Source organism: Methylomarinum sp. Ch1-1 (assembly GCF_030717995.2).
Taxonomy (GTDB): domain Bacteria; phylum Pseudomonadota; class Gammaproteobacteria; order Methylococcales; family Methylomonadaceae; genus Methylomarinum; species Methylomarinum roseum.
Genome location: NZ_CP157743.1, coordinates 1,324,173 through 1,554,858, shown reverse-complemented (window position 1 = coordinate 1,554,858; position 230,686 = coordinate 1,324,173). Strand labels below are relative to the sequence as shown.

Here is a 230,686-nt window from a genome sequence, read left to right as displayed (position 1 = left end):
TTCGGCGATAGAACCAACCGCAAGCATGCGCGGCTGAAATATACCATCGACGACCGCGGCGTCGACTGGTTCAAGTTCGAATTGAATCGTCGCCTGGGCTGGCAACTGGGAGCGCCGAGAAAATACAAGTTCGAGTATTCCGGCGATCGCTACGGCTGGAACAAAGGCGTCAACGACACCTGGGATTACACCGTGTTCATCCAGAACGGCCGTATCGCCGACGACGATGCGCCCCTCATGACCGGGCTGCGCGAGATCGCCAAGGTCCATGACGGCGACTTCCGGATTTCCCCGAACCAGAACCTGATCATCGGCAAGGTCAACGACCACAACAAACCGATCATCGAATCACTGCTGCGCCAGCACCGTTTCATAGAGCCCGGACAGCAAAGCGCGTTACGTTTGAATGCGATGGCCTGCGTCGCCTTTCCGACCTGCAGCCTGGCGATGGCCGAGAGCGAACGTTATCTGCCGACATTTCTCGACAAACTGGAACCGATACTGCGACGGTTTGGCCTGGAGAATGACTCAATCCTGTTGCGGATGACCGGCTGCCCAAACGGCTGCGCCCGCCCCTTTCTCGGTGAAATCGGCCTGGTCGGCAAGGCGCCGGGCAAATACAATCTGTATTTAGGCGCCGGGTTCGAAGGTCAGCGGCTGAACAAGCTGTACCGGGAAAATATCAACGAGGAGCAGATTCTGGCCGAATTGACGCCGCTGCTGCAGCATTATGCCGACAACCGGCAAGCCGGCGAACGTTTCGGCGATTTCGTGATCAGAACCGGCTATATCGAAGCAATGACAGAGGGGCGCGATTTTCAACGTTGAACAACATCCCTTCAAACTTGGGCCCCGTAAAGACCTTTTAGCGGGGCGGGATACATATCCCGCCCCAACATTTAATGCCTCAGTCCTGCAATTAATGATGGTTTTTACTATGAAAATGCATAGAGCGCCTCAGTCCGGACAAAAAATGCCTATGTCGCGGTGTACTGTGTTCTAGACGCCGATAAACGGTCAGTTTCAATGCATCCTCGATAAAAACCCAGACCAGACAATACTTTTACGTATGACAGCACTTGAATGGATAGCTGCCTGACAGTGTTTTTAGCTATAAATGCTTGATTGCAAGACCTGTTTCCATCTTTCCATTACATTAACTGAGAACGGCTAACCCACTTGAGATAGGCATCGTTAATGACAAGGGCGCTCGGCTTCTCTTCTGATGGAACTACTGTTTTTTCTCAGAGGTATCGGAAAGACCGACTTTTCTAGACGGTGGCGGCGGCGTATAGATATTATCTAAATCCTTGTCGATTTTAACGGCAAGACTTTCGACACCTTTTAAGGTTAATTTTTTAGCGCCGCCTTTTGTCTCAGAAATATAATTACCGATTAATTGGCCGTCACTAACCCTGACCAAATGACCCATAATATAAGCGAATAAAAAACTGGGTTTATGCAGTCTGCCCACCAATACATACTCAGCTCCGGCTTTTTTCGCCAGTTCTGCGGCAATGTCGCTGTGGTCAAAAAGATAGCCAAAGCCGGCGTTGGCCTCATGTTGAGCATCCAAATCAACAGAAACGATTTTATAGCCCGCTCTTTTTAATTCACCTTCTAGCATAGCCTTTATGCCCGCCGTTCTTTCAATTTCAGCAGGTATTCGAGGTGCCAGAGTTAAATCCTTTAATTCAAAATCCAATATGGCGATGCTTGTTTCAGCAAATACGCCAACACTGAACAGACATAAAAAAAATACGCCAAACAGGTGACGTAATCCGGCATTGTTTCTAGGGTTCATAATATAAAGTACACTGTATCTCGTTGAAAAATATGTCATCGGTAACACCGTCATTAATTGTTTCATCATATTCGTTTTATAGTCGTTAGAGTAGCGAATCAATGTTAGTTCGTAACCTGATATTTGCCCGTAAAAGCCGGGCAATTTGCCCGGTATTCCTGCGGCCCCTATTCCAGTCCCCGAATTCAGGCTTAAAATGATCTAAAAAATGAATTATTTCCGACGCTGAATCGTCGGCAAAGTATCTCACTGAAGCCTGCGCTTACCATGAATCTAAAATTTCATCTTCTATCTCGTATTGTCCTTATTGCTGTCATTTGCCTGATTGCAACGGCAGCCTATGTGCTTTATCAAGCTGATCAGCAAGGGCCGTAGGCTGGGTTGAACAATGTGAAACCCAGCATTATCATTATTCCCAATCCTGTTCGATTAAGTCCGGCGCAGCCGCCCAATCTTCGCTGTAACCCCCTAATTGAACCCAACGATGAAAGGATGAATACGGCCATTCCTTTACTTTAGGTACAAGCCCATGTTTTACAGGGTTGTAGTGAATATAATCCACATGCCGCTGAAAATCTCTATCATCGCGGATTTGGTGTTCCCAATAACGGCCTTGCCATAGGCCTCGTTCTTTTTTACGCAATCGACTGTCGGATACTCTTTCGCCTTTCTCGATAGATCTGGAAAAATGCGATTTGATCAAACGCCAACGCAGCGGATAATCGTCATCTTCGGGTAATCGCCAAATACAGTGTAAATGTTCAGGTAATATCGCTATGGCTTCAATGGTCAGGGGATGGCGTTGTTTCGTATATCGAAATGCTTGGCGCAAATCGTCGACATGCCGAACCAGCAAGTCATTTTGTCTTCGCTGAGCAAGATTGACGGTAAAGAAATAAACGCCGCCTTTTGCATGGCTACGAATGTAAGTGCGCATAATTTATTCATTCATAAGCTGGGTTTCATTATCATTCAACCCAGCCTACTGCTGCAAACCCAACTTCGGCTTATCGTCAATTTGCCGGCATTAATAAAACTAGAGCGATTGTCGCTTTTGGGTCGATAGCGGCGATCGATATCAACTAAATTTTTTGAGAGGTATGATTAAATTACTTCTAACGCCTAAACATAGCATAGATATGACAAAGGCGCTGAGCGTCAGACAAACACTCAGCGCCCTTTATATATTTGTTGCGGCGCGTAAAGCGCCGCTTTCAAATCATCTATAAGTGATTGGTAATAAGTATAGTTGTATAAGTCATCGTCCATGATAACTATAGGGGTAGGGAAGAGCCGTTTCAGGCTCTCCCCTCCCTCCGAACCGTGCATGCAGTTCTCCCGCACACGGCTCTCCAGTCGATAGTTTCCTCATCGGGATTGGCTCGCTTGCGCATGGGCTTCAATCAGTGTGAATAGTCCCAGGTTTGCGAAGTAGGCATTTGGCCATTGTTGATGGTCTCTGATGTTCCTTCCTGTCCCACTCCCTTTCTTTTGGTACTTGCGCAAGTTACTTCTGAGTCTGCGCCGTACAAAGCCGTCCATTGCTTGTAACTCGCTCTTGTGGACGTGTTTAAAATAGTTAAACCAGCCCCGCAATATCGGATTGAGTCGTTCGATAACGGTTTCAATTCCAACCCCCTGGCTTCGCAGGGTATGCGCTCTTATCTTATCCCGCATAGCCTTTAGGCTTTTCTTGCGGATTAAGCGCAACCCCTTCTTGAAGGTGTAGCCCAGAAAGTCGAATCCGTTCGGGTCGTCTTGTTCGTTGACGATCCTTGTCTTGTCAGGATGCATGCAGTTCCAACTGGTGGTGCGCCATCCACTGATTCACTTCGATCAGAGCTGCGTCGGCTTCCGCTTCGCTGGCTGCCAGGATGACGAAGTCATCCACATAGCGCACCATGCGATACTTGTCACCGATCAGGTGATCCAGTTCATTGAGGTAGATGTTCGGTAATTATTCAGCGTACTTTTATCAGAGGGAGTGGGTTATTGATTTATCGGGCTGTCTGCAACAGGACGTTGCAGTCAGAGCTTACGCCGCACAGGGAAGTGCAAGTGCCGCGTGAAGCAGGATGCTGTTAGCTGCCATGGATGTATTCACGCGTCCCGAGAAATCAATGACCTACTGCCTAAACCCTGAAAGATACTGAATAGTTAGTGCGGCCAATAAAGGACTCAGTACCGCCCCTTGCGGCGTCCCCTGTGTGGCTGTCCAGCTTTCGCATTCAGTCATGATGTCCTGTTTTAAATAGGCTTCCAGCAAGCTGAGCAAGCGCCGGTCTGCGAGTGGCTCGCCGATTTTGCTCATCAGCAGGTCATGACTGATGTGGTCGAAGTAGCCTTTGATATCGGCATCGACAACCCAGGTGTAACCGGCTTTGAGCCATTCATCGACCGCTCTTAAGGCGTCTTTACAACCTCTGCCCGGTCTGAATCCGTGGCTGCTGTCTCTGAAGCAAGGTGCGTTCCGCATAGATTTTGTCCATCAAACTATGCCATTTGCCTCCTTTGACCCGTTGCCCAGTGCCGCCAACATGCGCTCCGTCCATAATCCAGCTTTCACCCCCGGACACTGCTGTAGCGCCGCAGTGTCTGTTTCCTGTCTAGTCTGTTCTGACACTATGGATTCTACCTCTTCGGTTGCTTTGTTATGTTCAGTTTGCATCTATCTTCCTACCCCCCTTGGCTAAAAGCGGTTTTGCTTCCCGCTCGTCTCGAATGGCTACAAGGCGTAAGACAGAGCGGGTTTCACGCTACGCCCAGCTGTCGGGATTTCTGATTCGGCTTTCCCACAAGCTCTACAGGGCTCTGTCTGTATCCGTCTTCACTATTATGAGGGCTCTGACTCCTGCCGGTTGTTCACTACAACCCACAGATCTCCCCGCTTGCTACGTACTACCTTCCTGTCATTCAATCTCTAAACATCCCATGCAGCCAGATCATCGCTTTAATAGCCAAGTCAGCGTGATCCGTGAGTTCCAGGCTTCGCCATGAATCCGAAGGCTCGCCACCACATAGAACCGAAACGAGTTTGCCTTACTACAGACTGACAGTTCATTTCCAGTTACCCCCCACCCCCAGCAATTCCCATATATGGACTCCTCTCCAATTGCAAGCCAAGATTGTTCAAAAATGATGTTTCCAACAGAGATCGAGATTGCCGCCATATATTCGGCCTCTTGATGAAGGTATTTATCGACCTTCGGGCCCTGATGAAGCTATCCGCGCGCTTTTATCTCTATCACTTTGCCGATTTCAAGGAATCTTCGGGAATAACGGATTTTAAAAGCGCCGGTCTGACCTGTTGAATGTCATCACTTTGAGAGTCTTGCCTCCGCAATTTGGTTGAACTCGTTTACTACAGTGTTGTTAGGGTTATCCACGCTTTGTCCACATGCGTAGAGCCCTTCAATCGTGCTCGGAGCTTGTGGGCAAAGGGTGGATAACCCGGTTTTCATCGGCTTAGGCCATTTGTGGCACGTAATCGCCGCCACGCGTTGCCAGCGCCCAAATGATCCGGGCGTTCTTGTTGGCCAAAGCCACGGCCGCTTTGTTGAAGCCTCGCCGTTCAATCAAGCCTTTGAGCCACAGGCTCAAGGGGTCGCTCTTGTCACCGCAGTATTTCAGCACCGCTCTTGCCCCGTGAATCAAGGATGTGCGCAATTGGCGGTTGCCGCGTTTACTGATGCCCAGTAATACCTGCTTATCGCCGCTGCTGTGCTGCCTTGGCACCACGCCCAAGCTGGCCGCGTAATCTCGGCTCGAATCATAACCCTTGCCATCGCCGACGTCAGCCGTGGCCAAAATGGCGGTCAAAAGGACCGATACCCGGTATGTCAAGCAATCGTCGGGCTAAGGCATTGTTTTGGCATACTGCCGTAATTTCCCGGTCCAGAGCCCGGATCGCTTCGTCCAAGGCTTTCAGCGCTTGATACTGCTCGGCAAACAGCTTCCGGCTCAGCGTGCTGAGGTCATTTTCCCCGTCCTCCAGAATACTGGGCAGTTGTTTTCTGAACTGATTCACGCTACGCGGCAGCACGATGCCTCGTTCAGCCAGATAACCGCGCATTTGATTGACCAAGGCCGTGCGTTCGTCCACCTTACCTCGCCGGACACCTTGCAGCATGGCTAAGTCTTGCTGCTCAATGCCTTTGATCGCCACGCTGCGTTTGTTCGGCTGGCAGGCCGCCGTGTAAATCGCCTCGGCGTCGTTGTAATCGTTTTTATTGCCAACCACGAATGCCTTCACGAAGCGAGTATTCAACAGCACTACTTCGTGGCCCAGGGCCTGAAATGCCCGGGCCCAATGATGAGCGCCGCCGCAGGCTTCCATCGCGATCACGCTCACCGGCATCTGAGCCACAAAGGCCAACAGTTCCGACCGTTTCAATTTCTTTTTCTTTGCTTTGCCGTCTTGCATCATGAACATATGAAACACTAGTTTTGCAATATCTAAACCCACTACGTTAAGATTCATCTCGAACTCCTCTTTGTTCTGTTTAAGTTGTTAGTAGGTGTATTGTGACACCGTTAGAGGGTGGAGAGGAGTCCATATCATCACTTTGGCGTTCAAAAAGGGCATGGGGTGTGTTTGGCGAGGATGTCGGCAGCAAGGATGCTGCCGTCAAGCCCCCAGGGATGGGTTTACCCAGCACCTAAATTCCATGGCTACAGGACTTATTTTACATTCCAGGATAATTTAGGTGCTGGGTTTACGGCGCTCCTCGACAGACACACCTCATGCCCTAAACCCTGCAAAAATACTCAAACTGATGACATGGGAATTACTGCCCCACCCCACCTCGCGGTGACGCAGTTACTTTCCATTTCAGAGCTTTTGACTTACTCTGGTAACAGGTAACTGGGATAACCTGCCAAGGAAGGCATACAGCATTTGTCCATTGCTCCTAATCATCTCGCTTATGCCAGTCAGCGATACCATGTTCGCGCCTATTGGTAACTGCTCGCCCCACTTATCGAACGCGGCAGGGAGGATAAGCCTGAAGGGCGCATCCACCAAAGATGCCGACCCGGTGGATGCGCTCCGCTTATCCACCCTACGAATGGGGGAGTAGTTACGCCTATTGTTATGAATGGAACAAATTTATCGATTGAGTGTTGTCCCGAATACTGAGCTGCCCGCCTGCGAAAAAGAAACTCTGTTGTTGGATTTCAATCTGTCTGAATTTGCTGATCTTTCATCCGATACGGCAGGATATAGGCGCTCCGTCAGCATCAGCTCGCGGGCGCCGTCGACTCTGCCCGGCCGGACTACCTGCATATTGCTTGCCCCCCGACGCTCTCTTTGATTTGAGCAGCAACGCCCGGGCGGCCCTGGGGGGGGGGGCTTCGGCGATGTAGTTGAAAATTTCCCGCAAATCCTGTCGATCGGGTTCGGTCCAGACGATTTTCATGCTTGGCTTTTCGCTTTCTCGTCGATCAGTTCTTCCAGCTCACGCATCATGTCGTCATGATCAACCAGTTCGCCACGGTCGGCGGCTACAATGCCCTGAGTGACTTTCTCGATTGGCCAGGCGTGATGTTGCTGGTATTCTTTCAAGGCTTGGTTGACCAGATAATTGCGTGACCTGTCCAGTGATCCGGCCATCTGGTCGAGATTATGAATGACATCGGATTCGGTTCTGACGGTGAATGTTTCGGTAGTCGCCATATTAGAGGTGCGGTTCATCTGTAATCTTAACTGATGACAGCGATATAAACCATGAGTTCTTTACCCGACGTCCGGTAACCCTTCCTTTGCTTTTCCTTGAGCAACTTTTTCGCAGCGGACGCCGCTTCCGGCTCAGTATCAAACCAATCCTTGCGCACCGTTTCGGGGAGCCAATCCTTCCCCCACCCGCGAACCAGCGACCATTCACCAAATAATCCTGGAATGACAAAGATCTGATAAAAGCGGTGCAGATTTTTATCCAGATCGTGTCGTTCCAGGTAAATCTGGTTCATGGTTCGTGGCGTATTAGTTAGGATCACCCTTCGGCGATAGTGATGATGTCACCGTTACATGACGTTGTGTCGCGTTCTCGGTTATCTCATAATCGACGACCACCCGATTATCATTGGGATATAACGTATCTTTGCGTTTAATTAACCCAGTTATAATTTGAATGAGAACAATCGAATCCGGAGGATTCTCAGGATCTGGATTGTTCATGAACTCATTAAATTCATCTTCAAGATTTTTTTGGATTGGCGACAATTTATTCAGTGCATCCAATAACATCTCTTGGCGTTTTTCCTCGGGTTGCAGCGCGATATTCCAGGCCATTGCCGCCGCGGCCATCAGGTTTTCGTATGCATGCAAAGGCAAATCTTCGTGATCGTAAGGTTCGCACAGATTGATCAAGGCTTCGGATAACTTGATCCCGCCACATTTTTCAAGCGCGATAGCTTGTTGTCTTTTTAATTTTTTTCTACGGCTCGCTTTTCCCATCTTCAATACCTCTTGTTTGTTAAATATCCGTCACCAATTTAGACAACTGCTCTGCCCCGCATGCATATGTGATGGGGGAGCTCCCATGAGCCTCTCGTATCAGCTCTTAAATTGGCATTTTCACTCATTTTCTTTCCAGCTGCTTCACTGCTCACGTTCGCATAACTCACTGCAAAATAATCGCCACGTGGGTAAGCGTATAGTATCCACTTAACTAGGCATAAGCCATACTTTCATTACGGGTCTAGCAGTTACGCATTGACAGCCCATGTTCAGCTATGATGCATAAAATAACTACCACCGGAAGGACTGGCCTTGATAAGAGCAATAATCCGCCCCCTCAACCGGCCGTTTTACGCTAGCGATGCATATTGGTTTGTAATTATCTAGCCGACAAATGTTTGCAATTTATATCACATACTTCATCAATGCAATTGCCGTTGCCCGGAACGATAAACGGACATCCGTTCCTTTCGGCTGAGACCCTCCCGCTTTTCCGGCAGGCCGTTGATGAAAAACTTAATGTCACTGGATTTCGCATTTTCGCTGAGTATCGGCACGACATAAGCGGCGTTGCGCACCCTGTCCAACTGCGATTTCGAAAAACTGCGCAGCCAGGAAAGCACGTGTTCGATTTTGCCGTTTTTAACCAGGCCCAATACCGCAAGATCCGCTGCCAGAATTTCGGCCTGTTGGTCTTTCGAAAACCGTTGGATCATCGCGAGCAGGGCCTGGTTCTCGGACGCATCGAGATTATCGAGCAGACCGTATACGACATGGCTGGCGCTCAATACTTTGGCCTGTTGCGATGTTTCGGGGAAGTCCCGTATCATCGCCAGGGTTTTAGCCGTATCGCCATATTTGGCCATGCCGAATACCGCATATGGGACTCGACAAATCGATAAACGCGGTTGCGCTTCGGGAAGATTCAGAATCAGCTTCCTGACGGCATCGGCCTTGCCGTTCTTCGTCAAAATAAAAACCACTTCCGGCGCGCCAAGGACGGCGAGCTGCCGTTCCTGCGTGGATAACTGCAAAATCATCGACCAAACCGCATCGATTTTGCCGACCTGCGCCAAATCGAACACGACGTCAGGTTTACACAAAGCTTCGACCAGACACTCTTGCCAGTCAGCAGGGCCGTCGGCCAAGGCGCTCAAAAACGCGACGGCGCGCTCGTCATCATTCAGGAAACGGGACAAGGCTTTAGGATCGTTCAACAGGTCTCGAAACCGGGCAACGGTTTCGTACGTCAGGGCAAGGTCGTCGGATAGTTTGAAAATCTTATCATCATGACTCATTACGCTACCTCTTTTTCAATCGATGACAATCCGCCGGACGGATTTTGAAAAGGATTATGAACAATATGACTTTGTCGAACGCTCATGGTTCTAAGCGCTATTCAACCACAGGCGTTTGAGTCGAGATCTGGTAAAAAATATATTTGTGATAAATAGTCAATATTAAGACGGGAGGATACCAGGGCTACCTCATTAAAAGTACGTTGAATAATTACGCCTAAAGTAAATTAAACGTTCGGGGCGGGTTGAATAACCCGCCCCGCGTGCATTGAATGCTTTTAGCCGATCCGCTGCGCGTTATCCATCTCATGAATGTGGGTGTGCTGACGATAGGAAGCGCACCGGCTTTTGATGCGCTTCACGCTGTTCAACATCCGAAGGCAAGACGGCGCTTTGCGTAGGAGCGCCGCCCTCGGCGCGAAAAGAGCCATTCGGCCCGAGGGCGGGCCTCCTACGGGCAGACTTTGGCGGAGCCGCGGCGTAAGTAAATTAAACGTTCGGGGCGGGTTAAATAACCCGCCCCGCCCAGAGAGATGACGCGATATTAACCAATGTGCTGGTTCAGGTATTTTTTAATGAGGGAGCCCTGGGGAGGATACCCATACGCATCAAGCTAAGCGCAACTCCCCGGAGCTAAATTGCTATCGCAGCCCGCTTCCGGGGAGTCAGAGAAACTGTCCAAGTACCCTACTTGTTGGGCAATCAATTGCCGAGTTGTACGCCGCTTTCGCTTGGATTTAAACAGCCTTCCGAGGCTGGCCAACAGCTTACTGATCAGCGTGTCGAACTGCCGAGCGACAAAGGCTTTCAAAAACCGCTCGTGACGCAACAGCCATTGGATGGCTTTGTCGAAAGAGAGTTCACGGCCTTCGTCTTCTGCTTGCCGTGCGGCCAGTGCCAACAGCTTCTGCACGACCAGAATGACGATCAGACGCCCATAGAGGAGACAACGGATTCGTTCCGGGCGCGTGCCTTTCAAGAGATCGATGCGGAACAGCGATTTCCAGTGTTTAAACGTCAATTCGACTTGCCAACGCAAGCGATATAGGGTGCCTAATGCTTCCTTGGGCCAGAAGTCTGCGGGGACGTTAGTCATGAAAACGCTATACTTAAGAAACTTCAAGTAGGACAAGCGTACTCGGCGCCCTTTGCGTTTGGCCGTTTTGATCGCGGCTTTTTGTCGCTTCCGATAGACCTCGCGCGGTAACCGGTAAATCACTAACCGGATGGGTAACCGCTGCCGCTCACCGATAAACAGTGAAAACTCCATCGTTTGCCCACCACCGCCGAAGCGGTTGATATGCTGGATCAGCTTGATCGGCGCGGGGGCGTCGGCGGTCTCATAGAGATTGACGGTATAGCTGAGCCGACTTAAGAAATAAGCACCGATCTGCATGAGCTGAGCAAAGGCGTCCAAACTGAAATAGCCCAAATCCCGAATGATCAAATCCGCCTTCCGCACCCGGGCGAGCAAATCGCCGGCAAATCCCTGATCGCTATCGGCGCCCTGACGAATCGCGATATGCTCAGCTTGTTCGTTTTTGACGTCATAGCTGAAATCGATTTTAACGCTGGCCGTGCTAGCATTACCACCGCTGCCTTTAAACGCTTCGGTCAACGCTTCGTTAACCTCGATTTGGCTACTGTCTTGCAGTAAAACCCGTGGAAACGGGGCTAGCCATGCCGCTTCCTGTGTCGTCAAAGGCGATCCGCCGGCCTCGCATAAAGCCTTGGTAAGCGCCGATTCCATAAACCGTACCGCGCCATCGCTGTTCACGCGATCACACAAGGCTTGTGGCGTCAGCTTCACGCCGCTCCGCTCTTCCAGGCTGTCGCACAAACCTTCATAGCTAATCGCCGGCTCGCTGAGAGTATCGACCGTCAGCAGATTTAAAAAAATCGCTGCCGGTCAAGCGACTCGTACAGCGTTGGATCAATCCGCTAGACTTGGCCAAGGTTTCGCAGGTTTCGGCGCCAAACCACTTCTCTAAATGTTGGCCAAGTCGGTGTGTGAGCGTTTCAATCGGGGCGGCTTCCATGTCTGTTTGTCCATTGAGAAATACGTTGATCCGTAAACTATACAAGGCGAAGCGGATTTTGGAAACCTCGCCGGATTTTTTCTCAGGCAAATTGCAAAGACGTGGTTTTTTAGCTTGATGCGTATGGGAGGATACCCCGTCCGGCATTGCTACGTCAGGAATCGGCAAACCCAACCTTGCTGTAACCGAGCAAGGTGCCGGTGGCGTAGGCCAGATCGACCAGCGCGACCTGATAATTGGCGATCGCATTGACCTCGCGCACTTGGGCCTCGCCCAACTTGGTCAGCATTTCCAACACTTCGGTCATCGTGCGTAGACCTTGCCGAAACTGTTTCAGCTCCGCTTGGTAATTCAGGCCGGCCAGGATCACATTCTGCCGGGTCACGACGATGCGTTGCCAGTTCTGATCGACCAAATCCAGCGCATCGAAAATCTCTCGCCGTATGTTCAACTCGCGCAGCCGTTTCGTCGCCAATCGCTGAGCACGCTGCTGCACGGCGCGCTGCAATCGCGATTCGCGCAAGGCATTGCTCAACGGCAATTCGAATTTCAGTCCGACCGACCAGTCCTGAAAGTCTCCGCTAACCGCATCCCCATAGGCGTCGCCGAAGGCGTTGTCGCGGCCCAGCGCGCCGTATTGGTAATCGAGCATGAACAGCGGCAGGGTCTGATTGCGCAGATAATCGATCTTGCTGCTGTCGGCGGCCAGCTTCAATTCCAATTCCAACAATTCCAATCGTCCATCCATAGCCTGTTGCGCCAGCTGCTCCCGATCGAAGCTGAATCCGAGCAGTTGCGGCGACGTCTGCGGCGCCAGCCAATGTTCGGAATCCAGCCCCAAACCCTTATCATTCAACAATAGTTTCAACTTGCGCTGGCTGATTTTCAGCTTGGTTTGGGCGACAACCAGCTTTTCCATCCGCTCGGCGACGCCGATTTCGGCCCGGTTCAGCTCCACCGCCGCGGTCAGTCCCTCGTCGACCCGGCGTCTGACCATGTCCAAGTTGTCGGCGGCATTCTGGTATTGCTGCCGACGCACGTCCAATTCGCCCCAGGCGGCGTAAACAGCCCAATAGGCGCGATCGATCGCCGCCAACACGCGAATGCTTTGCAGACGCAGACCGACATCGGCGGCGCGTTGCCGATAAGCGGCGATACGGATGCCAGCGACATTGTTGGCTATGCCGACACCGCGCAACAACGGTTGGCTGATGCTGAAACGCAAGGCGCTACGATATTCATCGGAAGTGACGCCTTTACGCGTCCGTTTGTGCGCCAGCGGCGAAGCCAACGTCACTTTGCCGCCGGTCAACAGCGGCACGCTGATGCCTGCCTCCATATTGAAGGTATCGGTGATCTGCGGCAACGCACTAAGCTTGACCTCCTCATTGTACAATGGCGATGTCTTATCCTGGGTGCTGAACTTGACCATATCGCCGTCATACAGCGGCGTGTCCTTGCGTCCATATTTGGCGTTGACGAAAATCAGCTGGTCGAACTTGGCCTCTTCCTCGCTGACCCGGGTCGCGGCGATTTCCGGCTCCAGCAATGCAATCTGCAGGTCGAGATTGTTTTCCAGCGCCATTTGCCGCGCTTCGGCAATCGTCAACGGCCAAAATCCGTCATTCGCTTGTTTATCGCTTTGTTGCTTCTCCTTGTCGATACGGTTTCCTTGAATGCCGTTCTGACCAGGCAACAGCGGCGGCAACGACAAATCCAAACGCGTGCCTTTCGACACTGACTCGGACAGCGTTTGCGGCTTAGTCTGCGACCATTGCTTCAATGAAACTCCTTCCTCTTGTTGCAACCTCTGTTCCACTCGCGAGTCGATGCCCGGTTCCAGCTCCGCAACATCAAGGGGCCGGCAACCGCCGAGGAATGCCATCACCAACAATGCCGGCAGGATTCGCTCGATAGTGCTCATGTTTTGACTCGCATTGCTTAAATCCATTCAATGCCCCGCATTATTGCAAACGCTTACGGGCGATATCGGACAACGGCGATTCCGGCGTCAACATCGGCGGAAAGCCGTTCAATTGCCGCCAAATCTCGTAACCGAGCGTCACCTGATTGAGTAGCACCCAACCACGAACCCTAACGCCCTGCCGCAAGAAACGGCTGGAAGGCCAGTTGCGGTCTTGTTCATCGGGCACCACCATGACCCTGAATTTCCCGTTGCCGTTGTCGGTCGAATCGACGAACGCGACCTGACCGCCGAAGGTGCCGACCGCAACCTCGGGCCAGCCGACGAACTGCACCGCAGGCCAGCCCTCGAATTGCAGCCGCACATGATGTCCGGGCAGCGTCAACGGCGCATCATTGCCGTCCAACCACAACTCTACCGCGTATTGATCGGTGGATGGAATCAAGATAGCCAACGGATCGCCCTGCTTCAGCACCTGCGCCTCCGGATTGCTCAACAAACGCAAGATCGTGCCGTCGCGCGGCGCCTCGATCACCTGGGATTGTTGTCTGGCCAATGCCACCTCGAACTTGACCAGACTCGCCCGACTTTCCTCCAATTCGCTCAAGGTTTTGTTCAGGTAAGCGTTGACGCCGCTGATCTTGGCCTCGGCATCGGCGCGTATGCGTTCGATATCGGCCAGAGCCGCCTGTTCCGAAGCTCTGGCCGCCTGCAACGAAGCCTGCGTGCTGTTGCGGCTGCGCAGAGCGACGTTCAGATCGCGCTCGGCCAATTCGAATTCACGCCGAGAAACCAGGCCGTCGCTCAACAAATTTTGCAGACGTTCCCGTTGCAGACGCGCAGCATCCAAGGTCGCCCGCGTCGCCGCCAGCGTTTCAACTGCAGAACGCACCTTCTGTCGGGCGACATCAAGCTTGTATTGAGCGGTCGCAACTTTAATGTCCCGCACCGCAATCAAATTTTCCCTTTGCAAGCGATAGGCCTGCAGCTCCTGCTCTTTCGCCGCAACCTTCGCGCTAGCGGCCGCTTGTTGTTGTTGCAAACGATCCTTGAAAAGCGGATCGAAGTCACGGATCTCGACCAGCTTGTCGCCCTGCCTGACCCGATCGCCTTCCTTGACGTGCCATTGAACGATGCGACCGGAAACGGTGGCATCGACGGTTTGCTGACGCTCGACCGGCGCATAGGCGGCCACTCGGCCGATGCCGGTGACGTTTTGTTGCCAGGGCACGAACAACATCACCAACGGGATCACGATAAACAGCCAGGCGAACAGCCGGGCCAGACGCGAAACCATGCGCGGAGTCTGAGCCGCACTCATCGCGGTCAACGAATTCTGGGTGCGCAACCGCCTCATCGCCTTGCTCCTGTTGGCCATTCGATCAGCCGTTGACATCGCCGGGCAACTTCGCGAAAGCGTGTCAACATCAATAAGGAACAGTTTCTCTCCGGCTTGAACAAGACCTGATAAATCTGTTCACGCGAGGCCTCATCGAGATCGTCCAGGATGCCGTCGACGACCAGCAACACAGGTCGACCGACCAAGGCCCGGGCGATCAACAGTCGGCTCAACTGGGAAGAGGCCAGCGGTGAGCCGCCGGCGGTGATTTCGGTCTGCAGGCCCTCGGGCAAGCGCATCAGCTCCCGCAACAGCCCTAGTTCGTCCAATACCTCACGGATCTGGGCGTTATCGATCTCAGCCCGCCCCAGACGGATATTTTCGATGATGCTGTCTTCGATGACTTCGCGGCGATTGACGATGGCCACTTGCCGGCGTAACGACTGCAGGCTCAGGTCGGACAAATCGACGCCGTTCAGTTCGATCCGTCCTCCTTTCGGTAAACGCAAGCCCCCCAGCAAATCGGCCAGCGTAGTCTTGCCGCCGCCGGAGGGACACAATATTGCCAGGTTCTGTCCTGCCGGCAAAATAAAGCTGAGTCCGTCGATCAGCGCATGCTTGCTATGATAGGAGAAGACCAGATCGGTCACCTTCAGTTCGACGGCCGTATCGTTATCGATTTTTTCGCCGCCGCTGCGTTCCAGCGGCAGGTCGAGTAAATGGCCGAGCTTGTCCACTCCGGCCATCAAATCATAAACCCCCTCCAGTTGCTTGCCGAATTTGGCGAACGATGCCAGCACGCCGGAAACGATCAACTCGGCGGCGACCAATTGCCCCAATGTCAGTTGTCCTTCGATGACCAGCAAGCCGCCGATCGCCAGCAGGCTGGTTCCGGCAACCGCATGCAGCGTGACCGCACCGATCGTTTGCCGCAGCACCACGCGGTAATGACGCTTGCGATTGGCCAGATAGGCATGCGCTAACTCATCGCTGCGCTGATAAGCGAACTCGGGACCGCCTGCGGATTTGAAGGTCAGCATGTTGCGAGCCACCGTTTCCAGCCAGGCGGCCAGTGCATATTTGGCCTTCGATTCCTCGATCGCGGTAGTCACGGCCTTGCGGCCCAAGACAAACAGGATGAAGGCAATCAAACCCGTCAGTACGATATCGAAAACCAACAATAAGGGATGATAGGCCGCCAGCACCAGCAAGCCCACGACGGCCTGTAACACCGTCGACAGCCCCGACAACAACAGCGTCGCACCGGCCTTCTGTATCGTCACGACGTCGAAAAAACGGTTCACCAGTTCCGCGCCATTATGCCGATCGTAAACTTCACTATCGACGCGCGGCAAACGTTGGGCCAGGTCGGCCGAGACACCGATGAAAATGCGCCGTTGAATTAATTCGACCAGATAGGTCTGCAACACGTAAATAACGCCGCCGAAGGCCAGAAACACGAACAGGATGAAGGCCAGCACAGTCAACGGTTGCAGCATGCCGCCGAGAGCCACGGTATTGACCAGCGCCTGCACCGCGATCGGCGTCGCCAGATAAAGCAGCCCGGTGCCCAGCGAAAACAGCAGCACCAGCAACAAATCGTGACGTTCGCCGCGCAACAATCCGAACAGACGGTGCAGCGGCGGCAGCGCATCCTCATGATCATGACTCTTGGCCGCCGCCAACGGCTCGGCCGGCTCCAACAAGAACCAGCGGCGGGCGGCGCCTTGATAAGGCTTCAGCAAATGGGCGATTTCCTTGACGCGATAGAATTGAGCGTCTATCCGGCTACCCTCGATCAATACGGCTTCGATGCGTCCCCGGCTGAAGCCGGATAATATCAACCATTGTTCAGGTCCCAGTTCGGTCAACAGCGGCATGGCGCGCCCACATACCGCCAGCGCATCGTCCAAAGTCAGCACCGCCTCGGTCACGCGCATCCCGAATTGCTCGGCGGCTGTCTTTAGCGCGACAGCGCTGTCGTCATCATCAATCAGCAATCGACTGAGGTCGGCTTGCTCGACGCCGATCTCCAGTTCATCCTGCAGATAATGAAAAACCGTTCTGAGACTTGTGTTCATGGATGATCCGTTTCGAATTATGTGATCGCACGCTAACCTGTATTTCTCATCCCCGCGGCAATCGCATTAATCGTGCGTAATAACGGCTGCAACCAAGGACTTTCCTGGGTATTATCACCGTCCGCCCGCAGCTTGCGCAACAAGGCGACCTGAATATAATTCAACGGCCCCAGATAGGCATTGCGACGATGCAATGAAGACGCCAACGACGGATTTTCGGCCAGCAACCTATCCTTTTCGGCGACTTGCAACACCCAATCCAGGCAGCGGTGATATTCCTTCGCGATCAAGCCATGGACACGCTGGCCGGTATCGTCATCGACGCACAGGCCGGCATATTGCTTGGCGATGCTCATATCCGATTTACTCAATGCCATCTGCGCGTTACTCAGCAGATTGCGAAAGAAAGGCCAATCACGGTACATCGCCCGCAGTTTCTCTAAACGCTCGGGTTTACCGGCGCACCAGGTCGACAGGCTCCAGCCGATGCCGTACCAAGCCGGAAAAGTTTGCCGAGATTGCGCCCAGGCGAACACCCAAGCGATTGCCCGCACCGAGTTTTTCGAACGATCCTGTTTTTTCCGATGCGACGGCCGTGAACCGATGTTGAGCTGGCCGATTTCGCCGACCGGCGTCGCCTCGTAGAAATAATCGAGAAACCCGGGCGTGCGTTCGGTCAATTCGCGATAACTTTGTTCACCGAGCTGCGCCAGCTCATCCATGATCGCCAAATTATCCGGACAATCGGTCTGGGCCGGCTGCACCAGACTGACGCTGGCCTTCAACAGGCCGGTGACGCCCATCGTCAACTCGTAAATCGCCGTTTCCATGTTGTTGTAACGGTAAAACAGCACTTCGCCCTGTTCGGTGAACTTGATTTGCCCACGCACGGTATCGGGCGGCTGGGCCAAAATCGCCTCATGGGTCGGGCCGCCGCCGCGCCGACGGTGCCGCCGCGGCCGTGGAACAAGCGACATTTGATGCCGCGCTGCTCGGCCAGATCGATAACTCTACGTTGCGCTTGGAACAGGCTCCAGGCCGAAGCCAGAATGCCGCCGTCCTTACAGGAATCGGAATAACCCAGCATGATTTCCTGGCGGCCGGCCGACGCCTTCAGCAGTTCCTGATAGGTCGGGGTATCGAACAAACGGGTCAATACCCCCTCGATGCGCTTCAGATCGTCCACCGTTTCGAACAACGGACTGACCTCGATATGACAATGCCAGTGGCCTCCGATACGACCGACCAGCCCGCTTTGAGCCGCCAGCAACATCACTTCCATAATATGGCTGGCCGTATGGGTCATCGAAATCACGTACTTGCCGAAACACTCCGGACCGATTTCACGCTTCATACTGGCCATGATGTCGAACAGCTCTAGCGTCTCCTGAGTCGCTGTCGACAACGAGGAACGATCGAACATCAAACCACCCGGGGTCGCCAACGCCTCGCTCAATAGATCCAGGCGTTGGTCCTCATCGAGAACGGAATAATCCATTCCCAGCGAAGCCGATAAAATCTCGGCGATCGCCTCGCTATGGCGGGTCGATTCCTGACGCACATCGAGCTGCATCAAATGAAAACCGAAGGTTTCGGTCAAACGGATTAAATCGCTCAATTCCAGATCCGCTATTTCGCCATCGCCATGCGCCCGCAACGAGGCATCGATCAGCTTCAGGTCGCGCAGAAACTCTGCTGCGCTGGAATAGGCATGGCTATCGCTCAGCTCGGGTTCGTCATTCAGGCGTCTGGACACCGTCATCAGGCTGCGCTCCATGCGGAATTTCATCAATACCAGTTTATGCCGATAAGGTTCCTGGGTATAACGGCTTTCCAACTGGGTCACCGACGGTCCCAACATGGCCCGGTCGTCCGCTAGACTGTCGACAAACTCGTCGGTCAACTGACAAAAGCCGTGAGAATGGGACAAATGTCCAATCAGTTCATCCAGACGGCGCACATATTCCTGCATCACCGTTTCAGCCTGTCGACGCAATGCCAATACCGTGATTTCCGGCGTCACATTGGGATTGCCGTCACGGTCGCCGCCAATCCAGGAACCGAAGCTTAAAAAGCTGGGTACGCGGATTTCGCGCGCCGCCTCTTCACCGTAGACATCGGCCAACGATTGCTGGAATTTTCGATAGACCTGCGCCGTGGCCTGAAACAGCGACAGCGAAAAATAGAATAAGCCGGCATCAATCTCGTCGGCGACGCTCAGTTTGCGCGAGCGCACTTCGTCGGTTTTCCACAGCAGTTGGATATAGCTTTGCAATCTGCTCAGCATCTGCTTGCGCTCATTGCCTTGTAAGCGCTGACCGCTCAGCGCCTCTTGGGCTTGAAAGATATTACGCAACACGCCTTTGACGGTGCGTCGCTTGGCCTCGGTCGGGTGAGCCGTCATCACCGGCATATACAACAGTTCGTCAAGCAAATCTTGCAGCTTATCGACAGTGACTCCGGATTCCTTCAGTGTAATCAAGGTATCGTGAAAAGACCCGGGCCAATAGTGCCCTGCCTGTTGCTTGTTACGAGTTTTCAGGTTGTAGGATTCCTCGGCGATATTGAGCAAGCTAAAATAGTGGCTGAACACCCTGGCCACTTCATTCATTGCCTTGGCATCTAAATTTTCCACGGCCGACAACATTTGACGACGATGCGACTCGCTGCTTTCATCACGCAGCAGGCCAGCAAACTGCTTCTGTAATTGCTCGACCGCCTTATACACCTCCGGTTGAGCCTGGGTTTTCAAAACTTTGGTCAATAACGCCCCCAACACCCGGGACGAATGACTCACTTTGTTATCATCGAAAGAAATATCCACGGCCACTCCTCTAGTCAAAATTAATTCATGCGGTCGACAGCCCTCAGCCTAAAAAATCATCTTTTTATTGACCGCACTGTCTACCAGCCTCTTGCCAGCAATTCTCAGTTTGAGCATTTTGCTGTGTTTAGGGCATTAGGTGCTGGGGGCTTGACGGCAGCATCCTTGCTGCCGACATCCACGCCAAACACACCCCATGCCCTTTTTGAACGCCAAAGTGGGAATTGTTGCCTCTTGCTGCAATAGATTAAAGACAGAGACATTTATTGTAAAATAGAATATATTGAATATTTACATAGTATTTTTCTATATTATAAGGCAATCAATCTGTTGCCGGTTGTTTACCTGATGAGTCTTGACGCCTGCTTCTAACTGCCAGGGAGGGCGGGAATGCCGGCAATCGTCGGGAGCGATTGCGGTAAACTGCCAGGGAGGGTGGGAATGCCAGCAATCGTCGGGAGCGATTGCGGTAAACTGCCAGGGAGGGCGGGAATGCCGGCAATCGTCGGGAGCGATTGCGGTAAACTGCCAGGGAGGGTGGGAATGCCAGCAATCGTCGGGAGCGATTGCGGTAAACCGCCAGGGACGGGGGGAATGCAGATTTTGCAGGAGCAAAAATCTGCCTTGTCGCATACACTTCTTACGCAAGCAACTGATAGCAAGGGAAATATTTTCTCAATACCAAGCTAAATAGTTATAGCATTTTATAAAATATATGAAACGCATCAATTATCAGCATCTGTTTTATTTCTGGAACGTCGTTCGTGAGGAAGGCGTCACTCGCGCCAGTGAAAAACTACACCTGGCGCAACCGACAATCAGCGCCCAACTGGCCGTATTCGAACAAGCGGTCGGCGATAAACTCTTCTACAAAAACGGTCGCAAACTGATGTTGACGGAAACCGGCCGCATCGTGTTTCACTATGCCGACGAAATATTCTCCTTGGGTCGAGAACTCAGCAATACCCTGGCGGGACGACCCAGCGGTCAAGCCCTGCGACTGACCGTTGGCGTGGCCGACGCGTTACCGAAAATGTTGGTTTATCGACTGATCGAACCGGCATTGCAATTGCCGGAATCGGTCCAACTGCATTGTTACGAAGACAAGGCAGACCGCCTGTTAACGGAAATTTCGCTACTGGGCATCGACCTGGTCCTATCGGATGCGCCCCTGACCCCGACCAGCGACAGCAAGGCTTTCAACCATCTATTAGGCGGCTGCCCGGTGACCGTATTCGGAACCGCTAACTTGGCCGACATTTACCGCCCAGGCTTTCCTCGCTCCCTGAACGGAGCGCCGTTTTTACTTCCTACCGGCAACACCGCGTTACGACGCTCGCTGGATCAATGGTTCGATGCCGAAGGCATCAGCCCTCAAATCCAGGCGGAAATAGAGGATAGCGCATTGATCAAGACCTTTGGCAGCGGCGGCGCGGGCTTGTTTGTCGCCCCGAGCACGGTCGCAGTTGAACTTGAACGTCAATACAATGTACAAAGCCTGGGGCGTATCGAGACCGTTGAAGAAAAATTTTACGCCATCACCGCGCAAAGAAAACTTAAGCATCCGGCGGTAACAGCAATATTGGAAAATGCGCGGGAACAGTTGTTCGAATAGAGGCATAAAAAAAGGCCGCCCTCTCGGTGCGACCTTTCTTTACAACCGCCGCGTAAAAATAGCTTACGGGTAAATCACCTTAGGCTGGAAATAGGCGGCCGGGTATTTTGGATCGAATTCCACTTTTCTCTTTCTGGGCTTGGCCGTTTTTTCGGATTCCCTGATTGCTTCTTTATCGGCATAAATCACTTTTGGCTGAAAATAAGCCGCTGGATATTCGCTATCATCGTTTTTGGCCGATGCGGTCATTGAACTCAACGAAAGACCGGCAACCGCCAATCCCAAAATAATCATTTTTTTCATAAAACTTGAAACCTCCAGTAGTTGTAATGCAAGCCGCGTAGATATGAGCGCATAAGTATTCATTATTTTTAATGACTTGGCAACCGGCGTACCACAGCAGATAAAACAATTGCACATCTCACGCATCCATCCTGATTTCTGTCCCACACCCTCTAAGAACGTGAATAGGATGCAATGCCGCGTCCGTCGAGGCTTTCATTATAGTCAATACAAAAAAGGGCGCAGCAAGTGCGCCCTGTCTTCAGACCGTTAAATCTTATGGTAAATGTCGGCCCCTTCTTTCAGAAATTGCTGGGACTTTTCATCCATGCCTTGTTTTAATGCCTGTTCTTCATCGATGCCTTTTGCCGCGGCGTAATCACGCACATCCTGGCTGATTTTCATCGAACAGAAATGAGGGCCGCACATGGAACAGAAATGCGCGATTTTGGCCGATTCCTTAGGCAAGGTTTCGTCATGAAAGGAACGAGCCTTTTCCGGATCCAATGAAATATTGAATTGATCCTCCCAGCGGAATTCGAAACGCGCCTTGGACATGGCATTATCCCGTGCTTGCGCAGCGGGATGACCTTTCGCCAAGTCGGCGGCGTGAGCGGCGACCTTATAGGTGACGATACCTTCACGCACGTCCTGCTTGTTAGGCAAGCCCAGATGTTCTTTTTGCGTCACATAACACAACATCGCACAGCCATACCAACCGATGTTGGCGGCTCCGATCGCCGAGGTAATATGGTCATAACCGGGCGCGATATCGGTGGTCAGCGGCCCCAAGGTATAGAAAGGCGCCTCATGACAGTCTTCCAACTGCTTGTCCATATTGATTTTAACCATATGCAATGGCACATGCCCCGGCCCCTCGATCATCGTTTGCACATCGTGCTTCCAGGCGATCTTGGTTAACTCGCCCAAGGTTTCCAGTTCACCGAATTGCGCTTCGTCGTTGGCATCGTAAATCGATCCCGGACGCAGTCCATCGCCTAACGAGAAGGACACGTCATAGGCCTTCATGATTTCGCAGATTTCTTCGAAATGAGTGTACAGGAAACTTTCGGTATGATGCGCCAGACACCATTTCGCCATGATGGAGCCACCGCGTGAAACAATTCCGGTCATACGTTTCGCGGTCAGCGGCACATGCTGCAGACGCACACCGGCATGAATGGTGAAATAATCGACGCCTTGCTCGGCCTGTTCGATCAGGGTATCGCGATATATCTCCCAAGTCAGCTCTTCGGCCTTGCCGTCGACTTTTTCCAGCGCTTGATAAATCGGCACTGTGCCAATGGGCACCGGTGAATTACGCAGAATCCACTCGCGCGTTTCATGAATATTTTTACCGGTGGACAAATCCATGATCGTGTCGGCGCCCCAGCGAATCCCCCAGAGCATTTTTTCCACTTCTTCTTCGATCGAGGACGTGACTGCCGAATTACCCAGGTTGCCGTTGATTTTGACCAGGAAGTTACGGCCGATAATCATCGGCTCCAGCTCCGGATGGTTGATGTTAGCCGGAATAATGGCGCGGCCCCTCGCCACTTCATCACGCACAAATTCAGGGGTGATGACGTCAGGAATGGAGGCGCCGAATGCCTGGCCGGGATGCCGACCCTTCAAATGTTCGCGCATCTCTTCCATGTTCTGGTTTTCGCGGATGGCGATATATTCCATTTCCGGGGTAATGATGCCTTTGCGGGCATAATGCATCTGACTGACGTTGGCGCCGGCAACGGCTCTTCTAGGCTTATGGATATGGTCGAAGCGAAAATGTGCGGTATCGGGATCTTCCAGTCTTTCGCGGCCAAACTTTGAAGTCGGCCCCGCCAACTCCTCGGTATCGTTTCGTTCCGCGATCCATTGATCGCGAACCGGTCCCAAACCTTGATGCAGATTGATTGCTACGTTGGGGTCGGTGTAGACGCCGGAAGTATCATAGACATACAACGGCGGGTTTTCTTCCGCGCCGAAATGCGCCGGCGTATCGGACAGGGTGATCTTGCGCATCGGCACTCGGATGTCAGGACGACTGCCCTGCACATAGATTTTTTCGGATGCGGGATAGGAATCTATTCTTACACTACTGCCGCCATCGGCAGCAATCTCATTACGGACAGCGCTCATGCTTATCTCCAAATTCAATAAATCTCAAGCGCAGGGAAGTGTGGGCTTTCCTACGCCGGTATTAGCCGGGTCAGGTTCAAAGGGTTTATCTCAGCCCATTTCGACAGCTGTCGACAACAAGCACCCCTAGCTTTACGGATAGTAGGTTAAATTAAAGGATAATGACTAGAATTGCAAGTCTGGAAATCGCCCAATAACAGACAATTTTCTTATAAAACAAGAGGTTTTATTAAATAATACTTTTCCCTATCGCCCCCCTGCAGCGACGCCATCTCACCAAATGGCATCACAGAACTGTCAAAATTCCGTAACATTAGTCATAATGGAGGGTTATATTTACAACTTAACTAAAACTGGATAATCCATGAATTTAGAAAACGTTGCCCATAGCGAAGATCGCTCCATCTTTAGCCATGATATTTTCAAAGCGACTATCGCTTTCACGTTCATTCTAGTTGTTGCCTATTATGCCTCTTCCTTCATCATTCCAAACGATGGCGGACACTTATTAATCACCGCCGCGGCAATAGGCGCTTACATGGCGCTGAATATCGGCGCCAACGATGTCGCCAATAACGTCGGCCCGGCAGTCGGCTCCAAAGCGGTGTCGCTGTTCGGCGCGATCCTTATCGCCGCCGTTTTTGAGGCCGGGGGCGCGATTATCGCCGGCGGCGATGTGGTCGGCACGATCAAAAAAGGCATCATAAACCCATCCCTGATCAGCGACACCAGCACCTTTATCTGGCTGATGATGGCGGCCCTGTTGGCCGCGGCAATCTGGCTGAATATCGCAACTGCGTTAAATGCGCCGGTATCGACCACGCATTCGATCGTCGGCGGCGTGTTAGGCGCCGGCATTGCCGCCGGCGGCCTGGGCATCGCCAATTGGATGGTGTTCGGCAAAATCGCAGCCAGCTGGGTGATTTCTCCAGTTTTCGGCGGCGTTATCGCCGCCTCTTTCTTATACCTGATCAAACGCACGATCACTTACCAGGAGGATATGGTTAAATCCGCTAGAAAAGTCGTGCCTATATTGATCGCGCTCATGTGTTGGGCATTTTCCACCTACCTGCTACTGAAAGGGGTGAAGAAAATCTGGAAAATCGATTTCATGACCGCGACCAGCATCGGACTGGCCGTCGCCGTTGCCGCTTATGTTGTCGTCACGCCTCTGCTCAAAAAAACCGCATTCAAACTTGAAAACAGCAAAGAAAGCGTCAACACCTTATTTTCCCTGCCCCTAATTTGCTCGGCAGCCTTATTAAGTTTTGCTCACGGCGCCAATGACGTGGCGAATGCCGTAGGTCCGCTGGCGGCCATTAACGATGCCGTGTTCAGCGGCGGCGTCGCGACCAAGGCGGCGATACCTTTATGGATCATGCTGGTTGGCGCGCTGGGCATCTCGATTGGTTTAGCCCTATATGGCCCCAAGCTGATTCGCACCGTCGGCAGCGAAATTACCGAATTGGATAAAATGCGCGCCTTCTGTGTCGCGATGGCGGCCGCGATCACGGTCATCATCGCCAGCCAACTCGGACTTCCGGTCAGTTCCACCCACACCGCGGTGGGAGCGATCTTCGGCGTAGGATTTTTACGCGAATACCTGAAACACAGCAATGCCAAGAGAATCGCCAAAATTCGCGAGCATCACGAACACGCCGACCCGGAAAAAGTCGAAGCCTTATTAGAGGAATTTGAAACCGCCACGATTGAAGAAAAGGCGAAGATGCTTAAAGACTTGAAAGCGAAAACCGCATCAACCGAGCTGACCCGTAAGGAACGCAAAAGCCTGAAAAAAGTTTATCGCCAGGAACTGGTCAAACGCTCACATCTATACAAAATAGCGGCGGCCTGGGTGATTACCGTGCCATTATCCGGACTCCTGGCGGCTTTCCTATATTTTACTATCCGCGGCTATATGCTGCCTTAGCCCACCCTGATCTAGTCAAGTCCTTGGCTACCGGATCAGCAATTCCCACTTTGGCGTTCAAAAAGGGCATGGGGTGTGTTTGGCGAGGATGTCGGCAGCAAGGATGCTGCCGTCAAGCCCCCAGGGATGGGTTTACGGCGCTCCTCGACTGACACACCCCATGCCCTAAACCCTGCAAAAATACTTAAACTGGGAATTGCTGCTACCGGATCAACGCTTGCCAAGGACTTGACTAGAGTAAGCGATCTTACCCCCTTTAGCATAGTCTGAAATTGTCGAACTATCGGCTAATGCGCCCTCTCCCTTGCGTTTGCTGTCGACAAGAATATTCTCAATAAACCTTTACGACACTAGGCACGTCGTTTATTTCAAGATAAACTAAAACAAATAAGTACGCGGATAGGCTTTTCCTTAACACAGCCTCCTACTAGTACCTAGTCATGTTATATATGACGGGTACTCGGTAGGTGGCAGCAACTCCCAGTTTGGAGTTCAAAAATGCTCAAACCGGGAAATGCTGCTGCGGTAGGTGCGAATTTATTCGCATTGCTCAGCTAAATCTGCGCCTACACTCACAATTGCCGACAGAATAATATTGACTATGTACTTGGGCTACAAGGAAACTGCAGTTTTCCTTGACCGAGTGTACAGAAACCCTGGATGGATCCGTTCAAGCGATGGCGCCCCAATAATAAAGCGCCCGTTTCGGACAAGTTACGCCATAACTTTCCTAACATTGAAAACATAAAGGATATAACCGGCTTCGGGCCTAATAATGTTTACATCGCCAATCGATCCGTTAAAAAATTTCATCCAAATCGATAATCACCATAAATGGATTTTTTGACGCCCCATTCATTAGGGGGCTCGCATATTATCACGCCTTTTTTTCACAAGCTGTCAGCCTGTGTCATAGGCATTTTTGTGTCTTTTGTTTTTTCGACCATCGCCCTGGCCGCTAACCATACAGTTTTGGTTATTTCCGATACCGAATCAAAAATCCATGATCAAGTGGTCAACGAATTACAAAATCAGCAATTCACCGAGCAAGCCTTTAACATCGAATATCGGCGTCTGGACCAAGTCAACAGCAACGCGCTCAGACAAAACAATATCGCCCTGGTCATCACCCTCGGCTATCAAGCCGCCTTATTGGCCAATCGGTCCGATATGGTGACACTTAACACCCTGCTACCGAAGCAGAGCATGGCGGATGAAAAACTTTGCATCCTAGCCCAATGCCCGGAGCTGCCTCGGCATTACGGCCTCTACCTTGACCAACCCATCGCCAGACAGTTGAATCTACTTACCACAACCCTGTCCGGGGTAAAGTCGGTCGGCGTTTTGACCGCCGACTTTTCCGTCAATAAACTCGAGGCGTTAAAAGAGCAAGGAAAACAGCGCCATTTGCAAATCAACAACCGAAGCGTTAGCTCCGCTAGCGAAATCAACAATCAACTGAACGAATTAGTCAAGGAATCCGATGTACTGCTGGCGTTGCCCGATCCTTTGATTCATAATCGTAGGACGATACCTTATCTGCTGTTAACCAGCTATCGCTACAATGTCCCTGTCATCGGCTTTTCCAAAGCCTATGTCAACGCCGGCGCCATTGCCGCGGTCTACTCCTCGCCCAGACAAATTGCTCGACACATCTGGGAGCTGGCCACCCGCATTCTACTCGCGCCAAAAAGCATGAAACAAAGAACATATCCACCAAAATATTTCTCCGTCAACATAAATAGAAATGTCGCGCGCAGCCTTGAATTTCACTTGCCAGAGTCGGAACAAATAAAATTAAAATTATTACGGCTGGAAAAATGATTTTTCCATTTGAAGATGATAACATTCAACGCATTAGAGACTTGATTTGCAAACCCCGATGTCGACCGACACAACCGCACCGCAAAAAGCCGCTTTAGAGTTCAAAAGCACCTCTTTAAACGTGCCTGCCCTGATGTTAATCAGCAACAATCTTGTGCATATTGAACATCAATTACAGGAAAAAATAGCACAGGCGCCCGAGTTCTTTAAATATTCGCCGGTGTTAATCGATTTACGGGAGCTGAACAAGCGAGAACAGACGCTTAATTTAGCCGACATTGTCAACGTCCTGAGAACTCATCATTTTCTACCGATCGGCATTAGAGGCGGCAGCGAAGAACAGAACCAAAGCGCGATAGAACTCAACCTGCCGGTGCATTCTGCGCATGCATCACAACCTGACGCCAACAATCCGCAAACGGAAAAAACAATCGTTCCGGAGACCGAACAAAGCCAGAAGCAAAGCGAACCGGCTGCCGCCGCTACGCTCGAAAACAAAACCGTCACTCATCCGGTACGCTCCGGACAGCGAGTGTACGCCAAAGGCGATTTAATTGTTACCGCCACCGTCAGCGCAGGCGCCGAAATCATGGCTGAGGGCAATATCCATGTTTATGGCTCACTCAGAGGCAGGGCGCTGGCCGGGGTTCAGGGCAATTGCGACAGCAGGATTTTCTGCTCTGATTTGCAGGCAGAACTAATTTCCATCGCCGGTAATTACAAGATCAGCGACGAACTCGATGACTCCATGCGCAACAAACCCGTACAAATCAGCCTGCAAGATCAGGCGCTTATTATTGAAGCTATTTAACTCTTTTTGGAGGAATATACATTGGCCAGAATTATCGTCGTAACATCAGGTAAAGGTGGCGTTGGCAAAACGACGACCAGTGCTGCAATCGCCATGGGGTTGGCAAAAAAAGGGCACAAAACAGCCGTAATAGACTTTGATGTTGGCTTGCGTAACCTTGATTTAGTCATGGGCTGCGAACGTCGCGTCGTCTACGATTTTATCAATGTGATCCACGGCGAAGCCTCGCTGAATCAGGCGCTGATCAAAGACAAGCGTTGCAACCAGCTTTACATACTTCCGGCCTCCCAAACCCGAGATAAAGAAGCCCTAACCAAAGAAGGGGTCGGCCAGGTACTGGAGGAATTGTCCAAGGATTTTAAATACATCGTCTGCGACTCCCCGGCAGGCATCGAACGCGGCGCCAACCTGGCCATGTACTTTGCCGATGACGCCTTCGTCGTCACCAACCCCGAAGTCTCCTCGGTCCGAGACTCAGACCGCATGCTGGGCATCTTATCCAGCAAATCGCGTCGCGCCGAAAACGGCGAAGAACCTATACGGGAATACCTCTTGTTATCGCGTTATTCTCCGGATCGGGTTAAACTGGGGGAAATGCTGAGTGTCGATGACGTCCAGGACATTTTATCACTCCATCTGCTAGGCGTGATTCCGGAATCCAAATCGGTATTGAATGCATCGAATTCCGGTGTGCCTGTTATTCTCGATGAACAAAGCGATGCCGGACAAGCCTATGCTGACATCGTGGACCGTTACCTCGGTGAAGACAAACCGCATCGTTTCATTGATGAAGAGAAAAAAGGGTTATTCGGTAAGCTGTTCAGGAGTAAGTAATGAGTTTGTTAGATTATTTTAGATCAACTAAACCCAGCTCAGCTTCAGTGGCAAAAGAGCGGTTACAGATACTAGTGGCCCATGAGAGATCCGCCCGCAATCAGCCCTCTTATCTTCCCCAATTGCAGCAGGAATTGTTGGCTGTCGTACAGAAATATGTCAACGTCGGTGAAGACGCCATTTCTGTCAATTTGGAACAGGATGAAAACCAGGAAACTTTGGAGCTCAATATCGTCCTACCCGATGAGCAAAACAAACAAAACTGATTTTATTACCAACCATGATGAGGAAACACCATGTCTAATGTAGCAATTGGCGATGCAGCCGGCAAGATCTGGAAATATCTGGATAAAAATGGCGAAGCTAGCGTATCTAAAATCACCAAAGAAACCGGCCTGGGCAAAAACGATGTGCAGCGCGCCATCGGCTGGCTATCTAAAGAAGACAAACTCAGCTTTGAGATCAATGGCCGTACCGAAACGCTGTCGCTTAAATAAACGTCGGATAATAACGGGAGTCAAGCGCCGAGACGCTCACGTCTCGGCGCAACGATTGATCGGCCGCCTATAGCAAGAATATGGTGGCCAATCCAAGGAAGGCCATAAAGCCGATCACATCGGTCACCGTGGTCAGCAACACCCCGCCCGCCAAGGCAGGATCGATGCCCACTTTATCCAGAACCACAGGAATGCTGGCCCCGGCTAGGGCGGCACAGACCAGGTTAATCACCATCGCGGCCCCCAGCAACAATCCCAAACTGGCGCTCTGAAACCAGACCCCGCCGATCAAGGCGACGACCACGGCCCACAAGACTCCGTTAACCCCCCCTACCGAAAGCTCCTTTAATAATAAGCGGCCGGCATTCGCGCCACTCACCTGACGCAGCGCCAGACCGCGCACCACGAGAGTCAACGTCTGACTGCCGGCGATACCGCCCATGCTGGCGACGATAGGCATCAACACCGCCAAGGCCACGATCTCCGCCAGAGTCGCCTCGAACAGGCCTATCACCCAAGATGCCAAGAAGGCGGTGAACAGGTTGACCCCCAACCAGACGGCGCGGCGCTTAGCGCTGGTCATGACCGGCGCAAACATGTCCTGTTCCTCATCGAGGCCGGCCATGCTCATGATCGAGTGATCGGCCTCCTCACGAATGATGTCCACTACATCATCGATAGTGATCCGCCCCATCAAACGACCATTATCGGTCACCACCGGCGCCGACAATATATCTCGCTGCTCGAACAGAATCGCCACATCATGGGCTGGCGTTTGGTAAGGTATGCTGGTGGCATTGGTGTCCATAACCGCCGCAACCTTGGTTGCCCCATCATGCGTCAACAAAGTTTCCAAGGACAATATGCCCTGAAAATGATCATTCCTGTCGACGACGATCAGACTATCGGTGGAAGGCGGCATATTGCCGCGCTGGCGTAAATAACGCAGGACCACATCGAGGGTCACATCGGCCCTTATCGTCAACACATCCAGCGTCATTAAGCCGCCGGCGGTATGATCATCATAGGCTAATGCCGACTCCAGACGATTGCGCTGATGCACGCCCATCGATTCCAATACCTGGGATAACAAAGGCTCCGGCAACACTTGCAGCAGATCCACCATATCATCGGATTCAAGATTTTCGGCCGCCTTGATCAAATCGTTGCGATCGGTGATTTTCAGCAAGCCCTCTGCCACCTCGGTATGGACCCTGACTAAAATTTCCCCCATCACATTAGGAGGAATGACGGCCCAAACCCGGGCTCTTTGTTCTGCTGTCAGCGACTCGAGAATAAGCGCCGTTTCCGCCGGGTACAAGGAATGAATCAAATTCCTAATTTCAAATTGCGAACCTTTCTCCAGCGCTTTCAGAGTCCGATCCAATAGAGGTTTTGTGTCTTCTTGCTGTACTGTCGTTGGCATAAAATAACGGGTTCCTAAATTTTTAAGTCTGTATCCACATCATGCCGATACCTGAGTTCAATTTGCCGCAATCATGGCCGCTTTCGCATCACTGCAGCTCTCGATGCCTGACAATGACATTATGAGCCGATTGTTGAAAATGTTTGACCAGCAGGTCGACCAAGAACACCGAACGATGCTGTCCGCCTGTGCAACCGATCGCGACGGTCAGATAACTGCGGTTATCGGCTTCGAATTTGGGCGCCCAGCGTTCAATAAAATTCCTGACATCTTGAAAATATTGCTGCACCACATCTTCATCCTGTAAAAAGTCTATCACGGCCTGATCTTTTCCGGTCAGACCTCGCAAATCGGCCACCCAATAGGGATTCGGCAATGTCCTAGCGTCAAACATGAAATCCGCTTCCAGCGGAATGCCATGTTTAAAGCCGAACGATAAAAACTGGATCACCATCTGCCTTTCATTGCCTTCCCCTAGCTGGCTTTTCAGTAATTCCCGAAGCTGGTGATAATGGGTATGGCTGGTATCGATAATGACATCGGCGCATTTCGCCACCGGGCGCAACATATCCTTTTCCATGCGCAATGCCTCTTTCAGCGGAATATTCAGATCGCTCAGCGGATGCCGACGCCTGGTTTCGCTATAGCGTTTGAGCAGTATGTTTTCCTCTGCCTGTAAATACAGGACATCGCACTCGATACCTTTTTTTCTGATAAAGTCAAGACAGCCCGAGAAGTCCGCCAACTTTTCGGTCTGATTTCTGGCATCGATGCCGATCGCGGTCTTGGCGCATATTTTTTTATCGTCCAGCATGACATCGCTGATAAAGTCTTCCAATAACGTAAAAGGAAGATTATCAACGCAAAAATAACCGCAATCTTCCAAGGTATCCAGGGCAATGCTTTTGCCCGACCCGGAAAGCCCGCTGACGATAATGAGTTTCATAGTTTCTAAGAAGCAAGTTAAAGGCAAAAGATTCGAGACGTTAACGCTATGGGCTTTGTAAAGCTAAAGCCCTGCTCGCCTTTCATCTTCCGCCTTTTATTTCTTATCTGTGGCTGTTCATTTTTTCTTTATGCTTGATAATTTGTCTATCCAACTTATCAACCATGTTATCGATAGCCGCATACATGTCTTCCTGAGTATCTTCGGCAAATAACTTCGCGCCACTGACCTGCACGGTCGCTTCCGCTTGTTGCTGAAGTTTTTCCACCGTCAAAATCACATGAATATCGGTCACATTGTCAAAATGACGTTTGAGTTTACTGATTTTTTCTTCGACATAATTTCTCAATGAATCGGTTACGTCTACGTGGTGTCCAGTTACACTTACTTGCATGGATTACTCCTGGTTTAAAAAAATTGTATTGAAATTACCAAACGCCTAAAGAATTCTTTTTCTTTGGCTGGACGACGGAATCGACATCGACTCCCGATATTTAGCTATGGTGCGCCGAGCGACATTGATCCCTTTTTCCTTTAACAGCTCGGCTATTTTACTATCGCTCAGCGGTTTTGCCGGCATTTCATTGCCGATTAACTCCTTGATGAACGCTCTAATCGCCGTCGCCGAACATTCCCCACCGGCATCGGTGGAGACATGACTGGAGAAAAAATATTTAAACTCTATTATACCATTAGGCGTATGCATATATTTCTGCGTTGTCACCCTGGAAATCGTCGACTCATGTAGATCGAGCTCTTCGGCGATGTCGCGCAAGACCATCGGCTTCATCGCTATCGGCCCATGTTCAAAAAAATCCTTCTGTTTTTCGACGATGCTTTTGGCGACCCTGAGCAAGGTATCGTTGCGACTATGCAAGCTCTTGATGAACCAACGCGCTTCTTGCAAATGATCCTTCATACTGACGTTATCCCGGCTGTTGTCGGCGCGCTTGATCATCCCCGAATAGAGAGGATTGACTCTCAGTTTCGGCGCAATATCGGGATTTAGACTGACCACCCATTGCCCCCTGGCCTTGCTGACAAAGACATCCGGAATCACATATTGAGAGTCATAGTTTTGCAAATAGGCGCCCGGCTTCGGGTCCAACGAGCGAATCAGGGCAATCGCCTGCTTCAGCTGGCTTTCATTAACATCAAGACGTCGCATCAGCTTGCTTTGATCGTGGGATGCCAATAAGTCCAGATGCCGGCTGACCAATTCCATGGCCTCGTGTTTAAAAGAGGTATCCTCGGGCAATTGCAGCAGCTGAAGTCTCAAACATTCGCCCAGATCGTTCGCTGCGACGCCCACCGGATCGAAATTCTGCACCCTGTGCAACACCGCCTTGACCTCATCGAGCTCAAGCTCTTCCAATTGCTCCGACAACCCTTGAAATATCTCCTCCAGCGTCGCGCCCAGATAACCATCCTCGTTAATCGAATCGATGATGGCAATGGCGATGGCGTGATCACGTTCCGAGATAGGCGCCATTTCCAGCTGCCATAATAAATGGTCTTGCAGTGTTTCCGCCTTACTGCGGAATGTCTCGAACTCCACCGCTTCACCGACTTCAGCGCCGGAGGGCAGAGAGGCCTCGAATACATCATCCCAACTACTGTCCACCGGCAGCTCGTCTGGAATATCAGATTGTGAGCCTTCGCTAGTCACCTGGTCGCTGATATCGGTTTTTCTCTCTGGACGCTCCTGACTGAGGGATTCTTCCTCATCAAGCTCCAGCATCATGTTCGACTCCAAGGCCTGTTGAATCTCCTGCTGCAAATCCATCGTCGACAACTGCAACAATTTAATCGCCTGCTGCAATTGCGGCGTCATGGTCAAATTCTGACCGATACGAAGTTGTAATGATTGTTTCATGGCTGTCAGATTCTTATAAACTGAAGTTATCGCCCAAGTAGACCTTGCGCACTTCTGGGTTAGCGACCAATTCGGCCCCGGTACCGCGGGCAATAACCTCGCCATTATTGAGTATGTAGGCGCGATCACAGATTTCTAGCGTCTCCCTGACCTTATGCTCGGTAATCAAGATACCAATGCCTCTGTCCTTCAAATGGGCGATGATTTTCTGTAGATCAATGACCGAGATCGGATCGACGCCTGCAAAAGGCTCGTCCAACAAAATGAACTGCGGATCGGTCGCCAAGGCTCTGGCAATTTCCACCCGTCGCCTTTCCCCGCCCGACAGCCCCATCGCTATCTGATCGCGCAAATGAGTAATGCTGAACTCATCCAGTAGCTCCTCTATCAACAACTCCGCCTGGCCCGCTGTCAGATCCGAACGGATCTGCAACACCGCCCGTAAATTATCCGCGACGCTAAGCTTACGGAATACCGACGGTTCTTGAGCCAGATAACCGACGCCCAATCGGGCCCGACTGTGCATCGGGTGGTCGGTGAGCCTCAGATCATCGATAAAAATATCGCCGCTGTCAGCCCTAATCAGGCCGACCACCATATAGAAACTGGTGGTTTTTCCAGCCCCATTCGGCCCCAGCAGCCCCACCACTTCACCGGTATTGACCTCAAAACTGACGTCGCTGACTACTTGACGTTTATTGTAACTTTTAATTAGCTTTTCAGCAGTTAAGCGGGTCATGGCTATTGCGTTTTCTTCTCTTTGGGCATGAACACCGAGTGCACGCGTTTCGAATCGGATGATTTCTCCCCGGCCTTGATCAGCGCGTTTTTACTGTCATAGCGAATCAAATCGCTGGCCGACTTATTGCCGGCTTGCCAAACCACAGCCTCTTTCTTCAAGATCAGTAGGTTCTTGTTGGGATAGTATTCACCGATTAGGGCTTCACCTTTGATTTTTTCCTGGCCTTCGCCCGGCAATTGCTCGAACTTGGCTTTTTCCCCGGTCGCCACCATCTTACTGATCTCGCCCTGTTTCAGATAAACCACCAGCTTATCGGAATCCACGCGAAGGCTGCCTTGAATCGTCACGACATTGCCGGTGTAAACACTGGTCTGCGCCTTATCGTCATAAGTCGCGGTATTGGAATCGATATAAATGGGTTGCTCGGAATCGCTTTCCAGCGCCATTGCTCCCGTACTGAACAATGCCAGCCAGCAAGCGACTAAATTAATTGACTTCATAGCGCCCTTTTACCTTTGCTAACAACTTCAAATGAATAGGTTCGACGAAAGTGACCTCCATGCCGACCCCCGTCGTTCTGTTAGGCGGGCTGATGATTTCAGCCCATTCGTCCGTTTCCGCATAGTTATCCGGTAACTTGACCCGCAATTCCGAGGTATTGATCGTCAGCGGTTTGACGCCTTCACCGGACTCGCGATTAATATGAACCTTACCATTCAGCAGCAAGTCCTCGCCATTGCGCGACAATATACCGCTTTCCGACCGAATCACCCAGGGACTGACACTGTTGTTATAAAGCGTCATCACCGGGTTTTGCAAATGGGTGGCGCCATCGCCGCTATAATGGATCATGCCGTCCGCCAGCAAATCACTATGCGGGATGCCGGCGTCACTCATCTCGGTCTTGCGATAACCGTTGCTGAAATAATCCGGACTGTTTTTCATCGCGACGGTGACGCCAACGTCGTCCTTCTCGCTCAAATCGACCCACCACCAAGAAACCAACGCCAATATCAACAAAAAAATATAGAGACGATAGCGCTGCAAGATCATATTAAATATCGCTGTAACGCCGTCTCGAAAGTGCCCTGGGCCTGCATGATCAAATCGCAGACTTCTCTGACCGCACCTAGACCGCCGGCAGTTTCGGTGCACCAGTCGGCATATTGTTTGACGGCAAAATTCGCATCACTTACCGCAACGGCAAATCCCGCTCTGACCATAATCGGCAAATCCATCCAGTCATCCCCGACATGGGCGGCTTGTTCCGCCGTGACTCCGGTTTTTGCCAACACCTCGTTAAAGGCGGCGATTTTATCTTCATGCCCCTGATAGACATGCTCGATCCCTAGGTTTTTCATTCGCAAGGCCACCGAACTGGATTTACGTCCGGATATGACCGCTATTTCGACGCCGCTTTGTCTCAACAACTTGACGCCATGACCATCACGGGCATGAAAGCTTTTATATTCTCGACCCTGCTGATCAAAAAACAAGCGACCGTCGGTCAAAACGCCATCGACATCGAGGATCAACAACTTGACCTGCCGAGCTTTCGCCATAATCTGCGGACTGACAAAGTTCACTTTTTCTCCTTAACCATTCGTCTAAATTTTATACAATCCCGGCCCGCAGCAAATCATGCATGTTCAAGGCGCCGACCAATCGTTGCCGCTCATCCACGACGAGCAAGGCATTGATTTTTTTCTGCTGCATGATCTGCATCGCCTCGGCGGCCAGGATCTCTTCGCTAATCATCGCGCATGGCGACGTCATCACCTCGGTAATCCTCGTATTATGCACATCCTGCCCTTTCTCCAGCATGCGACGCAAATCGCCGTCTGTAAAAATCCCAGCCACTTTACGACTGACGTCGACGACCGCGGTCATGCCAAGTTTTTTGCCGGTCATTTCCAACAATACATCGCAAACCCAGGCGTCCTGACTGACCGCCGGCACCTCATCACCGCGATGCATCAAGTCATCGACCCTCATTAACAGGCGCTTCCCCAGACTGCCGCCGGGATGCGACAAGGCGAAATCATCACGGGTAAAACCGCGGGTTTCCAGCAACGAAACGGCCAAGGCATCGCCCATGACCAAAGCGGCCGTGGTGCTGGCCGTCGGCGCCAAGCCCAAAGGGCAGGCTTCCTGCTGCACGGCGACATTGAGATGGGCCGCAGACAATTTCGCCAACGTCGACTCGGGATTGCCCGTCATCGCAATCAACGGCACTCCCAGGCGCTTGATGATCGGCAAAATCGTCACGACTTCAGAGGTTTCACCGGAATTTGACAGCGCCAACACCACATCTTGACCAGTAATCATACCTAGGTCACCGTGACTGGCTTCGCCCGGATGGACGAAAAATGCCGGTGTGCCGGTGCTGGCCAATGTCGCGGCTATTTTTCCGGCGATATGGCCGGATTTTCCCATGCCGGTGACCACGACACGACCTTTACAGGACAGCATTAGATGACATGCTTTGACAAATTGTTCGTTGACTTGTTCAGTCAGCGCCTCCACCGCCTGTTTCTCGACATTGATGACGGCCAGCGCCAAGGCCCTGATATTTTGGTCCTGCTGGTTCATAACACCGCCACCGCCTCTTGATAAATAAGCCATTGATAGGCGCCATAGGCCGCCACCAACACAGCCCCCTCCAGACGATTGACCCTGCCGCGACGATTAAAGCCATAGCCCAACAAGAACAAAGCGAAAGTAAAACCCAGCATCACCGGGAAATCCCTGGTCAGCACGCTCTCGGCGACCGGTCCCGGTGCAATCAGGCCTGGCAGCGAATAAACGGCCAACAAATTATAGATATTGGAACCGATGACGTTACCGATCGCCAAATCATCTTCTTTTTTGAGCACGCTGGCGATCGATGCCGCCAATTCCGGCAGACTAGTGCCCAAGGCGACGATCGTCAAACCGATCACCAGGTCGCTGACGCCAAAAGATTCGGCGATATTGACCGCCGCCCAGACCAGCAAGCGCGAACTCAACAACAGCCCGACCAAGCCCAGCACAAAAAAGGTCCATGCCTTTAAATTGGACATGCCGACCGGTATCTCGGCTTCCAATTCTTGTTCAAAAACATCCTCTTTGCGCAGATCTTTTTTTGCCGTGCGCGCCAACCAAGCGATGAACAAGGCGAGCACCGCGAACATCAACATGCTATCCCGCTCACTCAAGCCGTCGAAAGCCATCAAAAAACACATGATGCTGATTAAGGTCAGCATCGGAAGCTCTCTTTTCAACAAAGTCGAATGAAACGTCAACGGCGCAATCAGCGCGGTGCTGCCTAGAATCAAGCCAATATTGGCGACATTAGATCCCAAGGCGTTGCCCACCGCCAGACCGCTGTTTCCTTGCAGCGAGGCGATGGCCGACACCAGGATTTCCGGCGCCGACGTCCCCAGACCCACGATGGTTAAACCGATCAGCAACGGCGATACCCCAAGATTCCTGGCGATTGACGCCGTGCCGCTTACAAACTTATCGGCCGCCAACACCAACACGACCAAACCGCCCGCCAAAGCAATAAAATTGATCAACATCTCTATTTTGGTTCAAAAATTGCCTATTATTACATGTTTACAACAAATTTTGTGCCTATCTATGCGGCGTTTTTCAGTCCGTTATCAGTAGAACATTGATTTATCAAGCCGTCTGCCGCATTGACAAGCACTCCGTCGACGGCGGACGAAAGCTTTGTCCTCGCATCTTTGCGCCGGGCGTCCCGCCAACCGCCAACTGCCAACTGCCAACGATATATTTAACCAAGCTGTTTTCACGATTCGCGCGTTCGCTGATTGACTTATCCCGCCCCTCCCATACAATATAACGGCTTATTTCAACAGAAAGCCCTCTCACTATCAGGCGTATGGACAACAGCGCAAGCCATGAAAACAAGCTAGTTTCGATAAGAAATCTGACCTTTTCCCGCGGCCCCAGAAAAATTTTTGACGACATTTCCCTAGATATCGAACGGGGCAAAGTCACCGCGATCATGGGCCCTAGCGGAACCGGCAAGACCACCCTATTAAAATTGATCGGCGGCCAGCTTCATCCGGATCAAGGCAGCATCAATGTCGACCAGCAAAATGTGCATAGCCTGAAACTCAAGGAACTATACAATTTGCGCAAACGCATGGGCATGTTGTTTCAAAGCGGCGCACTGCTGACCGACATGAATGTCTTCGACAATGTCGCCTTTCCGCTACGCGAACACACCCATCTGCCGGAATCGATGATACGCACCCTGGTATTGATGAAGCTGCAGGCCGTCGGATTGCGAGGCGCCAGAAACCTGATGCCCAGCGAACTGTCCGGCGGCATGGCCAGACGGGTGGCCTTGGCCAGGGCGATTGCCCTAGACCCGATGATGATCATGTATGACGAGCCCTTTACCGGCCAGGACCCGATTTCGATGGGCGCGCTGGTGCATTTGATCAAATCGCTGAACACGACGCTGAGCCTGACCAGTATCATCGTCTCTCATGACGTTCAGGAAACAGCCGCCATCGCCGATTATATTTACTTGCTTTCGGGGGGTAAAATCGTCGGCCAAGGCACTCCCGAGCAACTGGTCGACTCCGATTCCGAATGGGTGCAACAATTCATGCATGGCAAGGCGGACGGCCCGGTTCATTTCCATTATCCTGCGCCAGACTATGTCGACGACCTGCTGTCCTAAAGAATCCGCTTACCACTTATAATGACTCACTACATACAAAAACTAGGGGAAACGACGCGCACCAGTTTTGCCAAGCTGGGCCGCGCGACCTATTTTCTGCTGCACTCGCTAAGCGGCATTGCCGCCATCTTGTTGCGCCCCGGCCTGCTGATCAAGCAAATGTATTCGGTCGGCGTGCTATCTTTCTTAATCATCACCATCTCCGGCCTGTTTGTCGGCATGGTGCTGGGTTTGCAGGGCTATTACACCCTATCCGACTTCGGCGCCGAAGAAACACTGGGCGTGATGGTCGCGGCGTCCTTAGTCAGGGAGCTGGGGCCTGTGGTCTCGGCCTTGCTGTTTGCCGGCCGCGCCGGCTCGGCATTGACTGCCGAAATCGGCCTGATGAAGGCGACCGAACAGCTTTCCGGCATGGAAATGATGGCGGTAGACCCGATCAAACGCATCATCACCCCTCGCTTAATGGCCGGTTTGCTGTCAATGCCATTGCTGGCCGCTATTTTCAGTTCGATCGGCGTGATCGGCGGACATATGGTCGGCGTCGGCATGCTCGGCGTCGATGACGGTTCTTATTGGTCGCAAATGCAGTCCTCGATCGATTTTTACGACGACATCGTCAACGGCGTCATCAAAAGTATAGTATTCGGCTTTGTGGTTTCCTGGATCGCCTTGTTTGAAGGCTACGACACCGTTCCGACCTCGGAAGGGGTCAGCCGAGCCACCACCCGAACCGTAGTCAATTCAGCCTTCAGCGTCTTGGGACTCGATTTCATTCTAACCGCACTCATGTTTGGAGATATTTAACATGCCGCACTCTCACACTCAGGATACATTAGTCGGACTTTTTGTCGCCTGTGGCATCGCCGGACTGTTTTACATGTCCCTGCAAATCAGCAATCTCGGTACTTACAGCAATAAGGAAAGCTACAAAGTCACGGCCCGTTTCGAAAATTCCGGCGGACTCAAGGTGAAATCCCCGGTCACCGTCGCCGGCGTCCGGGTGGGCCGCGTTTCGGCGATACGCTTTGACAAGCAAAACTACCAATCGGTCGTCGAGATGAGCATCGAATCGCAATACGACACCCTGCCTGAAGACACCACCGCCAGCATATACACGGCCGGCCTGCTGGGCGAGCAATACGTCAGCCTGGAGCCCGGCGGCTCATTAGACTTCTTGACCGCGAACAGCGAAATCGAACTGACGCAATCGGCGATCGTTCTGGAAGAAGTCATCGGTCAGTTCCTGTTTAAAGACAGAGATGTGGCGGAAGAATAGTGGCTAGACTCAATATCACCGAACAAACACCCGGCCAATTTGTTGTCGAAGGCGCGCTGACCTTTTCCAGTATCGACAAAAAAACAGTAAAATCCTTTAATTTTTTAAAGTCGGCCGAGCGAATCTGTATTGATTTACAAAAAGTCGAAACGACAGACAGCGCCGGACTGGCGTTGATGATTGAATGGATTAAGCAAAGTAAACTGTATAATACTGAACTTGCATTCAAAAACATTCCGCAACAATTGCTGGCGTTGGCCAAACTCAGCGGCTTCGACGCCAATGAATATTTAGCAGACGCGACCGACTAGGTGGCGCTGCGATTTACATTAATAACGGACCCCTATGGATAAACTATTGATTACCGGCGGCAAACGGCTCGATGGAGAATTAAGAATCTCCGGCGCCAAAAATGCCGCCTTGCCGATACTGGCAGCCACCCTGCTTTCGGAATACCCGGTCACGATCGGCAACATCCCGCATCTGCACGATATCACCACGACGATGGAACTGCTCGGTCAAATGGGCGTGCAACTAACCGTCGATGAAAAAATGAATATCGAGGTCGACTGCAGCACGATCAGAAAATACGAAGCGCCCTATGAACTGGTCAAGACCATGCGCGCCTCGATTTTGGTGCTGGGCCCGCTGTTAGCACGCTTTGGCGAAGCCAATGTATCGCTGCCGGGCGGTTGCGCGATCGGCACTCGTCCTGTGGACATCCACCTCGATGCGCTGGCCAAAATGGGCGCCGATATCCGCGTCGAGGCCGGTTATATACACGCCAAAGCCAAACGTCTGCAAGGCTGCCGATTGGTGCTGGACAAAATCACCGTGACCGGCACCGAGAATCTATTGATGGCGGCCACGCTGGCGCAAGGCAAGACCGTCATAGAAAACGCCGCCAAGGAGCCGGAAGTGACCGATCTGGCGCATTTCTTGAACAACATGGGCGCCAAGATCACCGGCATCGGCAGCGATGTCCTGGAAATAGAAGGTGTTGAAAGGCTGGGAGCGGAAAACCTTTACTACCGGATTTTGCCCGACCGTATTGAAACCGGCACTTACCTGGTCGCAGCGGCGATTAGCCGGGGCCGGGTCAAGCTGAAAAACACCAATCCGAACACACTGGATGCGATCCTGGACAAATTACGCGAGGCCGGGGCAAAAATCGAAACCGGCGAAGACTGGATAGAACTGGATATGGAAGGCCGCCGCCCGAAAGCCGTCAACATCAGAACGGCGCCGTATCCGGCCTTCCCGACCGATATGCAGGCCCAATTTACCGCCTTGAACGCAATCGCCGAAGGCGTTGGCATCATCACCGAAACGGTGTTTGAAAATCGTTTCATGCATGTCCAGGAAATGCAACGCATGGGCGCCGACATCAAGCTGGAATCGAACACCGCGATTTGTACCGGCATCGAACAATTAACCGCGGCGCCGGTCATGGCCACAGACCTGCGCGCCTCGGCCAGCCTGGTATTGGCCGGCCTGGTCGCCGACGGCGAAACCCTGGTCGACCGTATTTACCATATCGATCGTGGTTACGATCATATCGAAGAGAAACTTGCCCAATTAGGGGCCACCATACGCCGTATACCCCGATAGGTTTTAAAACAATGTTAACAATAGCAGTATCGAAAGGCCGCATTTATGAAGATGCGCTGCCCTTACTCGAAGAAGCCGGCATCACCCCCATCGACGATCCGAAAAAAAGCCGTAAATTGATCTTACGAACCAGCCGTGACGACGTACAACTGGTCATTATCAGAGCCACCGATGTGCCGACCTTCGTCGAATACGGCGCCGCCGACATGGGCATCGCCGGCAAGGATGTGTTGCTGGAACACGGCGCGGAAAATCTTTATGAACCGCTGGACCTGGGCATCGCCGCTTGCCGGTTGATGACCGCCACGCCGGTTGATGCAGCCGAGCTCAGCGGCAGAATCCGCGTGGCGACCAAATATGTCAAAACCGCGCAGCGTTACTTTGCCGATATAGGCGTACAGGCCGAAATCATCAAACTATACGGTTCGATGGAACTGGCGCCGCTGGTCGGCCTAGCCGACTGCATCGTCGATCTGGTCGACACCGGCAATACTCTGAAAGCCAACGGCTTGGAAGCGCGCGAACTGATTACCCATATCACGTCTAGGCTGGTCGTCAACAAGGCCGCGATGAAGATGAAGCACCAAGCGATACAATCGCTGCTCGACCAATTTGAAATCACCCTAGCCAAGAGGTAATACGATGACAATAATCAACATGACCCGGCTTGACAGCAACGCCGCCGATTTCTCCACCCAACTGAAAGCCAGACTGGCCTGGGATGCTAGCGAGGACCTCGAAATTCACCAGCGGGTCATGGCGATTATCGCCGACGTGCGCAACCTCGGCGATGACGCGGTGATCGAATACACCAACCGTTTCGATCAATGCCAGTTCAAAAAAGCCGCCGAACTGGAGCTGGACAAGGAAGTCTTACAACAGGCCTGGAACAGCCTGTCGGCGGAAAAAGCCGACGCCCTGCAGACCGCGGCCAACCGCATCCGCGCTTACGCAGAAGAACAAAAAATGCAGTCTTGGCAATATACCGAAGAAGATGGCACGATACTTGGCCAGCAGGTCACGCCGTTGGACAAAGCCGGACTCTATGTTCCCGGCGGGAAAGCCGCCTATCCGTCTTCGGTGTTGATGAATGCGATTCCGGCCAAGGTCGCCGGCGTCGGCGAATTGATCATGGTCGTGCCCACGCCGCAAGGCGAAAGCAATCCGATGGTGTTGGCGGCCGCCTATCTGGCCGGCGTGGACCGGGTATTTACCATCGGCGGCGCGCAAGCGGTCGCCGCGCTGGCTTATGGCACAAAAACCATCCCGGCCGTCGATAAAATCGTCGGTCCCGGCAATATCTATGTGGCCACCGCGAAAAAGCTGGTATATGGCCAGGTCGGCATCGACATGATCGCCGGCCCCTCGGAGATTCTGGTCATCTGCGATGGCGAAACCGACCCCAACTGGATTGCGATGGATCTGTTTTCGCAAGCCGAACATGACGAAAACGCCCAAGCGATTTTGATCGCCGAACAGGACGAGTTCCTGGACCAAGTCGAACAAAGCATCAACAAATTACTGCCGGAGATGGAGCGGGCCGAGATCATCAAGACCTCGCTAACCACCCGTGGCGCTTTCATCAAGGTCAAGGATCTCGATAAAGCCGCCGAGGTCGCCAACCTGATTGCGCCCGAACACCTGGAACTATCGGTCGCAGACCCGGAGAGCCTGTGCCGCAAAATCCGCAATGCCGGCGCCATCTTCATGGGCCGATACACCGCCGAAGCCTTGGGCGATTATTGCGCCGGCCCCAACCATGTATTGCCGACTTCGAGCACCGCCCGTTATTCATCGCCGTTAGGCGTTTATGATTTCCAGAAGCGCTCCAGCCTGATTAACTGCTCGGCCGCCGGCGCCGACAGACTCGCCCGGACCGCATCCGTTCTTGCCCGCGGCGAAAGCCTGACGGCCCATGCCCGTTCGGCGGAATACCGGATCAAATAAACAGTTTTGCAAGCACACTAACGGAGTTAATCGCAGAACACGCAAGCTTCCGAGACCGTGAAGTTTATCGATGCGGAACAATTCACCCTGAAGGGCATGAAGATTAAATGCGCTGTTTTCTTCGCGCGCTTCATGCCGTCAGCGTTTTTCGCAGCATTAAGCCATTTCATAGTCTCTTGCTAGACTCGAACCGCGCTCGCAACCAAGCTGAATAATCATTTAATGTAATTATTCAGCGTATTTTTATCAGAGGGAGTAGGCTATTGATTTATCGGGCTGTCTGCAACAGGACGTTGCAGTCAGAGCTTACATGGAAGTATTCACGCGTCCCGAGAAATCAATGGTCTACTCCCTAAACCCTGAAAGATACTGAATAGTTACCATTTAATAACCTAATCATCCTCTATCCCATTGCCGATGTCAGAGAATTTAAGCCGCACCGTTTTTCGTAACGAAGTATTAGCCATGTCTGCCTATAAAGTGGCCGACGCCAAGAACCTGATCAAACTTGACGCCATGGAAAATCCTTATAACTGGCCGGAACACGTCATCGACCAATGGTTACAGACGATCAAATCCTGCCCGATTAACCGCTACCCTGACCCGCAAGCCAAAAAACTAGCTGCGACGCTGAAAAAGGTCAATCAGATTCCGCAAGATTCAGACATGCTGCTGGGCAACGGTTCCGACGAGATCATTCAGATACTATTGATGGCGTTAACGCCCGGCGCGACGGTAATGGCGCCGGAACCGGGATTCGTCATGTACAAGCAGATCGCACAAAGCCTAGGGCTCAACTATCAAGGCGTTCCCTTGCATACCGATGATTTTGCCTTGGATCTGTCGGCAATGCTGAAGATGATCGAACAACATCAGCCTGCGGTAATTTTTCTCGCTTACCCCAACAATCCGACCGGCAATTTATTTGCCGCCGAAGACATACGGCAAATACTCGACAGCGCACCCGGCTTGGTCGTTATCGACGAAGCTTATGCGCCGTTCACCGACGCCAGCTTCATCGATAAATTAGCGCAATACCCTAATCTGCTGGTCATGCGGACGCTGTCCAAACTGGGCCTGGCCGGCCTGCGCTTAGGATTTCTAGCCGGCGCTCCCGAACTGATCGAGCAACTGCATAAAATACGCCTACCCTATAACATCAACAGCCTGACGCAGATGACGGCGGAATTCGCCCTAAATAACATTGAGTTTCTCCAACAGCAAACAAACACGATCTGTCAGCAACGCAGCCAGGTTTTCGAACAATTAAATGCATTACAAGGCATCAAGGCCTTGCCGAGCTCGGCGAATTTCATCTTGTTCAAAACCGAAAACAAACCGGCCGACGCGATCTTTCATTCGCTACAGCAACAAGGCATTTTAATCAAAAACCTGTCGCCCCAGGGGGGGGCCTTAAGCAATTGCCTCAGAGTCACGATAGGTAAGGAAGAGGAAAATCGTGCGTTTATCGAAGCGTTGACCAGCACCTTGAATGCAGCGGATTGAGGCCACTGACAAGGGCTGAAACACTAATAACAGCTTCAATAAATATAAACAGTAAGGTATATTGTTGGAATTATTATAATTGATGCAGTTCACACGGCATCATATACGAACCAGGAGCGTTACACATGAATAACAAAGGCGTCGATAAATCAAAACGCCAGTTTCTGACCTCGGCTTTGTCCGTGGTTGGCGCAGTCGGTACAGGTTATCTCGCTGTCCCTTTCCTTTCGCAAATGCAACCCAGCGCTAAAGCCATGGCGGCCGGCGCACCGGTAGAAGTCGATATCAGCAAGATGGAGTCGGGGCAGTTGATCAGAGTCGCATGGCGCGGCAAACCGGTCTGGATACTGAAAAGAACACCGCAGGTACTGGAAACGCTATCGACCTTGGATGATCAACTGGCCGACCCGCTGTCCAATGAATCCAATCAGCCTGAATCCAGCAAAAATCCGTTGCGCTCGATTAAACCGGAAATTTTTGTCGCCATCGGGCTGTGTACGCATTTAGGGTGTTCACCGACTTTCCGCCCCGAAATCGCGCCGCCGGATTTAGGAGACAACTGGAAAGGCGGCTTCTTCTGCCCTTGCCACGGTTCCTGGTTTGACTTGGCGGGCCGAGTCTATCGAGGCGTTCCGGCGCCCACCAACTTGGACATTCCGCCTTATCGGTATGTGACCGATGAGCTTATCATCATTGGCGAAGAGAGCGAGGAGGCTAGCGCATGAAGCAAAGAATAAACGAGTCCACCGCCTGGGTGTCCGACCGCTTCCCACTCAGAAAGCTGTGGGATGAGCACATGGCGCAATATTATGCGCCGAAGAATTTCAATATCTGGTATTTTTTCGGGTCACTGGCCCTGTTTGTGCTGGTCAACCAGTTCATCACCGGCATTTTTCTGACCATGAACTACAAACCGGACGCCAAGCTGGCATTCGATTCGGTCGAATACATCATGCGTGATATTAACTGGGGCTGGCTGGTTCGATACATGCATTCGACCGGCGCCTCGGCGTTCTTCATCATCGTCTATCTGCATATGTTCAGAGGCCTGTTGTACGGTTCATTCAAACAGCCGCGGGAACTGATCTGGATCTTCGGCATGCTGATTTTCGTCTGCCTGATGGCCGAAGCCTTCATGGGCTATTTATTGCCTTGGGGGCAAATGTCCTATTGGGGCGCCCAGGTGATCATTTCGCTGTTCAGCGCCATCCCTGTGATTGGCGACGACCTGTCATTATGGATACGCGGCGATTATGTCATTTCCGACGCCACGCTGAACCGTTTCTTCGCCTTCCATGTCATCGCGGTACCGTTGGTCTTGTTGATTCTGGTCTTCCTGCATATCGTCGCATTGCATGAGGTCGGCTCCAACAACCCAGACGGCATCGAAATAAAAGAGTCCAAGGACCCTTATGGCGTTCCGGTTGACGGCATCCCTTTTCATCCCTACTACACCGTCAAGGACATCGTCGGCGTCGGCGTTTTTATGTTCTTTTTTGCCACCGTCATTTTCTACATGCCGGAAATGGGCGGTTATTTTCTGGAACACGCCAACTTCATCCCCGCCGACCCTCTGAAGACCCCCGAGCATATCGCTCCGGTCTGGTATTTCACCCCTTTCTACGCGATCCTGCGCGCCGTGCCCGACAAATTTGCCGGCGTTATCGCCATGGGCGGCGCCATCGTCGTGCTATTCCTACTGCCTTGGCTGGACCGCAGCAAGGTCAAGTCGATTCGTTACCGCGGCGGCATCTATAAAAAAGCGCTGCTGTTGTTCGTTGTCAGTTTCATCGGCCTAGGTTATCTGGGCACCCAACCGGCGACGCCGACGGCAACGACGATCGCCAGGGTCCTGACCGCCATTTATTTTGGTTTCTTTTTGTTAATGCCTTTATATACTCGCTGGGAAAAAAGCAAACCGCTACCCACCCGACTGACCGACCAACCGTCTCTGGAAGACCGTATTCCGGCGATGATTGAGACGTTTGATGAGATAACGATTAAAACTCCGGTGACAACCGCGTCCGGAAAGCAAGTTGTTAAAAGAAGGCCGAATCCGTCAGGCATTTCCCGCGTACTGATTCGATTTGCAAAAAAACTAAAAGAAAGCCTTGATTAAACCATGAAAAAGCTCATTTATATTTTGTTATTTATCATGCCTTTTAGCGTTGCTGCCAGTGGCGCGGGTGTTGAACTGGAAGAGGCCGACATCGATCTGTCCGATACCGCTTCGCTGGAACGTGGTGCGCAACATTTCGTCACCTATTGCCTAGGCTGTCATTCCGCCAAGCATATGCGCTATAAACGTATCGCGTTGGACCTTAACCTCGATGAGAAAGAGGTGCTGAAAGAAATCACGCCTTATGGCGCCAACATCTATGACCAGATGCATAGCGCGATGAACGCGCATGACGCCACCAAGTGGTTCGGCACCAATCCTCCGGACCTATCGTTGATCGCCCGTTCTCGTGGCGCAGACTGGCTTTATAGCTATCTGAAAGGGTTTTATACCGATGACAGTAAACCGTTGGGCGTCAATAACATCGTATTCGAAGATGTCGGCATGCCTAATGTGTTATGGCAGTTGCAAGGCGAGCAAGTCCCCGTCATCAAACAAGTCGACGGTCAAGAGGTGGTCACCAAGCTGGTTTTGAATGAACCCGGTCAACTGTCGCCGGATGAATTCGACCGCATGGTCAACGACTTAGTCAACTTTCTGGTTTATGTCGGCGAACCGGTGCAGATGGAAAGAAAAGCCATGGGCAAATATGTGCTGTTTTTCATCCTGATGTTCACCATTGTCGCCTATTTACTGAAAAGGGAATACTGGAAGGATATACACTAACCCCCTTAAGACGAAAGGCGCGCGGCAAACTCCTACTGTCCCGCCCTTTCGTCCGCCACCGAAGCCCTTCCCTTTAAGCCTATCGCTTGACTGCCCGCTGCCGAAGAGCAAGCTCCACTTCAGCCCTTGCCCCCAATCCAGAAATTCCCACTTTGGCGTTCAAAAAGGGCATGGGGTGTGTTTGGCGTGGATGTCGGCAGCAAGGATGCTGCCGTCAAGCCCCCAGGGATGGGTTTACGGCGCTCCTCGACAGACACACCCCATGCCCTAAACCCCGCAAAAATACTCAAATTGGGAATTGCTGCCAGGGATGGGTTTACCCAGCACCTAAATTCCATGGTTACTGGACTATATTTTACATTCCAGGATAATTTAGGTGCTGGGTGAACGGCGCTCCTCGACAGACACACCCCATGCCCTAAACCCTGCAAAAATACTCAAACTGGGAATTGCTGCCCCCAATCGGCCCTCGCCAAAAAAATAAATATCCATGCTATAATGCCGCTATTTATTATCCCAATTTTATTGAAAGAGGGTATTCTACGTGGCCAACATTACCACCCGAAAATCTGTAATGACTCTTTTTACCTCGCCGACCTGCGCAATGAGTCATTGCGCCCGGCTAGTTCTGCGCGAAAAGGGGGTTACCGCGGATATAGAGTATTTTGACCCCAACGAACCACCGGAAGATCTACTGGAACTTAATCCCAACGGCACCTCGCCAACGTTGATAGAACGAGATCTGGTGCTATATGATTCCCGCATCATCATGGAATATCTGGATGAACGTTTTCCGCATCCTCCGCTGCATCAGATGGACCCCGTGTCCCGCGCCAGCGCCAGGATGCTGATTAAACGCATCGATCAGGACTGGTATCAGCTATTGGATGAAATCCTCAATTCCGGGGAAAAGAAGTCGGCTCGCGCCAAAAAGATGTTGCGGGAAAGTTTGTTGGCGGCAGCCCCTGTGTTTGAATCTCACCCTTATTTCATGAGCGACGAATATTCACTGATCGATTGCGCGATGGCTCCGTTGTTATGGCGCTTACCGAGTCTCGGCATCGATATCGCCAGTCTTGGCAAAGGTATCACCGCCTATGCCAATCGCCTGTTTTCAAGGAAAGCTTTTCAAGAAAGCCTGAGCCCTCAGGAAAAAGAAATGGCCGCGCAAAACAAATGACTTCATTAAAGCCCTATTTGATCCGCTCCATCTATGAATGGATCATTGATAACAGTCTGACGCCGCATCTATTGGTCGATGCTACCGACACCGATGCGCTGCTGCCTGAAGATTTTATCGAGGATGGCAAAATCGTGCTGAACATCAGGCCGGAAGCGATTCAGGGACTAACGCTGGGCAATGAACAGATCGAGTTTAATGCCCGCTTTGCCGGCCAACCGATGCACATAGCTACGCCTGTCAGGGCAGTATTGGCCATCTATGCCAAGGAAAATGGCAAGGGCATGATCTTCGACCAAGACGAGCATGACGACGATACACCGCCGACGCCTCCAGACAAAAAGCCACCCAGCAAGCCGAAATTGAGAGTCGTCAAATAATGTTACGACGGCCGCATGCACTGCGGCCGAATTTTATGCTGCGGACAATTCTACTTTTTATCGGGCGTATACAAAGACGCCACATTGCTTTTATTAGCCGCCGCGCCATCGGCTGAAACGATTTTTGCGCTCCCTCGCCGCTTTACCTGATCGATTCTGATCACCTCATGCATCGGTATAAACGAACGCCGAACCTCTGCAAATTCGTTGCGTAACTTATCTTCTGAAGGATCGACGACAATCGAAGATTTCTCGCCGAACAGAAAATCCTCAATAATCACAAAACCATACATCTCGCCCTGATAAACGCTTTTGGCATATACCTCATAAATTTGATCCCTGTTTAAGAAGACTATCTTATAGATGTGTTTTTCTGACATTCTGCTTCAAATCCGCTAAAAATAAGCGCTTATTTTAACCTGATTCGACTGCACCCGCCTGCTTCTGAGCGTTCTGCACCAAGTTTGAGCGCATTAAGACTCCCGTCTAAGCCAGCCTTGCGGTAAAAATCGCCCGAATGGGCGCCGGATAGCCTTCACAGGTCAGCGCCGGATTGTCCGGATCGAGAAAGTTCTTTAAGGAATGGAACGGCATCCATTCGGTGCTGCGCTGCTCTGCCAACGACGTTTTGCAAACATCCACCAGACGTATATCGGCAAAACCGCAACGCTGCATCCAACCAATCAACGTGTCGCTGCTAGGCAAGAACCAAACATTGCGCATCCTGGCATAACGCTCCTGCGGCACCAGCACTTCGCCCTGTTTTCCTTCGATGATCAGCGTCTCCAACACCAGCTCACCACCTGGACGCAGACAAGCCTTCAAATCCAACAGATGATCGATCGGCGAACGGCGGTGATAGAGCACGCCCATCGAAAACACGGTATCGAAAACATTGCTGCCATTCGGCACCGCCTCGATGCCGAATGGCAGCACAAAAATCGGTGCGTCGCCATACAATTTTCTAATGGCATGAAACTGGATCACGTTCAACAAGGCCGGATCGATGCCCACCACCATGCTGGCGCCGGCGCCAAGCATGCGCCAGCAATGATAACCATTACCACAACCGACATCCAGAACCATACGTCCTTGCAATGGCGCAATATGGTTGCGCAAGCGCTCCCACTTCCAGTCCGACCGCCATTCGGTATCGATCTCTATGCCATAGACTTGATAAGGGCCCTTGCGCCACGGACACAACGCCTTCAATTGCGCCTCCAGCTGCAGACGCTGCTCATCGCTGATATCGTCGGCCCGCCCTATCCTGACATCATCGACCAACTCGCGACTGCTGGGCGAGAGCCGAGGCATTTGCTCCACAAGGCTACGCCATTGCCGTAAGGTGCCATGCGCCTTACTGGAGAGGGCCCGCTTAATCTGCTGCGGCAAATTCTCGACCCATTGCTCGGCGCCGGCCGCGCTCAACGCCTGATATAAAGGTTGATAGTCCATGTTTATTTCAACGCGATAATCGAAGCAAAATTAAAATACTGAAACCAGACCTCGGCGCTGCTAAAGCCGACACTCATTAAGCGTTGCTGGTGCCGAACAAAGGTCTCTGCAATTAGCACATTTTCCAGCGCCGAACGTTTCTGACTGATTTCCAAATCGCTATACCCCTGAGCCTTCTTGAACTCATGATGCATATCGGTTTGCAATGCTTGCTGACGCGGATCGCTGAAACGCAATTTTTCCGACAGAATCAGAATGCCGCCCGGCAACAAGCCTTGATAGATCTTGTTGAGAAAAGCTTTACGATCGGCAACGGGAATAAATTGCAGGGTAAAATTCAACACCACGACTGAAGCCTTGTTAATCTCGATATCGCGGATATCGGCGCAGTTGACATCGACGGCAACCTCGCCGCTATCTTGCAACAAATTCTTTCTGAACTGTTCGATCATGGCTTCCGAATTATCAACAGCAATGATTCGGCAATCTTCGGCTTGAATATGATGCCGCATCGATAAGGTCGCCGCCCCTAATGAACAGCCCAGATCGTAACAAAAGCTGCGGTCTTGGCAGAAACGTCCGGCTAGCAGGCCGATCGCCGAAATAATGGCGCTATAACCCGGCACCGAACGTCGGATCATGTCGGGAAAGACATGCGCGACTTTTTCGTCAAACTTAAATGCGCCGACCTCGCCTATCGGCTCGGCATAAATAGAATCTTTATTGGGATACATACAAAAGACAGGGTACCGCCCAGCAGAACGATGGGCGGTAAAGCGGAATCAGGAGGTCTCTTTGCTCGCTAAGGCTTCGACATTGCGTTTAACGAGTCGATCGATGACGGCTTGTAGAGAACCGCTGCGTTTGACCTCATTTTTAAAACTGGTGCGATAGTTGGTTACCAGACTCACGCCTTCGATAATGATGTCATAGACTTTCCATTGCCCCTTCATGTGCAACATCCGATAATCCACAGCGATCGGTTGGATTCCCGGCTGCAATATTTCGGTCTTGACTATCACCTTACGGTCCCCACTTTCCATGTTCAACGGCAAAAATCGCACCGACCAATCTTTGAATTCAACAAAGGCGCGGGAATAGGTTCTAACCAACAAGGTCTGGAATTCTTTTTTAAATTCCTTCTTTTCTTCGCTGGAAGCTTTGCGCCACAGTTTGCCCAAGACCAAGGCCGAAATACGATTAAAATCGACATGTGGGTAAATGGCATCCTCGACGAAAACGGTGATTTTTTCAAAATCCTGAGTAAAGGACGGATCCTGCAACCTATCCTTTAATTTATTCGATGCATTTTGAATCGCCATCTGCGGCGCCGATAAATCGGCTGCCTTGGCGCTGGAAATCGCCAAAAACACCCCTAAGACAGCGAATAGAAAAACACCTGGGTACTGCTTCATTCTCATAAGAAACTCCAAAAAAAAATCAGTATCATGCACTCCATTTTCAAACATTAAGCATGATATAATAACGCCAGAATTCAGGCTTACCGACTCAATACTAGTGGAGCCAGATGAATCGCCCCCCAATACCTAATTCAATGCACTCCTGGCAGAGTTCGGCTATCATTACAGCAATTCCCACTTTGGCGTTCAAAAAGGGCATGGGATGTGTTTGGCGAGGATGTCGGCAGCAAGGATGCTGCCGACAAGCCCCCAGGGATGGGTTTACGGCGCTCCTCGACAGACACACCCCATGCCCTAAACCCCGCAAAAATACTCAAACTGGGAATTGCTGCTATCATTAAATTTTGACCGATGATTCAACCATAATGTTATGAAAATATGACACATAATACCACCATTTTCCCACAGACACGCATGAGAAGAATGCGTTATCAAAAATTTTCTCGTCGCCTGATGCGCGAAAACCTGCTATCCGTTGATGATTTAATCTATCCTGTCTTTGTCATCGAAGGACAAAACAAAACCGAAACCGTTCCTTCGATGCCCGGCATCGAACGCAAAACGATCGATCTATTGCTGCAAGAAGCCGAGCAGTTACTCGGTCTAGGCATCCCGGCCGTCGCGCTTTTCCCGGTCACCGACAGCGACAAGAAAACCGCCGACGCCGCCGAGGCTTATAACCCGGAAGCGTTGGCCCAGCGATGCGTCAGGGCCTTGAAGCAACGCTTTCCTGAATTGGGCGTCATTACCGATGTCGCGCTGGACCCGTTTACTTCACATGGCCAAGACGGCCTGCTCGATACCGACGGCTATGTGCTCAATGATGAGACCGTTGAGGTGCTCTGCAAACAAGCGCTTTCCCACGCCGAAGCCGGCGCCGATATCGTCGCGCCCTCCGACATGATGGACGGCCGCATCGGCGCGATCCGCAACAGCCTGGAAAAAAATCGGCACATCAACACCCGCATACTGGCTTATGCGGCCAAGTATGCTTCCAGTTTTTACGGTCCGTTCCGCGATGCGGTCGGTTCCGCCGCTAATCTCGGCGCCGCCAATAAATACAGCTATCAAATGGATCCGGCCAATTCCGATGAAGCGCTACGTGAAATTCAATTAGATCTACAAGAAGGCGCCGATATGATCATGATCAAGCCCGGCATGCCTTATCTCGACATCATACGTCGAACAAAAGACCGCTTCGGCGCGCCTACCTTCGCCTATCAGGTGAGCGGAGAATATGCCATGCTGAAAGCCGCGGCGCTAAACGGCTGGCTTGACGAAAAACAGGTCGCCATGGAGTCTTTATTGGCTTTCAAACGGGCCGGCGCCGACGCAATCCTGACGTATTTTGCAAAATCGGCGGCGCAGTGGCTACAAGAACAATAGGCTAGGTCCTTACTTAAAAACCATAATAACAATTACTGAGGCTCCCCATGGCAGAAAACGAATTTATCAGTGAAAAACGAAAATTCCAGATCGAAGAAGCCATTTTAATCCTGTTGCTGCTGTTGTCCGTCGTCGGCATCGGCATCACCGACTATTCATCGCATGACGGTTTCACCTACTGGCTGTTCATGGTGATGATATTCGGCTTGTTTGCCATCCTGATTGCCTGGCTGCAATCGAAAAAACATGACATGTTGGATTTCACCAAGATCCTCAAAGAACAGTTCATGCACTGGACAGCCTCGCTGTTGGTCGTCGGCGGCGCGTTTTTACTGCAAAAGTCGGAACAGCTCAATGAGACCAATGCCAGTCTAGTCATACTCTTGATCCTGTCGTTGGCGGCGATATTGGACGGCATACGGATCGGTTGGCGTTTCAGTTTTGTCGGGTTGTTCCTCGGCATATCGGCCATCGTCATGGCTTATTTCGACAATTTCATGTGGCTGGAAGTCTTTATCGCCATCGCCATCGTGGCCATCACCATCCTATGGGAAATATGGATAACCAAACGGGCAAAAAATGAAGAATATTGACCAATACGCAGTCTTCGGGCAGCCCATCAAACACAGTAAATCACCGCGAATCCACCGCTTGTTTGCCGAACAAACCGGCGAAAACATTGAATACACGGCTCGAGAAGTGCCTGCCGATACATTCGACGAGGCGGTCGACCAGTTCTTTGCCGCCGGCGGCAAGGGGTTGAACTGCACCGTCCCCTTAAAGGAACTGGCTTGGCGAAGAGCGGAGCGACTGACCGAGCGAGCCCGTCTCAGCAAGGCGGTCAACACCCTGGCGCAGCAAGAAGATGGTTCGCTATTGGGCGACAATACCGATGGCATAGGCCTGGTCACCGATTTGACCCGCAATCACGGCATCACGTTGACCGACGCTCGGGTGCTGATTCTTGGAGCCGGCGGCGCCAGTCGCGGAATTATCGGCCCGATTTTGGAATGCAAACCCAGCCGTTTGCTGATTGCCAACCGCACTGTCGCCAAAGCCGAACAGCTGACTGAGGATTTTGCCGATATCGGCAAAATCTCTGCCTGTGGATTCGATCATCTGCCGGGACAACAGTTCGACCTGATCCTGAATGCGACTTCAGCCAGCCTGAGCAACCAATTGCCGCCCTTGCCGGAGCGCCTGTTGGCTGAGAACGGCTGCTGTTATGACTTGGCCTACGCCAATGAAGCGACCGCCTTCGTGCGCTGGGGGCAATTGCAAAACGCCGGGCATAGCCTCGATGGCCTGGGGATGTTGGTTGAACAGGCCGCCGAAGCGTTTTATCTATGGCGCGGTATCCGCCCGGAAACCCGGCCGGTCATAGCGCTGCTGAATGCAGAACGGCATCCCGCTTAACGCTGCTCAGGGATGTTTCAGGGCAACGGCCGTTAGTTAGACAGACCTGTTAAGCGAGCAACTGAGCGCTCTGTAAGCACATCATTTCGGCAAATTATTAGCCATATCCTACATATTCAATCCTGCTCGTCCGTCTTTAGATAAAACAACTCGGACTGATTGAACGCCGATGTTGCATTAATCAGCTTATTCAGGCGACACGGAAGTTCGCGTCCCGTTTTGTTAATCGTGACAAAATCGCCAGCGTGAAATCCGGCGGCGCTGTAAATCAAGCTATCGGCCTGCTTTAAGGCTTGCAGGCCAGGCAAAAATATCGCTTTGGTTTGTTTCGGTTGTCTCCCGCTAGCGAACATCGAGACCACATCATTGGCGACTCCTATCAACTCGACACCGACATTAAGCCGGTTTCCGGTCAGCCTGCGAACCCATCTGACGACCGCCAGCTCCAGTCTTTTACCTTCCTCGGCAATCACCGCGAACAACTCTCCGACTCTGACCTTGGCCTGCTCTGCCTCAACGACGAGACCATAGCCGGTAGCGCTGCTGTTTAGCACGGTAAAGTCGTCGACGACAACCAAGGCGTCGCTTTCATCCGGCTCATCCCTATCCCAAACCTTAATTTTCGACGCCACCCCGCCACTCGCCGCTAAAATTTTTTGCATCCGTTCATCACCGCCAAATTTCCTCTTTAAATTCGTACTGACATGATAAATCTGTTCCTCTTCTTCATTAACGAGGGCCAATTTCGAAGCTTCTTCGGCGCTAATCCGGTTTTGCACGCTTTTGTCTCTTCCCTGCTCCTGCAGCAAATAGTCCCTGATATTGGCAAACCCAATGATGCCTCTGGACTGGCGTCCATCCTCGACCCGCTTGAATCGGCGAGACTGCGCCTGACCCAGTGTCTTGACCAAACGCACGATCAGCGCCTTGCTCACGTTCCTAAACAAGCCGGATTGACCGCCCCCTTGCTGAATCTGCCGATATATCATTTTAGCCACGCCGGACGGCATGAAGAATCGGCAGGCAGACGTTGATGCTCTCTCGGGCAATTTAGCTAAACCGAGCGGGGCACGGTCTTTGCTTAAATCAATGGCGTAGATGCCTTTAAACTGGCCGCCATTAAATTGTTCGCTAATCGGCATAGCCGTGACGAACGGACCTAAAAATCGATACAACTGATGTATCTGTCGAGAGCTAAATTGTTGAAGATCAGACAAATGGAGCACCATCATCAATTGGAAAAGTTGCCTTATCGTGGCCTTTTCCATATCTTCCGAGTGAAGCGTCATGTCCAGCAAGCCCGCATTTTCAGCTGCGGCATAGAGCCGATAAACGCTTAACCAAAAACCGTCTGCCGGCTCATAATAAAGCGCCGAAACATGCAAATAGTTGCGGCTCAAACAATGCAATGCTCGGTAAATCAAGAATGCGATTGTTTTTGTTTCATTCTCTTTAGCGGCCTGCTGAAAGCCTTGCGCCAAAGCGCTATAACTCCAGACCAGCCATTCCACGCATCGTTGCTTGCGCTCCGATAACGGCAAAGAGGCATCTAAATAGATGGACTCGACTCTGCTCTCATACAGTTTCAGATAGACATCGAGCGTTTCCAATAAGCGCAGGCGCAATTCACTCGGCAATTCGGACTGATTCAAGCGCCACACTATCCCGCATAGTTTTTCGCCAGCACCTTCCAACTCGATGTTAACCAGCCGCTGCAAGTAATCTTTTAGCGCCCCCTCTTCCCAATCGCACGGCATTTCAAAAGTAGTCTTTGCCGGCGCCGACAAGAATCTGACATTCCTCATGTTGTTTTTTCGCTCCTTAACTTGACCTTGATGGCGTTGTATCCCAGCAAAGATACCGCTAACTTTTTGTGAAACACTTCACAGAAATATCACCAATCATAGGCAAGTGTAATACAATAACTGACCTAATACAGCTTAGTACAAAACTTCATGCTGTCGACCACCGTTTAGTATATCGTTGGCCGTCAGAACGCCGAATCAACGAGTATTCGGCATTTCTTGGACTCATTGATCACCCATATGCTTTCAGAACATCGCCATGACCTTGATTAACGCTTTGTTTAAAGGGAAAAAGCCCCGTTGCAGTCTCAGTCGGGAAAAAGTATCACTACAGACATTGAAACGGCTGATTCCGATTCGCAATCTGGGCGAAGAAAAACTGCAGGCCTTTGCCCTGGAAAAACAAACGGAGGTCCTGGCGGCGGGCGAAACACTGTTCGAGCTGGACAGTCCTACCGACGCCGCCATTTATCTATTGCAGGGCGTGGTGACCCTCGCCGATAAAAATGGAAAGCGCCAGAACATCGATGCCGACAGCGCCGAAGCCCGTTTCCCGCTGTGCAGCGGCACGAAACATGCTGCATCGGCGGTCGCCAAATCCGATATCAGCTACCTGCGCGTATCGCACAAAATCATGTCGATCAATGACGCGATCAACCATGAAGAACTCGTCATTGCGGAGGAGCTGAAAAACAACCGCCTGTTGCAACTGTTCTCTCAGTATTTTATAAACGAAACGGTGGAAGTGCCGTCCTTGCCGAATGTCGCGATCAGATTACGCAAGGCTCTGCAAAAGGATATCGGTGTCGCCGAGGCGGTCAAGATCATCCAGCTAGATCCCGTCATATCGGCAAAATTGATCGAAGTGGCTAATTGTCCGCTCTATTTAACCTTGAACCCGGCGAAAAGCTGTTTTGACGCCGTCAACAGAATCGGTCTGAACGGCGCCCGTAATTTGGTGGTCAGTTTCAGCCTTAAACAGATCTTTAAAAACCAAGCGCCCGCTATAAAAAATTATCTGGACCGCTTGTGGAGGGACAGTTTAAACCTATCCTGTCTTTGTTATGTGCTGGCGCAGGAAAGCGGCCAACAAAATCCGGAAGAGGCCCTGCTAGCCGGTTTGGTTTGCGATATCGGCGCGATTCCTTTTTTGAATTTTGTCGCCAACTTGCCCGCCGAATACCATGACAACGAAGAAATAGAACAAGCCTTACCGGCGGTTAAGGGAGTCGTCGGCGCCACGGTTCTGAAAAACTGGCATTTTGCCGATGAATTCATCGACGTCGCCCTGCATGCAAACGACTGGTATCGCAACGATAGCAAGGAGCTATCGTTGACCGACATCGTTGTGCTGGCGCGCTTACACAGGCAAATCAGCCAGCAAAAGTCCGGCGGACTGCCGCCCATCACATCGATACCGGCGGCCAGCAAACTGAAAAACATCGCGCTTTCACCGGAAAACAGCCTGCATATCCTACATGACGCCAAACACAAAATAAACGACGCGCTGGCCGCATTTTCAGGTTAATGAAGATGGCCGTTGTTCCTGACGACTAGGCGCCTACCCCGGACAAAAACGCGGCGCCGACACTGCACGAAACGCCGACCAAGGTGTATACTGATGTTTGTTTGTAACTATTCAGCATAGTTTTTTTTCAGAGGGAGTAGGTTATTGATTTATCGGGCTGTCTGCAACAGGATGTTGCAGTCAGAGCTTACACGGATGTATTCACCCAGCACCTAAATACCATAGACTATTGGCAATGATTTATAATCGTCGTTTATTTAGGTGCTGGGTGAACGCGTCCCGAGAAATCAATGACCTGCTCCCTAAAGACTGCAAGACCCTGAATAGTTACGTTTGTTTTTCAAATACCCTGACTATGAATTGGTTCAACCGCTTTTTTTCCCGAGCCTCTACGCCGAATAAACAGCAAAGGGGAGACGCCAGATCCGCCCAAGGCGGCGCAGAAAAATCGCTCTCCCAGCCGCTGCCCGGCGAACGGGAAAAACAAGACCTGGGCCGGCTGAAACAGTTTGTGCCGCTCAGAGAGCTAGAAGATTCGGTCGTTGCCGGGTTGCCGCAATCGACCTTGATTTTCGGCGAAGGCGCGTTGATTTTCAACCGCGGCGATAACACCGACCACGTCTATTATCTGCTGGAAGGCCGGATCGCGATGCAGCCCGACAGCGTCAGCTGCTATGAAGTCAGCGCCGACAGCACACGCGCTCATCTGCCGTTAAACAGCGGCCATGTCTGCGGCGCGACGGCCCGCGCCTTGACCGAAGTCAAGATCTTATTAATTTCCGTCGAGCTAAACCGCTTGTGGTCGAAAAAAAGTCAACAAGACATCGACTGTGTCGAACTGGTCGACATCGAGCTGCCTGAAGCGATCGATGACAACCGTTTCTTCACCAGTTTTTGCCAGGCCTATCGAGAAAACAACTTGCAGCTTCCCTCTCTGCCCAACGTCGCCTTCAAGCTAAAACAGGCGATGCAGCAGGATATCGGCATTGATGAAGCGGTCCACATCATACAGATCGACCCGCCCATCGTCACCAAGCTGATTCAGGTGGCCAACAGCCCGCTATACGCCCCCGTTTCGCCAATCGGCAATTGTCACGATGCCGTGACCCGGCTGGGTCTAGCTGCAACGCGCAACCTCGTCATGGGCATCAGCCTGAAACAACTGTTCAACTGCAAGGACAAGCCGCTGATGAAAGCGATGCAGCAGCTCTGGCAAAACAGCCTGCATCTCTCCAGCCTGAGTTTCGTACTGGCCGCGGAAAGTGCGAAAATCAATCCGGAAGACGCCTTGCTGGCCGGCTTGATCAGCGACATCGGCGTCATTCCATTGCTGCGCTTCGCCGAGCAGTACCCTGACCAATATCCCGACGTATCCGACCTGGAGAATGCCATTCCTTATCTGCGCGCTCCGGTGGGCGCCCTGATGCTGCATACGCTGGGCTTTTCCGAACAACTGTGCGACATCCCCCACCACGCCGAAAATTGGCTATACGACAGCGGTGATTCCCTGACGTTGGCCGATATCGTCATTCTGGCCAAGCTGCATCATTATATCGGCACGACAAGAGCGAAGGACCTGCCTTATCTAAATTCGGTTCCCGCCTATGCCAAATTGAAAGACGGAGAACTGGACCCCGACTTCTCGCTTACAATATTGCATAAGGCTCAGCAACGCATTCATTCCGCCATGCATATACTCGCCTAAGCGGCGCACCCTTATCCGGCCGGATAACCTAACCCTATAACCTGTTAACCCGATCAATAGATAGACATGACAAACCCTTTATTAGAAAACACCGAACTACCACAATTTTCCAAGATCAAACCCGAACATATCGAGCCGGCGATCGACGCCTTGTTGGCCGAGGCCCGTCGGGTAACCGAAGAACAACTGAAAAACAGCACGGTTTATAGTTGGGACAATCTGGTCGCGCCGATCGAAGAGGTCGAGGACCGTCTGAATAAGGCCTGGTCGCCGGTCAGCCATATGAATTCGGTGGTCAACAGTGACGCCTTGCGCGACGCCTACAATGCTTGCCTGCCCAAGCTCAGTGAATATGCCACCGAGATGGGCCAGAACAAGGATCTGTATAATGCTTATCACGACATCGCCGGTAGTGAGGAATTCAAACAACTGGACAACGCCCAGCAAAAGATCATTCACAATGCGCTACGCGATTTTCATTTATCCGGCATCGATTTACCCGAAGATAAACAACGACGCTATAAGGAAATCAGCCAGGAACTCTCCCGTCTCTCCAGTCAATATGGCGATAATGTCTTGGATGCCACCAATGCCTGGAGCAAGCTGATCACCGATGCCGATGAGCTGAACGGCCTGCCTGAGACGGCGATGAAACAGGCGCGACAAAGCGCCGAAAACGAAGGCAAGGACGGCTGGCTGATCACGCTGCAATTCCCCTCCTATCTGGCGGTGATGACCTATGCCGACAACAGGGAGCTGCGCCGGGAACATTACGAGGCCTTCGCCACCCGAGCCTCAGATCGCGGCCCCCAAGCCGGACAATGGGATAATAGCCCAATCATGGAGAAAATCCTGGCGCTACGCCACGAAAAGGCGCAATTGCTAGGTTTCGACAATTACGCCGAATTGTCTTTGTATACCAAGATGGCGGAAAGTCCGGATCAAGTGGTCGGCTTTCTCGAGGACCTGGCCGACAAATCCTGGCGTCAGGCCCGCAAGGATCTGGCCGAATTGCGCGGATTCGCCCGTGAACAACACGGTATCGGCCATCTGCAAGCCTGGGACATCGGGTATTACTCGGAAAAGATGCGCCAGCACCGCTACCAGCTGTCGCAGGAAGAAGTGAAAGCCTACTTCCCGGCGCCGAAAGTCATCAATGGACTGTTCGCCGTCGTCGAGAAATTATATGGCCTGCAGATCGGCGAAATCGAAGAGTTCGACAGCTGGCATCCCGATGTCCGTTTCTTCGAAATCAAGGACAAAGATCAACAAATCCGCGGTCGCTTCTACCTGGACCTGTACGCGCGAGCGAAAAAACGCGGCGGCGCCTGGATGGACGACTGCGTCGGGCGCAAGAAAACCGGCGCCGGCTTACAGATTCCGGTGGCCTACCTGACCTGCAACTTCACGCCGCCGACCGCCGAGCACCCGGCATTGTTGACGCACGACGAAGTCGAAACGCTGTTCCATGAATTCGGCCACGGCCTGCATCACATGCTGACTCAGGTCGACCACCTCGGCGTATCCGGCATCAACGGCGTGGAATGGGATGCAGTCGAATTGCCCAGCCAATTCATGGAAAACTGGTGCTGGGAAAAAGATGCGCTGAGCCTGATTTCCGCCCATTACCAAAGCGGCGAACCGCTGCCCGATGAATTGTTCGACAAGATGCTGGCGGCGAAAAACTTTCAGTCCGGCATGATGATGGTCAGGCAACTGGAGTTCAGCCTGTTCGATTTCAAGCTGCATATGAATTATGACCCCGCTAAAGGCGGCCGCCTCCAACAGACTCTGGACCAAGTCCGGGAACAGGTCGCCGTCGTCAAAGTCCCCGAATTCAACCGTTTCGCCCACAGCTTCTCGCATATCTTCGCCGGCGGCTATGCGGCCGGTTATTACAGCTATAAATGGGCCGAGGTATTGTCGGCGGATGCCTTTTCGCTATTCGAGGAAAACGGTATTTTCGACCGTCCCACCGGCGAATCCTTCCTGCATAACATCCTCGAAAAAGGCGGCAGCGAAGACGCGATGATCCTGTTTAAAAATTTCCGCGGTCGCGAGCCGGAAATCGACGCGCTGCTCAGACATAACGGCATCGCGGCATGAAATACAAGGATCTCAGAGACTTCATCAAACAACTGGAAAAACAGGGCGAGTTGAAACGCATCACCGTCGAAGTCGACCCGGTGCTGGAAATGACCGAAATCAGCGATCGGGTGCTGAAACAAGGTGGACCGGCGCTGCTGTTCGAGAACCCGAAAGGCGGCAATATTCCGGTATTGGCCAATCTGTTCGGCACCGCCAAGCGCGTGGCCATGGGCATGGGCGCCGAATCGGTGACGGAACTGCGCGGCATCGGCGAGCTGCTGGCCTATCTGAAGGAGCCGGAACCCCCGAAGGGCATGAAAGATGCCGTGGAAAAACTGCCGGTATTCAAACAAGTGTTGAACATGGCGCCGAAGCTGGTCAAGAACCCGCCCTGCCAAGAACTCGTCCGGGTCGGCGACGAAATCGACCTGGCCGACTACCCGATCCAGACTTGCTGGCCCGAGGATGCCGCGCCGTTGATCACCTGGCCGCTGGTCATCACCCAAGGTCCGTATAAGGAACGGCAGAATCTAGGCATATACCGCCAACAGGTGATCGGCAAGAACAAGGTCATCATGCGCTGGCTGGCCCACCGCGGCGGCGCGCTGGACTTCAAGGAATGGCAGGATGCGCACCCAGGCGAACCGTTCCCGGTGTCGGTGGCGTTGGGCGCGGACCCCGCGACGATTTTGGCGGCGGTAACGCCGGTCCCCGACCCATTGTCCGAATACGCCTTCGCCGGTCTGCTGCGCGGCAGCAAAACCGAAGTCGCCGACTGCATCAGCAACGACTTACAGGTGCCCGCCAGCGCCGAAATCGTGCTGGAAGGCTTCATCTATCCCGGAGAAACCGCGCCGGAAGGCCCCTACGGCGACCATACCGGCTATTACAACGAAGTGGACGAGTTCCCTGTGTTCACGATCGAACGCATCACCCAGCGCCAGGCGCCGATTTATCACAGCACCTACACCGGCCGGCCGCCCGACGAACCGGCCATTTTAGGGGTGGCGCTGAACGAAGTATTCGTGCCGATCCTACAGAAGCAATTTCCGGAAATCGTCGACTTTTATCTGCCGCCGGAAGGCTGCTCTTATCGGATGGCGGTCATCAGCATGAAGAAACAATACGCCGGTCATGCCAAGCGGGTCATGCTCGGCACTTGGTCTTATCTGCGCCAGTTCATGTATACCAAGTTTGTCATCGTCGTCGATGACGATGTCGACGCGCGCAACTGGCAGGACGTGATCTGGGCGATGACGACCCGGATGGACCCGGCCCGCGACACGACGATCCTGGAGAACACGCCGATCGATTATCTGGATTTCGCCTCGCCGGTCTCCGGCCTAGGCTCGAAGATCGGCTTCGACGCCACCAATAAATGGCCCGGCGAAACCACCCGGGAATGGGGACGACCGATCGTGATGAAGCAGGAAGTAAGAGACAAAGTCGACCAAATGTGGGAGTCGTTGTTTAACGATTGAAACTACTGGGTCGGACGGAGTATTCACTCCGTCCGCAACCTTACCTAACGTCCCAACAAAACCGACTGACTGGCATGATCACATCGCCGGACGGGGTATTCACCCCGTCCGCAACCTTACCCCATTAATCGGTAAAAAAGCTAACATTTAACGGCGATGTTGGATTCGCGGATGACCATAGCCAATATTCCGGCCGCCTTACATAGCCTTTTCGGACCGGATTATCATGAATGTAATTGAGTTTCTGCTGATAGAAATGGAAATTCTCAATTTTCTTTGGCGCATTGGTATTTTGCCAAAATTGATATTTCGATTTGTGGTCGACGAATAACTGCAATACACGAGGTTCCGTCACCTCAAGATTCAAGCGAAATTGCTTGGAAGTATGACGTTTAAAATCCCGGATAAAGCCCACCATATCCTGTGATGTCGCAATGATGTGGAGATGGTTCAGCATAAATACATAGCCGTTAAGCGCCAATCCTTTATTTTCTTGGCAATACCTGATCGAATCAGCTAGAATTTCCCATCGGCCATGGCGATCGAACAAATAATACCAACGCTGAACGGTCATCGTTAAATAATACGTTCCTGCACTGAGCCCGGCAACGACGCGTCTGGAAGGCATAAACTAACCTCCAAAAAGTGAAGGAAAAGATTGGAAGAATTTGTTATCACTCAGAATGATTCGTACACCGCTCTTGGCATCGAAGCAAGTCCAATCAATCTAAACATTGGGCCGGGATGAAAATCCCGTCCCGCCCAAGTTGTTTAACGATTGAAACTACTGGGTCGGACGGAGTATTCACTCCGTCCGCAACCTTACCTAACGTCCCAACAAAACCGACTGACTGGCATGATCACTCAGATTGTGTCTCACACCGTTCTTGGCATCGGCGCAAATCCAGCCAATCTTTAAGCATGGGGACGGGATACACATCCCGTCCCGCTCAGGCATCTCCAGCGCCTCGGCGCCTCTGCGGTTAACGTTTAAAGCCGGTATCAACCGGAAATCGATTCGACCCGGCTGACGACTTCGTTGGATGCCAGCTCCAGACCTCTTTTGAAGCAGTCACTGGCCTTGTCTTTATCGCCTTTTTCCAACAATAAATCACCCAGCAATTGATAGCCGGCGACGCTAGGGTCGGTGGCAACGCTTTTCGCCAGGTATTGTTCGGCTTTTTCCATCTGCCCGCACTTCATGCTGATTTTGCCCAGCACTCTGAGCAACACCGCATCGGAATGATGGACCGCCAGCCATTGCTCGCCGGTCTGCAATTGCTTGGCAAAATCGGCCGATTCAATGTTGCCATACAACACCAATAAGGTTTCATCCCAACTCTTAACGAGGGAGTTCACCAACTGTCCCTCAATTTTGGCGCCGGCGCCGGCCTCAATCATCGCGGCATAGTAAATAGCGGCGATGCCTTGAACGGTTCGGATATGCTCAGGCACGCTGTCCCAGCATTGCTGGATGTCATCCTCATCGCCCTCTTCGGCAGCCTGCTTCAACAAACGACTGTATGTCTCCGTTTCCAACAGTTTGACTTCGGCTTCCATCAGAATCTTATTTTTATGCAGCGAGGGTATCAGTTTTCGTAAGCCCTCCCAATCACCGGCGAGCTGATAGGCCTGGTGCAGCATCTTCAAGACGCTGGCATGCCCCGGTTCTATCGAATGTAATTTGCTCAGGGTTTGCAGCGCCTGCTCAAACTGCTTTTCCGATAAATGCAATTCCGCCTGAGTCAAGCCGACGGCAATATCGCTGTCGGAAGCCTGTTCGGCGGCTTTGCTAAGATATTCATCGCGTTTTTCGAAGGCTCCGCGTGACTGGGCCGCTTTCGCCGCCGTCAAATAGTGCAACAAAGGCGCACCGCTATTGGATGCATGCTTGATCAATACCTTCTCGGCCCGCTCCCAATTACCTTCGGCCGAATCGACCAAGCCGGCGATCAAAGCCTCCTGGGAACGATTGAATTTGATCGTTTTTCCTTTTTCCTTCATCCGCGAAGGCAAGCGCAACAACCAACCGAGAAAACGAAAAAAGACATAAAAAACAAAGAAGGCGATCACCGAGGAAACGGCGAACACCACCAGCGAGGTCTCCAGCGCCCAATGACCGAAACCGATCAGGACATAACCGGGATCATTATATTGCGTCAACCAGCCATGAATGATAAAAGCCGCGGCAATAGCAACAAACAGGGCCCCCAGAAAATAAATGATGTTTTTCATAATGTCTGCTCTTTATTGCGCGCTATTCGGCTGCTCTGCCGGCTGCTCACGATCATTCTGCATCGCCTTGTCGTTTTCGAGTCTCAACTTGCCGATATCCCGCAGCATCTTTAATGAGGCGCTGATGTCTGGAAAATGCGCCCGAATCTCAATGTTATTCAGCCTTTCGAGCTCGGCGGCAAAACTCTGAGCATCATTGTTTTGGCTGAAGTTTTCATTCAACCATCGTTTGGCGTCTGCTATCGCGGTTTTATATAAGGTATCGTTTTGCTGCACCAGCGCAATTTTGATCATTTCCAGTTTGACGCCGAGCTGATCTTTGATGAACTGAGCTTCTTCCGGCGTCAGAATTTCCTTCACAGGCTGATCGGTGTGGCGCAAGGTCACATAACCTTCGAGTTGACCAAAAATCGCACTTAAAAAATCATGCCCTTCCTCTGACGGTATCTTATGCTCATGAATTTGCTTCGAGGGCGTTAGATCCTTGCCGGCATAAGGCAGAAATACCGCCAGATTGTCGACTTTTTCCTTTAACAATTGCAACGTCGAATAGATTCCGACGATATCAGGCACCTGCACCGTTTTTAAGGCGGCCAGCTCCTTGGCGATTTGTTCCCGCACTTTATACACCGAGGCGTCGCCGCTTTCCCGCAGCCTCTGATCGGCGGCTTCCAAGGCCTCACGTGTGGTGTTGAGGTCGCCGACCAAATGTAAGCGCTGATTGGCGACACTTAACAGGTACTCGGCGTCGGCGATCAACCAATCGCCCCGAGTCTTACCCAACTGCCTTTGCAAGTGGAGGATGGACTCTTGCAACTGCTTGCGTGTCGATTCGAGTTTTTCAATGTGCAGATCAGAAAACTCTTCCAGCTTTTTATTAAAATGGGCTTCCTTGCCGGTCACATCGGCGTCCACCGTCGCCAGTTGCGACTGCATCGCAGCCAGTTGAGACTGAAATGCGTTCATTTGCTTGCTGACTTCGATTAATTTAAGTTCATCCTGGCTGCTCAAGGCATCCTGATGTTCGCGCAGTTGTTGCAGCAAATAGAAACCGGCTCCGGCCAGGACCACGATGCATAATGTCATAATGACGCCAAACCAGAGGCCGGCGCGAGATTTCTTTACTTCTACTTGCGCCTGCGCCGCTGGCTGCGTCTCTTGCTCTTCAATTACTTCGGCCACTGTTTTCCCCATGGTAACGTAGTCAATGTCTGTAAAATTGCTGTATCGGCCGGGCTATTGGTAACAAGGATCCGTTTGAACCCAATTTGTCTGGCCATTTGTTCAATTCTGTCGCTAATCACAACCAAAGGCAGCGAAAATAATAAAGGAGCATCATCGCCCAGCATGGCCAGCAAATTTTGCAGGGCCTCGCCACTGGTTATTGTGACGGCGTTTAGCCGATTATGTTGCAATAATGCCAGCAGTTCCGAAATATCCCTATTCGGCATGGTTCTTTGATAGACTTCCAAATAATCAACCGAGGCGCCCCGTTGACGCAGGGTATCGGCCAGCATTTCACGGCCGCCCCGACCGCGCACGATCAAACACCGTTGCCCGGCGATTGCTCTCATCGCCGATGTTTGCAGCAAGGCTTCGCTGTTAAAGCCCTGATCCGGCAACAAATCAACGCTTAAATCATGATCCTTCAAGGCTTTTGCCGTTGCCCCGCCAACCGCGGCAATCCGTGGCTCGGCAAACTGCTCTATTTTGCCATTGTTCGCCTTGAGCGCAAAATTTACCGCATTCGCGCTGATGAAAATCAACCAATGGTAATCGTTCAAAGCCTGCAACTTAGCCTTGATTTCATCCGTTTGAGCAAGCGGTTTAATCTCCAGCGTCGGAAAGTTCAGCGCAATTCCGCCCTGCCGTTCGATTAAACGACATAAGCCTTCCGCTTGTGGCCGAGGGCGGGTCACTAAAATCCGAACGCCGTTCAAACCGAACTCACGGTTGAGCATAGACCTCCTGCAGAATCTTGGCGGCGCCTTGAGCCAGCAAATCCTCGGCAATCGTAAGGCCTATTTGTTCCGCCTGTTCAGGGGTGCCGGAGGCCTCGGCGCGATACACCAAGGAGCCGTCCGGCTTGCCGACTAAGCCCCGCATCATCAGCCGGCCATTGTCGAGCTCGGCAAAACCGGCAATAGGCACCTGACAGCCGCCATTTAGCCGCGCATTCATCGCGCGTTCGGCGCGCAGGCGGATCGTCGTTTCTTCGTCATGCAAGGCCTGTAAATAGGTGTTGATGACAACATCGTCAGCACGACATTCGATGCCAACCGCTCCCTGTCCTATCGCAGGCAAACTATCCGCAGGATCTAGCGATTCGGCAATGCGTTCCTCCATGCCCAATCTCTTTAATCCCGCCGAGGCGAGTATAATGGCGTCGAATTCACCGGCATCCAATTTAGCCAGTCGGGTATTGACATTCCCTCTAAGATTAAGAATTTCCGCCTCTGGCAGACGTTCCTTGACCTGACATTGCCGACGCAGGCTGCAGGTCCCGATTCTGGCGTTGGCGGGTAAATCTTTCAACGATCCATAATGATTGGAGACGAATGCATCGGTGGGGTCTTCGCGCTGAAGAATCACGGAGAGATGCAATCCTGGCGGAAACTCAACCGGCACATCCTTCATCGAATGAACCGCGATATCGGCCGCCCCTTCCAGCATGCCTTGTTCCAATTCTTTGACGAATAAACCTTTACCGCCCACCTTGGCCAGCGGCGCATCCAGAAGCTTGTCTCCACGGGTGACCATCGTGACCAGCTCCGCCTTGATTTCCGGGAAAGCCTGCTCCAGACGAGTCGCGACATGTTCGGCCTGCCACAACGCCAAAGGACTTTTACGAGTTGCAATACGAATAATTTTCTTAGCCAAAATCGATCCTGAACAGCAGTTAAAAAACACTTATTGTAAACTGATTTACTGTGAAAATCCCTTCGCAAGAGAAATCAGCATGCATTCAATTTTAACTTTATCGTTTAAAAAATCGGCAAACTTAGACCGGATAAAATCCGTGTAAGTGATTAATTTTTAAAAACACAACTTTAGCATGTGTTAAAATTAAAAAGTGCGGAATTTTCTTGTTGCGCATATCACAACAATCAACATCATTATATTCGAGGTAAAATTTCTAATGGATTTATTGAAAAAATTATTGCTGGCTGTTTCCGTCACCGTTGCCATGTCTGCCATGGCCCCTGTCGCGACAGCCGCTGGAAAAATAGAGAACGCGACCGCCGAGGAAGTCAGCCAAGCAATCGAGGACGCCATTCGCCTCTCCGAAGAAGCGCTGACCGCTGTGCAAAACGGCACAGACGAAGACACCGTATTGGGATTATTAAAATCCACCAAACAAGCGTCGAAAAGAATTGAAAGCAACATCGTCGACAGATTGCGCTCCAAAGCCAACTCTCGCATTTCGAAAGCGCGTTCAGCGATCAGAAAAGGCGATAACGCAAAAGCCGAAAGCTACTTAATAGAAGCCGTTTCAATCTTCAAGGAAGTTCAGAGCAAATACAAAGCATTCTAAGGCGCTAATCATCTATGTAGATTAGACACAGCCGAATCGGGTTAGGTCGCTCAGACCGGCCCGATTTCATCCCCTCATCAACAGCAAAAAGCCCGCTACTTAAGGGGCCGCCAATGGCCATCCGAGCAATAATACCGTTAACGTGACCGTGGCTATCACCGCATTCATTGGCAAACCGACGCGTAAAAAATCGGAAAATCGATACCCACCTGGCCCATAAACCATCAAATTGGTTTGATAGCCCAGAGGCGTGGCAAAACTGGCCGATGCCGCTATCATGATGGCGAAGACAAAAGGAACGTCGTTCAGGCCTGCTTTACCGGTGATTTCCAAGACGACCGGCAACATCAAAATCGCCGCTGCATTATTGGTAATGACTTCGGTCAACACTGACACGGCAATATAGGTCAGAATCAACAACAACCAAGGCGTGCCGCCGCTCAAATCGATCATGTTTTCGGCGACAAAAGCCGCAACGCCGGTTTTGTGCAGCGCATTCCCTAACGCAAATGACGCTGCAATGGTGATAATCACGGTCAGATCCAGACTTCTTTCGGCCTGACTAACCGAACAGCAACCTGTGATGATCATCAAGCCCGCGCCGAGTAGCGCCGCATTAAGCATGCTGATCAAGCCCAAACCGGCGGCACTCACCGCAACCAATAGTATCCCCCAGGCCAGATAGGCCCGTTCATGACGCGGCGTTTCGGTGTCCAAGTCATTGATCAGCAAAAAATCCTTATTGTAACGCTGACGACTGACAAAAGCCGGCCTGGCCTCCAGCAATAACGTATCGCCCGCCTGCAACTTGATGCTGCCCAGATTGCCTTTCACCCGTTCACCATTGCGCGCCACCGCCAGCACCACCGCACCATAACGATCGCGAAAACGGGCATCGCGTATCGCATCGCCAACGGCGGCGCAATGCGGCGAAACGACCGCCTCCACCAGCCGTCTTTCGGCTCGCTCGTTCATCAGCGGTTGAGCATGACCATTTTCGGCCGAGGGCACGATGCCATTGATGCGCAGCAAATCCGAAATCGCCTCGGTATCGCCGGCGAAGACCAGACGATCGCCCCCTTGCAGCCTTTCTTCCGACGGGACAGCGGTGACGACGGTGCCGCCACGCTCGATCTCCACCAAATAGATGCGCTTCAAGTTTCTCAAGCCGGCCCCTTCCACCGTCTTGCCGACTAACGGGCCTTTATCGGCGACCGAAACCTCCAGCGTGAATTCGCGCAAATTGGCAAAGGCCTTGTTCTGCTCTCGCTTTGGCATCCAGGCGGGAAAGAACAGCCACATGAACGCCAGGCCAACGATCACGACCGGAATACTGACCGCCGAGATCGAAAACAAGGAAAAGCCGGTCTCGCCGGTAAGCGTCTGATACTGACCATTGACGATCAAGTTAGTGCTGGTGCCGATCAATGTCAGCGTCCCACCCAAAATGGCGCTATAACTTAACGGAATCAGCAACTGTGACGGCGCAATCCCGATTCTGCGCGACCAGGTATGTATCGCCGGAATCAATGTCGCGACCACCGGCGTATTATTGAGAAAGCCGCTCAGCAACACCACCGGCAAAAAGATGCGGGCAAGCGCCGAACGCACCGAACCAGGATTTCCTAACACATGATGGACCAGTAAATCGACCGCGCCCGAGGAATGCATACCGGCCGCAACGACAAACATCGCCGCCACGGTAATCAATCCGGAATTGCTGAATCCGGCCAAGGCTTCCTGACTGCTAAGCACGCCACTGACGCTCAATATCGTCAGCACCGCCATCATCACGAAATGCGGTCCTATACGAGTCAATATCAGCGTCAATAACGCCCCCGCGCTCAATGCCAATGACAGCCAGCCTTGCCAATCCATATCTTTGCTTTCCCAACAGAAATAAAAAGGAATATATAATAGCGCTATCGATAAACAAAAACTAACGGATGAAAGGCCAGCAATTCTCATTATGACGCCAGTCGTCTAAACTGGCAGCCCAATCCTGAGCGCGACGGGATATGCATCCCGTCGCAATGCTTTTGTGGTTTAGGCCTCGATCGATACCATATCCGATATGACGGTCGGCGTTTATCCATATAGGCTGGTCAGAATACGGAACATAACGGGCGGGTTTACAAAACCCGTCCGGCACGGGACGAGCCTAAAAGGCAAAAATATTCGGGGTAATATTCGGGGTCAGAGTAACATTTATAATATTCGGGGTCAGAGTAACATTTATGTTTCATTAATGCTCCGATTTCGTGGCCTTCCCGGCTTTCTTGCCGTAACGCGTTGCTTGGTTAATGCTTCTATTTGTGACGTGAACCGCTCATTTCCCAACGCCAACGTAAGTATTCACACACCCTAGCTGAAAATACAAAATAATTGACAAACCGACACAAGAACATTGTACAAATCCATTAAGAAGCCTTAGTATTTATCCCATGCAACTCAGTAACCAGGACCTAAGCCAAATCGATGAAGACGAGCTTCTCAATTTACCGGAAGAGGAATTACGTTACCTATCGATTAAGTTACTTAACGACCTAAAAGAAGCGCGTGAGCGCTTAAGCCAAAATTCGCGCAACAGCTCTCGTCCACCTAGCAGCGAAGCGCCTTGGGATAAAGCAGCTACAGATAATACAAACGATCAAGAACAAACGGAGATCGATAAGTCTGCTGAAACGGAAGACACCGTCACCCCCCCGTCGCCTTCTAAAAAAGATCAGCAACAGTCCGCTGATCCTAACAATGAACATCAAGAACCCCGCAAACCCGGCAAACAACCAGGCGCACAAGGCTTTGGCCGAACACAAAAGCTAGCCATTACCCACTATCAAGATCATTACCCTGAAATATGTGCCTGCTGCCATCAAACATTAGAGCCGCGTCATGCTATCGCCTATGCCGCGTATGAAACAATCAATGTCGAATGGGGCGATGTTGAGCATCCAGGCATTCTAGTCACCCATACCAAGCACATCTCTATGAAGTAGTGTGCGCCAATGGACATATCACGCGCAAAGAAGTCAGTCGTAGCAGTCATGCTCAATTGCCGGGTATTAGCCGAACTGAATGGCGTTTAGTGGGGCCTGGACTGGCAGCAATGATTGTTTGTCTTGCCTACCGTATGCGCCTATCGCGTGAGCGTATTCAGGAATTTTATATGACTGGTTAGGTATTAAATTAAGTGTTGGCACCATCAATAATACCCTGCATGAAAGTGGCGCAGCGGCTATGCCGCTTGAAGATGAGTTTGCACAAGAAATCATTAACAGCGAATTGCTGCATGTAGACGAAACCTCCTGGATGGAGCACACGACTTTTCTTTGGTTATGGGTGTTCAGTACGAATCGCGTCACAGCCTATTGGATTGCTACGCGTAGCGCTGAATTATTGGAAAATCTTTTAGGCGACGACTTTAATGGTTGGTTAATGAGCGATGGCTACACGGTTTATCGCAAATATCTGAGTCGGTTACGTTGCTGGGCTCATCTTCTGCGTAAAGCGAAAGGGCTCAATGAAAGCTTAAACAGAGACGCCCAGCTTTTTGGTCAACAAACGCACGATTTACTGGCTGTGTTGATAGGTGCGGTACGCAAAGCGCGAATAACACCACCTGATACGCCACTTTCTGAAACTTATCGCCTGCAATTACTGCTCTATCAGCAGATGTGTATACAAATGAAAACCCATGAACATAAGAAAACAGCAGCATTAGCCACGGAAATGCTAAATGACTGGACAGCTATTTTTCAAGTTCTGGATCAACCGCATCAGCCCTTAACGAATAATGAAGCGGAGCGAGCGTTGCGCCACTGGGTTATTTTACGCGGCATTTGCTATGGCACGCGCTCGGAAAATGGGACGCGTGTGTTCGCTATTTTAATCAGCGTCATTGAAACCTGCCGCAAAAGAAATCAGTCACCGTGGATTTATTTGGCACAAGTGATCGCAAGTCAGCGGTCAGGCTTGCCGGTACCGGCCTTGCCAATTGTTAGGGTGTCTGAATAATTACACGCCAACCCTTTATTAATATTCTCCCTGATTTCCATTAATAGATCTGTTCCGACATGCGCTTTAAACAAATCACGGTAGTTGCTTAACCGCTCTTTTTTCGATCTCCCTAAAGCCAGATATTCTGGATGCGGCGTTTGTAATTCACTTTCCACGCCCAATGCATTGATAGTATAGCTCGACCAACTATAGTCACTGGGATCATTAACCATATCAGCTCGGACCGGATTTAACTCGATATAGCGATAGAGTTCAAGCAGATACCGCTCACTTTGCACCAAACAAGATTTGAAACGACCTTCCCACAACGTGCCGCTGCGCTGATAGGTATGATTATAATAGCGAACATACAGGCGACCGATTGATTGCATCATTCGGCTAATAGCATTCTCTTTCCAAGGTGTACACAGCAGATGAACATGATTTGTCATCAAGACCCAGGCATGCACATCGACCTGATGCTTTAGGGACAACTCTTTGAGCCAGTTGAGATACGCCTTCATATCTTCTTCACTGGCAAAGCAGACCTGCCGGTTATTTCCTCGCTGTAGGATATGTTGAGGCACGCCGACAGGGGCAACTCGGGTTAATCTTGCCATTGCGTCACCTAATTTACGAGTCAAAAAGGCGATAATAACAGATAAATGTTACTCTGACCCCAAATATTGACCCCAAATATTGTGCGGTTCCTTAAAACAGTCTGGAGAAGCGAGTGGTTGCAAACAGGCTCGATTAAGCCATAGCTCTGATGATAAAAAGCAGAACTAATTCAGGGTAGAAATAACAAGTAATAGAAGAAAAACCGGACCAGAAATGGACCAGAGGAAGCTTTTGAAGAAATTCGAAAGAAAAGATTGCTGGTAAAGCATGGTGCCCAGGGACAGAATCGAACTGCCGACACGGGGATTTTCAGTCCCCTGCTCTACCGACTGAGCTACCTGGGCTTGGAGGAAGTGTTTTTTGATGGTGCCCAGGGACAGAATCGAACTGCCGACACGGGGATTTTCAGTCCCCTGCTCTACCGACTGAGCTACCTGGGCTCACCAAAAGTTCGCTATTAAACTAATTTATCCGCTCTGAGTCAAGAAAAAAACTTGATAAACCGTTGCCATCACGCTTGCGGCGAACCTTTTTTACTGCTGAACAAGTTGATTATAAAGCCAAAAACTTTTTTGATGCCCTTCCATATTTTTGGCAACAGCCAAATCATCAGTGCAATGAACAGCGCCAGCGCCAGCAGAAAGATCAGCGGGTGATTCAAACAGGCCCATACCCCGCCGATGACGGCGATATCCTCGCCGATTGAGGCGGTCCAATTGCTGAAGGGTTCCGGCGAGGCGTTGATCAACACCCGGGCTCCGGCCTTGGTGGCGTGAGACCCGGCCGCCATGCCGCCTCCCAAGATCGCCGCCGCCAATTCGACGGCAGGATTCAAATCCCCGACCGCGCCGGCCGCCAACATCGCGCCAGCCGGTATGCGCACAAAGGTATGCAAGGTATCCCAGCCGGTATCGACGCCGGGCACCTTATCGGCGAAGAACTCGACGCAGTACATCAAGCCGGCGGCTCCCATCACCGCCGGATTCGCCACCACTTGCAAATCGGAAGGCAAATCGATGTTGCCGGTATTGGCCAGATAACCCAAGGTGAACAACGTGGCGTAAAGATTGATTCCGCTGGCCCAAGCCAACCCCATCGTTAACGCCAATGTCGTCGAAATTTGCTCTAATGCTTCCATAACAGCTCATCGCCTTTGATAATTGAACGGATACGTTAACGGTGTTTACCTTAACAGCACCTGACCGCGCCAAATTGAATTGTAGCGCAATTCTAATGTCGGCCGTTAAATTCGCCCACTTTCCCTGCAATTCCCATATATGGCTCACGAAGAGGGCTTGGGGTGTGTTTGGCGAAGATGTCGGCGGCAGGGAGTCCGCCGTCAAGCCCCCCCAAGGATGGGTACACGGCGCTCCTCGACAGGCTACCCCAAGCCCTAAATACCGCTAAAACTCTGAAATTGGGAATTGCAGCCTTTCTTTTCCGCCATATAGCGGACTGACGGCAGTTAGGTATAGCGATCACCGTCTCGAACTTTATGCTTGCAAAAAATAATTGCCGTTGCCCACCTTTAAAAACTCAATCTTTTCCCCAATATCATTCGATAACATGTAAAATTGACCAGTTTAGATATTACTGAGTGGGATAGTTGTGAATTTAAGAGGTACTACCATACTTTCTGTTCGCCGAGGCGACAAAGTAGTCATCGGCGGTGACGGCCAAGTCACCCTGGGTAACACGGTCATGAAAGGCAATGCCCGTAAAGTGCGACGGCTCTACCATGACAAGGTGATTGCCGGTTTCGCCGGCGCGACGGCCGACGCCTTTACCCTGTTCGAACATTTTGAAGGCAAGCTGGAAAAACACCGCGGCAATCTGACCCGCGCGGCCGTGGAAATGGCCAAGGACTGGCGCACCGATCGCGCGCTGCGCAAACTCGAAGCGCTGTTGACGATCGCCGACGCCAAGACCTCGCTGATCATCTCCGGCACCGGCGACGTCATCGAACCGGAATACGACCTGATGGCGATTGGCTCCGGCGGTTCTTACGCCCAATCGGCGGCGCGCGCCTTGCTGGAAAACAGCGACCTGAGCGCCCGTGAGATTGTCGAGAAATCGCTGACCATTGCCGCCGATATCTGCATCTACACCAACCACAATCTGACCATCGAAGAACTAGACGCCGAGCCGCAAGAGTAGACCATGAGCCAAATGACACCTAAAGAAATTGTAAGCGAACTGGACAAACACATTATCGGCCAGGCCGGAGCCAAACGTTCGGTTGCGATTGCGTTACGCGACCGCTGGCGCCGCAGTCAAGTGGACCCCGCCTTACGTGAGGAAATCACGCCGAAAAATATCCTGATGATCGGCCCGACCGGCGTCGGTAAAACCGAAATCGCCAGACGTCTGGCTCGTCTCGCCAACGCGCCGTTCATCAAGATCGAAGCGACAAAATTCACCGAAGTCGGCTATGTCGGTCGCGACGTCGAATCGATCATCCGAGACCTGGTCGATATCGCGGTTAAAATGACGCGCGTCTCGGCGATGGAAAAAGTTCAAAACCGCGCCGCCGATGCGGCCGAAGACAGGGTGCTGGACATCTTGCTACCTTCGGCCGATGGCGGCATGCGGTCGGAAACGGAAATGTCCACTCGGCAGAAGATGCGCAAGAAATTGCGCGAAGGCGATCTAGACGACAAAGAAGTCGAAATCGATGTGCTGGCGCCTTCGGTCGGTGTCGAAATCATGGCGCCTCCGGGCATGGAGGAAATGACCAGCCAGTTACAGGGCATGTTCCAGAACCTGAATACCGGCAAAACCAAAACCCGCAAAATGAAAATCAAGGATGCGCTGAAGGTGTTGCAGGAAGAGGAAGCCTCCAAGATGGTCAATGAAGACGACATCAAACTGTCCGCTGTGGAAATGGTGGAGCAAAACGGCATCGTCTTTCTCGATGAGATCGACAAGATCTGCAAACGCTCCGAACTCGGCGGCGGTGGCGGAGAGGTCTCCCGTGAAGGCGTACAGCGTGATTTGCTGCCGCTGGTCGAAGGCAGCACCGTCAGCACCAAATACGGCACCATCAAGACCGATCACATCCTGTTCATCGCCTCAGGCGCCTTTCACCTGACCAAGCCGTCCGATCTGATTCCGGAGCTGCAGGGTCGCTTCCCGATCCGCGTGGAATTGGATGCCTTGAGCGCCAACGACTTCGTCCGCATTCTGACCGAGCCGGATGCGTCGTTGACCGAACAATACCAGGCCTTGCTAGGCACCGAAGGCGTCGCCTTGCAGTTTACCGAGGAAGGCATTCAACGCATCGCCGAACTGGGTTGGCAGGTCAATGAAACGACCGAAAATATCGGCGCACGCAGGCTGCATACGATGTTGGAAAAATTATTGGAGGACATCTCCTTCAAAGCACCGGACCTGATGGAAAAATCGGTGACGATCGATGCCGCCTATGTCGACGCCCATTTATCTGAATTTGCGGAAGACGAAGATCTAAGCCGCTACATCCTCTAAGACTATGCGTTTAAACGTTCAAGAAACCCATCGCATACCGACCGAAATCAAACTGCACCAGCGTTCTGCGGTGCTGGAAGTCAGTTTTGATGACGGCAACATCTTCAAACTGCCTTGCGAATACCTGCGCGTCTATACGCCGTCGGCGGAAGCGGTAGGCCATGGACCGGGGCAGGAGGTGCTGCAAGTCGGCAAGGAGAACGTCACCATCACGGAAATCCGACCGATGGGCAACTATGCCATTGCCCCGACCTTCAGTGACGGACATAATAGCGGCATCTACACCTGGGATTTGCTGTACAAACTCGGCTCCGAATACGACACTCTTTGGCCGGCCTACCTAAATGAACTCGAGGCGGCGGGCCATCAGCGACAAGAGCCGCAGTAACTATTCAAGGCAACAACATGACAAACGAAAACACAACCCACTTTGGTTTTAAACAAGTGCGCACCGAGGAAAAGGTGCGCATGGTCCGCGGCGTTTTTGACGCGGTCGCCGATAAATACGACCTGATGAACGACCTGATGTCGCTAGGCATACACAGAATCTGGAAAAGGATCGCGGTGCAACTGGCCAATGTCAGAAGCGGCGACCAGGTTTTGGACCTGGCCGGCGGCACCGGCGACCTGACGTCATTATTTGAAAAACGGGTCGGCAAGAAAGGGCAAGTGGTGTTGGCCGATATCAATTCGGAAATGCTGCGCACCGGCCGCAACAGGCTGATCGATAAAGGCTTGACCGGCAATATCCGCTATGCCCAGGTCAATGCCGAATGCCTTCCCTTTGCCGACAACACCTTCGATTGCGTCTGCATCGGCTTCGGGCTGCGCAATGTCACCGACAAGGACGCCGCACTGCGTTCAATGCATCGCGTGTTGAAACCGGGCGGTCGCGTCATCGTACTGGAGTTCTCTCATCCGACCGACAAGCTGACCGAAAAAGTCTACGATTTCTATTCCTTCAAGCTGTTGCCTAAAATCGGCGCGGTGGTGGCCAAAGACGAAGACAGCTATCGTTATCTGGCCGAATCGATCCGCATGCACCCGAAACAGGAAGAATTAAAAAAAATGATGGAAAACGCCGGCCTGGAGCGTTGCGAATATTTCAATATGACTCAAGGCATCGTCGCGGTGCACCGAGGCTATAAAATATAACGCGAACGATGTAGCCCGCATGGAGCCACGCTGCTTGCGGGCCACATCGCGCCAGCCTATCGAATTAAACAGGAATCACGCTCATGATCATCAAACCGCTTTTGACAGGCGCATTGGAAACGGCGATCAACCAATACCTCGCGCTGGATGATGAAGCCAGCCTGTTTTTAGCGCCCTTGGCCGGCAAGGTCATCGCAGTCACGCTAGAACCCTTCCAAGAAACCATTTACCTTTGCCCGAATGAACACGGCATTCAAGTGCTTGAATCCTATCTAGGCGACGTGGACACCACCCTCACCGGCAGCTTGACCGCTTTGGGCTTGATGGGCTTGAACGCCTCCTCGATGCATTCGGTATTCAGCGGCGACGTACGCATTGAAGGCGATACCCGCACCGGCCACAAGTTTCAGCAATTATTCGAACAACTGGATATCGACCTGGAAGAAAAATTGTCGCAGTTCACCGGCGATATCATCGCCCACAAAATCGGCAATCTGTTTCGTTCCGGTCGCGATTGGAGTCAACAAACGCTGGAGACATGGCGTCTCAATACCGAAGAATTCTTGCAGGAGGAAACCCGGGACCTGCCTGCCAAGGCGGAGGCGGATATTTTTTTTCGCCAAGTGGATGAACTGCGCTCCGACTATGACCGTCTCGAGGCAAGATTCGAGCGTCTGCAGAGACATATGCAGAACAATGAAGCATGACCCACGCGTCCAATCGCCGAGGGCGCTCACGCCCTGCCCCCTAAGATAAAAATAAGGTAATCACGTGATTCGCCCCAAACTTTTATTGCGTTTAATTCATATCAACTGGGTCATGATGCTTCATGGCCTGGATGAAATCGTGCTGAAGACGCACTTGTTCCGCCCGGTACGCTTTCTGGCCTTATTGTCCCCGAACTACTGGCTGAGAAAACCAAGCGAACCGCGCGGCGTCAGAATACGCCGCACCTTGGAAGACCTTGGGCCGATTTACGTTAAATTCGGCCAGGCCTTGTCGACGCGCAAGGACTTGCTGCCAGAAGATATCGCCGACGAACTGGTCAAACTGCAAGATAAAGTCCCGCCTTTTCCCAATGAAGCCGCGCGCCGAATCATCGAACAGCAACTAGGGCAAAACATTGAAGAAGCCTTTGCCGAATTCGACCCGAATCCGTTGGCCTCGGCGTCGGTGGCCCAAGTCCATACCGCCACCCTGAACTCCGGCGAAAAAGTCATCGTCAAGGTCCTGCGTCCGGACATCGAACAGCGAATTCATTCCGATGTCGGCCTGCTGTACGAGCTTGCGAAACTGGCGGAGCGTTTCTGGAAAGACGCCAAAAGATTGCGCGCACTGGAGGTCGTTGCGGAATTTGAAAAAACCATCCTCGATGAACTGGATCTGGTCAAAGAAGCCTCCAACGCCAGCAAAATCCGGCGCAATTTCGAAGGCTCCGAAGCCCTTTATGTCCCGGAGATCCACTGGCCGCTGACTCGTGAAAAAGTACTGGTCATGGAAAGAATACACGGCATTCCGGTCGGCGAAGTCGAACAATTGCGCGCCGGCGGCGCCGATTTCAAGCTACTGGCGGAACGCGGCGTGGAAATTTTCTTCACCCAGGTATTCCGGGATAATTTTTTCCACGCCGACATGCATCCCGGCAATATCTTCGTCGACTTACCGGCCAAATATCTGGCGGTCGATTTCGGCATCGTCGGCACCTTATCGTCTTCCGACCAACGTTATCTGGCGGAAAACTTCTTGGCGTTCTTCAACCGCGACTATCGACGCGTTGCGCAAATGCACATCGAATCAGGCTGGGTGCCCAGCTCAACCCGCGTCGAGGAATTTGAATCGGCCATCCGTAGCGTCTGTGAACCTATCTTCGCCAAACCGCTGAAAGATATTTCCTTCGGTTTGCTGTTGTTGCGCCTGTTCCAGACCGCCAGACGCTTCGACATGGTCGTGCAACCGCAGCTGGTGTTGTTGCAAAAAACCCTGCTCAATATCGAAGGATTGGGCCGGCAACTGTACCCGGAACTGGATCTCTGGCAAACCGCGAAGCCTTTTCTGGAAAACTGGTTCAAGGAACGCCTGGGACCGAAGGCAAAGCTAAAAAAAATCATGGATCAGTTCCCGGAAATCGCCGAACAATTTCCAGAGCTTCCAACGCTATTCTTCCATGCATTGGACAGCGCCAGCAAAAGCAAGCAGCAGCTGGAAGCCAATAATCGAGAGATAGAGCAATTGCGGCATCAGATGGAAAGCAACCACAGCAGCACGCTCTGGGTCATCCTAGCCAGCGCCGCGATCATCAGCACCGCGGTGCTCGTGCAATAACGGCGCCTCACTGCAGACCTTCCCGCCCATCACTTGCTGCAAAAAACGTCGCTCTTGCTACGATTTAGCAACGATAAGTCGCTAAAAAAGCGCCGATGACAAACCGCCTGGGCGGGGCCGGTTATTCAACCCGCCCCGAACGTTTAACTGACTTTAGGCACGGTTGAATCGTTCAGCCCCCCGCACCGGAGGCAAAATTGGCCGTTGTGCGTATCCAGCCGGATTGCCTGGCGGCGTATCCACGGTTGCGATGCCAATGTAGCCTTGCCTTCGGATGTGCTGAACTGCGTGAAGCGCATCAAAAACCGGTGCGCTTCCTATCGTCAGCACACCCTACATCCGTGAGGTGGATCACGCGCAGCGGATCGGCCAACGTAGGGCGGCTTCGCGAAGCAAGCCGCCAAAACCCCGCACCGGGGACAAAATTGGCCGTTGTGCGTATCCAGGCGGATTGCCTGGCGGCGTATCCACGGTTGCGATGCCAATGCAGCCTTGCCTTCGGTTGTGCCGAACTGCATGAAGCGCATCAAAAACCGGTGCGTTTCCTATCGTCAGCACACCCTACCGCATCGTAGGGCGGCTTCGCGAAGCAAGCCGCCAAACCCCCGCACCGGGAGCAAAATTGGCCGTTGTGCGTATCCAGCCGGATTGCCTGGCGGCGTATCCACGGTTGCGATGCCAATGCAGCCTTGCCTTCGGATGTGCCGAACTGCGTGAAGCACATCAAAAACCGGTGCGCTTCCTATCGTCAGCACACCCTACCGCATCGTAGGGCGGCTTCGCGAAGCAAGCCGCCAAATCCCCGCACCGGGGCAAAATTGGCCATTGTGCGTATCCAGCCGGATTGCCTGGCGGCGTATCCACGGTTGCGATGCCAATGCAGCCTTGCCTTCGGATGTGCCGAACTGCGTGAAGCACATCAAAAACCGGTGCGCTTCCTTAAACCGGCTAATTTCACAAAGGCAGCCTTAGTTTTGAAAAAGGTATTAAGAATCCATGCATTTGGATTAATATGAGTCATGTTTTCCGGATACAGTTTATCCCTGAATGGTTTTTTTGAAAAATCCGGAGTAATCCAGATAACCGGAGGTCGCTAATGAAACAGTCACAGCCGAAATCGAGCCGTTATCAAAAAAACAGCCTATCCCTGGCGGGTGCGGTATCGATGGGCACCGGGGTGATGATAGGCGCCGGGATCTTTGCGCTCACCGGACAAGTGGCGGAACTGGCGCATGAATGGTTCCCCTGGGCTTTTCTGGTCGCGGCTGTCGTTGCCGGCTTTAGCGCTTATTCTTATATCAAGATGTCGAACGCCTTTCCATCGGCGGGCGGCATAGCCATGTTTTTGCAAAAAGCCTACGGCAAAGGCACGATCACCGCCGCATGCGCGCTACTGATGTATTTTTCGATGGTGATTAACGAAAGCCTGGTAGCCCGTACCTTCGCGACATACACGTTGCAATTGTTTGATGTGAATAACAATAACTGGATGATTCCGGCATTGGGTGTCGGACTGTTGCTTTTCGCATTCTTCGTCAACATCTTGGGCAATCAATTTATTCAGGCATTTTCCTTCTTGATGGCTTTTATCAAGATCGGCGGACTCACTCTGCTGGCTGCCGGAGGATTATGGGCTGCCGGTTTGGATCTCGAAAGCGTGTCTCTTGCCCCTGAGGAAACTACCTGGAGTGGTTTCATCAGCGCCGTCGCCCTCGCGATATTAGCTTATAAGGGTTTCACCACGATCACTAATAGCGGCGGTGAAATCAACGATCCACACAAAAATGTTGGTCGTGCGATTATCATATCGATCGCTATTTGTGTGATCATCTATCTGATCGTGACGCTCGCAGTCGGAGGCAACCTAGCCATCGATGAAATTGTGGCTGCCAAGGATTACGCCTTGGCGGAAGCCGCCCGCCCCGCTTTCGGCCAGTATGGCCTGTGGATTACCGTCGGCTTTGCCATTATTGCGACGGTATCCGGCGTCATCGCCAGCGTTTTTGCCGTATCACGGATGTTGGCCATGCTCACTGATATGAAGTTGGTTCCACATAGTCATTTCGGCATGCCGGGAAGCATTCAAAAGCACACGTTGGTTTATACGATCGTCATGGCAATGCTGCTCACCGTCTTTTTTGACTTGAGCCGCATAGCCTCGCTGGGCGCCATCTTCTATATCATTATGGATATTGCCATCCATTGGGGCGTATTCCGTTATTTACGTAAAGAGATTAACGCCAACTCGTCAATCTTGATCACCGCCATGCTTCTTGACGTCATCGTGCTTGCCGTCTTTCTCGTCGTCAAAGCTCGGTCCGATATCCTGGTTATCTGGGCCTCCATCGCGGGACTCATTGTTATTTTTGTTGGCGAACGTCTGTTCCTGAAACATTATGCAGAGGAATAAGGCGCGTTGCCTTAATCAACTTGAATTCATTCATCATGAAAAAAACTTTTGATGATGTAGCCGCCTGATTTCTCGTCCAATTTGAGCTCCAGCAGTTTGCGCTTCTGCGCCTCCTCGAGCAACTTCCCGAAGGTGCGAAAACCGTGATACGCTTCATTAAAACCGGGTTTGCGCCTTTTCAAGGCTTGTTTGACCATCGATCCCCAAACTTTCTCTTCCTCGCCGCGTTCGTTAAACAAATCCTCCACCGTCTCAAGCAGCATATCCAAGGCCTCCTGCTTTTTCTCTTCTTCGGAAGCCCCGACTGCTTTAGCAACCTTATCGTGTGATGGCTTGCGCGTCTTGACGTGCTTTTCTTTTCCTCTGACCAGGTCGTCATAAAAAATAAACTCATCGCAGTTGGCGATCAACAAGTCGGACGTTGAATTCTTGACGCCAACGCCGATCACGACCTTGTTGTTCTCCCGCAGTTTGCTGACTAACGCGGAGAAATCGGAATCGCCACTAATGATCACGAAGGTATCCACATGTGACTTGGTATAGCAGAGGTCTAATGCATCGACAACCATGCGAATGTCGGCCGAGTTCTTACCGGACTGGCGCACATGAGGTATCTCGACCAACTCGAATGCCGATTCATGCATCGCCGCTTTAAATTCCTTATAGCGCTCCCAATCACAATACGCTTTTTTAACGACGATATTGCCTTTCAGCAGCAGTCGCTCCAGGACTTTTCTGATATCGAAGGCGTCATATTTAGCGTCACGCACACCGAGAGCGACATTCTCAAAGTCGCAGTATAAGGCCATGTTTTGTGTTTTAGGTTGTTTGCTCATGCCGTGTTCCTTGAAAAGACTTTGATAAAGTGGCTGAATTGCCTGATAGCGCCTATTATTCACGATGAAGACCGTCAAGTACACGAAGAATAACTTGCAGGACTAAACTTTGAACTCGATCCGACAGTTTCAAACAGCCCTTTGCAAACATAGACAGGGAGCAATCGTCATGCCCCTTAGCAAATTTTACATTCCGCTGAAATTTATTTAGCTTTTGTTCAGGCATAATGAAGTACCGTTGCAATCAGAGCATCAGTTAACATGTAGCGTTTCCCGTGCAGCGACTATCGTCGTTGAGCCCATCCACGAATATTTTTGCAGACTGTCGGCCAATCCGAGCAGCAGGTTTAATCTGCCTGGAGTCATCGACGAAACTCAACAGCAAGTGATCAAGCGATGAAGCGATTTCAGACGACCTTATTCTGTTTGGCCCTGTTGGCATTACAAGCTTGTATGGTCGGCCCCGATTACCAAGAACCCCACCTCGAACTGCCGGCTCAATGGATGACGCCATTGACAGCCGATGGAGGTCGACAGACAAGAGGCGATGTTGAAAATTGGTGGCGAGTCTTCAACGATCCTATTTTGACGGCCCTGATAACCATGGCGGAAATCGACAATCGCGATGTTTATCGGGCTGAAGCTCGAGTACTGGAAGCGCGCGCCCGCCGCAAACTGGCCGGCGCCGAATTGCTGCCGACCACGTCGATGTCGATGGCCGCCAGCCGCACCGAAACCGAAAGCGCGCTGCGCGGCATCAACACTGAACTTTACAATCACACGCTGGACGCCAGTTGGGAACTCGACCTGTTCGGCAAGAAACGGCGAACCCTGGAAGCGGCGGAAGCAAGCGAAGAGGCGCAACAGGAGGATTTGCATGATGTGCTGGTCAGTTTGTATGCCGAGGTGGCGTTGAATTATGTCGATGTGCGTTCCTATCAAACTCGACTGAGCATTACCGAAAGCAATCTGGCGGCACAAACGGAAACCTATCAATTAACCCAATGGCGCCAGCAAGCGGGTCTGACGACGCAATTAGATGTCGAACAGGCCAGGCTGACGCTGGAAAACACCCGGGCCGAGCTGCCCAGTCTGAAGAGTTCTTTGGGACAGGCCAAACATAACTTGGCCTTGCTGGTGGGCCGGGAACCCGTCGCATTGACAGCGATATTGGCTGCCCGCGGCGACATTCCGCTCGCCTCGGCCGACGTGGCCGTCGGCATCCCGGCCGATCTGCTACGACGGCGCCCCGACCTGCGGCGAGCGGAACGCCAATTGGCTGCGCAAACCGCACAAATCGGCGTCGCCGAGGGCGAACGTTATCCCGATCTGACCTTGTCCGGGTCCATCGGCTTGAAATCGCTGGAGTACGCCAGTCTTTATAGCGCCGGCGCCAGAGCCAGCGAAATCGCCGCTAGAACCGTGCTGACTCTGCTCGATTTCGGCCGCATCAGCAGCAATGTCGCGATACAAAAGGCATTGCGTGAGCAAGCCCTGGGCTTGTATCAACAACCGCATTGCGCGACGTCGAAAACGCGCTGACGGCTTATGTCGAGGAGCGTAAGCGGCTCGCCGCCCTGCAAAAGGCGGAAGCCGCCGCCCGGGAGGCCCGGCAATTGGCCGATAGCCAATATGCCGCCGGCCTGATCGATTTTCAGCCGGTGCTGGACTCGCAGCGTTCGCTGTTGAGCGCCCAAACGGCTGTGGCTGTCAGCAAGACCGAAATCGCCGCCGACATCATCCGCTTATACAAAGCCCTTGGCGGTGGTTGGCGCAGCGAAGACAATCAGGAGCAAGACGAACATGAATAACAACAACGAACCCTCTCAACAACCGATCTCCGAGGTGCTCGGCCTCGATGCGAAAAGTCGTCGACAACCGGTTAAAAAATGGTTGTGGTACGTCGCCGTTATCGTTGCGCTCGTCATCGTCGTTTTTCTGCTATTCGCCGGCAATGGCCCGACCGTCCAATATCAAACAGACAAGGTGACTCGCGGCGATCTGCAGGTCACGGTCAGCGCGACCGGCACGCTGGCGCCGTTGAAGGAAGTCGACGTCGGTATCGAAGTCTCCGGCACGATCAAATCGGTGGAAGCAGATTATAACGACCGGGTCGAAGTCGGCCAGGTGTTGGCGATACTCGATACCACCCGGCTCGAGGCTCAGGCCTTGCAGTCCAAGGCGGCGCTGGCGTCGGCTCGCGCCAAGGTGCAACTCGCCCAGGCCACGGTCAGGGAAGCCAAAGCGCAACTGGCCAAGCAACGGCATGTCCATGAATTGAGCGGCGGCAAGGTGCCGTCGCAATACGATCTCGATGCCGCCAGAGCCACGCTGGATCGCGCACGCGCCGACCTGGCCGCGGCCAAAGCCGCGGTCACTCAGGCCCAAGGAACGCTGGACGTCAACCTGACCGACCTGACCAAGGCGGTGGTGAAGTCGCCGATCAACGGCGTGGTGCTGGCGCGCTCGGTAGAGCCGGGTCAGACCGTGGCTTCGCAATTCGAAGCCCCGGTGCTGTTCACGCTAGCCGAGGACCTGACTCAGATGGAATTGCAGGTCGATGTCGACGAAGCCGATGTCGGCCTGGTGAAACCCGGCCAACCGGCGCACTTTACCGTCGACGCCTATCCCGACCGCGATTTTCCGGCCGAAATCGTCCAGGTGCGTTACGGCTCGGAAACGGTCGACGGCGTAGTGACCTATAAAGCCGTGCTCAGAGTCGACAACGCTGAACTGACGTTGCGTCCGGGCATGACCGCGACCGCGCTGATCACGGTCGAGCAGAAAAACGATGTGCTGCTGGTCGCCAATCGCGTCTTGCGCTTCACCCCGCCGGTGCAAAAAGAAGCAAACGACAATGGCGGCCTTTTAGGTTCGTTGTTGCCGCATCCCCGCCGTTCCAGATCCAGCCGTCCTCCGCAAGCGTCGACGGGGAAAATGCAACAGGTATGGACCCTTCGTGACAGCGACTTGACACCGATCACGATCACTAAGGGGGCGACCAACGGCATCGTCACTGAAATCGTCGCCGGCGATATCGAGGTCGGCGCCGAGCTGGTTTCCGGACAGGCGAGCACACCATGAACGGCGAAAAACCCTTATTGGAACTGCAACAGGTCGCTAAGGTTTACGGTAGCGGCGCCGCCGAGATGTGGGCTCTGCGCGGCATCAGCCTGCGCATAGCGCCGGGGGAATTCGTCGCGGTGATGGGTCCTAGCGGCTCCGGCAAAAGCACCTGCATGAATATTATCGGTTGCATGGATCAACCTAGCTCGGGGACCTATCTGTTTCAAGACGTCGATGTCGGCAGCCTTAGTCGCGATCAACGCACCTTGCTGCGCCGTCATTATCTGGGTTTCGTCTTTCAAGGCTTCAACCTGCTGAACCGCACCTCGGCGCTGGAAAACGTCGAGCTGCCGCTGATTTACCGCGGCTTGCCCGCCGAAGAGCGCCACGCCGCCGCCTCTCGGGCCTTGGCTACCGTCGGTCTGCATGGTTGGGAGCAGCACATGCCCAACGAATTGTCGGGCGGCCAACAACAGCGAGTGGCGATCGCCCGCGCCATCGTCACCAAACCCCTGCTACTCTTGGCCGACGAGCCGACCGGCAATCTCGACACCCAAAGAAGCGAGGAAATCATGGCCTTATTGACGACCTTCAACCGCGATCACGGCATCACCATCGTCATGGTCACTCACGAGGCGGACATGGCCGCCTACGCCAAACGCATCGTACATTTTCGCGACGGCCTGATCGAAAGCGACCACCAACAAGCGGAACGCAGCTCATGTTAGGCGTGGCGTTTCGACTGGCTTTCCGTGAATTGCGCCGCAACCTGTTGCGCTCCATGCTGACCATGCTCGGCATCATCATTGGCGTGGCGGCGGTGATCGTGCTGGTTACGCTGGGCAGAGGCGCCACTCAACAAGTGACTGAGCGCATCGCCAGCCTGGGCAGCAACCTGTTGATGATTACGGTCGGTAAACGCATGGGGCCAGGGCAAAGGTCGACGGCGCCGGCCTTCAAATTGGCCGACGCCGAAGCCCTGGCGCGCGAGGTGTCGAATTTGGCCGCGGTAGCGCCGCAAGCCACCGCTTCATCCACCGCCATTTACGCCAACGAGAACTGGGGCACGACCGTTACCGGCGGCACCGTGGATTATTTCCCCGTCACCAACCGCCAAATCGCCGGAGGGCGTATTTTTACCGCCAGCGAAGCCCGTTCCGGCGCCGCCGTCTGCATCATCGGCGACACCGTTCGCCGCCAGCTGTTTGGTGCGCAAAACCCGCTCGGCATGCACATACGACTGCAAAAACTGTCCTGCGAAATCATCGGTTTGTTGCAGGCCAAGGGCCAATCGAGCATGGGCAGAGATCAGGATGACATCGTCATCGTCCCGTTGCGCACCTTTCAGCGCCGCATAGCCGGCAACAACGACGTCAGTCTGATCCAGGTCTCGGCCCGCGACGGCGTGTCGACCGAGGAGGTCGAACAGGATTTGCGACGAGTTTTGCGCGATCGGCGACATCTTTCCAGCGATGAAGAAGACGATTTCAATGTGATGGATATGAAAGAGATCGCCAACATGTTGTCCGGCACCACGCAAACGCTGACCGGGTTACTCGGCGCGGTCGCGGCGGTGAGCCTGTTAGTCGGCGGCATCGGCATCATGAATATCATGCTGGTTTCGGTCACCGAACGCACCCGCGAAATCGGCATCCGCCTGGCGATCGGTGCGCTGGAGAAGGAAATATTGTTACAGTTTCTGGTCGAAGCCGTGGTGTTGTCGTCGACTGGCGGCCTGATCGGCATCGTGCTGGCGCTGGTGACTTCAAGCATCCTAGCGACCGTGCTGCAGGTGCCCTGGGTGCTCGATCTACCGGTGATCGTCGAGGCATTCGTATTTTCGGCCGGGGTCGGCGTCATCTTTGGCTACGTACCGGCTCGCAAGGCGGCGCGCATGGACCCGATCGAGGCGTTGCGGCATGAGTGAGCAATTTGCCCCCAACATTTTAATCATCGATGATGATGCAGAGCTGTAACTGTTTACTTTAAAAATATGTAACTATTCAGTATCTTTCAGGGTTTAGGGAGTAGACCATTGATTTCTCGGGACGCGTTCACCCAGCACCTAAATACCCTAGGTTATTGGCTATGATTAATAATCTTCGTTAATTTAGGTGCTGGGTGAATACTTCCATGTAAGCTCTGACTGCAACGTCCTGTTGCAGACAGCCCGATAAATCAATAGCCTACTCCCTCTGATAAAAATACGCTGAATAATTACAAAAATATTTTCTCAACACCAAGCTGAATAGTTACGCAGAACTTTCCGCATAGCCTCAAGCTAATCCTATCTTACCGATTCATTGACGCCTGCTCCGGATTCGGCAAACGCCATATCCCAATCGGACTCTACCGAATTAAGCCCATGAGTCTTCTGCTCATGCTTGGCGTCATTTGGCCGCAACCGCTCCTCCGGGCTTTTTTCGGCAGGCATCAGGATTAAATATTTATCCAGCAATAGGCACAAATTCTCATAAAAATCGCTCACGCCCGCCTGCTTCATTTGTTGCTCAAGAAACTGGGAGATAAACTGCTTTTCCGCCTCGACGAAGTCCGCGCTTAAATCATCCGCGATTTGATGAGGCAATTTTCGGCGGTCGGTCAAATAGTCGATCAAGCACGCCTTTCTCTGGTCCTCCTTTTCGACAACGTCATTCAGCAACTGTTGTAAGGCCCGATGATGATTTCTTTTACGCCTCCAATCGACAAACAAGAGCGTCAGCAATAACATCAATAGAATGAAGATAATCTCGGCCAACACAATCAACAATGCTTCATTCATGCCTGATCCTCCGCATCCTCGATTTCTTTGACTGACGAACGTATCGTGTTCTCGGCTTCCTGAAAAATCCGCAGCATTTTTTTACTGCTGTTTTCCAGCTCTAGTTCACTCTGTTTGCCGCTGAACACCCGGGTATATTCGGCTGAGATCTCGTCCATCGTTTTCATGGCCATCTGCAACTGTTCCGACAGCAGCACACCTTCTTTTTTCAAGCGACTAATTTGCGCCTTAGCCTCTTCCAATTCCTCGTTGTCGCCGGGCGTTGATGCGCTATTCGCATCCTGTATGACTTGACAATAGGGAATGGCCAGTTTGTTGATATAGCGATCTATTTCTTTCAACATCGCGACATCGCGTTTCAAAAATATTTGCAAAATCTGCTGGTACAAAGCCTGTTCGCAACGACCAATCTCTTTCAAAATATCCTTTAGCTTGTCATTGTCGATGACACAATTTTCCCTGATCAGCTGCCCCAGCTTCTTGCCGCGACTGATTTCCGCCTGCTCCAAGCGATTAATCAGTTCATTGGCCGCCGCATGCTCCCGACTTCTTCTTTTACCGTACATAATCAGCAATACGACAGCCAGCGCCAACAAGCCTACCAACACTTCCGTCATCAAAATAATCATGGCCGAATCGAGTTCTATCATTTCAGTCTACCCAGTAATTGCGCATGTTTGTTTGTTGTTCTTTTTCTTATCAACCGGTAGCCCAAAAAAGCGCCGCCTAGCAGCAACAAGTTCCCCCCGGCAACGAGCCCAATTAGCAGCGTCCACTCCCCTTGCCGCGTCGTTTCCGAGGCGTCGGCGTGGCTTTCCTCGATAGTGTGCCCGGAACCGACTATTTTATCCGCGCCTCCGTTCACATAATCTCGTCGATGCGAACTTAACGCGTCAGCTTCCTCGTTTCTTTCAGGGGGGGCTACGGCCGCCAATGCAGCATCTGGTGGATGCCGTGATTGTAATGCCGGTTCATCGATGATGACCGGCTTAAGGCTAGGCGTCATCGGCGTGCCGTCCAGTTTTTTTGCCATCACGGCAAAGTTGACGATGATTTTTTCGCCTTTTGCCGGCCAATCGAGGCTCAAACGCAAGCGTCCTTGCTGCTTTTGCATCGCAATCGTTTCAGCCGGTTTATCGGCGACATTGACGATGGCTTGAGCGGCCAGCATCGCCGGATCAATAATCTTGTCATTAGGCTGCAATTCCAACACCACGGCGCGCCGGTCGGCATCGACAAAACGATGGACAGTCAGCACCGATTCCACGATGTCTATCGTTTTTAGCAGTTTGCGCCGAAAACTCTTACCATCGGCGACAATCTTCAGTGTATGCCGGCCTTTGCCCAACGCGGCACCGAAACTGTGTTTGAATAATCCGTCTTGTCCCCTCTGTAACGCAACCTCGCTTTTGCCGTTCATTTCATCGACATGCAACAGCACGATGTTTATCAATTGTAAAAAATCATCACGCCGGATCACTTCACCCTGTTCGGTCAAATACGCCGTCAACTCAAGCTCTTCGCCTTCGACGATATGAGCGGCCAAATCGCTGGCCTGGAGCTTTAAATCTGTCATCACCATCACCTGATTATCGGGATCAACCTCCGCTTCGATTCGCCATAGACCGACCCTAGGCTGCTGAACGGTGATCAAGTCATAATGTTGATCATGAACCCAGGACAGTTTTTTTCTCCGGGTTTGGCGACTCAGTTTTTCACCATTTGGACCGATGAGTCGGGTCGGCGCAGCCCCTGCCTTCTTGAACACCAATAGCGAAAACTCCTTGACCGCATCATCGATGAGAAAACGATTATCCTTGATCGGCACGGTGTCCTGCGGCAGGGCCTTGTTAAACATCGTCAGCAAGGTTTTCTGCAATTGTTCGGCCGATTCGAGCGCTTCGGCCCAGCCGCCGGTGCCGAATGACAGCTTATCCAGCAATTCCCGATCAGCCTGATCGGATAGCGCGATGGTATGCACCTTGATGCGTTGCCGCTGCAGAACCGGAATCAAATCGCTGATTACCCGCTGTCGCGATTCCGCGCTTTGCATGATGTCGTCGGAGATATCGACCCTGCCATCGGTCAATAAAATCAGGTTATTACTCGATCCCGGCGCAATATCCTCCCTTAGCACGGTCTGAATGGCGCCTTCAATATCGGTTAGCAAGCCTCGGGAATGAATTTTATCGGCCAAGACCAGGGCTCGCTGCTTCCATTGTTTATCCACCGCGGCGGTTTTGAGCAGCAGATGGGTGTTTTGCGCAAATAGCCAGATAGCGGCCCGCGTGCCATCGGGCAATAAATTGATCAGCAGTTTGACGGCAGAAATGCGTTTATTGCCGGGATCGTTCCGTTTCATGCTGCCGGATACATCGATCAGCACATCAACTTCATAGCCACCGGCTTGGCCGTTTTGGGCCGTCGCGTTCGTCGCGCCGCATAACAGCAGACAGCCCAAGAAAATCGCTCTCGCCTTAGCCTTGATCAAAACCTTTCTACCTTAAGTTGATGTCATGACTTACAACTATAGCCTAATTAACGAGTTATTCGATGGATACTCCGAATACGCAGCAATTCCCAGTTTGAGTATTTTTGCGGGGTTTAGGGCATGGGGTGTGTCTGTCGAGGAGCGCCGTAAACCCATCCCTGGGGGCTTGACGGCAGCATCCTTGCTGCCGACATCCTCGCCAAACACACCCCATGCCCTTTTTGAACGCCAAAGTGGGAATTGCTGCCGAATACGAAAATTCCCCGACTCCAGTGAATCCCGATGTCATGGCTGGAAAGCTAAACAAGACTAGACAATGACAAGGCTTTATAATAGGGCCGAAATTTAACCCACAATCTCTGTTTTGAGGAAGATATATGTCTATAAAAAGAATGGTTGATCTGGATTTGTCCGGTAAACGCGTGTTAATCCGTCAGGATTTGAATGTGCCCGTCAAAGACGGCAAAGTCACCAGCGACCTGCGTATTCAAGCCAGCGTGCCAACCATCGAAAAAGCACTGGCGGGCGGTGCGGCCGTCATGCTGATGTCCCATCTGGGCCGTCCCGAAGAAGGCCAATACTCCGAAGAAGCCAGCCTGAAACCGGTTGCGGAAAGATTATCCGAACTGCTCGGCAAGCCGGTGCGTCTGGAAAGAGACTGGCTGGACGGCATCGAAATTGCCTCCGGCGAAGTCGTGTTATGCGAAAACGTCCGTTTCAACGTCGGCGAAAAGAAAAACGACGACGAACTGGGCAAAAAAATGGCCGCCCTGTGCGATATTTTTGTCATGGATGCGTTCGGCACCGCCCACCGCGCCCAGGCTTCCACGCACAGCGTCGCAAAACATGCCGCCGTGGCTTGCGCCGGCCCATTATTAAGCGCGGAACTGGATGCGTTAGGACAAGCGCTGGAACATCCGGCCAAACCGCTGGTCGCGATTGTCGGCGGCTCCAAGGTCTCCACTAAACTGACCGTGCTGGAATCACTGTCCACTAAAGTGGATCAATTAATCGTCGGCGGCGGCATCGCCAACACCTTTATCGCCGCCGCAGGCTATGGCGTCGGCAACTCGCTGTACGAGGAGGATCTGATCGAGGAAGCCAAAAAACTGATGGCGCAAGCCAAAGCCAATGGTTCCGATATCCCGGTGCCGGTTGATGTTGTCTGCGCGAAGGAATTTTCCGAAGACGCCGCGGCGACAATCAAAAATGTCGCCGATGTCGAATCCGATGACTTAATCCTGGATATCGGTCCGGAAACCGCCAAACAGTATGCAAAAATCCTCAAGTCAGCTGGCACCATCGTCTGGAACGGTCCGGTAGGCGTATTTGAAATCGACCAATTCGGCGAAGGAACCGAATCGATGTCGAAGGCGATTGCCAATAGCGCCGCATTTTCGATTGCAGGCGGTGGCGATACGCTGGCGGCCATCGACAAATACGGCATCGGTAACCGCGTGTCTTACACGTCGACCGGCGGAGGCGCCTTCCTGGAATTTTTGGAAGGCAAACAACTGCCCGCCGTCGCCATTTTGGAAGAGCGCGGTTAAACCCCGCTGGGTTCATGCCTTGTCGTAAACGTCAGACAGGGCATGAATAAATTTAAGCTCGCTGCTTATCGGCTGATAAGCAGCGAGACTGTCTAGCCCCAACAAGGAATTCATCGCGTTCGACGCCCTTCCTGCGCAAAAATACGGCAGCGCTGCATGCGGTTTGTTTATGGGCGTTTTTCTTTATATAATAATCAGTTCCTTTTTATTCATGTCGCCGCATCAGGCGCCTTATCATAGGTTTTAAAATGGCTAGAGTCACCGTTGAAGATTGCTTAGAAAATATCGAAAACCGTTTTAAACTGGTCTTGTTAGCCAGCAAAAGAGCGCGTCAACTTGAAAAAGGGGCCGATGAGTTTATGCTTCGCGAAAAAGACAAAAGCACGGTATTGGCGCTACGTGAAATCGCCGCCGGCCATGTCAGCGAACAAAACATTGACATCCTTTACAAAACGGGCGATGTTTCCGATACCAGCTTAGAACTTTAATTCCACAATATGCCAGGCATCGTCGTTGAACCGAAACAGCAGAAACCGGAAACTCCTGAAGACAAACTACTCAGGCGTTTATGTAAGGTTCTGAGCGACTACCTGGATCGAGAACATATTGACGACATTGTCCGGGCCTATCATTTTGGCGCCGAAGCGCATGCCGGACAATTCCGTAAAAGCGGTGAAGCCTATATTTGTCATCCGGTAACGGTGGCGATCACGCTGGCGGAAATGCGTATGGATACCCGCGGCATCATGGCCGCCATCCTACATGATGTCATCGAAGACACACCGGTCAGCAAAAAACAGTTAGGCGCCAAATTCAGCCCCGAGGTCGCCGAACTGGTCGACGGCGTCACCAAACTGACCAAACTGGATAACAAGTCCCGCGCCGAAGCGCAAGCGGAAAATGTCCGCAAGATGTTTTTGGCCATGGCCAAAGACCTGCGCGTGATCATGGTCAAGCTGGCCGACCGTCTGCATAATATGCAAACCCTGGGCGCTATGCCGCCGGCGGCGAAACGCCGCATCGCCAAGGAAACCCTGGAAATCTATGCGCCGATCGCCAATCGACTGGGCATGAACAAGATACGCCACCAACTGGAATCGCTGGGGTTCAAAGCTTTATACCCCCGTCGCCATGAGATTATCAACCAGGCGGTCAAGAAAGCGCGCGGCAACCGCAAGGAAATCATCGACACCATTCAAGGCTCGATTCAGAACCGCCTGATTCAGGCCGACATGGCTTGCACCGTCGCAGGCCGTGAAAAGAACGTCGCCAGCATTTATCAGAAAATGCTGCATAAAAAGATCCCCTTTTCCGATGTCTTCGATGTCTACGCTTTTCGCATTTACTGCAATGAAGTCGACGATTGCTATCGCGCCCTCGGCTGCGTGCATAATTTATACAAACCGATACCTGGGCGCTTTAAGGATTACATCGCCTTGCCGAAAGCTAATGGTTATCAGTCGCTGCATACCGTGTTAATCGGTCCTTACGGCGTACCGATCGAGATTCAGATCAGAACCCATGTGATGCATCGCATGTCCGAATCCGGCATCGCCGCTCATTGGCTGTACAAATCCGAGAACGAAAGCAACGAAACCGCCCAGGCCCGCGCCAACGAATGGCTGCGCGATTTGCTGGAAATTCAGAAATCGGCCGGCGATTCGATGGAATTCATCGATAACCTGAAGGTCGACTTGTTTCCTCAAGAGGTCTTTGTATTCACGCCCCAGGGCGGCATCATCAAGTTGCCGCGCGGCGCCACCGTCGTCGATTTTGCCTTTGCCGTCCATACCGACATCGGCAATTCCTGTGTCTCCGCCCGCATCGATAAAAAACTGGTGCCGCTGCAAACCCAGCTGGAAAACGGCATGACTGTTGAAGTCATCACCGCCTCCTGGGCGCGCCCGAATCCGTTATGGCTCAATTACGTCGCCACCGCCAAGGCCCGCAGCAGCATCCGTACCTACCTGAAACATTTCAAGCAACAGGAAGCGATCAATCTAGGCCGCCGCCTGCTGGAAAAAGAACTGCAAAGCCTGGATCTTCAGCTGGACGCGATCGATGAACATCGTATCCAGCAAGTACTGAGTGTGCTGAAAATGCAGTCACTCGATGAGTTGCTGGAGGATATCGGCCTCGGCAATAAAATGCCATTGCTGGTGGCCAAACGCATCGGCCAGGAGGACGTGCAGGCTGCGGTCAAACTGGACGACCATGAAAGCCGCAACGAAACGCCGCTGATTATCAAGGGCACCGAAGGCATGGTTGTGACCCTGGCCAAATGCTGCCGACCGATACCGGGAGACCCAATCATCGGCTTCTTCAACCCCGGCAAGGGCATCGTCGTTCATCATCATGAATGCCGTAACAGCAACGACGTCAGAAAAAAACAAACCAGTTGGCTGGATGTGGAATGGAGCGAAGAAGCGACAGGTGATTTCCCGGCCGAAATCAGGATCGAAATGCTGAACCAGCGCGGCACGTTGGCCACCATCGCCTCGATCATTTCCAGCATGGAATCGAACATCGAAAACGTCAAAGTTGTCGACCAAGATGAGCGTGTCTCGGTGGACTTGATCACGCTGACCGTTAAGGATCGCGTGCATCTCGCCAACATCATCCGCAAACTGAAGAAACTGAATATCGTTTTAAAATTAACCCGAGTCAAAGCCTAAGGAACTGAAAAAATGACTAAAGAAATCATCCATACCGACAAAGCGCCGGAAGCGATTGGCACCTATTCCCAGGCGGTCAAGGTCAACAGCACCGTCTATCTGTCCGGCCAGATCCCACTGGATCCGGCGACGATGGAAGTTGTCGATGGCGACATCTCGGTTCAGATCCGCCGCGTCTTCGATAATCTGAAAGCCGTTGCCGAGGCAGCCGGCGGAGATTTTTACGATATCGTCAAACTGAATGTCTTCTTGACCGATTTGGCGAATTTCCCGGTCGTCAACGAAATCATGGGCGAATATTTCGGCCAGCCATATCCTGCCCGCGCCGCGATCGGCGTCGCCGCCCTGCCTAAAGGCGTCGGCGTGGAAATGGATGCGGTCATGGAGTTAAGAGACAGCTATAGCATTTAAGGCAGACGTTCGGCTGACGGTCGCCGATCAAAGCAATGGATACCCCACAGCAATCGCTCAGCCGCTTAGCCGGCATCGGTCCCCAGTCCGTAGCCCGCTTGCAAAAACTGGGTATCCATTGCATTCAGGACCTATTGTTCCATCTCCCCCACCGCTACGAAGACCGCACCCGAATCCAGCCGATAGGCGCGCTGGCGCCCGGCATGACGGCGCTAATCGTCGGCGCCGTGGAATTGACCGACGTATTGTTAAGAGGCCGGCGCAGCTTGATCTGCCGAATCAGCGATCAAACCGGCTTTATCACACTGCGTTTTTTTCACTTTTCCGCCAATCAGCAGACCCAATTGAAGCCGGGCGCGCTGTTATGCTGTTTCGGAGAAATACGCCACGGTTACGCCGGACTGGAAATCATTCATCCGGAGTATAAAGTCGTCCATACTCGGGACAATCTCACCGAAGACAGCCTAACCCCTATCTATCCGCTGACCGAAGGGTTAAGACAAAACACCGTGCGCAAAGCGGTCAAACAGGCGCTAGCGCTGTGTCTGCATCAGTTGACCGATTGGTTGCCGGCGGCCATCCTGCATAGTCATCATTTTCCGACCTTGCAGCAAGCGCTGCAAACGCTACACAGTCCGCCAGCGCATCAATCTTCCCACGACATCCAGCAAAGCAGCGCGTTAAAGCGTCTGGTTTTCGAAGAATTTCTCGCCCATCATCTGCGCATGCTGCAAGGTAAAATGAGTCATAAACGCTGGCAAGCCCCGGTTTTCGAGGTCGACCCTGCCGTCAAAGCACGATTTCTTGCCGGCCTGCCGTTTCAATTGACCGGCGCCCAGCAACGAGTGATCGGGGAAATTGAAACGGACTGCGCGCAACACCACCCTATGCTGAGACTGGTGCAAGGAGATGTCGGTTCGGGCAAAACTGTCGTCGCCGCCTGCGCTGCGCTATCGGCCCTTTCCAGCGGTTTCCAGGTCGCCGTCATGGCGCCGACCGAACTGCTGGCCGAACAACATCTGCGCAATTTTAGCGCTTGGTTCGCCGGTTTCGACTGCGAACCGGTTTTCCTCACCGGCCAGTTAAAAGGCAAGGCCCGCCAACAGACCCTGCAGTCGCTTGCCGACGGTGGCGCCAGAATCGCGATCGGCACCCATGCGCTATTTCAGGACAGCGTCCATTTTGCCAACCTAGGTCTGATCATCATCGACGAACAACATCGCTTCGGCGTACATCAACGTCTGGCGTTGCGGGAGAAAAGCCAGGCGATCGGGCTGCGGCCTCATCAACTGGTCATGACGGCGACGCCGATTCCGCGCACTTTGGCGATGCTGCAATATTCCGACCTGGATATCTCGATTATCGACGAGCTGCCGCCGGGGCGTAAGCCGGTCACGACCAGCGTGATCCCGTCCGAACGCCGCGATGAGGTCATCGACAGAATACATCATTGGGTGGGCCAAAAACGCCAGGCTTACTGGGTCTGCACGCTGATCGAGGAATCAGAGGTCCTGCAATGCGAAGCGGCCGAGAAAACCGCCGAGTATCTGAGCGATGCCTTGCCGGAAATCCGCATCGCGTTGGTCCACGGTCGGATGAAGTCGGCCGACAAAGACGCCGTCATGCAAGCCTTCAAAAATCATCGCTATGATTTGCTGGTGGCGACGACGGTCATCGAAGTCGGCGTCGACGTGCCCAATGCCGGGCTGATGATCATCGAAAACCCGGAACGGCTGGGCTTGTCGCAATTACATCAGCTACGCGGCCGGGTCGGACGCGGCGATGTGGAGAGCTATTGCCTATTGTTGTATCAGTCGCCGCTGTCGGCGGCCGGCAAACAACGCCTGGGCATCTTACGGGAAAGCAACGACGGTTTCGTCATTGCCGAAAAAGACCTGCAGTTGCGCGGTCCCGGCGAAGTCATGGGCACCCGGCAAACCGGGCAGATGCAGTTCAAGATCGCCGACCTGAATCGCGACAGCGAATTGCTGGAGCAGATCCCTGCCGCGGCCGAGATCATTTATAAACAACATCCTGAGGCTGTATCGGCGCTGATCGAGCGCTGGATAGGGGAGTCCGGTCAATATGCCGAGGTTTAAAGGCATAGGCCAGATAATAGTCTTTTGTTCGCCCCCCTTGCTTTGCAAGACAGAGCTGATGCCGACGAACCTAAACAGGACTATAAAAAGAAAACCCGCAAGTGTTTTCAGACTCGCTGCTAGGCGCGTTCTACCTGCTCGGACTCAAGATTAAACAACTTCTGAAACGGCGCAAAATCATGCAAGGGCCGCAATGCCGAATCATGGATAATTTCTTCGCGGTAACTGTCGGTGCGGGAAACCACCTCGGATAAATTGCGCACCGCCTCATCATAATTCGCCATTGCCGTATTGGCGCAGGCAAGTTGATAAAAGGCATGAATGTTATTCGGGTCGATCATTAAAGCCTGGTGACACAAATTGACCGCCCATTGCGGTTCACCCAGCTCCAGCACCGCATCGGCTTTATAGGTCAAAGCTTCACAATCATCGGCGCGCAATGTCAAGATCTGATCATAGATGGCAATTTTATTGGCGGGATTATGTTCCTGGGCCGCTCTCAGCCACAGCGACTGAGCCTCCCGGGTCAATTCAATTTCTTCGCGGTTTTCTTCGATATGCTGCGTTTTTTGGCTCAGTTGCTGCTCAATGAGCTGCAGGCGCTGTTCGTATTCATTGACGAGCTTGGATATTTCTTCATCGACCAAGGAGTGGGCTCGCTCTTTGATTTCTCGAATCGATGACCAGCCCACTAACAGCAATACCGAGGTTGCCCCTGCGATCAAATAGAAGAAATAACTGACGGTATCGGTTGCATAAGTCACCGCCCTGTCTACCGAGGTCAATTCCCTATCGACGATTTGCTGTATCAGCTCAGACTTTTGCGCGGCCATGTCGATACGCAGCTGTTTTAATTCATCCAACACATAGCGTTCGACAAACGGACTGTAAAGGGGCTTATCGAGAGCCGCCACTTTTTCGTCCGCCCGCTCCGGCGCCGTCTTCACCTCGGCAAAGGCTAATCCGCTCATCAACAACAGCGGAACGACTGTCGTTATGAGGCGAGGCATATCGCCTGTCCATGATCATGGACTTCAACCAAACAGCTATGCAAACTCTTGATGGCCTGGTCGAAATCATCCTCATTAATGACGAATTGCATATCGACCTGACGCATCGATTGGTGCAATGCCAAGACGCTGATATTGCTATCGGCCAATGCGCCTACGGTCTTGGCCAAGATGCCGGATATTTGCATGTCGCTGCCGATTGCAGAAACGATCGAGACTTTCTGTTGATTAATCTCGGCTTCGGCAAAACGCTCTTCCAATGCAATGCGGATCCGTCTAATCGTTTTCAGATTAGTCGCGATATAATGGGTGATGGTGTTGGCGTTAATGTCCTTGGAAATGATATGGGCCTTGAAGCGCTGAATCTCCGACAAGATGGAGGCGTCATACTGCTCGATATTTCCCGCCATGTCTTGATCAAACAGTTCTATCGCATAAACGCCTTTGCAACCGGCGATAATTTCCACGCAAGGCTTATCGCTGACGTAATCACCGGTAATCAGCGTACCCGCATGTTCGGGTTCGAAGGTGTTTTTGACCCGTAACGGAATATTATTCTGCCGCAATCCTTTCGCGGCCTTCGGATGTATCGCCTCCATGCCCAGGTTAGCCAATTGATCGGCGACATCATAATTGGTTCTCCCGATAGGCACGGCGTTGGCTTCGCCTACCAGCCGGGGATCGGCGCTACTCAAATGAAATTCTTTATGGATAATCGTTTCCTGCGCTTCCGTCAACACCGCGATTCGGCTAAAGGTCATTTCGCTATAACCGCGATCGAAGGTCGACATCAAGCCCTTTTCACTATGGGCATAGCCGGTCACGATCGGCAGTTGCGTTTTCAGGTCCAGATCTTTAAACGCCGTTTGAATCCTCTCATCCAGTGAAATATGTTTGCTGGACTGCCAGCCTGTTAAATCGATCAAGCATGCATTGACGCCGTCGCGTTGTAACAATGTCGCCGTATTCCAAGCGCTATGCACTTCGCCAATACTAGCCAGCATTTCCCTGACCGTCGCCAGGTGCGCTTCCAAAGCGAAATGACCGTGTCGGCAGAGACTCTGTAAATCTTTCAGACATTTATGGGCATTATCCAGACGTTGTCCGATAAAAATGTTCGCCTGCTCCAGCAACTCATCTTCGGCAAATAGCGATGCATTGATCGCAAACATCTCTTGTTTCAATGCCAACAATGCTTCCTGCCAACTCTCGTCATTCAGACCATTGGCGAACAAGGCAAAAACACCGGGCTGAGTGTTTTTCTTATGCTCCAACAACTGATCGGTGATGCCTCCATAAGCCGAAACAACAAAGATTCGCTGATAGAGCGTGTCTTCTCGCATCGGCTTCAGGATGATGTTATCCCGAACCGAAGTATAATCGCTCATGGAAGTGCCGCCGATTTTCTCGACGCTATGAAAATTCATTTTAATTACTCTCCTTTAGGTTCTGTACAGGCCGCACATAACCAGGTATCGGGCGCTGTTTCAAGTCTGGCATAAGAAATTTCGCCACCGCAACGTTCGCACGCACCGCCCTCTTCGCTATCGAGCCATTGCAGATTCAATTTTAAACGAGTCAATTCGCGTTCAGTATTGCCAACTATTTCCGATTCAACGCTGGAATCGCTGATATCGAGATGGGCGGACTCAACTTCCTCCGGATGTTTCCTGGAGGTTATCGTTCCAATGTCGCCGAGCACTTCTTCCAACAAAGCGATTCGTGCGCGAATTAAGCGCTTGAGTTTTAAGCGCTGCTGATCATTCATAAGTCGTGTAATGATGAGTTTGAGGCGTTATCGGCTTGCAATGTGTTCTGGCGCCGAGATATTCAGGACGAGGAGGATTGCCGCCATAAGGTTCGACAACCCGATTACTGATCGCGTTGTAAACAAAAAAAGCATTGGAACGAGGCAATGGCGTAATATTACTGTTAGAGCCGTGCATGACATTGCAATCAAATACGATCACACTCCCCGGCTTTCCGGTCGCCGTGACTATCCCACCCAGGTCAACCAACTGCTGCAAACATCCATCGTCCGGAACTCCACATTCCTGCTTCTTTAACGAAAACCTGTAATGCTCGGCAGGCGTCTCGCCCTCGCATACGGCATAGTATCGATGAGAGCCCGGAATCAACATCAGCGGGCCATTATAGCTATGGTTTGCTGTCAAAGTGATCGACATGCTTAAGGCCCGCATCCGGGGCATGCCATCCTCCACATGCCAAGTTTCAAAATCGGAATGCCAATAGAACTCCTTGCCTCTAAACCCCGGCTTGTAATTAACCCTGGACTGGTGAATATAGACATTGTCGGCCAACAGATATTGCGCCAATCCCGCTAAACGCACATCGGAAGCAAGCTTGTTAAATACCGAACTGATTTCGTGTATTTTAAAGACGGAGCGAATATCTCCGCTTCCAGCCTCGGTAATAGTGCCTTCGGCCCACCTTAGTTCATCGATCTTTCTCAGGCGTTCGAGCTCCTGACGAAAATAGCCGACCTCACTGTCATTGAAGACATTCTCCAGCACCAAAAAACCCTGCTCTTCGTATTGACTGACCAAGGCGTCATCAATAGGACTGTTATCGACATTTTTAGCGTAAAGAACTGGATCCTGTCGTTCAATCAATTGCGCTTTCCTACCGCCGCGAGACGGATAGACATCGCTGCTCTCGTTCAGCGTAAATTTTTCCTTAACGATCATAGCTGGTTAAGTCCTCCTCTATGCTTCTGATGCTTGCGATCCGAAAACAGCTTCCTTGCGGGGTTTTCGTTATGGGCGAATGCGAAAGTCTCCTTTTATCTATTGCTAACCTGAATTCGGGTTAAGAAACCAGCCTGTTATCAGATAGCTCTTCCAGAAGACGCCATGAACCCAGCATTTAAATAAACGAAGATGATTTATCGCAGCCATTAGCCTATGGAATTTAGGTGCTGGGTGAATACGTCCATGCAGGCTTGAGCGGACACCTCCTTGTTCCGCCTTATTTTTAGGATTTGCTTGCAATGACGCGTTACTCTTCGATGGGATCCGCTTCTAATTCGTAAGCGCCCTCAGCATTGTGCACCTCCTTACCGGTAACCGGAGGATTGAATACGCATGCCATTTTCATTTCCTTGAACGCTCGTAAAATATGTTTATCATGCTTATCCAAAACATAAAGCGTGCCCGGCGTTATCGGATATTTCTTGCCGTCTTCCAAGGTTTCCACTTCGCCCTCCCCGGCCATACAGTAAACCGATTCCAGATGATTTTTATAATGCATCTGAAAATCAGCTCCTGCGTAGATGGTCGTGATATGGAACGAAAACCCCATATTGTCATCCTTTAACAGCATCCGAGTGCTTTCCCAGTTACCATCTGGCGAGACGATTCGGCGTCCCGTTTTTTCTTCATCTTGTAAGTTTCTAACTATCATGCTTATTTATTCTCTTATTAGCGGATTGAATCCGCGCTTAAATGCAAAAACAACCGTCAACTCGTAAAACGGTCGTCTGTTAACACCCCAGGTTACAGTCGCTGTTCACACCATCAGTGCGAAAATTTTAATGCTCCCCTGCGGCATATACATTTTACTGACTTTTTTGATCAGAAGATGTTTCAGCCGGCCAGCTTTGACCGGCTTTAACCTCCGATATGCCGCTTTTAACTGGCCAATTTTTGATTGTCAAAATAGTCTTTTTCTTCTGGGATGGAATCCTCTTTGCCGCAGACTTCCTTGATCGCCTGCTCGACGATATCCATGCCCTTTTTCAGGTTTTCATCATCGATAACCAGAGGACATAAAAACTTGACAACATGATCCTCAGCCCCGCTGGTTTCGATAATCAAATTATGTTTAAAGGCCCTGCGAGTAATCTTACCCGCCAGATCGCCATTGACACAGTTAATGCCCTGGAACATGCCGCGTCCTCGAGTGGTGAAATTGCCTTCGCCATACTTTTCGATGATCGCTTCCAGGCGGCTAGAAATATAATCGCCTTTCCGCTTAATCTCTTTTGACAACTTATCGTCCGACCAGTAATGATCGATAGCGGCCTTGGCAGTCACAAAGGCAAAGTTATTCCCCCTGAACGTGCCGTTATGCTCACCCGGCTTCCATAGATCCAGCTCAGGACGAAAAAGCACGACGGCAAAAGGCAAACCATAACCGCCTAATGATTTTGACATCGTCACGATATCCGGATAGATACCCGCCTCTTCAAAACTAAAATAAGTCCCGGTGCGGCCGCAACCCGCTTGAATGTCATCAACAATCAACAGCACCTCATGTTTTCTGCACACTGTCTGCAGATTCTTCAACCATTCGAAACTGGCCGCATTGATGCCACCTTCCCCCTGCACGGTTTCGACAATCACCGCTGCCGGCAGATCGACGCCGCTGCTGGAGTCTGAAAGCACTTTATCCAGATAAGCGGTAGTATCGATGTCTTCACCCAGATAACCATCAAAAGGAATACGGCTGGTTCCGCTCAGACTGACGCCGGCGGCGCCGCGGTGATGGGAATTACCGGTGGCGGCCAATGAACCCAAACTGACGCCATGAAAACCATTGGTAAAAGCAATAATATTCTCGCGCCCCGTCACGTTTCTGGCTAATTTCAAGGCCGCTTCAACGGCATTGGTGCCAGTCGGCCCGGTAAACTGAACGACATAATCCAATTCCCGTGGCTTCAGAATTTTTTCGTTGAAAGTTTCCAGAAACTCACCTTTGGCCTTGGTATGCAAATCCAGCCCATGAGTAATGCCATCATTATGAATATAGTCGAGCAGTTTTTCCTTGAAAATAGGGTTGTTGTGGCCATAATTCAAGGTGCCGGCGCCGGCCAGGAAGTCTAGATATTCATTGCCCTCCTCATCATAAAGGAACACGCCTTTTGCTTTATTAAACACACGCGGAAATGAACGCGCGTAACTTTGTACTTCTGATTCTATTTCTTCAAAAATTTTCATTTTCTATACTCTATTTGTTGTTAAACGGAAATAACTTTGAAATTTGTTCGTTATCGTCAGGAGAAATTGTCGGGTTGGCGCAAGCCAGCCGATCCAACTGGCGACTTACCAAGGTCTGCGTTTGACTTGATCGCCTACGATGGCGCGGTCAATTAGTTTTTTAGCAACGGCCAATCATCTTAACGGGCCAAGCTTGACTAACATTTCCGTGTCATGTGCATGGTCAAAATGTTTTCCCCGATCAAACATCACCGACGACTGGAGTTCCGTTTGCAACTTGTTTGCAAGCCCCTGAAACAAAGCCCACGAAGCCTGATTAGCCTCTGTAATGGTGGTTTCAATATGCGTGACATTGCGGCACTGAGGTCTAGCCAGGATATTCTGCGCCATGCTTGACGCCAAACCTTGACCTCGAGCTTGTTCTGCGACAGCCACCTGCCAGATAAACAGCGTGTCAGGGCGCTCGGGAATGAGATAGCCGGAAATAAACCCCACCAGTTCTCCATCGAGCAAAGCGGCAACCGAAGTCGCGGCGAAATGACTGCTCTGCAATAAATTACAATACATGGAGTTGATGTCCAATGGCGGGCACCGTTCGACCAACTTAAATACTGATGCGCCATCTTCCGGCAAAGGCGGACGTAATTCTATTGTTAACTGTTTGGTTTCCGATTCACTCATATAGGTTTATAAAATAACGATTATTTATGACACTAAATATTTATTGCTTAAGACAGAAAACATCAAATCAATAACGCATTGTATTTGCTGGCAGTATATTTTTTCTCTAGCGGACTATCTAGCGGATTAATTATATTGTACACTAAACATTTTATTTGTCCAGATCACAAAATCTAGCCGATATCAATAGGGCCTAGAAAAAATATCGGAAAAAAATCATCGTTTTGCCGTAACCCGACAAACCTAACCCGGTCCAAATGATCGACTTGGCGATGTCTTCTAACGAAGCAGCAATCAAGGACACATCGAGCCTCCGGTTCACAAAACCGATGACTTGCAGCTCGCCTCTATGACGGCGCTTATTTAATCAGCACACCCTTACCCTCAACCGCGTAAAGGCCTTGTTTCTGATTAACCGAGACTGACGCATCGACAAGCAGACCCTCTAACCTTTGCCGAGCCCAGCAGCGGCCCGAGCACGTTATCAACCAGAGCAGAAATTGGTCGCAAGTGAGCTATCCAAGCTTTACAGCCTCTTCTCTCATCGTTAAACAATGAAGAAATATGAATAAAATTCTTAGCTTGTCATCCACACGGTTTATAATTAAGAGTTACTAATGTTAGAAAGGGATATACTTTTGGAGCGTATCGAAGAAGTACTGATTGCATTACGCCGCGTCATAAGAGCAACCGATCTTCACTCAAAATATCTTGCAAAGACCACAGGCCTGACTGCACCGCAAATCTTGTTACTGCAAACCATACGCGGGAAAGGCCAAGCGACTATCGGCGATTTAGCCAACGAAGTCAGCCTCAGCCAAGCGACCGTCACGACCATCCTGGACAGGTTGGAGAAGCGCAACTTAGTCTATCGAGAGCGCTCTCAAGAGGACAAACGGAAGGTCCACGCCCATTTGACGGCCCAAGGAATGGAAACCCTGAAAAACGCACCTATTCCACTGCAAGATCATTTTACCCGTCAGTTTGACACACTACAGGAATGGGAAAAGAGCATGATCATATCGGCCTTGCAACGGCTTGCCCAGATGATGGATGCTCAAGATATAGACGCTTCACCGGTACTGGATGTCGGCAAACTGGATAGACAAAGCCCATCTAGCGATGAAAACGAAGCCTTCCCCAAACCTCCTCTGTAGTGACGCTATCATCGATGACTTACCTCTTTCGGTGTAATTATTTGAATGCTGATTGATCAAGCCGCCTGCATTTCCACCGCCCCTGACAGCCAAATATTGCAATTTAAACTCACGCTGCCTCAGGATCTGCAAATGCCGTGCGAAACAGGACGTCGGAAACGGCCGTTGCACCAGGATTCGCATGCGCAACGACAGAAGCCGATAAATGAAAAACGAGGTACGACTCTTTTTTAGAAAATTATGCCGAATAGTGACGGTTCATTTACGGGAATCAAGCTAACAACCATTCTTAGTCGCAGCATCACCGTCATTCACCACCCGAACCCCATTATCAATCGCTGGTTAGGTCATGCCAGCCAACATACCGAGGTTTAACGCAAAAGTGCCCGCTAACAGTTTTTTATTCGAACAAGAACCCAATTGGAAAACTAATCGGCCCGGCCTACGTCACAGCCTGCCCGAAGACGTGAGCTCGTGGGTTTATGAAGCCGGCTCATTGACTCGACGGCTGCGTGGCTTTTATCGCAACAGCTTTGCCGTGAAAATATTATTTCATCAATGGAAGCCGGCTTTTTTAAGCGAAAGCCGACAACTACACCTACCCTACCAACAATACAACCTGATACGCGAGGTGTTATTACATGCGGACGGCAAGCCGCTGATATTGGCCCGCACCATTCTACCGAAAAAAACCATCAACATCGCCAAACGCAACCTTTCTCATTTAGGCACCCGTCCGCTGGGCGAGGTCATTTTTTCATACCCCGATCTGGAGCGCCTGCAGCTCGATATCAGCGCGGTACCCCCGGTTATCTGGCGCCCTCCATTGCGCGAACAAATCGATCTTAAGCACACCGTTTGGGGGCGCAGAACCATTTACGCCATCCAGAAACACCCCTTGTTGGTCAGCGAATTTTTTCTGCCAGGGGCGCTAGAGGTCGTCTAAATCACTTCAATAACGCACTAACTATTCAGCTTGGTCATGAGAAAAATATCCTCCCCCCTCTGATACAGGGCTACCTCATTAAATGAATGAGTGGCAAAGCAGAAAATTAACAACAAATACGCCAGGCAGGATGAAGATATGGACTCCTCTCCTTTCCAAGGTGTCGTATACAACGGTCATATTTAAACGGAATAAAACAGGGGCCCGACACGAATCATAACGTAGTGGATCTTGAGCGGGCCGGGGTTTGTAAGCCATACGCATCAAGCTAAGCGCAACGCCTCGCTTTTTGATGCGCTTCACGTTGTTCAGCACATCCTTCGAAGGCAAGGCTACATTGGCATCGCAACCGTAGAGAGGATTCGCCGCAGGGCAATCCGCCTGGATACGCACAACGGCCAATTTTGCCCCGGTGGCGGTTTTTGATGCGCTTCACGCTGTTCAACATCCGAAGGCAAGACGGTGCTTTGCGTAGGAGCGCTGCCCTCGGCGCGAAAAGAGCCATTCGGCCCGAGGGCGGGCCTCCTACGGGCAGACTTTGGCGGAATCGCGGCGCAAGTAGCAAGTAGCCGCATGTCGCTATGCAGGTCAACGAGGTCCTGAACGATTCAACCGACCGTGACTAGAGTAAGTTAAACGTTTGGGGCGGGTTAAATAACCCGCCCCGCCTAGAGGGATAACGCGATATTAACCAATGTGTTGGTTCAGGTATTTTTTAATGAGGGAGCCCTGCCCTCTGATAAAAGTACGTTGAATAATTACAATTCTAGAAAATTAGTAATTATTCAGCGTAGTTTTACTAAAAGGGAGTAGGTTATTGATTTATCGGGCTGTCTGCAACAGGACGTTGCAGTCAGAGCTTACATGGATGTATTCACGCATCCCGAGAAATCAATGACCTACTGCCTAAAACCCGAAAGATACTGAATAGTTACGAAAATTATTGCTGTTACTTCGGCCCCTGTCGCGTGGTTAATGAGGATGGATCGGCGCCGCAAAGAAATCAAAAAACATCCATAAAATCAGCGTCGACATCAACAGGGTCATGATCATCGCCGGGGTGCCTTTTTTGATCCAAAGACCAGGGGTAATCGCCAATTCCGGATTACCGGTGTCTTTAGCCAGGCGCTCCGACAAGGTCACAATAAACACATTGGCGGTAGACCCCAAATGCGTTCCATTACCTCCCATACCGACGCCGATGGCCAAACTCCACCACAGCGGGGCGACCGTAATCCCTTGCGCTTCCATGCTGAGGATAATCGGCACCATCGCTGCGGTAAACGGAATATTATCGATTAACGCCGACAATATGGCGGCAACCCACATCAGCACGATACTGGCCATCAACAAGTCTTTTTCGACAAAAGGCTTAATGAAAGAACCGAGGTATTCGAGAAAATGACTGTGCTCGACGCCCCCGACTAGAATGAACAATGAGATGAAGAAAATAAGCAGGGTCATTTCCAATGATTCAAAAGACTCATCGAGATCGACATCATTGGCAAAGAAAATCAGCACCGTGAGCCCTGTCGCCGCCACCATCCAGGCGCGCCAGCCCATTTCATGATGCAAAATAAACATGACCACCATCAAGGCCAGCACAATCAACGAAATTCGCCAGGTTTTAGGGTCCTTAATCCTACCCTTGTCGGCAAAATCCGAAATCGATGGCAGAACCGACAGCTCCTTGCGAAACAAAAACTTTAACGCATAAAGAACCGTCAACCAAGCCGCAAAGACGATGCCGCCCATATGCATTAAAAATGCATTAAAATCGATATGCGCCGCCGACCCGATCATTAAGTTAGGCGGGTCGCCAACCAATGTTGCGACACCTCCGGTATCGGAAAGCAGAGCCGCCGCCAACAAATAGGGAACCGGCGATACCTTTAAGGCCTGACAAATCAACACAATCAACGGCCCGAATATAACCACCGTGGTGACGTTATCCAGCAACAGCGATATCACCGTCACAGCCGTGCCCAATAACACCATCAATAAAAAAAGCCGCCCCCGGCTGAAATCGGCGATCCGATAGGCTAAGGCCTGAAAGCCGCCGGTGGGAATCATGATGCTGACGATGGTCATCATTGCACCCAATAGGAACACGACATTCCAATCGACCGCTTCCACGGCGAGCTCCGGACTATAAAACCCAAACCATTGCCCGGCAAATATCATTATGCCGGCGCCGAGCATCGCAAATTTGGTCCGATGAAAACCATGCACGCCCTCGGTAAAGATGCCAAGAAAAGTCACGATTAAAATGATCGCCGAGACCATCATCGAGGTGTTCCAAGCTAATGTTTCAGTCATGCGTCCTCCCTTGATCATTTGATGAATGGCGGTATTAATCGCTAAGCTACCCAACCCTTCGCTCAAGACTTATCGGCAGCCAGTCAAACATTGGGCGCCCCACATACGATAATACCAGGCACAATATTAGTATTTAATCGATATTATACTGTACACCATTAACGACTTGATTTCATATCTCCAGATAATTTCCTCATCATGTAACTATTCTGGTAACTATTCAGTATCTTTCAGGGTTTAGGGAGTAGATCATTGATTTCTCGGGACGCGTTCACCCAGCACCTAAATTCCATGGCTATTGGACTATATTTTACATTCCAGGATAATTTAGGTGCTGGGTGAACGGCGCTCCTCGACAGACACTCCCCATGCCCTAAACACCGCAAAAATACTCAAACGGGGAATGGCTGGCGCCTACCGAGCACCCGTCATATATAACGTAACTGAGTACTAGCGTTCCGTCAAAAAAACACGTCCGGCAATCACGATCACCAGCATCGGCATGGCAAAACTGATCAACATCACGAAAAACAGTAAACTGCCCAACTGGCTGTAATCAGCCGGAATGGTAACGACTCCGGTCGCAGCATCGCTGACTTCGCGTGTCACTAGGAACAACTGATTAAGCAATTTCGTAATCAGTTGCGATAACGACAAGGCCAAATTGACGAAAGCCGCCATGACCGCGAAATAGGTCGCCTTCAGATGCTCAGGCGCGGAATTGGCAATCCAGGCCAACATCGGAATCATCGCGATCTGGCCTAACGGCGATTCCAACGCTGTATCAAACAAGGCGATAAAGCGGGCATCCACTACCCCACCGGTATGCGCCGCCGTCCATTCGTGGAGACCGTAATATAGCCCCAGATTCGGCAGATAGAGCAGGCTCAAGGCGATCGTCAATACTGCGATGATATAGGTGATGGGGCGTTCAGCCATAAAACGGCGAAACAGAAACATGCCCAACAACGTCAGGCTGCTGGTCAGCAAGGATAACTTCGACAAAAACTGCTGATCGAAATCCAACTCATCGATCATCCACCAGGTTTCGCCGGCGCCGGTGGTCGGCACGGAGCGAAACGCAAAGATGACCAAGGCGGTCGCGTAGAGCTGGTTTCTAGCACGCCTGCCCAGTTCCCGAGTCAAGCGCCAAATCAGAAAAACGACGATGGCGAGAGAACCGACAAAGACAATTTCTTCATTATGAGCGATATCCACCACCCCCATCGTGACGGCAAACAGGACAAAGCCCAGCCCGCCGCCGAGGATCCACCAATTGATTTCCGTTTCCTGCTCCTGGGGACGGCCAAGAATAGCCTCGATATCCTCAAATTCATAACCACGAGCCGCCAGACGACAGGCCTGCTGGCGACGCAAATACGAGGCCAGCGCCACTCCCAGCACTGAAACGACAGGAATCCAAAGCGCCCAATGGTAGACGCTCAAATAAATCCGCGCCTTCTCCGCGGCATTCATCGTCGCCACACCGCTGAAGAGCTGAACATTGACGGCCGCCACCAACATTGAACCGCCGATGATCGCGACCCGACCCAATGTCTGCATCGTGGTATGCGCCAACATTATCTGCTGTTGGGGAATCGGTCTGCCTTGTTCGTCAAACCGCGGCACCGCCTCGACGGTCATCGCGTCGGCCACGGTATCCTGCATAACATAGCCGACCGGCGCCAGCAATGCCGCCAACACATACCAATTTTCCGCCGGCATGATACCTTCCATATAACCGGGGTCGGACAGCAGATTGCTCATGATCAGCAAACTGGCGGCAATCAACAACGCGCCCAGATAGATCAGCCTATGCTTGTACTGCCAAAGCAGATCGACCAAATGTCCAAGCGGCATTTTCAATGACCAAGGCAACATGGCCCAGAAGCTTAGAGATGCCAGGAATTCGGCCGACAACCCCAGATACTCCTTGACGAAAAAGGTGCCGACGATAGCGGTTAATCCCGAAATGCCGGCGGCCAAATAAACCATCAACGGCGGCAAATAACTCAAACGCATCTGCCGGCCCAAATCGAAAATATTACGATCCAGCCAAGACCGCCATTGCAGCGCTAATCCTGCGGCGCTTAACTTGTCCTTTCCGAGGGCGTTTTTCTGTCCGAACACGATCGACCTCCGCGATAGTAAAGTTAAACTGACATCTTCTTCCGACCATAAGCGGCAGACTTAATCACGGCCGTCAGGCTGATCGAGACCTTACCCATTAATCTGAGTTCGGGTTAAGAAACCAGCCTGTATCGGATAGCTCTTCCAGAAGACGCCATGAACCCAGCACCTAAATAAACGAAGATGATTTATCGCAGCCATTAACCTATGGAATTTAGGTGCTGGGTGAATATGTTCATGTAGGCTTGAGCGCGGCATCCAGAGCCACCTGGCGCGCCCTAACCCTTTGAAATATATGATTCTTTTATCCAAAACTGAGGTTAATTACTCAATACCGCTACCATTTTGGCACCTACACGGCTAAAAAACCCAGGCTGCATCAATGCCTTGGCCTGCCGGGTTTCGGCGGCATTCGGCACCAGTTCGCGCATACAATCATAGATGTATTGCGCCTTCTCCGTTTCGCCGATGGCCTTAAAATAAGCGCATAATACGCCGGCAAAGGCAGCATATTCATTGGCGTGAAACTGCTTTCTGCGGGGATACAGCGCCTTCAGATCGAATTTTTTCTCGAATATCCCCGGTATTTTGTCATACTGTTTTTCCCGTAAGCAAAGCTGCGCGTAATGGCAACGAGCAAATAGATAATTGGGGTTTTGTTGATAATTTTCTTGAATAGCCTGTTTTTGCCGAGCCAGATCGGTAAAGCCGTACGCCACCGACAAATAATTATAGATCAAGGGAATTTTCGGATATTGTTGTTTCAATGCCAGCAATCTGGGTATTGCCTTCTCGGCATCTTTGCGATTGTTTACCAGCAGCTCGTCAAGCTCTTTTTGCACCGGTTCCGGCAATTTTTGTATTTTCGGATCAACGATCGCCTGGTAAGTAATTTCATAGGGAACTTGCTCGCTGTCACCTAAGTTAGTTGCCAAATGTGGCTTCGTTCTTGCTCTTTTTGACATGTTTATTAAGCATTAAGATTAAAAAATAACCGAGGCCTGCGGCCGCATAAAACTCAGAATATCGAAGGCCTGAAAACTGGCTTCTTGTATTAGCGGCGCCAGGTTGTCTTCGTTTAATTGCAGATGTCTAAAAACCGGCGCGTCATAATCAAGCTCAGGCTCTTCGAAATCAATCTCCTGTTTGGCGCAGGGCTCTATCTTATCAGCAATGTGAGCCGCAATATAAAGGATGCAAGCATCATCAACCGATTCTGTCGACTTGAAAGGATCGAGCTGACTAGCGATCATCGCCCAAATCGTCGCGGGCAATTTCCATTGTTTTAACAGCTCGGTCCCTAGCTCGGCATGACTAAAACCGAAGGTCTCTTTTTCCTTCGCCGTCATCACCGCTTCTCCTTGATCCTTCAAACTGAGTATCAACGCCGATTGCTTGGGATAAACGCTAAAAAAGACTAGCTTGCCGATACTATGCAATAAGCCGGCAATAAAAAAACGCTCGCAATCCTGCCTATGGCATAGCTTTGCCAGTAAGCGCGCCAACACACCGCTGGTCACGCTGTGATACCAGAACGTATTCATATCGACCAAGTGTTCGGGAATCCCTTTAAAGCTCTCGGTGACGGTCGTCGCAACGACCAAGTTACGCAACGACTTCTGACCTATCATCGTGACCGCTCTTGAAATCGTGTCTATTTTGCCTGAAAACCCGAAATAGGCGCTGTTGACTATTTTTAGCAATTTTGCAGTTAAGGCCGGATCATGCTGAATCACGGCGACAAGATCGGCGTTATTGCATGTGTCTTCATTCAACAATTCGTTAACTCTAAGAGCCACATCCGGCAATGAAAACAAGGTGTTTACCTTTTCCGCCAACATTTTCGAAGTCATAGTAAACCCTTTTAATTTAACTGAAGAGCTTAAATTCTAGTATGTATAGTCCATTAAGGGAATGGAAGCCGGGAAGTCTGGCATTGAAACCTGGATTTGGTATTCCCACCATTCCTGGCGGTTAGTTGCTGAGTAAACGCTACGCCGCACATGGATGTGCAAGTGCCGCGTGAGACAGGGAGTCGGTAGCGGCCGACGCACATGGATGTGCAAGTGCCGCGTGAGACAGGGAGTCGGTAGCGGCCGACGCACATGGATGTGCAAGTGCCGCGTGAGACAGGGAGTCGGTAGCGGCCGACGCACATGGATGTGCAAGTGCCGCGTGAGACAGGGAGTCGGTAGCGGCGACCGCACATGAACATGTCAACGCAACGTGAAACAGAAGCTGTCAGTGGCCAGGAAAATATGTACACCGGGTCTTGAAGGCCTAACAAGAAAACAAGCGGCTATAAGATTAATGGCCCAAAAAAGAACGCTCCTGCTCTGATTGTAGAAAGGGAATTCAGCAAGTGCTTATTGTGTCAGCTTCAAATATTTCTGATACAAGCTGTCATGGTCTTCGACCACGTCGGGATCCTTGTCGATACAATCGACCGGACACACCTCGACACATTGCGGTGTATCGTGGTGACCGACGCATTCGGTACATAGATTGGGATCGATCACGTAAATCTCCTCCCCTTGTGAGATGGCGCCATTCGGACACTCGGGCTCACAAACATCACAGTTTATGCACTCATCATCGATTAAAAGAGACATCTTTACTCCTCTGCATATTTTTCGGTTAATCGTTGTTCGACGATCTCGGGAACAAAGCTGGAAACATCGCCGTGCAGCTTGGCAATCTCCCGGATCATACTGGAAGAAATAAATTCGTATTGTTCGGCCGGCGTCAAGAATACGGTTTCCAATTGCGGTGACAGCCGTCTGTTCATGCCGGCCAACTGAAATTCATATTCGAAATCGGATACGGCCCGCAAACCTCGCAGGATCACGTTGGCGCCCCGCTCTCTGGCGCAATCAACCAGCAGGTTGTTGAAACCGATCACCTCGACATTAAAATAGTCAACGGTGACGGCCTTCACCAAGGCCACTCTTTCCTGCACCGAAAACAACGGTTCTTTACCGCGATTTTCCGCGATGGCGACAATCACCCGATCATAAAGCTTCGATGCTCTGGCGACCAAATCCAGATGGCCATTGGTAATCGGATCAAATGTTCCGGGATAAATTGCGGTGATATTCATGGCACATGTTTAAAACAAAACGCGCAATTTTATACTATTTGGCATCAGTAATGCATCATTTCTCGGTTTGCCAGCAATTCTCAATTTGAGCGTTTTAGCAGTATTTAGGGCTTGGGGAGTGTTTGGCGAGGATGTCGGCGGCTGGAATAGCCGTTTTAACCAAGCTTACACGTAACTATTCAGTATCTTTCAGGTTTTAGGCAGTAGGTCATTGATTTCTCGGGACGCGTTCACCCAGCATCTAAATAAACGACGATTATAAATCATTGCCAATAGTCTATGGTATTTAGGTGCTGGGTGAATACTTCCCTGGCAGCTGACAGCATCCTGCTTCACGCTACACTTGCACTTCCTTGTGCGGCGTAAGCTCTGACTGCAACGTCCTGTTGCAGACAGCCCGATAAATCAATAACCTACTCCCTCTTAAAACTACGCTGAATAATTACGCTCAAACAAGTAATAATCGACCTCGCCGGCGCTTTTATTTTTCAGTTGCCGCCAATTGACTGGCATATCGTTCAACGGCAAGCCCTTTTCCACCTCGACATAGATTGTTGCCTGCGGCGCCAACCAGCCTTTGTCCTCGAGCCAATGACAGGTTTGCGAGGCCAACTGCTTGCCGAAAGGCGGGTCTAGGAAGACGAGATCAAACGGCTCGACATCGCCGGCCAGAAAACGAAAGACATCCTGTTGCACGATCTTGATCTGTTCAGCCCCCAACTTGACGCTATTCGCTTTCAGTTGACGACAGGCCTGAGCACTGCTCTCCACCTGCAACACGAACTTCGCCCCTCTGGATGCGGCTTCCACGCCCAAGGCGCCGCTGCCGGCGTAGAGATCCAGACAGCGGCTGCCTATTACCTGATGCTGTAACCAATTAAACAGCGTCTCCCGAACCCGCGCCGGCGTCGGCCTCAACCCAGGAGCATCATCGAATACCAACTGGCGGCTGCGCCATTCGCCACCGATGATGCGTAGCTTATTAGACATCGATTATTTTCCACCAACCGTCACTGTTTGTAACAGTTCCGGCTTAACTCGCCTTTGCAAAGCGTCCTTGATCTGCTCGACCGTGACCGCCTCTACTTTCTGAGGAAAAACTTCCAGATAGTTTAACGGCAAGCGGTAAAAACCGATCATGTTGGCATATTCGGCCAGCTCCCGGTTGGTATCAAAACGCAGCACGAAACCGCCGGTGATGTTTTTCTTGGCCGCGACCAATTCAGCCTCGGTCGGTCCGTTGGCGACAAAATCAGCCAGCGTCTTTTTCATGATTCTGACCGCCTTGCCGGTCTGGTCGTTGCGGGTCTGCAACCCCATCGTGAAGGGCCCCCGCCGGTACATCGGCGAAAAATAGCTATATGCGCTATAGGCCAAACCGCGTTTTTCCCTGACCTCTTCGAACAACTTCGAGACCAGGCCGCTGCCGCCCAGAATGTGATTGCCGACATAGAGAGGAAAATAATCCTCATCCTGGCGACGGACGCCCGGCAAGCCGGACAGCACATGGGTCTGGGTCGACGGAAACTCGATATGCTTAGTGCTGCCTTTGTCCGGCATCGTTATCTCGGGAATCGGCTGCGGCCGCTCGCCCACCTCGAGCCCGGCCAACAGCGATTCGGCGGTTTGCTCGGCCTGCTTTTTGCTGAGATCACCGACAATCACGACCATCGCATTGGCGGCCACGTAATAGCGTCGATAAAACTGGCGCAAATCGTCGACGCCGAAACCCGCGACGGTTTCAATCACCCCGGCGCGCGGATGGGCATAGGGATGGTCATGATAAAGAGCCTGATAAAAAGCGATGCTGGCTAACGCGCCTGGCGACTCCTCACGATGCTTTAACGCCGCCAACGTTCTCGTTTTTTTACGTTGAAAATCGGCCTCATCGAAGTTCGGATCGGCCAGTATCGCACGCAGCGTTGCAATGGATTGATCAAACAAAGGCTTTTCGGTTAATGTGCGCAACGACAGCCAGGCCATATCCCGCGATACGCCGGTGCTGAATTGAGCGCCGACGCTTTCAAAACGCTCGGCGATCTGATCGGCATCCCATTCACCGGCCCCGGCATCGAGCATCGCCGACGTGATCGCCGCCAGCCCATGCTGATAACCATCCCTGGCGCTGCCGGCATCGAAGGTGACGCGAATGTCGACCATCGGCAAGCCTTCCGTTTGCACATAATAAACCCGGCTGCCCTGCGGGGATTGCCAATGTTCTATCGTTGCCGCAGACCATGCCGTCTGCGTAAAAATCATTAACACTATCGTCAGCCAACTAATCCGCATTACGTCCTCCTGTCTTGCTTCCTGATTGCGCTTGTTCTTTAATCGGTTGCGGGTCGAGATAGGCAATGCTTAGCCTATCCTCAAGCAGATATTTACGCGCCACGGCACGCACCTGCTCGGCCGTCACCTGATTAACCTTGTCCACATATTCATCCGCTTTCTCCCAGCCTATGCCGACCGTTTCCAACATGCCCAATTGCATGGCTTGATAAAAGTTGGAATCGCGTTCATAGACGTCATTGGCCAGCACCTGCGCCTTGACACGCTGCAACTCCTCGTCACTGACCAATTCGTTTTTCAGCTCGAATATCTCCTCTTTCAAGGCATATTCGAGATCGTGAACGGTCTTGCCTTTTGCCGGCGTGGCGTCCAACATGAACAGGTCCGGCAAGCGCGAAATCAAGCCATAGCTGGCTCCGGCCGACACCGCAATCTGCTTGCCCCTGACCAATCTGCTCGACAACCTGGCGCTACTGCCACCATCCAGAATACCGGCCAACACCTCCAACGCATAAGCCTCCCATTCCGGTTGAGCAGTGGCCAAAACAGGCACCCTGTAACCCATGACCAAGTAAGGCAACTTGGCCGGCAGTTTGATCGTCATCTTGCGTACGCCAAGTTGCTCGACTTCTGTTTGCGGTTTCAGCGGCTCGATGTCGCTAGGTTTTAAACCGGCAAAATATTTTTCAGCCAGTTTAAACACTTCTTCCGGCCGCACATCGCCGGCGACCACCAGCGTAGCGTTATTGGGCGCATACCAGCGTTGATACCAAGCCTGTAAATCCTCGATCCGGTAATGGGCGATATCGGCGGGCCAACCGATAATCGGATTCTTATATGGGCTGTTGGAGAACGCCATCGCCATGAAATGCTCCTGGGTCTTGGCCCGCGGCTTGTCATCGACACGCATGCGACGTTCTTCGGTGACCACCTGCAATTCCTTTTTCAGCTCGTCGGCCAGCAAATTCAGATTGCGCATACGGTCGGCCTCTAACTCAAAACTGACTTCCAGACGCGATTTTTCCAAGGTCTGAAAATAGGCGGTATAATCTCGCCCGGTGAAGGCGTTTTCATTACCGCCATTTGCAGCGATGATACGGGAAAATTCGCCGGCCGGGTGGCGATCGGTACCTTTAAACATCATGTGCTCCAGCATATGGGAAATGCCGGTGATGCCGCCCGGTTCATAACTGGAACCGACCTTGTACCAGACCTGGGAAACTACGACCGGCGAACGATGATCTTCCTTAACCAGGACTTTCAAACCGTTCGTCAGCACTTTTTCCTGCACCTTCGGATCGCCAGCCTGCGCCAGCAACGGCAGGCACAACAACGTAATAACTATGGACCTAAACCTCATATCTCCCTCATTATTATTTTATGTTAGCGCGTCGGACTATTTCCATAATCAATAGTTCACTGTATTCTATACACAATTCACAAGCCGGTATTCATTCAAAACCTTAATGACAAATTCTACAGCTACACTAACCTGGCAAAATTATCTGGAACTGTGCAAACCCAAGGTCGTCGCCCTGATCGTGTTTACCGCCATCGTCGGCATGTTGCTAGCCGTGCCGGGCATGCCGCCGATGGATAATTTCATCTATGGCACCCTCGGCATCGCCCTCGCCGCCTCGTCGGCCGCGGCCATCAATCATTATATCGACCATAAAGCCGATGCGGAAATGGTCCGTACGCAAAACCGGCCCTTACCCAAAGGACACTTAAGCGCACGCAACGTGTTGATATTCGCCGGAACGATCGGTCTGATTTCGATGTTGCTGCTGATATTTCTGGTAAACCCGCTGACCGCGGTGTTGACCTTTCTGTCGCTGATCGGCTATGCCATTATTTATACCGTTTATTTAAAACGCATGACGCCACAGAATATCGTAATCGGCGGCGCCGCCGGGGCCGCCCCGCCGGTGCTTGGTTGGTGCGCGATTACCGGCGAAGTGCATCCTCACGCCTTGCTGTTGTTTCTGATCATCTTCGTCTGGACCCCTCCGCATTTTTGGGCGCTGGCCATCGCCCGGCGCGAAGAATACGCCAAGGTCGAAATTCCGATGCTGCCGGTCACTCATGGCAGCGAGTTCACCCGCCTGCATATCCTGCTGTACACGGTTTTGCTGCTGATCGTCACGCTGCTGCCCTATCTGACCGGCATGAGCGGACTGATCTATCTGTTCACCGCGATTCCGCTGGGAATCGGCTTTATTTATTTTGCCTTGCTGATGCGCCGCCACAAAGACAATAAAACGGCGATGAGAACCTTCGGCTATTCCATACTCTATCTGATGATTATATTCGCCGCGTTATTAATCGATCACTATATCCCGCTGTCACTGTCATGAATGAACATCCGTTTGCCGAATTTATAAAAATACTGGGCAAAGGTAAAAAAGGCTCGCGGCCTTTGACTCAGGATGAAGCCTATCGCGCGATGAAAATGATCATGGCCGATCAGGTTGAGCCGATGCAACTGGGCGCCTTCCTGATGCTGATGCGCATCAAGGAGGAAACGGCGGAGGAACTGGCGGGGTTTGTCGCCGCCGCGCGGGAAAGCTTTCAACCCGGCATGCCTGTCTCGCAGGTCGACCTCGATTGGTCTTCATACGCCGGCAAACGCCGGCATTTACCCTGGTTTCTACTGACAACGCTGTTATTGGCCGAAAACGATATCCGGGTATTCATGCACGGCGCCGAAGGCCATACCGCGGGTCGCATCTATACCCGCAATGTCTTAAAGGCACTCGGCATCGACTATGCGACCTCGGTAACACAAGCAGCCGAACAATTGCAGCAGCATCGGTTCAGCTACTTGTCGCTGGAGCATATCTGCCCGAAATTGTTCGACATGATCAATCTGCGCCCGCTGATGGGCTTACGCTCTCCCGTTCATACTCTGGTCAGATTGCTGAATCCGTTCAATGCCGAGCACAGCATCCAGGGTATCTTTCATCCCAGTTACCGCCAAGTGCATCAAAAAGCGGCTCTGTTACTGAATCAGCCTCATATGGCGGTATTGAAAGGCGAAGGCGGGGAAACGGAACGCAACCCGGACATGGACTGCCTAGTGCAAAGCGTCCATGACGATGAACTCAGCGAAGAGCATTGGCCCGCCCTGTTCCCCCGTCGCCATGTCAAACCAGCGGAGTTAAACCCGGAACAATTGGCCCAGCTGTGGCGGGGTGAAGACAACGATGAATTCGCCGAAGCCACCGTCATCGGCACCGCCGCCGTCGCCTTAAAGCTGCTGGGTAAGGCCGACAGCCAAGCGCAGGCGGAAGCGCTCGCCCAACGCTATTGGGCACAGCGCGACAAAAACAAGTTCGGCTCTAAATAGGGCACGGCTGCGCCTTTGCCCGTCTCACGTCATGACGCGTCGCGGCAACCTTGGCAGGATGGGCAAAGACCCCGTCGCGCGCATCACATTCGCTTTAATTGTAAAAGCGAGGAACACCCTTGATGGAATCTTTTTCCAGATGCAGGTATTCCAATCCGATCCATGTGCCCTGCTCGTCATGCTCTACCCAGACCACCTTGCTCTCGCCGGACAGCTCAAGACGCTTAAACTGATAACTGACCACCTCCTCGGGCTTGACATCGACTCTTTCGTCCAGCCGTATCATCATGCCGTCTACAGAGACATTTTCGGTATAGAAAGCATGGGCTTCTTGATTCAATACAATGCATCCTAAATCATTGATGTTTTTTCGATAAGCTCGGCGCGAATAAAGCAAATTGTCGATATCATAAGAGATATTACGAAACTCAAGCGCGAAATGCATGGAACCGTCAATTTTTTCCGACCGGACCACCTCGGCCTCGCCAATCAACCTCAATTCGGGTAAATAAATATCCACCAGCGGCGATACCCTGATAGCCTGAAAAAACTCTTTCACCTCATGCAACGGTTCACTGGCTTGTAGCCGCGCCAGCAAGCCGGTAATGGAAAGATTTTTAACCTCTATCTCCAATTCCTGCCCCCCGAGATAGACCAAACCCTTGGTCGCTAGATTCTTGCGATAGGGACGTTCTTCTGTCATCGTTTCAGCCTTTCATTTTTATGTTACAAATCGACTACAATTATAGTGCCTAACAAAAATTTATCTGGGTATGTGCGCAACTTCACCGTATTTGTATGAAAACACAACTCTTCATTGTCGCCAGCTTGATGATGATTTCCGCCTGCAGCACATCGCCGCCGAAAAACAGCAGCGATATCTGCGCTATTTTCCGGGAAAAAGACGACTGGTATGACGCGACTAAGGAAGCCTATCAACAATGGGGCGTGCCGATTCATGTGCAAATGGCCATCATGCAACAGGAATCCCGTTTTGTCGCCGATGCCCAGCCGCCGCGCCCTTGGCTACTGGGCATCATCCCTTGGTTCCGCTCCAGCAGCGCTTACGGCTACGCCCAGGCACAGGACGGAACGTGGGAAGACTATCTAAATAACGGCGGTAAATGGAGCGCAGACCGCGATGATTTTGCCGACAGCAGCGACTTTATCGGCTGGTATTGCGCCGTCAGCCAGCAAAGATTAGGCATATCGAAATGGGATACCCGCAATTTGTACTTGGCGTATCATGAGGGCCATGGTGGTTATCAACGAAAAAGTTACTTACAAAAGAAGTGGTTACTGAACACGGCGAACAAAGTCGCCCACAAAGCCAAACAATATCATAGCCAATTAACGGGCTGCAAAGAGGAATTAGAAAGCAAAGGTTGGTTTTTTTGGTAAACTAAAGGGCTTACTAAATAACAACGGGGAGAAGCTGTGAAAAACATTACACACCGCGTTACGGCAATTTTAACCGCATTTTTAATAGGATTTACCATGTTCTCGATCGCTAATGCCAATTCACCCGCAGAAAACAAAGCCGCCGGTGAGGCATTTCTCGCTGAAAACGGCAAAAAGGATGACGTTATCACCACGGTCAGCGGCCTACAGTACGAAATTATCGAACAAGGCGAAGGCGCCTCGCCTGCGGCCAGCGATAATGTCACGGTACACTACAAAGGCACCACAATTGACGGTAATGTTTTTGACAGCTCCTACGATCGCGGCGCACCGGCGACCTTTCCGTTGAACAGAGTGATCGCCGGCTGGACCGAAGGCCTGCAACTGATGAAAGAAGGGGCGAAATTTCGCTTCTATATTCCTGCGGAACTGGCTTACGGTGAACGCGGCGCCGGCAGAGAGATCGGCCCGAACTCGACACTGATTTTTGATGTTGAACTGATCAAGGTTCAATAAGCGCTTTATCGACACGGACGAGGATAAACGACGTTGCCCTTGACCGTGTCGCACAATCACTCGAACTCGCAATCTTCGCCCGGCAAATCGGGCGCCGACGCCAACCGATGAAAAAGCCCCCGGTAGTGCGATTGCACATTTGCGATGTCTATCTGCGCGATACCGGAGGAAAAGCCGAACCAGACATACAAACCGTTCAGGTCCTTGAACATCGGCGGCAAGTACCTAGGTGCGGTGACCAGACCGTCTAAAAAGTGCTCATACAAAATCGGCACATCATCCAACGTCACTTTCCCGACAAACAGCATGGGCAGAATCTCCGGCACCCCCTCCATCGTGACGCCGCGTATGAAATTGACCAACTCGATAAATCCCCTGACATAGGATAAGTCCTTGGTGAAGCAGGCCCCTCCCTCGACCATGCCGCCACGAAACACGCGCTGGGCAATGGTATAGCTATCATGAGGACTGATGCCCCGCTCACTGAAATGGCGATAAACATCAATAAAATCGGCGCCCTGCTCCGCCAAATCGATCGCGGTGACGCGATCGCTGATACGCCTGGCCCGGTTCGGAAACGAACTGAACGTCAGCGTCTCGATCAACACCGCCAATCCCTCCTGGGTCGCGGTAATACGCGGTGAACCAACACTGAGCCAGGTCAACCAGGGTTGTTCGCGGCCATTCAAGGTGGTGCCGACATGCACCCAACCCTCATGCACTTCCAACACCTGCAGGTCCAACTCTGAAAACACCGCTTTGTTATTGATTTTGATCTTGTCGCCGCCGGCCGAGGCATCGGAAACAATCCCATCATCGAGAATCACACTCAAGGCCGCTGGATCGAAGTAACGCCCCAGTCTTTCCATCAACCGGGCAACGGCTTGTTCGGCGGTAAAAATTTTTGGATGAATCTGGTTGAGATGTTTGGCGCCAGGCAACGAAAAAATCGCTCCCAAACGCTCCCCCAATTCCAGCAGGCTTTTATTGTCGCCTCTCAAATGATCCCGGGCGGAGCCATAAAGCGCCTGGCTGTGTAATAAAAAATCTGCCGTTCCGCGACTGCGCAATAAATCGATCACCCGCCGGTATTGCACGGCGGTATCCTGCAAAATCAAACCCAGCGCATCGTTCTGACCCAGTTCCCGAATGATGTCTCGGCGCAATGCCTCCAACGACCGTGCCGCGCCATCGAGGTCGAAGCCGGGACGCTGTTGTTGATAAAAAACACGATCGGCCGCCGGCAGCACACCGGCCTTCTTAGCGAAAAATTGCTCTCTGAATGCAAGCGGCCATTTAATACTGTCTAGGATCTGAATCGGCCTTTGAATTTCGATTAGACGATTAGACAACTTCAGCAGTCGTTGCCGGTAATCCGAATGCGCCACAAACACTCTCCAAAAGTCGGGAGCGTAGCTCAAATTCCCTGGCAAGGGAATTTATTTATCTGGCGACGATGTCCTTGTTTGCATTATGCGCTTTTGCATTAGGTGGGCAAACGGTAAATATTGCGGCCAGTGCCGAATGCAGTTTTGACGACGACAATACGCCTGTCGCCCAGTTGTTAAGGTAAAATAGACCTCCGATTATCGCAATGCAATTCTTTTCTTTATGACCAATTATTCGCTGTTCGCCACCACCCCGAAAGCCATGGAAGGCTTACTGGCCGAGGAAATCAAAAATCTTGGCGGTCAAGATATTCAGCCGACCCTTGCCGGCGTCTCGTTCCTGGGAGATCTGGAAACGGCTTACCGCGCCTGTTTATGGTCACGGACAGCCAACCGGATACTGCTGCAACTCGACAGCTTTGAAGTCGACTCGCAACAGGACCTCTATGATGGCGTCAAACGCATCAACTGGTTTGACCACCTGAAGCCGGATGACAGTTTTGCCGTGACCTTCAGCGCCAAAAACAGCAAGGTCATCAAACACACCCATTTCGGCGCGCTCAAAGTCAAAGACGCCATTGTGGATCAGATGCGCAGTAAATTTCATAAACGGCCCAATATCGTCATCGACCGGCCCGATATACGCGTCAACGTTTATCTAAACGGCAAACACGCCCAATTGAGCCTGGATTTATCCGGGGCCAGTTTGCATCAACGCGGCTACCGTGACGTCAGCATCGCCGCGCCGATCAAGGAAAACCTGGCGGCGGCGATGTTATTGCGCAGCGACTGGCCTAAGATCGCCGCACAAAACGGCGCCTTAATCGACCCGATGTGCGGCTCCGGCACCCTGTTGTTGGAAGGCGCGATGATTGCCGCCGATTATGCCCCCGGCCTGCTGAGAGATTATTTCGGTTTTATGGGCTGGAAAAAGCATGGCGCCGAATTATGGCGACAATTGCGCGAAGAAGCCGAGCAACGCAAGATAGAGGGACTGAACCGGTTACCGGTCATCGTCGGCTTCGACCAGAGCCGCCGAACCGTCGCGACAGCCTTGAAACACATCGAAAACGCCGGTCTGCAACACAAGATTCATGTCGAAAAACGGGATATCAGCTTGGCCGAGCCGGCCGAAAGCTGGCCCAAAGGCTTATTGATCTGTAATCCGCCTTATGGCGAGCGTCTGGGCGATGAAGAGCAAACCGCGGCGCTGTATCGTCAATTCGGCGAGCTCATGAAACGCCGGTTTTTAGGCTGGAAAGCGGCAATGATCATCAGCAATCCGGAACTGGGATTTCGCTTAGGGATTCGCTCACAAAAACCGATCACGCTGTATAACGGCGCGTTGGAGTGTAAACTATTGCGTTTCAACATCGAAGAACAAGCCTTCTTCACCCCAAAAAGCAAAACGCCACAAGACCGCGCCGAGCTAATCAAACACGACAGTCTCGAAGCCACGGCGGAAATGTTCGCGAATCGACTGAAAAAAAATCTGAAAAAATGGCGTAAATGGGCGAAACAGCAGCAAATTTCCTGTTATCGTGTCTACGACGCCGACCTACCGGAATACGCGGTCGCCATCGACGTGTACCAGGGCGAACAAACCTGGATCAATGTCCAGGAATACGAAGCGCCCAAATCGATCGACGAGGTGAAGGCCAACGCCCGTCTGGCCGGCGTGCTGGCGGAAATCCCGAAGGTCATGAACATCGCGCCCGAACAGGTATTTTTGAAAATCCGCCGTAAACAGAAAAGCGTGAGTCAGTACGAAAAACTGGGCGAACAAGGTCATTTTCATGTCGTGGAGGAAAGCGGCTGCCAGTTTCTGGTCAATTTCGAGGATTATCTAGACACCGGTTTATTTCTGGATCACCGCCCTATCCGTCTGCGGATTCAACAGGAAGCCCAGGGCAAACGCTTCCTGAATCTGTTCGCCTATACCGGCTCGGCGACGGTCCATGCGGCCAAAGGCGGCGCCGTGTCATCGACGACGGTGGATATGTCCAACACCTATCTGCAATGGGCCAAAAACAATCTCGCGCTCAATCAACTCGGAGACGAGCACAAGCTGGTGCGCGCTAATTGCATGACCTGGTTGGAAACGCAGGCCAACGCCAAGCACAGACCGCAGTTCGACCTGATTTTCCTCGATCCGCCCACCTTCTCGAACTCCAAACGCATGGATGAAGCCTTCGACATCCAGAACGATCATGTGCGCCTGATCAAAAACGCCGTAGCGTTGCTGGCGCCCGGCGGCGTGCTGTATTTTTCAACTAACTTCCGCCGCTTTAAAATGGCCACGGAACAACTGGCGAAGCTAAATATAAAAGACATCAGTCCCGAGACGGTGCCGCAAGACTACGCCAGAAACCCGAAAATTCATTATTGCTGGAGCATCCAAACATGACCGAGAGTGTACAAATCGTCATCAGCGGCCGGGTGCAAGGCGTGTATTTCCGCGCCTTTACGCAAAAGCAGGCCAAAAAACTGAATCTGACCGGCTACGCCAAGAACCTGAGCAACGGCGATGTCGAAATCATCGCCTGCGGCGAGAAAAGCCAATTGGAAAAATTGGTGCAATGGTGCCACAAAGGCCCGATCATGGCCAAGGTCAATTCGGTGCAAACGCGACCGTTGACCGATGCTCGGTCTTATCAAGGTTTCGATATTTTGTAGAACTTTTTGGAGGATCCGCTGCGCTCGATCCGCCCTACAGCTTAAACTCGATTGTAATTATTCAGCGTATTTTTATCAGAGGGAGTCGATTATTGATTTATCGGGCTGTCTGCAACAGGCAGATTTTTGCTCCTGCAAAATCTGCATTTCCATCGTCCCGAGAAGTCAATGACCTACTCCCTAAACCCCTGAAAGATACTGAATAGTTACACTCGATTGAGGGAGTGGACGTTCTGAGGGACAAACGCCACCAGGAAAATATGACCCATACAATGCTAATGCATGGGTTATTAATACCTCTTTCAAAGTCCAAGGCCGCCTTTGTGGTATATCCGGGTTAACAATTTTCAAGCATAAAAAAGCCCCGGCTGCATCGCAACCGGGGCCTTGGCTCAAGCGACAGGCTTGGAGTCGACGATGATTACATCATGCCGCCCATGCCTCCCATACCGCCCATGCCTCCCATGCCGCCCATGTCAGGCATTGCATGGCCTTTGTCATCGCTAGGCTCGTCAGCGACCATCACTTCGGTGGTGATCATCAGAGCCGCAACGGAAGCGGCGTTTTGCAACGCGGAACGAGTGACCTTAGCAGGGTCCAGAATACCCATTTCGATCATATCGCCGTATTCACCGGTAGCGGCGTTATAACCGAAGCTGCCTTCGCCTTTAGCGACTTCGTTCAACACCACCGAAGACTCGGCGCCGGCGTTTTTGACGATTTGACGCAGAGGCTCTTCCATCGCACGACGCAGGATGTTGATGCCGACGTCTTGATCATGGTTGGCGCCCTTCAGGCCTTCCAGCGCTTTCAGCGCACGAACCAACGCGGTGCCACCGCCTGCTACGACGCCTTCTTCAACGGCGGCGCGAGTCGAATGCAGCGCATCTTCAACACGCGCTTTCTTCTCTTTCATTTCAACTTCGGTCGCTGCGCCGACTTTGATCACGGCAACACCGCCAGCCAGTTTGGCCAAACGTTCTTGCAGTTTCTCTTTATCGTAATCGGAACTCGCTTCATCGATTTGCGCACGAATTTGCGCCACTCGACCGGTAATATGATCTTCGGCGCCAGCGCCATCGATGATCGTGGTGTTTTCTTTGCTGATTTGAACTTTTTTCGCGGTACCCAATTGGTCGATTTCCGCTTTTTCCAAAGACAGACCCACTTCTTCGGAAATCACGGCGCCGCCGGTCAGAATGGCGATATCTTCCAGCATCGCCTTACGACGATCACCGAAACCAGGCGCTTTAACGGCCGCTACTTTGACGATGCCGCGCATGTTGTTGACCACCAGAGTCGCCAACGCTTCGCCTTCGACATCTTCGGCGATAATCAGCAATGGACGGCTAGCCTTGGCAACCCCTTCCAGAATCGGCAATAAATCACGGATATTGGAGATTTTCTTGTCGAACAGCAGGATATAAGGATCTTCCAGTTCAACCGTCATGTTGTCCTGGTTATTGATGAAGTATGCAGACAGGTAGCCGCGGTCAAATTGCATGCCTTCGACGACATCCAAATGATTTTCCAGACCGGAACCTTCCTCCACGGTAATCACGCCTTCTTTACCGACTTTTTCCATCGCTTCGGCGATGATGGTGCCGACCGTCTCATCGGAGTTTGCCGAAATGGCGCCAACTTGAGCAATCGACTTGCTGTCCTCGCAAGGCGTCGCCGCCGCTTCGATCGCTTTAACCGCCGCGGAAACCGCTTGATCGATACCGCGCTTCAGGTCCATTGGGTTCATGCCCGCAGCGACCGATTTCAAGCCTTCGTTAACGATCGATTGCGCCAATACAGTCGCCGTCGTGGTGCCGTCACCGGCCACGTCAGAAGTTTGTGACGCAACTTCTTTGACCATTTGCGCGCCCATGTTTTCGAATTTATCGCTTAATTCGATTTCCTTGGCCACCGATACACCGTCTTTAGTGATGGTGGGGGCGCCGAAGCTTTTTTCCAAAACCGCATTACGGCCTTTAGGGCCCAGCGTGACTTTCACCGCGTTTGCTAGAATGTTTACGCCTGCCGCCATGAGTGCACGCGCATCGCCACCAAATTTTACTTCTTTTGCTGCCATTTTGTTTCCTAAATATTCTTTAATATGGTTAGTGATCGATTTTGGCTTAGCCTAAAATCCCCATGATGTCTTCTTCACGCATGACGATAACTTCTTCACCGTCTACCTTCACTTCCGTGCCGGAATATTTGCCGAACAGGACTCTGTCGCCCACTTTTACTTCCATGGCGCGAACTTGTCCATTGTCCAAAGTTTTGCCATTACCCACCGCTAAAACCTCACCTTCACTGGGTTTTTCGGCTGCGGATCCCGGCAAAACAATCCCTCCTGCAGTTTTTGTTTCTTCTGCAACACGTTTAACGATGACTCTGTCGTGTAACGGACGTATTTTCATCAATGTCTCCTAACAATTAAAAAATAAAGGTTTAAAAATTATTAGCACTCGCTAGTAATGAGTGCTAATAATAACCAGCTTTTGCACTCTGTCAAGTTCTTTGGCATCATCTGCCGCTCACTTTATTGCATCCAGATGACAAATGAATGACCAACAACTACTACGCTATAGCCGACAAATCATGCTGCCGCAAATCGATATCGAGGGACAGCAAAAACTGCTCGACGCCAAAGTTTTGATCATCGGCGCCGGCGGTCTCGGCTCTCCAGCCTCGATGTATCTGGCTGCGGCGGGCATCGGTCAAATCACACTCTATGACGACGACCAGGTCGATCTGTCAAATCTGCAAAGACAGATTGCCCATAACACTGACGATATAGGGATGGATAAGGTAATTTCAACCCGGAACACCTTGAAAAAGTTAAATCCGGATACGAAGGTTATCGTCCACCGTGAACGCTTGGTTGGAGAACGACTGGACAGGGAAGTCGAAAACGCCGATATCGTGTTGGACTGCAGCGACAATTTCAACACCCGTTTCGCCATTAATCGGGCTTGCGTGAACCATAGAACGGCTTTGATATCGGGCGCCGCAATTCGTTTTGAAGGTCAAGTCTCGGTGTTTACGCCGGGCTGCGACGACAGCCCTTGCTACAACTGTCTCTACAGCAGTGAAGGTGAAGAACTACAGCGCTGTTCGACAAACGGCGTCATCGCGCCGATTACCGGGATCATCGGCAGCATACAGGCCCTCGAGGCGATGAAGGTCATCATGACGATCGGAGCCCCTCTGACCGGGCGATTATTATTGCTGGACGGCCTGACGATGGAATGGCAAACGATGAAATTGAGGAAAAACCCAGCTTGCCCCACCTGCGGGACAGGCTAAGCCGGAAAGCTGTTTCCGGGTTAAAGCAGATGCACGACCCGGTTGCGCCCCGACTCCTTGGCGGCGTATAGCGCTTGATCGGCGCGGGCGACAAAACTTTCGACGCTGTCGTCGTTTTTTAGCGACGCCGCGCCTATCGACACCGTCACTTTACCGATAGATTGGCCGCTCTCCTTTTGTTTCAAGCGGCTGTTATCCAGCGCCGACCGGATCTGTTCGGCGATTGCCAGCGCCGTATCCATCGTAGTCTCGGGCATCACCACGGCGAGCTCCTCGCCACCAAAACGGGCGACATGATGATGTTCGCTGGCATGCTGTTTTAACAAGCCCGCCATATAGCGCAGCACCTTATCGCCAACCAGATGACCAAACCTGTCATTGATCTTTTTAAAATAATCCAGATCCAGAATTAATAAGCAGTGTGAGGATGCTAGCGGGCTGTCAATCAGCTTAACCAAGATCTCATCAAAAGCCCGTCTGTTCAACAAGCCGGTTAAGCCATCCGTCGTCGCCATCTCCCTGACCATGCTCAGCTCACTGCGCAACCTCGCCATCTCGTCATTGGCCTCATTGAGCTTGGTTTTTAGGATATTGCTGATTTTAAGTAATTCCCGGGTTTCCGCGACGATGCCTGACAGCACATTTTTAACATCGGATAGATTATCGATGCCCTCCAGCTTCAGCGAACTGGCCGACACATGCTCTCCGACACTGGCAACCTGAGTGCTTGAATCTTGCACCGTGTTAGCGGTATTTTCAATCAACGCCTGCAAGGCATAATTGATTTTTTCAAATGATTCAACCGAGGCGTTACAAATATAGTTCTTGTAGAGACTCAGGCTGGTTTCATCATCAAACGCCTGCTTGCTTTTCAGTAGCTCATCGATGGCTGCGGTCAGTTTGCCATTATTGCCGGCGACGTATTCATACCAAATGGCATAATTAATCGGATGCGTCGAAACTTGATGCTTCATCATCATCGGAATACTGCGCTGCAATAACCTGGCATTGTATTCCGGACAGGGGTCGTAGCTGGGCAAAAAGGTCGTGGTTCCGTTCATGGCGCGTCAATCCAGACATTAGCTTATAATCGTAAGCTTACCCTGACGCGCAAAAAATTCAACTTTTAATCTTGATTTTCTTTCAAGTAATTTCGAATCAATATTTGAACTGGTTCACTTTTTTTCGACAATTCGCGGCTTGCTTTGCACAAACCGCCGCCTAGATTTTCATCTTCTCCCCACCAAGAAATCCGGGCAAAAGTTCGCTAAAAAACCGGCGTTATTCCAGTTCTTTTGGCTCTATTCAGCTTCTATCGGCAGCGCCGAGCTGGATACCGAGCATCCTACGCCCGGTTCCACTAAACGAACAATGCTGAATTGCGACGGGTAGTTATTTTTTGGCAACGAGGCCTTTAACCGCACTAACGACCTTCTCCGCCATATTTAAAACGGCCGAGTCACTATCGCCATGCGGTTCGGTATCCCCAAACGGCTCGCCGTTTTTCATCGTATACATATAGATGAAGTATCCCAACGGCGCAAAAGCGACAATGGCGATCAGCAACATGAAAAAAACAAGCTCTACCACGACTCCCATAACCCCCTCCAATTGTTATTGTAATTATTTCGATAAGCCATTGCGCCTATCGCTCGGTTAAAATGGTGCGAACCGTAAATATAACCCTGTATTTAGTGAGGTACAAGCTAAAAGTGAACTCCATCCATCACTTTTAATCTATAAATGCTGATCGTAGTTGCCAAAAAAAAAACTTCATCGTATACTCTGAGGCAGCTTACTTGATCAAGCTAGCGTACAACTAAAAAAACTTCTGGAGGTATTTAATATGAAATGGGAAACACCAGCTTACACAGACCTGCGTTTCGGTTTCGAAGTCACTATGTACATTTATAACCGTTGATTGCTACGGTTTGAATCAAGAAAAAGGGGCTGTTCAGGCCCCTTTTTTTTGCCTGCAGCTTTTTAATCCCGTATCATTCAGGCCTTGTTTTACAACCAAACTAGCCCATCAATCATGAAGATCAGAGTTCTCGGTTCAGGCGCGGGGGGCGGATTTCCCCAATGGAACTGTAATTGCCATAATTGTCACCGTTTACGCCACAAGCAAATGAATGGCAAGGCCCGCACCCAGTCATCGATTGCGGTCAGCACCGACAACAGAAACTGGCTGCTGTTCAACACCTCGCCCGACATTCGCCAGCAACTGGAGGCGTTTCCGGCCATTCAGCCGCAGGAAGGCGTCCGCGACACCGGCATCAAGGCGATCATGTTGATCGACAGTCAGATCGACCACACCACCGGCATGCTGATGCTGCGCGAAGGCAAGCCGCTCGATGTTTACTGCACGGACATGGTGAAACAAGACCTGACCACCGGCTTCCCGCTGTTTACGATGCTGAAAGATTATTGCACCGTCAATCATCACCCGATCCCTTGTGACGGCAGCAGCTTCACGGTCCCCGGCATCGACGACTTACGTTTTTATACTCATGCCCTGAAGAGCAAGGCGCCGCCCTATTCGCCCCACCGGCACGACCCGCACGAAGGCGATAATGTCGGCGTCATCATCGAACAAATTTCCACCGGCAAAAAACTGTACTATTCGCCCGGCCTCGGAGAAATCGAGCCGCATGTGATGCAAGCGATGCAGGAGGTCGATTGCCTGATGGTGGACGGCACCTTCTGGACCGACGATGAAATGGTCAGCCAGCATATCAGTCATAAAAAGGCGCGGGAAATCGGCCATCTGCCGCAATCGGGACCAGGCGGCATGATCGAGGTGCTGAATCAGGTTGAAAATACCCGCAAAATATTGATTCATATCAACAACACCAACCCGATTCTGGACGAAGATTCGGAACAGCGCAAGACACTGGATGCCGCCGGCATCGAAGTTTCTTACGATGGTTTAGAAATCGACTTATAAAGGAACATCATGAGCTGCTGCGATAACAAACCCTGGAGCCGCGAGGAATTTGAAGCCAAGCTGCGCGGCATGGAAAAGTATTACCATATTCATCATCCTATGCACACGCTGATGAACGAAGGTAAACTGAACAAGGCCCAACTGCAGGGCTGGGTCGCCAACCGCTTTTATTATCAGATTATGATTCCGATCAAGGACGCCAACATCATGGCCAATTGCCCGGATCGCAAGACCCGCGCCATCTGGGTGCAACGGATATTGGATCATGACGGCCATCCCGACGACCCCGGCGGCATCGAGGCTTGGATACAGCTAGGCATCGCGGTCGGCATGACCCGCGAGGAAATTACCTCGTTGAAACATGTACTGCCCGGCGTGCGATTCGCCGTCGACGCCTATGTCAACTTCGCCCGTCGTTCGGAATGGCATGAAGCGGCCAGCTCCTCGCTGACCGAGTTGTTTGCGCCGAAAATTCATCAACAACGCCTGGATAACTGGCCGGAAATGTATCCGTGGGTCGAGCAGGAAGGTTATATTTATTTCCGCAAACGCCTGTCGGAAGCGCGACGCGACGTCGAGCACGGCCTGGAACTGACGCTGGACTGGTACAAGACCCGCGAACAACAGGAACGCATGCTGGATATCCTGAAATTCAAGCTGGATGTGTTGTGGACCATGGCCGATGCGATGTACATGGCCTATGTCAACGACATGCCGCCATATTTCAATATCGAGAAATAACATGATAAGTTGGACGCATCATTAAAGAACCGCCCTTAAACACAAGCATTTCGGTAACTATTCAGTTTGATACTGAGAAAATATTTCTTTTACTATCAATTGCTTGTGGAAGAAGTGTATGCGACAGGGATGTCGCATCCAAGCCTATAGGGACATATTTACCCAGCACCTAAATTCCATAGGCTAATGGCTGCGATAAATCATCTTCGTTTATTTAGGTGCTGGGTGAACGGCGTCTTCTGGGGCAAGCGACTGATAGTAAAAGCATTTTTATGCTGAATAGTTACGCATTTCGTAGGTTGGGTTGAGCGATAGCGAAGCCCAACATTTCCGGAACACCTAACTCGTTGAGCTTCATTTCATTCAGCCCAACCTACATATACAAATGAGCATCAATCCCAATCAAACGATCAGCTTCTCACCCATGCACCGCCTGCAATGGGAAGAAGCGCAACAAAAAGACGTCATCCTCTATCCGGAAGGCATGGTGGAGTTGAATCAAAGCTCCGCCGAAATTCTCAAACTTTGCGATGGCAAACGCAATTTGGAACAAATCGTTAACGAACTGGAACAAAAATTTTCCCAATCCGGTCTGAAGGACGATATCAACAACTTTCTCAATGTCGCATTACAAAATGGCTGGATCCAACAACCCTAACATCACGCCGCCGCGCTGGCTGCTGGCGGAACTCAGCTACAAATGTCCGCTGCAGTGTCCGTACTGCTCCAATCCATTGGATTACGCCAAGTATCCGGATGAATTGGGCACCGAAGACTGGAAACGCGTACTGAGCCAGGCACGGCAGATGGGCGCGGTACAACTGGGCTTTTCCGGCGGCGAACCATTAACCCGACGGGATTTACCCGAACTAGTCAGGCACGCCCGGGATTTGGGGTATTACTCCAATCTGATCACCTCCGGCTATGGCCTTACCGAAGCCAAGATCGTCGAATTAAAACAAGCCGGGCTGGATCATATCCAGGTCAGCATACAGGCCAGCACCCAGGAATTGAACGACCATATCGCCGGCACCGAGTCTTATCAACACAAGCAGGAAGTCGCCAAACTGGTCAAGAAGCATGGCTACCCGATGGTGCTGTGCGTCGTAATACACAGGGAGAATATCCACCAAATGCCAGAGATTTTGGCGATGGCCGAGGCATTGGGCGCCGATTATCTGGAACTGGCCAATACCCAGTATTACGGCTGGGCCCACGCCAACCGGGATTTATTATTGCCGACCCAGGAACAGTTCGAGGAAGCCGAAAAAATCGCCCAGGCCTATAAGGAAAAGGTCGCCGGCAAAATGAAAATCTATTACGTGATACCGGATTATTACGAAGACCGCCCCAAGGCCTGCATGAACGGCTGGGGCACCACCTTCCTGACCATCGCCCCGGACGGCGTCGCGCTGCCTTGTCATTCCGCCCGCGAACTACCGGGTCTGGACTGCCCCAATGTCAAAGATTACAGCATCGCGGAGATCTGGAACGAATCTAAAGCGTTCAACTTCTTCCGCGGCTATGACTGGATGAAGGAGCCTTGCCGCAGTTGCGACGAAAAGGAAAAAGATTTCGGCGGCTGCCGCTGCCAGGCCTACCTGATGACCGGAGACATGTATAACGCCGATCCGGTGTGCAGCAAATCGCCGCATCACCATGTCATTCAGGAAGCGATCGATTCGGCCAAAGAAACGGCCTTAGCGGCCGAAGAAAAGCCTTTGATTTTCCGCAACAGCAAGAATTCCAAGCGCTTTTAGCCGTAGACTGCGTAACATCGTATCTATTATATTCAGTATCTTTCAGGATTTAGGCAGTAGGTCATTAATTTCTCGGGACGCGTGAATACTTCCATGTAAGCTCTGACTGCAACGTCCTGTTGCAGACAGCCCGATAAATCAATAACCTACTCCCTCACATAAAACTACGCTGAATAATTACGTAACATCGATCATTCACCCCGAAGACCATGAAGCACACGAAGGATAGCATTCAATCTTCATACTCTTCAGGGTGATCTCTTCTGGTTTCCGAACTTGTACAGCCCCATACACTATTATTCTGTCGGCAATTGTAATTGTAGGCGCAAATTTAGCCGCGCAATTCGCATCTACCGCAGCAATTTCCAGTTTGGCGCTCAAAAAGGGCATGGGGTGTGTTTGGCGAGGATGCTCCTCGACAGACATACCCCATGCCCTAAACACAGCAAAATGCTCAACCTGGGAATTGCTGGCAGCTACCGAGCCCCCGTCATTTATAACATGACAGGCGCTAGAGCCCCTTCCATTCGCTGAACAGCCCGGCGTTTATGCCGTACATATCCAAGATGCGACCGACGCCCTCATCGACCATCGCCCTGACCGAATCCGACTTGTTGTAGAAAGCCGGCATCGGCGGATAAATAATCGCCCCCATCTCGGTGGCGGCCGCCATGTTGCGGATATGGGCCAGGTTCAACGGCGTTTCCCGCGGCATGATCACGACCTTGCGCCGCTCCTTCAACGCTACGTCGGCGGCGCGGGAAATCAGGTTATCGCCGAAGCCATGCGCGATCGCCGCCAACGTCTTCATTGAGCAGGGCGCGACGACCACCCCTTCGGTCTTGAACGAGCCGCTGGCGATACAAGAAGCGATGTCATCGATGCCATGAGTGACATCGGCCAAGGCTTGCAGCGCCGAACGCTCCATCTCCAGTTCGTATTTCAGGTTGACCAGACCGGCCTTGGAAATCACCAGATGCGATTCCCAATCCGGCTGCTCTCGCAGCACTTGCAGCATCCTGACTCCGTAAATCGCACCGGTCGCTCCGGTCATCGCGATGACCAAACGTTTTTTCTCGTTACTCAATGCATTTTCCGTTATTTCATACAGGGCAATATTCTATCAGTTGCCGACACCAAGGCGTCGATCATTTCCTTGCCCTGAGCGACGTGACCGGCAGCCGGCAATACGATATATTCCGCCTCCGGCAATGCATTGGCCAGACTGTAACCCGCCTCCATCGGACACACCAGGTCATTTCGACCATGCACGATCACCGTTGGAATGTTCTGCAACGCGGCGCAGCGCTCCAAAATCTGATTCTCAGCGATGAAATACCGGTTTTTTGCAAAATGCATTTCCATCTGCACCTGCCGCACCATGTTTTCCGTGATATGTTCGGGCCCGTCATCGGCCTGATAATCGGCGCCTAACGCCGTCTGCCCGCCCCAGGCCATCCAGGCCCGGGTCATGCGCCTCTTCGCGACTTCATCGGCGCCGAAGGCGGTATCGCACAGGCCCGCCAACAGATCCGCGCGTTGCGATTCCGGAATACTGCTGACCAGTGCTTGCCATTGCTCGGGATAGATCCGACCGGCGCCGTCTTTGATGAACCAGTCCAAATCCCGTTGTCGGGCCAAAAATACGCCGCGTATAACCATGCCGGCCACATGCCGGCGATGCTGTTGAGCATATAACAAGGCCAGTGCGCCGCCCCAGGAACCACCGAACAATAGCCAACGTTCTATATGCAAGCGCTGCCTAATCCGCTCCATATCGTCGATCAGCTCCTGAGTGGTATTGTCTTGCAATTCGCCGAACGGCTCGGAGCGACCGCAGCCGCGTTGGTCCATCAGGATGATGTGATAGCGTTCGGGATCGAAGAAGCGGCGGTGATCGGGTCTACAGCCGGAACAGGGACCGCCATGCAAAAAAATAACCGGAAAACCTTGCGCATTGCCGCACTGTTCGACATAAACTTGATGAACGGAATCGGTTTCGAGCAAAAAGGAATGGAAGGGTTCGATTTCGGGGTATAGCGATTTCATGCGTCAATAATATGCCAACAAGGTGCGGTGAATGTCTCTGCAATTCGTTTTTCATTATACCGTGAAAGCACCTATCGATGTCGGCGCGCGCCCTTATTCTTGAGCAGGCCGGGGTTTGTAACCCCGGCCTGAATCTTTCAATCCTATGCCAAACTAAAAACCAAAACATTCGGGGCGGGTTGAATAACCCGCCCCGCCCAGGCACCTTGCACCTAAATTATTTTAGCCATAAAAAAAGGGGAGGCTTAACGCCTCCCCTTTTCGGGTCTCGCCAAGATCTGAAGATCTTAGAAACGGAAACCGAGCGAGCCGCCCACGGTGAAGCCATCGGTGTCGACGCCGTCGACATCATCCGGTGACCAATGGTAGCGGCTGTCCGCGCCCAGCACGATGCCGTCCAGGATTTCGTATTCCGCACCGGCGCCGAACTGCATGCCGGTGTTCAATACGGTTACCGCATCAGACGGCGGACTGATGATGTTGATGTCCAGACCGGCTGGGATGATCCACGGTCTAAATTTGCTGCCGTGCATGAACTTGATCTTGGTCGCCGCGCTGATTCTCAGCATGTTGACGGTGACACGCTGCTGTAAATCAGTCCCTGCAGTGCCTGTAATGACACTTTGAAGGCCATTAACTTTATCATCGGTCAATTCGGCATATTCGATGCCCAATTCGATGATCGATGAGGTATCGTCCATCAGGCCGAACATGTCGTTATTCAGGTTGAAATCGATCGCGCCGCCATAATAGAACGCGTCGTCATCGGTATCGCTGGTCAATACATCTTGACCCAGACCCGAACCGGCTAGACCCGCAGTCGAACCCCGGTTATCGTCGAACTGCATCCAACCGCCGCGTACCGAGAAGGTGTGGTCTTTGCTGGCCACATGAACCGGCGCACTCTTAACTGACGACATCCATTGATCCAGTTCCTGAACCTTCGCCGCATTCACGGACGTGGCGTCGGTGGAAGCGGCCTTGACGCGATTCAGTTCGGCTTGCATCGCCTTCATCATCGCCGCCATTTGGTTAACTTGCATTTCCAAGGCTTCGGTTTTTTTCGCGGTCGCATCGGCGACGCGTTCCGCTTTCGAATGAGCAGCGGCTTGTGGAGAAACCATCGCACCGGCCATTGTTAATGTCGCTGCGGCCACGCCGAGCGCTACGTTAGTCTTTTTAAATGTCATTGATCCCCCCTCAAGAGGTTGTTGTTATTACACTGTATTTGCTCTAATACAACACAGATTTTTTTCACGGTCTTGATAATAGCAGCTAATCCCCCTCCTTACAAGTTCCTTACAACAATTAACCGCATTTCTTTTCTTTTCCCTATCCATTATTTATCAATAACATATAGCACATAAATAAACCAATACAAGAGCATGTCAAAAAAAAACAACATTGTTGTTGTCTTTTTTACCATAAGCCCACGAGAGCCCAGCACCTAAACTCCATGGCTACCGGACTATATTTTACATTCCAGGATAATTTAGGTGCTGGGTGAACGGCGTCCTGTCAAGCGAGTTACCGAACCTCCACAAAGCCTACTGTTTCGGGAAGTTATTTTGTGCATATTCCTAAACGCCTCTAAAACGCTCAAATTGGGAATTGCTGCGCTATAAGCGCGGGCATTTTCAATAAACCAGACATCGCCTATAATGGCTACGGCATTTTCAGGCCGCTCCGACCTCCAAGACTCGAGGAAACATCATCCAGCAGCAGCGGATATCAGTCTGATTTGCCATACGAAACAACCTCTCCCTATACATGAAACATTCTTCCGACATCACCATCATCGGTGGCGGCATCAACGGCCTGTTGACGGCCAAAGAACTGATGCAAGCCGGCCGCCAAGTCACCGTTCTGGACAAATCGCGGACCGGACAGGAATCCTCCTGGGCCGGCGGCGGCATACTGCTGCCGCTCTATCCGTGGCGACAGGCGCAGGCCATTACCGACTTGGTGAAGGTCAGCCTGGCAAAATATCCGCTTCTTTCTCGAGAATTATACGAAGCCACCGGCATCGATCCGGAATGGTATGACTGCGGCCTGCTGATCTGCAAAAATCCCGATTTCGCCCAGGCCCTCGACTGGTGCGTAAAGAACGACATCGCTTATCAGTCAGCCGACGAGCGGTTCTTTAGCGCGTTGCATACCGCCCCCGAACACCCGTTGTGGCTGCCGGAAATCGCTCAAGCCCGCAATCCGCGCTTGCTGAAATCGTTAAAGGCCTTCTTAATGACCGCCGGCGTGCGGTTCCTGGAGAACCGCGACATCACCAAGATCGCTATCCAGCACGACCGGGTCGCCTCCATTACGACGACCGAAGACGCAATCGACACCGATCAGCTAGTCATCGCGACCGGCGCCTGGACCGGTGAATTGCTGGCCAAACATTTCCCCGAACGGCAGCAAGCCGTCGATATCCAGCCGGTCAAAGGCGAAATGCTATTATTCGAGGCGCGGCCGGACACCTTGTCACATATGATCTTGGATGGCGACCAGTATTTGATTCCACGGCGAGACGGCCGCATCCTGGCCGGCAGCACCGTGGAACAAACCGGCTTCGTCAAGGAAACCAGCGCGCAGGCCAAAAACCGGCTGTACCAATTCGCCACGCAATTATTTCCGGCCTTGCTCGACTACCCGGTCATAGCCCACTGGGCCGGCCTCAGACCCGGCACCGCCGAGGGCGTGCCCTATATTGGCCGACATCCACAAGTCGACAATCTCTATATCAACGCCGGTCATTTCCGCAACGGCCTGGTCATGGGGCCCGCCTCGGCGACGCTATTGGCCGACCTGATGCTGAAACGCACACCGCCACTGGACCCGACGCCGTATCAAATCAACCGTTAACCCGACAAGCCACTGCCATGAATCTTTATCCGCTGCTCCGTCCCGCACTGTTTTCATTAGACCCGGAAACCGCGCATCATGTCACCCTAACACTGCTGCAACTGGCCCATCAAACCGGCTTGTCGGCACTGTCGCGCGCCAAGTCCAGCGACAAACCCGTCAGCGTCATGGGCTTGACGTTTAACAATCCGGTAGGATTGGCGGCCGGACTGGACAAAAACGGCGATTATATTGACGCCTTGGCGGATCTGGGCTTCGGCTTTATCGAGATCGGCACCGTCACCCCCAGGCCGCAACCGGGCAATCCCAAGCCCCGCCTGTTCAGACTGCCTGAACACCAGGCCATCATCAACCGCATGGGCTTCAATAATCTGGGCATCGATCATTTGCTGGAGCAAGTCCAGCGCTGCCGTTACCGCGGCGTGCTGGGCATCAACATAGGAAAGAATTTCGACACACCGATCGAAAACGCCGCCGACGATTACCTGATCGGCTTGCGCAAAAGCTATCCGCTGGCCGGCTATATCACGGTCAACATCTCTTCGCCGAACACCCAAAACCTGCGCCAATTGCAACAAGGCGATGAAATCAGGCGACTACTGTCGGCGCTGAAGGAAGAACATCAGAAGCTGCAAGGTCAATATGACAAACATGTCCCGCTGGTCGTCAAAATCGCCCCGGACCTGAGCGATGAGGAAATCAGTCATATTGCCGGACTATTGAAGGAATTCGCCATCGACGGCGTCATTGCCACCAATACCACGATCGCCAGAGACAAGATTCAAGGCCACCGTCATGCCGAAGAGGCCGGCGGTCTCAGCGGTGCGCCGGTCAAGGAAAGCTCTACCCGTGTGGTCAAGGCGCTGGCGGGAGAATTGAACGGGCAGCTGCCGATTATCGCCGCCGGCGGCATCCTCAGCGCCGCCGACGCCCAGGAAAAGCTGGACGCCGGCGCCAGCCTGGTGCAGATCTACAGCGGCCTGATCTATAAAGGACCGCAATTACTTGAGGATATATTGCAGAACCTTTGAATGAATTATCACCGCAGAGACACAGAGAAATTGCAATTATTCGGCATAGTTTTAAATGGCTATAAACTTACCGCAGCCTGTTTCAGGAAACAACCTGCGGTAAGTTAATCGCTATTAAAAACAATACCCGCGTAGGCTAAGAGCACTTTATTCCCAGAATCTCCGACTCTTGCGCCTCCGCGGTTTATGAAATCATTCCCCGGCCACCGACATCTGCTCGACCAAAATCGAGCCGGTGCGGATGTTGCCGCGATAATCGACATCGTTGCCGATCGCGACGATATGTTTGAACATATCTTTCAGATTGCCGGCGATGGTAATCTCCTGGACCGGATAGCTGATTTCGCCGTTTTCGACCCAGAAACCCGAGGCGCCGCGAGAATAATCGCCGGTCACCATGTTGACCCCTTGCCCCATCAATTCAGTCACCAGCAGACCGTCGCCCATTTGCTTCAGCATCGCAGCGAAGTCATTATCGCCCGCGTCGACGGTCAGGTTATGAACGCCGCCGGCATTGCCGGTGCTTTGCATGCCCAGTTTACGCGCCGAATAACTACTCAACAGATAAGACTGCAATATACCGTCGGTGACGATATCGCGTGCGCTAGTGGCCACCCCTTCGGCGTCATAATTGGCGCTGCCCAACGCGCCTTGCAGAAACGGCTGTTCATGGATACGGACAAATTCCGGCATGATCGGGGTGTCCAGCGCATCCAACAAAAACGACGACTTGCGATATAGATTGCCGCCGCTGATCGCGCCGGCCAACGAGCCGATCAAGCCGGTGGCCATTTCCGGCGCATAGAGCACTGGACACTGACGGGTCGACAGGCTGCGCGCGCCTTGTCTGCGCAAGGCGCGTTGCGCGGCTTTTTCACCGACGGCGACCACCGATTCCAGCTGACCGGGATCCCTGGACACGGTGTACCAGTAATCGCGCTGCATCCGCTCATCGCGTCCGGCCAACACCGAACAACTGACGGAGTGCCGGCTGGACCGATAGCCATGAAGAAACCCCAAGGAATTCCCTAAAACCCTCACCCCCTGGTGGCTGTTAACGCTGGCGCCTTCGGAATTACTGATATCGGCATGATAAGCGCGCGCGGCATTCTCGCATTGGACGGCGAGAGCGATCGCCTGCTCGGCATCCAACGACCAAGGATGGTTTAGATCCAGATCGCGAAATTCGGTCGCCAGCAACCGTTTTTCCGGCAAGCCGGCATAGGGGTCCTCGCTGGCGTAACGGGCGATGCTGCAGGCCGCCTTGACCGTTTCTTTCAAGGCTTCGGGCGATAAATCATTGCTGCTGGCGGAGCCTTTGCGCTGATCGAAATACACCGCGATGGCCAGCCCCTGATCGCAATGATATTCGATCGTTTCCACATCGCCCATCCGCGCCGTGACGGACAATCCGTTATCGACACTGAGGCCGGCTTCGGCGGCGCTGGCCCCCTGTCTTTCGGCCTCATTCAACAGATCCTGAACGATATTTTTTAGCTGATTAATTTGTTCCTGGTTTTGCACAATAAAGCCTTTTTAGCTGTTAAACGCTGGTTCCGCCGACGGTCAAGCCATCGATTTTCAAGGTAGGCTGTCCCACGCCGACCGGAACGCTCTGCCCTTCCTTGCCACAGGTGCCGACACCGCTGTCCAACTCCAGGTCGGTACCCACCATCGACACCCGGGTTAACACATCGGGACCGTTGCCGATCAATGTGGCGCCCTTGACAGGCCGGGTAAGCTTGCCATTTTCGATCATATAGGCCTCACTGGCCGAAAATACAAACTTGCCAGAGGTGATATCCACTTGTCCGCCGCCAAAATTACTCGCATACAAGCCTTTCTTGACCGATGCGATAATTTCTTCCGGATTATGCGGGCCGGGTTGCATATAGGTGTTGGTCATGCGCGGCATCGGCAAATGAGCATAGGACTCGCGCCGGCCGTTGCCGGTCGCCTTCACCCCCATCAAGCGGGCATTCAGCGTATCCTGCATATAGCCTTGCAAAATTCCGTTTTCAATCAACACGGTTTTTTCGCTCGGCGTGCCTTCGTCATCGATGCTCAAGGAACCTCGACGTCCGGGCAGGGTGCCGTCATCGACGACGGTGCATAAATCCGAGGCGACGCGCTGACCGAGCTTGCCGCTGAATGCGGAAGTGCCTTTGCGGTTAAAATCGCCCTCCAGCCCGTGACCGATGGCTTCGTGCAGCAGGATACCGGGCCATCCCGGACCCAATACGACCGTCATCGCGCCGGCCGGCGCATCACCGGCCTCTAAATTCACCTGGGCCTGCCTGACCGCTTCACGACCATAATCCCGCGCCCTATCCTGATCGAGAAAATAACCGTAATCGGCGCGCGCTCCGCCGCCCATGCTGCCGCGTTCGCGGCGTCCGTTTTCCTCGATGATGACGCTGACATTCATTCTGACCAACGGCCGAATATCGGCTGCCAGCGCTCCGTCCTGATTGGCGATCAGCACATTCTCGTAAACTCCGGCCAGGCTGACGATCACCTCCTCGATGCGCGGATCGAGCCGGCGGGTATAAGCGTCGACGTCTCGTAACAAATCGACTTTTTCCTGGTCCGGCAGCGAACTTAACGGATTCAACGGCGCATAAAACTGCGGCCAATTGCCGGATTCTTCGACCCGAGTTTGCCTGTTCTGTCCTTGCCGAACGATGGCTTTGACGTTATTGGCCGCCTCCAACAATATCGGCAGTTCAAGTCGATCACTGTAGGCAAAGCCGGTTTTCTCCCCGGAGACCACCCGCACCCCGGCGCCATGATCGATATTATGGCTGCCTTCCTTGATGATGCCGCCTTCCAGCACCCAGGACTCGAAATGACTGGTTTGAAAATAAATATCGGCCGCATCCACCGGCACGCTGAGCAGCTTCGCCATCACTTGATCGATATCGCCGGTCTGCATGCCATGCGGCGCCAGAATGGATTGAGTTACTTGATTTAATAATGCCATGAAAATTTCGAATCTTTTTAGAAAAATGGGGAGTCATCGCGAATGACGTCGTTATCGTCTACATCAGCGAAGAGCCGAGCATGAATTCGGCGCCTGAATTGTCTAAGCCTAATTTAGGTTTTATCGGGATAATGATTTTTTCCAGACCTTATTCGCTCAACTCGTCTCTGATCGCCTCATATAAGGCTTCGATCAGCTTCGCCGAACCGTCACCGAGCGCCTCGTCTTCATCGCCATTCTCCGTCGGTTCAACCTTTGTCGCCCTGACCTCGCATTCGGTCTCGCGCCAAACGATGCTGAGCTTGTACTCGGCCTCTTCGTATTCTTCTTCAAATATAAACAATGTGACGTTACCGAACACCCGAGTGCCTGAATCCTCGCTGGGATCGTATTTGACATAATAAACGCCTTGTTCGCGATTTTTATCGGTGACCTCGATTTTTTTTAAATCCAGCGCCTGACCGACGATATTCCAAGAACGGTCAAACAATTTTTTAATCTTCAAAACCGGCGGGGCTTCCGCATCATCGAGAGAGACGCTATCCCCGAGTCCTTTTGTTAGCCGATATTGTTCCTCGCTCGCCTGTCGCCTTGGCGCAGGCTCGCTGATGTCGAGTCTAGGCGGCATTTCCAGCTCCGACGTGTCGCGGTATTTATGTTCGACCTCTGAGCAGGCCGCCAGCATCAATAACAAAAACGCTGCTATCTTATGGCCCATGTTGTTAAGCGCAAAAAAATCGACGATGTTCCAATACAGGGAAAGATTTACGAGTTTTTTCCAGTCGATCCAGGTCAATGTCGGCGCTGACAAAACCGCTGCCGGTTTTATAACAATCCAGCAGCACTCCCCAAGGATCGACGATCATGCTGTGGCCGTAGGTTTGCCGGCCGTTGAGATGAAATCCCCCTTGATTGGGCGCGATGACATAGCACAAGTTTTCAATCGCCCGGGCGCGCAACAACACTTCCCAATGCGCCGCCCCAGTTTCCGCGGTAAAGGCCGCAGGAACGACGAGGACATCAAGCCCCCCCCGGGCCATCGTGCGGAAAAATTCCGGGAAACGCAAATCGTAACAGACCGCAACGCCCAGTCTTCCGAAAGGAGAATCGATCACCAGCGGCGCATCACCCGGCTCGATGGAATCCGATTCTCTATATTCCTCATCGCTGTCCGGGACGCTGACGTCAAACAAATGAACCTTGTCATAACGCGCGACGCGCTCCCCCAGATCATTGTAAACCAAACAGGCGGCCCTGACCCGATCATCATCATCGGCAACCAACGGAATGGTCCCGCCAATCAGCCAGACGGCGTATTTTTTTGCTGCTGCCGATAAAAAGTCCTGGATTCTACCGCTTCCATCTTGCTCACGAACTTTAACCTTGTCAAATTCATTGTTCCCCATGATGGCAAAATTTTCCGGCAAAGCAATCAGTTTGGCGCCCGCCTTCGCGGCTTCGCCAATCAATTTTTCTGCCTGCAGCAAATTGGAGCTGATATTGGGACTAGATGCCATTTGTATGGCGGCACATATACTCATGTGTATTCTCTTTCTTTGTTTTTTTCAGTAATCATTACCAACAAACGATGCGACACCGGAACAGCCTAATTGGCATCCGGCGACAGCCAGGGAAAATCGGTCAACTCGGTCCAGGTTTTCTTCAGTAAGCCGTCACGATCATGTAGCGGTGTAATTTCCGCATTTCCCCAGGTTCCTTCGACCTTATATTCCGAGCCGAAAAAATAACCTTCTTTATAATCGTCGGTTAAGGCCTGGGTAACGAGTGAGGCAACCCTATCGACAATTGTACCAGCAATGGGCAAGGCGTCTGAACTTTTAGGGAGCACCAAAACTCGGTAATCCAACGTTTCCTGCAACAAATCGGTCTCGCCGATAATTTTGACCCTGGCGGAAACCGCATCGATCAACAGATCATCGGTTAATCCCTTGCCTTCACTAACAATGAATTTTCCGGTGATACGGTTAAACGCCAGGCCCTTTTGATAAATATCTCTAAAATCCAGGGTGAAGCGTTTAACCCACTGCTCCATCGCTATCAGACCGAGCAACCGACCAAAACCCGGCTCGATACTGGAAATGCGCCCTCCTTTCAAATCCACCTGCATCTCCCCCTGCAGTCCCGCCAAGTCGAATTGATAGGGCGCGCCATTCCAGCCGCCGGAAAAATCGACCACCGCTTCGGTTTCATGCAAATCATCGTTATAACCCAACTCGCCCAAGAAACGGCCAAAATCGGCGCTGATTAATCGCCCGCGCAGCTCCGTGGCGTTTTCATCGCCCGAGCGCAACCAATCGGCTGTTAACTCAATCAGGCCATCTCGGCCACTCAACATGATTTTGTCAAAATGCACGCCCTGGCTCGTTCTTTCCGTTTCCAGCTCCAGCCGCCCCAAATCGACTCCCCGCCATAACAGCCGATCACTGACGATCGAAATCAACGGTATCCGCTCGCTGTTAATCGACGAAACCGGCAAATCCAGCCCGGCGATCCGGGTCAAATCCAGATAGTTCATCTGCAGCATGATTTTGTTGTCCGCCACCGAGGCGTCCGGCAAACGTATTCCTCCCCGCGCCAACGGGCTGCTTAAAGAGCCTTGCCAGTATTGGTCTAGCCGCTTCAGATCTAACGTCAGCTTGCCTAATCGTTGCCGCCCCCATTTCAGCTGAGCCAAATCGACATTGACTCGATCGAGCTTCGGCGCGTTAAAGGCCTGTTCCGCCTGATGATCGCCGATAAGCATCTGCCAGTCGGCGACATCTAACTCCGGCTGCTTGATATCCAGCCTCAAGCCGGCGTTTTTACGTACGCCAGGCTGCCCGGGACCATAGACGATATGTCCGGAATGCAATGTTTCGGTCTGCTTGTCGACCTGCAAAGCCAACTTCAGCACATCATCATAGTTAGCCGTTAACGGCAGCAAATCATTTCCCGCCAACGCGATGTTGATCTGCAATGGTTTTTTTTCTGCGGCTGATTTAGCCAGCGGCGCCGGCAAATCCACCGTCACCCCTTGCAAATTGCTGTCAATCTCCACAGACGACAGTCTATCGTCAACAAGCGCTAAATCGATTAAGACCGAATAAGGGAAGGCGCCTCGAACAAAGTTATTGCTCAAAAACGCAAACTGCTGATGCAAATGCGTCATATCGCTATCGCCGGAAACCGCGATGCGAACGCTCTCCTGATCGCTGGTGATAGCGGCTCTCGCCGGGAAGCCTAACACCTTGGCGTCGACACGCTCGCTAAACAGCCCTTGTTCGGTAAAACGCAGCTCTCCCTTCAGCTCATTGATTGGCAGGGCGATGGCCTTGACTTTCAAGCCAGCATCGTCGAGATGGACGACGCCTCCGACACGCGCAGGACCGTGATCATCCAGCGGAATGCGTAGCTTGAGCTCGACTTCCGTCTCCCCCTGAACCTCGGTTGTCGCCAGCACCCCATCGACGCGGCTATGTAACGGGGTTTGCTGCATAAAGCGCAAGCCAGCGTCGAGGCTGCCGCTCAATACGCCGTCCACCAGAAGCCTGTCGGCGACACTTAATTCCGGTATCTCGACATCAGCCCGCTTGATCGTCACGCCTTGCGCTTCCGCATGCCTGAGCTGGACGCGGAGACTGTCGGCGAAAAAATGAACACTGACATCCAATTGCTTCAATAACGGCCATTCTGGATGATATAGCAGTTCACCGTGATCGACATCGAAGCGCGCCTCGAATTTACCTTGCCCCGCTTCGAACGGAAACTGATCCAAATTGCCGGACAACAAAACCTCGCCGCGGTGAACACGACCGGCGATAAAAGCATGGTCCAGCCAATCGACCACTTCATCCCCCATGACTTTTACCGGCAAATAACGCGGCACCCGGGTGACATCGCTAACCCCTTCGAAAGCCATCTGCAGTTCCAAAAAAGGCGCTTGATCGCCCTGGGGAATGACGACGGAAAACTGCGCATGAGTACTGAGATCGGCATTGTTTACGACAAGATAGTCCGAACTCAGGCGTAAACCCCGAGGCTCTTGCAACCAGGCCACTTCCCCGCCCGCTCGATCAAAATCGATGGCCTGCCTAAACAATCCGGGAAATGCGATACTGCCTGAAGCGCTGGCCAGACTCAAGCGCCCCTGTTTTTGCGTCCCCAGCAAGTATCCGCTCAGTCCTCGTAGTTGCGGCATCGCATCGGACGATTCGGCCACAACTTCGGAAAAACCGCCATTCAACGCAAATTCCCGCCCATCGGCGGACACATAGAGCGCAAAATCCTGCAGCATCCCGGCCATCTTAAGGTCTTTCGGCAACCTGGCCGCCTGCTCGGCAGACAGAAAAAAAGGCGCCAAATAATCGGCTTCTTCTAGGTCCAGCCGAGGAATTAACGCCGAAAAATCACCATCGGCGGCCTTAGCCAGAAAAAACTCGGCAACCGGCCATTGTTGCCGTCCTGTGTTTAGCTTTAAATCGTGCGCACTAAAGCGCCAGCCTTGACGCGATAACTCCCAGTTAAGATGGCCGTCCACTTGCGCCAGAACCAGTTTTTTATCGCCTTCCCGCTCGATATTGATCGCTGTTCCATCAATATCGGCAGTCACCCGATAAGGCCTAGAGTCGCGCCAATCAGTCCACAACCGAAAACTACTCCGGCCCTCGTTGACTTTAATGTCGTAAGGCAAATCACCGGTCAGCAGCTCCACAAGCCGGATATCCCGCCCTTCCAGATAAAGCCGTCCGTTAATATGCTCGCCATCGGCGATACTGCCTTCGATATTGGCCGAGACTCTTAATGAATCGCCATATTGGCCGGGCAAATCGCTTAACAAGTGTATTTCGTGTCGGCCATCATCATTCTTGATCAATAAATCGAGGTTATTGAACACTACTGTTTCGCCATGGCGTTTTTTATCCAACCAACTAATTTCGCTTTGCAGTATTTCGTATTTCCCGCCTCTAGCCAGCCATAAAGGCTGCTGAGTATCGCCCGCGTTGAGACCTTTGATACTAAAACTGCCATCCTGTTGGCGTATCATGGACACCTTAGCGCCGACCAAGGTCAGCCAGCTCGAACCTAGCAAATCGCCGCTGAATAAAAATTGCAACACATCTAGCCCCAACCGCACTTCCTTCAAGGTCACGGCCGGCTGACCGATTTCATCGACCGACAGGATATCGATATCACGCAAAATGAATTCAGGATTAAAGCCGCGCGTACCGGCTCGCAACGAGCCTATCTGTAAATGAATCGCGGTAAGGTCATGAAATTTTTGTTGGAGTTCGGCTTTATAACCGTCCACACCGACCAAAAAGGCGCGCACGGCGGTCAGACTAATCGCGCCCGCAATTAACGACCAGAAAATGAATAGTCGCGTCGCCCGCGTTAGATGATGGATCACTGATGATTTCTAACTTATAGTAATACCACGTCGTACTGTTCCTGGTTATATTCAGTCTCGGTTCTGAATTTAATCGTAACGCCCAGAAACACTTCCAGTTCGGCCAGCATGGCCGCTTCTTCGTCCAACAACATGTCGACAACCTCGTTGGAAGCCAGCACCAGAATTTGTTGAACATTATACTGCCTTACTTCACGGATGATTTCGCGGAAAATTTCCAGACAAATCGTCTCCGCCGTCTTTAACACGCCTCGTCCGCCACATGCCGAGCAGGGTTCGCAAAGAATATGCTCCAGACTTTCACGAGTGCGTTTACGCGTCATTTCCACCAAGCCCAACGCCGACACTTCGGTAATTTTAGTTTTGGCATGATCCTTATCTAGATTACGCTGCAAGGCATTCAACACCTGTCTTTTATGCTCCTCGCTCTGCATATCGATAAAGTCAATGATGATGATCCCGCCCAGATTTCGTAACCTGAGTTGTCGGGAGATGGTCTGGGCCGCTTCCAGATTGGTTTTGAAGATGGTTTCTTCCAGATTTCTGCCGCCGACATAACCGCCGGTATTGACATCGACCGTGGTCATCGCCTCGGTTTGATCAAACACCAGATGGCCGCCTGACTTCAACTTGACTTTTCTTTCCAATGCCTTGGTGATCTCATCTTCGACATTGTATATGTCGAAGACCGGCCGCTCGCCGGAATAGTGTTCGATCACCGGCACGATCTCCGGCACGAACACTTCGGCGAATTCAAGCAGTTTCTGATAAGTTTCACGAGAATCGACCCGCACCTTTTCGATGCCGTCCTTGTAAAGGTCGCGCAAGGTCCTGATACTGAGCGGCAAATCCTCATGAATCAAGGTCTTGGCTTGGGCTTTTTGGGTTTTCTCCAGAATCGCTTCCCACAGCTTGATCAGGAAGGTCATATCGGAAAACAACACCGACTCCTCGACGCACTCGGCCGCCGTCCTCGCAATAAAACCGCCGCATTCGTTTTTTTGCTGGAAGGCATCAATGCAGGCCCGCAGTCGATTGCGTTCAGCCTCGCATTCGATGCGTTGCGACACGCCGGAATTGACGGCATAAGGCATATAAACCTGATAACGAGAAGGGATCGATATTTCGGTGGTCAATCGCGCGCCCTTACTGCCTATCGGATCCTTAGTGACCTGAACGATGATTTTTTGCCCTTCGCGCAAATAGTGTTCGATATTTTCCGAACCTTTTTTCTGTAGCTCCTGGCTGTTAAAATCGGACAAGTGTAAGAAGGCCGCCTTCGCCAGCCCGATATCGACAAACGCCGCCTGCATGCCCGGCAACACTCGACAGACTTCACCCTTATAAATATTTCCGACCAGACCTTTTTGTCTGAAACGTTCGATAATCAGTTCCTGCAAGACGCCATTCTCGATGACGGCGACCCGGATTTCAGGCGGCGTAACATTAATTAAAATTTCTTCACTCATGTGATTATTTTGATGCCCTGTCTTTCCAACAGCTGCGCGGTTTCAAATAATGGCAAACCGACGACCCCTGAAAAACTCCCCTTGATGGATTGGATGAATATACTGGCAAACCCCTGAATGGCATAGGCGCCCGCCTTATCCCGGGGCTCGCCGGTACGCCAATAAGCCTTGATTTCATTTCCGGTCAGCGCCCTGAATGTCACATCGGTGATACTGACGGCTTGCTCATGCCTATTGTCGCCTCTTACTGAAACCGCGCTGTAGACCTGATGGGTCTGGCCCGACAACAATTCCAACATCTGCCTGGCATGCTCGAAGTCTTGCGGTTTACCCATGATGCGCCCTTGCACAACGACCGCGGTATCGGCCGCCAACACCGGCTTGCCGACATTCAATTGTGAGCAGCAGGCTGCCGATTTTTCTGCCGCAATACGTGTGACATAAGCCCGCGGTAATTCGTTCAACAATGGCGTTTCATCGATATCAACCACATGCACACGATAGCTAACACCGATCTGATCCAACAACTCCCTGCGGCGCGGAGAAGCCGATGCCAGAACGATCTGTTTTGTCATCATTCAGCGATGATAGGGATGATGATTAAGAATAGACCAAGCCCGATAAATTTGTTCGGCGACGATAACCCTGACCAATGGATGCGGAAAAGTCAGCTTCGAGAGTCGCCACGATTCACGGGCCCGCTCCTTGATCAGCGGAGACAAGCCTTCCGGCCCGCCAATCATCAAGGCAATATGTCGACTGCTTTCCTGCCAACGCTGCATCGTTTCCGCCAACTGCTCGGTAGACCAGTCCTTGCCGACCAAATCCAGCGTGACCACATGCGCCTTATCCGGCAACACCGTCAGCATGCGCTCACCCTCTTCCCTGATGATCCTGCTGGTATCGCTGTTTTTCCCCCGTTTGCCAGGCGCTATTTCCTTCAACAGTAACTCGCATTCTCTCGGCAAGCGTTTGGCATATTCATGGTAGCCCTGCTGCACCCAGCCCGGCATTCGGTTCCCTATCGAAATTAGATGTATTTGCATGGGCAGCAGAATACACAGAAGCCTTTGCCGTTGCAACGAACAATAGCGGATTGGCATAGTCGTTGATCACGACCGGTGTAACTTTACAACAGTGGGTTGTTATATATCGAGGAGTCTACCACGGAGAACAAATACCGGGCGCTCCTGGGGAACCCTAAACATCGCTAAAACGCCAGCTATTTTCTGTTTGGCGTTCAAAAAGAGCATGGAGTGTGTTTTTGGCGAGGATGTCGGCAGCAAGGATGCTGCCGTCAAGCCCCCTGCACCTAAATTCCATGGCTACTGGACTATATTTTACATTCCAGAATTATTTAGGTGCTGGGTGAACGGCGCTCCTCGACAGACACATCCCATGCCCTAAACACAGCAAAAATGCTCAAACTGGGAATTGCTGCAAAAATGCTCAAACTGGGAATTACTGGCCATTTTATGCTATAAATTAAACGGATATTTGATAATATTTATCCACCCCCTTTAAAAAACAAAACTTCCATGGAAATCAAATCAAAGTTCTTAGGCGAACAGCAAGTCGACCCAGACACCATTATCACGTTTCCCAATGGCATCCCCGGCTTTGAAAATCAACATCGCTTTAAATTATTCCATCAGGAACACAGCAACATAGTCTACTGGCTGCAATCATTGGATGACGAGGCGCTGACGTTTTCGGTCACCCACCCCTCTCATTTCAATATCAATTACCGTTTCTCCCTCACCGACGACGAAGAAAAGCTGCTGGCGCTCGACAACAGCGAAGACTTATTGCTACTGATACTCTTACATAAAGACGAGCAGACTGAGGATGTCGATGGCCCCACCGTCAAAGGCTCGATTAAATCCCCGCTACTGATCAACAGCGCCAAACGCGTAGGTCTGCAGAAGTTTCTTGGCGAGGTGGAACAAAGCATTACGCTGATGGAAAAAAACAGCGAGATTAATCTCTCTGAAGCATAAGCCAGCGTTAACTTAGGCCCGCTAACGTGGATATTTCATGAAGGGAATGAAATTCTGGGAAATCGGGCAAGAAGGTTGGAGAAACATCACGAACGCCATAACAGGCTATGGCCTGGACGATTTTGTTCAAGATTCTAAGCCCGATTTTTCAACTAAAACAGGTTCGTAACTGCTCGCCCCACTTATCGAACGCGGCAGGGCATGTAGGGTGGATAAGCCTGAAGGGCGCATCCACCAAAGATGCCGACCCGGTGGATGCGCTCCGCTTATCCACCCTACGGAATGGGGGTGAGTAGTTACCCCGAAAAAATATAACCCAGATGTCACTATTCAGCTTGATACCGAGAAAATATTTCTTTTATACTGAATAGTTACACCCAATTAATCCTCATGCCTAGGTTGTTAATAGTTACCAGGCCCGCCTTTGTAAAATATTCGGATTAAGCCGCTTGCACCGGAATCGCGTGACTGGAATGGGTGATCTGATTGTTTTCATCGAAATAAACCAGTGTAGGCTTATAACTGGCCAGCTCTTTCTCATCCAGCAGCACAAAAGAACAGACGATAATCAAATCCCCCGGACAAGCCAGTCGGGCTGCCGCGCCATTGACGGAAAAAATGCCCGACCCCTCTTCGGCGCGAATCGCATAAGTCGTGAAGCGTTCGCCATTATTGACATTGTAGATTTGGATCTGCTCATATTCCCTGATGCCCGAAAAATCCAGAATCTTTCCATCAATCGCACAGGACCCTTCATAATCAAGCTCAGAATGCGTCACACTAGCTCGGTGCAACTTGGCTTTAAGCATTGTAGTTTGCATAATCAACAATCTCGAATTTTAGAGAACCCAGCATTATGCCTTAAAATCAGGTCACTATCAAACCCGATCCAGACAAAGTATTGATGGGAATAAGACATCATGCTCGCAAATTTAGATTTCATTTGCAACGCCCGACATGCTTTCAAGAAGCGAAGCCATCGGCATTTACGCGCAAAACTGACTCAGGACGTCGCCTCGACCTCATTCCTATGAATTCTAACCTCGGTCGGATAAGCAAATTGCAGGTTATTTTTCTGCAAGATCTCGGCAATCTTAAAGAGCACGTCTTCCTTGACCGCCAACCACTCCGCCCAATTGACCGTTTTGGAAAAACAATAAACCAAAATATCGATCGACGAATCATTATACTGGTCCATATACACCAGCTGAGTCGCCTTAATGCCTTTGACATCCTCCAACGACGACAATTTGAAGTGACGGTGGCCGGAAGCATGCTTTTGTTTCGGGTTGGCGATGCCGGAGTGGCTACGCAACATTTCCCGAATATCGACCAAGGCCTTGCGTATATCGTCCATATCGCTTTCATAGGTGACGCCGACATGCATCTTTATCCGTCGACCGACGACGCGTCGATTCCAGTTCATGACGCTGGATACCGAAACCTGCGCATTGGGAATGGTAATCAGGGCATTATCGAAGGTTCTGATGGTCGTACTGCGCAAACCTATTTCGGCTACCGTCCCCTCGACATCGCCGATTTTCACCCAATCGCCCATGCGAAAGACATTATCGAATAAGATGGTGATGCCGCCGAACAGGTTGGACAAGGTGTCTTTGGCCGCCAACGCAAACGCCAAACCGCCAATTCCCAACGTCGACATGATCGCGGTGATACTGATGCCGAAATGATTGAGGCCTATGGCCAACATTGAAACCAAAATGATTACCTTGGCCGTCTGCACGCCCAGATTAATCAATTCCTTGCGCAATTCGGTATTGGTCTGACTTAATTTATGCACCTGCGCCAACACCACGGTATCGAGAATCTTAAACAACAGCCAAACAAAAATCAGACTGTAAATGACGAAGGTGATATTCTCGATGGAGGGCCGATAATCGGTTTTATAGAAAAAGGCTATGGTCGCCAAATCAATGCCAAAAAATATCAACAGCGCTCGCGCCGGCTTTCTGATCTCATGATAAATCTGGGTCTGGCTTTCGGCGTCTTCATCGATGACATATTTCTTGATCAGCCAACTGGTAAATTTAAACAGAAATGGATAACTGAAATAGACCAGCAGCATGATCACCAGCGAAATGCCGATGCCACCGACATCGACCTTAAAAGGAATTAATTTATGATTGATCGGACGGAGAAAATCAAACTGATTCACATAGGAAATGATCGAAATCAACGAGAATTCCTGAAACCAATGCGTTGAAGCAATCAGACGCGGGTGATTAATGACATAGGTCAGGATATCCTGAAATGTGGTATTGACCCGCATGAACTCTTGCTGATTACGTTTGAAAGCGGCATAGATCTGCCCCTCCACGATCACATCCGACACCTCAAGGGAGGCGGCAAGCTGCTGGCTTTTCTCCAGCGCTTGTTGTGAGGCGTCGACGATTTCATCGATGCTGACATAATTATTGGACGCCCGGATCAAAAACTCCAGATAACCGCGTATGGCCTGACGTGTTTTGCCGGCCTCCAGCTCCGCCTTATCCCTCAACACCGCATACTTGTTGCCACGTTCCTTGTTGACCGCCATTCGCGACTGTAAAAAATTCAAGCGCTTATCGCTAATCGCTGCAGGCAAGCTTTCCACCGATGTCGTTCGCAGCTGCTTCAACAGGACTTCCAATTGGGCAGCCTGCTGTTCCAGCACCGCCGTGATCGCGTCTTCATCGTCCAGGCTCAACAAGCGCTCACTCGACGCTTCCAACTTTTCCACCTGTTCAATGATCTTCAATTGCCGCTGATTCGGCTTGGCGAAAACGGAAAAACTGAACACCAGCAATACGATAACTATCAATCGATGCAACATAAACTCGCTTACCTAGAGAAACATAAATTATCGATCAATCGAGTCCGCCCCAGCTTAGCGGCGGCCAAAATCACCAGATTGCGGTCATCCTCGGAAGCCTGCCGCAAATCCTCGATCCTGCTCACCGCCAGATAGTCGGGAAGAAAACCAGCCACGCGCAAACACTCCATTTGCTGCTCTGTCAGCGCATGAAAATCAGTCTGCCCCGCCAAAATGGCATCGCGGACACGACATAAACTCTGATAAAGCTTTGGCGCGATGGCGCGCTCTTCGGCCGTCAAATAACCATTGCGGGAACTCATCGCCAGGCCATCCGGCTCCCTGACGATCGGAACGGCGCAGATTTGCACCGGAAAATTAAGATCGACCACCATACGCCGAATGATGGCCAGCTGCTGGAAATCTTTTTCGCCGAAAAAGGCCAGATCAGGCTGAACCATATTGAAAAGCTTACACACCACGGTTGCGACACCGTTGAAATGCCCAGGCCGACTGCCGCCGCAATAATCGTCGGCCAAGCCGCCGACCGTGACACTCACTTGCGCGTCTTCAGGATAGATCTCCGCCACCGCCGGCAAAAACAATAAATCCGCCTGCGCCCGGTTTAATTTATCGGAATCCTGCTGTTCGGTGCGCGGATAAGCGGCGTAATCTTCCCCAGCGCCAAACTGGGTCGGATTGACAAAGATACTGACGACCACCTTATCAGCCCGCTGCCTGGCGGCGTTGACCAATGCTATATGACCGGCATGGAGGTTGCCCATCGTCGGCACCAAGGCGACCGCCAGTCCTTGTCGCCGCCATTGCTTAAGCGTCGCTCTTAATTCAGCAATGCGGGTTACAGTGTGCATCGGCATTCAATAACAATGTTCCGGGGCGGGGTATTGACAACTCTTCACCGCCTGATGATAAAGTCTGACCGCCTCTTCGACACCGTTGGCTTCGGCCATGAAATTCTTATAAAAGCGCGGCTTTTTGCCGGCCTCCAGATTCAAAATATCGTAAAGCACCAACACCTGGCCATCGCAGTCGACGCCGGCGCCGATTCCGATCACGGGAATACTCAGCTTGGCGCTGATGTTGGCGGCCAGGCTGGCCGGCACGCATTCAAGCACCAGCATACTCGCGCCCGCCTGTTCGACCTTGTCGGCATGCTCTAAAATTTGTTCGGCCACCAACGGCTCCTTACCTTGAACGCGATAAGCGCCGAGCTGATTAATCGACTGCGGCAGCAAACCCAAATGGGCGCAAACCGGCACACCTTGATCGACTAGAAAACGAATGACATCGAGGCGCGCGCCTTCTAATTTCACCATTTGCGCGCCCCCGGCCTGCAGCAAGCGCGCCGCGTTTAACAGCGCCATTTCAGGCGTCGCATAACTACCGAACGGCAAATCGGTGACGACAAAAGCGCGCGTCCTGACCCGAGTAACGCAGCGGCTGTGATAGACCATGTCATCCATGATGACCGGTACGGTGCTTTGCTGTCCCTGAATCACCATACCCAGCGAATCACCGACCAAGATCACATCGATGCCGACCCTATCCAACAAAGCGCTGAAGCTAGCGTCATAAGCGGTCAGACAACTGATTTTCTCGCCACCGCGCTTCATCGCCGCCAGATCGGTCACCGACAACGGTTTAACAACAGCCGGCGCACTATAGACACTCATGACGTCAACCTTTCCAAGCCGTCCGCCGGACACTGTTCCACTAAATCCTGCAGAAAGCCTTGCCCTGGAATATGCAGTTCCGGACCGGCTATTTCCAACAATGGATACAACACAAACGCCCGCTCGGCGAGACCGATATGCGGCACGATCAAATCAGGCACCTTTATTTGCTGTTCTCCAAATAACAATAAATCCAGATCCAGCGTTCTAGCCCCCCAGCGCTCCAGCCTTACCCGGCCATGCTGATTTTCGATCGTCTGCAATTGCCTGAGCAACCCCATCGCAGTCATACCGGTGCGCACCGCCATCGCCGCGTTGATATAGTCCGGCTGATCCTGAGGCCCCATCGGCGCACTGCGATACAAACTGGAAAACGCCGCTTCCTCAACACCCGGCAGCGCAGCGATAGCGCAGCGCGCCGAACGTATTTGCTCAACCGGATGATTTAGATTGCTGCCCAGACCTATATAAGCCAACACCGTGATTGTTCCTGTCTCATTCATGTCGCTTCGGTATTCGTCGATTTAGGCCGAGATTGCTTGGGGCGCCGTTTTTTTCGGCTTTTTTTGGCCGGACGCGTCATCCTTTTTTGCTCAGTCTCATCGGCGCGCTGAAATTGAGTCCACCATTCCGCTAACTCAGAGTCGGCATCGCCGGTCTGTGCTCTTAACAACAGAAAATCATAGGCCGCCCTGAAGCGGGGATGCGACAACAAGCGAAACGGGCGCGCACCGACTCGTTTAGAAAAACGTGATTGCAATAACCAGACCTCACGCATCGATTGGGTGATGCGTTTGGGTATCGAGGTCACTTTTATTTGTCGCTTTAACACTTGATTCGCGGCATTTTGATAGGCGAAGGTTTCATTTTCGCCTTGCTGCAGCTGCGTCTTGACTTCCAATTGCAAAGGCTCCCATAAAAAGGCCGCCAAAAGAAAGTAAGGGGTCACCGTTTTGCCTTCGGCAATGCGATTATCCGAGTTTTGTAACGCGGTCGCTACAAACAAGCGCGGAAAGTCATGATCTTCGGTCGCCAAGCAGCGATCCGAATCAGGAAATAAAACGGCAAACAAACCGTAATGTCTCAACAACTCGAAGGTCTGTAAGCCATAACCCGATAAAAACAGCTTCAAGGACTCATCGAACAATCGCGCGGCCGGAATGCTCCGCAATAATTCCGCCATGTCAAAAATTGGCTTTTCGGTATCGGGATGAATAGCGAAACCCAATTTGACGGCGAAGCGCACCGCCCTCAGCATCCTGACCGGGTCCTCCCGATAGCGGCTTTCCGGATCGCCAATCAACTTTAATATCGCCGCCCCATGATCTTCCATGCCGCCGGTATAATCGACGACGGAAAAGTCGCGGATATTATAATAGAGCGAATTGACAGTAAAATCGCGTCGCCAGACATCTTCTTCTATCGTGCCGAATACATTGTCCCGCAACAGCCGCCCGTCCTCATGCACTAATTGGCGTTCCGCGTCTTCGCTATCGGAACCACGAAAAGTCGCAACCTCGATGATTTCACGGCCAAAATACACATGCGCTAAACGAAAGCGGCGGCCGATCAGACGACAGTTGCGAAACGTGTTTTTCACCTGCTCCGGACTCGCGTTGGTCGCCACATCAAAGTCCTTGGGTTCGCGGCCCAATAACAGATCCCTGACGCAACCGCCCACTAAATAAGCCTCGAAACCGGCTTTTTTCAGCCGATAAAGCACCTTCAGGGCATTCTCGCTGATTTGAGAGCGGGAAATATTATGTTCCGGACGCGGATAGATTTTACAAGCCAGCGGCTTGGGAGCTCCCGGCCTCTCTGACGGACTCAAAATTTTTTTGAAAAAGTTTAAAATGACTGCTATTCCCTTCAATTTATGCAACTATTCAGTCAAGTTTCAACATCGATCTCGGATAATTGCGGATCTTTAGGTTCAATCGCGATAAAAACGCAACGGGCTGTGCGCCATGAGACCTACATACAATTGCCTCGCCAGGTAAAACATCTAGCGGCAAAAGTTCTATCATACCACTCCGCCCGATTCCAGCTCAATCAACAGCTTTCTTTTACATTCCCCTTTTCAATATAGTAAAATTCGCCAATACGTTAAATAATGCCACAGTAACTGCATTCATCCTGCCTAAAAACTAGGATTGACATGCTTTTTTCAAGCCCTTTGCTTTAAGTGTTTAGCCCCGGGGAAACTTATGTTTAAAAAGATTATCAACGGTTTAATAGACCATCCTTTACTGACCAGTATTTTTGTCGTGGACTTGTTCATCCTGTTATTGCATAAACCGCCTTTTTTATTCTCACTGCTGATGCTGGGCGGCTTGGTCGCCATCAGCATGTATCTGGGACAAAAACTGGCGCTGTTTAAAATCTAAACTTGCAAGCTCCTCAATCACCACAAAGACCCGGGCAACCGAATCAGGCGGCGCCGGGTTTTTGGCGGCGCATGGCTGCCGTCATTTACGACTCGCTGCTATTACTCGCCGTGTTATTTTTAGCCACCACCGTCGCCCTGCCCTTCAATGCCGGCGAAGCCTTTTCAGCCGACCAAGTCATTTACCCGCTCTATCTAGTTGCCGTCAGCTTTGTATTTTATGGTTGGTTCTGGACTCATGGCGGGCAAACCTTAGGCTTGCGTAGCTGGAAAATGCGTCTCGTTGACCGACACGACAATCGAGCCGTCGGTTGGCGACAAGCCCTGCTGCGTTATTTGGCGGCTGTGCTGTCCTGGCTCTGCCTGGGGATGGGATTTGTCTGGATATTAATCGATAAAAAAAATCTGGCTTGGCACGATTATTTGTCAGGAACACGGCTCATCCTGACTGAAAAAAAGGATTCTTGAAAACGCGGCCGACAAGACCGCGCCTTCTCGGCTCTGTTATCTGACTACGCGCTTACATCTGACTTTCACCTCTTTCATGTGGCAACGATATTTGCCCTCATAGCCGCCCCCACACTCATCACAGACGACCTCGCCCTCATCGACAATCGAATCTTTGGTCCAACCGTAGCCCTCCTCCTCACACAGCAATTTCGAATACTTATCGAATCGGCTATACCCTTGATAGGAATCGGGCTTCTTCATGACCTTTTCCATGGCTTCTTCCTTAGGCTTACAACCGGGACTAGGCTTCAAGTTGCCCGTCACCTCCATGTAATCCCACTCATCGACGTTGGTAGCAAAAGCAAAACCGGAAAAAGATAACAAAGCCACTAAAAAACTAATCGTCGTCAATTTCATTTTATTCACCTTCCATTCACCTTTGGTTGTTATTATTTTGACAAAATTTTACTCTATCATTTAAAACACCAAAAATAAAAGGCCTTATTGATACTCTCATCGTAGCAATTCCCAATTTAGATAACAAAGAGGGCTTGGGGGGGGGTGTTTGGCGAGGAACGCCGTTCACCCAGGCCCTAAACACCGCTAAAACGCTCAAACTGGGAATTGCTTCTCTTATCGGCCTTAATAGCTAGCGAAAGCCATTATGCTATAATAAAAAACCATCAATCCGCTATCAGAGGGGCTTTAAGCAATGAAAAAAATAACTAAAATTTTCTCCCTGGCTGCTATCTTTGCCGCGTCTTCGGTTAACGCCGAAATAATCAAACTGGAAGACAATTCCAAAATCCTTGGCAAATGGCATGTCGATGCCGCCGCCGCCGCGCTGCATAAAGAGAAGCGCACCCAAAACTCGACCTGGGATTTCAAAAAGGACGGCACCCTGGTTTCCGCGGGTAAAGACGTCGTCAGCGGCCGCACCGGCATGATGAAGATCAATCTTAAATATTCCATCGAGGACGGAAAGATCAAAAAACAAACCTCTCCGGGCAGAGAAAAATACGAAACTTGCGGCGTGGTTGAACTGACCGACAAAAAGATGACGCTGAAGTGCACCTATCTGTATTACTTCCTGACGAAAATGTAACTTTTACCTGACGCCACTGGTGTACCCGCTACACCAGTGACCTACCTCACCCGACTGACCGCATACGCCGCCCCACAAAACACCAGCACACTGGGCAAAATGGCCATCAGCATCGGATTGAAGCCGTAAACCAAGCCCAGATGACCGGCAATCTTATCGAAAATATTGAAGGTCATCCCGATGATAATGCCGATCATCATCCGCCCCCCGGCGCCTATACCGCGCCTGATGCCAATGACAAAGGGCGCCGACACCATCAGCATCACAAAAGTCACCAGCGGATTGATCAGCCGACTCCAAAACGCCAACTCAAAAGATTGGGATTTTTGGTTGTTTTCCTTTAAGAAGCCGATATACATATACAAATCATAGAGCGACAAATTATCCGCTTTGACCACAACGATATTCAACAAGTCAGGATCGATCGAGGTTTTCCAAAGCTCACTCGACGTCCGGCCCGCAAAAACTTGCCGGCTCGACACCTCCGACCAGCGAATTTTTTCCAAACGCCATTGATGCTGCCCCAAATATCGCGCCGTCTCGGCATGTTTCAGCAAGTCCAAGCGTAACTGCTCATTCAATTGGTAAATACTGATATCACCCAACAAGCCATCTTCGTGAATCTGTCGGACATTGATAAAATTATTCCCTTCCCTGAGCCACATGCCATAGCGGGAATGCATCACCACTTTTTCATTTTGCGCCGTCGTTCTGATCATTTGCGCGGTCCGCTCAGCCCACGGCGCCACAAACTCGCCCACCGCCAGCGAAATCAATACCAGAATCAGCCCCGCCAGCATGATCGCCCGGATCACCCAAAACACCGACAGACCGATCGCCCGCATCGCGATGATTTCCCGATTGTTAGCCATCGCACCGACCACGAACAAGCTGCCCAGTAAAGCCGACGAGGGGATCAGCTCGTAAAAGACTCGGGGCGATGTCAGCGCCAAATACAGCAGAATTTCCTTCAAGCCATAACTGCCCTTCCCCAAGTCCTTCAACTCATCGCTGAAAGTAAATAGATTGAACAAGGTTAACAACAGCAACAAGGCGATCAAAGAACCCTTGATGACTTCCTTGACTATATAGGCGGTCAACACATTCATCGCACGGCCTTCCCGGTCAGAGTCATTTCAACCCACTTCCATCCATACAATCGCACCAACAACGCCAACCCCAATATCAATAACAACAGATATATCCAGAAGTAGCCCATCCACACCGGAATTGTTGCATTGACCACCCAACTGTGACTCACTCTTTTTAAATTCCCATAAACAAAATAAATGGCAAAGGCGACCATTAAACTGCCATAAACACCGCCGCGCGGCGACAACTTAGCCAACGGCACCGCTAGAAAAGCCAAAAAAATAACGCCGAGTGGCGTCGACAGACGATTCTGCATTTCGGCAATATCTGGCAACTGCTCCGACCGCCATAGTTCCTTGGTCGGAACCGACTCCCGGTGCAGCCTGACGGCGCGGGTTTTCTTTTCGATGCGAACGCCATATTCTTCAAAGTTTTCCATGACGTAGTTTTTGCGTCCCGGAACCCCTTGAATACGCTCGCCTCGCTCCAAAACCAAATATAGACCGCCTGGACGGTACTCCATACGACCATGTTTCGCATTCACGACGCCCAACTGGCCATGCTCACGGTTTTGTACAAAGACATTATGCATGCGCCCATCGGCATCAACATCCTCGGCATAAAACACCAAATCTCCGCCACTGTATTCGGTGAAACGCCCCGCCGAGATCCCACGGACATCGGCAGAACTTTCGTCTTCACTCATCAATATCTGCATCCGCGCCTCGGCCCATGGCGCCGCCATCATCGACAAACCCGCCGCCGCTAGCGACAGCGGCAAGACCAGCAAAAACACCGCCCGATAAAGCGTCATGGCGCCACCCCCGGCCGAGGCAATAGCCGCCATTTCCTGGTCACGGTACATACGCCCTAACACCATTAACACCGCCATAAAAATTGAGGCCGGTAAAAAAGCCGCTGTCGCGACCACCGTCTTCAGTCCTAAGATGCTCAACACCGTTTCATTGGAAAGACTGCCCTCTATCGCCTTGGCTAACACCTTGATGAACTTGCGGCTGACGATGATGATGACTATCACCGATAATACGGCTAATACCGTTTTCAGCAAATCACTAAAAATCATTTTATCCAGCACCGTTACCAGTCGGTATGATTTGCCATTGCCTATTTTAACCGATCCCATGTTCAAACAACTTTCCCCACCATTCTCATGTATAATTTGTGCAGTATTCTACTGCAATCCGCAGTATGACAATCCTTTTAATGCTATGTAAAAAGATGACTGACATGGACTATTCTATAGAAACCCAACCCTTAGACAAACTGCGAAGTCATTGCCTGATTGCCGGCATCTACGAAAATCAACAACTCAGCGACGTCGCCAGCGCGCTTGATCGTTTGACCCAGGGAACGATCGACAAAGTCATCAAACGCGGCGATATCCAAGGAAAAATAGGAGAAACACTGCTGCTCAATGTGCTACCGGACGGCAATATCGAACGCATCCTGCTGGTCGGTCTCGGCGAAAAGGGCAAAGTCACGCGCAAACATTATCGCAAAGCCTTGGCCGCCGCGATCAAATCGATCAGGGACAGCAAACTGCAAGCGGTCACCAGCGCATTGCATGATATAGAGGTAACCGAGGCTGACGCGCAGTGGAAAACCCGGCAAACCGTTGAAGTTTTCAACGACGGCCTGTACCAGTACCAGTACACCAAAAATTGCGAAGACAATAAGGTAAAACTGCAATCAGTCGCCATAGTCGCCGACGACGGCGCCCTGGCCGAAACGGGACTGAAGCAGGGTCTGGCGATCGCTCAAGCGATGGATCTGTGCAAACAGCTCGCGGATCTACCCGGCAACATCTGCACTCCCACTTATTTGGCCGAAAAAGCCACCGAACTGGCGGCAGAGTTCGACAACCTGGACTGCGAAATCCTGGAAGAAAACCATATGGAAGCCTTAGGCATGGGCGCATTCTTGGCCGTGTCTCGGGGTAGCCGCCAGCCTGCCAAACTGATCACGCTGAATTATCAAGGCGCCGATGCCGACTCCAAACCGATCGTATTGGTCGGCAAGGGTCTGACCTTCGACGCCGGCGGCATCTCTCTGAAACCCGGCGCCGGCATGGATGAGATGAAATATGATATGTGCGGCGGCGCCACGGTCATCGGCGTCCTGCGGGCGGCTGCGCAAATGGCCCTGCCGCTGAACATCGTCGGCCTCGTTCCCTCTTCGGAAAACCTGCCGGATGGCGACGCCAACAAACCGGGCGATATTCTAACCAGCATGTCCGGAAAAACCATCGAAGTATTGAATACCGATGCCGAAGGCCGCCTGATTCTCTGCGATACGCTGACCTATGCGAAAAAATTCAATCCAGAGGTAGTCATCGACCTGGCCACATTGACAGGCGCCTGCATCGTATCTCTCGGACGCGTGCCCAGCGGCCTGCTGGGCAATGACGACGCCTTGTGCGAGGACCTGAGCAAAGCCAGCGAAAGCGCATGTGACAGCGTTTGGCGTTTGCCGTTATGGGAAGAATATCAGGAACAACTTAAATCCAATTTCGCCGACCTAGCCAATATCGGCGGTCCGGAAGCCGGCACGATTACCGCCGCCTGTTTCCTGTCTCGCTTTACCGAAGACTATCGCTGGGCTCATCTGGACATCGCCGGCACCGCGTGGCGCACCGGTCAGAACAAAGGCGCAACGGGTCGCCCTGTGGCGATGCTGACCCAGTATTTACTCAACCGGGCCAATGCCTGAGGTCAGTTTTTATATCTTGCCGTCCCAATCGCAACAGGAACGGCAGGCCTTTGCCTGCAAATTGATCGAAAAGGTTTATCGTAGCGGCCATTATTGTTATGTCTTGTCCGATTCGGAGCAACAAAGCCAGCAACTGGACGACCAGTTATGGACCTTTAGGCCTGGCAGTTTTGTCCCGCATCAACGACATCAAGGGCAGCTACCGGCTATTCGGCGCACTATCCTGATCGGCGGCGACCCCGTTCCCGAGCAATGGCGCGAGGTTGTCGTGAATCTGTCTGCGACCCCCCCTCAACAAAGCGAACATTGCGGCCGTATTCTGGAAATCCTGGATAACAGCGAAGCGACTAAACAGGTCGGCAGAAACCGCTATCGCTATTACCGAGAAGCCGGACTGGACATTACCACGCATCAGATGTAAGGCGATGCTTGTGCCCTTGAGTGTTTAGCGGGAACCGCGGGCCTGATTGCCCTAGCAACTGCAATGGCTGTTTTACGCCGACCCTTGCTTTCCCTCGACGCCGGCGAGGTATGGGTAGTGTTTGGCGAAGCGCTCCTAGACAGACGATCTCCAGGCCCTAAACACCGCTAAAATGCCCAAACTAGGAATTGCCGGAATTAGGGCAGCAATTCCCAGTTTGGCGTTCAAAAAGGGCATGGGGCGTGTTTGGCGAGGATGTCGGCAGCAAGGATGCTGCCGTCAAGCCCCCAGGGATGGGTTTACCCAGCACCTAAATTTCCATGGCTACTGGACTATATTTTACATTCCAGCATAATTTAGGTGCTGGGTGAACGGCGCTCCTCGACAGACACACCCCATGCCCTAAACACCGCAAAATACTCAACCTGGGAATTGCCGGAATTAGGGTAAAAAAGCACGACTCGCTCATTTTCCGGTTAAAATAATTTTATTTATCATCAAGAAAAATCTACAGAAATCCATGGAAAAAACCTACGCACCCCATTCAATTGAACAACGCTGGTACAACACCTGGGAAGAAAAAGGCTATTTTGCGGCAAAACAGGAAGGTGATTCCTATTGCATCATGATCCCTCCCCCCAACGTCACCGGTAGCTTGCATATGGGACATGCGTTTCAGGACACCATCATGGATGCGCTCACTCGCTATCATCGCATGAAAGGCTGCAGCACACTGTGGCAGCCGGGCACCGACCATGCCGGTATCGCCACGCAAATGGTCGTGGAAAGACTGATCAATGCCGAGGGCAAAACCCGTCATGATTACGGCCGCGAACAGTTCATCGAAAAAATCTGGGAATGGAAAGAACAATCCGGCGGCACCATCACTCGCCAACTGCGCCGCATGGGCTCTTCGCTGGACTGGGAAAAAGAACGCTTCACGATGGACGACGGCATGTCCAAAGCGGTCCGCGAGGTGTTCATCAAGCTCTACGAAGAGGGCCTGATTTACCGCGGCAAACGCCTGGTAAACTGGGATCCGGTGCTGCATACCGCGGTATCGGACCTGGAAGTACTATCCGAGGAAGAAAACGGCTCGATGTGGCACATGCGCTATCCGCTGGCAAACGGCAAAGGACATCTGATTGTCGCGACCACACGGCCGGAAACCCTGCTCGGCGATGCCGCTGTCGCGATTCATCCGGACGATGAGCGCTACAAACACCTGCTGGGTGAATTCGTCGAATTGCCGCTCACCGGCCGCCGCATTCCGATCATAGCCGACGACTATGTCGATCCAGAATTCGGCACCGGCTGCGTCAAGATCACACCAGCCCATGACTTCAACGATTACGAGGTTTGGCTTCGTCATCGCGACATGTCGGCAATCGCCGATCTACCGCACGGCGGCCTGATCAACGTGTTTACCGCCGATGCCAATATCCGCGAAAACGACGACGGCTTCGACATCATTCCGGCGCAATACATCGGCCTGGAACGCTTCGAGGCGCGCCAACGCATCGTCGCCGACCTGGACGCTCAGGGCCTATTGGAAAAAATCGAAGACCACAAGCTGATGGTGCCACGCGGCGACCGGACCGGCGCCGTGATCGAACCGTTTCTGACCGACCAGTGGTATGTCAAGATCGAGCCGCTGGCCAAACCGGCCATCGAGGCGGTCGAGCAAGGCGACATCAAATTTGTGCCCGACAACTGGAAAAACACCTATTTCGAATGGATGCGCAATATTCAAGATTGGTGCATTTCCCGACAAATCTGGTGGGGTCACCGCATCCCGGCCTGGTATGACGATCAAGGCAACATCTATGTCGGCCACTCTGAGCAGGAAATCCGCGACAAACATGAACTGGCGGACGATTATCCTCTGAAACAGGATGACGATGTCCTAGACACCTGGTTTTCATCAGCCTTGTGGCCATTCTCTACGCTGGGCTGGCCGGAACAAACGCCGGAACTGGCCAAGCATTACCCCACCAGCGTTTTGGTCACCGGTTTCGACATCATCTTCTTCTGGGTGGCGCGGATGATCATGATGGGCCTGAAGTTTCAAGGCCAAGCGCCTTTCAAGGAAATCTATATTCACGGCCTGGTGCGCGACGCCGAAGGGCAGAAGATGTCCAAGTCCAAAGGCAACGTGCTTGACCCGATCGATCTGATCGACGGCATCGATCTGGAGGCGTTGATCGAGAAACGCACATCGGGCATGATGCAACCGCATCTGGCCAAGAAGATCGAGCAAGCGACCCGCAAGCATTTCCCCGACGGCATACCTTCGTTCGGCACCGATGCGTTACGCTTCACCTTCGCCTCGATGGCTTCCACCGGCCGCGACATCCGCTTCGATCTGGCTCGCACCGAGGGTTACCGAAACTTCTGCAACAAGCTATGGAACGCGGCCCGCTATGTGCTGATGAATACCGAAGGGCAGGATAACGGCCTGTCCGATGCCGCTCTGGAATACTCACAGGCCGACTTATGGATCGTTTCGCGCCTAAATCAGGTCATCGCCCAAACCCGCGATGCGATCGAAAATTATCGTTTCGACCTGGCCTCGCAGACTCTTTATGAATTCATTTGGAATGAATATTGCGATTGGTATCTTGAGCTGTCGAAGATCTCTCTGCAATCCGATAACGCCGCCTTGCAACGAGGCACCCGTAAAACGCTGTTGCGAGTGCTGGAAAATATCCTGCGCATCGCCCACCCATTGATCCCCTTCATCACCGAGGAAATCTGGCAACGGGTCGCGCCACTGGCCGGCGTATCGGGCGAAACGATCATGTTGCAACCTTATCCTGAGGCCGATAACAGCCAGATCGATGAACAAGCCATCGGCGCCACCAACTGGCTGATGGCTTTTATCCTAGGCATACGCCGCATTCGCGGCGAAATGAATATCGCGCCGGGCAAACCCCTGAATGTGCTGTTACAACATGGCTCAGAGCATGATCGCGTGTTATTGCAAAGCAATCAAAGCTATCTATTGAAGCTAGGCCGTCTGGCGTCGATCAACTGGCTGGCGGAAAACGATCATGCCCCAGAATCGGCTATCGCTCTGGTCGGTGACATGAGAATACTGATTCCTATGGCCGGACTGATCGACAAGGAAGCGGAACTGGTCAGATTGAATAAGGAAATTCAGAAAATAGAAAAAGAATTGCCTCGCATCGAAGGAAAATTGAATAACTCGAATTTTATCGATAAGGCGCCAGCCGCGGTCATCGATAAAGAAAAAGGCAAACTAACAAGCTTACGCTCTTCACTGAACAACCTGAATGAACAGCTGAGTAAAATCAAAGCGCTTTAAATGAATGGCAGTAGCGTAACCCAGCCAATACAAACCAAGTCCATCGAGGAATGGACTGAGGTGCTGTGCGAGCAGGAAATGCCGATTTTTTCCAATACTGCCAATACTATTTATGCGACCCTGGATGACAAAAAGAAGGGCGCCATGGAACTGGCGTCCATCATCCTACAGGACCCCAACCTGACCGCAAAGCTGCTCAGGGTCAGCAACAGCAGCTACTACAACCCTTCCCGCCAACCGATCAACACCGTGTCCCGCGCCATCGTCATTCTCGGCGCCGCGACGATCCGCGAACTCACCCTGGCTTGTTCATTTTTTGAATCGATATTGTCTTCCGACAACAAAGAACGCGCTAACGAAGAAATCGCCCACGCCATTCATGCCGCCGTGCAGGCTAAGGCGCTGGCCGTCGCCAGCAATGATCCATCACCGGAAGGCGTATTCATTGCCGCCCTACTGCATAATATCGGCAAGATCGCCTTCTGGTGCTTCAGCGATAAACAGGCGCTGCAAATCAATGAGCTGATCGAATCAGGCGGCTACACGATCCGCGAAGCGGAAATAAAGGTCTTGGGTTTCAGCCTACAACAATTGAGCAAACGACTCAGTCAATCCTGGCATTTAGGCGGCTTGATCGAAGAGGCCATCCATCAGCCCGATGCCGACAACCCCCGCATACGGCTAGTCCAGCTAGGGCATGAAATCAGCCAGGCCAGCAAAGCCGGCGATGATTCGGCGGTGATGCAACAATGCCTAAAGAAACTAAGTCATGTCACCGGCCTGGCCAACGCCGAGCTGGAAACCCGAATCAAGCGCTGTACCGCGCAGGCCATAAAAACGGCGATACAATTTGGCGCTCATGATGCCTCCAAGTTTATAGACGCCAGTTCGAAACGGCGACTAACACCACCTGACAATAGCGACTCGGCAGTCGGCAACAAGGTGGATAAAAAACAAGTCCAGTTCCGCATCCTGGAGGAAATCAGCAGCCATATCAGTGGCGCGATCAATCTTAATATCCTGTTCGAATTGGTGCTCGAAGGCATACATCGGGGCGTCGGCATGGACAGAACGCTGTTTCTATTGTTGGGCGCCGACAAAAAATCATTGCACGAGAAATTCTACTTCGGCCGACCTGAGTCCGCCGGCAGCAAAATACAACTGCGCAACAACGGACGAGCAAATCTATTTTTTCATAGCCTGGAAACAGTCGAAGGCATTTGGGCGAATCCGCAACAACATCGCCAGCTCTACACCCCACAGATCATGGAATTGACCGGCCATAACGAATGTTTTGTCATTCCCGTCGCGACCGAACAAAAAGTCATCGGCATGATTTATTGCGACCGCGCCATCAGCCAGGCCTCTTTGAACCTCGATGACTTCGACGCCAGCAAGCATTTTGCCAAACAGGCTTGCATCGGCTTGACCTTATACCGGATGAGAAGCCTCTAACTATGGACCGCAAAGAATTCACCGATCTAAAAGTTTATCTTGTAGAACCCTCCCATACCCAACAACTGATTATTAAGCAACACCTGGGTGAATTCGGCATCGCCGACATCGTCACGCTAACGTCGGGAGCGCATACCTTGGACTCATTGCCCCATAATCAGCCCGATCTGATCATCAGCGCCATGTATTTACCGGACATGACTGGTGTTGACCTGGTTCATGCGATCAGGGAAGAGGAGGCCTCCTATGACATGGCGTTCTTGTTGATTTCCAGCGAAACCAACATCAAATACCTGGAGCCGATCAGACAAGCCGGCGCAATAGGCATACTGCCTAAGCCCTTCAGTCCGCAGGAACTCGATATCGCCCTTTCCGCAACCTTGGATTACTTGAATCCGAGCAAAGTCGAACTGGATCATTTCGATATCGAAGACCTGAACGTATTGCTGGTCGACGACAGCCAGCTCTCGCAACATTTCATCATCCGCATCCTCAACGACCTGGGCATCGAATTGGTCACGACGGCTGAAAATGGCAAACAGGCGATCAATATTTTGCGCCAACGCTATTTCGATTTAATCATTACCGACCTCAATATGCCGGAAATGGACGGCTTGGAATTGACCCGGCATATTCGCCATCAACCCGGCCAACAACTGACCCCGGTACTGATGGTCACCAGCGAACAAAATCAGAACCGACTCGCTGCGGTGGAAAAAGAAGGGGTTTCGGCGGTGCTGGACAAGCCCTTCGAACCATCCGGAATCAAAAAACTGATCCTGCAATTACTCAATTAGCCTTAGCTTCCAACGTAACCGGCCGCGAACCTAACGCAGCTAAATAATTAAAGCCTCCCCTGATGAATTATCCGGCCTGAAGTGGACAAAATCCTGATTTCATCTATATTTTCCTATACTGTAAATTTAAACATTCCCTTTCATGTCGACAGTAGTAAGTGATTTACAATTCAGCGGGTTGACCAAATGTCTGATAAGAAAAGGTCTGCTGACAGAAGAAAGCGCCCAAACCGCATTTCAAGAAGCCGATAAGCAAAAAATCTCGTTAATCAGCTACCTGGTTAATAACCAGCATCTAGACAGTAAAACGATTGCGTCCTTCGCCTCGCTGGAATTCGGTGTGCCGTTTTTCGATCTCGACGCCATAGACATCCGCTCGCTGCCGGTCAAACTGGTCGACGAAAAACTGATCAGGCACCATCATGCCCTGCCGCTGTTCAAGCGCGGCAATCGTTTATTTGTCGCCACCTCCGATCCGACCAATTTTCAGGCGCTGGACGAGATCAAATTCCACACCCGTCTCAACACCGAAAATATTCTGGTCGAAGAAGATAAGTTAGGCAAGGCGATCGAGGCTTCGCTGGAAGCGGCCGACACCTCGATGGCGGACCTGCTCGATGAAGACCTGGAAAACATCGACATCTCTGGCGGCGAACAAGAGACTCCGAAAGAAGAAAACACTTCCGATATCGATGACGCTCCGATTGTCCGTTTCGTTAACAAGATTCTGCTCGATTCGATTAAAAAAGGCGTATCCGATATCCACCTGGAGCCGTTCGAGAAGACTTTCCGCATCCGCTTCCGCGGCGACGGCATACTCTATGAAGCCGCCAGCCCGCCCGCCAATATCGCCAACCGGATTATTTCCCGCATCAAGGTCATGTCCAGAATGGACATCGCCGAGCGCCGCGTGCCTCAGGACGGACGCATCAAGATGCAATTATCCAAGAACCGCGCCATCGACTTTCGGGTCAATACGTGCCCTACCCTGTTCGGCGAGAAAGTGGTGCTGAGGATACTCGACCCGACCAGCGCCCAACTCGGCATCGAGAAACTGGGCTTTGAACCGGCGCAACAACAACTCTTTCTTAAAGCGATTCATCGGCCTTATGGCATGGTGCTGGTCACCGGGCCGACCGGCAGCGGGAAGACGGTGTCGCTCTACACCGGCCTGAATATATTGAACAGTATGGAACGGAACATTTCCACCGCCGAAGACCCGGTGGAAATTACCGTAGAAGGCATCAATCAGGTCAACGTCAACCCGAAAGCCGGCCTGACCTTCGCCGAGGCGCTGAAGGCCTTTTTACGTCAAGACCCCGATATCATCATGGTCGGTGAGATTCGCGACCTGGAAACCGCCAGCATCGCCGTAAAAGCCGCGCAAACCGGCCACCTCGTATTATCGACCCTGCACACCAACGATGCGCCGCAAACGATCAACCGCCTGATGCAAATGGGCATAGAGCCTTTCAATATCGTCTCCGCGGTCAATTTAATCATGGCGCAAAGGCTGGCCCGGCGCCTATGCGAGCACTGCAAACAACCGGCCGACTATCCGGACAACATCTACTTGGACGCAGGTTTCAATAAAGAAGAATTGGCCGGTCTACAAATTTATACCCATGTCGGCTGTGAGCATTGCAATGGCGGCTATAAAGGCCGGGTCGGCATTTATCAGGTCATGCCGATCAGCGAAGCCATGCGAGCCCTCATCCTACGCGGCGGCAATGCGATGGAAATGGCCGAGCTGTCGTTAAGCGAGGGCATCAACGATCTGAGGGCCTCCGGTCTGCTCAAGGTCAAGCAAGGCATCACCACGTTGGAAGAAATTGACAGGGTAACGAAGGAATAATCATGGCAGAAAAGAAAGAAGAACAGATCGACTTCATCTGGGAAGGCATCGATAAACAGCGCAATAAAACCAAGGGCGAAATCAGCGCCAAGAGCGAGACGATCGCCAGAACCGACCTGAGACGCATGGGGGTTCGCGTCATCAAAATCAAGCCCAAGCCCAAGCCGTTGTTTGGCGCCAAGGTGCAAAAAATCACGCCGGCCGATATCGCCGTATTCGCCCGTCAATTGGCCACGATGCTGGAAGCCGGCGTGCCACTGGTGCAGTCCTTCGACATCATCGGTAAAGGTCATGAAAACGCCAGCATGTCGGAAATGTTGTTGTCGATCAAGACCGATATCGAGGGCGGCGACACCCTGGCCCAGGCTTTGCGTAAAAAAAACCTGTACTTCGACGATTTGTTCTGCAATCTGGTCGAGGCCGGCGAACAGGCCGGGGTGTTGGAAACGTTGCTGGACAAGATTGCCACCTACAAGGAAAAAACCGAATCGCTGAAGAAAAAAATCAAAAAGGCCATGACCTATCCGATCGCCGTGCTGGTGGTCGCTTTCATCGTCACGGCGATATTGTTGATTTTCGTGGTGCCGGTATTCGAGGATTTATTCCAGAGTTTTGGCGCCGATCTGCCGTCATTCACAAAATTCGTCATCGGCTTATCGGAATGGGCCCAGCAATGGTGGTGGGCGGTGCTCGGCGTCATCGGCGTCACCATTTATGTGTTCGGTTATTTCAAGAAGCGTTCCCGCCCCTTCAATCAATTTCTCGACCGCACGCTGCTGAGACTCCCCGTCGTCGGCATGATTCTGCACAAGTCGGCAATCGCTCGTTTTGCCCGTACATTGTCGACGATGTCGGCCGCCGGCGTGCCGCTGGTCGAGGCGCTGGAATCGGTGGCCGGCGCCACCGGCAACATTATTTATCATGACGCGGTGATGAAGATGCGCGAGGATGTCTCGACCGGCCAGCAGCTGCAGTTTTCCATGTCACAGGTCAATTTGTTTCCACATATGGTCATACAGATGGTTGCGATCGGCGAGGAGTCGGGCTCGATAGACGCCATGCTCGACAAGGTGGCGGACTTCTATGAAGAGGAAGTCGACAATCTGGTCGACAACTTGAGCAGCCTGATGGAACCGATTATCATGGCTATCTTGGGGATTCTGGTCGGCGGCCTGATTGTCGCGATGTATCTACCGATCTTCAAGCTCGGTGCAGCGGTTGGCTAATTCGACGATTGCTCCCATATTTTATCAGCTACCCGCGCCCCTACATAGAACATGCAATTATTACTCGATACCCTGCAACATTCCTTGACCTTGTTAACGGCCGTCATTTTTGTGCTCGGCCTGATGATCGGCAGCTTCTTGAATGTCGTGATCTTCCGCCTGCCGGTGATGATGACCCGGGACTGGCGGCGGGAATGTCGGGAATTTCTGGAATTGGAGGAAGAACCGCAAGCGGAAAGGTTCAACCTGCTCGTACCTCTGTCGCGTTGCCCACACTGCCAAACCGACATCAAGCCTTATCAAAATATCCCGGTCTTCAGCTATCTGTTTTTGCAAGGAAAATGTGCGCAATGCGGCAGCGCGATTTCTCCGCGTTACCCGTTGATCGAGGCTTTCACCGGCATTTGTTCGGCGATTGTCGCCTGGCATTTCGGCTACGGCGCCGAAATGCTGTTCGCTTTATTGCTGACCTGGTGTTTAATCGCCGCCAGCTTCATCGATATCGATCACCAATTGCTGCCTGATTCGATCACCCTACCGATGTTGTGGCTGGGATTGTTTTTAAGCTTGTTTTCGGTTTATACCGACCCCCAATCCAGCATCATCGGCGCCATTGCCGGTTATTTGAGCCTATGGACGATTTATCAGCTGTTTAAACTGCTGACCGGCAAGGAAGGCATGGGCTATGGCGACTTCAAGCTGCTCGCGTTGTTCGGCGCCTGGCTGGGATGGCAATATTTACCGCTGATCGTTCTGTTATCGTCGCTGGTTGGCAGCGTGATCGGCATCGCGATGGTTATCCTGGTCAAAAAAGACCGTAACACACCGATCCCTTTCGGGCCCTACCTGGCCGCCGCCGGCTGGCTGGCGCTGATCTGGGGGGACGAGATCAACCGCCTCTATCTGAATACCATCGGCTTATAACGGCAATGCTTAGAATCGGCCTGACCGGCGGCATAGGCTGCGGCAAGTCTACCGTTTCCAAACTCTTCCAGCAATTGGGGGCGCCGGTCATCGATGCCGATGTGATCGCCCATAGCCTGGTGACGACCGGGCAACCCGCTTTGCGACAATTGGAAAACGCATTCGGCAGTGAGATTATCAATGCCGATGGCTCGCTTGACAGAGCCGCACTGCGTGAGCGGGTCTTCGCCGAACCGGCGGAAAAGAAAAAACTGGAAAATATCCTTCATCCGCTGATCTATGCCCAGATCGAGGCGGAAATTCGACAATTGCGCGCCCCCTATTGCATCGTCAGCATACCGTTACTACTGGAAACCAACATGACCACGCGCATAGACCGAGTTTTGGTCATCGACTGTCCGGTGGAAACCCAAATAGCGCGCGTCAAACAGCGCGACGGTCTGTCCACCGAGCTGATTAATCGCATCATCGCCAGCCAGGTTAGTCGAGATACGCGTTTATCTCGCGCCGACGACATCATTGACAATTCAAAAACGCCCCGCCAACTTGCAGAACAAGTAAAAAAGCTTCACAATTTATATCTGAAATGGTCATAAATTTAACCTCGGTAGAAAATAATCCGCTTTAAAGCCATCCCGACCCAGTAAAAAGATGGCCTTAAGGATAAAAACCGAAATAAAATACTACCGATAGACCGCATTAATTCCTTTCGATCAGATAAACCTTAGGGCAAACCCGGCTTGAATACACAGACTACATATGAATTTCCGCTCAATGAACGGATTCGCGTCTTTATGCGATTGGAACAATTATTCCTGCAACTGAGTCATTTTAGCGCCGGTTCTACCATCTACGATAAACGCGCTGCCATTTCGGTACTGCTCGACATTCTGATGATTTTCCGCCGTAATGACTTGAAATCGGAACTGTTGAAAGAACTCGATCGTCATATCAAGGTGCTAAACCAGATTGGCAACAGCCAAGGCGTTGATACCGATAAATTGCAACAACTACTCACACAACTGAATCAAGTCAGTAAAAACCTATACAGCAGCAATGGCAAAATAGGCGTCAATGTCATGGAGAGCGACTTATTTCAGAGTATTTCGCAACGCAATGCCATACCCGGCGGCAGCTGTTCATTTGATTTACCGGCCTTTCATTATTGGTTGGAGCAAGAAGACGCCGAACAACAAAAAGACCTGGAACGCTGGACGAAGCCATTGATTGATATCCGCACGGCGATTGAATTGATCCTCAACTTCGTCAGACATAGCATGACACCGACTGATGAGATTGCGGAAGCCGGTTTTTTTCAGATGGCGCTGGACAGCAGTCACCCATTACAACTGCTCAGAGTGAGCATCGACGCCGAACTCCCTTGTTTTGCCGAAATCAGCGGCGGCAAGCACAGATTCACGATCCGTTTCATGAAACCTTCGAACGATGAAAACCGTCCGACTCAAAGTCAGGATGATATTCCCTTTTCGTTAACCCGCTGCATGTTCTAATGAGTAATCAAAAACCACTGACCGTCCATTGCCCAACCTGCAAAAAACCGGTGCAATGGAGCGAACAACAACGCTTCAGACCCTTTTGCTGCGAGCGCTGCAAACTGATCGACTTGGGGGAATGGGCGATGGAAGAAAAAAAGATCGCTGGCGAACCGGCTTTTATCGAGACGGCAGACGATTGTGACGGATTTTTACACTAACGTTACCGATGGCCTTAGCATGAAAAACCGTAACCATTCCGTATATTTCGGGTTTTAGGCACTCTGATAAAACTACGCTGAATAATAATGAAAACCCTTCATATTGTCTGCCCGCACTGCCATACAACCAACCGGATAGCCGCCGAGCGCTTGCAGCAGGCCCCAAAATGCGGCAAATGCAAACAGGCCATTTTCACCGCCCAGCCGCTGGCATTAACCGCCGCTCATTTTGCTCGCCACCTCCATGGCAACGACATCCCGGTTATCGTCGACTTCTGGGCCCCGTGGTGTGGACCCTGTAAGATGATGGCGCCGGCCTTCAGCGAGGCGGCCGCGCAACTGGAACCCCAGGTTCGTTTAGCCAAACTCAATACCGAACAGGAACAGGGGATTGCCGCTCAATACGGCATACGCAGCATTCCGACGCTGATCCTTTTTCGCAAGGGCCAGGAAGTCGCCCGCCAAGCCGGGGCGATGGGGGCAGCGGATATTATCCGCTGGATTCAGGCGGCTCTTTAACGTTGTCGAAACGTGCTGATGCCGGCGATCCCTTGCGCGCCGGCCATTAAGGCCCGGTCAAGATCGGCCTGCCTGAGTCCGCCCAACGCATAAACCGGCAATGAACATTGCGCTGTCAATTCGGCGAACTGTTGCCAACCCAACGGCGCGGCATCCGGGTGACTGCGTGTCTCCAATACCGGCGCCAACACGACAAAATCAGCCCCTATGTTTTCCGCCTGCCGCAATTCGATAAGATTATGACAGGAAGCAGCCAACCATCGACAGTGTTTCGGACGATCTCTACAGCGCATTAAGTCCTGGCTGGTCAAATGAACACCGGCGGTGTTGATGCCTGCAAGTCCTTGCAAACCGGAATTGGCCAAGAGCAGGACCCCATGACGACTGCATTCGGCGCTGATGTCCTGCAACAAACGCTTGGGAACCGCCCTTGTGAAGTTTTTCAGGCGCAACTGCACCAGCTTGACGCCCTGTTCAATAAGTGCGCCAAGATGGGTCAATACCGCCGTCTCATCACGGCCTTCCAGAATGGCGTAATGGCTGGGCAATCTTGCCGCACTGATAATCGGTCTGTTGGCGGCCGGAAACTGATAGTCCGACAGTTGCTCGGGTTTGACCCATTTCACCTCCTGCCCTTCGCGCCCCCTGACTTGTCCTGCAAACGCCTTGATCCGCCAAACATCCAACAGAACATCGAGCTCGGCATAGCGATGAGCGATCTTGATCAGCGGCTGCGCCTGCTTAAAGCGAATACCCAGCTCCTCATCCAGTTCGCGCGACAACGCCTGACGCACCGATTCTCCGGACTCGAGCTTGCCGCCGGGAAATTCCCACAGCCCCCCCTGATGCACATGATCTGGCCGTCTAGCGATCAGTATTTTTCCATCGACATCTTCAATCACGCCGACCGCGACATGCACCGCGAGACCCTGGTCTTGCCGTTGTTGATTAAGTCCGGTATTCGGCATTGATCCTGACATAATCATAGGAAAAATCGCAGGTTAATACCTGCTGGCACGCCCGCCCTCTTCCTAAAACCACGCGCACGCATATTTCCTCCTGGTTCATCACAGCCTGTCCTGCAGTCTCGGTATAAGCCGCGGCCCGACCGCCATGCGCGACGATACAAACATCATCGAGGTAGATTTCCACCTGCTCCAACTGGAGGTTTTCCAGACCGGCGCGGCCGACGGCGGCAAGAATCCGTCCCCAGTTCGGATCGCTGGCGAAAAAAGCCGTTTTCACCAACGGCGAATGGGCAATGGTTTTCGCCACCAAGACGGCTTCCGCATCGTTTTCCGCCTGCTCGACAATAATCCGGATCAGCTTAGTGGCGCCCTCGCCGTCTCTGACGATCGCCTCAGCCAATTGCTGGCAAACTGTCTGCACAGCCGCCGAAAAAACGGCATATTCCTCGCTATCCGGCATGATTTCAGGCGCCTCGGCACAGGCGCTGGCCAATAACACGCAGGCGTCGTTGGTCGAGGTATCGCCGTCGACGGTAATGCGGTTAAAAGACTGTTCCACGGCCGCCGATAAACAGCGCTGCAATAACGGCTGACTGATTTTTGCATCGGTGGCGACAAAAGCGAGCATCGTCGCCATATTCGGCTGAATCATACCCGAGCCCTTGGAGATGCCGGTAATCGTCACCGGCCGGCCGTTTATCTCGATCACTGTCGATGCGCCCTTGGCGACTGTATCGGTCGTCATGATCGCCTTAGCCGCCCGGCTCCAGTTCTCGCCGGCAAGCTGGGCTAGCGCCTTTGGCAGCGCCGCAGTCAGCTTATCGATAGGCAAATTTTCTCCAATCACACCGGTGGAAAAAGGCAACACCTGCGCGGCTTCACCGCCTGCAAGCGCGGCGAGTTCGCGGCAACTGCGCAAAGCGTCCTGCATGCCGCGCTCGCCGGTGCCGGCATTGGCATTGCCGGCATTGACCAACAGCCAACGCGGCTGCCGACCCAAATGCTTTTTAGCGACCGTCACCGGCGCCGCACAAAAGGCATTGCGGGTAAAGACCGCCGCACATTGACCGCCTTCGACCATTTCGATCAGCAGAATATCGTCCCGTTCGCTTTGTTTGATGCCCGCGTTGCAGGTTCCCAGCCGAATGCCGCTCACCTGATGCATAGGCGGAAAGATACATTTTCCTACAGCCATCTCAAAATCCACTCTAATTCTGTTGCCCGAACCTCAGGCTTTAAAAAACACATATATCTTGGCGACCTTATCGACCTTTTTTTCCAACAACGCACAGCGTTGTTTGATCTTTTCAACCTGCTGCTGCTGACTGAACAACATCGGCGGCAGCATCACTTCCAGCTCCAACAAACCATCCAAATAATGGACTCTGAATTCATCGATATACGGCCAAAACTCCCCCAGATAATGCTCCAAATGTGTTTGTATCTCCTTGCGGGTCAACAGAGGCTCGTTAACCTTCTTAAATTCATCGTCCTCTGGGTCGACATGAACCAACACATCGACGATATCATCGAACTCGCTTTTCAATTGATCCCTGACGATATCGCCGATCATATGACCTTCCGAAACGGTAATGCGCGGATCGACGACGATATGCGCATCGACATAGGCGTCCTCCCCCATTTGACGCGTACGCAATAAATGAATGCCCCGCACCCCGTCGGTGGTTTTAATTGCGCGCCGAATCTCGTTAACCAACGGTTCGGGCAACGAGGTATCGACCAGCTCATTGATACTCTCCAGCACCAGCGTCAAACCAATTTTAGCGACCATCAACGCGACGATGATCGCGGCGAAGGCATCGGCGGCTGGATAACCCAATAGCACCGCTGCAATGCCAAACAACACAATTACCGAAGAGATGGCGTCACTGCGGTGATGCCAGGCGTTGGCCAATAACAGTTTGGAGCGTGTTTGCTCTCCGATGCGGCGGGTGTATTGATACAGCCATTCATTGGCCAATATCGAAATCAACGCGATGCCCATCGTTTCCCGGCTGGGAATCAGCAACCGATCCGGATGCAATATCCGTTCGCTTACATCCCAGGCGATGCCGCCAGCGATGACGATCAAGCCCAGCCCCAGCAATACCGTGGCGATCGTTTCAAAACGGCGATGCCCATACGGATGCTCATAATCGGCTTCGCGACTGCCCATTTTTATTGCGACGATGACGAACAGATCGCTCAACAAGTCGGACAGCGAATGGACACCATCGGCGATCAACGCGGCCGACTGTCCGAAAACGCCGACACTGATTTTAATCAGCGTTAAAAAAACATTGACGGCCGCCGCAACATAAGAGACTCTGGTTTTCAGCTTGGCAAGCTGGTCTGCATCTTGGCTGACCACCACCTCAAGCCACCTCCAATACGATAATATATTCTCCCTCTTCGCTCCGGCTATCGATCACCCTGTGACCGTTGATTCGACACCAAGCCGGAATATCCTGCATGACGCCCGGGTCGGTACATACGACCGTCAGCTCATCGCCGCTGTTCAGGGTTTTGACCTTATCCTGGGTGCGAATCACCGGCAACGGACAGAGCAAGCGCCTGACATCCAGTACTTCCTTACTCATACAAACCACTCCTGCGGAATTTCGTCCGCCGCCAACGGTTTAACCCGGACGACGCGCTCGTCGCGGCCTTTTTCCCGTATCGCAATATCGACTAGCTCTGCATCGCGCCCCTGGCCATAGCGAGCCGTAATTCGCCCGGCCAGCAACAAATCCTCTTCGCTGGGCGCACCATCGATCAAAACTAGCGGGCCGCGATGACTGGCGCAGTTCATGTTGATATAGTCTTTCTTATACCCTTGCATGAAACGCGCCTCGCCGTCTTCCCGAGCGACGATCAATTTGAAGTTGCTTTTCGGGCGGATATGACGACCGACTTTCAACAACATCACGTCATCGAGATCATAGTCTTTTTCTCCTCGCGCTTGCCATAAATCAACCAGTTTCAGCGAATATTTTTCATCGGTCAGAAAACAGCAGCCGCCCGCCGGTTGAGCATAATCGTCAAAACCGTATTGTTTCGCCAACGCCATCTGCGGTTTGCGTGTGCGGCCGCTGAAATCAAACAGCTTTTCCCGGTCTACCCAGCCTTCTCTTTCGGGCAAGGTAGGCGGCAGATTTCTCGCACACAACGGCCGTAACAACAGGTCATCGGCGCCTGATTCCGCCGCGACAATCGGCATCGTTTCCTTTCGTTGCGACATCGGCCGCTGTCCTATCACTTCACCGGTGATAATGAAATCGAAACCATTTTCCTGTATCCACTGTTTGGCCTTGTTCACCATGAAAATCTTGCAGTCCAAGCAAGGATTCATATGAGCGCCATAGCCGTGCTTCGGATTGATCAGCACATCCTTGTATTCTTCGATAATATCGACGATGTGCAGTTTAATGCCCAGTTGCTCCGCCACCCAGAGAGAATTATTACGCTTAGGCTTGGCCTTATCCTTGTTACGGATGGCGTGGGTATGACCTTCGACGCAAAAACCGGTAAAAAAATTAATCCCTTCAACTTGTACGCCCTGCTCCATGACCGCTTTTGCCGCCAACATCGAATCCAGTCCTCCGGAAATCAATGCCACCGCTTTTCTTTGCTTATTCATAACATCTAAAAAAATTAACCAGTCAACCGACTATCGGAAAAAATGCTTGTTATTATACCTGTTTAATAGCCAGTCTGGCTTCCACTTGTCGCATTATTGACTAAACTCTAGCGTACTTGTAATTATTCAGCGTATTTTTATCAGAGGGAGTAGGCTATTGATTTATCGGGCTGTCTGCAACAGGACGTTGCAGTCAGAGCTTACATGGATGTATTCACGCGTCCCGAGAAATCAATGGTCTACTCCCTAAACCCTGAAAGATACTGAATAGTTACGCGTACTTAAAGCTAACAACAACTAATATTATGGAATTCAAAGATTACCTTAAGATTCTTGTGCATAAAGATGGTTCCGACCTTTACCTGACCGTCGGCGCGCCGCCGGCGGCGAAATTTCAGGGCGCCCTAAAACCGCTGGAGGCGACGGCGCTGAGCAAGGAGCGAATCAAGGCGATTGCCGACGACATCATGGATGCCGAACAGCGCGAGCAATTTGAGCATGTTCCGGAAATGAACCTGGCCATCGCCGAGCCAGGCATCGGCCGGTTTCGGGTTAATATCTTCAAACAACGCAACAGCCATGCGATGGTGATACGCAACATCAAGGTAGACATCCCCAACGCCGATGACCTAGGCCTGCCGCAGATACTGAAAAACAAGATTATGGAAAAACGCGGCTTGATCCTGTTCGTCGGCGGCACCGGTTCCGGGAAATCGACCTCGCTGGCCGCGCTGATCGACCATCGCAACAGCCATTCATCGGGCCATATCATCACGATAGAAGATCCGATTGAATATGTTCATCCGCATAAAAAATGCCTGGTCAACCAACGGGAAGTCGGCGTCGACACCTGCTCCTACGAAGACGCGCTGAAAAACACCTTGAGACAGGCCCCGGACGTCATCTTGATTGGCGAGATCCGCAGCCAGGAAACCATGGAGCACGCACTGGCCTTCGCCGAAACCGGTCACTTATGCCTTTCGACGCTGCATGCCAACAACGCCAACCAGGCCTTAGACAGAATCATCAATTTCTTTCCGGAAGAACGCCGCGGCCAATTATTGCTGGACTTATCACTGAACCTACAGGCATTTGTCTCGCAAAGGCTAATCCCGACCGTCGACGGCAAAAGAACCGCAGCAATCGAAATCCTGCTGGGCACACAGTTGGTCAGCGACCTGATTCATAAAGGCGAAATCCATTCCATCAAGGAGGCGATGGAAAAATCGGAAAACATCGGCATGCAAACCTTCGATAGCCATCTGCTAAAACTCTACAAAGCCGGAACCATTTCTCTGGAAGAAGCGCTCCGCAATGCGGATTCGCCAAACAACCTGAAATTAAAAATCAACCTGAGTGAAGGACGTGGCTCAGCGACAGCAGAAGAGACCGAAAAATCAAGTAAATCGGCCGGCTTGGCTAAACTGGCTTTACAGGAACTGGAAAAGGATGACGAAAGCGAGGAGGAGAATGAAAAATAAATAAAAAAGGCCTGCCGCGGCAGCGGCAGACCTTTTCCATCTATCGCTTAAAATTAAAGCTGAATAGAAGATGTAGCGCTTGAAACTTTTTGTTTAGAACCATCTGGATTATCCATGCAACCGGTCAGACCAGCAATCATTAAAGTCATAGCTAACAGAGACAATACTTTTTTCATAACATCCTCCAAAAAGGTTTTTTATATTTATTTTATGTACTATTGGTTAAGCACGGTCTAATTTATAACACGGCTAAATCATCAAATCAACAAATTGTTTGTCATAAAATATTGATGTCTTCTGGCAGTGTTATCTCGATCGTTTTCCCCTGCCAGCGCGCAGTCCCGATAGACCGCCATGAGCCGGACAAATTCTTATTCAATAAGTTCTCGCGCCAAGTAAAGGGCGCTTCGATCTTTTTCAATTTCACCAAAAAGGTCGTATCATCCAGCTCAAGCCCCGACTTGATACCCCAAAACGCGGTCACCTTCATAATGAATTTGCGTAAGCGCAGATCATCGATTTTTGGGGTCACAGCGATATTGGCCCACATCGAATGGACTCGCCCCCAATTGGGCGCAACCAACCGGCCTTGTTCATTGACGAAAGACAGCCATTGCTCGTCACCGTTCTGATCGAGATAGGTCAAGGCGATCAAATGATTATAGCCTTCAAAATGATCGTGTAGATAAAGGGCGTGCGGCGTGATTCCCCAAAAAGTCTGCGACAGCATAATCAGCGAATTACTGGCATTAGCCAAGGCCCGGGTCAGCGCATGCTGTTTGGTGTCGATATCCAGCCGATAAACGATGCCGTAGTGTATACTGCTATTCAATTGCAATAACAACAACAGCACCAGAATCTTACCGAGTCTAAGACTATGGCGTCTAGCGAGTTTAGTATCGGCGACGGTAAACAGCCGGCCATACCACATCGGCTCGATTTCCGCCGTTTGATAATCACAAGTTTGATCACAGCTTAATCTCGCTCGGTTATCGGCGATTTTTCGATAGTAAGCGCTGGCGCAGTGATAAACGCCGGGCAGGCGTAACAACAAACCGACCGGGAAGAGGTAACGCATATTCAGCAGAATCCGAATATAGGTGTCGAGTCCGGCATAGACTCGCCCATTATCATCCAGCGCATATAGATCGCTCATCAATTCGCTTTCGGCAATGCTATTCAACGCCGGGTACTGGCCGGCATAAGCTTGCGCCCCTTTGAATGCGATGCAATTGAAAACATCAAAATGATTCAGAACCAACACCGTTCGATTGCACAGCGGGCACTGCTCATCGTAAAAAACCGTTAATGTCGGCGCTTTAGCCTGCAACAGTCCGCCGATGGCCCGATACCACGAAAAAGGCGCAACCAAGGCATAGAAAATCAACATCCCCAGGCCAAAGGGATAAATATTGAACGTCAGCGTGATACCCAAATGTAGGCCGACCCCTATCACAAAATAAATCGGTCTTAGGGCGCGAACATGAAACAAAAAAATGAAGGTGAACTGAAAAACAATGATCGTGTAGCCGATAATTTTCTGCAGAATCTCGATGTTCAGCAACCAGGACATGTTTAGCGCCGATACATAATAAGGTATCGAAGAAGGCAGCCACGCCCCCAAACCATTGCGCCAATGCTCGGCAAACATCTTGTGGATCGCCGAGTCAAAATACAAAAAACCGAGACAAATCGCGACAGGCAAATAATAAGCCAGCACCGAAACCTCTGCTCTTGGGTAGCGCGAATAATGCACGAAAGGCCGGCTTAATTTTTTTCTCAATGCATCGATGGAGAACGCCTTGTCCGCCGGCATGAACAGTAGCATAAAATTCGCGCCGATCATGAACAGATCAAACCCGCCATCAAAATCACGCTGCATTGGCGTAAAATTAACGAAAATGATCCAAAAAACGTAGTTGGCGATCAGGGCCGTCTGACAGCGATAGCCGACCGTGACGCAAATAGCGACCACAGCCCACAGGCAAATAAAGAAATAAATCATCGGAAACTCAACATCCAAGTAAGGAATCGGGTCGAAAATCAGATGATTGAAATAGAGCAGAAAAAGCGTTTCCTGTAAGGTAACCAGGCCGAACAACAGGCGAAAAAGACCGACGCCTGTCGCCGGCGCCTGTTGCTGATAAAGACTGTAGATCCGCGCAGTTAGAAACTTGTACATGTTGATAAAGGGAATGCAAAAATGCACAAATTATAAGGTATTTATTGGCGTCGAGGCCATTTCTTCAGCAATTCCCACTTTGGCGTTCAAAAAGGGCATGGGGTGTGTTTGGCGAGGATGTCGGCAGCAAGGATGCTGCCGTCAAGCCCCCAGGGATGGGTTTACCCAGCACCTAAATTCCATGGCTACCGGACGATATTTTACATTCCAGGAAAATTTAGGTGCTGGGCTCCTAGACAGACACACCCCATGCCCTAAACCCTGCAAAAATACTTAAACTGGGGTAATTATTCAGCGTAGTTTTATCAGAGGGAGTAGGTTATTGATTTATCGGGCTGTCTGCAACAGGACGTTGCAGTCAGAGCTTACAGGGAAGTATTCACCCAGCACCTAAATTAACGAAGATTATTAATCATAGCCAATAATCTAGGGTATTTAGGTGCTGGGTGAACGCGTCCCGAGAAATCAATGGCCTACTCCCTAAACCCTGAAAGATACTGAATAGTTACAAACTGGGAATTGCTGCCATTCCTTAGACCACAAAAAAGGCCGTTACTGAATACAGTAACGGCCTTTTAACAGTATGGCTATTTCTAGCTTACTCTTCGTCGCTAGGTTCAGAGAAAACCCATTTTACGAAAAAATATCCTGCAGCGATAATTACAACCGCTCCAATCATACCAGCCGGCTCTTTTAACAGTTCTGTTAAGTCTAAGATCGCTCCCATGAGTGTCCTACCTTTAATGTTGTTGTAAATAAATGTGCCAAAAACAATGGCATCGGAAGGCGATATGTTACTTTAGATAGACATAAAGTCAAGCAATTGATCGGTTTTAAAAGCCAATCCAGGACTCTTCGCAGCACAAATGACCCTCCCGACCGCATCACTATATATCATCATTATAATGACTATAAACCTATTTTATACACCCATTCAGTTTCAACATAGGCTGACTTAGAGGCTAAGCTAAGCAAAACAGCCCCGCCTCAAATTTGTTGTTTGAGGAAACGTTGTATAAATCCATTCTTAGATTTCCCAACGATCGCAGATGGCGAAGCGGATTACCAAAAGCTATAAAAAATCAATATCTTGCAGACACTGAGCTCCACCTTTCATCCACACATTGGGGAAGCGCCGGTTTATTCAGCACTTTCTTAGCGGGCAGGCGTAAATAGCGACTCGTCTTGCGGCAAAATTCAGTCCGCCGATTTTTGCCGCAACAGATCATCTCTCAAATTGCCATATCGAGTGAATATGAGTAGTATGGGCCCTTGTTTATCTGCTTGTATAACTATATAAAAACAACTAAGAGGAATTAAAATGATTGGTGGTATAATAATGATATTGACAGCAATCTGGGTATACCAGGCTGTTTTAAAAATAAAAAAACCTCACGGTTTATTTTGGGTCGCCGGTTGCGCAGCCCTGTTCTTTGCAGTCCAATGGATATTCGTTCAACTTAACATCGTTATTATCGATACGTATCAAGGCGACGACATCGGAGCCGAGTATGACCGCTCGCTGGGCAGCGTCGGCGACCGCGCCACGAACGAAAAAGGGACCGGCGGCATATTTTTAAATATCCTTTATGAACTGCTGCCGCCCTTAGCCGGCTTTTTATCGGTCGCTCTGGTCCGCGCTAAATTCATTTTGAATGAATCCCTCACAGTTGCAACCCTGTTTGGCGGCATCAAAGAGATGTTTGTCAGCATCAAAGACAGCTTCAAGACCTCGGAGTAAGGCTGCCGCCAGCCGCCGACAAAAAAGCCCGGTACATGCCGGGCTTTTTTTTGTTAAAATCAATCGTTTGTTTTATTTCATGGCGTCACATTGGAGACGATGAAAACCAACGTCAGAATAAATAAAATGGTGGCGACAAAGCCGACAATGACATAGCTCGACAAAGAACCATGTTGAAAATCAATTTCGCGGTTTTTATTGCTTTGAACGCCTATGCCGGCGGCGACAACACTCTTTATGACTTGCAGGATGCCTGGTTTTGACATGAGAATCTCCCCTTCAAATATTAGTTATTTATAATATACTTTGGCGTAAGCCAAGGCAATAGCCAAACCTCGTTCTGAATCAAAAACAGCTTTCCACACTATCAATCAATATGAAAAATCACGAATTACTGAAACAGCAACTAACGCAGCGTATTTTGTTCCTAGATGGCGCCATGGGTACGATGATACAGAGTTATAAGCTGGAGGAAAACGATTATCGGGGGGAACGTTTTGCCGACTGGAGCTGCGATCTGCAAGGCAACAATGACTTGTTGTCACTAACGCAGCCGGAAATCATCAAGTCGATACATCGGGCATATCTGGACGTAGGCGCCGATATCATTGAGACCAACAGTTTCAATGCCACGAAGATTGCGATGGCCGATTATAAAATGGAATCGCTGGCTTATGAAATCAATCTCGAATCGGCGCGTTTGGCCAAACAGGCCGCCGCGGAAGTGAGCGCCCTGACCCCCGATAAGCCGCGCTTTGTCGCCGGCATCCTCGGACCCACCAACCGCACCGCCTCGATGTCCCCCGACGTCAACGACCCCGGTTTCAGAAATATCAGTTTCGACGACTTGGTTGAAGCCTACAGCGAAGCGGTCAAGGGACTGATCGATGGCGGCGTCGACATCCTCCTGATTGAGACGGTGTTCGACACGCTAAACGCCAAGGCGGCGGTGTTTGCGGTCGAACAATATTTCGAGCGAATCGGTTACAAACTGCCGATCATGATTTCCGGCACCATTACCGACGCCTCGGGCCGCACCTTGTCCGGCCAGACCGCCGCCGCCTTCTGGACCTCGCTGAGCCACGCCGAACCGATTTCGATCGGCTTCAACTGCGCCCTCGGCGCCAAAGAATTACGTCAATATATCGAAGAACTTTCACACATCGCCGACACCCATGTCTCCGCCCACCCTAACGCCGGCCTGCCCAATGAATTCGGCGAATATGATGAAACGCCGGAGGAAATGGCCAAGGAACTGGCAGACTGGGCGGCCAATGGTTACCTGAACATCATCGGTGGCTGCTGCGGCACCTCGCCGGCGCATATCGAGGCGATCATCAAGGCGGTCGAAAAACATCCGCCAAGGAAAGTCCCGGAGCTGGCAAAACAATGTCATCTCGCCGGCCTGGAACCGATGGCGATAGGACCGGACACGCTGTTTGTCAATGTCGGGGAACGCACCAACGTGACCGGCTCGGCTAGATTCAAACGGCTGATCGTCGAGGAAGACTATGAAACGGCGCTGGAAGTCGCCAAGCAGCAGGTGGAAAATGGCGCGCAGATCATCGACATCAACATGGACGAAGGCATGCTCGATTCCCAGCAAGCGATGACGCGCTTCCTGAACTTGATCGCCGCCGAGCCGGACATCGCCAAGGTGCCTATCATGCTCGATTCCTCGAAATGGGAGATTCTGGAAGCGGGCCTGAAATGCATACAGGGCAAGGGCGTCGTCAACTCGATTTCGTTGAAGGAAGGCGAGGAAGCCTTCATCCAACATGCCAAGCTAGTGCGTCGTTATGGCGCCGCGGTCATCGTCATGGCATTCGATGAACAAGGCCAGGCCGACACCTTCGAGCGCAAGGTCGAGATCTGTCAACGCGCCTATAAGATACTGACCGAACGAGTCGGTTTCCCAGCCGAAGACATTATTTTCGACCCCAACATCTTCGCCATCGCCACCGGCATCGAGGAACACAACAACTATGGCATGGACTTCATCGAGGCGACCCGCGAAATCAAACGCACGCTGCCACATGCGCTGATCTCCGGCGGCGTTTCCAATGTCTCGTTCTCGTTCCGCGGCAACAACCCGGTGCGGGAAGCCATACACGCGGTGTTCCTCTATCACGCGATCCATGCCGGCATGGATATGGGCATCGTCAACGCCGGACAACTGGCGATTTACGAAGACATCCCCGAAGAACTGCGCAATACCGTCGAAGACGTGGTGCTGAACCGCGATCCCGGCGCCACCGAAAAACTGCTGGAAATCGCCGAAAAATATCGCGGTGACGGAAGCACGAGCGCCAAACAAGAAGACCTGGAATGGCGCAGCTGGCCGGTCAACAAGCGTCTGGAGCATGCCTTGATCAAAGGGATTGCCGACTATATCGATGAAGATACCGAGCAAGCAAGGCAGGAAGCGGAAAAACCGTTGCTGGTCATCGAGGGACCGCTGATGGACGGCATGAATGTCGTCGGCGACTTGTTCGGCGCCGGCAAGATGTTTCTGCCGCAAGTGGTCAAATCCGCCCGGGTGATGAAGAAAGCGGTCGCCTATCTGATGCCGTTCATGGACGCCGAAAAAGACGGCGAGCGGGAAGCCAACGGCAAGGTGCTGATGGCGACGGTCAAAGGCGACGTGCATGATATCGGCAAAAATATTGTCGGCGTCGTGCTGCAATGCAATAACTATGACGTGTTAGACCTGGGCGTGATGGTGCCGGCGGAAAAAATCCTGAAAACGGCGCGTGAAGAAAAGGTCGACGTCATCGGCCTGAGCGGCCTGATAACGCCGTCATTGGATGAAATGGTGCACATGGCCAAGGAAATGGAACGCCAGGGCGTCGAAATCCCATTACTGATCGGCGGCGCGACGACCTCACGCGCCCATACCGCGGTCAAAATCGAGCCGAACTATCACGGCGCCACCGTTTATGTCGCCGACGCCTCGCGCAGCGTCGGCGTGGTCAGCGCCTTGTTAAGCAAGGATCAAAAAAATGCATTCATCGACAAGATACGAACCGAATACGAGCAAGTTCGGGAACACCATAAAGGCCGCAAAGCCAAAACCAAACAGCTGACGCTGGAGCAAGCCAGGGCCAATCGCTTCGTGTATGGCGATTATCAACCAATCAAACCGTCCTTTCTCGGCACCAAGGTCATCGACCGCTTCCCGCTGGAGACCCTGGTCTGGTATATCGACTGGACGCCGTTCTTCCATACCTGGGAGCTATCCGGACGTTATCCGGTCATCTTCGACGATAATATCATCGGTGACGAAGCCAGAAAACTGTTCGAGGACGCCCAGGCAATGCTGCATCAAATCATCTCAGAACAATGGTTGGAGGCGAAAGCCGTGATCGGCTTTTTCCCGGCCAACAGCGTTGACGAAGACATCATCCTTTATACCGATGAAAGTCGCAGCGAACAGCTGGAAATTCTCCATCATCTGCGTCAGCAGAACATCAAGGCGCCGGGCCGGCCCAATTACTGCTTATCCGACTTCGTCGCTCCGGTAGACAGCGGTAAAGCCGACTACGTCGGCGGCTTCGCGGTCACCACCGGCATCGGCATCGAGACCAAACTGAAGGAATTCGAACAAGATCATGACGATTACAGCGCCATCATGCTCAAGGCGCTGGCCGACAGACTGGCGGAAGCCTTCGCCGAATATCTGCACGAGGTGGTGAGAAAAAATTACTGGGGCTATGCCAAAGAAGAACGACATGACAGTAAGGAGCTGATTGCCGAAGCCTATCAGGGTATACGCCCGGCGCCCGGCTATCCGGCCTGCCCCGACCATACCGAAAAAGGCAAATTATTTGACTTGTTGAATGTCACGCCGACCACGACCATCGAACTAACCGAAAGTTATGCGATGACCCCGACCGCGGCGGTCAGCGGCTGGTATTTTTCCCATCCCGCATCGCAATATTTCAATGTCGGTAAAATCGACCAAAAACAATTGCAGGACTATGCCCAACGTAAAGGCATGCCCACTGAAGTGACTGAACGCTGGCTGTCGGCTCACTTGCACGATTGATGTCATCAGGTGATGCAAATATGACCATAAAATCCCTAATCGAACGATCAGTAGAGCGAACCATGTATGCGAGTCGCTGGCTGTTGGCGCCGATATATCTGGGACTCAGCCTGGCCTTACTGGCGCTGACGGTCAAGTTTTTCCAGGAAGTGTATCATTTCATGCCGCAGCTCCTGGAGATCGAGGAATCCGACATGATCTTGCAATTGTTGACCTTGATCGACCTGACCCTGGTCGGCAGCCTGACGGTTATCGTCATGTTCAGCGGTTATGAGAACTTCGTCTCACAAATGGATATCGCCCCCAACACCGAAAAACTGGGCTGGCTGGGCACCCATGATTACGGTTCGTTGAAAATAAAACTTGCTTCTTCGATCGTCGCCATTTCCTCGATTCATTTATTGAAAGTGTTCATGAACATACAGCACACCGACAATAGCAAGTTATTATGGTACGTGGTCATACACTTGACTCTGGTGATCTCGGCGCTATTGATGGGCTATCTGGACAAAATCACCAAGCATTGATGAGCGATTACTATTTATTCGGCACCGGCGGCTGCCATTTATGCGAACAGGCTGAGCAGTTACTTGGACAATCGGCTAACCTGATACGCTATGAAAAAAAGGATATCGCCGATAACGATGATTGGCTAGACCGGTACGCCGTTCGCATCCCGGTGCTTTTGCATCGGCCCAGCGGCGCGGAACTGAGCTGGCCATTCGATAACGCCGCATTACAACGGTTTATTGCCAAACATCGTTGGTAACTATTCAGTATCTTTCAGGGGTTAGGGAGCATTAACAATGAGCGTCATCCGCCAAAACCATTTCATCCAAAGCATCGCCGATGCGCTGCAGTACATCTCCTATTATCACCCGCCTGATTTTATCCAGGCCCTGCATCGCGCCTACGAACAGGAACAAAGTCCGGCCGCCCGAGATGCGATCGCCCAAATTCTGATCAACTCGCGCCTGTGCGCCGAGGGCCGAAGGCCGGTTTGCCAGGATACCGGCATCGTCACGGTCTTTTTGAGAATCGGTATGGCCGTCCAATGGGACGCCGACATCAGCATCGCCGATATGGTCAATGAAGGAGTGCGTAGAGCCTACACCGACCCGGACAACCGGCTGCGCGCCTCGGTGCTGACGGACCCGGCCGGCAAACGCCTCAACACCGGCGACAACACGCCCGCAGTGATTCATATGGAAGTAGTGCCCGGCGATAATGTCGACGTCGAAGTCGCGGCCAAGGGCGGCGGTTCCGAAGCCAAAGCCAAATTCGCCATGCTCAATCCTTCCGACAGCATCGTCGAATGGGTGCTGCAAACGGTGCCGACGATGGGCGCGGGTTGGTGTCCTCCCGGCATACTCGGCATCGGCATCGGCGGCACCGCGGAAAAAGCGATGCTGCTGGCCAAACAGGCCTGCATGGAATCGATCGACATTCAGCAACTACAAGCCCGCGGTCCGGCTAATGCGATAGAGGAACTGCGTCTTGAGCTGTATGACCAAGTCAATGCCCTAGGCATCGGCGCTCAAGGACTGGGCGGACTGACCACGGTGCTGGACGTCAAGATCAAGGACTATCCGACCCACGCCGCCAATAAACCGGTGGCGATCATCCCCAACTGCGCCGCGACGCGCCATGCGCATTTTACCCTGGACGGCTCCGGACCGGTACAGCTGCCGCCGCCGAAATTGGAGGACTGGCCAAAAATCAGCTGGGATGCCGGCGAAACTGCCCGCCACGTCAATCTCGATACGCTCAGCAAGGAGGATGTGGCCTCTTGGAAACCCGGCGAAACGCTATTGCTCAGCGGCGCCCTGCTGACCGGCCGGGATGCTGCCCATAAACGCATCGTCGACCTATTCGCGCGCGGAGAAGCCCTGCCGGAAAATGTCAACTTCAACAACAAGTTCATTTATTACGTCGGCCCGGTCGATCCGGTACGCGACGAAGTCGTCGGCCCCGCAGGGCCGACGACCGCAACCCGGATGGATAAATTCACCGAGACGATGTTGAAAAAAACCGGTTTATTGGGCATGATCGGCAAGGCCGAACGGGGACCGGCGGCCATCGAAGCAATAAAACGACATCGAGCGGTGTCTTTGATCGCTGTCGGCGGCGCCGCCTATTTGGTCTCGAAAGCGATTCGTCAGGCCCGCGTCGTCGCCTTCGCCGATCTCGGCATGGAAGCGATTCATGAGTTTGTCGTCGAGGATATGCCGGTGACCGTCGCCGTCGACAGCCGCGGCGACTCGGTACACCAGAGCGCGCCCAAGGTCTGGCAAGCGAAAATCGGCAAGATTTCGGTGGAATCGCAATGAATATCGCCAGCCGCGACCCATGAAAACTGTTCAGCACCCAAGCGACTCCCTCTGATAAAAGTACGCCGAATAATTACTATGAAGATTTAATTCTTCGTGTACTTCATGATCTTCATCGTGAATAATGTATTCTATAGGGCTTGTTCAGCGTAAAACGGTGCTGTCCCATATTTATCAACGTTCTTAAACGCCGCACTTGCCGACTTAATCGTTATTAAAGACCAGACGGTTCAATAATCATGGAAAAACTGACCTGCTTCAAAGCCTACGATATTCGTGGCCAACTGGGCGTAGAGCTTAACGAGGACATCGCCTACCGCATCGGCCGCGCCACCGGCGAGTATCTTCAAGCCCAAACCATCGCGGTCGGCGGCGATGTGCGACTGACTTCGGAATCATTGAAGAAGGCGCTGACCGAGGGCTTGTTGGATGCCGGCGTCGACGTCATCGACATCGGCATGACCGGAACCGAGGAAATCTATTATGCCGCTCAGGCTCTCGATGTCGACGGCGGCATCGAGGTGACCGCCAGCCACAATCCGATGGATTATAATGGTATGAAACTGGTCCGCGAGCAGGCCAAACCAATCAGCGGCGACAGCGGTCTGCATAATATCCAGCACCTTGCCGAAGCCAATGCCTTCGGCCCGGTTAAACGGCGAGGTACGCTCAGCAGACTGTCCCATCTGGACGCCTATGTCGATCACCTGATGACCTATATCGACATCGACAAGCTGAAAGCGCTGAAACTGGTGGTCAATGCCGGCAACGGCGCGGCCGGCCATGTGATCGATGCCTTGGAAGCGCGCCTGCAGGCCGCCGGCGCACCGCTCGAATTCATCAAGATACACCATCGACCGGACGGTAGCTTCCCCAACGGCATTCCCAATCCGTTATTGCCGGAATGCCGCCATGACACCAGCGAGGCCGTACTAAAACATCATGCCGCCATCGGCATCGCCTGGGACGGCGACTTCGATCGTTGTTTTTTATTCGATGAACAAGGCCGTTTCATCGAAGGCTACTACATCGTCGGCCTGTTGGCCGAGGCCTTTTTGCACAAGGTTCCGGGCAGCAAGATCATCCATGATCCCCGTCTAAGCTGGAACACCATCGATGTGGTCGAGGCCGCTGGCGGCATCCCGGTGATGTCGAAAACCGGCCATGCCTTCATCAAGGAACGCATGCGCAAGGAGGATGCGATCTACGGCGGGGAAATGAGCGCCCATCATTATTTCCGCGATTTCGCCTACTGCGACAGCGGCATGATTCCATGGCTGCTGGTGATCGAATTATTATCGGTTAAAGCTCAAAAACTGTCGGAAATGGTCGCCGAACGCATCGCCGCTTATCCGTCATCGGGTGAAATCAATGCCAAGCTGGCCGACCCGGCGGCGGCCATCGCCCGCGTCAGAACGCATTATCAAGCGGATGCCCTAGCGATCGATGAAACCGATGGCATCAGCTTGGAATTCGCCGATTGGCGTTTCAACCTGCGCTCGTCGAACACCGAACCGGTGGTCAGACTGAATGTCGAATCACGCGGCGATGTGCCGTTGATGGAACGGAAAACGGCTGAGATTCAGGCTTTACTTCGGCAATGACAATTGGTCATCATGACGTCAGTGGCGCTTAAACACCAGCAGGGTAATATCATCGGCAAATATTTCCTTGGCGCAAAAACGCTTTAATGCCTCCAGGATGGTATCAATGATCTGCTGGGGCGAGCGCTGGGCAATCTTGTTCAGCAACTGGCAGAGCCGCTCGACGCCAAAAAATTCGCCCTGAGGGTTTTCCGCTTCGATCACGCCGTCGGTATATAACAACACCGTATCACCGGACTTAATCGTCAGCGTTTTTTCTTCGAACCACACTTGCTTACGGATGCCCAGCACCAGTCCTTCGGCATCCAACTGCTGACAGCCGTCGTCATCGCCCCTGCTAATGAGCGCCGGTGGGTGCCCGGCATTGGCATAACTCAATTGCTGCTTTTCCGGATGATATTGCAGATAAGTCATGGTGATGAAATAGTCGGCGTTATTTAAGTCATCAAATAGAAAATCATTCAACGTCGTCAAGGCATGCGCCGGAGTACGACTCCAGTTGGCCTGGGCGCGCAGCGCGCTTCGGGTTGCCACCATGAACAGGCCGGGGCCGATCGCATGACCGGAGACATCGACGATGGTCATATCGAGGATGTCATGATCACGCAAAAAATAATCGAAATAATCCCCCCCTACCCGGGCGGCGGGCAGACAATAGCCGATAATTTCAAAATTGGCGGTCTTAATCGGCTTGGCGGGCAGCAGCGAAGTCTGAATCTGATGAGCGATCTTCATTTCATTCTCGGCAATGGCGAGGGAAACCTCCGCCTGACGAATTCTTTGCTCGCTTTCCTTGCGCTCGCTGATATCATGAATGAAACCGCTGAACTCATAGGCGTTCCCCAATTTTAACGGCGCCACACTGAACTCAACGGGGAATTCACTACCATCACGACGTATCGCGGTATGCTCAATCAATTGATTGAGTATCTTGCCTTTGCCGCTGCGCAGAAAGACCTGCAGCCCGCGGTAATGCTCTTTACGAAAACGCCTAGGAATTATCAGCTTGGCCAGGCGCTGACCAATAGCTTCATCGCGCGACCACCCGAACATCTTTTCCGCCTGCCGGTTCCAATCGGTGATGATCCCGTAGGAATCCATCGTCACCATCGCGTTGAGGGCGGTTTCCAGGATTAGACGTTTGCGTTTTTCGCTATCTAGCAGCGCATCCTGGAAATGTTTTCTGGCGGTGATATCGTGATCGACGCCCCGCCATTTAATCAACCTGCCATTTTCATCCTTGATTGGCAAACCGGTTGATTCGGTAAAAATCTCATGACCGTCACGATGCCGATAATGATTCATTAAGGCATAAAAAGGCTGTTCAATGGCCGTATTGCGCTGCAGCTCTGTTTTATCCTCAGCGGTCAACAATTCGGTATAGTGCTTGCCGATAATTTCTTCAGGCTGAAAACCGAGTATATCCTGTACCGCAATACTGCTATAGATGTAATAACCTTCGGGGTCTTGCTCCCACAACCATTCACCGGTCATCTGCGCCATCTGGCGGAAGCGTTGTTCGCTGTCGACCAGCGCCGATTCGACCTTCTTACGCGAACTGATATCTTCGGCTATCGCTAAGAAGTGGGTGATTTTCCCAGCCTTGTTGGTTATTGCGGTGATCGTCTCGTAGACCCAAAACAATTCGCCGCTCTTCTTCCGGTCCTTGATTTCGCCGCGCCACTCGCCGCTAGTCCTCAGCGCCTGCCTCATTTGTTGATAGTCGAGATCGGTGGTCTCGTCGGATTGTAATAATTTGGGCGTTTCCCCCAGCAATTCCTTCCGGGAGTAACCTGTCAATTCCGTATACTTCGGGTTGATATATTCGATCCGGCTATTTGCGTCGGTAATCATCACCGCGCTGGCGCTTTGCTCAACGGCCCGATGCATGACCCGCAATAGCTCGCTATCTTGTCGTTGCTCGGTGAAGTTTTTGCTCGTCATAACGCTTCCAGCAATCTCTCTAACTCTTGGTGCCAGACCAGGAAAGGCATCAATCGGCGCTGCAACGCCGGAGTCATGTCATGATAACTGCGCTGATAACGGTTCAGCAATGCCCGCCTTTGGCTGGCGGCAAAATAGTCTTGCGCGCTGGCGCAATCGGATTGCACGATTTTTTTAACCAATTGACTTTGCATCTGGGTGATTCCCTGTTGCAACTGGTTAAACATCTTGCGCTCCCAGCTGTCTTGCAGAGCGATGTGACCCAGCTGTTCCCGCACCAGCGCCAGAAACAATAATTGCGCCGTTTCCTCATAAAGGCTTACGATTTTATCGATATCGCTAGCCGTGTCGATCGTCATCTTGACGCAAGCGGGAAAATCTTTGATTTCATCCAAGCGTTGCAGCTGTTCGAGCAACTGTTTAGGAAGCTCCTTGCCATAAGCTGTCATCCTTGAGTCCTCACTCTGTTCTTGCCGCGCGGCGCAACGAATAAATTCCTGTAAATAATCTTGATAATCCGCAACCAAACTCGATTCAGGCTTTAAGCGGGCATTATTCGCGAAGCTCCAGAAGCTGAATTCGGCCAACCTAGCCTCTAATTTCAGCAACAGTTGATATTGCAGCGCGGCATCGATGTGATTGTCGAGCTCCACGAGTGACTTTCTAATCACGTCGCCCTGCAGGATTCGATCGAAGGCCAGATAACTGCTGATCAATGCGCAGATTTCCTGGTGCTGATTATCGACGGCGCGGGCGATGAAGGCGCAACCTGCCTGATTGATGACCAAATTGCTGATACAGGTCGCCTTGATCGCCGAAGCCAAGGGGTGGTTAGGAATATGTTGGACGAAACGTTCGACCAAGGGCGGGGGGAAATAAGCCAATAAATAATGATCACAACAGCGCGCCGAAACGAATTCCGACCGCTCCAGTAGTTGCTGAGTCAACCATCGCTTCGCCGATGAGACCAGCACCGCCAGTTCGGGGCGAGTCAGTTTGATTTTGTCTCGCGCCGACACCGTCTTGAACGATGGAAAAGCCTCATCGGCAAAATCCAAAAAGCCGGCCGCTTGCAGTCTTTCCGCCAACTCCATATACGGTTCTGCCTGTTCGTTACAACGAATTTGCTCCAACGACAAACACAGGGTTTGATGATAATTATCGGCAAGCACCGACTGACAAACCGGCTCCGCCAATTCATCGAACAACGTCTGGTAATCATCGATCAGGCCCTTCTTATGCAGTTCCCGCAACAATATTTTCAAATTCACTTCATGGTCTGAAGTATCGACGCCGGCGGAATTATCGATGGCATCGGTATTGATGCTGCCGCCGGTCAAGGCGAATTCAACCCGGGCCCGCCGAGTAAAACCGAGATTGGCCCCTTCTCCGACGACATCTGCCTTGACGGCGTCGGCGTCCACTCTGACATTATCGTTTTGCCGATCGCCCACCTCTTCGTGCTTTTCCGTACTGGCTTTGACATAGGTCCCGATCCCCCCTAGCCATAATAGTTCGACCGGCGCAGTCAACAGATAACGTATCAGCGTCTCGCCATCCAGCCGCTTATAACGGATATTCAACCACTGCCGGATCGCTTCCGAAATGGGGATGTCCTTGTCGTCGCGCCGATAAACCCCTCCCCCTTCGCTGAGCAGATTGCGTTGATAATCGTCCCAGCTGGAGCCCGGCAAATCGAACAAACGCCGACGCTCCAGTGAGGAGATACGCGGATCAGGCTCGGGGTCCAGAAAAATATGCCGCCCACTGATGGCGGCGCGTAGCTTGATGCAAGGCGACAACAACATGCCATTGCCGAACACGTCACCGTCCATGCTGCCTATGCCGACGACGGTGAAAGGATCTTCCTGGATGTTTTTGCCTCGTTCGCGAAAATGGCGTTTGATGCTCTCCCAGGCGCCCCGCGCGGTAATGCCTAGCTCTTTATGGTTATAGCCTTGAGAACCGCCACTGGCGAAGGCGTCGCCTAGCCAAAACCGGAATTCCGCCGCCACTGCATTGGCCAGGTCTGGAAACTGCGCCGTCCCCTTGTCCGCGGCAACGACCAGATAAGGGTCGGTATCGTCATAACGAACGATGCCAGGCAAGGTCTTGACCTTTTCTTCGACATAATTGTCGGTCAAGTCCAGTAACGCATGCATGAGCTGCAGATAGGCTCTTTTCCCGGATTCTCTGAAGCTCTCATTGGCCTGCTGCCTTTTGACCACAAAACCGCCTTTGGCGCCGGTTGGCACAATCAACGCATTTTTGCTCATTTGCGTCTGCATCAAGCCCAATATTTCCATCCTGAAGTCATCGGGGCGGTCAGACCAACGTATACCGCCCCGGGCGATTTTACCGCCGCGTAAATGGATGCCTTCCATATCGGCGGCATGGACATAGATTTCATAACTAGGCCTCGGGCTCGGCATATCGATGACGCCGAGGCTGTTAATCTTGATCGCGATGAAATAGTCCGCGTGTTCACGACGTATATGAAAATTACTGCGCACCGTCGAATCTATCAGGTTAAACAGAGTTCGGAGTATCCTGTCGTCATTCAGGTCGTCAACCGTTTCCATCTCTTGCAATAAGCGTAAGCGGATCGGAAACAGGGCCTGCTCTTCCCTGATCGCAAGATCTTCCCATTCAGGCGTCGGGCGAAATCGAACTTCGAAATACTGATAAAGTAATCTGACCAATTGCGGATTATTCAGCAGCGCCCGATGGAAGCTGGAAAGGGTGACATGAAAACCAAGTTGCAAACAATAATTGCGATAAGTCCTCAGCACATCGACGTCCTGCCAACTCATGCCGGTCAGGAGCACTAACTGATTCAAGCGGTCATTCTCAACCTTGCCTTTCAGCATGGCCTCAATGACGCCTAGCAGCAAAGGTTTGAGTTTTTGTAACGGTCGCCAGGGACTGCAAGCCGGCATCACCGTAAAACTCTTGATGAATAGCGTCGTCTCCTGCACTTTTACCGTGAATTGCACCTGGTCTATCAGTCTTAAATTAAGATTGTCCAGCACCGGAATGTATTCATCCAGATACTGTTCGGAAGTGCTGTGAAAATGCAGTCGAAAATGCTCCAGTCCATGGCAAGGCGTCAATAAATTAATGCCCAACCCGCCATTCGCTCCCGCCTTTTCAATCTGCACGATATCCTTGACCGCATAACGCGGAGGCAGCATCGCCTGATAATCCGCCGCGAAGCTGTCATGATATTGACACCACAATTTACCGCCGTCAGTTTTGCCGAAGGCTCTATCGAGCAATCTTCTTAATTGAACCGGCCAAGGCCTGCAATTGCGGTTCAGCCGTTTCTCCAGCCTGGCGATATCGATATGCAATTGCTGTTGTTGGCGCGGCCCCAGCGATAAATATAAAGCGCTGTAGCTTTCGCCATAGTTAATCATGCGAACATCGTCCGCCTGGCAACCCAATGCATCACAGATGATATTAACGACTGTGCTTGACAGGCTTTCCGTCAGAAACTCCTGTGGAATGATGACGAGAAAGGACAGGCGTAAAGGGCTAGGACTCGCCAGAAATAATAATTTCAGCGCATCGGGGCGATTCAGATAGCGGCATAACGACTGCCCCAATAAATAGAGCTGCTCCTCTCTGAGGAAAAACAGCTCAAGCTTAGGAAACAGGCTAAATATCTCCCGTAACTTGACATAGTCGTGACTTCCCTGAGTCACCCTGATCCTCGCCAACGTTTGTTCGATTTTTTCCTGTAATGGCGCAATATGATAGGCGCTATGATTGAGTTCAATATTCCTGATCAGTCCGATAAAAGCATGCTCTGTCTCGGTTTGCTTATGCTTTTCCCGCAGCCCTATATAAATCAGCGGCTGATTGCTGATCAGCGGGCTTTGAATCGCCAGTTTATGAACCACGGCTTCGCTATTGCTAGCCAACAAACGCCTGATTTCCTCACTCAATAACTGCGCCGCCCCCGCGTTGAATATATTGAGGCAGGCCGGAAAATCGATGCCGACATCCTCCGTTTCCTCCCGTTTGAAAGCGAACCCGCTGATATCCTTTATCGGCCGATACCATAGCGGAATAAAGACGTCGTGTTGCAGCCATGACACTAACGGCTGATAGGCGCTGATCCCGTTGAGTGTTTTAATATTTTCCAGTTGCTCCGTAAACGCCGAGGAAGCTTGAAAAGCCCGATAGACCTGAGTCAGTAATGTCCGACACTCCGCCTGTATGACCGGCAAGGCTGAATTGTCAATATTATCCAGCCGAATAAGGATAAATAATTCCCCGCATTCCCCTTCGACTTGATTCTCCAAATAAATAATGCCCTGATTTCTGCGTTTGATCGTCAGAGCGGGGTGGGCAATCAGACTAAATAAGGTGTGATATTTTTGTTGCAGCAACAACAGGGTCTCGACCAGATAAGGGGCGTTGGGCGCATTGATCAGCAACAGATGTTGATCGCCGTTAAGCAACGGAAGGACTTGCAAGTCGATGCGCTCGGCGCGGCCTTCAAGAAAATCATAAAATCTTATGATCAGTTTAGCCAATAACGCGGCGGGCAACGAGCTTAAAAAACTATCGGGAAAAACGACCACTTCCGCTAACGTCTTCAGAAAGCGCCGTTTTTGTATATTTTCATGACGGTCAAGCAGATACTGCACCTCATCTATTTTAAGGTGCTGACGACTTTTATCGGCCGACAAGTGGGAGGCTTCAAGATAGATTTTCAAGGGACTTTCGGATTGGGTTTTAATTTTTTTTTTATTTCCAACACATTAACATCCTCCCCCTTGCGATAGCTTACCGAATCCATCAACGAACGAATGAAGAAGATGCCCATCCCGCCCTCCTTGGGATGGTCTAGATCAGGGATAGGAATTTTTTCCAGATCGAAACCTTGGCCATGATCATAGACCTTGATAGTCAGCTCATCTTCGATGAATTGTATGGTAATCCTGACGGTTTCACTCGGATCATTATGACCGGAATAGCGAATAGCATTGGATGTCGCTTCCGTTAACACCAAGTTCAAATGATAAGCGAATGCCTCCCGATCGCCCGAATACTGTTGCAGCTCCCTGCCGATATGCTCGGCGATACTGCCGATCAAATCTAAATAGCGCGTTTGTGTGGGAATCACCACATCTATCTGTAGCTCGTCGTCGGACATAGATGACCTCTATAGTTGCTAATCGCTGTCGCTCAAAACATCGCTAATATCCGCATAAATTTCAAAAACTCGATTCAGCCGGGTCAGCTCGAACATCGAAAGAACTTGGTTTTGAATATTGCTCAACACCAACTTACCGGACCTGGCTGCGGCGTTTTTAAACCCGGACAGCAATGCCCCCAAACCGGAGCTATCGATGAAACGCACCTGATCTAATTTTACGACAATATTAATTTCTCCCTGTTCGATCAGTTTCAACACGGTTTCTTTCAACTCCACCGAGTTATGGGCATCGATGCGTTCCTCGCAAATTTGCAAAATCAGGTAGCCGTTTAATTTTTCATGCTTAAGATTCATCAGAAAACAATTTCGCTCGTGGTCAAGTTTATAGGGTCATGGCAGCAATTCCAATTTGGATGACTAAGAGCGCATGGGGTGTGTTTGGCGAGGATGTCGGCGGCAGGGATACCGCCGTCAAGCCCCCAAGCACAGGTTCACGGCGCTCCTCGACAGACACACCCCTCGCCCTAAACACCTTTAAGGAACGAGTATGAAATAACTTTTCCAAATGTCGTAAGAGGAATCGGTGGCTCGATTGACAGGTGTCGGCGGCAGGGATAGCCGCCGTCAAGCCTACATGGATGTATTCACGGCGTCCTGTCAAGCGAGTTACCGAACCTCCACAAAGCCTACTGTTTCGGGAAGTTATTTTGTGCATATTCCTAAAACGCTCAAACTGGGAATTGCTGGGATCATGGACCCGCATTCAGTTTTGGTTATCAGCAGTTTATTTGTAACAGATTGTTGATGATTACGCATTATCTTTTCCGACAATGGCTGGAATTTTTTGCCGAGCCAGATTGTCTCCCTGCATACCTGCTAACTTAGAGCAATAAAAAAGGCGCCATTAGCCAAATGACGCCTAGCTAGTCTCAGCCCGTCTTCACCAGCTAAGACGGGAGGGGCAGCATGGTCATTCGCCTTCCTTGGCGGCTTCTTCACTTTCCATGATGATGGCGGACATGCAGTTCATCACGCCCTCGGTGTAATTCGCATGGGCTTCGGCCAATTCCTTTGCGGAGCCAAAACTGCTGCGCAGCTCTTCCATCGTCTTCTGCGGGTCTTCCGACTTCGTCAACGTCAACATCTTCGCGTAGTTACGGTAAGCCGTCAGCCGCGTCGGGTCGAAAGGAAACAGCCCCGGCATCTTTTTCGACGTTAAATCGACGACGCAATCGGTCATATGTTGAGGATCGATCTTGTAATCCTTGATGTCCTTTTCGTTCTGCATGCGTTCCAATACCGCCTGCTCAAATTGATTTTTGTCTGCACAACCCACTAAAAACAGGGTGGATAGGCAAAATAACGCTAATTTTTTCATCATTATAAATAATATTGTGTTATGTGGATTGACTGATTTCGGCCATGGCCTGCGCTATCCAGGTCTCTGCCTCAGCATTGATCTCTTTGGCTTTTTTGCCTTCAGTTTGAATAACGGGACCAATTCTGACTTGAATAGTACCGGGGTATTTCAAAAAACTGTATCGTGGCCAGAACTCTCCGGCGTTATGCGCCAGCGGAATGACCGGATAAGCGGATTTTTGCGCCAGCATCGCCCCGCCGGCATTGAACTTTTTATTTTCCCCCGGGGCGGCGCGTGTGCCTTCCGGGAAGATCACGACAAACAAACCTTCCTTCAAGCGCGCCATTCCTTGTTCAATCAAGGCCTTTAACGCCTCGCGCTGATTTTCCCTGTCGATGGCGATAGGCTTTAAAGTCGCCAGCGCCCAACCGCCAATCGGTATCCAGAGCAGGGATCTTTTCAATAATGCGGTTTGCGGGGGCAAAAAAAGACGTAATGCGACCGTTTCCCAGGCTGACTGATGTTTGCTTAGCACAATACAGCTCTGATTCTTGGGTATATTTTCCAAGCCCCGAACTTCATAGGTTAAACCGCAAGTCGTTTTTAACACCCAGAATAAGGTTTTGATCCATAATTGCGCTATTTGATAGCGTATCGAGAACGGCAGCACGCTGGCCAGTAAAATAATCGGTCCGATGATTAACGTCGATATGACAATATAGGCGAATAATAGGCTGGAGCCGATATAAACTCTTAAATTATTTCTCTTTGACGATAAATTTTGCTGCATCATATAAATTCTCAAATACAGGTACGTTAAGATCCGGATTTGCGGCCAAGGTTTTGCATCCTTTGCCCGTTTTCACCAGCATGGGTCGCGCCGAGACGGCTTTGGCAGCCTCGATATCGCGCAACGAATCCCCGATAAAAGGCAGCGCCGTTAATGAAACCTGATAATCCTGGGAAAATTGGCGCAACATGCCGGCTTTGGGTTTACGACAACTACAATCGTCTTCGGGACCATGCGGGCAATAGTAAATCGCCTCGATATTGGCGCCATAGTCGGCCGCCAGATCTTGCATCTTGGCATGAATATTCTGCAACGCGACCTCATCAAACAGGCCGCGGGCCACGCCCGACTGATTACTGATGACCACGACTTTATAGCCGTGTTCATTCAGCAAGGCCAGAGCCTCTAAACTGCCGGGGATGGGCTGCCATTCCTGAGGAGATTTGATAAATTGATCTGAATCATAATTAATGACGCCGTCACGATCAAGCAAGACATAGCGCGGCGTCATGATTGCAGTTTTGAAACATCGGCGATTTTCAAAAATTGATCGGATAGCATCGCCAGCAACGCCAACCGGCTGCTGCGCAGTTCCTGGTCTTCGGTGTTGACCATGACATGATCGAAGAACGCATCGACTGGCTTTCTCAATTGCGCCAACCGATATAATGCCGCCTGATAATTTTTATTATTCAACAATGGCGTGATATCGGCTTCAGCGGCATTGGCGTCGGCCAGCAACTGTTTCTCCTGCGCTTCAACCAATGTGCCGATTTGCTTGGCAACATTACCGTCCGCTTTTTTCAAGATATTAATAATCCTCTTATTGGCTGCGGCGAGGCTTTCCGCTTCGGGCAATTGCCTAAAGTCTTTTACCGCTTGCAGACGCTGCATGAAATCCAGCGGTTTTCCAGGCTTAACACTGATCACCGCCTCAAATTCGTCGGCTCTATACCCCTTGTCCAGACAATAGCCTTTCAATCTGTCAAAGACAAAATCCGACAAGATTTGTCGAGTCGCCGATTTATCAAAGTCATGACTGAATTGAGCCAATGCAACATCGATCAAATCGATCACATCCAGATCGAGTTTATTCTCGATGATGATGCGAAGTATGCCCAGTGTCGCCCTCCTCAACGCATAGGGATCCTTATCCCCGGTCGGGATCAAGCCGGCGCTGAAGATGCCGCATAAGGTGTCGATTTTCTCCGCAATCGAGACGACTTGTCCGGTCTGCGTCGTCGGCGTCGCGCTGCCGGACTGTTTCGGGTAATACTGCTCCTCCAAGGCGACCGCGACCTCTTCCGGTTCTTGGTCGGCCAACGCATAATAACGCCCCATGATGCCTTGCAAACTGGTGAATTCACCGACCATATCGGTGAGCAAATCGGTCTTGGCCAGCATTGCCGCACGCTTAGCCAAACTGACATCGACCTGCATTTGGCCGGCAATATGTTCCGCTAGGAAGCTGACCCGTCTGGTTTTGTCTGCCAGCGTGCCGAGTTTTTTCTGGAAAACAATCGACTCCAGGCTTGCCACCCTGTCTTCCAGCTTCTGCTTTCTATCCTGATTCCAAAAAAATTCGGCATCGGCCAACCGCGGCATGATGACCCGTTCGTTGCCATGCTGGATCGATTCGGGCCGTGAACTCTCGATATTACTGAAGGTAATGAAATGCGGTAACAATCCGCCTTGAGCATTTTTTACCGGAAAATATTTCTGGTTCGTCTGCATCGTCGTGATCAACACTTCTACAGGCAAATCCAGGAAACGCGGATCGAAATTACCGGTTACCGGCACCGGCCACTCATTAATCGCGGCTATCTCTTCCAGTAAATCCTCCTCGATATGCGCGATGCCGTCGACCGCGGCAGCCGCCTCGTGGGCGCACTTGCGAATCATGTTTTTGCGTTGTTCAATGTCGGCGACGACCTTGCCTTTCTTCAACAAGCTGTCGACATAATCGCATGGCTGTTCGATATTAATGGGATCAGGCGCATGGAAGCGATGTCCACGGGTCGCTCTTCCTGTTTTCTGCCCGAGGATTTCGCAGTCTATCACCTGGTCGCCAAACAACAATAGGACCCAATGTACCGGACGGGCAAATTCCGTTTCCCCGCTGCCCCAACGCATACGCTTGGCGATCGGAAGCTGCTGTATGCTCTTTTGCAACAACTCGGGTATTAACGTCTCGGTAGGCTGGCCCTGCACATTCTGGTTAAAGGCCAACCACTCGCCTTTTTCCGTTTTCAGCCGTCCCAATTGCTCCACTGTCACACCACAACTGCGGGCGAAACCTTCGGCCGCCTTGCTAGGGCTACCATCGTCAGTAAATGCCGCTAGTATCGATGGGCCTCTTTTCTCGACGAGTTTATCCGCTTGTGAGGCACACAACTCGTCGATGATGACGGCCAGTCTCCGGGGGGTTGCATAAACCTTGACAGCAGCAAAATCCAAGTCGGCTTCTCGCAAGCCGGCCGTTATGTTGTTTCCCAGGCTGATGCTCAATTTCTGTAAAGACTTCGGCGGCAATTCCTCACAACCGATTTCAAATAACAAGGGTTTGGTGTCCGCCATCATTGCGCTCCCTGCTTGTTTAGAATTGGAAAACCTAGGGCTGCTCGTCTGTTGTAATAAGCTTCCGCGACCGATTTCGACATGTTGCGAACCCTGAGTATATAACGCTGTCTTTCGGTGACCGAGATCGCATGCCTGGCGTCAAGTAGGTTAAAGGCGTGCGATGCTTTTAGCACCATTTCATAGGCCGGCAAAGGCAGGTCTTTTTCGATCAATTGTTGACATTCGCGTTCATAGGTTTCAAAACACGAAAACAAAAACTCTACGTTCGCTTCATCAAAATTAAAAGCCGACATTTCCACTTCATTTTGATGAAAGACATCTCCATAGGTCACCGGCCCTTGGGGGCCGTGTGTCCAAACTAGATCGAAAACGCTCTCGACGCCCTGAATATACATGGCGATACGTTCGAGGCCATAAGTCAATTCTCCGGTGACTGGCTTACATTCCAGCCCGCCGACCTGTTGAAAATAAGTAAATTGCGATACTTCCATGCCATTCAACCAGACTTCCCAACCCAAGCCCCAGGCTCCAAGCGTCGGCGACTCCCAGTTATCTTCGACGAAACGTACATCGTGCTCCAGCAAATCCAGCCCTAAATGGCGTAACGAATTCAAATACAAGTCCTGTATGTCTGCCGGCGATGGTTTCAGTACGACCTGATATTGATAATAATGCTGCAGACGCATCGGATTTTCGCCAAAGCGTCCATCGGTAGGCCTTCTGGAAGGTTGTACATAGGCCGTATTCCATGGCTCCGGCCCTATCGCGCGCAAAAAAGTCGCCGGGTGGAAGGTTCCGGCTCCGACCTCCTGATCTAACGGTTGTAATAATACACAGCCCTGATTGGACCAGTATTCCTGCAAAGCCTGAATCAAGCCTTGAAATGTCGTTAATTGATAATTTTTGCTGGACACGGATAACAATTATTTCTCAATAAAAAGATGAATTATAACTGAAAAGCGCTTGATAAGCATATCGCCTCCCAAATATCCAGCAATCAGTTTGCGTTCAAAAAGGGCATGAGGTGTGTTTGGCGAGGATGTCGGCAGCAAGGATTCCGCCGTCAAGCCCCAAGATATGCCCTAAACATAACGTCAGTTCGGGATATAAGAATCATTCAATCTAAAGGGGTAAGACGGTATCAGGTAGCTCTGGAAGAAGTGTGTGCGGCAGGGTGAGATCGATATTGATGCAAAAAGACTCGAATTTGTCATATAAAAAAAGCCCCCGCCACCTTGCGGCGACGAGGGCTTTCATCCCTATTCTAAAAACTTATGTTTTCAGAAAGCTATCATTAGATGAAAGTTGGGATCAATGGTGCATCTACCTGTACCATTTGACGGTTGCCGTCTTCGTCGAAGAAGAACAACAGACCCGCGAAACGGCTGTCTGGATCGTAGATCAAGTCAGCTAAACGGTAAACTTCCCATGCAGCGTCAGAAGCTGTAACGTTAACAGTTCTAGTCTCACCTGGAGCCAGAGGGCTGTTATCAGAAACAGTCAGACCTTCTTCAGCCAACAGATCATCTGGATAACCAGTTTCATCTTCCAATACATCAGCGTCCAAGAAACGAACAGATGCAGTGTTGAATTCGCCTAAGCGAACTGCTGAATCACCGTTGTTAGTGATGGTCAGTGTCATTTGCATAGCACGACCAGGTACACGGTAAGAAGCGTCTTCAACTTTAACTGCAATAGTTGCTTCTGGCATTTCAATTGGTTTAATGCCACGCATCAAGCCTGCTTGCAGTGGAGTGGTCACTGGGTATTTTTCGTTAGTTGTGCCCATAGAAGCGGCAACGATAACCAAAGTACCAACTGCGAATGCAACACCCACTTTTTTGTCGCCAGCAGAGATCAATGTATCTGCTTTACCACCGCTAACAGCGATGTGACGTGGAATGAAGATAGGACGTTTGAACCAGAACACTAACCATGCCAAGCCTAACGCATACCAGAAAGCATGCCAGAAATAGATGTTATCTAAGGCATAGTCTTCCAGGTCGATAGTTTCGCCTGTCAGAGTAGTGATTGGGTTAACGAACTCGCCCATTGTGCCAGTAATAGTTACCCATTTACCTGGACCAATGATTGGACCACCACCTTCAACGTTCATCATAGTATGAACGTGCCAGTCACCTGGACGACGTGCTTTCAACAACACTTTGAAGTCATAAGTTTCGCCCAGTTCCAGAGTGATTGAACGAGGAACCAGTTGACCACCGATCCAAGAACCTGCACGAATGAAAACAGGACCAGGAATACCGATGTTCAAGAAAGAAACTTCGGGTTTATCAACAGTTTCAGGCCATCCAGCGAAAACGTGGAATTTACCAGAAATTGTCATAGTGTCGTTTACTGCAACTTCGTCTTTTGACCAGTTCAGATCAAACCAGTGAATAGTACGCATACGCATGAACGCAGCCTGTGACTTTTCACCATGTGCGGAAGCTGTAGGTGTGTAAAAAATCGCTGCTGTCATAGTAACCAGCAGTGCGACAAAGGATAGTTTAGCAACCTTGTCTTTTATTATTTTCATATACCCTCCTCTATTACTAGAGAATCTGTAATTTAAGACTTTCTGGCGATGAATCATCGCCAGCCTTCGTTTATTTTGTTGTTAGTTCTTCTTATGAAGCGTCGTCAGCGATGAAGTCTGTTTTAGAGAACCATCTGCCGAAGAAGTGCCACAAGAAGTAAATGATGATAGATACGAAAGCGGAGAAGAACGCTGATACTGGAGCAACGTCTTTACCGAAAGTTCTCAATGTACCTTTCTCAACCATTCTGATGTACTCAGGAGTACCAGTACGTACATAGTGGTAACCTTGTAAATCAGCCAAAGTAAACATCATACCGTTGTATTCAACAGGCACGTGCAATGGAGCGATGATTGGCCAGTTACCTGGGTAGAACAACAGACCGTAAGCCATACCACCGACAACAGCTGTCAGTGTCATAGAACCGCCCAACATCAATACTACGTCAAGAACGATAGCACCTGGGATCAGGTTTGATGGGAATACGAAGTTTACTGGGAAGTAAGTCCAACCCCAGAAGTTCATATAACGGTTGATCCACTCACCCAACAGCAGCGCTAATACAGAAACAGTAGCGCCTACTGGCAGACGGTATCTCCACCACAGACATGCTTGAACGGCAGCAGGGAAAGTGATTGAAACGATAGGTGCTACGGTTACCCATAAACGTCTATCTTTCCAGTCAGTCCAGAAATCCCAGTCACCGCCAGTCAACATGTAGTGAATGTGATAACCGCCGAGAACGGCCGTGAATAGTGTAAAAAGAATCATCCAGTCAAACGCACGGGAAACTTGTACCGCTTCCGCGCGAGATCGTACAGCTGATTGAGATGCGCTCATTGGCTTACCTCCTAAAAATTAAAATTATATTTTTTTATTTACCATCTTCTGATTCGCTCCGCCGCAAGCGGCGGAGCGACCGGAGATAGTATTATTACTTCAAAAGCTAGGCGATTAAGCCAGGTCTTTTTTCAGTAATTTTGTAATTGCCATTACTTCTGTGTTCAATACACCCAGGATACCCAGTGCCGCCCATCCAAAGAATACGAAACCGTAGTGCAATGGAGCAACGAACAGCTCTTCCATAAACCAGAAAGTGTGTCCCCACTCGTTCAGACCAACGTTTGGCAGAATCATGAAAGGACCAATTACGACAACCATATACATCAGGTGTAAACCTTCGTTATAAGTTGGCAGTCTGGTTTTGGCATACAGGAATGCAGCTACACCAGTGATGATGTAGATTGGGTATGACAGATAGAACTCGATGATGTGACTTGGAGTGAAGTCAGTATCGCGAACGATTGTTTGGTGCCATGTACCGTCTTGCTCTGTGAAGTAAGAAGCGCCCCAGTAAATAGCCCAACCGTAGCAAACCAACCATGTCCAGTGAGTAAAGTGTCTTCTCAACTCTTCACGTGGAGTGATGGACATAACTTTACGGTCACGTGATTTCCACAGATAGCCCCAAAGAGCCGCTGAAATCACTACTTCGAGAACCAGCTCGATATACAGCATATTCATCCAGTATGTTTCGAACTCTGGTGCGAATGAGTCCAGTCCTGCGGACCAACCATATACACCTTCGTACCAACGAATGAATGAATAGAAAACAAGATAAAGAGCAATACCTGCCCACAGATTTGTTTTATTTAATAGCGGTGCTTCCGCAGCATCAGCTTTAACTGACTCAGTTGTAGCAGCCATTTCTACCTCCTAAAAGATTATATAATCCCCGGTTTACCGGGAGTTCTTGTTCACATCCATTTACACCCTGCCTCAAATTCATGAAAGCAGCGCCACTCCTCCATAATGGTGTTTGAGAGTCTACCAGTTCGGCGGCCCATGTCAAGACAAATGCCTCTATTTTTTTCCGCCCTTCTTCTAATAGACTATAAACAATTGATTTCCTTTCTATTCATGCCTAGTTTTTGATAGAATTGCGCCATGACCCGCCTTGCAGAGATGGGTTTTATACCAACTATTAACGCACAATCCATCCAACTTGATACTCTGATAAAGCAATAATCCATTTAGATATTCATATTATAACTATTACAAATACCAAATATCATTATATTATTAAACAATGAAAACCAAATATAAAATTGTCCTTTTTGTCGTCTCCCTGACTGGGTTGATCGTACTTCAAGCAAAAGTCATATTACCCATCGTCTATGACGTCATTGCTTCCGACCTATTCCTGGAAGATAGCGGAGATGACGCTAATTATTACAACACGGCCGCAACCGACATGACCGGCTATGCCTTTGACCAATGTAATTTTTACATTGCTAACGACCTGGATTCGGACATAGTCGTCTCGTTTACCAGTCAGCCGGTGAATGCCTGGAACTTAGGTAATTTTCAATATGTCATTAACGCCGATATTGACATAATGCCTGAAAATGCGGCCGCCTTTACCCGCCGCTATGTCTGCCGCATTAAATACGACAACGGCAACGACCCTTCAGGCGCCGCCAACTCCGACAACTGGTCTATCGACGGCATCAGCGGCCTGGACGACCTATAGAACTTCTTGATTACTTATAATTCTCAGCTACTTGGCGAGTGTTCGGTGGCTTGATCTGCAAGTGTGTGAGGCATGACAAATTTTTGCTCCTTGCAAAATCTGCATTTCCACCATCCCTGGCGGTCAGATGCCGAACCCAAGCTTATAGGGATATATTCACCCAGCACCTAAATTCCATAGGCTAATGGCTAGCGATAAATCATCTCCGTTTATTTAGGTGCTGGGTGAACAGCGTCTTGCAGAGCGAGTTACCGAACGCTCGTTTTTCACCTATCTTAGCAAGCACCCTTAATGCAGTTAATAATTATTCTTTAAAGCTGGCGGGTAATTTATTCAGCGTAGTTTTACTAAGAGGGAGTAGGTCATTGATTTATCGGGCTGTCTGCAACAGGACGTTGCAGTCAGAGCTTACATGGATGTATTCACGCGTCCCGAGAAATCAATGACCTACTGCCTAAAACCCGAAAGATACTGAATAGTTACGCTGGCGGAAACTTATGGGATTAGGTCGCGTTTTAATATCAGACAAAAAAGGGGGCGCAAAGCCCCCTTTTTTATGCCCGCGCACTCGCTTTTTTATTTCAAAGCCCTGTAGCGCTCCATTAAACCCAAATCCTGAGCGACTTTTTCGCAGGTAATTTTGCCTCGATAGGTATTAATGGCTCTTGCGAACCCTTGATCTTCCAGCAACCGTTCGATGCCATTTTCAGCAATTTTCTCGACATAAGCGATCGTCGCGTCAGCCAATGCTATCGTCGATGTGCGTGGATACGCCCCCGGCATATTGGTTACGCAATAATGGATGACATCATGGACGACAAACACCGGATCTGAATGCGTCGTCGGCCTTGAGGTTTCAAAGCACCCCCCCTGGTCAATACTGACGTCGACCGCTACCGAGCCGGGAGGCATCGTTTTCACCATCGCCTCGGTCAAGACCTTCGGCGCCCTCGCCCCTCTGCTCAATACCGCTCCCACCACCAAATCGACTTCCGGCGCATGCGCCTGAATGCTCTCCGAACTGGACAATAAAAAACGTACATCGCCGATAATATCTGATTTTATGGCCTGAAATTTCTGTTCGTCGAGCCCAGCGACATAAACGGTCGCCCCCATCGCCGCCGCAACCTTAGCGGCATGCCGACCCACCACCCCATCGCCTATCACCAAGACCTTGCCGGAGCTCTTACCTAAGACGGTGGCTAACTGCATACCGCGCCCCCGATTAAAGGAAGCTAAATAATAGCTTCCCATCAGCACCGCCATATTGCCGGCCACCGCGCTCATCGGCGCCAGGATCGGTAATCCGCCCCGCGAGTCTTCCAGCGTTTCATAGGCGATCGCGGTCGTTTGTTTTTCCAACAACTCTTCGGTCAATGCGATATCCACGCCGCTTAAATGAAAAAACGTAAAGACCATCTGTTGATCAAGAAAACGGTATTCCGATGGCAGCGGCTCTTTGACTTTGACCACCAAATCGACCGACCAAGCGTCTGCAGCGGCAACCATTTCCGCTCCCGCCTGCCGATATTGATGATCCGAGAAACCCGAGCCATCCCCTGCGCCAAATTCCACCAGCAGCCGATGCCCTAATCCCACCAGCCTGGCGACGCCATCCGGCGTCATCGCCACCCGGCATTCCTTATCTTTGATTTCTTTCAGGACTCCGATACGCATAGATTTTATCCGCTTATTTGATTGCCAATTCAATACCGTTGGATTTTAGACCTCAATCATCGAGTCTAATAATCATCGAAGACTCGATAACGTCCTTCTTTATCGAAGGATATCACCTGATAAGGATCCTTTCTTCCGCCCATTTCCATGCCGGGTGTGCCCACGGGCATACCGGGAACCGATATGCCTACAACATCTGGCTTCATCTCTAACAAACGCTTAATGTCTCTGGCCGGCACATGCCCTTCTATGACATAACCATCAATGACGGCGGTATGGCAAGACGCCATCTCGCGCGGCACGCCATATTTGTCCTTGATCGCCTGCATGTCGTCGCTGACGACATCTTTAATTTTGAACCGCTGATCCCTTAGATGCTGGACCCATTTGCCGCAACAACCGCAAGTTGGGCTGCGATAAACGACGATTTCCGGCACTCCTCCCGCCATGTTTTGTGACTCCGAGTTAGCGACAAAACTGATGAACAGCAATAGCGAAAACAAAGTGATTTTAAAAATATTCATAGATCTTCCTCATTATTATTGGCCGTTCAATGTGACGATTAGCGTTCGCCCTCCAGCCCGATTGCGATGCTCGCATAAATAGATGCCCTGCCAGGCGCCCAAGGCCAGGCGTCCTGCGCGTATTGGAATGGTCAACCCGGTTCCGAGCAACACAGATTTGATATGCGCCGGCATATCATCGTCGCCTTCCAGCGTATGCCGGTAATAAGGCTCGTTTTCCGCGACCGCCCTGGAAAAATAGGCCTCCATATCATGTCGAACATCGGGATCGGCGTTTTCATTAATCGCCAACGAAGCCGAAGTATGCTGAATGAATAAATGCGCCAGGCCCACCTGCATTTTCTTGAGCTCCGGTATTTCGTCGACGATATGACGACTAATCAGATGGAAACCACGGCTCACCGCCGGTAATTTAATTTCTTTTTGTATCCACATAACAAAACACAAGGGTCATTATTCAGCGTAGTTTAATCAGAGTTTTTGAACGCCAAACTTGGAATTGCCGACAGAATAATATTGGCTATGTACTAGAATCCGCCACCCGCTCAGCGATGAAACTGTGGGCTGATTTCGTGTACCGCATCCACCATGGCCTTGACATGGTCTGGGTTCACATCCGGCAAGATGCCATGGCCCAGATTAAACACATGCCCAGATCCTTGACCATATTTTTCCAGGATCGTTCGCACCTTTTCTCGAATCACCTCGGGTTCCGCATATAAGGCGATAGGATCCATGTTACCCTGCAGCGCGACCTTGTCTCCGACCCGCGTCCTGGCTTGACCAATATCCGTCTGCCAATCCAGGCCCAGCGCCTCGTATCCCGAGTCCGCCATCGCTTCCAGCCATAAACCGCCGCCTTTGGTGAACAACAAAGTCGGTATCTGCCGGCCATCCACTTGCGTTTTTAACAATTGCCTGACTTTTCGGGCGTATTTTAACGAAAATTCGATATAATCTTCCGAACTCAGCATTCCCCCCCAGGTATCGAACACCATCACCGCTTCAGCGCCGGCTTCGATTTGCGCATTGAGATAGGCGGCAACCGCTTGCGCCAGCTTATCCAGCATTTGATGCATCAGTTGCGGTTGTTCATACATCATGCTTTTGACTTTTTGAAAACTCTTGCTCGAGCCTCCCTCGACCATATAGGTGGCCAATGTCCAAGGACTGCCGGAAAAGCCGATTAACGGCACCCGTCCCTGCAGGTTTTTTTTGATGAGACTGACCGCATCGACGACATAACGTAATTCAAGCATCGGGTCTGGAACAGCCAGTTTATCCACATCGGCCTTGCAGCGTATCGGATGCTTAAACTTCGGTCCTTCCCCTTCACTAAAATAAAGCCCCAACCCCATGGCATCGGGAATCGTCAAAATATCGGAAAACAAGATCGCCGCATCAAAGTCGAAACGCTCCAACGGCTGTAACGTGACCTCACAGGCCAGTTCCGGGTTAGTACACAGATTCATAAAGCTGCCTGCCTTTGCTCGCACCGCACGATATTCCGGCAAATAACGTCCCGCTTGTCTCATCATCCAGACCGGCGTCCTGTCTACAGGCTGTTTCAATAAGGTTTTTATAAAAATATCGTTTTTTAATGATGTCATTATCAAAAATAAGGAGTTGCTTTTAAAATATCCGCGCCAGAGCGTAACACCCGCCCTGGCGAGAGCGAGCCAAACAATGCAGCTTGCTTGATCTCTAGGCTATTGTCAAAAAGGACGCTCACGATTCGGCTAGCTGCCGCTGCAAGTCCTTGAATTTTCTAACCCAGGCTTTACGAAAAGGGGACGGCAAGTTTTTTCGGGTTTTAACGGCTTCGGACGAGCTTACAAAAGCCCCGTAGATCAGCACATATTGAGTCAGCCCCCGTTTATCCACTTTGAAATATTTAATCGAGCCACTGTATTGCGGATATTTCCGCAGTAATTCCTGCACCGACTGCTTCTTCGACAACACCATCAACTGCATCGTGTAATGTTCCTGATCCTGCCGTTTCACCCAGCCAGTGTCATCGTCATCCCGTCGCTTATCGTTGGGGCTGGCCTTCACCTCATCCGCAGCAACCGCGTTTTTTTCTTCAACGGCTGAAACAGCATTGACTTCCGTGGCGCCGGTTAGCTCTTCGTTTGGTTTTTCGTCGGCTTCCGTTTGCTGCGTGATGCCGCTGCCGTCATCAGCCGGCCCTAACGATGACTCGCCATCACCGGCTTGTTGCTCGACGATCGGTGGTTGTATCTTGACGGTAGCGGGATCTATTTCCTCTTCCTTGAACAACTGACGCGACGCCTCCGCGTTCGAAGTCACGACCGTATCCTGACTGTCCGAGTCGCTCGGGCGCTGCCGCCTAGCTGATCGCACCTGCTCTGAATCAGTTATTTTGGTCTGTTCGGCAGATTGCATCTTGACCATGGTCAGATTCTCTTGCTTAATCCGCGACGACGATATTTTCGGCGGCCGTGACGAATCGTCTTTATTGACGTAATACGTCGAGGCTACAATCAGCAACACAAACAACAGCGCCGCAGCGCCGCCCCACTTGGCGCCCCCCTTCGATTCATAATTGGATAAGCGCGGCAGTTCGGCCACAATTCTTCCTGGAATGCCATGAGTCTCGCCATAAAGATTATCCACCAAGACTTCGGTCACGGCATTAAACGAAATAGCCGCCCCGGGTTGCGCCGATAAATTCTGCAAGAATGTCATACACTGCTTCTTACTTAACGGTGGAATCTCGATGAAATGACAATCATTTATGAGGCTGTCGGAACTGCTCTTGACATGCAATTCATCATGGGTCAACGCCAGCACTAGACGTAAACAGCCATGGGCATTGGCGTATTGAATCAAGGACGAAACCAAACCCGGTACTAACCTACCGGCATCATCGATGATTAAAACGACTTTACGATTGCTCTTCTGGTAGCGACTCAAATTCGCCGACAAGTCGGTTCCGGAAAATTGTGCATCCAACTTCGCCAACTGCACGTTAAATTGCTCAACGATACGTTCAAAACTCAGGGAGGATGTCGCATTCAGCAGACAAATCGGCCAACGCTCGTTATTATGCTCGGCCAGCGTTTCCAACAGCTTAGTTTTACCAATCCCCTGGGGGCCACATACAACCAGGGACTGATTGAGATTGCTGATCAAGTGTATCAGCAAATCCAGCTTCTGCGCGCGTTCAAGTGTTATCAACGAGAGTGTCGACGACTTGCTTTGTGACGCGCTCGCCGCCTTCTGCTGATGAGTAAGGGAATCGCTACCCGGCATAGTTTTCTAGGGTTTGTTCTAATAAAGTCGGATCTACATTAACAGGCAGCGAAGCTTTACCCAAAGCCTCCAACAATATGACTCGGATTTTGCCATCGACATTCTTCTTATCGACGGACATCAAGTCGATATAGCGGTCCACCGTCATTGCCTTAGGAGGAATGACCGGCAACGCGGCCGCCTTAAATATCGCGCTGATTCTGGCGACATCGGCCTCGCCCAACCACCCCAAGCGATGCGACAAATCCGCGGCGAAACAGGTGCCGATCGCGACCGCTTCGCCGTGCAGATATTGCCCATATCCTACGCCGGTTTCGATCGCGTGCCCAAATGTGTGGCCTAGATTCAGCGTAGCCCTAACCCCCGACTCGTACTCGTCTTCGGCAACGACTTCCGCCTTGTTTTGACAAGAACGCTCAATGGCGTAAGCCAAGGCGTCATCGTCTCTATTCAGTAATAACGACATGTTCCGTTCCAACCATTCGAAAAAAGGCAGGTCTCTGATCAAGCCATATTTGATAACCTCAGCGATGCCCGCCGATAACTGCCTGTCGGGCAAGGTCTTCAGCACGCCGGTGTCGGCAATCACGCATTGCGGCTGATAGAAAGCGCCTATCATGTTTTTGCCGAGCGGATGGTTCACGCCGGTTTTACCGCCGACCGACGAATCCACTTGCGCCAGCAAGGTGGTTGGAACCTGAATAAAAGCGATGCCGCGCTGATAACAGGCGGCGGCAAACCCGCCCATATCGCCGATCACCCCACCTCCTAATGCGATCAGCGTGGCATTTCGACTAAATTTTTTTTCCAGCAGATGATCAAAAATCTTGCCAACATATTCCAGGGTCTTGTATTGCTCGCCATCGGGAATAATGACCGTTTCCTGCTGATAGCCGATCAAGGCGCGTTGCAACGCCGATAAATATAAAGGGGCTATCGTTTCATTGCTGACGATGACGACTTGTTTGGAATGGACATGGCGGGCCAGCAGATCCTGTTGTTGCAGCAAACTGGCGCCTATATATATAGGGTAACTTCTATCCTTTAAATCTACACGTAATTCTTTCATCTTGTTCAGCTTCTGTTTTGCGCCTTAAACTCTTTCAAAATATTTTTAACGACCAGCTTACTCGGCATTATGCCAGTATCTATTTTATAATCGGCGCAGCTCAAATACAGAGGCTCTCTCTCCGCATACAGCGTTTCTAAGCGCGCCCTTGGATTGTCGGTGTTCAATAGCGGCCTTTGATTGTCGCGCCGAGTTCTATGGAGAATTTTATCGACCGAACACTGCAAGTACACTACAAAGCCGTATTGTTGCAAAGCGATTCGATTCTGCTCCCTAATAATCGCCCCTCCACCGGTCGCCAAGACGATTCCTTCCAGCCTGGTCAACTGTTCGATCACCGCCATTTCACGGAGCCTAAAGCCTTCCTCTCCCTCATACTCGAAAATCGTAGGAATATTGACGCCGGTACTATCTTCAATCGCCTTGTCGCTATCATAAAAGTGCAGGCCTAACGCCTTTGCCAATTGCCTGCCGATGGTGGTCTTACCCGCCCCCATCAGCCCGACCAGATAGATATTTTTTGCTTGCTTCATGTACGGCGTCTTAAAAATCTACATAAAAAAAGGGGCATTATGCCCCTTTTTTTAGTGAAAGTGTAAATTGTTAATCTACCGATAAAGTGCTTTTGATGATTTTAGGCGTTATAAACATTAACAACTCTCTTTTAACGTCACTTTCGATGTTCTTCCTAAACAAGAACCCTACCCCCGGCAAATCGGAGAAAAAAGGCACCCTGAACACGTTTTTCCCGGAGTCTTCTTCATACACACCGCCGACAACTATCGTCTCTCCATCCTTGACCTGTACGGTGGTGGTAATTTCCCGGTTGGCGAAATCCACGGAATTAGGTATTTCATTGTCTTTCTTAATCAACAGATCCATAATGACTTCACCATTAGGCGTGATCTGAGGCGTCACTTCCAACTCCAGGACAACATCGACAAAGGCTTGGGTCGGAGGATTATTCGCCGACCCGGGCGTCGTGATTTGCTTCTGAATCCCTTGTTTGATGACCGCTTTAACTCTATCGGTCGTCATGATTCGAGGATTGGAAAGGATTTCGCCCCGATTCTCGTTCTCCAATGCCGAAAGCTCTAGGTTAAGAACATAATCGGCCGCCCTAGCCAACGTCATGCCTAAGGCTCCCGCAGGGTGACTGGCAATCGCCTGAGCGCCAAGATCGACAAGAGTGTCATTTATCGTGCCGATATTGCCTTCATCGTCGGCCTGGGCATTACTGTTTGAAGCGGTGCCGGACCCGCCAATCGCAAATGTCTTACCGCTGCCGATGCTGGCCATTTTGGCCACACCAAATTTCACGCCCAGCTCCTGGGCAAAGTTTTTATCGGCGATCACAATTCTCGACTCAATCAGCACCTGTCTGACCGGAATATCCAACAGATTAATCAGCTTGCGTATCTCCTCCAATTGCTTGGCGGTGTCCCTGACTATCAGCGTGTTGGTTCTAGGATCGACGATGACCGTGCCCCTTCTGGACACCAATCTTAATTCATCTTGATCAATACCTCTTACCCCGCCGGACGACAACGGTGCAGATTGAGCAACTGAGCCCATACCGCTTCTGCCGCCCTGACCGGTTTGCCCCCTGGATAACAGCATATTGCGAAAATCCTCGGCCTTGGCGTAATTGATCTGAATATATTCGGTAACCAAAGGCTCCAGCTTCTGCACCACTTTTTTGGCGGCTAACTCTTCTTCTTCCATCTTGGTGATTTCAGTCGCCGGCGCGACGAAAATGACATTGCCGCTTTCTCTTTTCGCCAAGCCTTTGGATTTCAGCACCAATGCCAAGGCCTGATCCCAGGGCACATCATTCAATCTCAAGGTCACCGAACCGCCTACCGAATCCGAGGCGATGATATTGAGCTCGGTGAAATCCGCCAAAATCTGCAACACCGACCTGACTTCAATATCCTGAAAATTCAGTGATAATTTATCGCCGCTATAAGGGAACTTTTCCTTTAACTTAGCCGCTTTTTCTTCGACGCTAAGAGGGGTGAATTCTACCGTCAGCAAGCCTTCTGACTGAAAAGACGAGTAGTCATAATTCGCATCGATAGTCGATACGGTGACATTTACGCCATTGCCGCGAGGGCTGGCATCGACTCTCTGTACCGGGGTAGCAAAATCGGTTACATCATAACTCTTGGCCAGGGCATCGGGAATCTTGGTATTCAAAAAGTTCAATATGACTTTCCCGCCCCTTTCTTTCACATCGACAACGGTATTGGGATTGGACAATGACAGCATTAAGCGCCCTTCGCCTTGGGGCCCCCTTCTGAAATCGACGCCCTTAATGAGCTGTTGCGGAATCAATTTACTGACGCTGCTTTGCTTCAGCTGCTTCTTGACGACGTTGTTACTCGCAGCGACGGATTTGGCCGCATTTAGCACGAGTAACAACTTGTTGTCGACAATCTTGGTTTCATAGTCGACCGCTTCAAGCAGATTCACGACCACCCGAGTCCGACCGCCGGCCTCGACGACATAAACGGTCTTTGCCGCTCCCTGATTGATGGGAAAACTTTTTTTCGCCAAATGGCTCACGACACCGACAAAGTCCAGGGCGATTCTAGCCGGGTTGTCGGTTTGAAATATCTTCGGCTCACTCACCGCTGTATTCATTTGCAACTGCAACTGAACTCTATTTCCAGCCAACGAGGAAAACTGTAATGATTCGATTGCTTTTTCACTAGCGGAGATGGAATGGGCTTGTAACAACAAAACCAAAGCTGCCGCCAACCAGCTAAGTTTCAACTGGTCCGGTAAATTCCAAAAATATTTTTTTTGCTTAGTATTCATATTCAACCCTTAATATTACTCCGCTAATGCTAATGAGGCCTGCTGTTCCCGCCATAATCCCGGCTTGCTATCCGGAACAATTTCCATCAGTTCGATTTTGTCTTCCTGAATACGGACGATTTTTCCGTAGTTTTTGCCCATATGATGCCCGACCCGCACTCGATGAATCGTTCCATCGCGGGCCTTGATCAAGCCCCACAAGCCTTTATCCATCGTCACTGTCCCCACCATTCTCAATGTATCCAACGAATAGGACTCCAGCTCCTCTTTCCGCCTGTTGACATCGGGCCTAATACCGCTGCCCTCGGCGACATCCAGACTCTCGGCCACCGCCGCGACTTCCACCGGCTTAAATGGATCGCGCAAACCATCGGGCTTAAAGATGAACGGCTCCACGACTTTTATTTCCGGTAGCGGCTCTATAGCGCCCTTAGGCCGAGCCTTGACGTCGGCGATATAGCGACTCAGATCACTGAAATCCTCGTCACTGCAACCGGTTAGATTGATCATCAAGAAAACGCTTAGGGAAAATACGCACTTGCCCGACTTCATCAAGTTAGACCTGGGTTTCATTTTCTTCTCCGTCTCCGTTTCTTTTTATTGGGCGCCTGTTTTTGTTCACCTTCATTATAGGTTTTAACCGTGGCTTTCATGATCATGTTGTCGCCGGAAGGCTGCATATTGACATTGTGCACGGTTACAATTCGAGGCAAAGACGCCAAACCGCTGACGAACAAGCCCAGCTCTTCGTACTGACCTATTACTTCAATGCTGATCGGCAGTTCCGAGTAGAATTCTTTTCTGACCTCACCACTGGGCTTGAACAATTTGAACTCCAGCCCGCTGGCCAAGCCGGTTTGAGAGATATCGACCAATAAGTTGGCCACTTCGGCCTTAGTCGGCATTTGTCTGATCATATCCCCTAGCGAGGCTTCGATTTGCTGCAGTTGCTCGCGGTAATCCTGTAAATTCACCGCTTTTTTCTGCTTAGTCTCGAACGAGCTTTTCAGCGACTGCTCATCGGCCTCCAAAGATTCCAGCTCTACAAGCTGATCCATCGTGATGTAGTAATAATTAGCCCCAGCCACCAGTATGCAAACGATCAATACCGCAGCGACTTTGATCGGAAAGGGCCAGGTGCCGGCGGCATTAAAGTCCCAATTGACTTCGGATAAGTTCATTTTTTGCCCTCCTCCTTCTTCTTATCTTTTTCCTGGCCCTGTTGCGCCATCATCGTGAAATCATTCGGCGAACCTTTTTGCCCTTGTCTTTTGATGACGCTTAACTTCGGATTCATCAGCCAAGGCGAAGCCTCGATGGCGCGCATATAGGCCGAAACCCTAGCGTTCGATTGCGCCATGCCGGTCAACGTTAACGAGGAACCCGATTGAACAAACTTTTTCAAATGAACGCCATCCGGCGTCACCTTAGCCAGCTCATCGAACAAATGCACAATTTCCGGCCGGCTTTCCTGTAATTTTTGAATCACATCAATTTTGGTTAACAGCTGATTCTTCTTTTCTTCGATGTCTTTAATCTCTTTGATTTTGCGGTTAACTATCGAGATCTCATTCTTTAACATCTGATTTCTATGCTGTTGATATTCCTTTAAGCCTTCGATGTACATATAGACTCCCGCAAGAATCAGACAAGTAATGACTACGGCTATGCCTATCCCGGTCAAGAAATCCTGCTGCTTCTGTTTGCGCAGTTCTTCGCGCCAGGGCAGTAAATTAATTCTAGCCATTAATCGAAACTCCTTAACGCCAGACCACAAGCGATCATCATGGCCGGTGTATCGTTACTTAAACTTTGCGGCTTCACCTTATTGGAGAGGGCCATATTGATGAATGGATTGGCCACGAAAGAAGGAATACCAAGATCGTGCTCCACCATTTTTTCCAGACCGGGAATCGACGAACAACCGCCCGCCAGTATAAGGCTGTCGACGCCACGATTGGCGCTGGACGACACGAAAAACTGCAAGGATCTGGCGATCTGCTGCACCATGGCTTTCTTGAAAGGCTCTAACACATCGGTGGCATAGTTATCGGGCAAGCCGCCATGCTTTTTTGCCAACCCCGCCTCTTCATAAGACAGCCCATAGCGGCGCTGAATTTCTTCGGTCAATTGTTTGCCGCCAAAGCCCTGCTCCCGCGTATATACGGTCTTACCGTTATGTAATACATTCAATGTCGCCATCGTTGCGCCGATATCGGCAATAGCCACGGTCTGATTTTCAACGGAGTCCGGCAACTGGTCGGACAATAAAGCGAAAGCGTTCTCCATCGCAAACGCCTCGACATCGACTATCGAGGTTTTTAAACCGGCGATGCTCAAAGCCTCGATCCTGTCATCGATGTTTTCCCGTCGCGAAGCGGCCAATAAAACATCGACCATTTCCGGATTGTTTTCCGACGGCCCTTGCACTTCGAAGTCTAAATTCACTTCGTCCAATGAATAAGGTATGTACTGATCCGCTTCGACCATGATTTGCTCTTCCATATCTTCATCGGACAATGAAGCCGACATCGAAATAATCTTGGTCATCACGGAAGAGCCCGCTACGGCAACGCAGGCTTGCTTGACACGGGTTCCAGACTGTCTCACTGCGGCTTTTACGGCATTACCGATCACCTCGACATCGGTGATGTTTTTGTCGACGACAGCATCTTGTGGCAAAGGCGCAACAGCATAGCTTTCCACTCGATAGCGGGCCCCTGTCTTACTTAATTCTAATAATTTAATCGCTGCCGTACTAATATCTATGCCCAGAACAACAGACTGATTCTTTCTAAACCAGCTCATGAATAAACCCTTTTAAGACGTTGTGGCTTAAATTTATGCGCTTCGACCGCTTATTGTTTCCGACAATAAGCGGCAAATCCGCTTTCCACAAAAGTATAGTAGCGTTTTTATTTTTTCACAGGCGAACACCCGGTTTATTTAAAATTTCTGTTGTCCTAGTCATAAAAAGAAGGTATTTTGACCCGCTTCTTGAGCTCAATTTTTTCGGAGTACAGTGCCTACACACCGAACCTATCTCAAAACAACCTTTAAATGGCTGACGCTGGTCGCCGTTTTTTTGTCTGCTAGCGTTGTTCTTTTCAGTTATTTAGTTTATCGGCAACTGGAAGAACAACTGCCTGATGTCAAACAATTGCATCATGTTCAGTATCAGATACCGCTGAGCATCTTCACCGCCGACCATCAACTGATCGCTCGCTTTGGCGAAAAAAAACGCATTCCGATTAATGCCGAGGATATCCCTCGCCAGCAAATCAATGCCTTCCTTGCCGCCGAAGACGACCGTTTTTATGAGCACCCCGGCGTCGACTATCAAGGCCTTTTGCGCGCCGTAATACAATTAATCCTGACTGGTAAAAAGAAACAGGGCGGCAGCACCATCACCATGCAAGTGGCTCGCAACTTTTTACTGAGCCGCGAAAAGACCTATGTACGCAAAATCAAGGAAATCATCCTGGCGCTAAAAATCGAACAGGAATACAGCAAAGATAAAATTCTGCAACTGTATCTAAACAAGATTTACCTGGGCCATCGCTCCTATGGCATCGCCGCCGCCGCCCTGACCTACTACGGCAAACCCTTGTCGGAGCTTGATTTGGCGCAAATGGCGATGTTGGCGGGCCTACCCAAGGCGCCGTCGAATTATAATCCGGTGACCGATCCGGAAAGAGCGTTATTAAGGCGCAACTATGTGCTTCGGCGCATGCGAGAACTTTCTTACATCGATCAGCAACAATTCGACAGCGCATTGAATGCTCCGGTGACCGCGGCACTGAATAGCAATGACTCAGAGTTCTCCGCCCCCTATATCGCGGAAATGGTGCGCCAGAAACTCTACGAGCAATACGGCGAAGAGGCTTACACACGTGGGCTGAATGTTTACACCACCATTACCAGCGAGCTTCAATCGACGGCCGACCATGCCCTGAAATACGCCTTGCATGCATACGATCAGCGCCACGGCTATAGGAGCCTGCCGCATAAAAAACAGGATCCGGCAAAGCCATTTGCAGCCGATGTCGTCGGCGACACCCAGATCGCCGTGATTACAGCGCTCACCGACAAATCGGCTACGGCGATACTGGCCGACCGTGCCGAAATAACCCTCCCTTGGCGAAACATCGAATGGGCGCGAGCATTCAAAAGCAGATACTCTCTAGGGGCGAAATTAAAATCGCCGTCTGATATCCTCGCCGTCAACGATCTCATCCGAGTCAGACAATTAGAGGACCAAAGCTGGGCCCTGGCGCAAGTTCCCGAAACAGAAGCGGGCTTCGTCGCCTTGAATCCCCAAACTGGCGCCATACTGGCGCTTTCCGGAGGATTTGATTTTTTCCATAACAAATACAACCGCGCCATTCAATCTAAGCGTCAACCAGGATCTGGATTTAAACCCATCATCTATACGACTGCGCTTGAACATGGCTTTACCCCGGCCAGCATCATTAATGATGCCCCCGTTGTTGTTGAAGGCCCCAATCAAGAGAGCAACTGGAGACCGGAAAACTATAGCCGCAAATTCTTCGGCCCGACGCCGTTAAGAACGGCATTGCGCAAATCACGCAATCTGATTTCGATCAGACTGCTACGCGAACTGGGCATAGCGGAAGTTAGCCAGACCGCCTTACGCTTCGGTTTCAAACAGGAACAATTGCCCAACAGCCTCTCCCTGGCGCTAGGCAGCGGTTACGCCACGCCGCTGCAAATGGCAAGAATGTACGCCACATTCGCTAATGGCGGCTTTCTGATTGAGCCGTATTTCATCAGCCGCATTGAAAATAAAAACGGCGAAATAGAATTTGAACATGAGCCGGCCATCGCCTGTCCGGACTGCGAGGAGACGCACAGCACTCATCCCGGCTATGCGCCGCGCATCATTAGCCGCGAAGTCAATTTTTTGATGAACAGCCTATTGAGAGACGTTGTACAACGCGGTACGGCAACGCGAGCGAAAAGGGCGTTGCAGCGCTCCGACTTAGCCGGAAAAACAGGCACCACCAATGAACAGCGAGACGCCTGGTTTAACGGCTTTACTTCGGAAATAGCGGCGACCGCATGGCTGGGTTTTGACGACTCCAAACCTTTAGGCCGCGGAGAAACCGGCAGCAGAGCCGCCCTCCCGATGTGGATCGAATTCATGAAAACGGCCTTGAAAGATCAGCCGGAACATGCCCTGGAAAAACCAGACGGCATCGGCCGCGCCTTTATCAATCCGCAAACCGGCTTACTCGCCCGGCCGGACAGTGAAACAGGAATCTGGGAATATTTCAGACATAAAAACATGCCGACTCAATACTCACCAGCACCGATCAGCAATGAACAAGGCGACCCGTCACTGGGTACAGGATTGTTTTAACCCACTCTCTCGCCGAATATAAACCGGGCTGCGGTCTTGGCGTAGGGCAAAGTCAAAGGAAGCTTCGGTCGAGTCGACCGGCAGTCAGGCGCCGCCTATCAGATTCGCGGCGTCGTTGCATTCTAAAGCCTGGGTCATAAGCGCCGCGGAATGGCGAAATTTAGCGATAAAGAAGCCGAGACCGGCCCCTCTCTAGGCGTGTCAGCGATTTTCTTTCGCGACATACTCCCGCTGATCGTAGCCGGTATAGATTTGCCTAGGCCGGCCGATACGATGATTCGATTCGGCCATCATCTCCAACCAATGGGAGACCCAGCCGGCCGTACGCGCGATGACGAACATCACGGTAAACATATCTTCCGGGATTTTCAAAGCCTTATAGATAATGCCGGAATAAAAATCGACATTCGGATAGAGTTTCTTTTCGATGAAATAGTCATCCTTTAAGGCGTGTTCTTCCAGCGCTAGCGCCAACTCAAACAACGGATCGTTATTGGAGTATTTTTCCAGCACCTCATAGCAAGTTTCACGAATAATGGTCGCGCGCGGATCGAAATTTTTATAAACCCTGTGACCGAAGCCCATCAAGCGGAAAGGATCGTTTTTATCCTTGGCTCGAGCAATAAATTCCGGAATCCTATCAACGCTGCCGATTTCAGACAACATGCTCAGCACCGCCTCATTGGCGCCGCCGTGGGCGGGGCCCCATAATGCGGAAATCCCCGCCGCCACGCAGGCATAAGGGTTGGCGCCGGTGCTGCTGGCCAGACGCACCGTCGAGGTGCTGGCGTTCTGCTCATGATCGGCATGAAGAATAAACAGAATATTCAGCGCCTTGATGGCGACCGGATCGATATACTGATCGACACCGATGAACTTTTGCGATGGCAGCGAAAACATCATGTTCATAAAATTTTCGCAATAACCGAGGTCGACGCGTGGATAAACAAAAGGCCACCCCGCCGAATGCCTGTAACAAGCCGCCGCGATCGTGGGCACTTTCGCCAACATACGCATCGCCGATATGCGCCGATGCTCGGGGTCTTCCATGTTCAGCTCACTATGATAAAAGGCCGATAACGACCCCATCACGCCCACCATCATCGCCATCGGATGCGCATCATAATGAAAGCCGTCAAAAAAGCTTCTCAATGCCTCATGCAGCATGGCGTGATGATTGATCTCGTCGGTGAATGAATACAGCTGATCTTCCGTCGGCAACTCACCATTCATCAATAGATAAGCCACTTCTAGAAAAGAGCTGTGTTTCGCCAGCTGCTCGATCGGATAGCCGCGATACAGTAGAATGCCTTTTTCGCCGTCGATATAGGTAATTGCACTTTTACAACTTGCGGTTGACATAAAACCAGGATCATAGGTAAAGACCCCAAGCTGTTTATGCAGGGTCCCAATATCGATCGCCGGCGCGCCCTGAGTTCCTTTGACCAAGGAAAACTCCGCTTTTTCGCCTGACGATTCAAGAGCGATAGATGCCTTTTCTTGTGCCATATCAGAACTCTCTTGGTCTACTGTACATTGCAAAATTGCCGCATGAACAAGCTTATTTTCCGAATTTCTTGCGGAACTTGTCTACACGACCGGCGGTATCCACCACTCTTTGCTTGCCTGTATAGAAAGGATGACAGGCCGAACAAACTTCCACATGCAGATCTTTGGCTAAAACGGAACCCGTTACGAATGTGTTACCACAGCCACAGGTTACAGTAATTTGTTTATATTCAGGATGAATTTCTGGTTTCATATCGTTTTCACATTCCCCCGTTACGGGCTACATACTTAATAGAGAACTGCGTATAATACGTCTTCCTCAAACAATCCGCAACCGTGTTTTTCATATGCGCATCATTACGTTAAATGCCAACGGCATCCGCGCGGCCGAAAGAAAAGGCTTTTTTCAATGGCTGCGACAGCAAAACGCCGACGTCGTTTGCA

General features: G+C 51.4%; 213 protein-coding genes, 2 tRNA genes, 1 pseudogene and 1 riboswitch (2 of these 217 only partly in view). Of the genes and pseudogenes, 91 read left to right on the top strand and 125 right to left on the bottom strand.

The window, feature by feature from the left end:
* Nucleotides 1-828, top strand: the 3' portion of a protein-coding gene (locus Q9L42_RS07555) for an NADPH-dependent assimilatory sulfite reductase hemoprotein subunit (protein ID WP_432648894.1). 318 nt of this gene lie to the left of the window's left edge; 828 of the gene's 1,146 nt are visible here — the last part of the coding sequence; its start codon lies off the left edge, out of view; the stop codon is at nt 826-828.
* A 403-nt stretch (nt 829-1,231) separates the two neighbouring features.
* Here Q9L42_RS07555 and Q9L42_RS07550 read toward each other — a convergent pair whose 3' ends face one another.
* The 17 genes and pseudogenes from Q9L42_RS07550 to ppc form a co-directional block, all read right to left on the bottom strand.
* Entirely contained in the window at nt 1,232-1,804 is a 573-nt protein-coding gene (locus Q9L42_RS07550) for a DUF2380 domain-containing protein (RefSeq protein WP_432648893.1), read from the bottom strand.
* Between the two features lie 409 nt (nt 1,805-2,213).
* Nucleotides 2,214-2,741 carry an REP-associated tyrosine transposase gene (locus Q9L42_RS07545; RefSeq protein WP_305909050.1) on the bottom strand — a complete coding sequence of 176 codons (528 nt, stop codon included), beginning with the start codon at nt 2,739-2,741 and terminating at the stop codon, nt 2,214-2,216.
* Between the two features lie 431 nt (nt 2,742-3,172).
* The gene (locus tag Q9L42_RS07540) at nt 3,173-3,598 is read right to left on the bottom strand and encodes a group II intron maturase-specific domain-containing protein (RefSeq protein WP_305909051.1); all 426 of its coding nucleotides are present in this window, start codon (nt 3,596-3,598) and stop codon (nt 3,173-3,175) included.
* Nucleotides 3,588-3,707: a hypothetical protein gene (locus tag Q9L42_RS07535; protein WP_349432497.1), complete on the bottom strand. Its 120-nt coding sequence runs from the start codon at nt 3,705-3,707 to the stop codon at nt 3,588-3,590. Before Q9L42_RS07535 ends, Q9L42_RS07540 begins: the two co-directional genes overlap by 11 nt.
* A 222-nt stretch (nt 3,708-3,929) precedes the next feature.
* Complete coding sequence (locus Q9L42_RS07530) at nt 3,930-4,280, bottom strand: reverse transcriptase domain-containing protein (RefSeq protein WP_305909053.1); 351 nt, start codon at nt 4,278-4,280, stop codon at nt 3,930-3,932.
* Nucleotides 4,281-5,269: 989 nt separating this feature from the next.
* Complete coding sequence (locus Q9L42_RS07525) at nt 5,270-5,623, bottom strand: transposase (RefSeq protein WP_349431397.1); 354 nt, start codon at nt 5,621-5,623, stop codon at nt 5,270-5,272.
* Entirely contained in the window at nt 5,598-6,284 is a 687-nt protein-coding gene (locus Q9L42_RS07520; RefSeq protein ID WP_349432495.1) for an IS110 family transposase, read from the bottom strand. The genes Q9L42_RS07525 and Q9L42_RS07520 overlap by 26 nt, the downstream gene beginning before the upstream one ends.
* A 933-nt stretch (nt 6,285-7,217) precedes the next feature.
* Nucleotides 7,218-7,496, bottom strand: coding sequence for a CopG family ribbon-helix-helix protein (locus tag Q9L42_RS07515; RefSeq protein WP_349432494.1), 279 nt, complete (start codon nt 7,494-7,496; stop codon nt 7,218-7,220).
* Between the two features lie 8 nt (nt 7,497-7,504).
* Nucleotides 7,505-7,771, bottom strand: a complete 267-nt coding sequence (locus Q9L42_RS07510; RefSeq protein WP_305909055.1) for a WGR domain-containing protein — start codon at nt 7,769-7,771, stop codon at nt 7,505-7,507.
* A gap of 13 nt (nt 7,772-7,784) precedes the next feature.
* Entirely contained in the window at nt 7,785-8,258 is a 474-nt protein-coding gene (locus tag Q9L42_RS07505; RefSeq protein WP_305909056.1) for a hypothetical protein, read from the bottom strand.
* A 425-nt stretch (nt 8,259-8,683) separates the two neighbouring features.
* Complete coding sequence (locus Q9L42_RS07500; RefSeq protein ID WP_305909057.1) at nt 8,684-9,559, bottom strand: hypothetical protein; 876 nt, start codon at nt 9,557-9,559, stop codon at nt 8,684-8,686.
* Nucleotides 9,560-10,172: 613 nt separating this feature from the next.
* Entirely contained in the window at nt 10,173-11,399 is a 1,227-nt protein-coding gene (locus Q9L42_RS07495) for an IS4 family transposase (protein WP_349432493.1), read from the bottom strand.
* Between the two features lie 10 nt (nt 11,400-11,409).
* Nucleotides 11,410-11,688: a hypothetical protein gene (locus tag Q9L42_RS07490; protein ID WP_349432491.1), complete on the bottom strand. Its 279-nt coding sequence runs from the start codon at nt 11,686-11,688 to the stop codon at nt 11,410-11,412.
* A gap of 64 nt (nt 11,689-11,752) precedes the next feature.
* Entirely contained in the window at nt 11,753-13,522 is a 1,770-nt protein-coding gene (locus Q9L42_RS07485; protein WP_349432489.1) for a TolC family protein, read from the bottom strand.
* A 40-nt stretch (nt 13,523-13,562) separates the two neighbouring features.
* A complete protein-coding gene (locus tag Q9L42_RS07480; RefSeq protein WP_305909061.1) occupies nt 13,563-14,879 on the bottom strand; it encodes an HlyD family secretion protein in 1,317 nt (438 codons plus the stop codon).
* On the bottom strand, nt 14,876-16,942 hold the full coding sequence (locus tag Q9L42_RS07475) for a peptidase domain-containing ABC transporter (protein ID WP_305909062.1): 2,067 nt from the start codon (nt 16,940-16,942) through the stop codon (nt 14,876-14,878). Before Q9L42_RS07475 ends, Q9L42_RS07480 begins: the two co-directional genes overlap by 4 nt.
* A 32-nt stretch (nt 16,943-16,974) precedes the next feature.
* Nucleotides 16,975-19,721, bottom strand: a pseudogene (ppc, locus tag Q9L42_RS07470) (phosphoenolpyruvate carboxylase).
* A 760-nt stretch (nt 19,722-20,481) separates the two neighbouring features.
* Here ppc and nhaR point away from each other — a divergent pair.
* Nucleotides 20,482-21,381 carry a transcriptional activator NhaR gene (gene nhaR, locus Q9L42_RS07465; protein ID WP_305909064.1) on the top strand — a complete coding sequence of 300 codons (900 nt, stop codon included), beginning with the start codon at nt 20,482-20,484 and terminating at the stop codon, nt 21,379-21,381.
* 63 nt (nt 21,382-21,444) lie between these two features.
* Here nhaR and Q9L42_RS07460 read toward each other — a convergent pair whose 3' ends face one another.
* Both Q9L42_RS07460 and thiC read right to left on the bottom strand, forming a co-directional pair.
* On the bottom strand, nt 21,445-21,747 hold the full coding sequence (locus tag Q9L42_RS07460) for a hypothetical protein (protein WP_349432486.1): 303 nt from the start codon (nt 21,745-21,747) through the stop codon (nt 21,445-21,447).
* A gap of 186 nt (nt 21,748-21,933) precedes the next feature.
* Nucleotides 21,934-23,802 (bottom strand): phosphomethylpyrimidine synthase ThiC, encoded by a 1,869-nt coding sequence (gene thiC / locus Q9L42_RS07455; protein WP_305909066.1) that lies wholly within the window; start codon nt 23,800-23,802, stop codon nt 21,934-21,936.
* A gap of 30 nt (nt 23,803-23,832) precedes the next feature.
* A riboswitch (TPP riboswitch) is annotated at nt 23,833-23,940 on the bottom strand.
* Between the two features lie 226 nt (nt 23,941-24,166).
* Here thiC and Q9L42_RS07450 point away from each other — a divergent pair.
* The 6 genes from Q9L42_RS07450 (at nt 24,167) to Q9L42_RS07425 (ending at nt 29,698) form a co-directional block, all read left to right on the top strand.
* Nucleotides 24,167-25,732 carry an inorganic phosphate transporter gene (locus Q9L42_RS07450; protein ID WP_305909067.1) on the top strand — a complete coding sequence of 522 codons (1,566 nt, stop codon included), beginning with the start codon at nt 24,167-24,169 and terminating at the stop codon, nt 25,730-25,732.
* A 924-nt stretch (nt 25,733-26,656) separates the two neighbouring features.
* Nucleotides 26,657-27,556 (top strand): ABC transporter substrate-binding protein, encoded by a 900-nt coding sequence (locus tag Q9L42_RS07445; RefSeq protein ID WP_305909068.1) that lies wholly within the window; start codon nt 26,657-26,659, stop codon nt 27,554-27,556.
* Between the two features lie 58 nt (nt 27,557-27,614).
* Nucleotides 27,615-28,367, top strand: coding sequence for a septum site-determining protein MinC (gene minC, locus Q9L42_RS07440; protein ID WP_305909069.1), 753 nt, complete (start codon nt 27,615-27,617; stop codon nt 28,365-28,367).
* 21 nt (nt 28,368-28,388) lie between these two features.
* Nucleotides 28,389-29,201 carry a septum site-determining protein MinD gene (gene minD, locus Q9L42_RS07435; protein WP_349432483.1) on the top strand — a complete coding sequence of 271 codons (813 nt, stop codon included), beginning with the start codon at nt 28,389-28,391 and terminating at the stop codon, nt 29,199-29,201.
* Entirely contained in the window at nt 29,201-29,467 is a 267-nt protein-coding gene (gene minE / locus Q9L42_RS07430; protein WP_305909070.1) for a cell division topological specificity factor MinE, read from the top strand. The genes minD and minE overlap by 1 nt, the downstream gene beginning before the upstream one ends.
* A gap of 30 nt (nt 29,468-29,497) precedes the next feature.
* The gene (locus Q9L42_RS07425) at nt 29,498-29,698 is read left to right on the top strand and encodes a winged helix-turn-helix domain-containing protein (protein ID WP_305909071.1); all 201 of its coding nucleotides are present in this window, start codon (nt 29,498-29,500) and stop codon (nt 29,696-29,698) included.
* 67 nt (nt 29,699-29,765) lie between these two features.
* Here the strand turns inward: Q9L42_RS07425 and mgtE are convergent, their stop codons facing one another.
* The 10 genes from mgtE to Q9L42_RS07375 all read right to left on the bottom strand — a co-directional run bounded on the left by mgtE (nt 29,766) and on the right by Q9L42_RS07375 (nt 38,251).
* A complete protein-coding gene (mgtE, locus tag Q9L42_RS07420; protein WP_349432480.1) occupies nt 29,766-31,124 on the bottom strand; it encodes a magnesium transporter in 1,359 nt (452 codons plus the stop codon).
* A gap of 88 nt (nt 31,125-31,212) precedes the next feature.
* The gene (gene rapZ / locus Q9L42_RS07415) at nt 31,213-32,070 is read right to left on the bottom strand and encodes an RNase adapter RapZ (RefSeq protein ID WP_349432478.1); all 858 of its coding nucleotides are present in this window, start codon (nt 32,068-32,070) and stop codon (nt 31,213-31,215) included.
* A 103-nt stretch (nt 32,071-32,173) separates the two neighbouring features.
* The gene (hpf, locus tag Q9L42_RS07410) at nt 32,174-32,464 is read right to left on the bottom strand and encodes a ribosome hibernation-promoting factor, HPF/YfiA family (RefSeq protein WP_305909074.1); all 291 of its coding nucleotides are present in this window, start codon (nt 32,462-32,464) and stop codon (nt 32,174-32,176) included.
* Nucleotides 32,465-32,509: 45 nt separating this feature from the next.
* Entirely contained in the window at nt 32,510-33,946 is a 1,437-nt protein-coding gene (locus tag Q9L42_RS07405; RefSeq protein WP_305909075.1) for an RNA polymerase factor sigma-54, read from the bottom strand.
* Nucleotides 33,947-33,959: 13 nt separating this feature from the next.
* Nucleotides 33,960-34,685 (bottom strand): LPS export ABC transporter ATP-binding protein, encoded by a 726-nt coding sequence (lptB, locus tag Q9L42_RS07400; RefSeq protein ID WP_305909076.1) that lies wholly within the window; start codon nt 34,683-34,685, stop codon nt 33,960-33,962.
* Between the two features lie 2 nt (nt 34,686-34,687).
* Nucleotides 34,688-35,188 carry a lipopolysaccharide transport periplasmic protein LptA gene (gene lptA, locus Q9L42_RS07395; protein ID WP_305909077.1) on the bottom strand — a complete coding sequence of 167 codons (501 nt, stop codon included), beginning with the start codon at nt 35,186-35,188 and terminating at the stop codon, nt 34,688-34,690.
* A complete protein-coding gene (gene lptC / locus Q9L42_RS07390) occupies nt 35,175-35,741 on the bottom strand; it encodes an LPS export ABC transporter periplasmic protein LptC (RefSeq protein WP_305909078.1) in 567 nt (188 codons plus the stop codon). The genes lptA and lptC overlap by 14 nt, the downstream gene beginning before the upstream one ends.
* The gene (gene kdsC / locus Q9L42_RS07385) at nt 35,738-36,274 is read right to left on the bottom strand and encodes a 3-deoxy-manno-octulosonate-8-phosphatase KdsC (RefSeq protein WP_305909079.1); all 537 of its coding nucleotides are present in this window, start codon (nt 36,272-36,274) and stop codon (nt 35,738-35,740) included. The genes lptC and kdsC overlap by 4 nt, the downstream gene beginning before the upstream one ends.
* Nucleotides 36,275-36,302: 28 nt before the next feature.
* Nucleotides 36,303-37,280: a KpsF/GutQ family sugar-phosphate isomerase gene (locus Q9L42_RS07380; protein ID WP_349432474.1), complete on the bottom strand. Its 978-nt coding sequence runs from the start codon at nt 37,278-37,280 to the stop codon at nt 36,303-36,305.
* Nucleotides 37,277-38,251 (bottom strand): calcium/sodium antiporter, encoded by a 975-nt coding sequence (locus Q9L42_RS07375; protein WP_305909080.1) that lies wholly within the window; start codon nt 38,249-38,251, stop codon nt 37,277-37,279. The genes Q9L42_RS07380 and Q9L42_RS07375 overlap by 4 nt, the downstream gene beginning before the upstream one ends.
* Nucleotides 38,252-38,577: 326 nt before the next feature.
* On the opposite strand from Q9L42_RS07375, the gene Q9L42_RS07370 reads away from it, so the two are divergent.
* The 13 genes from Q9L42_RS07370 to Q9L42_RS07310 all read left to right on the top strand — a co-directional run bounded on the left by Q9L42_RS07370 (nt 38,578) and on the right by Q9L42_RS07310 (nt 50,135).
* Nucleotides 38,578-39,390: an ABC transporter ATP-binding protein gene (locus Q9L42_RS07370; protein ID WP_349432472.1), complete on the top strand. Its 813-nt coding sequence runs from the start codon at nt 38,578-38,580 to the stop codon at nt 39,388-39,390.
* A 21-nt stretch (nt 39,391-39,411) separates the two neighbouring features.
* Complete coding sequence (gene mlaE / locus Q9L42_RS07365) at nt 39,412-40,194, top strand: lipid asymmetry maintenance ABC transporter permease subunit MlaE (protein WP_305909081.1); 783 nt, start codon at nt 39,412-39,414, stop codon at nt 40,192-40,194.
* Between the two features lies 1 nt (nt 40,195).
* Entirely contained in the window at nt 40,196-40,666 is a 471-nt protein-coding gene (mlaD, locus tag Q9L42_RS07360) for an outer membrane lipid asymmetry maintenance protein MlaD (protein WP_305909082.1), read from the top strand.
* On the top strand, nt 40,666-40,977 hold the full coding sequence (locus Q9L42_RS07355; protein ID WP_305909083.1) for an STAS domain-containing protein: 312 nt from the start codon (nt 40,666-40,668) through the stop codon (nt 40,975-40,977). The genes mlaD and Q9L42_RS07355 overlap by 1 nt, the downstream gene beginning before the upstream one ends.
* A 34-nt stretch (nt 40,978-41,011) precedes the next feature.
* Complete coding sequence (gene murA, locus Q9L42_RS07350; RefSeq protein WP_305909084.1) at nt 41,012-42,277, top strand: UDP-N-acetylglucosamine 1-carboxyvinyltransferase; 1,266 nt, start codon at nt 41,012-41,014, stop codon at nt 42,275-42,277.
* An 11-nt stretch (nt 42,278-42,288) separates the two neighbouring features.
* On the top strand, nt 42,289-42,915 hold the full coding sequence (hisG, locus tag Q9L42_RS07345; protein ID WP_349432469.1) for an ATP phosphoribosyltransferase: 627 nt from the start codon (nt 42,289-42,291) through the stop codon (nt 42,913-42,915).
* A 4-nt stretch (nt 42,916-42,919) separates the two neighbouring features.
* A complete protein-coding gene (gene hisD, locus Q9L42_RS07340) occupies nt 42,920-44,224 on the top strand; it encodes a histidinol dehydrogenase (protein WP_349432467.1) in 1,305 nt (434 codons plus the stop codon).
* Between the two features lie 417 nt (nt 44,225-44,641).
* Nucleotides 44,642-45,730, top strand: coding sequence for a histidinol-phosphate transaminase (gene hisC / locus Q9L42_RS07335; protein WP_349432465.1), 1,089 nt, complete (start codon nt 44,642-44,644; stop codon nt 45,728-45,730).
* A 125-nt stretch (nt 45,731-45,855) separates the two neighbouring features.
* Nucleotides 45,856-46,455, top strand: coding sequence for a ubiquinol-cytochrome c reductase iron-sulfur subunit (petA, locus tag Q9L42_RS07330; protein ID WP_305909085.1), 600 nt, complete (start codon nt 45,856-45,858; stop codon nt 46,453-46,455).
* Nucleotides 46,452-47,849, top strand: coding sequence for a cytochrome b (locus tag Q9L42_RS07325; RefSeq protein ID WP_305909086.1), 1,398 nt, complete (start codon nt 46,452-46,454; stop codon nt 47,847-47,849). Before petA ends, Q9L42_RS07325 begins: the two co-directional genes overlap by 4 nt.
* 3 nt (nt 47,850-47,852) lie before the next feature.
* The gene (locus Q9L42_RS07320) at nt 47,853-48,575 is read left to right on the top strand and encodes a cytochrome c1 (RefSeq protein ID WP_305909087.1); all 723 of its coding nucleotides are present in this window, start codon (nt 47,853-47,855) and stop codon (nt 48,573-48,575) included.
* 574 nt (nt 48,576-49,149) lie between these two features.
* The gene (locus tag Q9L42_RS07315; RefSeq protein ID WP_305909088.1) at nt 49,150-49,755 is read left to right on the top strand and encodes a glutathione S-transferase N-terminal domain-containing protein; all 606 of its coding nucleotides are present in this window, start codon (nt 49,150-49,152) and stop codon (nt 49,753-49,755) included.
* A complete protein-coding gene (locus Q9L42_RS07310; RefSeq protein ID WP_305909089.1) occupies nt 49,752-50,135 on the top strand; it encodes a ClpXP protease specificity-enhancing factor in 384 nt (127 codons plus the stop codon). Before Q9L42_RS07315 ends, Q9L42_RS07310 begins: the two co-directional genes overlap by 4 nt.
* 50 nt (nt 50,136-50,185) lie before the next feature.
* On the opposite strand, the gene Q9L42_RS07305 is transcribed toward Q9L42_RS07310, so the two are convergent.
* From Q9L42_RS07305 to Q9L42_RS07290, 4 genes are all read right to left on the bottom strand, one after another.
* Nucleotides 50,186-50,515 carry a DUF1820 family protein gene (locus Q9L42_RS07305; protein WP_305909090.1) on the bottom strand — a complete coding sequence of 110 codons (330 nt, stop codon included), beginning with the start codon at nt 50,513-50,515 and terminating at the stop codon, nt 50,186-50,188.
* Between the two features lie 106 nt (nt 50,516-50,621).
* Entirely contained in the window at nt 50,622-51,590 is a 969-nt protein-coding gene (gene cmoB, locus Q9L42_RS07300) for a tRNA 5-methoxyuridine(34)/uridine 5-oxyacetic acid(34) synthase CmoB (protein WP_305909091.1), read from the bottom strand.
* Between the two features lie 2 nt (nt 51,591-51,592).
* Nucleotides 51,593-52,324, bottom strand: coding sequence for a carboxy-S-adenosyl-L-methionine synthase CmoA (cmoA, locus tag Q9L42_RS07295; RefSeq protein ID WP_305909092.1), 732 nt, complete (start codon nt 52,322-52,324; stop codon nt 51,593-51,595).
* A 48-nt stretch (nt 52,325-52,372) separates the two neighbouring features.
* Nucleotides 52,373-53,011, bottom strand: coding sequence for an MlaC/ttg2D family ABC transporter substrate-binding protein (locus tag Q9L42_RS07290; RefSeq protein WP_305909093.1), 639 nt, complete (start codon nt 53,009-53,011; stop codon nt 52,373-52,375).
* Nucleotides 53,012-53,389: 378 nt separating this feature from the next.
* Between Q9L42_RS07290 and hemB the strand changes: the two genes are divergently transcribed.
* From hemB to aroE, 3 genes are read left to right on the top strand one after another with little or no spacing between them, the layout of a single operon-like run.
* Nucleotides 53,390-54,397 (top strand): porphobilinogen synthase, encoded by a 1,008-nt coding sequence (hemB, locus tag Q9L42_RS07285; RefSeq protein WP_305909094.1) that lies wholly within the window; start codon nt 53,390-53,392, stop codon nt 54,395-54,397.
* A gap of 47 nt (nt 54,398-54,444) precedes the next feature.
* Complete coding sequence (locus tag Q9L42_RS07280; protein WP_305909095.1) at nt 54,445-54,990, top strand: hypothetical protein; 546 nt, start codon at nt 54,445-54,447, stop codon at nt 54,988-54,990.
* Complete coding sequence (aroE, locus tag Q9L42_RS07275; RefSeq protein ID WP_305909096.1) at nt 54,977-55,813, top strand: shikimate dehydrogenase; 837 nt, start codon at nt 54,977-54,979, stop codon at nt 55,811-55,813. Before Q9L42_RS07280 ends, aroE begins: the two co-directional genes overlap by 14 nt.
* A 116-nt stretch (nt 55,814-55,929) precedes the next feature.
* Here aroE and Q9L42_RS07270 read toward each other — a convergent pair whose 3' ends face one another.
* Entirely contained in the window at nt 55,930-57,618 is a 1,689-nt protein-coding gene (locus Q9L42_RS07270; protein ID WP_305909097.1) for a hypothetical protein, read from the bottom strand.
* A 259-nt stretch (nt 57,619-57,877) separates the two neighbouring features.
* Between Q9L42_RS07270 and Q9L42_RS07265 the strand changes: the two genes are divergently transcribed.
* From Q9L42_RS07265 to ubiD, 4 genes are all read left to right on the top strand, one after another.
* Nucleotides 57,878-59,146 carry an HDOD domain-containing protein gene (locus Q9L42_RS07265; RefSeq protein ID WP_305909098.1) on the top strand — a complete coding sequence of 423 codons (1,269 nt, stop codon included), beginning with the start codon at nt 57,878-57,880 and terminating at the stop codon, nt 59,144-59,146.
* Nucleotides 59,147-59,501: 355 nt separating this feature from the next.
* On the top strand, nt 59,502-60,851 hold the full coding sequence (locus tag Q9L42_RS07260; protein ID WP_349432459.1) for an HDOD domain-containing protein: 1,350 nt from the start codon (nt 59,502-59,504) through the stop codon (nt 60,849-60,851).
* A gap of 66 nt (nt 60,852-60,917) precedes the next feature.
* Nucleotides 60,918-62,957, top strand: a complete 2,040-nt coding sequence (prlC, locus tag Q9L42_RS07255; RefSeq protein WP_305909100.1) for an oligopeptidase A — start codon at nt 60,918-60,920, stop codon at nt 62,955-62,957.
* On the top strand, nt 62,954-64,420 hold the full coding sequence (gene ubiD / locus Q9L42_RS07250) for a 4-hydroxy-3-polyprenylbenzoate decarboxylase (protein WP_305909101.1): 1,467 nt from the start codon (nt 62,954-62,956) through the stop codon (nt 64,418-64,420). The genes prlC and ubiD overlap by 4 nt, the downstream gene beginning before the upstream one ends.
* A gap of 124 nt (nt 64,421-64,544) precedes the next feature.
* On the opposite strand, the gene Q9L42_RS07245 is transcribed toward ubiD, so the two are convergent.
* From Q9L42_RS07245 to hemC, 5 genes are all read right to left on the bottom strand, one after another.
* Complete coding sequence (locus Q9L42_RS07245; RefSeq protein WP_305909102.1) at nt 64,545-65,048, bottom strand: REP-associated tyrosine transposase; 504 nt, start codon at nt 65,046-65,048, stop codon at nt 64,545-64,547.
* A 374-nt stretch (nt 65,049-65,422) separates the two neighbouring features.
* A complete protein-coding gene (locus tag Q9L42_RS07240; RefSeq protein ID WP_305909103.1) occupies nt 65,423-66,655 on the bottom strand; it encodes a heme biosynthesis HemY N-terminal domain-containing protein in 1,233 nt (410 codons plus the stop codon).
* Between the two features lie 12 nt (nt 66,656-66,667).
* Complete coding sequence (locus Q9L42_RS07235) at nt 66,668-67,837, bottom strand: uroporphyrinogen-III C-methyltransferase (protein ID WP_305909104.1); 1,170 nt, start codon at nt 67,835-67,837, stop codon at nt 66,668-66,670.
* Nucleotides 67,825-68,616: a uroporphyrinogen-III synthase gene (locus Q9L42_RS07230; RefSeq protein ID WP_305909105.1), complete on the bottom strand. Its 792-nt coding sequence runs from the start codon at nt 68,614-68,616 to the stop codon at nt 67,825-67,827. Before Q9L42_RS07230 ends, Q9L42_RS07235 begins: the two co-directional genes overlap by 13 nt.
* Nucleotides 68,603-69,535, bottom strand: coding sequence for a hydroxymethylbilane synthase (gene hemC / locus Q9L42_RS07225; RefSeq protein WP_305909106.1), 933 nt, complete (start codon nt 69,533-69,535; stop codon nt 68,603-68,605). Before hemC ends, Q9L42_RS07230 begins: the two co-directional genes overlap by 14 nt.
* Before the next feature lie 259 nt (nt 69,536-69,794).
* On the opposite strand from hemC, the gene Q9L42_RS07220 reads away from it, so the two are divergent.
* Nucleotides 69,795-70,190 (top strand): hypothetical protein, encoded by a 396-nt coding sequence (locus Q9L42_RS07220; protein WP_305909107.1) that lies wholly within the window; start codon nt 69,795-69,797, stop codon nt 70,188-70,190.
* A gap of 99 nt (nt 70,191-70,289) precedes the next feature.
* Here Q9L42_RS07220 and Q9L42_RS07215 read toward each other — a convergent pair whose 3' ends face one another.
* On the bottom strand, nt 70,290-72,068 hold the full coding sequence (locus Q9L42_RS07215; protein WP_305909108.1) for an SLC13 family permease: 1,779 nt from the start codon (nt 72,066-72,068) through the stop codon (nt 70,290-70,292).
* Between the two features lie 566 nt (nt 72,069-72,634).
* Between Q9L42_RS07215 and Q9L42_RS07210 the strand changes: the two genes are divergently transcribed.
* Together Q9L42_RS07210 and tnpC are read left to right on the top strand one after the other, a co-directional pair.
* A complete protein-coding gene (locus Q9L42_RS07210) occupies nt 72,635-73,186 on the top strand; it encodes a DUF6444 domain-containing protein (RefSeq protein WP_349432456.1) in 552 nt (183 codons plus the stop codon).
* Nucleotides 73,187-73,349: 163 nt separating this feature from the next.
* Nucleotides 73,350-74,204 (top strand): IS66 family transposase, encoded by an 855-nt coding sequence (gene tnpC, locus Q9L42_RS07205; protein WP_349432745.1) that lies wholly within the window; start codon nt 73,350-73,352, stop codon nt 74,202-74,204.
* Here the strand turns inward: tnpC and Q9L42_RS07200 are convergent.
* The 4 genes from Q9L42_RS07200 to Q9L42_RS07185 all read right to left on the bottom strand — a co-directional run bounded on the left by Q9L42_RS07200 (nt 74,150) and on the right by Q9L42_RS07185 (nt 75,945).
* Nucleotides 74,150-74,806, bottom strand: a complete 657-nt coding sequence (locus tag Q9L42_RS07200; protein WP_305909109.1) for a transposase — start codon at nt 74,804-74,806, stop codon at nt 74,150-74,152. The two genes, tnpC and Q9L42_RS07200, sit on opposite strands and share 55 nt — an antisense overlap.
* A gap of 269 nt (nt 74,807-75,075) precedes the next feature.
* Nucleotides 75,076-75,151, bottom strand: a tRNA-Phe gene (locus tag Q9L42_RS07195).
* A 20-nt stretch (nt 75,152-75,171) separates the two neighbouring features.
* Nucleotides 75,172-75,247 (bottom strand) — tRNA-Phe (locus Q9L42_RS07190).
* Between the two features lie 71 nt (nt 75,248-75,318).
* Nucleotides 75,319-75,945, bottom strand: a complete 627-nt coding sequence (locus tag Q9L42_RS07185) for a DUF4126 domain-containing protein (RefSeq protein ID WP_349432455.1) — start codon at nt 75,943-75,945, stop codon at nt 75,319-75,321.
* Between the two features lie 470 nt (nt 75,946-76,415).
* On the opposite strand from Q9L42_RS07185, the gene hslV reads away from it, so the two are divergent.
* The 7 genes from hslV (at nt 76,416) to Q9L42_RS07150 (ending at nt 84,180) form a co-directional block, all read left to right on the top strand.
* On the top strand, nt 76,416-76,964 hold the full coding sequence (gene hslV, locus Q9L42_RS07180) for an ATP-dependent protease subunit HslV (protein WP_305909111.1): 549 nt from the start codon (nt 76,416-76,418) through the stop codon (nt 76,962-76,964).
* A gap of 3 nt (nt 76,965-76,967) precedes the next feature.
* Nucleotides 76,968-78,293: an ATP-dependent protease ATPase subunit HslU gene (gene hslU / locus Q9L42_RS07175; RefSeq protein ID WP_305909112.1), complete on the top strand. Its 1,326-nt coding sequence runs from the start codon at nt 76,968-76,970 to the stop codon at nt 78,291-78,293.
* A 4-nt stretch (nt 78,294-78,297) separates the two neighbouring features.
* Nucleotides 78,298-78,681 carry a DUF971 domain-containing protein gene (locus Q9L42_RS07170; protein ID WP_305909113.1) on the top strand — a complete coding sequence of 128 codons (384 nt, stop codon included), beginning with the start codon at nt 78,298-78,300 and terminating at the stop codon, nt 78,679-78,681.
* Nucleotides 78,682-78,698: 17 nt separating this feature from the next.
* Nucleotides 78,699-79,448 (top strand): bifunctional demethylmenaquinone methyltransferase/2-methoxy-6-polyprenyl-1,4-benzoquinol methylase UbiE, encoded by a 750-nt coding sequence (ubiE, locus tag Q9L42_RS07165; RefSeq protein WP_305909114.1) that lies wholly within the window; start codon nt 78,699-78,701, stop codon nt 79,446-79,448.
* A gap of 83 nt (nt 79,449-79,531) precedes the next feature.
* Complete coding sequence (locus Q9L42_RS07160; RefSeq protein WP_349432452.1) at nt 79,532-80,155, top strand: ubiquinone biosynthesis accessory factor UbiJ; 624 nt, start codon at nt 79,532-79,534, stop codon at nt 80,153-80,155.
* A 64-nt stretch (nt 80,156-80,219) separates the two neighbouring features.
* Entirely contained in the window at nt 80,220-81,770 is a 1,551-nt protein-coding gene (gene ubiB / locus Q9L42_RS07155) for a ubiquinone biosynthesis regulatory protein kinase UbiB (RefSeq protein WP_349432450.1), read from the top strand.
* Nucleotides 81,771-82,866: 1,096 nt separating this feature from the next.
* Nucleotides 82,867-84,180, top strand: a complete 1,314-nt coding sequence (locus Q9L42_RS07150) for an APC family permease (protein WP_305909118.1) — start codon at nt 82,867-82,869, stop codon at nt 84,178-84,180.
* Nucleotides 84,181-84,206: 26 nt separating this feature from the next.
* On the opposite strand, the gene Q9L42_RS07145 is transcribed toward Q9L42_RS07150, so the two are convergent.
* Nucleotides 84,207-85,016: an NYN domain-containing protein gene (locus Q9L42_RS07145; RefSeq protein WP_305909119.1), complete on the bottom strand. Its 810-nt coding sequence runs from the start codon at nt 85,014-85,016 to the stop codon at nt 84,207-84,209.
* Between the two features lie 396 nt (nt 85,017-85,412).
* Between Q9L42_RS07145 and Q9L42_RS07140 the strand changes: the two genes are divergently transcribed.
* Genes Q9L42_RS07140 through Q9L42_RS07120 form a run of 5 tightly spaced genes read left to right on the top strand, consistent with a single transcriptional unit; the run spans nt 85,413 to nt 90,009 of the window.
* A complete protein-coding gene (locus Q9L42_RS07140; RefSeq protein WP_305909120.1) occupies nt 85,413-86,558 on the top strand; it encodes an efflux transporter outer membrane subunit in 1,146 nt (381 codons plus the stop codon).
* A complete protein-coding gene (locus Q9L42_RS07135; RefSeq protein ID WP_305909121.1) occupies nt 86,534-86,827 on the top strand; it encodes a TolC family protein in 294 nt (97 codons plus the stop codon). Before Q9L42_RS07140 ends, Q9L42_RS07135 begins: the two co-directional genes overlap by 25 nt.
* A complete protein-coding gene (locus tag Q9L42_RS07130; RefSeq protein ID WP_305909122.1) occupies nt 86,820-88,100 on the top strand; it encodes an efflux RND transporter periplasmic adaptor subunit in 1,281 nt (426 codons plus the stop codon). The genes Q9L42_RS07135 and Q9L42_RS07130 overlap by 8 nt, the downstream gene beginning before the upstream one ends.
* Nucleotides 88,097-88,810, top strand: coding sequence for an ABC transporter ATP-binding protein (locus Q9L42_RS07125; RefSeq protein ID WP_305909123.1), 714 nt, complete (start codon nt 88,097-88,099; stop codon nt 88,808-88,810). Before Q9L42_RS07130 ends, Q9L42_RS07125 begins: the two co-directional genes overlap by 4 nt.
* On the top strand, nt 88,804-90,009 hold the full coding sequence (locus Q9L42_RS07120) for an ABC transporter permease (RefSeq protein WP_305909124.1): 1,206 nt from the start codon (nt 88,804-88,806) through the stop codon (nt 90,007-90,009). The genes Q9L42_RS07125 and Q9L42_RS07120 overlap by 7 nt, the downstream gene beginning before the upstream one ends.
* Before the next feature lie 360 nt (nt 90,010-90,369).
* Here Q9L42_RS07120 and Q9L42_RS07115 read toward each other — a convergent pair whose 3' ends face one another.
* The 3 genes from Q9L42_RS07115 to Q9L42_RS07105 are packed head-to-tail and all read right to left on the bottom strand — an operon-like array spanning nt 90,370 to nt 93,355.
* Complete coding sequence (locus Q9L42_RS07115; protein WP_305909125.1) at nt 90,370-90,864, bottom strand: hypothetical protein; 495 nt, start codon at nt 90,862-90,864, stop codon at nt 90,370-90,372.
* Nucleotides 90,861-91,514, bottom strand: a complete 654-nt coding sequence (locus tag Q9L42_RS07110) for a hypothetical protein (protein ID WP_349432445.1) — start codon at nt 91,512-91,514, stop codon at nt 90,861-90,863. Before Q9L42_RS07110 ends, Q9L42_RS07115 begins: the two co-directional genes overlap by 4 nt.
* Nucleotides 91,511-93,355, bottom strand: a complete 1,845-nt coding sequence (locus Q9L42_RS07105; RefSeq protein ID WP_349432443.1) for a vWA domain-containing protein — start codon at nt 93,353-93,355, stop codon at nt 91,511-91,513. The genes Q9L42_RS07110 and Q9L42_RS07105 overlap by 4 nt, the downstream gene beginning before the upstream one ends.
* Nucleotides 93,356-93,732: 377 nt before the next feature.
* Here Q9L42_RS07105 and Q9L42_RS07100 point away from each other — a divergent pair, with 377 nt between their 5' ends.
* From Q9L42_RS07100 to recG, 5 genes are all read left to right on the top strand, one after another.
* Complete coding sequence (locus Q9L42_RS07100; RefSeq protein WP_305909130.1) at nt 93,733-94,905, top strand: phosphoglycerate kinase; 1,173 nt, start codon at nt 93,733-93,735, stop codon at nt 94,903-94,905.
* Between the two features lie 248 nt (nt 94,906-95,153).
* Nucleotides 95,154-95,393 carry a DNA-directed RNA polymerase subunit omega gene (gene rpoZ, locus Q9L42_RS07095; RefSeq protein ID WP_305909131.1) on the top strand — a complete coding sequence of 80 codons (240 nt, stop codon included), beginning with the start codon at nt 95,154-95,156 and terminating at the stop codon, nt 95,391-95,393.
* 9 nt (nt 95,394-95,402) lie between these two features.
* A complete protein-coding gene (locus tag Q9L42_RS07090; protein ID WP_349432440.1) occupies nt 95,403-97,580 on the top strand; it encodes a RelA/SpoT family protein in 2,178 nt (725 codons plus the stop codon).
* Nucleotides 97,581-97,592: 12 nt separating this feature from the next.
* On the top strand, nt 97,593-97,991 hold the full coding sequence (locus Q9L42_RS07085) for a RidA family protein (RefSeq protein WP_305909132.1): 399 nt from the start codon (nt 97,593-97,595) through the stop codon (nt 97,989-97,991).
* A gap of 35 nt (nt 97,992-98,026) precedes the next feature.
* The gene (recG, locus tag Q9L42_RS07080) at nt 98,027-100,090 is read left to right on the top strand and encodes an ATP-dependent DNA helicase RecG (protein ID WP_349432438.1); all 2,064 of its coding nucleotides are present in this window, start codon (nt 98,027-98,029) and stop codon (nt 100,088-100,090) included.
* Nucleotides 100,091-100,209: 119 nt separating this feature from the next.
* Here recG and Q9L42_RS07075 read toward each other — a convergent pair whose 3' ends face one another.
* The 7 genes from Q9L42_RS07075 to ectA all read right to left on the bottom strand — a co-directional run bounded on the left by Q9L42_RS07075 (nt 100,210) and on the right by ectA (nt 106,739).
* A complete protein-coding gene (locus Q9L42_RS07075) occupies nt 100,210-101,100 on the bottom strand; it encodes a TPR end-of-group domain-containing protein (RefSeq protein ID WP_305909134.1) in 891 nt (296 codons plus the stop codon).
* Nucleotides 101,085-102,527: an aspartate kinase gene (locus Q9L42_RS07070; protein WP_305909135.1), complete on the bottom strand. Its 1,443-nt coding sequence runs from the start codon at nt 102,525-102,527 to the stop codon at nt 101,085-101,087. Before Q9L42_RS07070 ends, Q9L42_RS07075 begins: the two co-directional genes overlap by 16 nt.
* A 5-nt stretch (nt 102,528-102,532) precedes the next feature.
* Nucleotides 102,533-102,868, bottom strand: a complete 336-nt coding sequence (locus tag Q9L42_RS07065; protein ID WP_305909136.1) for a TraR/DksA family transcriptional regulator — start codon at nt 102,866-102,868, stop codon at nt 102,533-102,535.
* Nucleotides 102,861-103,808, bottom strand: a complete 948-nt coding sequence (gene thpD / locus Q9L42_RS07060) for an ectoine hydroxylase (protein WP_305909137.1) — start codon at nt 103,806-103,808, stop codon at nt 102,861-102,863. The genes Q9L42_RS07065 and thpD overlap by 8 nt, the downstream gene beginning before the upstream one ends.
* Nucleotides 103,809-104,118: 310 nt before the next feature.
* On the bottom strand, nt 104,119-104,523 hold the full coding sequence (locus Q9L42_RS07055) for an ectoine synthase (protein ID WP_305909138.1): 405 nt from the start codon (nt 104,521-104,523) through the stop codon (nt 104,119-104,121).
* Nucleotides 104,524-104,750: 227 nt separating this feature from the next.
* Complete coding sequence (gene ectB, locus Q9L42_RS07050) at nt 104,751-106,058, bottom strand: diaminobutyrate--2-oxoglutarate transaminase (protein ID WP_305909139.1); 1,308 nt, start codon at nt 106,056-106,058, stop codon at nt 104,751-104,753.
* A gap of 174 nt (nt 106,059-106,232) precedes the next feature.
* Nucleotides 106,233-106,739 (bottom strand): diaminobutyrate acetyltransferase, encoded by a 507-nt coding sequence (ectA, locus tag Q9L42_RS07045; RefSeq protein ID WP_305909140.1) that lies wholly within the window; start codon nt 106,737-106,739, stop codon nt 106,233-106,235.
* A 617-nt stretch (nt 106,740-107,356) separates the two neighbouring features.
* On the opposite strand from ectA, the gene Q9L42_RS07040 reads away from it, so the two are divergent.
* Both Q9L42_RS07040 and Q9L42_RS07035 read left to right on the top strand, forming a co-directional pair.
* Nucleotides 107,357-107,896 carry a MarR family winged helix-turn-helix transcriptional regulator gene (locus Q9L42_RS07040; RefSeq protein ID WP_349432434.1) on the top strand — a complete coding sequence of 180 codons (540 nt, stop codon included), beginning with the start codon at nt 107,357-107,359 and terminating at the stop codon, nt 107,894-107,896.
* A 349-nt stretch (nt 107,897-108,245) separates the two neighbouring features.
* Nucleotides 108,246-108,842 carry a chorismate--pyruvate lyase family protein gene (locus Q9L42_RS07035; RefSeq protein ID WP_305909142.1) on the top strand — a complete coding sequence of 199 codons (597 nt, stop codon included), beginning with the start codon at nt 108,246-108,248 and terminating at the stop codon, nt 108,840-108,842.
* A gap of 972 nt (nt 108,843-109,814) precedes the next feature.
* On the opposite strand, the gene Q9L42_RS07030 is transcribed toward Q9L42_RS07035, so the two are convergent.
* The 9 genes from Q9L42_RS07030 to Q9L42_RS06990 form a co-directional block, all read right to left on the bottom strand.
* Nucleotides 109,815-111,161: an SLC13 family permease gene (locus Q9L42_RS07030; protein ID WP_349432432.1), complete on the bottom strand. Its 1,347-nt coding sequence runs from the start codon at nt 111,159-111,161 to the stop codon at nt 109,815-109,817.
* 450 nt (nt 111,162-111,611) lie between these two features.
* On the bottom strand, nt 111,612-113,291 hold the full coding sequence (locus tag Q9L42_RS07025) for a hypothetical protein (RefSeq protein ID WP_305909145.1): 1,680 nt from the start codon (nt 113,289-113,291) through the stop codon (nt 111,612-111,614).
* Between the two features lie 320 nt (nt 113,292-113,611).
* Nucleotides 113,612-114,226, bottom strand: coding sequence for a hypothetical protein (locus tag Q9L42_RS07020; RefSeq protein ID WP_305909146.1), 615 nt, complete (start codon nt 114,224-114,226; stop codon nt 113,612-113,614).
* A gap of 48 nt (nt 114,227-114,274) precedes the next feature.
* Nucleotides 114,275-115,144 carry an HDOD domain-containing protein gene (locus Q9L42_RS07015; protein WP_349432429.1) on the bottom strand — a complete coding sequence of 290 codons (870 nt, stop codon included), beginning with the start codon at nt 115,142-115,144 and terminating at the stop codon, nt 114,275-114,277.
* Nucleotides 115,145-115,657: 513 nt separating this feature from the next.
* Complete coding sequence (locus tag Q9L42_RS07010) at nt 115,658-115,903, bottom strand: YfhL family 4Fe-4S dicluster ferredoxin (protein WP_305909149.1); 246 nt, start codon at nt 115,901-115,903, stop codon at nt 115,658-115,660.
* A 2-nt stretch (nt 115,904-115,905) separates the two neighbouring features.
* A complete protein-coding gene (gene coaD / locus Q9L42_RS07005; protein ID WP_305909150.1) occupies nt 115,906-116,391 on the bottom strand; it encodes a pantetheine-phosphate adenylyltransferase in 486 nt (161 codons plus the stop codon).
* Nucleotides 116,392-116,820: 429 nt separating this feature from the next.
* Nucleotides 116,821-117,381, bottom strand: a complete 561-nt coding sequence (gene rsmD, locus Q9L42_RS07000) for a 16S rRNA (guanine(966)-N(2))-methyltransferase RsmD (RefSeq protein ID WP_305909151.1) — start codon at nt 117,379-117,381, stop codon at nt 116,821-116,823.
* Between the two features lie 3 nt (nt 117,382-117,384).
* On the bottom strand, nt 117,385-118,680 hold the full coding sequence (locus Q9L42_RS06995) for a M16 family metallopeptidase (RefSeq protein WP_305909152.1): 1,296 nt from the start codon (nt 118,678-118,680) through the stop codon (nt 117,385-117,387).
* Nucleotides 118,670-120,040 carry a M16 family metallopeptidase gene (locus Q9L42_RS06990; RefSeq protein ID WP_305909153.1) on the bottom strand — a complete coding sequence of 457 codons (1,371 nt, stop codon included), beginning with the start codon at nt 120,038-120,040 and terminating at the stop codon, nt 118,670-118,672. Before Q9L42_RS06990 ends, Q9L42_RS06995 begins: the two co-directional genes overlap by 11 nt.
* A gap of 106 nt (nt 120,041-120,146) precedes the next feature.
* Between Q9L42_RS06990 and cyoE the strand changes: the two genes are divergently transcribed.
* Nucleotides 120,147-121,037, top strand: coding sequence for a heme o synthase (gene cyoE / locus Q9L42_RS06985; RefSeq protein ID WP_349432425.1), 891 nt, complete (start codon nt 120,147-120,149; stop codon nt 121,035-121,037).
* Entirely contained in the window at nt 121,034-122,029 is a 996-nt protein-coding gene (locus Q9L42_RS06980) for a glycosyl transferase family protein (RefSeq protein WP_305909154.1), read from the top strand. Before cyoE ends, Q9L42_RS06980 begins: the two co-directional genes overlap by 4 nt.
* Before the next feature lie 94 nt (nt 122,030-122,123).
* Here Q9L42_RS06980 and Q9L42_RS06975 read toward each other — a convergent pair whose 3' ends face one another.
* Nucleotides 122,124-122,732 carry a PilZ domain-containing protein gene (locus Q9L42_RS06975; protein WP_305909155.1) on the bottom strand — a complete coding sequence of 203 codons (609 nt, stop codon included), beginning with the start codon at nt 122,730-122,732 and terminating at the stop codon, nt 122,124-122,126.
* A 95-nt stretch (nt 122,733-122,827) separates the two neighbouring features.
* On the opposite strand from Q9L42_RS06975, the gene Q9L42_RS06970 reads away from it, so the two are divergent.
* On the top strand, nt 122,828-123,430 hold the full coding sequence (locus Q9L42_RS06970; RefSeq protein WP_349432423.1) for a transglycosylase SLT domain-containing protein: 603 nt from the start codon (nt 122,828-122,830) through the stop codon (nt 123,428-123,430).
* A gap of 96 nt (nt 123,431-123,526) precedes the next feature.
* Complete coding sequence (locus tag Q9L42_RS06965; protein WP_432648883.1) at nt 123,527-123,946, top strand: FKBP-type peptidyl-prolyl cis-trans isomerase; 420 nt, start codon at nt 123,527-123,529, stop codon at nt 123,944-123,946.
* A gap of 56 nt (nt 123,947-124,002) precedes the next feature.
* Here the strand turns inward: Q9L42_RS06965 and Q9L42_RS06960 are convergent, their stop codons facing one another.
* On the bottom strand, nt 124,003-125,334 hold the full coding sequence (locus tag Q9L42_RS06960) for a flavohemoglobin expression-modulating QEGLA motif protein (RefSeq protein WP_305909157.1): 1,332 nt from the start codon (nt 125,332-125,334) through the stop codon (nt 124,003-124,005).
* A 223-nt stretch (nt 125,335-125,557) separates the two neighbouring features.
* Here Q9L42_RS06960 and rlmKL point away from each other — a divergent pair, with 223 nt between their 5' ends.
* On the top strand, nt 125,558-127,741 hold the full coding sequence (gene rlmKL / locus Q9L42_RS06955) for a bifunctional 23S rRNA (guanine(2069)-N(7))-methyltransferase RlmK/23S rRNA (guanine(2445)-N(2))-methyltransferase RlmL (protein WP_349432422.1): 2,184 nt from the start codon (nt 125,558-125,560) through the stop codon (nt 127,739-127,741).
* Complete coding sequence (gene yccX / locus Q9L42_RS06950) at nt 127,738-128,010, top strand: acylphosphatase (RefSeq protein ID WP_305909158.1); 273 nt, start codon at nt 127,738-127,740, stop codon at nt 128,008-128,010. Before rlmKL ends, yccX begins: the two co-directional genes overlap by 4 nt.
* Nucleotides 128,011-128,431: 421 nt before the next feature.
* Here the strand turns inward: yccX and groL are convergent, their stop codons facing one another.
* Together groL and groES are read right to left on the bottom strand one after the other, a co-directional pair.
* Nucleotides 128,432-130,090 (bottom strand): chaperonin GroEL, encoded by a 1,659-nt coding sequence (groL, locus tag Q9L42_RS06945; protein ID WP_305909159.1) that lies wholly within the window; start codon nt 130,088-130,090, stop codon nt 128,432-128,434.
* A gap of 46 nt (nt 130,091-130,136) precedes the next feature.
* Entirely contained in the window at nt 130,137-130,424 is a 288-nt protein-coding gene (groES, locus tag Q9L42_RS06940; protein WP_305909160.1) for a co-chaperone GroES, read from the bottom strand.
* Nucleotides 130,425-130,566: 142 nt separating this feature from the next.
* Between groES and Q9L42_RS06935 the strand changes: the two genes are divergently transcribed.
* Complete coding sequence (locus tag Q9L42_RS06935; protein ID WP_305909161.1) at nt 130,567-131,313, top strand: HesA/MoeB/ThiF family protein; 747 nt, start codon at nt 130,567-130,569, stop codon at nt 131,311-131,313.
* Nucleotides 131,314-131,333: 20 nt separating this feature from the next.
* Here Q9L42_RS06935 and Q9L42_RS06930 read toward each other — a convergent pair whose 3' ends face one another.
* Complete coding sequence (locus Q9L42_RS06930; protein ID WP_305909162.1) at nt 131,334-132,374, bottom strand: GGDEF domain-containing protein; 1,041 nt, start codon at nt 132,372-132,374, stop codon at nt 131,334-131,336.
* A gap of 331 nt (nt 132,375-132,705) precedes the next feature.
* Nucleotides 132,706-132,912, bottom strand: a complete 207-nt coding sequence (locus Q9L42_RS06925; protein ID WP_305909163.1) for a hypothetical protein — start codon at nt 132,910-132,912, stop codon at nt 132,706-132,708.
* A gap of 247 nt (nt 132,913-133,159) precedes the next feature.
* Here Q9L42_RS06925 and pqqA point away from each other — a divergent pair, with 247 nt between their 5' ends.
* The 5 genes from pqqA (at nt 133,160) to pqqE (ending at nt 136,761) form a co-directional block, all read left to right on the top strand.
* A complete protein-coding gene (gene pqqA / locus Q9L42_RS06920) occupies nt 133,160-133,234 on the top strand; it encodes a pyrroloquinoline quinone precursor peptide PqqA (RefSeq protein ID WP_080524503.1) in 75 nt (24 codons plus the stop codon).
* Between the two features lie 114 nt (nt 133,235-133,348).
* Nucleotides 133,349-134,260: a pyrroloquinoline quinone biosynthesis protein PqqB gene (gene pqqB / locus Q9L42_RS06915; RefSeq protein ID WP_305909164.1), complete on the top strand. Its 912-nt coding sequence runs from the start codon at nt 133,349-133,351 to the stop codon at nt 134,258-134,260.
* A gap of 9 nt (nt 134,261-134,269) precedes the next feature.
* Entirely contained in the window at nt 134,270-135,001 is a 732-nt protein-coding gene (gene pqqC / locus Q9L42_RS06910) for a pyrroloquinoline-quinone synthase PqqC (protein ID WP_305909165.1), read from the top strand.
* 385 nt (nt 135,002-135,386) lie between these two features.
* Nucleotides 135,387-135,659 (top strand): pyrroloquinoline quinone biosynthesis peptide chaperone PqqD, encoded by a 273-nt coding sequence (gene pqqD, locus Q9L42_RS06905; protein ID WP_305909166.1) that lies wholly within the window; start codon nt 135,387-135,389, stop codon nt 135,657-135,659.
* Entirely contained in the window at nt 135,637-136,761 is a 1,125-nt protein-coding gene (gene pqqE / locus Q9L42_RS06900; RefSeq protein WP_305910267.1) for a pyrroloquinoline quinone biosynthesis protein PqqE, read from the top strand. Before pqqD ends, pqqE begins: the two co-directional genes overlap by 23 nt.
* Before the next feature lie 511 nt (nt 136,762-137,272).
* Here the strand turns inward: pqqE and Q9L42_RS06895 are convergent.
* From Q9L42_RS06895 to Q9L42_RS06885, 3 genes are all read right to left on the bottom strand, one after another.
* Nucleotides 137,273-137,848 (bottom strand): UbiX family flavin prenyltransferase, encoded by a 576-nt coding sequence (locus Q9L42_RS06895; protein ID WP_305909167.1) that lies wholly within the window; start codon nt 137,846-137,848, stop codon nt 137,273-137,275.
* An 11-nt stretch (nt 137,849-137,859) separates the two neighbouring features.
* Nucleotides 137,860-138,810, bottom strand: coding sequence for a prolyl aminopeptidase (gene pip, locus Q9L42_RS06890; RefSeq protein WP_305909168.1), 951 nt, complete (start codon nt 138,808-138,810; stop codon nt 137,860-137,862).
* Nucleotides 138,811-139,097: 287 nt separating this feature from the next.
* On the bottom strand, nt 139,098-140,000 hold the full coding sequence (locus Q9L42_RS06885) for a hypothetical protein (RefSeq protein WP_305909169.1): 903 nt from the start codon (nt 139,998-140,000) through the stop codon (nt 139,098-139,100).
* A 580-nt stretch (nt 140,001-140,580) separates the two neighbouring features.
* On the opposite strand from Q9L42_RS06885, the gene thiO reads away from it, so the two are divergent.
* Together thiO and Q9L42_RS06875 are read left to right on the top strand one after the other, a co-directional pair.
* Nucleotides 140,581-141,672, top strand: a complete 1,092-nt coding sequence (gene thiO / locus Q9L42_RS06880) for a glycine oxidase ThiO (protein WP_305909170.1) — start codon at nt 140,581-140,583, stop codon at nt 141,670-141,672.
* 17 nt (nt 141,673-141,689) lie between these two features.
* The gene (locus Q9L42_RS06875) at nt 141,690-142,703 is read left to right on the top strand and encodes a quinone-dependent dihydroorotate dehydrogenase (RefSeq protein WP_305909171.1); all 1,014 of its coding nucleotides are present in this window, start codon (nt 141,690-141,692) and stop codon (nt 142,701-142,703) included.
* A 192-nt stretch (nt 142,704-142,895) separates the two neighbouring features.
* Here the strand turns inward: Q9L42_RS06875 and pmbA are convergent, their stop codons facing one another.
* From pmbA to rlmH, 8 genes are all read right to left on the bottom strand, one after another.
* The gene (pmbA, locus tag Q9L42_RS06870; RefSeq protein WP_305909172.1) at nt 142,896-144,227 is read right to left on the bottom strand and encodes a metalloprotease PmbA; all 1,332 of its coding nucleotides are present in this window, start codon (nt 144,225-144,227) and stop codon (nt 142,896-142,898) included.
* A 19-nt stretch (nt 144,228-144,246) separates the two neighbouring features.
* A complete protein-coding gene (tldD, locus tag Q9L42_RS06865) occupies nt 144,247-145,686 on the bottom strand; it encodes a metalloprotease TldD (RefSeq protein ID WP_305909173.1) in 1,440 nt (479 codons plus the stop codon).
* Nucleotides 145,687-145,834: 148 nt separating this feature from the next.
* Complete coding sequence (gene bamC, locus Q9L42_RS06860; protein ID WP_349432417.1) at nt 145,835-146,404, bottom strand: outer membrane protein assembly factor BamC; 570 nt, start codon at nt 146,402-146,404, stop codon at nt 145,835-145,837.
* 4 nt (nt 146,405-146,408) lie between these two features.
* Complete coding sequence (locus tag Q9L42_RS06855) at nt 146,409-147,227, bottom strand: carbon-nitrogen hydrolase family protein (protein ID WP_349432415.1); 819 nt, start codon at nt 147,225-147,227, stop codon at nt 146,409-146,411.
* A gap of 65 nt (nt 147,228-147,292) precedes the next feature.
* Entirely contained in the window at nt 147,293-151,093 is a 3,801-nt protein-coding gene (locus tag Q9L42_RS06850; RefSeq protein WP_349432413.1) for a YhdP family protein, read from the bottom strand.
* A 14-nt stretch (nt 151,094-151,107) separates the two neighbouring features.
* Nucleotides 151,108-152,562 (bottom strand): ribonuclease G, encoded by a 1,455-nt coding sequence (gene rng / locus Q9L42_RS06845; RefSeq protein ID WP_305909178.1) that lies wholly within the window; start codon nt 152,560-152,562, stop codon nt 151,108-151,110.
* Nucleotides 152,559-153,137 carry a Maf family protein gene (locus Q9L42_RS06840; RefSeq protein ID WP_432648892.1) on the bottom strand — a complete coding sequence of 193 codons (579 nt, stop codon included), beginning with the start codon at nt 153,135-153,137 and terminating at the stop codon, nt 152,559-152,561. The genes rng and Q9L42_RS06840 overlap by 4 nt, the downstream gene beginning before the upstream one ends.
* A gap of 3 nt (nt 153,138-153,140) precedes the next feature.
* Nucleotides 153,141-153,608, bottom strand: coding sequence for a 23S rRNA (pseudouridine(1915)-N(3))-methyltransferase RlmH (rlmH, locus tag Q9L42_RS06835; RefSeq protein WP_305909180.1), 468 nt, complete (start codon nt 153,606-153,608; stop codon nt 153,141-153,143).
* Nucleotides 153,609-154,100: 492 nt separating this feature from the next.
* Here rlmH and fliW point away from each other — a divergent pair, with 492 nt between their 5' ends.
* On the top strand, nt 154,101-154,562 hold the full coding sequence (gene fliW, locus Q9L42_RS06830) for a flagellar assembly protein FliW (RefSeq protein WP_305909181.1): 462 nt from the start codon (nt 154,101-154,103) through the stop codon (nt 154,560-154,562).
* Nucleotides 154,563-154,599: 37 nt separating this feature from the next.
* Complete coding sequence (locus tag Q9L42_RS06825) at nt 154,600-154,731, top strand: hypothetical protein (RefSeq protein ID WP_305909182.1); 132 nt, start codon at nt 154,600-154,602, stop codon at nt 154,729-154,731.
* A gap of 271 nt (nt 154,732-155,002) precedes the next feature.
* Here the strand turns inward: Q9L42_RS06825 and panD are convergent, their stop codons facing one another.
* The 6 genes from panD to pcnB all read right to left on the bottom strand — a co-directional run bounded on the left by panD (nt 155,003) and on the right by pcnB (nt 160,899).
* Nucleotides 155,003-155,383, bottom strand: a complete 381-nt coding sequence (gene panD / locus Q9L42_RS06820) for an aspartate 1-decarboxylase (protein ID WP_305909183.1) — start codon at nt 155,381-155,383, stop codon at nt 155,003-155,005.
* A gap of 182 nt (nt 155,384-155,565) precedes the next feature.
* Nucleotides 155,566-157,395: a mechanosensitive ion channel family protein gene (locus Q9L42_RS06815; RefSeq protein ID WP_349432409.1), complete on the bottom strand. Its 1,830-nt coding sequence runs from the start codon at nt 157,393-157,395 to the stop codon at nt 155,566-155,568.
* Nucleotides 157,396-157,403: 8 nt separating this feature from the next.
* Complete coding sequence (gene panC / locus Q9L42_RS06810; protein ID WP_305909185.1) at nt 157,404-158,246, bottom strand: pantoate--beta-alanine ligase; 843 nt, start codon at nt 158,244-158,246, stop codon at nt 157,404-157,406.
* A gap of 6 nt (nt 158,247-158,252) precedes the next feature.
* Nucleotides 158,253-159,068, bottom strand: coding sequence for a 3-methyl-2-oxobutanoate hydroxymethyltransferase (gene panB / locus Q9L42_RS06805; protein WP_305909186.1), 816 nt, complete (start codon nt 159,066-159,068; stop codon nt 158,253-158,255).
* Complete coding sequence (gene folK, locus Q9L42_RS06800) at nt 159,065-159,571, bottom strand: 2-amino-4-hydroxy-6-hydroxymethyldihydropteridine diphosphokinase (RefSeq protein ID WP_349432407.1); 507 nt, start codon at nt 159,569-159,571, stop codon at nt 159,065-159,067. The genes panB and folK overlap by 4 nt, the downstream gene beginning before the upstream one ends.
* Nucleotides 159,568-160,899: a polynucleotide adenylyltransferase PcnB gene (pcnB, locus tag Q9L42_RS06795; RefSeq protein WP_305909187.1), complete on the bottom strand. Its 1,332-nt coding sequence runs from the start codon at nt 160,897-160,899 to the stop codon at nt 159,568-159,570. Before pcnB ends, folK begins: the two co-directional genes overlap by 4 nt.
* Before the next feature lie 376 nt (nt 160,900-161,275).
* Between pcnB and Q9L42_RS06790 the strand changes: the two genes are divergently transcribed.
* Complete coding sequence (locus tag Q9L42_RS06790) at nt 161,276-161,455, top strand: hypothetical protein (RefSeq protein WP_305909188.1); 180 nt, start codon at nt 161,276-161,278, stop codon at nt 161,453-161,455.
* A gap of 2 nt (nt 161,456-161,457) precedes the next feature.
* A complete protein-coding gene (locus Q9L42_RS06785; protein WP_349432404.1) occupies nt 161,458-161,922 on the top strand; it encodes an RDD family protein in 465 nt (154 codons plus the stop codon).
* Between the two features lie 36 nt (nt 161,923-161,958).
* On the opposite strand, the gene Q9L42_RS06780 is transcribed toward Q9L42_RS06785, so the two are convergent.
* Entirely contained in the window at nt 161,959-162,321 is a 363-nt protein-coding gene (locus Q9L42_RS06780; protein ID WP_349432402.1) for a hypothetical protein, read from the bottom strand.
* A gap of 295 nt (nt 162,322-162,616) precedes the next feature.
* On the opposite strand from Q9L42_RS06780, the gene Q9L42_RS06775 reads away from it, so the two are divergent.
* Nucleotides 162,617-163,009, top strand: coding sequence for a hypothetical protein (locus Q9L42_RS06775; protein ID WP_305909190.1), 393 nt, complete (start codon nt 162,617-162,619; stop codon nt 163,007-163,009).
* A 41-nt stretch (nt 163,010-163,050) separates the two neighbouring features.
* Here Q9L42_RS06775 and lptG read toward each other — a convergent pair whose 3' ends face one another.
* The gene (lptG, locus tag Q9L42_RS06770) at nt 163,051-164,118 is read right to left on the bottom strand and encodes an LPS export ABC transporter permease LptG (protein WP_305909191.1); all 1,068 of its coding nucleotides are present in this window, start codon (nt 164,116-164,118) and stop codon (nt 163,051-163,053) included.
* Nucleotides 164,115-165,245 carry an LPS export ABC transporter permease LptF gene (lptF, locus tag Q9L42_RS06765; protein WP_305909192.1) on the bottom strand — a complete coding sequence of 377 codons (1,131 nt, stop codon included), beginning with the start codon at nt 165,243-165,245 and terminating at the stop codon, nt 164,115-164,117. The genes lptG and lptF overlap by 4 nt, the downstream gene beginning before the upstream one ends.
* Nucleotides 165,246-165,349: 104 nt before the next feature.
* Here lptF and Q9L42_RS06760 point away from each other — a divergent pair, with 104 nt between their 5' ends.
* The 12 genes from Q9L42_RS06760 to trxC all read left to right on the top strand — a co-directional run bounded on the left by Q9L42_RS06760 (nt 165,350) and on the right by trxC (nt 179,070).
* Nucleotides 165,350-166,831 carry a leucyl aminopeptidase gene (locus tag Q9L42_RS06760; RefSeq protein WP_305909193.1) on the top strand — a complete coding sequence of 494 codons (1,482 nt, stop codon included), beginning with the start codon at nt 165,350-165,352 and terminating at the stop codon, nt 166,829-166,831.
* On the top strand, nt 166,824-167,252 hold the full coding sequence (locus Q9L42_RS06755) for a DNA polymerase III subunit chi (RefSeq protein ID WP_349432399.1): 429 nt from the start codon (nt 166,824-166,826) through the stop codon (nt 167,250-167,252). Before Q9L42_RS06760 ends, Q9L42_RS06755 begins: the two co-directional genes overlap by 8 nt.
* Before the next feature lie 520 nt (nt 167,253-167,772).
* On the top strand, nt 167,773-170,580 hold the full coding sequence (locus tag Q9L42_RS06750) for a valine--tRNA ligase (RefSeq protein WP_349432397.1): 2,808 nt from the start codon (nt 167,773-167,775) through the stop codon (nt 170,578-170,580).
* Nucleotides 170,581-172,035, top strand: a complete 1,455-nt coding sequence (locus Q9L42_RS06745; RefSeq protein ID WP_305909194.1) for an HDOD domain-containing protein — start codon at nt 170,581-170,583, stop codon at nt 172,033-172,035.
* 2 nt (nt 172,036-172,037) lie between these two features.
* Complete coding sequence (locus Q9L42_RS06740; RefSeq protein ID WP_305909195.1) at nt 172,038-172,832, top strand: response regulator; 795 nt, start codon at nt 172,038-172,040, stop codon at nt 172,830-172,832.
* 142 nt (nt 172,833-172,974) lie between these two features.
* Nucleotides 172,975-174,687, top strand: coding sequence for a type IV-A pilus assembly ATPase PilB (gene pilB, locus Q9L42_RS06735; RefSeq protein WP_305909196.1), 1,713 nt, complete (start codon nt 172,975-172,977; stop codon nt 174,685-174,687).
* Nucleotides 174,688-174,689: 2 nt separating this feature from the next.
* A complete protein-coding gene (locus tag Q9L42_RS06730; RefSeq protein ID WP_349432396.1) occupies nt 174,690-175,913 on the top strand; it encodes a type II secretion system F family protein in 1,224 nt (407 codons plus the stop codon).
* 51 nt (nt 175,914-175,964) lie between these two features.
* Nucleotides 175,965-176,837, top strand: coding sequence for a prepilin peptidase (locus Q9L42_RS06725; RefSeq protein ID WP_305909197.1), 873 nt, complete (start codon nt 175,965-175,967; stop codon nt 176,835-176,837).
* Nucleotides 176,838-176,842: 5 nt separating this feature from the next.
* Nucleotides 176,843-177,433 carry a dephospho-CoA kinase gene (gene coaE, locus Q9L42_RS06720; protein ID WP_305909198.1) on the top strand — a complete coding sequence of 197 codons (591 nt, stop codon included), beginning with the start codon at nt 176,843-176,845 and terminating at the stop codon, nt 177,431-177,433.
* Nucleotides 177,434-177,577: 144 nt separating this feature from the next.
* Nucleotides 177,578-178,348 carry a cell division protein ZapD gene (gene zapD / locus Q9L42_RS06715; protein WP_305909199.1) on the top strand — a complete coding sequence of 257 codons (771 nt, stop codon included), beginning with the start codon at nt 177,578-177,580 and terminating at the stop codon, nt 178,346-178,348.
* Complete coding sequence (gene yacG, locus Q9L42_RS06710; protein WP_349432395.1) at nt 178,348-178,551, top strand: DNA gyrase inhibitor YacG; 204 nt, start codon at nt 178,348-178,350, stop codon at nt 178,549-178,551. Before zapD ends, yacG begins: the two co-directional genes overlap by 1 nt.
* A gap of 87 nt (nt 178,552-178,638) precedes the next feature.
* Nucleotides 178,639-179,070, top strand: coding sequence for a thioredoxin TrxC (gene trxC, locus Q9L42_RS06705; RefSeq protein ID WP_432648882.1), 432 nt, complete (start codon nt 178,639-178,641; stop codon nt 179,068-179,070).
* Here the strand turns inward: trxC and Q9L42_RS06700 are convergent.
* From Q9L42_RS06700 to Q9L42_RS06680, 5 genes are read right to left on the bottom strand one after another with little or no spacing between them, the layout of a single operon-like run.
* Nucleotides 179,067-180,038, bottom strand: coding sequence for a Nudix family hydrolase (locus Q9L42_RS06700; RefSeq protein WP_349432393.1), 972 nt, complete (start codon nt 180,036-180,038; stop codon nt 179,067-179,069). The genes trxC and Q9L42_RS06700 overlap by 4 nt on opposite strands.
* The gene (gene argJ / locus Q9L42_RS06695) at nt 180,019-181,233 is read right to left on the bottom strand and encodes a bifunctional glutamate N-acetyltransferase/amino-acid acetyltransferase ArgJ (protein WP_305909202.1); all 1,215 of its coding nucleotides are present in this window, start codon (nt 181,231-181,233) and stop codon (nt 180,019-180,021) included. Before argJ ends, Q9L42_RS06700 begins: the two co-directional genes overlap by 20 nt.
* A 33-nt stretch (nt 181,234-181,266) precedes the next feature.
* The gene (locus tag Q9L42_RS06690; RefSeq protein WP_349432391.1) at nt 181,267-182,412 is read right to left on the bottom strand and encodes a cation diffusion facilitator family transporter; all 1,146 of its coding nucleotides are present in this window, start codon (nt 182,410-182,412) and stop codon (nt 181,267-181,269) included.
* A 1-nt stretch (nt 182,413) separates the two neighbouring features.
* Entirely contained in the window at nt 182,414-182,638 is a 225-nt protein-coding gene (locus Q9L42_RS06685) for a sulfurtransferase TusA family protein (protein WP_305909204.1), read from the bottom strand.
* Nucleotides 182,635-183,678, bottom strand: a complete 1,044-nt coding sequence (locus Q9L42_RS06680) for a tRNA (5-methylaminomethyl-2-thiouridylate)-methyltransferase (RefSeq protein ID WP_305909205.1) — start codon at nt 183,676-183,678, stop codon at nt 182,635-182,637. The genes Q9L42_RS06685 and Q9L42_RS06680 overlap by 4 nt, the downstream gene beginning before the upstream one ends.
* 305 nt (nt 183,679-183,983) lie before the next feature.
* Here Q9L42_RS06680 and Q9L42_RS06675 point away from each other — a divergent pair, with 305 nt between their 5' ends.
* The gene (locus tag Q9L42_RS06675; RefSeq protein WP_305909206.1) at nt 183,984-185,159 is read left to right on the top strand and encodes a PilT/PilU family type 4a pilus ATPase; all 1,176 of its coding nucleotides are present in this window, start codon (nt 183,984-183,986) and stop codon (nt 185,157-185,159) included.
* A 53-nt stretch (nt 185,160-185,212) separates the two neighbouring features.
* On the opposite strand, the gene Q9L42_RS06670 is transcribed toward Q9L42_RS06675, so the two are convergent.
* From Q9L42_RS06670 to Q9L42_RS06660, 3 genes are all read right to left on the bottom strand, one after another.
* The gene (locus Q9L42_RS06670) at nt 185,213-185,335 is read right to left on the bottom strand and encodes a hypothetical protein (protein ID WP_305909207.1); all 123 of its coding nucleotides are present in this window, start codon (nt 185,333-185,335) and stop codon (nt 185,213-185,215) included.
* Nucleotides 185,336-185,436: 101 nt separating this feature from the next.
* Complete coding sequence (locus Q9L42_RS06665; RefSeq protein WP_349432388.1) at nt 185,437-187,341, bottom strand: DCC1-like thiol-disulfide oxidoreductase family protein; 1,905 nt, start codon at nt 187,339-187,341, stop codon at nt 185,437-185,439.
* A gap of 598 nt (nt 187,342-187,939) precedes the next feature.
* Complete coding sequence (locus Q9L42_RS06660) at nt 187,940-188,068, bottom strand: hypothetical protein (RefSeq protein ID WP_349432386.1); 129 nt, start codon at nt 188,066-188,068, stop codon at nt 187,940-187,942.
* A 612-nt stretch (nt 188,069-188,680) separates the two neighbouring features.
* Between Q9L42_RS06660 and Q9L42_RS06655 the strand changes: the two genes are divergently transcribed.
* Complete coding sequence (locus Q9L42_RS06655) at nt 188,681-189,082, top strand: hypothetical protein (protein ID WP_305909208.1); 402 nt, start codon at nt 188,681-188,683, stop codon at nt 189,080-189,082.
* A gap of 77 nt (nt 189,083-189,159) precedes the next feature.
* On the opposite strand, the gene Q9L42_RS06650 is transcribed toward Q9L42_RS06655, so the two are convergent.
* Nucleotides 189,160-189,348 carry a DUF2970 domain-containing protein gene (locus tag Q9L42_RS06650; RefSeq protein WP_305909209.1) on the bottom strand — a complete coding sequence of 63 codons (189 nt, stop codon included), beginning with the start codon at nt 189,346-189,348 and terminating at the stop codon, nt 189,160-189,162.
* Nucleotides 189,349-189,458: 110 nt separating this feature from the next.
* Here Q9L42_RS06650 and metH point away from each other — a divergent pair, with 110 nt between their 5' ends.
* From metH to cpsG, 5 genes are all read left to right on the top strand, one after another.
* The gene (gene metH, locus Q9L42_RS06645) at nt 189,459-193,130 is read left to right on the top strand and encodes a methionine synthase (RefSeq protein ID WP_349432384.1); all 3,672 of its coding nucleotides are present in this window, start codon (nt 189,459-189,461) and stop codon (nt 193,128-193,130) included.
* Nucleotides 193,130-193,657: a TIGR00645 family protein gene (locus Q9L42_RS06640; protein WP_432648881.1), complete on the top strand. Its 528-nt coding sequence runs from the start codon at nt 193,130-193,132 to the stop codon at nt 193,655-193,657. Before metH ends, Q9L42_RS06640 begins: the two co-directional genes overlap by 1 nt.
* Nucleotides 193,657-193,899, top strand: coding sequence for a glutaredoxin family protein (locus Q9L42_RS06635; RefSeq protein ID WP_349432382.1), 243 nt, complete (start codon nt 193,657-193,659; stop codon nt 193,897-193,899). The genes Q9L42_RS06640 and Q9L42_RS06635 overlap by 1 nt, the downstream gene beginning before the upstream one ends.
* Before the next feature lie 37 nt (nt 193,900-193,936).
* Nucleotides 193,937-195,460 (top strand): fumarate hydratase, encoded by a 1,524-nt coding sequence (locus Q9L42_RS06630; RefSeq protein ID WP_349432380.1) that lies wholly within the window; start codon nt 193,937-193,939, stop codon nt 195,458-195,460.
* 239 nt (nt 195,461-195,699) lie between these two features.
* A complete protein-coding gene (gene cpsG / locus Q9L42_RS06625; RefSeq protein ID WP_305909212.1) occupies nt 195,700-197,064 on the top strand; it encodes a phosphomannomutase CpsG in 1,365 nt (454 codons plus the stop codon).
* Nucleotides 197,065-197,082: 18 nt separating this feature from the next.
* Here cpsG and Q9L42_RS06620 read toward each other — a convergent pair whose 3' ends face one another.
* From Q9L42_RS06620 to amoC, 12 genes are all read right to left on the bottom strand, one after another.
* Nucleotides 197,083-199,008, bottom strand: coding sequence for a PAS domain S-box protein (locus Q9L42_RS06620; RefSeq protein ID WP_349432377.1), 1,926 nt, complete (start codon nt 199,006-199,008; stop codon nt 197,083-197,085).
* Entirely contained in the window at nt 199,005-203,735 is a 4,731-nt protein-coding gene (locus Q9L42_RS06615; protein WP_349432375.1) for an NAD-glutamate dehydrogenase domain-containing protein, read from the bottom strand. Before Q9L42_RS06615 ends, Q9L42_RS06620 begins: the two co-directional genes overlap by 4 nt.
* Nucleotides 203,732-204,175 (bottom strand): ATP-binding protein, encoded by a 444-nt coding sequence (locus tag Q9L42_RS06610; RefSeq protein WP_349432373.1) that lies wholly within the window; start codon nt 204,173-204,175, stop codon nt 203,732-203,734. Before Q9L42_RS06610 ends, Q9L42_RS06615 begins: the two co-directional genes overlap by 4 nt.
* Before the next feature lie 18 nt (nt 204,176-204,193).
* The gene (locus Q9L42_RS06605) at nt 204,194-204,532 is read right to left on the bottom strand and encodes an STAS domain-containing protein (RefSeq protein WP_305909218.1); all 339 of its coding nucleotides are present in this window, start codon (nt 204,530-204,532) and stop codon (nt 204,194-204,196) included.
* 616 nt (nt 204,533-205,148) lie between these two features.
* Nucleotides 205,149-205,559 (bottom strand): hypothetical protein, encoded by a 411-nt coding sequence (locus tag Q9L42_RS06600; RefSeq protein WP_349432371.1) that lies wholly within the window; start codon nt 205,557-205,559, stop codon nt 205,149-205,151.
* Nucleotides 205,560-205,575: 16 nt separating this feature from the next.
* A complete protein-coding gene (locus Q9L42_RS06595) occupies nt 205,576-206,331 on the bottom strand; it encodes a lysophospholipid acyltransferase family protein (protein ID WP_305909219.1) in 756 nt (251 codons plus the stop codon).
* Nucleotides 206,297-206,839: a D-glycero-beta-D-manno-heptose 1,7-bisphosphate 7-phosphatase gene (gene gmhB / locus Q9L42_RS06590; protein ID WP_305909220.1), complete on the bottom strand. Its 543-nt coding sequence runs from the start codon at nt 206,837-206,839 to the stop codon at nt 206,297-206,299. Before gmhB ends, Q9L42_RS06595 begins: the two co-directional genes overlap by 35 nt.
* Entirely contained in the window at nt 206,836-208,905 is a 2,070-nt protein-coding gene (gene glyS / locus Q9L42_RS06585) for a glycine--tRNA ligase subunit beta (RefSeq protein WP_349432744.1), read from the bottom strand. The genes gmhB and glyS overlap by 4 nt, the downstream gene beginning before the upstream one ends.
* A complete protein-coding gene (glyQ, locus tag Q9L42_RS06580; protein WP_305910273.1) occupies nt 208,905-209,822 on the bottom strand; it encodes a glycine--tRNA ligase subunit alpha in 918 nt (305 codons plus the stop codon). Before glyQ ends, glyS begins: the two co-directional genes overlap by 1 nt.
* A gap of 380 nt (nt 209,823-210,202) precedes the next feature.
* On the bottom strand, nt 210,203-211,447 hold the full coding sequence (amoB, locus tag Q9L42_RS06575; RefSeq protein ID WP_305909221.1) for a bacterial ammonia monooxygenase, subunit AmoB: 1,245 nt from the start codon (nt 211,445-211,447) through the stop codon (nt 210,203-210,205).
* Nucleotides 211,448-211,538: 91 nt separating this feature from the next.
* On the bottom strand, nt 211,539-212,288 hold the full coding sequence (amoA, locus tag Q9L42_RS06570; RefSeq protein ID WP_305909222.1) for a bacterial ammonia monooxygenase, subunit AmoA: 750 nt from the start codon (nt 212,286-212,288) through the stop codon (nt 211,539-211,541).
* Nucleotides 212,289-212,402: 114 nt separating this feature from the next.
* Nucleotides 212,403-213,155, bottom strand: coding sequence for a bacterial ammonia monooxygenase, subunit AmoC (gene amoC, locus Q9L42_RS06565; protein ID WP_305909223.1), 753 nt, complete (start codon nt 213,153-213,155; stop codon nt 212,403-212,405).
* A 382-nt stretch (nt 213,156-213,537) separates the two neighbouring features.
* Here amoC and Q9L42_RS06560 point away from each other — a divergent pair, with 382 nt between their 5' ends.
* Nucleotides 213,538-213,981: a hypothetical protein gene (locus Q9L42_RS06560; RefSeq protein ID WP_305909224.1), complete on the top strand. Its 444-nt coding sequence runs from the start codon at nt 213,538-213,540 to the stop codon at nt 213,979-213,981.
* A gap of 576 nt (nt 213,982-214,557) precedes the next feature.
* Here Q9L42_RS06560 and ald read toward each other — a convergent pair.
* The 12 genes from ald to Q9L42_RS06500 all read right to left on the bottom strand — a co-directional run bounded on the left by ald (nt 214,558) and on the right by Q9L42_RS06500 (nt 226,158).
* On the bottom strand, nt 214,558-215,658 hold the full coding sequence (gene ald, locus Q9L42_RS06555; RefSeq protein WP_349432366.1) for an alanine dehydrogenase: 1,101 nt from the start codon (nt 215,656-215,658) through the stop codon (nt 214,558-214,560).
* Between the two features lie 65 nt (nt 215,659-215,723).
* The gene (locus Q9L42_RS06550) at nt 215,724-216,182 is read right to left on the bottom strand and encodes a DUF411 domain-containing protein (protein WP_305909225.1); all 459 of its coding nucleotides are present in this window, start codon (nt 216,180-216,182) and stop codon (nt 215,724-215,726) included.
* A gap of 15 nt (nt 216,183-216,197) precedes the next feature.
* Nucleotides 216,198-216,617: a secondary thiamine-phosphate synthase enzyme YjbQ gene (locus Q9L42_RS06545; protein ID WP_305909226.1), complete on the bottom strand. Its 420-nt coding sequence runs from the start codon at nt 216,615-216,617 to the stop codon at nt 216,198-216,200.
* 110 nt (nt 216,618-216,727) lie between these two features.
* Nucleotides 216,728-217,792 (bottom strand): uroporphyrinogen decarboxylase, encoded by a 1,065-nt coding sequence (hemE, locus tag Q9L42_RS06540; protein WP_349432364.1) that lies wholly within the window; start codon nt 217,790-217,792, stop codon nt 216,728-216,730.
* Between the two features lie 118 nt (nt 217,793-217,910).
* Nucleotides 217,911-219,458 carry an AAA family ATPase gene (locus Q9L42_RS06535; protein ID WP_349432362.1) on the bottom strand — a complete coding sequence of 516 codons (1,548 nt, stop codon included), beginning with the start codon at nt 219,456-219,458 and terminating at the stop codon, nt 217,911-217,913.
* Nucleotides 219,448-220,527 (bottom strand): 3-dehydroquinate synthase, encoded by a 1,080-nt coding sequence (gene aroB, locus Q9L42_RS06530; protein WP_349432360.1) that lies wholly within the window; start codon nt 220,525-220,527, stop codon nt 219,448-219,450. The genes Q9L42_RS06535 and aroB overlap by 11 nt, the downstream gene beginning before the upstream one ends.
* Before the next feature lie 5 nt (nt 220,528-220,532).
* Complete coding sequence (gene aroK / locus Q9L42_RS06525; protein WP_305909230.1) at nt 220,533-221,060, bottom strand: shikimate kinase AroK; 528 nt, start codon at nt 221,058-221,060, stop codon at nt 220,533-220,535.
* 70 nt (nt 221,061-221,130) lie between these two features.
* Complete coding sequence (pilQ, locus tag Q9L42_RS06520; protein ID WP_349432358.1) at nt 221,131-223,350, bottom strand: type IV pilus secretin PilQ; 2,220 nt, start codon at nt 223,348-223,350, stop codon at nt 221,131-221,133.
* 15 nt (nt 223,351-223,365) lie between these two features.
* Complete coding sequence (locus tag Q9L42_RS06515; protein ID WP_305909233.1) at nt 223,366-223,923, bottom strand: pilus assembly protein PilP; 558 nt, start codon at nt 223,921-223,923, stop codon at nt 223,366-223,368.
* Nucleotides 223,920-224,531: a type 4a pilus biogenesis protein PilO gene (locus tag Q9L42_RS06510; protein ID WP_305909234.1), complete on the bottom strand. Its 612-nt coding sequence runs from the start codon at nt 224,529-224,531 to the stop codon at nt 223,920-223,922. Before Q9L42_RS06510 ends, Q9L42_RS06515 begins: the two co-directional genes overlap by 4 nt.
* Nucleotides 224,528-225,097 (bottom strand): PilN domain-containing protein, encoded by a 570-nt coding sequence (locus Q9L42_RS06505; RefSeq protein WP_305909235.1) that lies wholly within the window; start codon nt 225,095-225,097, stop codon nt 224,528-224,530. The genes Q9L42_RS06510 and Q9L42_RS06505 overlap by 4 nt, the downstream gene beginning before the upstream one ends.
* Entirely contained in the window at nt 225,097-226,158 is a 1,062-nt protein-coding gene (locus tag Q9L42_RS06500) for a pilus assembly protein PilM (protein WP_305909236.1), read from the bottom strand. The genes Q9L42_RS06505 and Q9L42_RS06500 overlap by 1 nt, the downstream gene beginning before the upstream one ends.
* A 214-nt stretch (nt 226,159-226,372) precedes the next feature.
* Between Q9L42_RS06500 and Q9L42_RS06495 the strand changes: the two genes are divergently transcribed.
* Complete coding sequence (locus Q9L42_RS06495; protein WP_349432355.1) at nt 226,373-228,733, top strand: penicillin-binding protein 1A; 2,361 nt, start codon at nt 226,373-226,375, stop codon at nt 228,731-228,733.
* Nucleotides 228,734-228,934: 201 nt separating this feature from the next.
* Here the strand turns inward: Q9L42_RS06495 and Q9L42_RS06490 are convergent, their stop codons facing one another.
* A complete protein-coding gene (locus tag Q9L42_RS06490) occupies nt 228,935-230,242 on the bottom strand; it encodes a citrate synthase (RefSeq protein WP_305909238.1) in 1,308 nt (435 codons plus the stop codon).
* 52 nt (nt 230,243-230,294) lie between these two features.
* Nucleotides 230,295-230,495: a 50S ribosomal protein L31 gene (gene rpmE / locus Q9L42_RS06485; protein ID WP_305909239.1), complete on the bottom strand. Its 201-nt coding sequence runs from the start codon at nt 230,493-230,495 to the stop codon at nt 230,295-230,297.
* Nucleotides 230,496-230,589: 94 nt separating this feature from the next.
* Between rpmE and Q9L42_RS06480 the strand changes: the two genes are divergently transcribed.
* Nucleotides 230,590-230,686: the start of an exodeoxyribonuclease III gene (locus tag Q9L42_RS06480; protein ID WP_349432353.1), read on the top strand. 677 nt of this gene lie beyond the right edge of the window; the window shows 97 of its 774 coding nt (coding positions 1-97); the start codon lies at nt 230,590-230,592; the stop codon falls past the right edge of the window.

Coding starts and splice junctions, on each gene's coding strand:
- lptG (WP_305909191.1), bottom strand. CDS start 164,118: ATGAATGTGTTGACCGCCTATATAGTCAAGGAAGTCATCAAGGGTTCT.
- Q9L42_RS06560 (WP_305909224.1), top strand. CDS start 213,538: ATGAAAACCAAATATAAAATTGTCCTTTTTGTCGTCTCCCTGACTGGG.
- thiC (WP_305909066.1), bottom strand. CDS start 23,802: ATGAGCGCTGTCCGTAATGAGATTGCTGCCGATGGCGGCAGTAGTGTA.
- mlaE (WP_305909081.1), top strand. CDS start 39,412: ATGACTCACTACATACAAAAACTAGGGGAAACGACGCGCACCAGTTTT.
- Q9L42_RS07160 (WP_349432452.1), top strand. CDS start 79,532: ATGATCATCAAACCGCTTTTGACAGGCGCATTGGAAACGGCGATCAAC.
- rsmD (WP_305909151.1), bottom strand. CDS start 117,381: ATGTCTAATAAGCTACGCATCATCGGTGGCGAATGGCGCAGCCGCCAG.
- Q9L42_RS06780 (WP_349432402.1), bottom strand. CDS start 162,321: ATGAAATTGACGACGATTAGTTTTTTAGTGGCTTTGTTATCTTTTTCC.
- Q9L42_RS07485 (WP_349432489.1), bottom strand. CDS start 13,522: ATGAGCACTATCGAGCGAATCCTGCCGGCATTGTTGGTGATGGCATTC.
- Q9L42_RS07405 (WP_305909075.1), bottom strand. CDS start 33,946: ATGAAACAATCATTACAACTTCGTATCGGTCAGAATTTGACCATGACG.
- Q9L42_RS07535 (WP_349432497.1), bottom strand. CDS start 3,707: ATGGTGCGCTATGTGGATGACTTCGTCATCCTGGCAGCCAGCGAAGCG.
- Q9L42_RS07380 (WP_349432474.1), bottom strand. CDS start 37,280: ATGAACCAGCAGGACCAAAATATCAGGGCCTTGGCGCTGGCCGTCATC.
- Q9L42_RS06840 (WP_432648892.1), bottom strand. CDS start 153,137: ATGACAAAACAGATCGTTCTGGCATCGGCTTCTCCGCGCCGCAGGGAG.
- hisC (WP_349432465.1), top strand. CDS start 44,642: ATGTCAGAGAATTTAAGCCGCACCGTTTTTCGTAACGAAGTATTAGCC.
- Q9L42_RS07220 (WP_305909107.1), top strand. CDS start 69,795: ATGGATTTATTGAAAAAATTATTGCTGGCTGTTTCCGTCACCGTTGCC.
- panC (WP_305909185.1), bottom strand. CDS start 158,246: ATGCACACTGTAACCCGCATTGCTGAATTAAGAGCGACGCTTAAGCAA.
- minE (WP_305909070.1), top strand. CDS start 29,201: ATGAGTTTGTTAGATTATTTTAGATCAACTAAACCCAGCTCAGCTTCA.
- Q9L42_RS07450 (WP_305909067.1), top strand. CDS start 24,167: ATGAATTTAGAAAACGTTGCCCATAGCGAAGATCGCTCCATCTTTAGC.
- Q9L42_RS06670 (WP_305909207.1), bottom strand. CDS start 185,335: ATGAAAAAAGTATTGTCTCTGTTAGCTATGACTTTAATGATTGCTGGT.
- Q9L42_RS06490 (WP_305909238.1), bottom strand. CDS start 230,242: ATGGCACAAGAAAAGGCATCTATCGCTCTTGAATCGTCAGGCGAAAAA.
- Q9L42_RS07325 (WP_305909086.1), top strand. CDS start 46,452: ATGAAGCAAAGAATAAACGAGTCCACCGCCTGGGTGTCCGACCGCTTC.
- hisD (WP_349432467.1), top strand. CDS start 42,920: ATGACAATAATCAACATGACCCGGCTTGACAGCAACGCCGCCGATTTC.
- tldD (WP_305909173.1), bottom strand. CDS start 145,686: ATGGCATTATTAAATCAAGTAACTCAATCCATTCTGGCGCCGCATGGC.
- Q9L42_RS06500 (WP_305909236.1), bottom strand. CDS start 226,158: ATGAGCTGGTTTAGAAAGAATCAGTCTGTTGTTCTGGGCATAGATATT.
- gmhB (WP_305909220.1), bottom strand. CDS start 206,839: ATGACGCCGCGCTATGTCTTGCTTGATCGTGACGGCGTCATTAATTAT.
- lptF (WP_305909192.1), bottom strand. CDS start 165,245: ATGGGATCGGTTAAAATAGGCAATGGCAAATCATACCGACTGGTAACG.
- aroE (WP_305909096.1), top strand. CDS start 54,977: ATGAAGAATATTGACCAATACGCAGTCTTCGGGCAGCCCATCAAACAC.
- Q9L42_RS07550 (WP_432648893.1), bottom strand. CDS start 1,804: ATGAACCCTAGAAACAATGCCGGATTACGTCACCTGTTTGGCGTATTT.
- ectA (WP_305909140.1), bottom strand. CDS start 106,739: ATGAGTGAATCGGAAACCAAACAGTTAACAATAGAATTACGTCCGCCT.
- nhaR (WP_305909064.1), top strand. CDS start 20,482: ATGAAACGCATCAATTATCAGCATCTGTTTTATTTCTGGAACGTCGTT.
- Q9L42_RS07100 (WP_305909130.1), top strand. CDS start 93,733: ATGTCTATAAAAAGAATGGTTGATCTGGATTTGTCCGGTAAACGCGTG.
- Q9L42_RS07475 (WP_305909062.1), bottom strand. CDS start 16,942: ATGAACACAAGTCTCAGAACGGTTTTTCATTATCTGCAGGATGAACTG.
- ectB (WP_305909139.1), bottom strand. CDS start 106,058: ATGAAAATTTTTGAAGAAATAGAATCAGAAGTACAAAGTTACGCGCGT.
- Q9L42_RS07015 (WP_349432429.1), bottom strand. CDS start 115,144: ATGACTTCGAAAATGTTGGCGGAAAAGGTAAACACCTTGTTTTCATTG.
- coaD (WP_305909150.1), bottom strand. CDS start 116,391: ATGAATATCACCGCAATTTATCCCGGAACATTTGATCCGATTACCAAT.
- Q9L42_RS06510 (WP_305909234.1), bottom strand. CDS start 224,531: ATGAACTTATCCGAAGTCAATTGGGACTTTAATGCCGCCGGCACCTGG.
- pqqD (WP_305909166.1), top strand. CDS start 135,387: ATGAGCATCAATCCCAATCAAACGATCAGCTTCTCACCCATGCACCGC.
- Q9L42_RS06790 (WP_305909188.1), top strand. CDS start 161,276: ATGTTTAAAAAGATTATCAACGGTTTAATAGACCATCCTTTACTGACC.
- cyoE (WP_349432425.1), top strand. CDS start 120,147: ATGACAAATTCTACAGCTACACTAACCTGGCAAAATTATCTGGAACTG.
- metH (WP_349432384.1), top strand. CDS start 189,459: ATGAAAAATCACGAATTACTGAAACAGCAACTAACGCAGCGTATTTTG.
- pilQ (WP_349432358.1), bottom strand. CDS start 223,350: ATGAATACTAAGCAAAAAAAATATTTTTGGAATTTACCGGACCAGTTG.
- Q9L42_RS07065 (WP_305909136.1), bottom strand. CDS start 102,868: ATGAATGATCAGCAGCGCTTAAAACTCAAGCGCTTAATTCGCGCACGA.
- Q9L42_RS06680 (WP_305909205.1), bottom strand. CDS start 183,678: ATGAATAAGCAAAGAAAAGCGGTGGCATTGATTTCCGGAGGACTGGAT.
- hpf (WP_305909074.1), bottom strand. CDS start 32,464: ATGCAAGTAAGTGTAACTGGACACCACGTAGACGTAACCGATTCATTG.
- Q9L42_RS06600 (WP_349432371.1), bottom strand. CDS start 205,559: ATGATGAAAAAATTAGCGTTATTTTGCCTATCCACCCTGTTTTTAGTG.
- mgtE (WP_349432480.1), bottom strand. CDS start 31,124: ATGCCAACGACAGTACAGCAAGAAGACACAAAACCTCTATTGGATCGG.
- Q9L42_RS07310 (WP_305909089.1), top strand. CDS start 49,752: ATGACTTCATTAAAGCCCTATTTGATCCGCTCCATCTATGAATGGATC.
- Q9L42_RS07215 (WP_305909108.1), bottom strand. CDS start 72,068: ATGGATTGGCAAGGCTGGCTGTCATTGGCATTGAGCGCGGGGGCGTTA.
- Q9L42_RS06665 (WP_349432388.1), bottom strand. CDS start 187,341: ATGTACAAGTTTCTAACTGCGCGGATCTACAGTCTTTATCAGCAACAG.
- pqqE (WP_305910267.1), top strand. CDS start 135,637: ATGGCTGGATCCAACAACCCTAACATCACGCCGCCGCGCTGGCTGCTG.
- Q9L42_RS07530 (WP_305909053.1), bottom strand. CDS start 4,280: ATGCGGAACGCACCTTGCTTCAGAGACAGCAGCCACGGATTCAGACCG.
- Q9L42_RS07540 (WP_305909051.1), bottom strand. CDS start 3,598: ATGCATCCTGACAAGACAAGGATCGTCAACGAACAAGACGACCCGAAC.
- Q9L42_RS07210 (WP_349432456.1), top strand. CDS start 72,635: ATGCAACTCAGTAACCAGGACCTAAGCCAAATCGATGAAGACGAGCTT.
- Q9L42_RS06925 (WP_305909163.1), bottom strand. CDS start 132,912: ATGGGAGTCGTGGTAGAGCTTGTTTTTTTCATGTTGCTGATCGCCATT.
- Q9L42_RS06740 (WP_305909195.1), top strand. CDS start 172,038: ATGGACCGCAAAGAATTCACCGATCTAAAAGTTTATCTTGTAGAACCC.
- Q9L42_RS06885 (WP_305909169.1), bottom strand. CDS start 140,000: ATGACATTTAAAAAGACTAACGTAGCGCTCGGCGTGGCCGCAGCGACA.
- Q9L42_RS06730 (WP_349432396.1), top strand. CDS start 174,690: ATGGCAGAAAAGAAAGAAGAACAGATCGACTTCATCTGGGAAGGCATC.
- aroK (WP_305909230.1), bottom strand. CDS start 221,060: ATGAAGCAAGCAAAAAATATCTATCTGGTCGGGCTGATGGGGGCGGGT.
- hemB (WP_305909094.1), top strand. CDS start 53,390: ATGACACATAATACCACCATTTTCCCACAGACACGCATGAGAAGAATG.
- Q9L42_RS07260 (WP_349432459.1), top strand. CDS start 59,502: ATGAATTGGTTCAACCGCTTTTTTTCCCGAGCCTCTACGCCGAATAAA.
- Q9L42_RS06775 (WP_305909190.1), top strand. CDS start 162,617: ATGAAAAAAATAACTAAAATTTTCTCCCTGGCTGCTATCTTTGCCGCG.
- Q9L42_RS07035 (WP_305909142.1), top strand. CDS start 108,246: ATGCCAGCCAACATACCGAGGTTTAACGCAAAAGTGCCCGCTAACAGT.
- Q9L42_RS06545 (WP_305909226.1), bottom strand. CDS start 216,617: ATGTGGATACAAAAAGAAATTAAATTACCGGCGGTGAGCCGTGGTTTC.
- bamC (WP_349432417.1), bottom strand. CDS start 146,404: ATGGGCCATAAGATAGCAGCGTTTTTGTTATTGATGCTGGCGGCCTGC.
- Q9L42_RS07510 (WP_305909055.1), bottom strand. CDS start 7,771: ATGAACCAGATTTACCTGGAACGACACGATCTGGATAAAAATCTGCAC.
- Q9L42_RS07145 (WP_305909119.1), bottom strand. CDS start 85,016: ATGAGCAAACAACCTAAAACACAAAACATGGCCTTATACTGCGACTTT.
- lptC (WP_305909078.1), bottom strand. CDS start 35,741: ATGATCTTGCAGCGCTATCGTCTCTATATTTTTTTGTTGATATTGGCG.
- cpsG (WP_305909212.1), top strand. CDS start 195,700: ATGGAAAAACTGACCTGCTTCAAAGCCTACGATATTCGTGGCCAACTG.
- Q9L42_RS07120 (WP_305909124.1), top strand. CDS start 88,804: ATGTTAGGCGTGGCGTTTCGACTGGCTTTCCGTGAATTGCGCCGCAAC.
- yccX (WP_305909158.1), top strand. CDS start 127,738: ATGACCGAGAGTGTACAAATCGTCATCAGCGGCCGGGTGCAAGGCGTG.
- Q9L42_RS07090 (WP_349432440.1), top strand. CDS start 95,403: ATGCCAGGCATCGTCGTTGAACCGAAACAGCAGAAACCGGAAACTCCT.
- Q9L42_RS07265 (WP_305909098.1), top strand. CDS start 57,878: ATGACCTTGATTAACGCTTTGTTTAAAGGGAAAAAGCCCCGTTGCAGT.
- Q9L42_RS06970 (WP_349432423.1), top strand. CDS start 122,828: ATGAAAACACAACTCTTCATTGTCGCCAGCTTGATGATGATTTCCGCC.
- Q9L42_RS07230 (WP_305909105.1), bottom strand. CDS start 68,616: ATGCTCAACCGTGAGTTCGGTTTGAACGGCGTTCGGATTTTAGTGACC.
- groL (WP_305909159.1), bottom strand. CDS start 130,090: ATGGCAGCAAAAGAAGTAAAATTTGGTGGCGATGCGCGTGCACTCATG.
- petA (WP_305909085.1), top strand. CDS start 45,856: ATGAATAACAAAGGCGTCGATAAATCAAAACGCCAGTTTCTGACCTCG.
- rlmKL (WP_349432422.1), top strand. CDS start 125,558: ATGACCAATTATTCGCTGTTCGCCACCACCCCGAAAGCCATGGAAGGC.
- rng (WP_305909178.1), bottom strand. CDS start 152,562: ATGAGTGAAGAAATTTTAATTAATGTTACGCCGCCTGAAATCCGGGTC.
- folK (WP_349432407.1), bottom strand. CDS start 159,571: ATGAATGAGACAGGAACAATCACGGTGTTGGCTTATATAGGTCTGGGC.
- mlaD (WP_305909082.1), top strand. CDS start 40,196: ATGCCGCACTCTCACACTCAGGATACATTAGTCGGACTTTTTGTCGCC.
- rapZ (WP_349432478.1), bottom strand. CDS start 32,070: ATGAAACTCATTATCGTCAGCGGGCTTTCCGGGTCGGGCAAAAGCATT.
- Q9L42_RS07070 (WP_305909135.1), bottom strand. CDS start 102,527: ATGAATTTTCATAGCGTCGAGAAAATCGGCGGCACTTCCATGAGCGAT.
- Q9L42_RS07320 (WP_305909087.1), top strand. CDS start 47,853: ATGAAAAAGCTCATTTATATTTTGTTATTTATCATGCCTTTTAGCGTT.
- Q9L42_RS07245 (WP_305909102.1), bottom strand. CDS start 65,048: ATGCCTTCCAGACGCGTCGTTGCCGGGCTCAGTGCAGGAACGTATTAT.
- Q9L42_RS07305 (WP_305909090.1), bottom strand. CDS start 50,515: ATGTCAGAAAAACACATCTATAAGATAGTCTTCTTAAACAGGGATCAA.
- Q9L42_RS06975 (WP_305909155.1), bottom strand. CDS start 122,732: ATGACAGAAGAACGTCCCTATCGCAAGAATCTAGCGACCAAGGGTTTG.
- Q9L42_RS06990 (WP_305909153.1), bottom strand. CDS start 120,040: ATGAGGTTTAGGTCCATAGTTATTACGTTGTTGTGCCTGCCGTTGCTG.
- Q9L42_RS07110 (WP_349432445.1), bottom strand. CDS start 91,514: ATGATAGAACTCGATTCGGCCATGATTATTTTGATGACGGAAGTGTTG.
- Q9L42_RS07185 (WP_349432455.1), bottom strand. CDS start 75,945: ATGGAAGCATTAGAGCAAATTTCGACGACATTGGCGTTAACGATGGGG.
- rpoZ (WP_305909131.1), top strand. CDS start 95,154: ATGGCTAGAGTCACCGTTGAAGATTGCTTAGAAAATATCGAAAACCGT.
- yacG (WP_349432395.1), top strand. CDS start 178,348: ATGAGTAATCAAAAACCACTGACCGTCCATTGCCCAACCTGCAAAAAA.
- Q9L42_RS07545 (WP_305909050.1), bottom strand. CDS start 2,741: ATGCGCACTTACATTCGTAGCCATGCAAAAGGCGGCGTTTATTTCTTT.
- Q9L42_RS07030 (WP_349432432.1), bottom strand. CDS start 111,161: ATGACTGAAACATTAGCTTGGAACACCTCGATGATGGTCTCGGCGATC.
- Q9L42_RS06630 (WP_349432380.1), top strand. CDS start 193,937: ATGAGCGTCATCCGCCAAAACCATTTCATCCAAAGCATCGCCGATGCG.
- Q9L42_RS06595 (WP_305909219.1), bottom strand. CDS start 206,331: ATGATGCAGCAAAATTTATCGTCAAAGAGAAATAATTTAAGAGTTTAT.
- rpmE (WP_305909239.1), bottom strand. CDS start 230,495: ATGAAACCAGAAATTCATCCTGAATATAAACAAATTACTGTAACCTGT.
- Q9L42_RS07480 (WP_305909061.1), bottom strand. CDS start 14,879: ATGAGGCGGTTGCGCACCCAGAATTCGTTGACCGCGATGAGTGCGGCT.
- Q9L42_RS06610 (WP_349432373.1), bottom strand. CDS start 204,175: ATGTCCGACGACGAGCTACAGATAGATGTGGTGATTCCCACACAAACG.
- pip (WP_305909168.1), bottom strand. CDS start 138,810: ATGAAATCGCTATACCCCGAAATCGAACCCTTCCATTCCTTTTTGCTC.
- Q9L42_RS07425 (WP_305909071.1), top strand. CDS start 29,498: ATGTCTAATGTAGCAATTGGCGATGCAGCCGGCAAGATCTGGAAATAT.
- Q9L42_RS06515 (WP_305909233.1), bottom strand. CDS start 223,923: ATGAAACCCAGGTCTAACTTGATGAAGTCGGGCAAGTGCGTATTTTCC.
- thpD (WP_305909137.1), bottom strand. CDS start 103,808: ATGATCGTTAAGGAAAAATTTACGCTGAACGAGAGCAGCGATGTCTAT.
- hemE (WP_349432364.1), bottom strand. CDS start 217,792: ATGACATCATTAAAAAACGATATTTTTATAAAAACCTTATTGAAACAG.
- Q9L42_RS06725 (WP_305909197.1), top strand. CDS start 175,965: ATGCAATTATTACTCGATACCCTGCAACATTCCTTGACCTTGTTAACG.
- Q9L42_RS06935 (WP_305909161.1), top strand. CDS start 130,567: ATGAATGACCAACAACTACTACGCTATAGCCGACAAATCATGCTGCCG.
- Q9L42_RS06700 (WP_349432393.1), bottom strand. CDS start 180,038: ATGCCGAATACCGGACTTAATCAACAACGGCAAGACCAGGGTCTCGCG.
- ubiD (WP_305909101.1), top strand. CDS start 62,954: ATGAAATACAAGGATCTCAGAGACTTCATCAAACAACTGGAAAAACAG.
- cmoA (WP_305909092.1), bottom strand. CDS start 52,324: ATGTATCCCAATAAAGATTCTATTTATGCCGAGCCGATAGGCGAGGTC.
- coaE (WP_305909198.1), top strand. CDS start 176,843: ATGCTTAGAATCGGCCTGACCGGCGGCATAGGCTGCGGCAAGTCTACC.
- Q9L42_RS06995 (WP_305909152.1), bottom strand. CDS start 118,680: ATGCGGATTAGTTGGCTGACGATAGTGTTAATGATTTTTACGCAGACG.
- Q9L42_RS06980 (WP_305909154.1), top strand. CDS start 121,034: ATGAATGAACATCCGTTTGCCGAATTTATAAAAATACTGGGCAAAGGT.
- Q9L42_RS07460 (WP_349432486.1), bottom strand. CDS start 21,747: ATGAATACTTATGCGCTCATATCTACGCGGCTTGCATTACAACTACTG.
- Q9L42_RS07010 (WP_305909149.1), bottom strand. CDS start 115,903: ATGTCTCTTTTAATCGATGATGAGTGCATAAACTGTGATGTTTGTGAG.
- Q9L42_RS06550 (WP_305909225.1), bottom strand. CDS start 216,182: ATGAATATTTTTAAAATCACTTTGTTTTCGCTATTGCTGTTCATCAGT.
- hisG (WP_349432469.1), top strand. CDS start 42,289: ATGTTAACAATAGCAGTATCGAAAGGCCGCATTTATGAAGATGCGCTG.
- Q9L42_RS06650 (WP_305909209.1), bottom strand. CDS start 189,348: ATGTCAAAACCAGGCATCCTGCAAGTCATAAAGAGTGTTGTCGCCGCC.
- Q9L42_RS06685 (WP_305909204.1), bottom strand. CDS start 182,638: ATGAGTAAGGAAGTACTGGATGTCAGGCGCTTGCTCTGTCCGTTGCCG.
- Q9L42_RS06635 (WP_349432382.1), top strand. CDS start 193,657: ATGAGCGATTACTATTTATTCGGCACCGGCGGCTGCCATTTATGCGAA.
- lptA (WP_305909077.1), bottom strand. CDS start 35,188: ATGAAGTCAATTAATTTAGTCGCTTGCTGGCTGGCATTGTTCAGTACG.
- pilB (WP_305909196.1), top strand. CDS start 172,975: ATGTCGACAGTAGTAAGTGATTTACAATTCAGCGGGTTGACCAAATGT.
- panB (WP_305909186.1), bottom strand. CDS start 159,068: ATGAGTGTCTATAGTGCGCCGGCTGTTGTTAAACCGTTGTCGGTGACC.
- argJ (WP_305909202.1), bottom strand. CDS start 181,233: ATGGCTGTAGGAAAATGTATCTTTCCGCCTATGCATCAGGTGAGCGGC.
- Q9L42_RS07150 (WP_305909118.1), top strand. CDS start 82,867: ATGAAACAGTCACAGCCGAAATCGAGCCGTTATCAAAAAAACAGCCTA.
- Q9L42_RS06875 (WP_305909171.1), top strand. CDS start 141,690: ATGAATCTTTATCCGCTGCTCCGTCCCGCACTGTTTTCATTAGACCCG.
- Q9L42_RS06505 (WP_305909235.1), bottom strand. CDS start 225,097: ATGGCTAGAATTAATTTACTGCCCTGGCGCGAAGAACTGCGCAAACAG.
- Q9L42_RS06655 (WP_305909208.1), top strand. CDS start 188,681: ATGATATTGACAGCAATCTGGGTATACCAGGCTGTTTTAAAAATAAAA.
- Q9L42_RS07115 (WP_305909125.1), bottom strand. CDS start 90,864: ATGAATGAAGCATTGTTGATTGTGTTGGCCGAGATTATCTTCATTCTA.
- Q9L42_RS06640 (WP_432648881.1), top strand. CDS start 193,130: ATGTCATCAGGTGATGCAAATATGACCATAAAATCCCTAATCGAACGA.
- Q9L42_RS07375 (WP_305909080.1), bottom strand. CDS start 38,251: ATGTTGATCAATTTTATTGCTTTGGCGGGCGGTTTGGTCGTGTTGGTG.
- prlC (WP_305909100.1), top strand. CDS start 60,918: ATGACAAACCCTTTATTAGAAAACACCGAACTACCACAATTTTCCAAG.
- cmoB (WP_305909091.1), bottom strand. CDS start 51,590: ATGGACTATCAACCTTTATATCAGGCGTTGAGCGCGGCCGGCGCCGAG.
- Q9L42_RS06535 (WP_349432362.1), bottom strand. CDS start 219,458: ATGCCGGGTAGCGATTCCCTTACTCATCAGCAGAAGGCGGCGAGCGCG.
- Q9L42_RS07290 (WP_305909093.1), bottom strand. CDS start 53,011: ATGAGAATGAAGCAGTACCCAGGTGTTTTTCTATTCGCTGTCTTAGGG.
- amoB (WP_305909221.1), bottom strand. CDS start 211,447: ATGAAAATAATAAAAGACAAGGTTGCTAAACTATCCTTTGTCGCACTG.
- Q9L42_RS07140 (WP_305909120.1), top strand. CDS start 85,413: ATGAAGCGATTTCAGACGACCTTATTCTGTTTGGCCCTGTTGGCATTA.
- Q9L42_RS07315 (WP_305909088.1), top strand. CDS start 49,150: ATGACTCTTTTTACCTCGCCGACCTGCGCAATGAGTCATTGCGCCCGG.
- hslU (WP_305909112.1), top strand. CDS start 76,968: ATGAGCCAAATGACACCTAAAGAAATTGTAAGCGAACTGGACAAACAC.
- panD (WP_305909183.1), bottom strand. CDS start 155,383: ATGCAAACTACAATGCTTAAAGCCAAGTTGCACCGAGCTAGTGTGACG.
- Q9L42_RS07240 (WP_305909103.1), bottom strand. CDS start 66,655: ATGAAAAACATCATTTATTTTCTGGGGGCCCTGTTTGTTGCTATTGCC.
- minC (WP_305909069.1), top strand. CDS start 27,615: ATGTCGACCGACACAACCGCACCGCAAAAAGCCGCTTTAGAGTTCAAA.
- Q9L42_RS07505 (WP_305909056.1), bottom strand. CDS start 8,258: ATGGGAAAAGCGAGCCGTAGAAAAAAATTAAAAAGACAACAAGCTATC.
- glyS (WP_349432744.1), bottom strand. CDS start 208,905: ATGGCGGACACCAAACCCTTGTTATTTGAAATCGGTTGTGAGGAATTG.
- Q9L42_RS07500 (WP_305909057.1), bottom strand. CDS start 9,559: ATGAGTCATGATGATAAGATTTTCAAACTATCCGACGACCTTGCCCTG.
- trxC (WP_432648882.1), top strand. CDS start 178,639: ATGAAAACCCTTCATATTGTCTGCCCGCACTGCCATACAACCAACCGG.
- Q9L42_RS06660 (WP_349432386.1), bottom strand. CDS start 188,068: ATGGGAGCGATCTTAGACTTAACAGAACTGTTAAAAGAGCCGGCTGGT.
- Q9L42_RS06755 (WP_349432399.1), top strand. CDS start 166,824: ATGCCTGAGGTCAGTTTTTATATCTTGCCGTCCCAATCGCAACAGGAA.
- Q9L42_RS06855 (WP_349432415.1), bottom strand. CDS start 147,227: ATGAGTATATGTGCCGCCATACAAATGGCATCTAGTCCCAATATCAGC.
- groES (WP_305909160.1), bottom strand. CDS start 130,424: ATGAAAATACGTCCGTTACACGACAGAGTCATCGTTAAACGTGTTGCA.
- Q9L42_RS07270 (WP_305909097.1), bottom strand. CDS start 57,618: ATGAGGAATGTCAGATTCTTGTCGGCGCCGGCAAAGACTACTTTTGAA.
- Q9L42_RS06930 (WP_305909162.1), bottom strand. CDS start 132,374: ATGAACGGAACCACGACCTTTTTGCCCAGCTACGACCCCTGTCCGGAA.
- thiO (WP_305909170.1), top strand. CDS start 140,581: ATGAAACATTCTTCCGACATCACCATCATCGGTGGCGGCATCAACGGC.
- Q9L42_RS07280 (WP_305909095.1), top strand. CDS start 54,445: ATGGCAGAAAACGAATTTATCAGTGAAAAACGAAAATTCCAGATCGAA.
- pqqB (WP_305909164.1), top strand. CDS start 133,349: ATGAAGATCAGAGTTCTCGGTTCAGGCGCGGGGGGCGGATTTCCCCAA.
- Q9L42_RS06825 (WP_305909182.1), top strand. CDS start 154,600: ATGAAGGGAATGAAATTCTGGGAAATCGGGCAAGAAGGTTGGAGAAAC.
- Q9L42_RS06965 (WP_432648883.1), top strand. CDS start 123,527: ATGTTCTCGATCGCTAATGCCAATTCACCCGCAGAAAACAAAGCCGCC.
- recG (WP_349432438.1), top strand. CDS start 98,027: ATGGATACCCCACAGCAATCGCTCAGCCGCTTAGCCGGCATCGGTCCC.
- aroB (WP_349432360.1), bottom strand. CDS start 220,527: ATGAAAGAATTACGTGTAGATTTAAAGGATAGAAGTTACCCTATATAT.
- ubiE (WP_305909114.1), top strand. CDS start 78,699: ATGACAAACGAAAACACAACCCACTTTGGTTTTAAACAAGTGCGCACC.
- Q9L42_RS07085 (WP_305909132.1), top strand. CDS start 97,593: ATGACTAAAGAAATCATCCATACCGACAAAGCGCCGGAAGCGATTGGC.
- lptB (WP_305909076.1), bottom strand. CDS start 34,685: ATGACCCGCTTAACTGCTGAAAAGCTAATTAAAAGTTACAATAAACGT.
- amoA (WP_305909222.1), bottom strand. CDS start 212,288: ATGAGCGCATCTCAATCAGCTGTACGATCTCGCGCGGAAGCGGTACAA.
- Q9L42_RS07055 (WP_305909138.1), bottom strand. CDS start 104,523: ATGATAGTTAGAAACTTACAAGATGAAGAAAAAACGGGACGCCGAATC.
- Q9L42_RS07125 (WP_305909123.1), top strand. CDS start 88,097: ATGAACGGCGAAAAACCCTTATTGGAACTGCAACAGGTCGCTAAGGTT.
- Q9L42_RS06605 (WP_305909218.1), bottom strand. CDS start 204,532: ATGAATCTTAAGCATGAAAAATTAAACGGCTACCTGATTTTGCAAATT.
- Q9L42_RS06760 (WP_305909193.1), top strand. CDS start 165,350: ATGGACTATTCTATAGAAACCCAACCCTTAGACAAACTGCGAAGTCAT.
- fliW (WP_305909181.1), top strand. CDS start 154,101: ATGGAAATCAAATCAAAGTTCTTAGGCGAACAGCAAGTCGACCCAGAC.
- Q9L42_RS07040 (WP_349432434.1), top strand. CDS start 107,357: ATGTTAGAAAGGGATATACTTTTGGAGCGTATCGAAGAAGTACTGATT.
- Q9L42_RS06620 (WP_349432377.1), bottom strand. CDS start 199,008: ATGACGAGCAAAAACTTCACCGAGCAACGACAAGATAGCGAGCTATTG.
- murA (WP_305909084.1), top strand. CDS start 41,012: ATGGATAAACTATTGATTACCGGCGGCAAACGGCTCGATGGAGAATTA.
- Q9L42_RS06675 (WP_305909206.1), top strand. CDS start 183,984: ATGGAATTCAAAGATTACCTTAAGATTCTTGTGCATAAAGATGGTTCC.
- Q9L42_RS07515 (WP_349432494.1), bottom strand. CDS start 7,496: ATGAACCGCACCTCTAATATGGCGACTACCGAAACATTCACCGTCAGA.
- ald (WP_349432366.1), bottom strand. CDS start 215,658: ATGCGTATCGGAGTCCTGAAAGAAATCAAAGATAAGGAATGCCGGGTG.
- Q9L42_RS06815 (WP_349432409.1), bottom strand. CDS start 157,395: ATGTTGCATCGATTGATAGTTATCGTATTGCTGGTGTTCAGTTTTTCC.
- Q9L42_RS07370 (WP_349432472.1), top strand. CDS start 38,578: ATGGACAACAGCGCAAGCCATGAAAACAAGCTAGTTTCGATAAGAAAT.
- amoC (WP_305909223.1), bottom strand. CDS start 213,155: ATGGCTGCTACAACTGAGTCAGTTAAAGCTGATGCTGCGGAAGCACCG.
- Q9L42_RS06745 (WP_305909194.1), top strand. CDS start 170,581: ATGAATGGCAGTAGCGTAACCCAGCCAATACAAACCAAGTCCATCGAG.
- pqqC (WP_305909165.1), top strand. CDS start 134,270: ATGAGCTGCTGCGATAACAAACCCTGGAGCCGCGAGGAATTTGAAGCC.
- rlmH (WP_305909180.1), bottom strand. CDS start 153,608: ATGCAAATACATCTAATTTCGATAGGGAACCGAATGCCGGGCTGGGTG.
- Q9L42_RS06750 (WP_349432397.1), top strand. CDS start 167,773: ATGGAAAAAACCTACGCACCCCATTCAATTGAACAACGCTGGTACAAC.
- Q9L42_RS07170 (WP_305909113.1), top strand. CDS start 78,298: ATGCGTTTAAACGTTCAAGAAACCCATCGCATACCGACCGAAATCAAA.
- Q9L42_RS07200 (WP_305909109.1), bottom strand. CDS start 74,806: ATGGCAAGATTAACCCGAGTTGCCCCTGTCGGCGTGCCTCAACATATC.
- Q9L42_RS07075 (WP_305909134.1), bottom strand. CDS start 101,100: ATGCCTCGCCTCATAACGACAGTCGTTCCGCTGTTGTTGATGAGCGGA.
- Q9L42_RS07520 (WP_349432495.1), bottom strand. CDS start 6,284: ATGAATCTTAACGTAGTGGGTTTAGATATTGCAAAACTAGTGTTTCAT.
- Q9L42_RS07130 (WP_305909122.1), top strand. CDS start 86,820: ATGAATAACAACAACGAACCCTCTCAACAACCGATCTCCGAGGTGCTC.